At 34.7% G+C, this 230,686-nt stretch carries 227 protein-coding genes, 1 other RNA gene, 4 pseudogenes and 2 riboswitches (1 of these 234 cut by a window edge); of the genes and pseudogenes, 194 read left to right on the top strand and 38 right to left on the bottom strand.

Annotated elements, in window-relative coordinates; translation table 11 throughout:
* Positions 1-123: 123 nt before the first annotated feature.
* The 19 genes and pseudogenes from NiCM35_RS11935 to NiCM35_RS12025 all read left to right on the top strand — a co-directional run bounded on the left by NiCM35_RS11935 (position 124) and on the right by NiCM35_RS12025 (position 17,555).
* Positions 124-899 (top strand): annotated as a pseudogene (locus NiCM35_RS11935) (recombinase family protein).
* 132 nt (positions 900-1,031) lie between these two features.
* Positions 1,032-2,264: an IS110 family RNA-guided transposase gene (locus NiCM35_RS11940; RefSeq protein WP_433779627.1), complete on the top strand. Its 1,233-nt coding sequence runs from the start codon at positions 1,032-1,034 to the stop codon at positions 2,262-2,264.
* A gap of 174 nt (positions 2,265-2,438) precedes the next feature.
* A complete protein-coding gene (locus NiCM35_RS11945; RefSeq protein ID WP_249878306.1) occupies positions 2,439-2,921 on the top strand; it encodes a hypothetical protein in 483 nt (160 codons plus the stop codon).
* 20 nt (positions 2,922-2,941) lie between these two features.
* Entirely contained in the window at positions 2,942-3,337 is a 396-nt protein-coding gene (locus NiCM35_RS11950) for an immunity 22 family protein (protein ID WP_433779629.1), read from the top strand.
* A gap of 545 nt (positions 3,338-3,882) precedes the next feature.
* Positions 3,883-5,346 (top strand): hypothetical protein, encoded by a 1,464-nt coding sequence (locus NiCM35_RS11955; protein WP_433779630.1) that lies wholly within the window; start codon positions 3,883-3,885, stop codon positions 5,344-5,346.
* A 5-nt stretch (positions 5,347-5,351) separates the two neighbouring features.
* Positions 5,352-5,789: an SMI1/KNR4 family protein gene (locus tag NiCM35_RS11960; protein ID WP_163186139.1), complete on the top strand. Its 438-nt coding sequence runs from the start codon at positions 5,352-5,354 to the stop codon at positions 5,787-5,789.
* A gap of 611 nt (positions 5,790-6,400) precedes the next feature.
* Positions 6,401-6,602: pseudogene (locus tag NiCM35_RS11965) on the top strand (recombinase family protein); the annotation flags it as partial.
* 91 nt (positions 6,603-6,693) lie between these two features.
* A complete protein-coding gene (locus NiCM35_RS11970) occupies positions 6,694-7,569 on the top strand; it encodes a zincin-like metallopeptidase toxin domain-containing protein (RefSeq protein ID WP_433779633.1) in 876 nt (291 codons plus the stop codon).
* A complete protein-coding gene (locus NiCM35_RS11975) occupies positions 7,569-7,829 on the top strand; it encodes a hypothetical protein (RefSeq protein WP_249878397.1) in 261 nt (86 codons plus the stop codon). The genes NiCM35_RS11970 and NiCM35_RS11975 overlap by 1 nt, the downstream gene beginning before the upstream one ends.
* Positions 7,830-8,267: 438 nt before the next feature.
* Positions 8,268-8,467 (top strand): annotated as a pseudogene (locus tag NiCM35_RS11980) (recombinase family protein); the annotation flags it as partial.
* Positions 8,468-8,933: 466 nt separating this feature from the next.
* Positions 8,934-9,515, top strand: coding sequence for a polymorphic toxin type 15 domain-containing protein (locus NiCM35_RS11985; protein WP_433779755.1), 582 nt, complete (start codon positions 8,934-8,936; stop codon positions 9,513-9,515).
* 14 nt (positions 9,516-9,529) lie between these two features.
* Positions 9,530-10,072, top strand: a complete 543-nt coding sequence (locus NiCM35_RS11990; protein WP_144454110.1) for a T6SS immunity protein Tdi1 domain-containing protein — start codon at positions 9,530-9,532, stop codon at positions 10,070-10,072.
* Between the two features lie 486 nt (positions 10,073-10,558).
* Positions 10,559-10,972 (top strand): annotated as a pseudogene (locus NiCM35_RS11995) (recombinase family protein); the annotation flags it as partial.
* Positions 10,973-11,228: 256 nt separating this feature from the next.
* A complete protein-coding gene (locus NiCM35_RS12000) occupies positions 11,229-11,708 on the top strand; it encodes a hypothetical protein (RefSeq protein ID WP_164463825.1) in 480 nt (159 codons plus the stop codon).
* 22 nt (positions 11,709-11,730) lie between these two features.
* A complete protein-coding gene (locus tag NiCM35_RS12005) occupies positions 11,731-12,171 on the top strand; it encodes a DNA/RNA non-specific endonuclease (protein WP_095331943.1) in 441 nt (146 codons plus the stop codon).
* Complete coding sequence (locus NiCM35_RS12010) at positions 12,172-12,657, top strand: immunity protein YezG family protein (RefSeq protein WP_123259268.1); 486 nt, start codon at positions 12,172-12,174, stop codon at positions 12,655-12,657. It begins immediately after the preceding gene.
* A gap of 1,402 nt (positions 12,658-14,059) precedes the next feature.
* Positions 14,060-15,244, top strand: a complete 1,185-nt coding sequence (gene deoB / locus NiCM35_RS12015) for a phosphopentomutase (protein WP_095331741.1) — start codon at positions 14,060-14,062, stop codon at positions 15,242-15,244.
* A 12-nt stretch (positions 15,245-15,256) separates the two neighbouring features.
* A complete protein-coding gene (locus NiCM35_RS12020; protein ID WP_095331743.1) occupies positions 15,257-16,078 on the top strand; it encodes a purine-nucleoside phosphorylase in 822 nt (273 codons plus the stop codon).
* 166 nt (positions 16,079-16,244) lie between these two features.
* Complete coding sequence (locus NiCM35_RS12025) at positions 16,245-17,555, top strand: pyrimidine-nucleoside phosphorylase (RefSeq protein WP_095331745.1); 1,311 nt, start codon at positions 16,245-16,247, stop codon at positions 17,553-17,555.
* 63 nt (positions 17,556-17,618) lie between these two features.
* Here NiCM35_RS12025 and NiCM35_RS12030 read toward each other — a convergent pair whose 3' ends face one another.
* The 3 genes from NiCM35_RS12030 to map all read right to left on the bottom strand — a co-directional run bounded on the left by NiCM35_RS12030 (position 17,619) and on the right by map (position 20,315).
* Positions 17,619-18,914, bottom strand: a complete 1,296-nt coding sequence (locus NiCM35_RS12030) for a DUF4179 domain-containing protein (RefSeq protein ID WP_123257863.1) — start codon at positions 18,912-18,914, stop codon at positions 17,619-17,621.
* Positions 18,911-19,438 carry an RNA polymerase sigma factor gene (locus NiCM35_RS12035; RefSeq protein ID WP_095331749.1) on the bottom strand — a complete coding sequence of 176 codons (528 nt, stop codon included), beginning with the start codon at positions 19,436-19,438 and terminating at the stop codon, positions 18,911-18,913. Before NiCM35_RS12035 ends, NiCM35_RS12030 begins: the two co-directional genes overlap by 4 nt.
* Positions 19,439-19,568: 130 nt before the next feature.
* Complete coding sequence (gene map, locus NiCM35_RS12040) at positions 19,569-20,315, bottom strand: type I methionyl aminopeptidase (RefSeq protein WP_433779638.1); 747 nt, start codon at positions 20,313-20,315, stop codon at positions 19,569-19,571.
* Between the two features lie 192 nt (positions 20,316-20,507).
* Here map and NiCM35_RS12045 point away from each other — a divergent pair, with 192 nt between their 5' ends.
* From NiCM35_RS12045 to lysA, 9 genes are all read left to right on the top strand, one after another.
* Entirely contained in the window at positions 20,508-21,671 is a 1,164-nt protein-coding gene (locus tag NiCM35_RS12045) for a D-alanyl-D-alanine carboxypeptidase family protein (protein ID WP_433779640.1), read from the top strand.
* Between the two features lie 132 nt (positions 21,672-21,803).
* Positions 21,804-22,154, top strand: a complete 351-nt coding sequence (gene spoIIAA / locus NiCM35_RS12050; RefSeq protein ID WP_047940316.1) for an anti-sigma F factor antagonist — start codon at positions 21,804-21,806, stop codon at positions 22,152-22,154.
* A gap of 1 nt (position 22,155) precedes the next feature.
* The gene (spoIIAB, locus tag NiCM35_RS12055; protein WP_047940317.1) at positions 22,156-22,596 is read left to right on the top strand and encodes an anti-sigma F factor; all 441 of its coding nucleotides are present in this window, start codon (positions 22,156-22,158) and stop codon (positions 22,594-22,596) included.
* A 12-nt stretch (positions 22,597-22,608) separates the two neighbouring features.
* Complete coding sequence (gene sigF / locus NiCM35_RS12060) at positions 22,609-23,367, top strand: RNA polymerase sporulation sigma factor SigF (RefSeq protein WP_095331755.1); 759 nt, start codon at positions 22,609-22,611, stop codon at positions 23,365-23,367.
* Between the two features lie 152 nt (positions 23,368-23,519).
* The gene (locus NiCM35_RS12065; protein WP_095331945.1) at positions 23,520-24,140 is read left to right on the top strand and encodes a stage V sporulation protein AA; all 621 of its coding nucleotides are present in this window, start codon (positions 23,520-23,522) and stop codon (positions 24,138-24,140) included.
* Complete coding sequence (locus NiCM35_RS12070) at positions 24,130-24,549, top strand: stage V sporulation protein AB (protein WP_164463645.1); 420 nt, start codon at positions 24,130-24,132, stop codon at positions 24,547-24,549. The genes NiCM35_RS12065 and NiCM35_RS12070 overlap by 11 nt, the downstream gene beginning before the upstream one ends.
* 36 nt (positions 24,550-24,585) lie before the next feature.
* Positions 24,586-25,197, top strand: a complete 612-nt coding sequence (spoVAEA, locus tag NiCM35_RS12075; RefSeq protein ID WP_123257860.1) for a stage V sporulation protein SpoVABEA — start codon at positions 24,586-24,588, stop codon at positions 25,195-25,197.
* A complete protein-coding gene (locus tag NiCM35_RS12080) occupies positions 25,148-26,623 on the top strand; it encodes a spore germination protein (RefSeq protein WP_433779644.1) in 1,476 nt (491 codons plus the stop codon). Before spoVAEA ends, NiCM35_RS12080 begins: the two co-directional genes overlap by 50 nt.
* Positions 26,624-26,927: 304 nt before the next feature.
* Complete coding sequence (gene lysA / locus NiCM35_RS12085) at positions 26,928-28,253, top strand: diaminopimelate decarboxylase (RefSeq protein ID WP_095331759.1); 1,326 nt, start codon at positions 26,928-26,930, stop codon at positions 28,251-28,253.
* Between the two features lie 52 nt (positions 28,254-28,305).
* Here lysA and NiCM35_RS12090 read toward each other — a convergent pair whose 3' ends face one another.
* The gene (locus NiCM35_RS12090) at positions 28,306-29,172 is read right to left on the bottom strand and encodes a DUF1002 domain-containing protein (RefSeq protein ID WP_123257859.1); all 867 of its coding nucleotides are present in this window, start codon (positions 29,170-29,172) and stop codon (positions 28,306-28,308) included.
* An 846-nt stretch (positions 29,173-30,018) separates the two neighbouring features.
* On the opposite strand from NiCM35_RS12090, the gene NiCM35_RS12095 reads away from it, so the two are divergent.
* Positions 30,019-30,384: a GNAT family N-acetyltransferase gene (locus tag NiCM35_RS12095; RefSeq protein ID WP_095331763.1), complete on the top strand. Its 366-nt coding sequence runs from the start codon at positions 30,019-30,021 to the stop codon at positions 30,382-30,384.
* 78 nt (positions 30,385-30,462) lie between these two features.
* Here the strand turns inward: NiCM35_RS12095 and NiCM35_RS12100 are convergent, their stop codons facing one another.
* Positions 30,463-30,990, bottom strand: a complete 528-nt coding sequence (locus NiCM35_RS12100) for a DUF309 domain-containing protein (protein ID WP_095331765.1) — start codon at positions 30,988-30,990, stop codon at positions 30,463-30,465.
* Between the two features lie 210 nt (positions 30,991-31,200).
* Here NiCM35_RS12100 and NiCM35_RS12105 point away from each other — a divergent pair, with 210 nt between their 5' ends.
* From NiCM35_RS12105 to NiCM35_RS12155, 11 genes are all read left to right on the top strand, one after another.
* Positions 31,201-31,953, top strand: coding sequence for a segregation/condensation protein A (locus NiCM35_RS12105; protein WP_095331767.1), 753 nt, complete (start codon positions 31,201-31,203; stop codon positions 31,951-31,953).
* Between the two features lie 4 nt (positions 31,954-31,957).
* Positions 31,958-32,539: an SMC-Scp complex subunit ScpB gene (scpB, locus tag NiCM35_RS12110; RefSeq protein WP_095331769.1), complete on the top strand. Its 582-nt coding sequence runs from the start codon at positions 31,958-31,960 to the stop codon at positions 32,537-32,539.
* A gap of 214 nt (positions 32,540-32,753) precedes the next feature.
* A complete protein-coding gene (locus tag NiCM35_RS12115) occupies positions 32,754-33,647 on the top strand; it encodes a superoxide dismutase (protein ID WP_095331771.1) in 894 nt (297 codons plus the stop codon).
* Between the two features lie 170 nt (positions 33,648-33,817).
* Positions 33,818-34,969, top strand: a complete 1,152-nt coding sequence (locus NiCM35_RS12120; protein ID WP_123259273.1) for a D-alanyl-D-alanine carboxypeptidase family protein — start codon at positions 33,818-33,820, stop codon at positions 34,967-34,969.
* Entirely contained in the window at positions 34,962-35,549 is a 588-nt protein-coding gene (locus NiCM35_RS12125; RefSeq protein ID WP_095331775.1) for a nucleoside recognition domain-containing protein, read from the top strand. The genes NiCM35_RS12120 and NiCM35_RS12125 overlap by 8 nt, the downstream gene beginning before the upstream one ends.
* Positions 35,550-35,555: 6 nt before the next feature.
* Positions 35,556-36,089: a spore maturation protein gene (locus NiCM35_RS12130; RefSeq protein ID WP_095259116.1), complete on the top strand. Its 534-nt coding sequence runs from the start codon at positions 35,556-35,558 to the stop codon at positions 36,087-36,089.
* Between the two features lie 336 nt (positions 36,090-36,425).
* Positions 36,426-37,154 (top strand): 23S rRNA pseudouridine(2605) synthase RluB, encoded by a 729-nt coding sequence (rluB, locus tag NiCM35_RS12135; RefSeq protein ID WP_095259115.1) that lies wholly within the window; start codon positions 36,426-36,428, stop codon positions 37,152-37,154.
* 338 nt (positions 37,155-37,492) lie between these two features.
* Positions 37,493-38,209 carry a response regulator transcription factor gene (locus tag NiCM35_RS12140; protein ID WP_095331777.1) on the top strand — a complete coding sequence of 239 codons (717 nt, stop codon included), beginning with the start codon at positions 37,493-37,495 and terminating at the stop codon, positions 38,207-38,209.
* Complete coding sequence (locus NiCM35_RS12145; RefSeq protein WP_095331779.1) at positions 38,206-39,978, top strand: ATP-binding protein; 1,773 nt, start codon at positions 38,206-38,208, stop codon at positions 39,976-39,978. Before NiCM35_RS12140 ends, NiCM35_RS12145 begins: the two co-directional genes overlap by 4 nt.
* A gap of 260 nt (positions 39,979-40,238) precedes the next feature.
* Positions 40,239-40,784, top strand: coding sequence for an RNA polymerase sigma factor SigX (sigX, locus tag NiCM35_RS12150; RefSeq protein ID WP_095331781.1), 546 nt, complete (start codon positions 40,239-40,241; stop codon positions 40,782-40,784).
* Complete coding sequence (locus NiCM35_RS12155; RefSeq protein ID WP_171509700.1) at positions 40,762-41,946, top strand: GerMN domain-containing protein; 1,185 nt, start codon at positions 40,762-40,764, stop codon at positions 41,944-41,946. The genes sigX and NiCM35_RS12155 overlap by 23 nt, the downstream gene beginning before the upstream one ends.
* Positions 41,947-42,297: 351 nt before the next feature.
* Here NiCM35_RS12155 and NiCM35_RS12160 read toward each other — a convergent pair whose 3' ends face one another.
* The gene (locus NiCM35_RS12160) at positions 42,298-42,498 is read right to left on the bottom strand and encodes a hypothetical protein (RefSeq protein ID WP_123257857.1); all 201 of its coding nucleotides are present in this window, start codon (positions 42,496-42,498) and stop codon (positions 42,298-42,300) included.
* 711 nt (positions 42,499-43,209) lie between these two features.
* Here NiCM35_RS12160 and NiCM35_RS12165 point away from each other — a divergent pair.
* Together NiCM35_RS12165 and NiCM35_RS12170 are read left to right on the top strand one after the other, a co-directional pair.
* A complete protein-coding gene (locus tag NiCM35_RS12165) occupies positions 43,210-43,965 on the top strand; it encodes a M23 family metallopeptidase (protein ID WP_123259275.1) in 756 nt (251 codons plus the stop codon).
* 264 nt (positions 43,966-44,229) lie between these two features.
* Positions 44,230-44,364, top strand: a riboswitch (FMN riboswitch).
* Positions 44,365-44,533: 169 nt separating this feature from the next.
* The gene (locus tag NiCM35_RS12170) at positions 44,534-45,115 is read left to right on the top strand and encodes an ECF transporter S component (protein WP_047940335.1); all 582 of its coding nucleotides are present in this window, start codon (positions 44,534-44,536) and stop codon (positions 45,113-45,115) included.
* Between the two features lie 397 nt (positions 45,116-45,512).
* Here the strand turns inward: NiCM35_RS12170 and NiCM35_RS12175 are convergent, their stop codons facing one another.
* Entirely contained in the window at positions 45,513-45,761 is a 249-nt protein-coding gene (locus tag NiCM35_RS12175; protein ID WP_047940337.1) for a ferredoxin, read from the bottom strand.
* Between the two features lie 314 nt (positions 45,762-46,075).
* Between NiCM35_RS12175 and NiCM35_RS12180 the strand changes: the two genes are divergently transcribed.
* From NiCM35_RS12180 to NiCM35_RS12200, 5 genes are all read left to right on the top strand, one after another.
* A complete protein-coding gene (locus NiCM35_RS12180) occupies positions 46,076-47,128 on the top strand; it encodes a YpbB family protein (RefSeq protein WP_164463644.1) in 1,053 nt (350 codons plus the stop codon).
* Positions 47,125-48,618 carry a RecQ family ATP-dependent DNA helicase gene (locus NiCM35_RS12185; protein ID WP_123259276.1) on the top strand — a complete coding sequence of 498 codons (1,494 nt, stop codon included), beginning with the start codon at positions 47,125-47,127 and terminating at the stop codon, positions 48,616-48,618. Before NiCM35_RS12180 ends, NiCM35_RS12185 begins: the two co-directional genes overlap by 4 nt.
* 9 nt (positions 48,619-48,627) lie before the next feature.
* Positions 48,628-49,212 (top strand): CPBP family intramembrane glutamic endopeptidase, encoded by a 585-nt coding sequence (locus tag NiCM35_RS12190; RefSeq protein ID WP_095331791.1) that lies wholly within the window; start codon positions 48,628-48,630, stop codon positions 49,210-49,212.
* Between the two features lie 80 nt (positions 49,213-49,292).
* On the top strand, positions 49,293-50,033 hold the full coding sequence (locus tag NiCM35_RS12195; protein ID WP_163186165.1) for a LysM peptidoglycan-binding domain-containing protein: 741 nt from the start codon (positions 49,293-49,295) through the stop codon (positions 50,031-50,033).
* Positions 50,034-50,147: 114 nt separating this feature from the next.
* Entirely contained in the window at positions 50,148-50,612 is a 465-nt protein-coding gene (locus NiCM35_RS12200) for a DUF2663 family protein (RefSeq protein WP_338068393.1), read from the top strand.
* A gap of 385 nt (positions 50,613-50,997) precedes the next feature.
* Here the strand turns inward: NiCM35_RS12200 and NiCM35_RS12205 are convergent, their stop codons facing one another.
* The 3 genes from NiCM35_RS12205 to NiCM35_RS12215 are packed head-to-tail and all read right to left on the bottom strand — an operon-like array spanning position 50,998 to position 52,103.
* The gene (locus tag NiCM35_RS12205; RefSeq protein ID WP_095331797.1) at positions 50,998-51,567 is read right to left on the bottom strand and encodes a manganese catalase family protein; all 570 of its coding nucleotides are present in this window, start codon (positions 51,565-51,567) and stop codon (positions 50,998-51,000) included.
* Positions 51,568-51,613: 46 nt separating this feature from the next.
* Positions 51,614-51,874, bottom strand: coding sequence for a spore coat protein CotJB (locus NiCM35_RS12210; RefSeq protein WP_047940343.1), 261 nt, complete (start codon positions 51,872-51,874; stop codon positions 51,614-51,616).
* 7 nt (positions 51,875-51,881) lie between these two features.
* Positions 51,882-52,103, bottom strand: a complete 222-nt coding sequence (locus NiCM35_RS12215) for a spore coat associated protein CotJA (protein WP_095331799.1) — start codon at positions 52,101-52,103, stop codon at positions 51,882-51,884.
* Between the two features lie 282 nt (positions 52,104-52,385).
* On the opposite strand from NiCM35_RS12215, the gene NiCM35_RS12220 reads away from it, so the two are divergent.
* The 11 genes from NiCM35_RS12220 (at position 52,386) to rpsA (ending at position 63,712) form a co-directional block, all read left to right on the top strand.
* Positions 52,386-53,174, top strand: coding sequence for a metallophosphoesterase (locus tag NiCM35_RS12220; protein ID WP_123257852.1), 789 nt, complete (start codon positions 52,386-52,388; stop codon positions 53,172-53,174).
* Between the two features lie 154 nt (positions 53,175-53,328).
* Positions 53,329-53,910 carry an adaptor protein MecA gene (locus NiCM35_RS12225; protein WP_095331803.1) on the top strand — a complete coding sequence of 194 codons (582 nt, stop codon included), beginning with the start codon at positions 53,329-53,331 and terminating at the stop codon, positions 53,908-53,910.
* Between the two features lie 589 nt (positions 53,911-54,499).
* Positions 54,500-55,777 carry a Glu/Leu/Phe/Val family dehydrogenase gene (locus NiCM35_RS12230; protein WP_095331805.1) on the top strand — a complete coding sequence of 426 codons (1,278 nt, stop codon included), beginning with the start codon at positions 54,500-54,502 and terminating at the stop codon, positions 55,775-55,777.
* Between the two features lie 195 nt (positions 55,778-55,972).
* Positions 55,973-56,950, top strand: a complete 978-nt coding sequence (locus NiCM35_RS12235) for a YpdA family putative bacillithiol disulfide reductase (protein WP_095331807.1) — start codon at positions 55,973-55,975, stop codon at positions 56,948-56,950.
* A 39-nt stretch (positions 56,951-56,989) separates the two neighbouring features.
* Positions 56,990-57,658, top strand: coding sequence for a glutamic-type intramembrane protease PrsW (gene prsW, locus NiCM35_RS12240; protein ID WP_095331809.1), 669 nt, complete (start codon positions 56,990-56,992; stop codon positions 57,656-57,658).
* Positions 57,659-57,904: 246 nt separating this feature from the next.
* Complete coding sequence (gene sleB / locus NiCM35_RS12245) at positions 57,905-58,846, top strand: spore cortex-lytic enzyme (protein WP_235850306.1); 942 nt, start codon at positions 57,905-57,907, stop codon at positions 58,844-58,846.
* Positions 58,847-58,858: 12 nt separating this feature from the next.
* Positions 58,859-60,205, top strand: coding sequence for a germination protein YpeB (gene ypeB / locus NiCM35_RS12250; RefSeq protein WP_123257850.1), 1,347 nt, complete (start codon positions 58,859-58,861; stop codon positions 60,203-60,205).
* 298 nt (positions 60,206-60,503) lie between these two features.
* On the top strand, positions 60,504-61,175 hold the full coding sequence (locus NiCM35_RS12255) for a flagellar brake protein (protein ID WP_095331815.1): 672 nt from the start codon (positions 60,504-60,506) through the stop codon (positions 61,173-61,175).
* Positions 61,176-61,273: 98 nt separating this feature from the next.
* Positions 61,274-61,447 (top strand): DUF5359 family protein, encoded by a 174-nt coding sequence (locus NiCM35_RS12260; protein WP_163186170.1) that lies wholly within the window; start codon positions 61,274-61,276, stop codon positions 61,445-61,447.
* Between the two features lie 257 nt (positions 61,448-61,704).
* On the top strand, positions 61,705-62,382 hold the full coding sequence (gene cmk, locus NiCM35_RS12265; RefSeq protein WP_095331817.1) for a (d)CMP kinase: 678 nt from the start codon (positions 61,705-61,707) through the stop codon (positions 62,380-62,382).
* A 190-nt stretch (positions 62,383-62,572) separates the two neighbouring features.
* Positions 62,573-63,712: a 30S ribosomal protein S1 gene (gene rpsA, locus NiCM35_RS12270; protein WP_095331819.1), complete on the top strand. Its 1,140-nt coding sequence runs from the start codon at positions 62,573-62,575 to the stop codon at positions 63,710-63,712.
* A gap of 46 nt (positions 63,713-63,758) precedes the next feature.
* On the opposite strand, the gene NiCM35_RS12275 is transcribed toward rpsA, so the two are convergent.
* Positions 63,759-63,896 carry a YpzI family protein gene (locus NiCM35_RS12275; RefSeq protein ID WP_095331821.1) on the bottom strand — a complete coding sequence of 46 codons (138 nt, stop codon included), beginning with the start codon at positions 63,894-63,896 and terminating at the stop codon, positions 63,759-63,761.
* Between the two features lie 215 nt (positions 63,897-64,111).
* Between NiCM35_RS12275 and NiCM35_RS12280 the strand changes: the two genes are divergently transcribed.
* The 26 genes from NiCM35_RS12280 (at position 64,112) to NiCM35_RS12405 (ending at position 90,671) form a co-directional block, all read left to right on the top strand.
* Positions 64,112-64,720, top strand: a complete 609-nt coding sequence (locus NiCM35_RS12280; RefSeq protein WP_163186173.1) for a YphA family membrane protein — start codon at positions 64,112-64,114, stop codon at positions 64,718-64,720.
* On the top strand, positions 64,717-65,607 hold the full coding sequence (locus tag NiCM35_RS12285; protein WP_095331825.1) for a YIEGIA family protein: 891 nt from the start codon (positions 64,717-64,719) through the stop codon (positions 65,605-65,607). The genes NiCM35_RS12280 and NiCM35_RS12285 overlap by 4 nt, the downstream gene beginning before the upstream one ends.
* Positions 65,604-65,789 carry a capping complex subunit for YIEGIA gene (locus tag NiCM35_RS12290; protein ID WP_095331827.1) on the top strand — a complete coding sequence of 62 codons (186 nt, stop codon included), beginning with the start codon at positions 65,604-65,606 and terminating at the stop codon, positions 65,787-65,789. The genes NiCM35_RS12285 and NiCM35_RS12290 overlap by 4 nt, the downstream gene beginning before the upstream one ends.
* 395 nt (positions 65,790-66,184) lie before the next feature.
* Positions 66,185-67,495 (top strand): ribosome biogenesis GTPase Der, encoded by a 1,311-nt coding sequence (gene der / locus NiCM35_RS12295; protein ID WP_095331829.1) that lies wholly within the window; start codon positions 66,185-66,187, stop codon positions 67,493-67,495.
* Positions 67,496-67,509: 14 nt separating this feature from the next.
* Complete coding sequence (locus NiCM35_RS12300) at positions 67,510-68,559, top strand: NAD(P)H-dependent glycerol-3-phosphate dehydrogenase (protein ID WP_095331831.1); 1,050 nt, start codon at positions 67,510-67,512, stop codon at positions 68,557-68,559.
* Positions 68,560-69,216: 657 nt separating this feature from the next.
* Complete coding sequence (gene spoIVA / locus NiCM35_RS12305; protein WP_095331833.1) at positions 69,217-70,695, top strand: stage IV sporulation protein A; 1,479 nt, start codon at positions 69,217-69,219, stop codon at positions 70,693-70,695.
* Between the two features lie 445 nt (positions 70,696-71,140).
* Positions 71,141-71,413, top strand: a complete 273-nt coding sequence (locus NiCM35_RS12310) for an HU family DNA-binding protein (protein WP_016203034.1) — start codon at positions 71,141-71,143, stop codon at positions 71,411-71,413.
* A gap of 356 nt (positions 71,414-71,769) precedes the next feature.
* The gene (locus NiCM35_RS12315) at positions 71,770-72,555 is read left to right on the top strand and encodes a heptaprenyl diphosphate synthase component 1 (protein ID WP_433779658.1); all 786 of its coding nucleotides are present in this window, start codon (positions 71,770-71,772) and stop codon (positions 72,553-72,555) included.
* A 6-nt stretch (positions 72,556-72,561) separates the two neighbouring features.
* Positions 72,562-73,263 carry a demethylmenaquinone methyltransferase gene (locus NiCM35_RS12320; protein ID WP_095331837.1) on the top strand — a complete coding sequence of 234 codons (702 nt, stop codon included), beginning with the start codon at positions 72,562-72,564 and terminating at the stop codon, positions 73,261-73,263.
* A gap of 200 nt (positions 73,264-73,463) precedes the next feature.
* Positions 73,464-74,426, top strand: coding sequence for a heptaprenyl diphosphate synthase component II (hepT, locus tag NiCM35_RS12325; protein ID WP_123257847.1), 963 nt, complete (start codon positions 73,464-73,466; stop codon positions 74,424-74,426).
* 135 nt (positions 74,427-74,561) lie between these two features.
* On the top strand, positions 74,562-75,008 hold the full coding sequence (gene ndk / locus NiCM35_RS12330) for a nucleoside-diphosphate kinase (RefSeq protein WP_095331840.1): 447 nt from the start codon (positions 74,562-74,564) through the stop codon (positions 75,006-75,008).
* Positions 75,009-75,518: 510 nt separating this feature from the next.
* Entirely contained in the window at positions 75,519-76,292 is a 774-nt protein-coding gene (locus NiCM35_RS12335; protein ID WP_095331842.1) for a CheR family methyltransferase, read from the top strand.
* A 194-nt stretch (positions 76,293-76,486) separates the two neighbouring features.
* Complete coding sequence (aroC, locus tag NiCM35_RS12340; RefSeq protein ID WP_095331844.1) at positions 76,487-77,659, top strand: chorismate synthase; 1,173 nt, start codon at positions 76,487-76,489, stop codon at positions 77,657-77,659.
* Positions 77,659-78,741, top strand: a complete 1,083-nt coding sequence (aroB, locus tag NiCM35_RS12345) for a 3-dehydroquinate synthase (RefSeq protein WP_095331846.1) — start codon at positions 77,659-77,661, stop codon at positions 78,739-78,741. Before aroC ends, aroB begins: the two co-directional genes overlap by 1 nt.
* Positions 78,742-79,107 (top strand): chorismate mutase, encoded by a 366-nt coding sequence (gene aroH / locus NiCM35_RS12350; RefSeq protein ID WP_095331848.1) that lies wholly within the window; start codon positions 78,742-78,744, stop codon positions 79,105-79,107.
* Positions 79,108-79,123: 16 nt separating this feature from the next.
* Positions 79,124-80,227 carry a histidinol-phosphate transaminase gene (gene hisC, locus NiCM35_RS12355; RefSeq protein WP_095331850.1) on the top strand — a complete coding sequence of 368 codons (1,104 nt, stop codon included), beginning with the start codon at positions 79,124-79,126 and terminating at the stop codon, positions 80,225-80,227.
* Positions 80,228-80,254: 27 nt separating this feature from the next.
* A complete protein-coding gene (locus NiCM35_RS12360; protein WP_095331852.1) occupies positions 80,255-81,358 on the top strand; it encodes a prephenate dehydrogenase in 1,104 nt (367 codons plus the stop codon).
* Positions 81,359-81,373: 15 nt separating this feature from the next.
* Complete coding sequence (gene aroA / locus NiCM35_RS12365; RefSeq protein WP_172859979.1) at positions 81,374-82,669, top strand: 3-phosphoshikimate 1-carboxyvinyltransferase; 1,296 nt, start codon at positions 81,374-81,376, stop codon at positions 82,667-82,669.
* 225 nt (positions 82,670-82,894) lie between these two features.
* Positions 82,895-83,704, top strand: coding sequence for a hypothetical protein (locus NiCM35_RS12370; RefSeq protein WP_164463828.1), 810 nt, complete (start codon positions 82,895-82,897; stop codon positions 83,702-83,704).
* A 24-nt stretch (positions 83,705-83,728) separates the two neighbouring features.
* Positions 83,729-84,991: a tetratricopeptide repeat protein gene (locus NiCM35_RS12375; protein ID WP_341160803.1), complete on the top strand. Its 1,263-nt coding sequence runs from the start codon at positions 83,729-83,731 to the stop codon at positions 84,989-84,991.
* 135 nt (positions 84,992-85,126) lie between these two features.
* A complete protein-coding gene (locus NiCM35_RS12380) occupies positions 85,127-85,672 on the top strand; it encodes a ReoY family proteolytic degradation factor (RefSeq protein ID WP_047940375.1) in 546 nt (181 codons plus the stop codon).
* Between the two features lie 125 nt (positions 85,673-85,797).
* A complete protein-coding gene (gene lhaT / locus NiCM35_RS12385; protein ID WP_433779665.1) occupies positions 85,798-86,391 on the top strand; it encodes a lipoprotein heptaprenylglyceryl N-acetyltransferase LhaT in 594 nt (197 codons plus the stop codon).
* 73 nt (positions 86,392-86,464) lie between these two features.
* The gene (gene ypjB / locus NiCM35_RS12390; RefSeq protein WP_095331862.1) at positions 86,465-87,277 is read left to right on the top strand and encodes a sporulation protein YpjB; all 813 of its coding nucleotides are present in this window, start codon (positions 86,465-86,467) and stop codon (positions 87,275-87,277) included.
* 60 nt (positions 87,278-87,337) lie between these two features.
* Positions 87,338-88,012, top strand: coding sequence for a zinc metallopeptidase (locus NiCM35_RS12395; protein WP_095259094.1), 675 nt, complete (start codon positions 87,338-87,340; stop codon positions 88,010-88,012).
* Between the two features lie 311 nt (positions 88,013-88,323).
* Positions 88,324-89,508 (top strand): MFS transporter, encoded by a 1,185-nt coding sequence (locus tag NiCM35_RS12400; protein ID WP_123259136.1) that lies wholly within the window; start codon positions 88,324-88,326, stop codon positions 89,506-89,508.
* Positions 89,509-89,636: 128 nt separating this feature from the next.
* Positions 89,637-90,671: a serine hydrolase domain-containing protein gene (locus tag NiCM35_RS12405; RefSeq protein ID WP_095331866.1), complete on the top strand. Its 1,035-nt coding sequence runs from the start codon at positions 89,637-89,639 to the stop codon at positions 90,669-90,671.
* A gap of 81 nt (positions 90,672-90,752) precedes the next feature.
* Here the strand turns inward: NiCM35_RS12405 and NiCM35_RS12410 are convergent, their stop codons facing one another.
* Positions 90,753-91,631, bottom strand: a complete 879-nt coding sequence (locus NiCM35_RS12410; protein ID WP_095331868.1) for a YitT family protein — start codon at positions 91,629-91,631, stop codon at positions 90,753-90,755.
* A 232-nt stretch (positions 91,632-91,863) separates the two neighbouring features.
* Here NiCM35_RS12410 and NiCM35_RS12415 point away from each other — a divergent pair, with 232 nt between their 5' ends.
* From NiCM35_RS12415 to NiCM35_RS12495, 17 genes are all read left to right on the top strand, one after another.
* Complete coding sequence (locus NiCM35_RS12415) at positions 91,864-92,196, top strand: nucleotide pyrophosphohydrolase (protein WP_095331870.1); 333 nt, start codon at positions 91,864-91,866, stop codon at positions 92,194-92,196.
* 30 nt (positions 92,197-92,226) lie between these two features.
* On the top strand, positions 92,227-93,027 hold the full coding sequence (dapB, locus tag NiCM35_RS12420) for a 4-hydroxy-tetrahydrodipicolinate reductase (RefSeq protein ID WP_095331872.1): 801 nt from the start codon (positions 92,227-92,229) through the stop codon (positions 93,025-93,027).
* A gap of 13 nt (positions 93,028-93,040) precedes the next feature.
* A complete protein-coding gene (mgsA, locus tag NiCM35_RS12425) occupies positions 93,041-93,487 on the top strand; it encodes a methylglyoxal synthase (RefSeq protein ID WP_095331874.1) in 447 nt (148 codons plus the stop codon).
* Positions 93,477-94,190: a bacillithiol biosynthesis deacetylase BshB1 gene (bshB1, locus tag NiCM35_RS12430; protein ID WP_095331950.1), complete on the top strand. Its 714-nt coding sequence runs from the start codon at positions 93,477-93,479 to the stop codon at positions 94,188-94,190. Before mgsA ends, bshB1 begins: the two co-directional genes overlap by 11 nt.
* Entirely contained in the window at positions 94,187-95,341 is a 1,155-nt protein-coding gene (bshA, locus tag NiCM35_RS12435) for an N-acetyl-alpha-D-glucosaminyl L-malate synthase BshA (protein WP_095331876.1), read from the top strand. The genes bshB1 and bshA overlap by 4 nt, the downstream gene beginning before the upstream one ends.
* A complete protein-coding gene (locus NiCM35_RS12440; protein ID WP_095331878.1) occupies positions 95,325-96,530 on the top strand; it encodes a CCA tRNA nucleotidyltransferase in 1,206 nt (401 codons plus the stop codon). The genes bshA and NiCM35_RS12440 overlap by 17 nt, the downstream gene beginning before the upstream one ends.
* Positions 96,515-97,498 (top strand): biotin--[acetyl-CoA-carboxylase] ligase, encoded by a 984-nt coding sequence (locus NiCM35_RS12445; protein WP_095331880.1) that lies wholly within the window; start codon positions 96,515-96,517, stop codon positions 97,496-97,498. Before NiCM35_RS12440 ends, NiCM35_RS12445 begins: the two co-directional genes overlap by 16 nt.
* Positions 97,499-97,736: 238 nt before the next feature.
* Entirely contained in the window at positions 97,737-98,576 is an 840-nt protein-coding gene (gene panB / locus NiCM35_RS12450) for a 3-methyl-2-oxobutanoate hydroxymethyltransferase (RefSeq protein ID WP_095331882.1), read from the top strand.
* Positions 98,573-99,433 carry a pantoate--beta-alanine ligase gene (panC, locus tag NiCM35_RS12455; RefSeq protein WP_341122958.1) on the top strand — a complete coding sequence of 287 codons (861 nt, stop codon included), beginning with the start codon at positions 98,573-98,575 and terminating at the stop codon, positions 99,431-99,433. Before panB ends, panC begins: the two co-directional genes overlap by 4 nt.
* A gap of 28 nt (positions 99,434-99,461) precedes the next feature.
* The gene (gene panD / locus NiCM35_RS12460; RefSeq protein ID WP_123257841.1) at positions 99,462-99,845 is read left to right on the top strand and encodes an aspartate 1-decarboxylase; all 384 of its coding nucleotides are present in this window, start codon (positions 99,462-99,464) and stop codon (positions 99,843-99,845) included.
* A 242-nt stretch (positions 99,846-100,087) separates the two neighbouring features.
* On the top strand, positions 100,088-102,868 hold the full coding sequence (gene dinG / locus NiCM35_RS12465; RefSeq protein ID WP_163186187.1) for an ATP-dependent DNA helicase DinG: 2,781 nt from the start codon (positions 100,088-100,090) through the stop codon (positions 102,866-102,868).
* 197 nt (positions 102,869-103,065) lie between these two features.
* A complete protein-coding gene (locus NiCM35_RS12470) occupies positions 103,066-103,539 on the top strand; it encodes a cell wall elongation regulator TseB-like domain-containing protein (protein WP_095331890.1) in 474 nt (157 codons plus the stop codon).
* Positions 103,540-103,561: 22 nt separating this feature from the next.
* The gene (locus tag NiCM35_RS12475; RefSeq protein ID WP_095331892.1) at positions 103,562-104,761 is read left to right on the top strand and encodes a pyridoxal phosphate-dependent aminotransferase; all 1,200 of its coding nucleotides are present in this window, start codon (positions 103,562-103,564) and stop codon (positions 104,759-104,761) included.
* 344 nt (positions 104,762-105,105) lie between these two features.
* On the top strand, positions 105,106-106,398 hold the full coding sequence (asnS, locus tag NiCM35_RS12480) for an asparagine--tRNA ligase (RefSeq protein WP_163186249.1): 1,293 nt from the start codon (positions 105,106-105,108) through the stop codon (positions 106,396-106,398).
* Between the two features lie 195 nt (positions 106,399-106,593).
* Complete coding sequence (locus NiCM35_RS12485) at positions 106,594-107,304, top strand: DnaD domain-containing protein (RefSeq protein ID WP_123257839.1); 711 nt, start codon at positions 106,594-106,596, stop codon at positions 107,302-107,304.
* Between the two features lie 287 nt (positions 107,305-107,591).
* A complete protein-coding gene (nth, locus tag NiCM35_RS12490; RefSeq protein WP_095331898.1) occupies positions 107,592-108,248 on the top strand; it encodes an endonuclease III in 657 nt (218 codons plus the stop codon).
* On the top strand, positions 108,248-108,763 hold the full coding sequence (locus NiCM35_RS12495; protein WP_095331900.1) for a YpoC family protein: 516 nt from the start codon (positions 108,248-108,250) through the stop codon (positions 108,761-108,763). The genes nth and NiCM35_RS12495 overlap by 1 nt, the downstream gene beginning before the upstream one ends.
* A gap of 174 nt (positions 108,764-108,937) precedes the next feature.
* On the opposite strand, the gene NiCM35_RS12500 is transcribed toward NiCM35_RS12495, so the two are convergent.
* Positions 108,938-111,631, bottom strand: a complete 2,694-nt coding sequence (locus NiCM35_RS12500) for a PBP1A family penicillin-binding protein (RefSeq protein WP_163186189.1) — start codon at positions 111,629-111,631, stop codon at positions 108,938-108,940.
* Between the two features lie 36 nt (positions 111,632-111,667).
* Positions 111,668-112,273 carry a Holliday junction resolvase RecU gene (gene recU / locus NiCM35_RS12505; protein ID WP_123257837.1) on the bottom strand — a complete coding sequence of 202 codons (606 nt, stop codon included), beginning with the start codon at positions 112,271-112,273 and terminating at the stop codon, positions 111,668-111,670.
* 89 nt (positions 112,274-112,362) lie between these two features.
* On the opposite strand from recU, the gene NiCM35_RS12510 reads away from it, so the two are divergent.
* The 4 genes from NiCM35_RS12510 (at position 112,363) to NiCM35_RS12525 (ending at position 114,847) form a co-directional block, all read left to right on the top strand.
* Positions 112,363-113,337, top strand: coding sequence for a DUF2515 family protein (locus NiCM35_RS12510; RefSeq protein WP_433779669.1), 975 nt, complete (start codon positions 112,363-112,365; stop codon positions 113,335-113,337).
* A 145-nt stretch (positions 113,338-113,482) separates the two neighbouring features.
* A complete protein-coding gene (locus NiCM35_RS12515; RefSeq protein WP_095331906.1) occupies positions 113,483-113,737 on the top strand; it encodes a hypothetical protein in 255 nt (84 codons plus the stop codon).
* Between the two features lie 51 nt (positions 113,738-113,788).
* Positions 113,789-114,160: a YppE family protein gene (locus NiCM35_RS12520; RefSeq protein WP_095331908.1), complete on the top strand. Its 372-nt coding sequence runs from the start codon at positions 113,789-113,791 to the stop codon at positions 114,158-114,160.
* 174 nt (positions 114,161-114,334) lie between these two features.
* On the top strand, positions 114,335-114,847 hold the full coding sequence (locus NiCM35_RS12525) for a YppG family protein (RefSeq protein WP_235850305.1): 513 nt from the start codon (positions 114,335-114,337) through the stop codon (positions 114,845-114,847).
* 68 nt (positions 114,848-114,915) lie between these two features.
* On the opposite strand, the gene NiCM35_RS12530 is transcribed toward NiCM35_RS12525, so the two are convergent.
* Positions 114,916-115,068 (bottom strand): YpzG family protein, encoded by a 153-nt coding sequence (locus NiCM35_RS12530; protein WP_082138221.1) that lies wholly within the window; start codon positions 115,066-115,068, stop codon positions 114,916-114,918.
* Positions 115,069-115,210: 142 nt separating this feature from the next.
* On the bottom strand, positions 115,211-115,693 hold the full coding sequence (locus NiCM35_RS12535) for an Hsp20/alpha crystallin family protein (protein ID WP_095331910.1): 483 nt from the start codon (positions 115,691-115,693) through the stop codon (positions 115,211-115,213).
* Between the two features lie 234 nt (positions 115,694-115,927).
* On the opposite strand from NiCM35_RS12535, the gene NiCM35_RS12540 reads away from it, so the two are divergent.
* The 11 genes from NiCM35_RS12540 (at position 115,928) to NiCM35_RS12590 (ending at position 128,462) form a co-directional block, all read left to right on the top strand.
* Positions 115,928-116,716, top strand: coding sequence for an alpha/beta fold hydrolase (locus tag NiCM35_RS12540; protein WP_095331912.1), 789 nt, complete (start codon positions 115,928-115,930; stop codon positions 116,714-116,716).
* 79 nt (positions 116,717-116,795) lie between these two features.
* Positions 116,796-119,078, top strand: coding sequence for a DEAD/DEAH box helicase (locus NiCM35_RS12545; RefSeq protein ID WP_433779672.1), 2,283 nt, complete (start codon positions 116,796-116,798; stop codon positions 119,076-119,078).
* 10 nt (positions 119,079-119,088) lie between these two features.
* Positions 119,089-120,342, top strand: coding sequence for a ribonuclease H-like domain-containing protein (locus NiCM35_RS12550; protein WP_433779674.1), 1,254 nt, complete (start codon positions 119,089-119,091; stop codon positions 120,340-120,342).
* 388 nt (positions 120,343-120,730) lie between these two features.
* Positions 120,731-121,084, top strand: a complete 354-nt coding sequence (locus tag NiCM35_RS12555; protein ID WP_095331918.1) for a CotD family spore coat protein — start codon at positions 120,731-120,733, stop codon at positions 121,082-121,084.
* 412 nt (positions 121,085-121,496) lie between these two features.
* A complete protein-coding gene (locus NiCM35_RS12560; protein WP_204259857.1) occupies positions 121,497-122,054 on the top strand; it encodes an SLOG family protein in 558 nt (185 codons plus the stop codon).
* A 75-nt stretch (positions 122,055-122,129) separates the two neighbouring features.
* Positions 122,130-122,432: a cell division regulator GpsB gene (gene gpsB, locus NiCM35_RS12565; RefSeq protein ID WP_047940407.1), complete on the top strand. Its 303-nt coding sequence runs from the start codon at positions 122,130-122,132 to the stop codon at positions 122,430-122,432.
* 108 nt (positions 122,433-122,540) lie between these two features.
* Positions 122,541-122,920: RNase P RNA component class B (rnpB, locus tag NiCM35_RS12570), an RNA gene on the top strand.
* 209 nt (positions 122,921-123,129) lie between these two features.
* Positions 123,130-124,263: a THUMP domain-containing class I SAM-dependent RNA methyltransferase gene (locus NiCM35_RS12575; protein ID WP_123257832.1), complete on the top strand. Its 1,134-nt coding sequence runs from the start codon at positions 123,130-123,132 to the stop codon at positions 124,261-124,263.
* Between the two features lie 103 nt (positions 124,264-124,366).
* Positions 124,367-124,537 (top strand): hypothetical protein, encoded by a 171-nt coding sequence (locus tag NiCM35_RS12580; RefSeq protein ID WP_163186195.1) that lies wholly within the window; start codon positions 124,367-124,369, stop codon positions 124,535-124,537.
* 221 nt (positions 124,538-124,758) lie between these two features.
* Positions 124,759-126,672 carry an ATP-dependent DNA helicase gene (locus NiCM35_RS12585; protein WP_095331924.1) on the top strand — a complete coding sequence of 638 codons (1,914 nt, stop codon included), beginning with the start codon at positions 124,759-124,761 and terminating at the stop codon, positions 126,670-126,672.
* Positions 126,673-126,959: 287 nt separating this feature from the next.
* Positions 126,960-128,462: a carboxypeptidase M32 gene (locus NiCM35_RS12590; RefSeq protein ID WP_371470799.1), complete on the top strand. Its 1,503-nt coding sequence runs from the start codon at positions 126,960-126,962 to the stop codon at positions 128,460-128,462.
* Between the two features lie 440 nt (positions 128,463-128,902).
* Here the strand turns inward: NiCM35_RS12590 and NiCM35_RS12595 are convergent, their stop codons facing one another.
* Positions 128,903-129,355: a chemotaxis protein CheX gene (locus tag NiCM35_RS12595; protein ID WP_123259299.1), complete on the bottom strand. Its 453-nt coding sequence runs from the start codon at positions 129,353-129,355 to the stop codon at positions 128,903-128,905.
* A 634-nt stretch (positions 129,356-129,989) separates the two neighbouring features.
* Between NiCM35_RS12595 and NiCM35_RS12600 the strand changes: the two genes are divergently transcribed.
* Together NiCM35_RS12600 and NiCM35_RS12605 are read left to right on the top strand one after the other, a co-directional pair.
* Positions 129,990-133,577 (top strand): dynamin family protein, encoded by a 3,588-nt coding sequence (locus tag NiCM35_RS12600; protein ID WP_433779677.1) that lies wholly within the window; start codon positions 129,990-129,992, stop codon positions 133,575-133,577.
* 34 nt (positions 133,578-133,611) lie between these two features.
* Positions 133,612-134,481, top strand: a complete 870-nt coding sequence (locus tag NiCM35_RS12605; RefSeq protein WP_123259134.1) for a sulfurtransferase — start codon at positions 133,612-133,614, stop codon at positions 134,479-134,481.
* 181 nt (positions 134,482-134,662) lie between these two features.
* Here NiCM35_RS12605 and NiCM35_RS12610 read toward each other — a convergent pair whose 3' ends face one another.
* From NiCM35_RS12610 to NiCM35_RS12620, 3 genes are read right to left on the bottom strand one after another with little or no spacing between them, the layout of a single operon-like run.
* On the bottom strand, positions 134,663-135,382 hold the full coding sequence (locus NiCM35_RS12610; RefSeq protein ID WP_123259301.1) for a hypothetical protein: 720 nt from the start codon (positions 135,380-135,382) through the stop codon (positions 134,663-134,665).
* Positions 135,379-136,254: an ATP-binding cassette domain-containing protein gene (locus NiCM35_RS12615; RefSeq protein WP_123259302.1), complete on the bottom strand. Its 876-nt coding sequence runs from the start codon at positions 136,252-136,254 to the stop codon at positions 135,379-135,381. The genes NiCM35_RS12610 and NiCM35_RS12615 overlap by 4 nt, the downstream gene beginning before the upstream one ends.
* Positions 136,247-136,618 carry a GntR family transcriptional regulator gene (locus tag NiCM35_RS12620; protein WP_047940416.1) on the bottom strand — a complete coding sequence of 124 codons (372 nt, stop codon included), beginning with the start codon at positions 136,616-136,618 and terminating at the stop codon, positions 136,247-136,249. Before NiCM35_RS12620 ends, NiCM35_RS12615 begins: the two co-directional genes overlap by 8 nt.
* Positions 136,619-136,838: 220 nt before the next feature.
* Between NiCM35_RS12620 and NiCM35_RS12625 the strand changes: the two genes are divergently transcribed.
* Positions 136,839-137,711, top strand: coding sequence for a 5'-3' exonuclease (locus NiCM35_RS12625; RefSeq protein ID WP_095331956.1), 873 nt, complete (start codon positions 136,839-136,841; stop codon positions 137,709-137,711).
* 227 nt (positions 137,712-137,938) lie between these two features.
* Here the strand turns inward: NiCM35_RS12625 and sspL are convergent, their stop codons facing one another.
* The gene (gene sspL / locus NiCM35_RS12630; protein ID WP_303983520.1) at positions 137,939-138,073 is read right to left on the bottom strand and encodes a small, acid-soluble spore protein L; all 135 of its coding nucleotides are present in this window, start codon (positions 138,071-138,073) and stop codon (positions 137,939-137,941) included.
* A 108-nt stretch (positions 138,074-138,181) separates the two neighbouring features.
* Between sspL and NiCM35_RS12635 the strand changes: the two genes are divergently transcribed.
* Positions 138,182-138,658, top strand: coding sequence for a divergent PAP2 family protein (locus tag NiCM35_RS12635; RefSeq protein WP_095331937.1), 477 nt, complete (start codon positions 138,182-138,184; stop codon positions 138,656-138,658).
* A gap of 182 nt (positions 138,659-138,840) precedes the next feature.
* A complete protein-coding gene (locus NiCM35_RS12640) occupies positions 138,841-139,110 on the top strand; it encodes a DUF6123 family protein (protein ID WP_047940419.1) in 270 nt (89 codons plus the stop codon).
* A gap of 434 nt (positions 139,111-139,544) precedes the next feature.
* On the opposite strand, the gene NiCM35_RS12645 is transcribed toward NiCM35_RS12640, so the two are convergent.
* Positions 139,545-139,934: a reverse transcriptase-like protein gene (locus NiCM35_RS12645; protein ID WP_095331938.1), complete on the bottom strand. Its 390-nt coding sequence runs from the start codon at positions 139,932-139,934 to the stop codon at positions 139,545-139,547.
* 475 nt (positions 139,935-140,409) lie between these two features.
* On the opposite strand from NiCM35_RS12645, the gene NiCM35_RS12650 reads away from it, so the two are divergent.
* On the top strand, positions 140,410-141,069 hold the full coding sequence (locus NiCM35_RS12650; RefSeq protein WP_095331940.1) for a reverse transcriptase-like protein: 660 nt from the start codon (positions 140,410-140,412) through the stop codon (positions 141,067-141,069).
* Between the two features lie 31 nt (positions 141,070-141,100).
* Positions 141,101-141,286, top strand: a complete 186-nt coding sequence (locus NiCM35_RS12655) for a zinc-finger domain-containing protein (RefSeq protein WP_095331941.1) — start codon at positions 141,101-141,103, stop codon at positions 141,284-141,286.
* 101 nt (positions 141,287-141,387) lie between these two features.
* Here the strand turns inward: NiCM35_RS12655 and cspD are convergent, their stop codons facing one another.
* A complete protein-coding gene (gene cspD / locus NiCM35_RS12660) occupies positions 141,388-141,588 on the bottom strand; it encodes a cold-shock protein CspD (RefSeq protein WP_009332654.1) in 201 nt (66 codons plus the stop codon).
* 415 nt (positions 141,589-142,003) lie between these two features.
* On the opposite strand from cspD, the gene NiCM35_RS12665 reads away from it, so the two are divergent.
* From NiCM35_RS12665 to mntR, 5 genes are all read left to right on the top strand, one after another.
* Positions 142,004-142,291, top strand: a complete 288-nt coding sequence (locus NiCM35_RS12665; RefSeq protein WP_163186205.1) for a hypothetical protein — start codon at positions 142,004-142,006, stop codon at positions 142,289-142,291.
* 296 nt (positions 142,292-142,587) lie between these two features.
* Positions 142,588-142,887, top strand: coding sequence for a hypothetical protein (locus NiCM35_RS12670; RefSeq protein ID WP_095331959.1), 300 nt, complete (start codon positions 142,588-142,590; stop codon positions 142,885-142,887).
* On the top strand, positions 142,887-143,876 hold the full coding sequence (locus NiCM35_RS12675; protein ID WP_235973214.1) for an aromatic acid exporter family protein: 990 nt from the start codon (positions 142,887-142,889) through the stop codon (positions 143,874-143,876). Before NiCM35_RS12670 ends, NiCM35_RS12675 begins: the two co-directional genes overlap by 1 nt.
* A 257-nt stretch (positions 143,877-144,133) precedes the next feature.
* On the top strand, positions 144,134-146,284 hold the full coding sequence (locus tag NiCM35_RS12680; RefSeq protein ID WP_123259305.1) for a type IA DNA topoisomerase: 2,151 nt from the start codon (positions 144,134-144,136) through the stop codon (positions 146,282-146,284).
* A gap of 305 nt (positions 146,285-146,589) precedes the next feature.
* Positions 146,590-147,015 (top strand): transcriptional regulator MntR, encoded by a 426-nt coding sequence (mntR, locus tag NiCM35_RS12685; protein ID WP_095331968.1) that lies wholly within the window; start codon positions 146,590-146,592, stop codon positions 147,013-147,015.
* Between the two features lie 88 nt (positions 147,016-147,103).
* Here the strand turns inward: mntR and NiCM35_RS12690 are convergent, their stop codons facing one another.
* Positions 147,104-147,316 carry a DUF3892 domain-containing protein gene (locus NiCM35_RS12690; RefSeq protein ID WP_095331969.1) on the bottom strand — a complete coding sequence of 71 codons (213 nt, stop codon included), beginning with the start codon at positions 147,314-147,316 and terminating at the stop codon, positions 147,104-147,106.
* A 213-nt stretch (positions 147,317-147,529) separates the two neighbouring features.
* On the opposite strand from NiCM35_RS12690, the gene NiCM35_RS12695 reads away from it, so the two are divergent.
* Positions 147,530-148,234 carry an AIM24 family protein gene (locus NiCM35_RS12695; protein WP_095331971.1) on the top strand — a complete coding sequence of 235 codons (705 nt, stop codon included), beginning with the start codon at positions 147,530-147,532 and terminating at the stop codon, positions 148,232-148,234.
* 371 nt (positions 148,235-148,605) lie between these two features.
* On the opposite strand, the gene metA is transcribed toward NiCM35_RS12695, so the two are convergent.
* Complete coding sequence (metA, locus tag NiCM35_RS12700) at positions 148,606-149,514, bottom strand: homoserine O-acetyltransferase MetA (protein ID WP_371000547.1); 909 nt, start codon at positions 149,512-149,514, stop codon at positions 148,606-148,608.
* Between the two features lie 361 nt (positions 149,515-149,875).
* Between metA and NiCM35_RS12705 the strand changes: the two genes are divergently transcribed.
* The 3 genes from NiCM35_RS12705 to NiCM35_RS12715 are packed head-to-tail and all read left to right on the top strand — an operon-like array spanning position 149,876 to position 152,610.
* Positions 149,876-151,546, top strand: a complete 1,671-nt coding sequence (locus NiCM35_RS12705; protein ID WP_123259306.1) for a formate--tetrahydrofolate ligase — start codon at positions 149,876-149,878, stop codon at positions 151,544-151,546.
* Between the two features lie 35 nt (positions 151,547-151,581).
* Positions 151,582-152,118: a hypothetical protein gene (locus NiCM35_RS12710; RefSeq protein WP_095331978.1), complete on the top strand. Its 537-nt coding sequence runs from the start codon at positions 151,582-151,584 to the stop codon at positions 152,116-152,118.
* Positions 152,119-152,130: 12 nt separating this feature from the next.
* Entirely contained in the window at positions 152,131-152,610 is a 480-nt protein-coding gene (locus tag NiCM35_RS12715) for a glutathione peroxidase (RefSeq protein WP_095331980.1), read from the top strand.
* Between the two features lie 88 nt (positions 152,611-152,698).
* On the opposite strand, the gene NiCM35_RS12720 is transcribed toward NiCM35_RS12715, so the two are convergent.
* Positions 152,699-153,295 carry a MerR family transcriptional regulator gene (locus NiCM35_RS12720; protein WP_095331982.1) on the bottom strand — a complete coding sequence of 199 codons (597 nt, stop codon included), beginning with the start codon at positions 153,293-153,295 and terminating at the stop codon, positions 152,699-152,701.
* 313 nt (positions 153,296-153,608) lie between these two features.
* On the opposite strand from NiCM35_RS12720, the gene NiCM35_RS12725 reads away from it, so the two are divergent.
* The 21 genes from NiCM35_RS12725 to NiCM35_RS12825 all read left to right on the top strand — a co-directional run bounded on the left by NiCM35_RS12725 (position 153,609) and on the right by NiCM35_RS12825 (position 176,943).
* A complete protein-coding gene (locus NiCM35_RS12725; RefSeq protein WP_433779687.1) occupies positions 153,609-156,710 on the top strand; it encodes a GNAT family N-acetyltransferase in 3,102 nt (1,033 codons plus the stop codon).
* Positions 156,697-157,557 (top strand): amidohydrolase family protein, encoded by an 861-nt coding sequence (locus NiCM35_RS12730; RefSeq protein WP_095331986.1) that lies wholly within the window; start codon positions 156,697-156,699, stop codon positions 157,555-157,557. Before NiCM35_RS12725 ends, NiCM35_RS12730 begins: the two co-directional genes overlap by 14 nt.
* 146 nt (positions 157,558-157,703) lie before the next feature.
* Entirely contained in the window at positions 157,704-158,360 is a 657-nt protein-coding gene (locus NiCM35_RS12735) for an HD domain-containing protein (protein ID WP_433779688.1), read from the top strand.
* Positions 158,341-160,227, top strand: coding sequence for an ABC-F family ATP-binding cassette domain-containing protein (locus NiCM35_RS12740; protein ID WP_095331990.1), 1,887 nt, complete (start codon positions 158,341-158,343; stop codon positions 160,225-160,227). The genes NiCM35_RS12735 and NiCM35_RS12740 overlap by 20 nt, the downstream gene beginning before the upstream one ends.
* Before the next feature lie 67 nt (positions 160,228-160,294).
* Positions 160,295-161,416 carry a conserved virulence factor C family protein gene (locus tag NiCM35_RS12745; RefSeq protein ID WP_123257818.1) on the top strand — a complete coding sequence of 374 codons (1,122 nt, stop codon included), beginning with the start codon at positions 160,295-160,297 and terminating at the stop codon, positions 161,414-161,416.
* 97 nt (positions 161,417-161,513) lie between these two features.
* A complete protein-coding gene (locus tag NiCM35_RS12750) occupies positions 161,514-161,948 on the top strand; it encodes a BrxA/BrxB family bacilliredoxin (RefSeq protein WP_047940439.1) in 435 nt (144 codons plus the stop codon).
* 180 nt (positions 161,949-162,128) lie between these two features.
* Positions 162,129-162,905, top strand: a complete 777-nt coding sequence (locus NiCM35_RS12755) for a class I SAM-dependent methyltransferase (RefSeq protein ID WP_123257817.1) — start codon at positions 162,129-162,131, stop codon at positions 162,903-162,905.
* 124 nt (positions 162,906-163,029) lie between these two features.
* On the top strand, positions 163,030-163,626 hold the full coding sequence (locus NiCM35_RS12760; protein WP_095331995.1) for a YpjP family protein: 597 nt from the start codon (positions 163,030-163,032) through the stop codon (positions 163,624-163,626).
* 75 nt (positions 163,627-163,701) lie between these two features.
* Positions 163,702-164,283 carry a TerD family protein gene (locus tag NiCM35_RS12765; protein ID WP_095331997.1) on the top strand — a complete coding sequence of 194 codons (582 nt, stop codon included), beginning with the start codon at positions 163,702-163,704 and terminating at the stop codon, positions 164,281-164,283.
* Between the two features lie 36 nt (positions 164,284-164,319).
* Positions 164,320-165,102 carry a TerC family protein gene (locus NiCM35_RS12770; protein ID WP_095331999.1) on the top strand — a complete coding sequence of 261 codons (783 nt, stop codon included), beginning with the start codon at positions 164,320-164,322 and terminating at the stop codon, positions 165,100-165,102.
* Between the two features lie 291 nt (positions 165,103-165,393).
* Entirely contained in the window at positions 165,394-166,590 is a 1,197-nt protein-coding gene (locus NiCM35_RS12775; protein ID WP_433779691.1) for an HpcH/HpaI aldolase/citrate lyase family protein, read from the top strand.
* Entirely contained in the window at positions 166,532-167,890 is a 1,359-nt protein-coding gene (locus NiCM35_RS12780; RefSeq protein ID WP_433779692.1) for a phosphoribosyltransferase family protein, read from the top strand. Before NiCM35_RS12775 ends, NiCM35_RS12780 begins: the two co-directional genes overlap by 59 nt.
* 2 nt (positions 167,891-167,892) lie before the next feature.
* Positions 167,893-169,011, top strand: a complete 1,119-nt coding sequence (locus tag NiCM35_RS12785; RefSeq protein ID WP_433779694.1) for a cysteine protease StiP family protein — start codon at positions 167,893-167,895, stop codon at positions 169,009-169,011.
* On the top strand, positions 169,008-169,802 hold the full coding sequence (locus NiCM35_RS12790; RefSeq protein ID WP_123257815.1) for an HAD family hydrolase: 795 nt from the start codon (positions 169,008-169,010) through the stop codon (positions 169,800-169,802). The genes NiCM35_RS12785 and NiCM35_RS12790 overlap by 4 nt, the downstream gene beginning before the upstream one ends.
* A gap of 575 nt (positions 169,803-170,377) precedes the next feature.
* Complete coding sequence (locus NiCM35_RS12795) at positions 170,378-172,027, top strand: YceG family protein (RefSeq protein WP_123257814.1); 1,650 nt, start codon at positions 170,378-170,380, stop codon at positions 172,025-172,027.
* Positions 172,024-173,127, top strand: a complete 1,104-nt coding sequence (locus NiCM35_RS12800) for a toxic anion resistance protein (RefSeq protein ID WP_095332011.1) — start codon at positions 172,024-172,026, stop codon at positions 173,125-173,127. Before NiCM35_RS12795 ends, NiCM35_RS12800 begins: the two co-directional genes overlap by 4 nt.
* A gap of 296 nt (positions 173,128-173,423) precedes the next feature.
* Positions 173,424-174,035 (top strand): TerD family protein, encoded by a 612-nt coding sequence (locus NiCM35_RS12805; protein ID WP_095332013.1) that lies wholly within the window; start codon positions 173,424-173,426, stop codon positions 174,033-174,035.
* Between the two features lie 61 nt (positions 174,036-174,096).
* Positions 174,097-174,675, top strand: coding sequence for a TerD family protein (locus NiCM35_RS12810; RefSeq protein ID WP_433779697.1), 579 nt, complete (start codon positions 174,097-174,099; stop codon positions 174,673-174,675).
* 250 nt (positions 174,676-174,925) lie between these two features.
* The gene (locus tag NiCM35_RS12815; RefSeq protein WP_095332017.1) at positions 174,926-175,633 is read left to right on the top strand and encodes an anthrax toxin lethal factor-related metalloendopeptidase; all 708 of its coding nucleotides are present in this window, start codon (positions 174,926-174,928) and stop codon (positions 175,631-175,633) included.
* A 30-nt stretch (positions 175,634-175,663) separates the two neighbouring features.
* Positions 175,664-176,458 carry a thymidylate synthase gene (locus NiCM35_RS12820; RefSeq protein WP_095332019.1) on the top strand — a complete coding sequence of 265 codons (795 nt, stop codon included), beginning with the start codon at positions 175,664-175,666 and terminating at the stop codon, positions 176,456-176,458.
* Positions 176,455-176,943 (top strand): dihydrofolate reductase, encoded by a 489-nt coding sequence (locus NiCM35_RS12825; protein ID WP_095332021.1) that lies wholly within the window; start codon positions 176,455-176,457, stop codon positions 176,941-176,943. Before NiCM35_RS12820 ends, NiCM35_RS12825 begins: the two co-directional genes overlap by 4 nt.
* Before the next feature lie 280 nt (positions 176,944-177,223).
* On the opposite strand, the gene NiCM35_RS12830 is transcribed toward NiCM35_RS12825, so the two are convergent.
* Complete coding sequence (locus NiCM35_RS12830) at positions 177,224-177,949, bottom strand: GntR family transcriptional regulator (RefSeq protein ID WP_095332023.1); 726 nt, start codon at positions 177,947-177,949, stop codon at positions 177,224-177,226.
* 263 nt (positions 177,950-178,212) lie between these two features.
* Here NiCM35_RS12830 and NiCM35_RS12835 point away from each other — a divergent pair, with 263 nt between their 5' ends.
* The 5 genes from NiCM35_RS12835 (at position 178,213) to NiCM35_RS12855 (ending at position 181,902) form a co-directional block, all read left to right on the top strand.
* On the top strand, positions 178,213-179,193 hold the full coding sequence (locus NiCM35_RS12835) for an SIS domain-containing protein (RefSeq protein ID WP_123257812.1): 981 nt from the start codon (positions 178,213-178,215) through the stop codon (positions 179,191-179,193).
* Between the two features lie 65 nt (positions 179,194-179,258).
* Positions 179,259-179,687, top strand: a complete 429-nt coding sequence (locus NiCM35_RS12840; RefSeq protein WP_123257811.1) for a PTS sugar transporter subunit IIA — start codon at positions 179,259-179,261, stop codon at positions 179,685-179,687.
* 15 nt (positions 179,688-179,702) lie between these two features.
* Positions 179,703-180,173, top strand: a complete 471-nt coding sequence (locus NiCM35_RS12845; RefSeq protein WP_095332029.1) for a PTS sugar transporter subunit IIB — start codon at positions 179,703-179,705, stop codon at positions 180,171-180,173.
* A gap of 90 nt (positions 180,174-180,263) precedes the next feature.
* Positions 180,264-181,040 carry a PTS mannose/fructose/sorbose/N-acetylgalactosamine transporter subunit IIC gene (locus NiCM35_RS12850; protein ID WP_213083968.1) on the top strand — a complete coding sequence of 259 codons (777 nt, stop codon included), beginning with the start codon at positions 180,264-180,266 and terminating at the stop codon, positions 181,038-181,040.
* Positions 181,027-181,902 (top strand): PTS system mannose/fructose/sorbose family transporter subunit IID, encoded by an 876-nt coding sequence (locus NiCM35_RS12855; protein ID WP_249928290.1) that lies wholly within the window; start codon positions 181,027-181,029, stop codon positions 181,900-181,902. The genes NiCM35_RS12850 and NiCM35_RS12855 overlap by 14 nt, the downstream gene beginning before the upstream one ends.
* A 184-nt stretch (positions 181,903-182,086) precedes the next feature.
* Here NiCM35_RS12855 and trhA read toward each other — a convergent pair whose 3' ends face one another.
* The gene (gene trhA, locus NiCM35_RS12860; RefSeq protein WP_047940453.1) at positions 182,087-182,725 is read right to left on the bottom strand and encodes a PAQR family membrane homeostasis protein TrhA; all 639 of its coding nucleotides are present in this window, start codon (positions 182,723-182,725) and stop codon (positions 182,087-182,089) included.
* Between the two features lie 198 nt (positions 182,726-182,923).
* Between trhA and ilvA the strand changes: the two genes are divergently transcribed.
* From ilvA to NiCM35_RS12885, 5 genes are all read left to right on the top strand, one after another.
* Positions 182,924-184,189 carry a threonine ammonia-lyase IlvA gene (gene ilvA, locus NiCM35_RS12865; protein ID WP_095332031.1) on the top strand — a complete coding sequence of 422 codons (1,266 nt, stop codon included), beginning with the start codon at positions 182,924-182,926 and terminating at the stop codon, positions 184,187-184,189.
* Between the two features lie 268 nt (positions 184,190-184,457).
* Positions 184,458-185,300 (top strand): DegV family protein, encoded by an 843-nt coding sequence (locus tag NiCM35_RS12870; RefSeq protein ID WP_433779703.1) that lies wholly within the window; start codon positions 184,458-184,460, stop codon positions 185,298-185,300.
* A 440-nt stretch (positions 185,301-185,740) separates the two neighbouring features.
* The gene (locus tag NiCM35_RS12875) at positions 185,741-187,339 is read left to right on the top strand and encodes a sensor histidine kinase (protein ID WP_095332035.1); all 1,599 of its coding nucleotides are present in this window, start codon (positions 185,741-185,743) and stop codon (positions 187,337-187,339) included.
* Between the two features lie 187 nt (positions 187,340-187,526).
* Positions 187,527-188,339 carry an SGNH/GDSL hydrolase family protein gene (locus NiCM35_RS12880; RefSeq protein ID WP_095332037.1) on the top strand — a complete coding sequence of 271 codons (813 nt, stop codon included), beginning with the start codon at positions 187,527-187,529 and terminating at the stop codon, positions 188,337-188,339.
* A gap of 10 nt (positions 188,340-188,349) precedes the next feature.
* Positions 188,350-188,922 carry a YpmS family protein gene (locus NiCM35_RS12885; RefSeq protein WP_095332039.1) on the top strand — a complete coding sequence of 191 codons (573 nt, stop codon included), beginning with the start codon at positions 188,350-188,352 and terminating at the stop codon, positions 188,920-188,922.
* An 88-nt stretch (positions 188,923-189,010) separates the two neighbouring features.
* On the opposite strand, the gene NiCM35_RS12890 is transcribed toward NiCM35_RS12885, so the two are convergent.
* The gene (locus tag NiCM35_RS12890) at positions 189,011-189,769 is read right to left on the bottom strand and encodes a DUF4397 domain-containing protein (RefSeq protein ID WP_249878370.1); all 759 of its coding nucleotides are present in this window, start codon (positions 189,767-189,769) and stop codon (positions 189,011-189,013) included.
* Positions 189,770-190,157: 388 nt separating this feature from the next.
* On the opposite strand from NiCM35_RS12890, the gene rsgA reads away from it, so the two are divergent.
* The 3 genes from rsgA to msrB all read left to right on the top strand — a co-directional run bounded on the left by rsgA (position 190,158) and on the right by msrB (position 192,344).
* A complete protein-coding gene (gene rsgA, locus NiCM35_RS12895) occupies positions 190,158-191,210 on the top strand; it encodes a ribosome small subunit-dependent GTPase A (RefSeq protein ID WP_433779705.1) in 1,053 nt (350 codons plus the stop codon).
* Positions 191,211-191,385: 175 nt separating this feature from the next.
* Entirely contained in the window at positions 191,386-191,919 is a 534-nt protein-coding gene (msrA, locus tag NiCM35_RS12900; protein WP_095332045.1) for a peptide-methionine (S)-S-oxide reductase MsrA, read from the top strand.
* Positions 191,919-192,344 (top strand): peptide-methionine (R)-S-oxide reductase MsrB, encoded by a 426-nt coding sequence (msrB, locus tag NiCM35_RS12905; RefSeq protein ID WP_249878372.1) that lies wholly within the window; start codon positions 191,919-191,921, stop codon positions 192,342-192,344. Before msrA ends, msrB begins: the two co-directional genes overlap by 1 nt.
* A 558-nt stretch (positions 192,345-192,902) precedes the next feature.
* Here msrB and NiCM35_RS12910 read toward each other — a convergent pair.
* The gene (locus NiCM35_RS12910; protein ID WP_123257807.1) at positions 192,903-193,976 is read right to left on the bottom strand and encodes an SGNH/GDSL hydrolase family protein; all 1,074 of its coding nucleotides are present in this window, start codon (positions 193,974-193,976) and stop codon (positions 192,903-192,905) included.
* Positions 193,977-194,207: 231 nt separating this feature from the next.
* Here NiCM35_RS12910 and NiCM35_RS12915 point away from each other — a divergent pair, with 231 nt between their 5' ends.
* Both NiCM35_RS12915 and NiCM35_RS12920 read left to right on the top strand, forming a co-directional pair.
* Entirely contained in the window at positions 194,208-194,447 is a 240-nt protein-coding gene (locus NiCM35_RS12915; protein WP_047940462.1) for a YozE family protein, read from the top strand.
* Between the two features lie 431 nt (positions 194,448-194,878).
* Positions 194,879-195,583, top strand: a complete 705-nt coding sequence (locus NiCM35_RS12920) for a germination protein YodN (RefSeq protein WP_095332055.1) — start codon at positions 194,879-194,881, stop codon at positions 195,581-195,583.
* Here the strand turns inward: NiCM35_RS12920 and NiCM35_RS12925 are convergent.
* Positions 195,580-195,732: a hypothetical protein gene (locus NiCM35_RS12925; RefSeq protein ID WP_433779709.1), complete on the bottom strand. Its 153-nt coding sequence runs from the start codon at positions 195,730-195,732 to the stop codon at positions 195,580-195,582. The genes NiCM35_RS12920 and NiCM35_RS12925 overlap by 4 nt on opposite strands.
* A 191-nt stretch (positions 195,733-195,923) precedes the next feature.
* Between NiCM35_RS12925 and NiCM35_RS12930 the strand changes: the two genes are divergently transcribed.
* Positions 195,924-196,094, top strand: a complete 171-nt coding sequence (locus NiCM35_RS12930; protein WP_095332057.1) for a YozD family protein — start codon at positions 195,924-195,926, stop codon at positions 196,092-196,094.
* A gap of 79 nt (positions 196,095-196,173) precedes the next feature.
* Here the strand turns inward: NiCM35_RS12930 and NiCM35_RS12935 are convergent, their stop codons facing one another.
* Positions 196,174-196,299 (bottom strand): hypothetical protein, encoded by a 126-nt coding sequence (locus NiCM35_RS12935; RefSeq protein ID WP_095259060.1) that lies wholly within the window; start codon positions 196,297-196,299, stop codon positions 196,174-196,176.
* Positions 196,300-196,536: 237 nt separating this feature from the next.
* Here NiCM35_RS12935 and deoD point away from each other — a divergent pair, with 237 nt between their 5' ends.
* The 5 genes from deoD (at position 196,537) to NiCM35_RS12960 (ending at position 201,781) form a co-directional block, all read left to right on the top strand.
* A complete protein-coding gene (gene deoD, locus NiCM35_RS12940; protein WP_047940464.1) occupies positions 196,537-197,238 on the top strand; it encodes a purine-nucleoside phosphorylase in 702 nt (233 codons plus the stop codon).
* Positions 197,239-197,322: 84 nt separating this feature from the next.
* Complete coding sequence (locus NiCM35_RS12945; protein WP_235850308.1) at positions 197,323-198,183, top strand: M15 family metallopeptidase; 861 nt, start codon at positions 197,323-197,325, stop codon at positions 198,181-198,183.
* A gap of 132 nt (positions 198,184-198,315) precedes the next feature.
* Positions 198,316-199,812, top strand: a complete 1,497-nt coding sequence (locus tag NiCM35_RS12950) for a lmo1851 family serine protease (protein ID WP_433779710.1) — start codon at positions 198,316-198,318, stop codon at positions 199,810-199,812.
* Positions 199,813-199,953: 141 nt separating this feature from the next.
* Entirely contained in the window at positions 199,954-200,859 is a 906-nt protein-coding gene (locus tag NiCM35_RS12955) for a CobW family GTP-binding protein (protein WP_095332059.1), read from the top strand.
* 97 nt (positions 200,860-200,956) lie between these two features.
* Positions 200,957-201,781: a hypothetical protein gene (locus NiCM35_RS12960; protein ID WP_433779713.1), complete on the top strand. Its 825-nt coding sequence runs from the start codon at positions 200,957-200,959 to the stop codon at positions 201,779-201,781.
* 95 nt (positions 201,782-201,876) lie between these two features.
* Here the strand turns inward: NiCM35_RS12960 and NiCM35_RS12965 are convergent, their stop codons facing one another.
* On the bottom strand, positions 201,877-202,122 hold the full coding sequence (locus NiCM35_RS12965; protein ID WP_095332061.1) for a DNA alkylation repair protein: 246 nt from the start codon (positions 202,120-202,122) through the stop codon (positions 201,877-201,879).
* Positions 202,123-202,578: 456 nt separating this feature from the next.
* On the opposite strand from NiCM35_RS12965, the gene NiCM35_RS12970 reads away from it, so the two are divergent.
* Together NiCM35_RS12970 and NiCM35_RS12975 are read left to right on the top strand one after the other, a co-directional pair.
* Positions 202,579-203,421 carry a CAP domain-containing protein gene (locus tag NiCM35_RS12970; RefSeq protein WP_433779714.1) on the top strand — a complete coding sequence of 281 codons (843 nt, stop codon included), beginning with the start codon at positions 202,579-202,581 and terminating at the stop codon, positions 203,419-203,421.
* 251 nt (positions 203,422-203,672) lie between these two features.
* On the top strand, positions 203,673-204,176 hold the full coding sequence (locus NiCM35_RS12975; protein WP_095332065.1) for a GNAT family N-acetyltransferase: 504 nt from the start codon (positions 203,673-203,675) through the stop codon (positions 204,174-204,176).
* A 44-nt stretch (positions 204,177-204,220) separates the two neighbouring features.
* On the opposite strand, the gene NiCM35_RS12980 is transcribed toward NiCM35_RS12975, so the two are convergent.
* The 3 genes from NiCM35_RS12980 to NiCM35_RS12990 form a co-directional block, all read right to left on the bottom strand.
* Positions 204,221-204,658, bottom strand: a complete 438-nt coding sequence (locus tag NiCM35_RS12980; protein WP_095332067.1) for an Hsp20/alpha crystallin family protein — start codon at positions 204,656-204,658, stop codon at positions 204,221-204,223.
* Positions 204,659-204,675: 17 nt separating this feature from the next.
* Complete coding sequence (locus NiCM35_RS12985) at positions 204,676-205,158, bottom strand: spore coat protein (RefSeq protein WP_095332069.1); 483 nt, start codon at positions 205,156-205,158, stop codon at positions 204,676-204,678.
* A 528-nt stretch (positions 205,159-205,686) separates the two neighbouring features.
* Positions 205,687-207,051, bottom strand: a complete 1,365-nt coding sequence (locus tag NiCM35_RS12990) for an MATE family efflux transporter (protein ID WP_123257805.1) — start codon at positions 207,049-207,051, stop codon at positions 205,687-205,689.
* Positions 207,052-207,367: 316 nt separating this feature from the next.
* On the opposite strand from NiCM35_RS12990, the gene NiCM35_RS12995 reads away from it, so the two are divergent.
* The 3 genes from NiCM35_RS12995 to NiCM35_RS13005 all read left to right on the top strand — a co-directional run bounded on the left by NiCM35_RS12995 (position 207,368) and on the right by NiCM35_RS13005 (position 210,768).
* Entirely contained in the window at positions 207,368-207,727 is a 360-nt protein-coding gene (locus tag NiCM35_RS12995; protein ID WP_095333690.1) for an ArsR/SmtB family transcription factor, read from the top strand.
* A gap of 16 nt (positions 207,728-207,743) precedes the next feature.
* Complete coding sequence (locus NiCM35_RS13000; RefSeq protein WP_123259312.1) at positions 207,744-209,042, top strand: arsenic transporter; 1,299 nt, start codon at positions 207,744-207,746, stop codon at positions 209,040-209,042.
* An 82-nt stretch (positions 209,043-209,124) separates the two neighbouring features.
* The gene (locus NiCM35_RS13005) at positions 209,125-210,768 is read left to right on the top strand and encodes an FAD-dependent oxidoreductase (RefSeq protein ID WP_433779716.1); all 1,644 of its coding nucleotides are present in this window, start codon (positions 209,125-209,127) and stop codon (positions 210,766-210,768) included.
* A gap of 147 nt (positions 210,769-210,915) precedes the next feature.
* On the opposite strand, the gene NiCM35_RS13010 is transcribed toward NiCM35_RS13005, so the two are convergent.
* Positions 210,916-211,473, bottom strand: coding sequence for a GNAT family N-acetyltransferase (locus NiCM35_RS13010; RefSeq protein WP_433779717.1), 558 nt, complete (start codon positions 211,471-211,473; stop codon positions 210,916-210,918).
* 404 nt (positions 211,474-211,877) lie between these two features.
* Here NiCM35_RS13010 and NiCM35_RS13015 point away from each other — a divergent pair, with 404 nt between their 5' ends.
* The 6 genes from NiCM35_RS13015 to NiCM35_RS13040 all read left to right on the top strand — a co-directional run bounded on the left by NiCM35_RS13015 (position 211,878) and on the right by NiCM35_RS13040 (position 218,819).
* A complete protein-coding gene (locus NiCM35_RS13015) occupies positions 211,878-212,216 on the top strand; it encodes a DUF4870 domain-containing protein (RefSeq protein ID WP_047940478.1) in 339 nt (112 codons plus the stop codon).
* Between the two features lie 272 nt (positions 212,217-212,488).
* On the top strand, positions 212,489-213,277 hold the full coding sequence (locus NiCM35_RS13020) for a hypothetical protein (protein ID WP_164463832.1): 789 nt from the start codon (positions 212,489-212,491) through the stop codon (positions 213,275-213,277).
* Between the two features lie 266 nt (positions 213,278-213,543).
* Positions 213,544-214,842, top strand: a complete 1,299-nt coding sequence (locus NiCM35_RS13025; protein ID WP_095333698.1) for an NCS2 family permease — start codon at positions 213,544-213,546, stop codon at positions 214,840-214,842.
* A gap of 431 nt (positions 214,843-215,273) precedes the next feature.
* Complete coding sequence (locus tag NiCM35_RS13030; RefSeq protein ID WP_095333700.1) at positions 215,274-216,515, top strand: EAL and HDOD domain-containing protein; 1,242 nt, start codon at positions 215,274-215,276, stop codon at positions 216,513-216,515.
* Positions 216,516-216,649: 134 nt separating this feature from the next.
* On the top strand, positions 216,650-217,636 hold the full coding sequence (dapF, locus tag NiCM35_RS13035; RefSeq protein ID WP_123257802.1) for a diaminopimelate epimerase: 987 nt from the start codon (positions 216,650-216,652) through the stop codon (positions 217,634-217,636).
* 253 nt (positions 217,637-217,889) lie between these two features.
* A complete protein-coding gene (locus NiCM35_RS13040) occupies positions 217,890-218,819 on the top strand; it encodes an ATP-dependent DNA ligase (protein WP_123257801.1) in 930 nt (309 codons plus the stop codon).
* 127 nt (positions 218,820-218,946) lie between these two features.
* Here the strand turns inward: NiCM35_RS13040 and ligD are convergent, their stop codons facing one another.
* Entirely contained in the window at positions 218,947-220,176 is a 1,230-nt protein-coding gene (gene ligD / locus NiCM35_RS13045; RefSeq protein WP_433779720.1) for a DNA ligase D, read from the bottom strand.
* Positions 220,177-220,363: 187 nt separating this feature from the next.
* On the opposite strand from ligD, the gene ku reads away from it, so the two are divergent.
* From ku to cshA, 9 genes are all read left to right on the top strand, one after another.
* Positions 220,364-221,197 carry a non-homologous end joining protein Ku gene (gene ku / locus NiCM35_RS13050; RefSeq protein ID WP_123259314.1) on the top strand — a complete coding sequence of 278 codons (834 nt, stop codon included), beginning with the start codon at positions 220,364-220,366 and terminating at the stop codon, positions 221,195-221,197.
* A 76-nt stretch (positions 221,198-221,273) separates the two neighbouring features.
* Positions 221,274-221,921, top strand: coding sequence for a phosphatase PAP2 family protein (locus NiCM35_RS13055; protein WP_433779722.1), 648 nt, complete (start codon positions 221,274-221,276; stop codon positions 221,919-221,921).
* Positions 221,922-221,987: 66 nt separating this feature from the next.
* Positions 221,988-222,533 carry a glycerol-3-phosphate responsive antiterminator gene (locus NiCM35_RS13060; protein ID WP_095333709.1) on the top strand — a complete coding sequence of 182 codons (546 nt, stop codon included), beginning with the start codon at positions 221,988-221,990 and terminating at the stop codon, positions 222,531-222,533.
* Between the two features lie 288 nt (positions 222,534-222,821).
* The gene (locus tag NiCM35_RS13065; RefSeq protein WP_047940487.1) at positions 222,822-223,640 is read left to right on the top strand and encodes an MIP/aquaporin family protein; all 819 of its coding nucleotides are present in this window, start codon (positions 222,822-222,824) and stop codon (positions 223,638-223,640) included.
* Positions 223,641-223,667: 27 nt separating this feature from the next.
* Positions 223,668-225,158, top strand: a complete 1,491-nt coding sequence (gene glpK / locus NiCM35_RS13070) for a glycerol kinase GlpK (RefSeq protein ID WP_095333711.1) — start codon at positions 223,668-223,670, stop codon at positions 225,156-225,158.
* Between the two features lie 295 nt (positions 225,159-225,453).
* Entirely contained in the window at positions 225,454-227,079 is a 1,626-nt protein-coding gene (locus NiCM35_RS13075) for a glycerol-3-phosphate dehydrogenase/oxidase (RefSeq protein WP_172860042.1), read from the top strand.
* A gap of 784 nt (positions 227,080-227,863) precedes the next feature.
* Positions 227,864-227,947, top strand: a riboswitch (ZMP/ZTP riboswitch).
* 41 nt (positions 227,948-227,988) lie between these two features.
* Positions 227,989-228,831 carry a bifunctional 5,10-methylenetetrahydrofolate dehydrogenase/5,10-methenyltetrahydrofolate cyclohydrolase gene (locus NiCM35_RS13080; protein ID WP_095333712.1) on the top strand — a complete coding sequence of 281 codons (843 nt, stop codon included), beginning with the start codon at positions 227,989-227,991 and terminating at the stop codon, positions 228,829-228,831.
* 259 nt (positions 228,832-229,090) lie between these two features.
* Positions 229,091-229,291, top strand: coding sequence for a cold-shock protein (locus NiCM35_RS13085; RefSeq protein WP_016203922.1), 201 nt, complete (start codon positions 229,091-229,093; stop codon positions 229,289-229,291).
* 497 nt (positions 229,292-229,788) lie between these two features.
* Positions 229,789-230,686 carry the 5' portion of a degradosome RNA helicase CshA gene (gene cshA, locus NiCM35_RS13090; RefSeq protein ID WP_123257795.1) on the top strand. The gene runs 560 nt beyond the window's last position, so 898 of the gene's 1,458 nt are visible here — the first part of the coding sequence; it begins with the start codon at positions 229,789-229,791; the stop codon falls past the right edge of the window.

Here is a 230,686-nt window from a genome sequence, read left to right on the forward strand (position 1 = left end):
CACAAACTTGTATCGGTAAAGGGGTTGATTGTATCGCTAAAGCCGCATACAATGAATTTATATTAATTATAGCGGCTAAGCGTTACGTTAATTGAGATTAGCGTAACGGAGGGGGAAACTACCATGAAAGTTATCGGATATATTCGAGTATCTACACAAGGACAAGCAAGAGATGGTTACAGTCTTGCTTACCAAGAAGATGAAATCAAGACTTACTGTCAGACTCATGGATACACGCTTTTACGCTTGTTTAGGGACGAAGGTATCAGTGGGGCTAAAGTAGACGAAGAAGCGTTAGAAGTGGACAGATTAGGCTTTCAGGAGATGTTGGAGTATCTCACCCATCAAAAGGTGGATTATGTTGTCACACTGAATACAAGCCGTTTATGGCGGTCAGACATTGTGAAAGTGTTAGTTCATCGGGAATTGAAAAAGTATGGAATAGACATTCGGAGTATTGAACAACCACAATACAGTATCCATAAGAAAGACCCTAGCGATTTTTTAATCAATGGTTTAATGGAGTTATTAGATCAATATCAACGATTAGAAATCTCTTTAAAGCTAGGGAGAGGGCGGAATAAGAAAGCCCAACAGGGCGGCTATTCAGGTGGAAATGTCGCATTAGGCTACAAAGTGGAAAAAGGTAAGAAAATCCTTGTCATAGATGATAGACAAGCCAAAACCGTACAACGAGTGTTTGACTTAAAGGAACAGTATCCTTCATGGTCATTAACTCAACTAGCGGAACAACTGAATGAGGAAGGTCATCGAACAAAACAAGAAAAGTTGTTTACTAAAGTCCAAGTCAAAAGGATTTTAGATAGAAAAGCCTTTTATAGTGGGTTATACCCTATGGTGACATAACAGCAGATGGCAAACATCAAGCCATTTTATAACGGTTAACAGATAGAGAATGGATAGGCTTTCGTACCCTTGCGAGTCCCTAGAGACTAACGCTCGACCTAAGGTTGCTGACATTCTCTGTCTTACTTTATCCGTTCAATCGAATATAGGGGTGAGGTTTTCTGATGAGAAGAGATAAGTATATTTATATAGGACTAGATTTACACAAGTTTCAACATACAGCGGTGATATTGGATTGTTGGAATGAAAAGCTAGGGGAAATGACGTTTCAAAATAAACCAGCCATCTTTCCAAGTTTACTAGAGTATGTGAATAGGTATTTAACAGAAGATTTGACCCCTATATTTGGATTAGAAGATGTAGGTGGTTACGGACGAGATTTAGCGTTGTATCTGCTTGAACAAGGTTACATTCTGAAATTTGTTAACTCCTCTTTATCCAATGCAGAACGGAACAGCTATGCGATGACACAAAAGAATGATAATTGGGACGCTCAATGTGTGGCAAGGGTTTTAATACGTGACCTACCGTATTTACCTGAAGCTACAGCATCTGATATTCATTGGATAATCGCTCAACTTGTTGGTAGAAGAAATGCTTTAGTGAAAACACAAACATCCTTGAAAAACCAACTGCATATGCAATTAAACTATCATTATCCAAGTTACAAGGATTTCTTTTCAGAAGTAGATGGAAAAACAGCTTTAGCTTTTTGGGAAAGCTACCCTTCACCATCTCATTTGGAGGGGGAAACAGTAGAGGACTTACGGAAGTTCCTATTAGAAGTGAGTAACAATGCTTGTTCCACTAGAAAGGCAGAGCAAATATTAACACTTGTTCAAGCAGATGGAGAAGTAAAACGAGAATACCAAACATCAAGAGACTTTATCATTCAAAGCATAGTTCGAGATATTAGCTTTAAGAAAAGGGAAATCAAGAAGGTAGATAGAGAATTAAAAGTAACTATTCAGAAGTTAGGTATGCAGCTTGAAACCATGCCAGGGATTGATACGGTTACTTCATCCGCTTTAATTGCTGAAATCGGAGACATTCACCGGTTCGCAAACTCTGACAAATTAGCAAGATATGCAGGGATAGCCCCTATCAAGATGGGTTCGGGTGGCAAGGAAACGATGAAGAAAACGAAACAAGGCAACCGAAAGCTATATGATGTTTTTTACAACCTAGCTGTTCAACAAGTCCAAGTAAGTAAGGGGAATAAAATTCCTCGTAATCCTGTGTTTTATGCTTACTATAATCAAAAGCAAAGTGAAGGGAAATCCAAGTCACAAGCCCTTCTCTGTATTATGAGGAGATTAGTCAGAATTGTCTATGGTATGATGAAAAATAAAACGGCTTATATTCTGCCAAGAATGCCTGAAACGAAGGCAAGTTAATCAGTTTGGGTGGTGGTTAAATAGACTGCCATCCTTTTATTAAGTACTAATTTAGATATTCCTAAGGGTACGGGTGAAACTAGTATATCTAAGCCAGCAAGACCTAAAGCAAGTAGCGTTAAAACTGGGGTAAGAGAGAAACCTTCTGCTAGTAAAAAATAGAAGGAAAAAAGATTGTCAAATGAGCAATTAAATAATCTTGTAAAAGGCAACTTTGTTAAAGAAACCTCTAGGACTAGAACGTTTACACCTGAAACTATGCCAGGAAGTAAAGATTTTGCAAAATGGTTTAATGAATTGAGCATAGATGAATTTGAACTAGCCTGGTCTACTCCAAAATTAAGGACTATAATTGAGAGTAGGATTCGTTATCCCGGTGGGTACCATGAATGGCATCTAGTATCTCGAGCACCAATTTTTAAGCGGTGGGGCGTAACGGCTGAAGATATAGCAGAAATGAGAACGTTAACGAAAGACGTTGAGTTTGTAAACCCAATAGGAAGACATGGGTTTGATGGTTCTGGAAAAGCTCATAGAGAGCTTCTTGATCTGATTGATCACTCACTTGATTATGAAACATTTAAAAGGAAATTAAAAAATTGGGCACATTATAGGTTGAAAGGCGGAATTGATTCTTTACCTGAAGGGCTTAGATAATTAGAAATGGGGGGATTAAGATGGAAAACCCAGGAGCTGTTTCTCTTTGGTTTGGAAATTGTAGTAATGAGAATTTGCTAAGCAAGTATATAGAAATAAAATATGATAATGAGGGAGACAGAATTCCTTCAAGCTTTATGAATGATTTTAAAATAGACTTCCTTGAGTATAACCAAGATTTATTAGAATGTACTTACAATGAATATCCTACGTCTTCTTTGTCTGAATTACTAAAGAATGCTTCTTATTCTGACGCACTTATAAGTGAGCTTAAAGACTTTTATGGTGAAAGTTTAGAAGAAAAGTACAATATTGTTATTCGGTTATATGATTTTGAATATGAGGAATTTGTTGAGGAAGCAAAACTTGATGGTAGGAGCCTTAAATATATGGGGTCTGTTATTTATGAAGATTAGTAACTGAATATGATAATTAATATAGTATTTGAAGCCACGAAGCACTTTTTGTTAGTTGACAAAAGGTGCTTTTTGCATGTAATACGTTTGGTTGAATACAGTAAAGTATAACTTATGTAAAATAGAGACCTCATGGAGTAACTTGTAATACCTTGTCTATCGAGAAAAGTGCGAGAACCGAACGAGATGATGTTTTATAAGGCAGGGATACTTATACTTATGTACTGTAAAGCACTTAAGCTAAAGAGAATGACAAAGCTCGTTACGATAACTAAAAGAGGTGCTGTTTTATTGTATAAGAAAAATAACTTATGGTTGTATTTTTACAAGAGACGGTCGGTCGTATAATATTCGCTATTCGTTAAAAAACGTTACGAAAATTACAATTTTCCTAAAAGGAGGGTCAAAGTTGAATGTTGTAGGGTATACGAGTTTCAACATAAGAGCAAGCCAAAGATGGATATAGCTTTAAATTGCCCTTAAATTAACGAAGGGAAGAAACAAGAAGGCAAAGGAAGGTATTCCCCTCTATTTCCAAAAACAGCATGATGAGAGTCGATCGAAACGATATTTGGGGGAATCTCACCCAGATTGAATGGGGAGTAACCTATAGACTTAGCCGCGCCATTCAGGAAACGTATCGGTCCCCCAGCCTTCTATTTAGTCTGTTTGACGATACAGATCTGGAAGAAAGAGAGCGAAGCAGATATAATAAACAACAGCTGGAAAGCATTCGAAATGATATGGAATCTGTTCAATCCAAGTTAAAAAATAAAATGGAAGAGCTGTGGGATCTCTATGAGTCAAAAGTAAAAAAGTATGAAAACACAGATGATGAATATGCAAACAAGGCCTCTCAGGTCAAGGATCGCTATACAACCTTCTCTGAAAAGGTAAGCGATGTGATTTCTGTAACAGCAGAGGGAGCTTGGGATTTTGTAAAGGGGCTCGCGGTAGCGATTTATGAGATAGCCAAAGGCCTTATTACGCTTGTGATCGATGCTGGAATCGTGGCCGCATCAGGAATCATTCCAGATTCTATAGAGCCAGATTTTCTAAAAAAAGCTTCTACGAAAAGGATAGAGAGTGCTACAGAAACACTCGATGCGGTTATCCACGACCCCGTAATTGTCCTTGAATCGATGGCGCAGTCTATAACAGACACCGCCGAAAAAGAAGGGATCATGTATGTATCGGGAAGTGCAGCCACTTCCTTCCTCCCATATGTCGGCCAAGCAAAATACCTTAAGCTGTTAAAAGTGGAAAAAAGTAAAAATAAAACCAACGGAATCCGTTCAGCCATTTCACAAAAAACAACAGAATCGCTCCAACGGATCGATGGAAGCAAGAAAGAGAACAGCCTATGGCCTAATGGCATAAAAAATAGTGGAAAACAATATGTCCAAGAAGTCACCCACTTCTTTAGACAAAACTTCATGCCCCATCCGTCCTTCCAACTAAGCACAGCGAATCAGGCTCCTGTCAATGTGTGGAGCAGAGCCACGATAGAAAATCGGATGGATTCCATCGTTCCGGTCTCTTTGAGGAAAGTGGAAGGGAAGGGGACTACTAAGGGTACGGTAAAAATTGATTACGATTTAGCTAAAGATTATATTAGAGATGTTGAGTCAAAAACTGGATTGAAACTTCATAAATCACAAATAGAAAGATTAAAGGGTACTTTAAGAGAAAATAAATATGAAAAAATGACACCATTGGAAACTTTAAAACACAGGAATAAATTCAATAGTGTGAAAAATAAATTGATTAAAGAATGGGAAGAAAACACGGGACAAACTTGGCCAAGATATACTGAGGAAATTTATGATAAAAAAGGTAGATTAGCAAGGGATATAGGTCAACCATATGATGCTCATCATATTATAGAAAATAATATTGGCGGTCCTCACGAATGGTGGAATATACATCCCGCTAAATTTCCTGATGAACACCAGGCAGGGATTCATGGTAAGGGTTCGCCATCAAATAAGTTATTTCCAAGGAGGTAGTTTTAATGGCTACATTTGATTTTGTGAAAAATGATAAGCATAAATTTATTAGACTACAAGAAAACGAACTGTTAGATGCGGAAGAAAGACTTGGGTTTGAGTTACCTAATGAACTTAGAGATTTTTACTTAGAAGTTGGGTATGGCTTTATAAAAGGAAGCGATGGGAACGCAATAAATAGAATTATGGATCCAGATACTATAGCTGATATTACTTTGAGAGAAGGTATTTACGAGTTTGATCCAGATTTAGAAGGAATATATGAGGACGATGATAAATTAGTGTTTTATGAAGTAAACGAGGGTGTATATTTAACTCTTGATTTAAATACTCCACAACAAACTCCTGTATATTTTTTTGAAACCCAAATTGCTGGTTCATTGGAGGAATTTATAAGAAAGGTTGATGAGGATGCAGAGTACTTTAGGGATATGGTTGATTAATACTTCGGGTTCTCAGCAATAAAATATAAAAGCAAGCGTAAAATAGTCCACACATACTACTCACGTATGGACTGTTACGCTTGAAAAGTTGTTTTAAAGGTAATGAAATAAAAGCAGTATTAAACGAAAATGATGTAGATGTTTTTAAGACTCTTTATAGATTTTTTTATGGAAATCTTACGTTGCACAACTAAATTATATAGGAAGTAAAACATTGAATAGAGCATTTGATTGTCTACTTATGGCAACAAGTGCTTTTTGTTAGAAATGTAACTTTGGACAAATTAAAATGTCTACATGAAATTCATAACTCATGAAGGTAGTACCATCAAGGCATTCTGTTTTAATACTTGCTTTGCGAGAGTAGTACGATAAATAGGCGAGATGACATTTTACATGGCAGGAATAGTTATGATATGGAATGGTTGACAAACTAACGAGATTGACAAAGCTCGTGGCGATAAAAGGTAGGTTACGTAAGAAGGTTACTAGTTTAGCAACAGGGCAGACAAAAATTGGGTTGTATTTTTAAAAGAGACGGTCGTATAATACTCGCTATTCGCTAAAAAGCGTTACGAAAATTAAAATTTATGTAACGGGAGGGTGAGAAGTTGAACGTTGTTGGGTATAATACGTGTCTCGACACAAGGGCAAGCAAAAGATGGATACAGCTTGAAATATCAAGAAGATGAAATTAAAGGGTATTGTAAAGAACAAGGCTGGAACTTGATCCATATTTTTAGAGAGGAAGGAATTAGTGGTGCAAAACTGAATGAAGAAGCATTAGAAATTGACAGGGTGGGCTTACAGGAAGAAAGAGAGCGAAGCAGATATAATAACAGCAGCTGGAAAGCATTCGAAATGTAGTTAGTTATAAAACGATCCTACAATCGTCCTTGAATCGATGGCGCAGTCTATAACAGACACCGCCGAAAAAGAAGGGATCATGTATGTATCGGGAAGTGCAGCCACTTCCTTCCTCCCATATGTCGGCCAAGCAAAATACCTTAAGCTGTTAAAAGGAGAAAAAAGTAAAAATAAAGCCGACGGAATCCGTTCAGCCATTTCACGAAAAACAACAGAAACGCTCCAACGGATCGATGGAAGCAAGAAAGAGAACAGCCTATGGCCTAATGGCATAAAAAATAGTGGAAAACAATATGTCCAAGAATTCACCCACTTCTTTAGACAAAACTTCATGCCCCATCCGTCCTTCCAACTAAGCACAGCGAATCAGGCTCCTGTCAATGTGTGGAGCAGAGCCACGATAGAAAATCGGATGGATTCAATCGTTCCGGTTTCTCTGAGGAAAGTGGAAGGGAAAGGGACTACTAAGGGTACGGGGAAGATTGATTATGTGGAAGAAACAGGTCGCCTTGGTGGTAAACACTATAGTGAAAAAGACTTGAAACTTTTAGGCAATTATCTTGAAAAAAGAGGAGTAACACTCAAGGTTGGAGATGAGTTTTTGCCACCAGGAAAAGGAGGAGGCTTTAACTATAATACTGGGGAACTGGTATTGAAAAGTAACCCCACACAATATGAAGTTTGGCATGAATTGTCACACTATATTCAATATAAACAAATCGGGAAAGAGGCTTATTCAAATTTGCCTCGTACTAGCGGACCAGTTCCAATGAATGATTTAACAAAATTCAATGCTCCTGAGCAATTTGTTTATGATATGTTATCAAATAACCCAAAAAGATGGAATTCCTTAAACGAAGCTGAGCAACTACATGCTAACTGGTATATAACACAATATGGAGGTATTCGATAATGAAGTTATCGAGAGAAAGAGCAGAACAACTGGCGCTTGAATATGTAAATAAAGATAGGAATGAAAACTTCAAATTAGAACTAATAGGTGTGGAAATATCTAGAATTTCTCCAAAATATTGGGCTGCTACTTTTGAAGTTAGAACTTCAGAAGGGGATATTTTAGAGGGTCCTTTACTTATACTTGTGGATGATGATTTAGAAAAAGCAATGAGTTTAGAAGAGGCTGTCGAATCTCACATAGCTAATAGAGATAAGTAAAGTAGCCTTTCAGAACCAAATTGAATGAACCTTGATTGGCTAAATGCCTTTCAAGGTTTTTTACTTTAATTTATACTAAATCAGCTGATATTTGAGTGAGACAATAAGAAAATGATTTGTTTGAGAATCGAGAGCTCATGATGGTTGTACCATCAAGGAGTATCGTTTTAATACTTTACGGGAAATGAATAGGAAAGAGAAATAGGCGAGATGACATTTTACATGGCAGGAATAGTTATGATATGGAATTGTTGACAAACTAACGAGATTGACAAAGCTCGTGGTGATAAAAGGTAGATTACGTAAGAAGCTTACTAGTTTAGCAACAGGGTAGACAAAAATTGGGTTGTATTTTTACAAGAGATGGTCGTATAATACTCGCTATTTGTTTAAAAAACGTTACACAAATTATAATTTATGTAACGGGAGGGTGAAAAGTTGAACGTTGTTGGGTATATACGAGTCTCAACTCAAGGGCAGGCAAGAGATGGATATAGCTTGAGATATCAAGAAGATGAAAATTAAGCATTTTGTAAAGAACAAGGCCTGAACTTGATTATATTTTTAGAGAGGAAGGAATTAGCGGCGCCAAATTGAATGACGAAGCATTTGAAATAGACAGGGTGGGCTTACAGGAAGAAAGAGAGCGAAGCAGATATAATAACAGCAGCTGGAAAGCATTCGAAATGTAGTTAGTTATAAAACGATCCTACAATCGTCCTTGAATCGATGGCGCAGTCTATAACAGACACCGCCGAAAAAGAAGGGATCATGTATATATCGGGAAGTGCAGCCACTTCCTTCCTCCCATATGTCGGCTAAGCAAAATACCTTAAGCTGTTAAAAGGAGAAAAAAGTAAAAATAAAGCCGACGGAATCCGTTCAGCCGTCTCACGAAAAACAACAGAATCGCTCCAACGGATCGATGGAAGCAAGAAAGAGAACAGCCTATGGCCTAATGGCATAAAAAATAGTGGAAAACAATATGTCCAAGAAGTCACCCACTTCTTTAGACAAAACTTTATGCCCAATCCGTCCTTCCAACTAAGTACAGCGAATCAGGCTCCTGTCAATGTGTGGAGCAGAGCCACGATAGAAAATCGGATGGATTCCATCGTTCCGACTTCTCTGAGGAAAGTGGAAGGGAAGGGGACTACTAAGGGTACGGGTAATGTAAAGCATTTGGTTGATGTACCAAGAATAAAAGAAGTTGAAGTTAATTTTAAAAGAAATGATAAACATGACTCCGAAGAGTTTGCAAGACAATTGAAAGACCAAGAAAAAGGTATGAATAAACTAACAGTTGATGAGTATTTAAAAAATCGTGAGAAGTATATTGAACAAGGGCGTGCAATTGAAGGTAACGCTGCACAACAAGCTGCTAGGGAAGAAGCTTATGTACAAAAGATAAATGAACTACAAAGAGAAGGATTAACGTTATCGAAAGCTAAGAAACAAGCTAAGGAGTGGTTAGATACTCAAGCTGCACTTCACAACCCAGACCAGATAGCGGAAGGAAAGGCAGAAGTAATAGGAGGTTTGGGAGATAAGAGAATAAATTCATCAATAGATAGTCAATGGCGGTATAGGATTGATATTGTTGATGAACAAATCAAGGAATTAGCAAAAAGTATGACACCAGAACAACTAAAAAATACTTATTTGAATGTGAAATTAACACATTAGTGGGAGGAGTATAAATGGAAAAATACTTAAAAGATTTTAAATTGCATAATAAAGTTCCGAGTGAAATCATTGAAAAATATATGCAACTGGTACCAAATGAAATTATAGATTTATGGAGTAATTATGGATTTGGTACATTTATGCAAGGGTATTTTAAAAGTGTAAATCCAGAGGAATTTAAAGAGATTTTGGGAGAGAGTAGTCAAAGATACAAGGATTCAGTTGTGTTGTTTGCTACAGGTATGGGTGACCTAGTTATTTGGTCAGATGGATATGTTAGACTACTTAATTACAGGTATGGTGTGGTAAAGACAATTATGTTTACATTTGAATTTTTCTTTCAAAATATTAATGATTTGGAATTTAAAGATGAAGATTTGTCTTGGCAACCTTATCCCGAAGCCCTTAAACAATATAGTGAGTTAGATTATGATGAGTGCTTCGGTTATACACCGCTATTAGGTTTAGGTGGAGCAGAAAAAGTAGAGAATCTAAAAAAAGTCAAACTGAAGGAACATATTCTTATTATTACTGAATTTATGGGACCAGTTCAGTAATATTCGGGAGTATGTTACAGAATTAACTATAAGCACTTGATTGCCTTATTAGGAATCAGGTGTTTTTGTTTTTTTAGAAATCTTAACTTTGGACGATATTGGATATTGCTTTACTGAAATTCATAGCTCATGAAGGTAGTACCATCATGGAGTATAGATTTTATATTTGGATTTTGTGAGAAGTACGATAAAAAGGCGAGATGACATTTTACATGGCAGCGGTAGTTATGACATGGATTGGCTAATAAACTAACGAGAATGACAAAGCTCGTGACGATAAACAATGGATAACGTGAAGGGCGTTCTATTACTGCTTTGGATTAAAAAATTTGGGTTGTGTTTTTACTAAAGACGGCCGTATAATACTCGCTATTCGTTTAAAAAGCGTTACATAAATTTTAATTTTCGTAACGGTAGGGTGAAAAGTTGAACGTTGTTGGGTATATACGAGTCTCCACTCAAGGGCAAGCTAAAGAGTGATATAGCTTGAAATATCAAGAAGATGAAATTAAAGCATACTGTGAAGAACAAGGCTTGAACTTGATACATATTTTTAGAGATGAAGGAATTAGTGGCGCAAAACTAAATGAAGAAGCATTAGAAATAGACAGGGGGGGCTTACAGGAAATGTTGGCTCACCTTTCGTCTGTCCAAATTGATTATGTGGTGGTGCTGAACATAAGCCGATTATGACGGTCAGACAATGTAAAGGTGTTGATACAACGAGAGCTAAAGAAGTATGGCTGTTACATTAAGAGCATTGAACAACCATCTTACAGTATCCATAAGAAAGACCCCAACGATTTTTTGGTCAATGGCATAATGGAGTTATTAGACCAATATCAACAGCTTGAAATTGCCCTTAAATTAACGAAGGGAAGAAACAAGAAGGCAAGGAAGGTATTACCCTTATTTCCATAAACAGTGATGAGAGTCGATTGGAACGATATTGGGGGAAATCTCACCCAGATTGAATGGGGAGTAACCTATAGACTTAGCCGTGCCATTCAGGAAAGGTATCGGGCTCCCAGCCTCCTATTTAGTCTGTTTGACGATACAGATATGGAAGAAAAAGAGCGAAGCAGATATAATAAACAACAGCTGGAAAGCATTCGAAATGTAGTTATAAAACGATCCTACAATCGTCCTTGAATCGATGGCGCAGTCTATAACAGACACCGCCGAAAAAGAAGGGATCATGTATGTATCGGGAAGTGCAGCCACTTCCTTCCTCCCATATGTCGGCCAAGCAAAATACCTTAAGCTGTTAAAAGGAGAAAAAAGTAAAAATAAAGCCAACGGTATCCGTTCAGCCATTTCACAAAAAACAACAGAATCGCTCCAACGAATCGATGGAAGGAAGAAAGAGAACAGCCTATGGCCTAATGGCATAAAAAATAGTGGAAAACAATATGTCCAAGAAGTCACCCACTTCTTTAGACAAAACTTTACGCCCCATCCGTCCTTCCAACTAAGTACGGCGAATCAGGCTCCTGTCAATGTGTGGAGCAGAGCCACAATAGAAAATCGGATGGATTCCATCGTTCCAGCCTCTTTGAGGAAAGTGGAAGGGAAGGGGACTACTAAGGGTACGGGTAATACTAGTAAGGCTTTTGATGATGTAGTTAAATGGTAGTCACTTTTTAGATGAATTTAAATTGAAACCTAATGTAAAATATGAAACGAATGGATATCTATATCAAACAGATGAACTAGGAAGAATTGAGAGAGCTTCTGGAGAATTAACGCTAGAGATGGGAGAACGTAATAGTAAACATCAGTTAGCTGCTGGTGGAGAAGACCGAGTTAAAGCTCCTAGTACTCAAGGCGATCATGGTGGACATTTAATCGGTACGCAATTTAATGGATCTCCGCTAATTGATAATATAGTTGCAATGAATGGTAATGTTAATGTAAGTGCTTATAAAAAATTGGAATTTGCTTGGGCAAAAGCTTTAAGAGATAAGAGGGAAGTTATAGTTGACATTAGACCTGTATATGAAGGGGATTCTGTGAGACCAGTTAGCTTTAACATAAAATATAGAATTGATGGAGAAAAATTTAAAGCCAGTTTAAAAAATGTATATGGAGGAAAGTAAATGAATACAGAGAACATGGAAAGTATTTATCAAAAAGTAGCCATACAGTTAAACAATATTATTCCAGAACCATGGGAAAAAGTAATGGTATATTCAGAAGTTGATGAATATAGTGATTCGACGGTATTTTTCTACTATCCAAAAAATAAGCAGGAACCAATATACAGTTTAGATATTGAAGATATGGAAGGAATTGATGAAGACGAGACTGATCGACAATTAAATCTTCTTGACAGCATCTTTAGAGAGTTATGGGAAGAATTTAAAAGAAATAAGCAGGAACCTTGGACTAATTTAACATTTGAGTTATATTCTACTGGTAAGTTTGATATTGAATTTGATTATACTTTATTAGAGGAAGAAAATAATTATAATCATTATGAGAGATTAATTATATGGAAGTATAAAAAATTAGGAATTTCCCCTGATGAAAAGAGAGAAAGTGATGTGAAACTAATTAGAGAATATATTAATACACAAAAATGATTTCTACTAGAGTTATAGATATAAGGTGTTTGAAAATACAAACTCCATGATGGTGTGCAATGATAGAATAGAAAACGAAGTACGAGCTTAGGCGAGATGACATTTTACTGTGCGACGAATATAAAGACATGGAATGGACATAAAACTAACGAACTCGTAAGTTTTAACGTAGTAGTTGTCATGACATACAATAGGTGTCATACTGTTATTACAAAACTTACAAATTTAATGTTTATTAAAAACATATGAACTTAAAGCACTTGATTGTCAATTAAAGACAACAAGTGCTTTTTTGTATGGAATGTACTCTTTAGACAACATAAATAATGAGTGTATGATTTCATTGCTCATGAAGATAGTATCATCATGGAGTATTGATTTTATATTTGGATTTTGTGAGAAGCACAATAACTAGGCGAAATAACATAGGGGTGGTTTAATAACATGGAATGGCTGACAAACTAACGAGATTAGCTCCTGACGATAAACAAGAAGTAACACGAAAGTGCTTGCATGTGCTACCTTGGCTTAAAGTTTTGGGTTGGTTTTTTACTATAGACGGTCGTAAAATATTCGCTATTGGTTTTAAAATGGTAAATATTTAATCCGCCAGTGAAAAGGTAAGATTGTGGTAGGAAGGAATGAATGATTTATATTTTTTAGAACCAAAAGTATCAGGTGGCCAGGGGGAATATACCATTTAGGGAATAGAAGAAGAAATTGCAACAGAAGAGAGGGGATATCAGAACAGATAAAATATTTACATTATGAATTTGAAGGATGGATAGGAGCTAACCTTTTAGAGTCAACTCCTGCCTTCATCGTGCCAAGTAAACTTGGAACAGAATTAGAGAATAGTGATTTTATCGATTACAAAGTCAGATGAGTTTATAGAAATATATCCAGATAAAGAAATTCCACATTTAGCAGACTTATTCTGCTTGGTAAAATGGAAGTAGAAGAAGAGAATTTTAAAAATTTGGTGAGGACATCATTTCTGTTTACCCCCTAAAGGCGAGTTAGTTGTAACTCTTCCACCTCTAACACAGGAATAAATTATATAAAACCATAGAGATATAAACAATTAGACTGACCTAGCAATATGGTGCAGGGATAAAACATCTTTGAGTTAGTACTTTGTTTAAGTGTACAGTTCAAAGGTGTTTTATGGGGCTCATTTATTTAGGTTAGTCAACTTCGAACAGTGTTCTTTTTTCTTTTCATCTGAAAAAAGGTATAATGAATAAGAAAATGGAAAACAATTTTTATTTTTCTAAAATGAAGATAACAATCTTGAAAAAGATGTCAGACTTCTGACGATTATGCTATAATTTTTATGGTTAATAAAGATACATATAGTAGGACAAAATAGGTTAAATCATATGGTAAAAGGAGGAAAAAGATGTCAACATATAAATATAATCGCGTTTTCTTAATTGTAATGGATTCTGTAGGAATTGGCGAGGCACCTGATGCGAAAAAATTTAATGATGAAGGAGCACATACATTAGGGCATATTGCTCAAAGAATGAATGGTCTTCATATGCCGAACATGGCGAAATTAGGTCTTAGTAATATTGAGGAAATTGCTGGTGTTGAGCGTGCTGATAATCCACTTGCTTATTATACAAAAATGCAAGAAGCATCAAACGGAAAAGATACCATGACTGGACACTGGGAGATAATGGGTCTAAACATTGCAACACCATTCCGCGTATTCCCGGAAGGATTCCCAGATGAACTATTAAATGAAATCGAAAAAAAATCTGGACGCAAGATTATTGGAAATAAACCAGCTAGTGGAACGGAAATTCTAGATGAGCTAGGTGAAGAACATATGAAGACCGGTGCTTTAATCGTCTACACCTCAGCAGATTCTGTACTGCAAATTGCTGCACATGAAGACATTGTTCCTTTAGATGAATTGTATCGTATTTGTGAATTAGCAAGAGAATTGACACTCGATGAGAAATATATGGTTGGTCGCATTATTGCTAGACCATTTATTGGCGAACCAGGCAACTTTAAACGTACTGCAAATCGTCATGACTATGCCCTAAAGCCATTTGATCGGACAGTAATGAATGAATTGAAAGATAATCAAATTGAGAGTATTGCTATTGGGAAAATCTCTGATATTTATGATGGAGAAGGTGTGACCAAATCATTGAGAACGGTCTCTAACATGGATGGGATGGACAAACTAGTAGATACATTAAAAATGGATTTTACAGGTCTAAGCTTCTTAAATTTAGTAGATTTTGATGCTTTATTTGGACATAGAAGAGACCCAATTGGCTATGGAAAGGCATTAGAGGAGTATGATGCTAGACTGCCAGAAGTATTGGAATTACTGAAGGAAGATGATTTGTTAATCATTACCGCAGATCATGGAAATGATCCTATCCATCATGGGACAGATCATACAAGAGAGTATGTGCCGTTATTAGTATATAGCAAATCTTTAAAGGAACCGAAAGAACTGCCTCTACGTAAAACGTTTGCTGATATTGGAGCAACGGTAGCAGATAATTTCAGCGTGAAGATGCCAAAGCATGGCACAAGCTTCTTAAATGACTTAATATAAGGGGAATAAAAAATGAATTATACGATGATTAAGCAATCAGCTGATTTTTTAAAACAAAAGTATGCAAAAACACCTAAAATTGGTTTAATTCTTGGCTCTGGCTTAGGAGTTCTTGCAGAAGAAATCGAAAATCCAGTAAAAATACCTTATGAAGAAATCCCAGAATTTCCGGTATCAACAGTAGAAGGTCACGCTGGACAACTTGTATTCGGTACAATTAAGGGGATCGAAGTGGTAGCAATGCAAGGTCGTTTCCACTTTTATGAAGGGTATACATTTGATAAAGTAACTTTCCCTGTTCGCGTTATGAAGGAATTAGGAGTAGAAAAATTAATTGTAACTAATGCTGCAGGCGGGGTGAATGAAAACTTTGCACCTGGTGATTTAATGCTAATCTCTGATCATATTAATAATATGGGCACCAATCCATTAATCGGACCAAATGACAGTAAGTTAGGGGTGAGATTCCCTGATATGTCAGAAGCATATTGCAAAAGTCTGCGTGAAACAGCACGCAAGGTCGCAAGCAGTATTGGACTGAGTATTCAGGAGGGTGTCTATGTGGGAAACACAGGTCCATCATATGAAACGCCAGCAGAAGTAAGAATGCTTCGCGTATTAGGCGGCGATGCAGTGGGGATGTCGACTGTTCCAGAAGTAATAGTCGCTCGTCATGCAGGTCTGAAAGTATTAGGGATTTCTTGTATTTCTAATATGGCTGCAGGTATTCTAGATCAACCACTGAATCATGAAGAAGTAATCGAAACAACAGAAAAGGTAAAAGCAAACTTCCTGCAATATGTGAAAGAGCTAATTAAACATATAGGTGCATAATGAAGTTTTCATCCTAAAGAGTTACTGATTTACCGGTAACTCTTTAGACAGCTATATTTTTACACCGTTTACATAAATCAAAAAATTAAAAAAAAGCAGTAATTTGACTTGGGTTTTTGCAATTTTAAAGAAAATAATTCCATACATATGAAGGAGAATTCAAATTATGGCATTCAGAATGGTCGATTTAATTGAGAAGAAAAGGAACGGTTTAGAATTATCCAAAGAAGAAATCTCTTTTATTATTAAAGGCTATACAGATGGAACGATTCCTGATTATCAAATGAGTGCATTTAGTATGGCTGTGTTTTTTCAAGATATGACAGCAGCTGAACGTGCTGAATTAACAATGGCAATGGTTCATTCAGGAGATGTCATTGATTTATCTGCCATTGAAGGAATTAAAGTGGATAAACATTCAACTGGGGGAGTTGGCGATACTACCACATTAGTATTGGGACCATTAGTGGCATCAGTAGGTGTTCCAGTGGCGAAAATGAGTGGAAGAGGACTCGGTCATACTGGTGGAACCATCGATAAATTAGAATCAGTAAAAGGTTTCCATGTGGAAATAGAAAAAGAAGCGTTTATTGATCTAGTAAATAAGAATAAATTAGCGGTTATTGGACAAAGTGGGAACCTCACTCCTGCTGATAAGAAATTATATGCTTTACGAGATGTAACCGCGACTGTTAACAGTATTCCATTGATTGCCAGCAGTATCATGAGTAAGAAAATTGCAGCAGGTGCGGATGCTATTTGCTTAGATGTGAAAACAGGTGCTGGAGCATTTATGAAAACATTGGATGCATCCAGAGAGCTTGCTGAAGCAATGGTGCAAATAGGGAATAATGTGGGCAGGAAAACAATGGCGGTTATTTCTGATATGAGTCAGCCTTTAGGATATGCAATCGGAAATGCACTAGAAGTAAAAGAGGCAATTGATACATTAAAGGGGCATGGACCAGAAGATTTGACGGAACTATGTTTAACTTTAGGAAGTCATATGGTCTATTTAGCTGGAAAGGCAGAATCAACGGATAGAGCGAGAGAAATGCTGCAAGAGGTAATAGATAATGGCAAAGCGCTCGAAACGTTTAAAATTTTCTTAAGTTCCCAAGGTGGTGATGCTTCTGTTGTGGATCAAACAGATTTATTACCTAAAGCTAAATTTATAACGGAGCTTCCAGCAAGAGAATCAGGCTATGTCGCAGAAATAACAGCGGACAGCATTGGGACTGCTGCTATGTTATTAGGAGCTGGCCGAGCAACAAAAGAGTCAGAAATTGATCTGGCGGTAGGCTTAGTTTTACGCAAGAAAATAGGAGATAAAGTGGAGGCTGGCGAATCACTCGTTACAATTTATAGCAATACTGAAGAAGTAGACGATGTAATAAAAAAATTGGTTGAAAATATAAAGCTTTCACCCAATGAAGTAAAAGCCCCTACGCTAATTTATGAAATAATTACAGAATAAGAAGAAAAGACTCACGATTGAAGCTAGCGTAATTGCTGATCATTTGTGAGTCTTTTGCTTTCTTTATTGAAGAGGAATAGCTAAAGTTTTATTGTACTTTTTCACATAATGCAATCCGCCAATATGCAGTTCCAGCGGCCGAGATTTTGTGTCAAATAGCAATGATCGCTCATTATTAATTGTTCCATCCTTGTTAGTGATCAACTGGTGATTGGTTGTTGTTTTTAAAGGAATTCTTTTTTGCTCTTCGTTAATAATACTTACTTTATCGAATAAAACAGAATCACTCGTGGAGATACTTATTGATAGCATATCATTTAACTGGATGTTCTTTATGGTTAATTCATCATTCTCTAATGGTATTACTCTATTTTCTTCTTTCTCTGTAAGCGCAATGGATTTATTTATCGATTTATAACCGATAAAGTCTTTCATGTGAATTTCGAGTGAATGGATATCTTCTGGAAGGCCATCATATTCAATCGAAAATGGATTGTTTTTGTTAATGGATGAAGAAGTAGTATAGCCTTCTTGGGAGAGAGGCTTACCATTTGCGACTAGCTCTACTCCATTAAAACCATAATTGAGTCGGTCATAATTATCGACATGAAACGAGCCTTCTATAACCGTTTGAGTAGGAGTAGCTGTGATTCTTTTAAAATGAATAGTACCTTTATCTACATTCCATTTTTTATTAATAGATTGCTTCATTTTTGTTTGTAATGCTTCCTTATGATTATAGGGAAAGGAGATATCAGTTGTACCTTCCATTGTTTCATCATCTTTCCAGTAAACATAGTGCAGCTGGAGCTTTTTCGAAAAAGCATTAATGGGATCAAAATTTAATATTCCCGTGATTTTTGTTTTGTCATCATTTTTTTCAAAAACAGAGCTATTCATTTTTGCATTTGTAAAAAAACCAGTAATGTTCCTTGGAGAAAAAATATGATCTAGATCATCTGGCAAGCCTTTATCATTTTCTAATGTAATATAAACAACCAATCTATTTTCATCGGACATAAGTCCATTGATTGTTAATACAGTACCATTTTCTAATAGATAAGACTTCTCAATATTTTGTCCGAATCCATTTTCATTTAAATCTTTTAAGGATTGATTCATAATGGTATCAAATCCTAACAGTTTTTTGCCGTAATAAGCCAATGCACTTGATTGATACGTCATAAAAATTAAGAGAATAATTGCAGCAGCAGATAAGGGGTACCATCTCTTTAGGTTAGGAGAGTTTGTTTTTTTATCAAAAAGTGCTTTGCTTAGTCGCTGTTCTAATTCTGGCGGAGCTGTTATTTCTGCGATTTTCTTTTTTTCCTCTAGTAGTTTATCCTCTAAAGATTTCACTTGTCTTCCCCTCCATACATCTTCTTTAATCGTTTTAAGCCATTGTGTATTCTAGATTTTACGGTGCCGGTAGATACTTTCATGATGCTGGCAATCGTCTCATTATCGAAATCGTGAAAGTACTTTAGCTTGATTGCTTCCGCTTGGACTGGGGTTAATTTTGTTAATAATTGTATAATGTCTAGTGTTTCTACTGAATATTTATATGGATCGGTTGTATGTAAAAGATTGTGCTGCTCTAAGTCATCCATAACTATTTCTCTACGTTCCTTTTTTAATTTCCCCTTACAAATATTCACTAAGATAGTTTTACTCCAGCTATAGAAAGATTCAATTTTTTCGAGCTGAGCAATTTTCTCATATAAGATGACGATCATTTCTTCCATTGCATCCATCGCATCATGAGAATTCCCCATATAGGAATACGCTAGACGATAATAATCGTCTTTTTGCTGCATCACTAATTGAAGCAAGGCTTTTTTATTCCGCTTTTTTGCCTTCTGTACAAGTTGTTCATCATTCATGTCTTCACCTCTCGCTTATAAGAGTATTGTAGCGTTTAAAAAGTTCATTTTTTTTGGATTTAATATATGAATATTTTCAGGATAACAAAAAGACACCCAATGGCTTGCAATCTGCCATTGGGTGTTTGTCTTATTGTTTTGTTAAGATTACTGGTCCATTAGCTGTAATGGCTAAGGTATGTTCATATTGCGCAGAAAGGCTGCCATCAACAGTTCGTGCTGTCCATCCATCCAAATCAACCTTGGCATGATACATACCAATATTTAACATTGGTTCAATTGTAATAACCATTCCCTCTTTAAGAGGTGTGCCAACATGTGGAGGGCCATAGTGAGGGATTTGTGGGAGTTCATGCATTTCTCTGCCAATTGCATGTCCTACAAAATCTCGCACTACCCCATAACCTTTTGCTTCTGCGAACATTTGAATGGCATGGGAGATATCGCCTACTTTGTTTCCGACGACTGCTTGTTCTATTCCTATGTATAATGCCTCTTCAGTTGTTTTTAATAAGTTTTTTGCCTCTTCGGAGATATTCCCAACCGGATATGACCAGGCGGAATCAGCAAGCCATCCATCTAAGTTTACTACCATATCTACCGTAACAATATCTCCGTCTTTCAAGGGATTTTTGGAAGGAAAACCATGACAGATTACGTCATTAATAGATGCACAAGTTGCAAATGGATAACCTTGATAGCCCTTTTGTTCTGGAGTGGCTCCTCTTTGTAAAATAAAGTTTTCCGCAAATACATCGATTTCTTCCGTAGTAATCCCCAGTTTGATTAACTTTTTAATTTCTTTATGACAATCAGCAAGAATTTCTCCTGCTTTTCTCATTTTTTCAATTTGCTCAGGTGTCTTTAAATGAATCAATTGTTAACCTCCTTTGAACTCCTTTCATTATAACCTAGATCAGTAAACTAGCCTAACGATACCTATAAAATGCATGAAACATTCTATCTTCCTTTAGTGCTATTCAAATTATTTCATGAATATTCTTCATTGACTGTATAAACTTGTTTTTTTTGGAAAAAATGGATGCTATATAGAATGGAGGGTCAATAGATGAAACGCATCATATCATTGTTAATCATTACCTGTTTTATGACATCAATTTTGGCACCGGGCACTTTAGCTGCTGAGAAAAAGCAAGAATTAGTTGAAAATGTAAAATCAGCCATTTTAATTGATCGAGATACAGGAACTATTATGTATGAAAAAAACAGCGAGGAAAAACTTCCTCCTGCCAGTATGACAAAAATAATGACGATGCTTCTGATCATGGAAGCAATTGATCAAGGAAAATTAAAGTTAGATGAGAAAATACGTACAAGTGAGCATGCGGCATCTATGGGAGGCTCACAAATTTTCCTTGAACCTGGGGAAGAGATGACAACCGAGCAAATGTTAAAAGGAATTGCCATTGGATCTGGAAATGATGCAGCTGTAGCAGTTGCGGAAAGATTAGCAGGATCTGAAGAAGAGTTTGTTCAATTAATGAATGAAAAAGCAAAAGAATTAGGCTTAGAAAGCACTAAGTTTCAAAATGTTACAGGACTTCCAGTAACAGATCATTACAGTTCTGCAAAAGATATGGCATTAATGGCAAAAGAGTTGCTGAAATATGAGGATATTACGAAATTTACTGGCACATATGAAGATTATTTAAGAGAAGATACCGAGAAGAAGTTTTGGCTAGTTAATACAAACCGTCTTGTTAAGTTTTATTCAGGCGTGGACGGATTAAAAACAGGGTTTACGGCTGAAGCAAAATATTGTTTGACCGCAACTGCTATGAAAAATGGAATGCGTGTAATTGCAGTTGTTTTCGGTGCGCCAACCTCGAAAGAAAGAAACGCTCAAGTAACAAAAATGCTGGATTATGCATTTAGTCAATATGAAACACATCCTTTGCATAAACGAGAAGAAGCGATTGGCAAAGTAAAAGTAAGCAAAGGATCAGAGAAAGAAGTAACAGCCGTTACGAGCGAACCAATTTCTATCTTAACGAAAAAAGGGGAGCAAATCGATAAATTACAGAAAGAAATTACGATGAATAAAAAATTAAAGGCTCCAATTGAAAAAGGACAGGAGATTGGAAAAATCACCTATAAACAAGACGGGAAAACCCTTGTGACAAGTCCATTGGTAGCACAAAAAGAAGTGAAATCGGCAAAATGGTGGACATTATTTAAACGATCTGCCGGAATGTTTACAAAAACAGAATAGTTTTATTTCTTTTGTCGAATTCATTTATTTTCCTTCTGTTTTTAGCGAAAGAACACTAGTTTTGTCTGTGGAGAAGGAAATTGCATGAAAACCTAGAATAGTTTCTTTAAACCAAATAAGGAGGCTATTCTAGTGAGTCTTAATATTGAGTTGGAAATAAAAAACAATGTACTTTGTATACGCCTATCTGGGGAATTGGATCATCACTATGCAGAAGAATTACGGACAAAAGCAACAACTGCAATAGAGAGCTATAGTATTCGTCATATCGTGTTAAATCTTGAACATTTAACATTTATGGATAGTTCTGGCTTAGGGGTTATATTGGGAAGATATAAGCAAATTAAACAGCTTGGAGGAGAAATGGTCATTTGTGCTATCTCTCCAAGTGTTCAGCGTTTATTTGATATGTCTGGTATGTTTAAAATTATGAAGCTGGAAACAAATGAAGAATTTGCCCTACAACGATTGGGGGTAGCTTAAAATGAGAAACGAAATGCATATTCAATTTAGCGCACTTAGCCAGAATGAGTCATTTGCACGTGTAACGGTTGCTGCATTTATTACACAGTTAGATCCAACAATGGATGAATTAACGGAAATTAAAACAGTTGTTTCAGAAGCTGTGACTAACTGCATTATCCACGGTTATGAAAATGATCCGAATGGAATTGTTTATATTTCTGTTATATTAGAAGATTCATACATTGATTTAACCATCAGAGATGAAGGGAAAGGAATTTTCGATGTAGAGGAAGCAAGACAGCCATTATTTACGACAAAACCAGAACTTGAACGATCTGGTATGGGATTTACCATCATGGAAAATTTTATGGATGAAATCGAAATTCAGTCAAGTCCAGATAGCGGAACAGAGATTCGTCTGCGTAAGCATTTAATGAAAAGCAAAATGCTAAGCAATTAAGGAGAATCGTCTATGGATGTGGAGGTAAAGAAAGACAAGAAGGAAACGTATCTAAAAGACCATGAAGTCAAGGACTTAATAAAGCGAAGCCAAGATGGAGATCAATCAGCAAGAGATACTATCGTTCAGAAAAATATGCGTCTTGTTTGGTCAGTCGTACAAAGATTTTTAAATAGGGGATATGATCCTGATGATTTATTTCAAATAGGATGTATCGGGCTATTAAAATCAGTTGATAAATTTGATTTAAGCTATGATGTAAAATTTTCTACCTATGCAGTACCAATGATTATTGGAGAAATTCAACGATTTATCCGTGATGATGGGACGGTAAAGGTTAGTAGATCGTTAAAAGAATTAAGTAATAAAATTCGAAAGGCGAAGGACGAGTTATCGAAGCAATATGGCAGAACACCAACAGTCGGGGAACTTTCCGAGTTTTTAGAGATACCTCCAGAAGATATCGTTCTCGCACAAGAAGCTGCACGAACGCCATCCTCGATTCATGAGACTGTTTATGAAAATGATGGGGATCCCATTACATTACTGGATCAAATTGATGATGGAAATGAAGGGAAATGGTTTGATAAGATTGCTTTACAGGAAGCTATTAGGGAGCTTGATGAACGAGAGCGTCTGATTGTTTATTTACGATATTATAAAGATCAGACTCAATCCGAAGTAGCGACGAGGCTTGGGATTTCTCAAGTTCAAGTTTCTAGGTTGGAGAAAAAAATATTAATACAAATGAAAGAGCAAATGGATCTTTAAAGATAATAGCCGTCAGTCCGCATCGTGGATTGGCGGCTATTTTATTTTTATATATAAAGTGAAAAAATTACCATTTAACAGTCTTTCATATTTTTATCATGATAATCGAATACTACAGTCATGGTGAAAACAACGTGTTAGGACGTGAAAAAATGGCAGAGACAATATATATCAGAATGAGACATCGCATTCAAAAAAAGTCAAATGAACGGATATTTCTGAAAGATCTTGCACAAATCATTGCAACAGATGAATTGCTGTCTACACTAAAGGATGTATGTCTATACCATATTACAGAACAAGATAAGAATATTATCATTATTGATAGTACGTTAGTTATTCGCGAAATTAAAAAAATCGATAAAGAAGTAGAAATCCAATTAATAGGACCAGCTCAAACGATCATTGAGGTTGTTTTTAAGAAGAGGAAAGTAACACTTCCGTTATTTATCCTAGTTTGGCTATTACTTTTTATTGGTTCTGGATTAACGATTATGAACTTTCATGAAGATGTAAGCATGCAATCTGTCCATCAGAGAGTTTATAAAATGATTACAGGGAAGGAAGTCGAAAAACCATTAATTTTTCAGATTCCTTATTCCGTAGGATTAGGTTTAGGAATGGTTATTTTTTTCAACCATGTGTTTAAGAAACGCCTTAATGAAGAGCCTAGTCCATTAGAAGTGGAAGTATTCAATTATCAGCAGTCCTTAGATCAGTACATGATTATGCATGAAAATAAAGAAAGCATAAAAAAATCAGATGATCATTAATATCTTATTTGTGATTTTTGTCGGGTTAGCGTGGGGAATAACCGTTGGGGCTGGTTACGTAGCCTTTTTAACCGTATTTGGTATTATCCCAAGACTGACACAGCTAACCAAAACCTTTAGTAAGATTTATGCATATGAATGGGCTGCTGTTTTAGGAGCTGTTTCTGGGACACTTGCTTTCTTGAGAGAACCTAGTTTTTCCTTACCATCATTTCTACTTATCATAATAGGCATTGCAGGAGGAATTTATATTGGAATGATAGCAGCAGCATTAACAGAAGTGCTGGATGTATTCCCCCTTTTAGCAAAGCGAATTGGAATTGCTGACAAATTATTAGTATTAATGATGGCTCTTGTATTTGGTAAGATCTTTGGCTCCTTATTTCATTGGATATATTTTATTCCTTGAGGCTGAATGTAATGGAGAAGAAAGGAAGTATGGGAAATGGAAAATAGGAGAAAAGTAATCTTAATAACAGATGGAGATGAATATGCCAGAAGAGCTGTTGAAATGGTTGCGAAGGACGTTGGGGGAAGATGTATCTCTACCTCCTTTGGAAATCCAAGCAATCATAGTGGAGAAGAAATATTAACTTTTATTAAGCAAGCGAAAAATGATCCAGTACTAGTTATGTTTGATGATAGTGGCTTTGTGGGAGAAGGAAATGGCGAGAGTGCACTAAAATACATAGCTACTCATCCTGATTTAGAAGTCTTGGGAGTACTTGCCGTGGCAAGCAGAACAAGACGAGAGGAATGGACAAAAATTGATGTTGCCATCGACCAAGATGGTGAATTGACGCCATATGGAGTTGACAAATATGGAATTCCAGAAATGGAGTTAGGAAGAGTGAATGGAGATACTGTGTATATTCTAGATGAATTAAATCTTCCGCTTGTTGTTGGCATTGGAGACATTGGGAAGATGGGGAAAAAAGACTCTTATGAAAAAGGTGCCCCGATAACACGGAAAGCAGTAGAATATATTTTAGAAAGAAGTGGTTTTTATGAGCAGCAAGACAGAAAAGAAGATCCAGATATACGAAGAACTAGATAAAATCGAAAAGTATATGAAGGATCGGGTTGGGCTTGGAACTAGCTTCGATCTGGGTGTTCGAAAATTTAAAGTAATGCGAAAAGAAGTCAATTTATATTATGTAAATGGACTATGTGATAGTGCGTTGATTGCCGAATTATTGGAGCAGCTACTATTTTTAAATGATACGGATCGTAAATCGCAAGCAAGAGATACATTTGAAATCATACAGAATCAATTGGTCCACCAAAGTGTACAAGTTATTGAAAAAATGGATGAATTAGTAGACCAAGTTCTGTCTGGATTAGTAGCAGTTGTTATAGAAGGATACGATCATGGTCTTATTATTGATGTGCGAAGCTATCCAGGAAGGATGCCAGAAGAACCAGATACAGAAAAGGTAGTCAGAGGTTCACGCGATGGATTTGTTGAGAATATTATCGTTAACACTGCTATCACTAGAAGAAGGATTAGAGATGAACGATTGCGCTTTGAGATTATGAGAGTGGGAGAGCGTTCTAAAACCGATATTGCCGTAGGGTATATTGATGGAGTGGCAGATCCTGATTTAATTGAAATTGTAATAAAGGAAATGAAAAGCTTAAAAACAGATGGACTAACAATGGCTGATAAAACGATTGAAGAGTTTTTATTAAAGCAAGGCTATAATCCCTACCCTCTCGTAAGATATACGGAACGAGCAGATGTAGCTGCGACCCATTTATTAGAAGGTCATGTCATTATTTATGTCGATACATCTCCAAGTGTCATTATAACACCAGCAACTTTTTTTCATCATTTGCAGCATGCAGAGGAATATAGACAATCGCCAATGGTTGGAACCTTTGTGAGATGGATTCGCTTCTTAGGGATTATTGCCTCTATCTTTTTCCTGCCATTTTGGTTTTTAGCTGTGCTGGAGCCATCCCTGCTGCCAGAAAGGCTTGCTTTTATCGGGCCAAATGAAACAACAAACATTCCAATTGTTGTACAAATTTTCATTGCAGACCTCGGGCTTGAATTTTTAAGGATTGCTGCCATTCATACTCCAACACCATTGTCAACCGCGATGGGATTGATAGCAGCTGTTCTTATTGGGCAAATTGCGATTGATGTTGGACTATTTGTTCCAGAAGTTATTCTGTATGTATCAGTTGCTGCAATAGGTAACTTTGCTACACCTAGTTATGAACTTGGGATTGCTAACAAAATTGTTCGACTCGCCTTGTTAATCGTTGTAGCCATTTTTCATACACCTGGCTTTGTTATTGGAATGACCCTGTACCTTCTATTTTTAATTCGAACAACCACATTAAATGTTCCATATTTATGGCCATTTATTCCTTTTCATCCAATAGCTTTGTCCCAAATTCTCATTCGCCGTGCAGTTCCAGGAAATAAAATTAGACCAAGTCATTTGCATCCACGGGATCGAGTTAAGAGATAGTGAAAGTATATTTATGCGGACCGATTACTTCTTTTTAATACAGGAAATAATCTGTCCGCTCCTTTGTTAAATTAGCTAAACAGCTACTTGAGAATTGGCTGAATTTATGGTACATTTGGATAATTAAACAGAATTATTAATAAAGTGAAACTTTCATTAGCGCTTCTTTCTCAAGTTTATCACGGTGAGACTAATGTTAATAATGATGATATTTATATGTTTCACAAACAGACAAGTTCTTCTTTAAGTAGACTGTCTGTTTTTAATAGGGGATATAATTTTATAGAAGAATAGAGGGGAATCTATGCACTATTACGGAACTTCGAAAGTGAACGATGCAGGTCATCTTGAAATAGGTGGAGTCGATACGCTGGAATTAGTCGAAAAATTTGGAACACCTGTTTATGTATATGATGTTGAATTAATTAGAGAAAGGGCGAAAGGCTTTAAGCAGACTTTTGATCAACTTGGAGTAAAAGCTCAAGTAGCTTATGCAAGTAAAGCTTTTTCTACTATAGCAATGGTTCAACTAGCAAACGAAGAAGGCTTATCATTAGATGTGGTTTCCGGTGGTGAGTTATACACAGCAATCGCTGCAGATTTCCCTGTAGAAAGAATCCATTTTCATGGGAATAATAAAAGTAAAGAAGAACTTATAATGGCAATTGACAAACAGATTGGCTGCATCGTTGTCGATAATTTTTATGAGCTTGAGATGCTTACTCAACTATGTGAAGAAAAAAATAGGAAAATGTCGATCTTACTCAGAGTGACTCCTGGAATTGAGGCGCATACTCATGATTATATTTTAACTGGTCAGGAAGATTCTAAATTTGGGTTTGATTTACAAAATGGACAAGCAGAAAAAGCATTGTTAGAAGCGATTAAATCGCCGTATATAGAGGTACTAGGCCTTCATTGTCATATTGGGTCTCAGATTTTTGATACAACAGGTTTTGTTCTCGCTGCCCAAAAAATAATGGCACAGTTATCAGAATGGAAGGCCAATCATCATTTTGAATCAAGAGTATTAAATTTAGGTGGTGGATTTGGTATTCGTTATACCGAGGAAGACCAGCCTATTCAGCCAGCTGAGTATGTAGATGTAATTATCAAGGAAGTAAAGGAACAAGTTAACAACTTAGAAATGCAAATGCCGGAAATTTGGATTGAGCCAGGCAGATCTCTTGTAGGGGATGCAGGAACGACTTTATATAAAATCGGTTCACGAAAAGAAGTACCGAATGTCAGAAATTACCTGGCAATAGATGGAGGGATGAGCGATAATATTCGTCCTGCTTTATATCAGGCCAAATATGAAGCGGTACTGGCAAATAAACCGCTGCAAGCCCCAGATGAGACAGTTTCTATTGCAGGAAAGTGCTGTGAATCAGGAGATATGCTTATTTGGGACCTTCCTTTACCAAAAGCAGGGGATCATGATGTACTTGCTGTTTTCTGTACAGGAGCTTACGGATATTCGATGGCAAATAATTATAATCGAATCCCAAGACCACCTGTTGTGTTCGTGGAAAATGGAGAAGCAAGATTAGTAGTGAAGAGAGAATCATTTGAAGATTTATTACGCTTAGACTTGCCATTAAAAGAAACAGCTTCATTAAAAAAATAAAGGTAAAAAAGGGAGTCGCTAGGACTCCCTTTTTTATCTGAGTAGATAATAGTTAAGAGAAGAAAGATTTGATTGCTTCTACGATACTTGTAAAGACTTCTTTAATCTTTGCTAAAAACCCTTTTCCTTCTTCGCTTTCTAAATAGCCAGTTAATTTATCCTTTGCTTCACTCAGTTGATTTCCAACTTGATTCCAGTCAATATTAAGTTCTTTTAATTTATTAAAGAAAGAAATAAGACTTTGAAGCTGTTCATCCGTTAAACTGATATTTAATTCTTTAGCAGAATCTTGAATAATTGTTTGTACTTCTTCAACTGTTTTAGGTTTTTGCTCTGCTATTTGCTCCTTCACTTTAGCCATTAAAGCAGTAGCTTCCTCTTGTCCGATATCTTCCCCTAAATTAGCTGTCTCCACCATCTCTTCATTGGCAGCTTGCTTTACGTCTTCTGGGATAACAGTATCTGTTGAAACTTCGTATGCTTTAATAATTCCTGTTAATGCAGCTGTACCAGAAACTTCAATAGGGGCAGTAATATAAATTTTTGCATCCTTTACGCCAGCAGTAATCAAGGCATTAATGTACATTTCGTCCGTAACCCAATTGATATTTTTGGTAGTAACCTGAATTCCAGTACCTTTGTCCCCGATTGTAATGGCCGAAGAAGAAATCGCTCTAGTACCAATTAACGATTTTGAAATGTACTTCCCTAAATATTGGTGCTCTTCTTTATTAGAAACAGTAATAATTTCTGCATCTTCAGGTGCTTTCATTTCTGTTAATAAAAGCTGTTTTTGTTCCGGTGTTAAGTTTTCGCCAAGGGTAACAATCATGTCACCAACTGCTACATCAGCATAAGCTGGAATCGGTATTAATAGTAAGAAAGCTAGGACCATCCATATCCATTTATTTTTTTTCATTCGTTAACCTCCTGTTTTCCTTCTGCTGAACTAGGTGAAAAGTTGTGCTATCCATATTTGGTTAAAATAGCATAAATTTGCGTGAGATAAAATAACTACAACTAATAGACGTAACTCAACCATAATAAGTTTCCTCTTCTAGTTATATTGTCTTCTTTCCCTTTATTATTCACTATAACTCCTGAAAAAATAAAGTTTTTCTGTAGCTTTTTTGCATAGGATGCATATTTTATATAGTATTAAATAAATTTAAAGTGGTAAATATTTTGATTTAGTTTGGAAAGTAAAATGATTTTCTTTTAAGAAGCTAGATAGCCATTTTCTCAAAATCTTTATGTGTAGAATTCAGAGTTGACTTGTTCGGGGGTAAACAACAAAGCGATCAACGGGCAAGAATAATAAGAAGTGAAGGAAGTAAAGGGAATGATATTGGAAATAAATTTAAAAAAGTTTAGCGGATAAATTATTAGCAACGAAGACGAGGAGGGACAACCAGAAATTTTAGAAGTCCTTAAAAATTCTCTTCAACGGATGTATACGGATGAAAGGCCTGGATAAATAGTATTATCTCTATAAGGGTAATTTGGCATAGGTAGGAATGAATCCTTATGCTTAAAAGATTTTCATTGAAGAATATCGCTAATTTATGTATGATAGAACCAATAACATTTATCATATTTTTGGGGCGGTCCTAAATGATTCTTACAAAAGGAAGAGGATGATAAAAATTCGTTTCAGTTTCATAAAGATGAAAAATTTTTAATTTAACATCAGGAGATTGATTGAATCTTATTTTTGATGGGAAAACTGTTAGTGAATATGTTTTAAAAATAATGAGGGATATTAATGATTATTCGATATAAAAAGGCATTTGAAAAGATTGCAATGGGATTGCTTTCATTTATGCCTGCAGAAAAAGATTTAAAAGTATTACAACAAACAATTAAACAATATGAGTCGGAAGAAAATTGGCAATTATTTTTATGGAAGGATGAGGAAGATATTATTGGCTTAATAGGCGTTATCTTTGAAGATGAATCTTCCATTACCATCCAGCATATAACTGTGAATCCATCTCATCGACATCAAGGTGTTGGAAAAGCTATGGTTCAAGCTGTTAAAGGTCTTTATCCGAACCGTACATTAAAATCAAATGAATTAATTGTCAATTTTTTATCTAAGTGTAACGATGGTGTTCAAGTAGATAAATAAAAAAGAGGTGTTTTCTAAGAAGAATCCATTGAATTGGTTCTTTAAGAAAACACCTCTTTTGTGATAAGGGCGGCACTATTAAAAGTGCTTATCCTTTTGTTTTCTTTGAAGCAGTGCGTTTTCTCGTTCCTTTATAACCATACTTCTATCTCGGCTTATATGACGATGAATGATTTCAAAAGGAACCGGCTCTCTAGTTTTCCATTTCAGTCCCTTAATATGTGCTGAATCGATACAGTTCATTTCTAAGTTGTGGTCTTTAATTGGTAAATGATAGGTACAGAAGGCATGATGCTGTTTAATATGCTCTTCTTGTATCTTTAATAACAGAAGTAATTTTGAGTTATCAAGACCTAATTTCTTAATTATATCCTGCTTTTTTTCTAATAGCTGTTTGCTTTTTATGAGCGTTTTTTCTGCTCCTTTAAAATTTTTTCGTCGATGATGATAGGCAGATACTGCCAGGAGAATAAATCCTACCCAAATAGAATCTTTATTGCCAGGATCGACTTTTTTCCAATATTCCTCTAAAATTTCATGACACTCAAAATAATCTTGATCACAATGAAAATGTACGAGAAACTCTATATATTCATTCGGATACATTATTATCTCCTTATTTTTTACTGAAATTAAAATGGGGTTAACGGATCCATTATATGTCTGTTATTATATCGATAAATGATAAAAAATGTAACGATAAGACTTAAAATTAGGGAAATGGTGATTTTTCTGTTGGATAACTATTGTGTTTCGTTTATATTAATACTATCATTATTAAGTTAAAGGGATTCTATTAGGATTTTGGTGAGAATAATGCAATATAATGTGAAAATTGATAGTTTTGAAGGACCATTAGATTTGCTTCTTCATCTAATCAATAAATTGGAAATTGATATTTATGATATTAACGTCGCAGAAATTACCGAACAGTATTTAGATTATGTTCATGCCATGCAAGTGTTACAATTAGACGTAGCGAGTGAATTTTTGGTGATGGCAGCAACTCTTTTAGCGATTAAGAGTAAAATGCTTTTACCAAAGCATGAAGAAGAGTTACTAGATGATGATTTAATGTATGAGCCAGAAGAAGATTCGCGAGAAGAGCTAATTGAGAGGTTAGTAGAATATCGTAAATTTAAAGAGGCGGCAGATGATCTTAAAGAGATGGAATTAGAAAGAGGGCTTATTTTTACAAGACCTCCAAGTGATTTATCAGATTTTAACGTAAGTAATGAAGAAACCATCAAACAAGAGTTAGATGTTTCTTTATATGATATGCTTGCTGCCTTTCAAAAATTGCTAAAACGTAAAAAGTTACAGTCACCGTTAGCAACAAAAATCACGCGGCAAGAAATTCCAATAGAGAGTCGAATGGAAGAAATTGTTGGATTCTTAAGAACTCGGAGAGAGAGAACATCTTTTGCAGAACTTTTTCCAGTCGCAACAAAATCACATATTGTCGTGACTTTTTTGGCAATTTTAGAACTTTTAAAGCGTCGACAAATATTTGTAGAACAAGAAGGAAACTTTGCAGATATTTTTGTAATGGGAAAGGAAGTTGAATAACAGATTGAAAGTGAATGATTGGAAAGCAATCGTTGAGAGTCTCCTATTTGCCGCGGGAGATGAAGGATTAACGGTCAAGCAATTAATGCATGTTCTAGATATGGAGCAATTAGAAGTAGAACAATTAATAGATGAGCTAATCAAAAATTATCGCAAGGATAAAACAAGAGGAATTTCTATTATAGAAATCGCTGGTACGTATCAATTTGCTACCAAGAAACAGCATTCGGATTATCTAAAAAAGTTAGTGGAATCTCCACATGCATCTACCTTATCACAGGCTGCCCTTGAAACATTGGCAATCATTGCATACAAGCAGCCGATTACACGAGCAGAAATTGAGGAAATTAGAGGGGTAAAAACAGAACGCCCGCTTCATACGCTTTCAGCAAAAGCGCTCATTAAAGAAGTGGGTAGAGCAGAGGGAGCAGGTAGAGCAATCCTATATGGAACAACAAAAGAATTCCTAGACCACTTCGGATTAAAGAATATTGGGGAATTACCTCCATTGACAGAAAAGGAAGAAGAGTTTAATCAAGAAGAGGCTGATTTGTTTTTTGAATCGTTTCAGCAAATAGAAGAATAAAAAAGGAGTATCTAGGCAATGGCTTAGATACTTTTTTTATTATTTTTAAAATAAGGTTAATCTTTAGCTGGAATATCTATGTCCAACTCTTCACGTATTTAATAAGAACTCATTCATCAAGATCAGAGAGGACGCAATTTTAAAGACATGATGCTCATCCTTTTATCATACCTTTTATAAGAACGATAATGGAGGAAATGGAGTTGGCACATAGATGAGTAGTTATAATGAATATGTTAGAAATGTGTTGATTTGGAATCAGGAATTAAAGCAGTTATTAGAATCGGAAGAAGTTCAAAAGGAAGAGAGCATTTGGAAAAGGCTCGATAAATTTACGCAGTTAATGGAAGGTGTGCAAAGAAAACCAATCGAAACAGAGGAATTAATTAGGATTCAGCATGAAGCAGAAGAGCTTCATGAACAAATGGAAAGCTATTTTGCCCAAAGACAGCAGCTTGGAACAATATTTATAAAGGAGCCGACGATTGCAGCTGGAGAGCATCAGTTGCCGCAGTTAGCATATGCTTATGATGCCCTTGAACCTTATATTTCAAAGGAGATTATGGAACTTCATCATCAAAAGCATCATCAATCCTATGTGACAGGACTGAATAAGGCAGAAGAGAAACTAAAAGAGGCAAGAAAAAACAATGATTTTGCTCTTGTGAAACATTGGTCTAGGGAGCTAGCATTTCATGGTTCAGGACATTATCTCCATACAATTTTTTGGAATAATATGAGTCCAAAAGGTGGAGGCAAGCCTAAAGGAGCGTTACTGGAGGAAATTAGGAGTTATTTTGGTAGTTTTAAGGCTTTTAAAAATCACTTTTCGGAAGCAGCAAAAGCGGTGGAAGGTGTTGGATGGGCGCTTTTAGTATGGTCTCCACGAGCAAGGCGCCTAGAAGTTCTTCAATCTGAACGACATATGCTGTTAACCCAGTGGGACACCATTCCATTATTAGTACTTGATGTTTGGGAACATGCATACTATTTGCAGTATAAAAATAATAGAGGCGATTATGTAGATAATTGGTGGAACATTGTTAATTGGAAAGATGTTGAAAATCGATTTTTAAAAGCAAGTGAATTGAAATGGCGCCCCTATTAAAGGGAAGTCATAAGCATAATTTAATAATATCAGAAATATATGCTATAAAATATGCAGTCCGTTATAGGATTGCATATTTTATTTGTGAGGAAGCTCTATTTATTAGTCATATGCTTGTCTTTTTTTTCATAAACTTGTACAAACCATTAAAGGAGACGAGGTTGTGTTAAATGAAATTACGTAAACTTATTATTCTTACAATCATTACCTCCATTCTGTTTCTCGCCATTCCCCAAAAAAGCAGTGCACAAATGTATGTAAGTGCACAAAGTGCGATATTAATGGAACAAGACTCTGGACGAGTTATTTTTGAAAAGGACGCACATACAAAAAGAAGGATTGCTAGTATTACAAAAATAATGACCGCGCTGCTCGCGGTGGAGTCTGGAAAATTAGAGGAGACAGTGACTGTTAGTAGTAATGCAATTAGAACGGAAGGATCATCTATTTACTTACAGGAAGGGGAAAAAATTAAGCTCGAAGATCTTGTATATGGATTGATGCTTCGCTCAGGAAACGATGCCGCAGTTGCTATTGCTGAAACTGTTGGTGGAAGTCTAGATGGCTTCGTCTATTTAATGAATCAAAAAGCAGAAGAAATCGGCATGAAGAACACTCATTTTGCTAATCCTCATGGACTTGATGATCATGAAGACCATTATTCTACAGCTTACGATATGGCACTGCTTACCCGTTATGCAATGAATAATGATACATATAAAAAAATTGCTGGGACAAAAAGCTATCGTTCGGAAAGTACAAATAATGAGTGGGATCGGGTCTGGAGGAACAAAAACAAACTTTTAACAAGTCTATATGAACATTCAACAGGAGGAAAAACAGGGTATACAAAGAGAGCAAAAAGAACATTGGTCAGTACAGCGGAAAAGGATGGAGTAGAGTATATAGCAGTAACGTTAAATGATCCGGATGACTGGGATGATCATATTAATATGTTTGAAACCGCGTTTAAAACATATAAAAAAGTGCAGGTCATTGAGGAAGGGAAAATAAAAACAGTTAAAGATAAATTTTATAAAAATAAAGTTTATATAAAGTCTGATATAGAATACCCAGTGACAGAGAAAGAAGAAGATTTATTTAAGGTTGAGTATAGCTTAACAAAGGTCAAGAAAAATTGGAAAAAAAATCAGGAAGAAGTACCTGAAATAGTAGGAGAAGCAAAAATATATTTAGATAGTAAGCTTGTAGATAGCGTTCCTATTCATTTTAAACATATTAAGGCAAAAGAATCAAAAAGCTTTCTAGATTATTTTAAGAATATGTTTACAGCAATGACTGGGGTTGGCCAGGATGGTTAATTATATTTGGGCAGCACTAGCTATTATAGGAATTGTTTTTGCAGCAGTTAATGGAACGATGGATGAAGTAAATAAAGCGATTTTTTCTGGAGCAAAAGAAGCGGTAACAATATGTATTGGTCTTATAAGTGTTTTAGTTTTCTGGCTGGGGATGATGAAAATAGCAGAACAGGCTGGGTTACTTCAAAAACTTACAAATCTATTTAGACCAATAGTAGCAAAGCTTTTTCCTGAGGTTCCAAAAAACCACCCAGCGATGGGGTATATATTATCGAATATGATTGCTAATATATTTGGGCTAGGTAATGCTGCAACACCGCTAGGAATTAAAGCAATGGAAGAATTGAAAAGATTGAATGGGGGCAAGAATTCAGCAAGTAACAGTATGATTACTTTTCTTGCCTTAAATACATCATGTATTACTTTAATTCCGACAACGGTTATTGCAATCAGAATGAATTACCATTCTGATTCTCCAACCGATATAGTAGGACCAACCATTATCGCAACCATTTTCTCCTGTATAGGTGGGATTTTGATTGATCGCTATTTTTACCATAAGAGAATGAGAAAAGGGTGATGTATGATGGAGATAGTATCTTTAATTTCATTGTGGATGATTCCTTCCCTCATCGGGTTTATTTTACTGTATGGAACATTTAAAAAGGTTCCAACATACGAAAGCTTTGTTGAAGGTGGAAAAGAAGGAATACAGATTGCGTTCTCCATCATTCCCTATTTAGTCGGAATGCTTGTTTCTATATCCATTTTTCGAGCATCTGGAGCATTAGAGTTTTTTATGAGTTTTCTTAAGCCTGTATTAGACTTTATCGGTGTTCCCTCTGAAGTAGCACCATTAGCAATTATTAGACCAATATCAGGAAATGCAGCGTTGGGAATGACAAGTGATTTAATCGCAACATATGGTCCAGATTCCTTTATCGGCAGGCTTGCCTCTGTTATACAAGGAAGCACCGATACCACTCTTTATGTATTGACCGTTTACTTTGGGGCAGTAGGGATAAAGAAAATGGGGGATGCCTTGAAAGTTGGATTACTAGCGGATCTCATTGGATTTATCGCTGCTATTGTAGTTGTAACTTTAATGTTTGGTAAATAATTATAAAATGTCTTAGGGAAAGTTTGTTGTTTTGGAACTATTCCTAAGGCATTTTTGTTTTTTGTTTGGCAGATTCTTTCTAAAAGATTGTTAAGGTTAATGAGAAAAAACATCACACGATAAAAAATTTAATTTAATGAACAAATCCCTCATTTAAAGATTTCTTTGAAATTTCGTCAATTTATGTCATAATTCATAGGAATGGCAAAAAAAGAACGATCAAGGTTTTGAAATTAGTCTATTTTAATAATAGGATTAAAAATAAACGCTTAGAAGATGTTTTGTAAAAACGATCAATCATTTTTTACTGTTGAGAAATTGGATGAGGTGATTTAGATGGAAAGACTACAAAAAGTAATTGCACACGCTGGAATTGCATCAAGAAGAAAAGCAGAGGAATTAATTCTTGAAGGAAAAGTAAAAGTTAATGGAAAAACAGTTAAAGAACTAGGTGTGAAAGTAGGCTCTAACGATAAAATTGAGGTAAGTGGAATTCCTGTTGAGAGGGAAGAACCAGTTTATTTTATCCTCTATAAACCAAGAGGGGTAATTTCTAGTGTCAATGATGATAAAGGAAGAAAAGTAGTAACGGATTATTTTTCTGAAATTGAAGCAAGAATTTATCCTATAGGACGCTTAGATTATGATACTTCAGGTATCATTCTTTTAACAAATGACGGGGAATTTGCAAACCTTATGATGCATCCAAAAGGAGAAATTGAGAAGGTATATGTTGCAAAAGTCAAAGGCATCCCTGCTCGGGAGAAAGTAAAGCAACTGGAAAGAGGGATTATGCTTGAGGATGGAAAAACAGCCCCTGCCAAGGCAAAAATTCTCTCTGTCGATAAGAAAAAAGGAACAAGTATTGTCGAACTGAAGATTCATGAAGGAAGAAACCGCCAAGTGAGAAGAATGTTTGAGGCGATAGGAACACCTGTAATGAAATTAAAAAGAGAAAGATATTCATTCTTAAATTTAAATGGCTTACAGCCTGGAGATGCTCGTGAATTAACTGCACATGAAGTGAAATTACTAAGAGCAGAAGCGCAAAAGAAAAAAGGATAACCAATATATTTTTGTATTCTTCAGCGTCTATGTCCTTGCATTGCATAAAAATGCTTACCTACTTAATACGGCAGAAATAACACAAAAATGTTCATAAAAGTTTCACATATTGCAATGGATGATAACAATATCTACATGATAATAATGCTATAATAATTGTGGAAGATTAGATAAATCATTTATATAAATTACTATGTAACTGGAAAAATGCAGTATAAATAATAGACGATAATATAAATTGCTATTACAAATAAACATGGCACTTATTTATACATGCAGCTAACGAAACAGCAAAAAAAACAATCGTTTCGTGTATTTTTGTTAGGAGGGTATGAACGATGGAGAAAGAAATAAAAATCCTAGTGGTAGATGACGAAGAAAGAATTAGACGTCTTCTAAAGATGTACTTAGAAAGAGAAGAGTTTATTGTAGAAGAAGCGGAAGACGGAATGAGTGCTCTTTCTAAGGCATTAAACACAGATTATGATGTTATCTTACTCGATCTAATGATGCCTGGTAAAGATGGTATGGAGGTATGCAAGGAGCTAAGAGAAAAGAAGACTACTCCAGTAATTATGCTTACAGCCAAGGGAGAAGAAGTAAATAGAGTTCAAGGATTTGAAGTTGGAACAGACGATTATATCGTAAAGCCATTTAGTCCAAGAGAAGTTGTTCTTCGAGTAAAAGCTATATTACGTCGCTCTACTAAAACGACTTTTGAGCAAAGTGATAGTTCTTCAAAAGATGTCATCATCTTTCCAGCATTAACTATTGATCATGATGCACATCGCGTATTGGCTAGTGGAAAAGAAGTAAGTTTAACTCCAAAAGAATATGAACTGCTATATTTCTTAGCTAAGTCACCAGATAAAGTATTCGATAGAGAATTACTCTTAAAAGAAGTATGGCATTACGAATTCTTTGGTGATTTAAGAACAGTCGATACACATGTTAAACGATTAAGAGAAAAGTTAAACCGTGTATCAGAAGAAGCAGCAAGCATGATTGTGACAGTTTGGGGAGTAGGATATAAGTTTGAGGTTAACAATGGATGAAGTTTTGGCGGAGCGTAGTATTTAAGCTTTGGATTACTTTTTTATTATTGGTTTCCGTTGTATTAACGATTCTAACAATCATGCTTCTTGAGTATTTTGAGCAGTATTATACAGAGCAGACGGAAACAGAATTAACAAATACTGCGACAAAAATATCGGAAATAATGAAAGAGCATAATAATCAAATAGGATTAGAAATTGTTGGAGAACTCCTTGATCATTCGACAGGGGCCATCATCGTTTCCTCTCCAGATCAAGTTTATTATTACCCAGAGAATGGCTTGCAAGAACTTTCTTATTCTTTCATTCAGGGAAATGAAGACTTAAATAAGGTGATGACAAGCAATAAGACAGCTGTTGTAAGGACAGAATTAACAAATAAAGACAATAAACCTGAACAAGTAGCGATTGTCGGATCCCCTCTCCATGTAAATGGAGAGGATGGAGCTGTTTTTATTTATCAGTCCTTACAATCGATGAATGAATCTAAACAATCCACCGCCAAATTTATTGTGTTAGCAGCTGTTATTGCGATTATTTTAACAACGATTTTTGCTTTTTTCCTTCTAACAAGAATTACTGCTCCGTTAAGAAAGATGAGAGAGGCTGCATTTGAAGTTGCCCAAGGTAATTTTGCAACAAAGGTTCCCATCATGGCACAGGATGAAATTGGCGAACTTTCCATCGCATTTAATGAAATGGCGAAAAGATTAAACTTTAATATGAATGCCTTAAGTCAAGAAAAAGAGCAGTTAGATAATATTCTAAGTGGAATGGCAGATGGAGTGCTAACCCTTAATCGAAATGGTAGTTTATTACTTACGAATCCTCCTGCTGAGAAATTTTTGCAGCATTGGTATTATGAAAAAGGCGAATTAAGTGATATGCATGCGCAAATCCCAGAAGAACTACGTAAGTTGTTCCAGCTTGCTGTTCATACGGGTAATGAACAAATAGATGAAATCACTTTACAAGGAAGAAACTGGGTAATGATTGTCAGCCCTTTATATGATAAGAAGGATATTAGAGGAGCAATTGTCGTCATTCGCGACATGACAGAGGAACGTAAATTAGACAAGCTTCGGATTGATTTTATTGCTAATATTTCTCACGAATTAAGAACGCCAATAAGTATGTTACAAGGATACAGTGAAGCGATTGTGGATAATATTGCTGAGTCAGAAGAAGAAAAGAGAGAGATGGCTCGTATTATTTATGATGAATCATTACGAATGGGTCGTTTAGTCAATGAATTTTTAGATTTAGCCAGAATGGAAACAGGTTATCTTGAATTAAGGAAGGAAGCAATTGATTTATATCCTTTTATTAATCGCGTAGCGAGAAAGTTTAATGCTATCGCTAAAGAAAAAGAAATCACCTTTACTGTCTCTATATCGGAGGATATGGGGGAATACGAACTTGATCCAGATCGTATCGAACAAGTTCTAACCAATATTATGGATAACAGTATGCGTCATACCCCAAGTGGTGGAACAGTCTTTTTAAGAGGCAGATCGGATGATTATGGAGTGTATCTAGAAGTAGAGGATACCGGTTCTGGAATTCCAGAGGAAGATTTACCATATGTCTTTGAGCGCTTTTATAAAGCAGATAAAGCTAGAACGAGAGGCAATGCTGGGACAGGCTTGGGATTAGCTATTGTCAAAAATATTATTGATTCCCATGGCGGAGATATATCTGTTTATAGTAAATATGGGCGAGGAACGACATTTTTTATCTTTTTACCTCGAAATAAAGAAGAAAATTAGAGAATGTGCCGATTCTTCTTGATTCACAAGAAACAATTTAACATAATAGAACGTATGGGGTGTCTAAAAAAGTATTTGGCCCTGCAAGGTATTTTCCATTTTGTATGTATGAAATTGTTACATACAGATATAACTTGTGAGGTCAAATTTTTCTGGGCATCTTTTCTTGTGTTTACAGACTAATGGAATAATTACATATAACGAGTGAAACTAAATAAGTTATATTTACGACTAATATAGTGAACGGGGGAGGGAATGAGATGAACTCCGTTTTTGATGAAATCTATAATAAGTATCATCATGACGTTTTTCAATTTTTATTTTATATGGTGAACCATAAAGAAACGGCCGAAGATTTAATGCAAGAGGTCTATATTCGTGTACTTAAATCTTATCATCGCTTTGAGGGGAAAAGCTCTGAAAAAACCTGGTTATTTAGTATTGCAAGGAATGTCGCAATAGACCACTTTCGCAAACAAAAAAATTGGAAAGACCGTATCATGGATAAGTTCGACTGGTCGAAACAGCAAGTAAAAGCAGATGGATTTTTACCAGAAGAAATCACCTTGCAATCAGAAGAAGTAAAAGGTGTTTATCATGCCTTGCAATATTGTACAGTAGACCAACGGATGGTTATTGTGTTTCGGTATATTCAAGAATTATCTATTGCTGAAACAGCCAAAGCACTAGGATGGACAGAAAGCAAAGTCAAAACAACCCAGCACCGTGCCCTCAAAGCACTGCGGAGCATTTTAGAAGAGTACGATGGAGAGGAGGATTCTTATGCCGAAACAAAAGTGGAATGATGACAAAATTAAACTGGTGCTTAAACAAATGCCGTATATAAAAGATGAAAGAAGTCCAGAATTCATCTATCATACGATTCAAATGAAAAGGAAGAGAGAACGAAAATCGCGCAGATTAATGCCTGTTCTGGCCACTGTATGTACGGTTATGCTCCTGTTCATTATTAGTCAAAGCTTCTTTGATAGTAATAGAGAGGACTCCTTTAAGGGTGAAAGCAAGATGGCTGATAATTCTGCTGAAATGAAAAATAAAAGCTATGATACAGCTGAGACCGCTGAAAGTGAAAATTATGACATGGCAGACGAACAAGAAGAAAGACGAACTACTTCACTCATCCCATCGGCTATTTACGAGAATGAGGTAGGAAAGCAAGAATTATTAACGTATCCAATACCAGATAAAAATGTCCAAGTTATTGTTCCTGTCAGCATTTTAGTAGAAAATCCAAATCAGCTGTCTAGATTTGATTTGTATGTTGAAAACGTGAAGAAAGTAATAGGTGTTAACAAACAGTTAAGCAGCAATTTTCCGATTAGTCCAGAGCTGTTTGCATATGATTTAAGAGATGATTACATCGAAGTAAATGTGAAACAGGATTTTGCAAATTTTGGTTCACATTCTGAAGACTTTTTTAATACAATGGTTCAGCAGCAGTTACAAACCATTGGCGCCAAGAAAATGGAGTTTTATACAGACGGTAAACTAGGAGCAGTACTAGGAAATCGCGAAGAAACAAGTATTGATTATAAACCATTAGAGAATAGAGCATATTTTCTTTTAGAGAATGATGAATCAGATGATCAACCATTATATGTGCCTTGGGAAAAGCCATATGATACGATTGAAAATGCTTTTGATGCCATGGAAGATAATATGGAGACACATGGTTTGGTAGCTTCTATCCCTGATACTATTGATATTGATAAGGTTTCAAAAGACGAGAATAAGGGAGAACTAGTTGTTCATTTATCTAATGAAAGTAAAATGGAAGAAGACCAAAAAACATTACATGCGATTGAGTCCATTTTATTAACAGCGAAAGATTTTAAATATTCTACAGTAAAGTTTGAGAATACCAATGTTAAAGAAGTAGGTGGATTTGAGCTAACGAAAGAATTAGATGTTCCGGTTGCCGCCAATAAAGTTGATATTGAGCAATAATAAAAGAGAATCTTTTTTATTAGTACTAGTAAAGTTATATAAAAGATAATATTACAATCGTTCATTTACGTGCTTTAGCACTTTATATAGAGAAAAAACATATTAAGATAGGGTTTGACATAAGTATTTCAACAAAATAAAACTCCGAACAATTATATGTATATCCTAAAAATTCGAATAATTGTTCTGGAGTTTTATTTCATTTAAGAAAGAAAGTGTGTGGTCATCATCTGCAGACTGAATACATTTCGCTTTCCATAGGACGAGCGCCGATCCACTTCGTTATTTCGAACTACTAAAAACCTATATAATGAATAAATTTTCAGATAAATGATATATAAATAGAGATGCTTAATCATTATTTAACTTATCAGTTATATCCCACAATAGACCAACAATAACTCCTAAAAAAATAGATATTCCATATAAATGGGTCATATCAGTAGTGCTAATAATACTTAATCCAGTATGGACTACCCATCCCGCTACTCCTCCAGCGATTACACTCACAAATGTTAAGTTTCCACTTCTCCTTTTAATATTTTTTTTCAAACTGTACACTCCTTTAATAGCTTTTTCCTATTAGTATTAAGAGAATATTTGTATAACCTAAATCTCCAAAAGATTAAGAACAATTCTTTAACATTCTATTTTATTTTAACATAAATTTACAAAAAACTTGTTTGAAAATAAGAATTATATAAGAAGTGAACTTTAGTGTACTTAGTATGAATATCCATAATCAGCCATACATAAGAAAGAAAATATAAAAAATCCAATATGAGGTCTGCTAATGGTTATGTTTTTTACGTTTACCCCTTAGTCTCGCTATCCATTTTTTAGGATGTTTTAATTACCCTAGAATAAAATCAGAAAGAATGTAGACAATATATCTTGTCTCTTTCCAATTAAAATCAGCTATTGGCACATACATAAGAAAGATATGCATTTTTCTCTATGTATTCTATAGTTCTAACCTTTAACATGTACTCATAAGTTGAAAGAGAAGATTGGAGAGGGACAGATAGGAAACTTGTGTGGAGAGTATTCTATATATCTTTGCAGGCGATTAAAACATACATAGAATGCTGATAAGCGAATAGGATAGTGAGTTAAGCGCTCTTGTAAAGAAATCTTCTCTTCTTGTGGAATTCTTTATAACGATTGGTATGATATTTTATCAACCAAAAGCGAATAGATAGTATTCAACAGAACACGATCATAAATAGAATGTCGGGCACGGACAGAATAGGAGGATACCAAATGGGAGACTATATTAGGAGGATTCTTATAGCTGCTATTATGCTTTTGTTCATCAGTTTATTATTTTTAGGAGGGAAGCATTCTCAAGCACAGTCTTTCTCCTTAGCGGAACGAACAAAAACGTGGACTTGGCCCAGTGAAGGAATTATTACGGATACCTTTAATACTAGAAATGGTGCACATAAAGGAATAGATATTGCAGGAAATTTGGGAGAAGACGTTTATGCAGTTGATGAAGGAATTGTAACCAGATCTTATTATTCCCAATCTTATGGAAATGTTATTTTTGTTAAACATAAAAATGACCTTGAAACGGTCTATGCTCATTTGAATAAACGATTCGCAAAGGAAAAGCAATTGGTAAAAAAAGGAGAAGTAATCGGTGAAATGGGCAATACAGGACAGTCTTCTGGTGTTCATTTGCATTTTGAAATACATAATAAAGAGTGGACTATTGCAAAGGAAAACGCTATTAATCCATTTTTAGTTTTAGGAGAAGTAGAGGTAGGACAGACAGTGAAAATAGCTGTGGAAGAAGAGAGTGAGGCAGCCATAACAGAGCGATCCGAAAACCTTCCCCACAGACCACATGCGAACTTAGTTCACGAGGAAGAAAAGAAGTTAGAAAAAGAATACATAAGGAGAAGTATAGAGGAAATGGAAATTAATATAGAAGAAGATAACTCGGAATTATCGACGATACCCTACAAAAAAGCAAGTATTTATTTGAAAAGTAGTAAGTATCTTTTATTTTAGAAGACACAAGTGAGGATTATACATAAAAACTATATAAAGAAAGGTAAAAAAGTGAGCTTTTCTGAGTGATGAACCACGAAAAGAGTTCACAAGATACTATGTTCTAGTAATGAATAAATATAATAGTATTTTGTGAATTCTTTTTGAGTTTAAATGACAATATTTGTGAATTTATGAACAAAGTTTGAATTTATAAGCAAACTTCTTCACAAATATTTATTCTTTAGGGTATAATAACTTATGTAATAAAACAAATTAATATTGGTCTATCTTCGGGGCAGGGTGAAATTCCCGACCGACGGTGATGAGTTTGTACTCAAAGTCCGTGACCCTACTACGGTAGGTTGATTTGGTGAAATTCCAAAACCGACAGTAAAGTCTGGATGGGAGAAGATGGAGGTTCTGCAATCGTTCAAATTATCTATTAAGAACGTTTATTAAGTTTGCGTACCTTTAATTACTCCCTCAAGTCTCTAGAGCTTGAGGGTTTTTTATTTGGTGCATTCCTAATAAATTGCTGAATCTTTCTTCTTAGGTAGATGGATCCTAATTAGAAGGAGAGAAGAAAATGAAGAAAAAAATGAATGTAAGAAAGTATGTTTTAATTGGGATGATGAGTAGTTTAGCATATGTGCTAATGATGCTCAAATTTCCGATCCCACCTTTTCCAAGTTATTTAAAAGTTGATTTTAGCGATATTCCAGCTTTAGTTGCTGCACTTATTTTAGGTCCAGGGGCTGGAATATTAGTTGAGTTGATTAAAAATATATTAGATTATTTAATAACCGGAAGTGATACTGGAATTCCTGTTGGTCATTTCGCGAATTTTATCGCTGGAATTTCTTTCATCTTACCGACTTATTTTATGTATAATGCAATTAAATCCAAAAAAGGAATGGCTATCGGCTTAGCCCTTAGTATTATCATAATGACAGGATTATTAAGTTTGTTTAATTACTTTATTATGTTGCCATTCTATAATACATTAATGAAAATACCGACTGATACAACTTTATTAAAACAAACGGTTCTTTCAGCGATTATTCCATTCAATTTGTTAAAAGGAGTAATCATTTCTATCATTTTTGCATTAGTATTTTCAAAAATGGGTGTATGGATTAATAAACAAATCCCTTCCAGAAATGTTTAATCAAGAAAAACAGTTCAGTGTCTATCTGAACTGTTCAGACTGTCGACAAACTCCTAATTCAGTAATTAGGAGTTTGTCTTAGTTTATACATATACATTCTTTTAAATAAGAGTTGATTTCCGTTGCAGGGATTCGCTTTCCGTGGGGCTCGCGCTGAGCCGCTTCGCCCTAAAGGCCTGCAGGGTCTCAGACTGTCTCGCAGATCCCACAGGAGTCTCACCCCTTCCACTCCAATCAATGCATAATAATTCCATTTGCATTTCCTAAATTCCTTTTGTCAACAAGCTGAACAGTTCAGTGTCTATCTGAACTGTTTTTTTTTATGGCTCGAACCGTTAAATATAAAAGAACAGAAAGGAATTATTATCCCTTTCTGTTCTGTGTATGATAAAGAGCACTATTCGAATTTAAGAGGATCTCCATCAAAGGATTCGTCGCTCACTTTAATCGAATCTGTCGGACAACCTTCAAAAGCATCTAACATATCATCTAATAATACTTCAGGTACTTCCACTGTTCCTTGATTATCATCTAACATAACGAAAGCAATCCCTTCGTCATCGTAGTCATAAATATCAGGTGCCGCTGCTCCGCAAGCTCCACATGCAATACATGTGTCTTTATCAACAATTGTATATTTTGCCATGAGTAAAAAAACCTCCAGTGTTATTCATACGGAGTATATACATGACTAGCATACTCCTTACTATTATCTTATTGTAAGACTGAATCTTTAACTTTTCAATATAAAAGAAAGATAAAAAGTAGAAAATAAGAACTACCTTTCTTAAAATAGTCAAAAATTCAAACGCTTCCCAATGTATTTAAAGTCCTTTTCATTGAAAAATATGTGAAGGATGTGTTATCAAATTACACTATAAAATAAAATTCATGGTAAAATATAAGAAATGTTACAAACAAATTTCAACAAAATTTGTCAAACTGAAGGAAGATGAAAATATGTCCTTTTTTAAAATGATCATTTTAAAGTGTCTATATAAAATGAATGGAGAAAGAACTATTTACTCTATTCTTCATATATTAAATGGAAAAAAGTCATCCCAAACCATCCAAGATATCCATATTTTTCAGCTGACCTCCCTATTTCAGTCATTCCCTTTATTAACAAGAGAGCAACTGGATCAAATAATCTATACTTTACATAAGGAAGAATGGCTGGAAAAAACAGGAGAAAATCATTATTTTGTTAAAAATGATAGAAAGCTAGAATTAGAAGTATTACTGAAGGAAAATCCATTTCCTAGATATTTGAAAGGCTGGAGATATCATTCAGTAACTGGGCCATATTGGCAAAGACTTTCTTTATTTGTACAAGTTACTTCTCACTTATCGAAAAAAAGTAATCACTATATGCCGATACAAAGAAATCCTGCAACACAACTATGGTTGAAGGATACTTTATATACTATGTCGTCTATAGATAGAAGTAAAATGAATCACTATCTCTACCAAGAAATAGTTAACTGTCTGGAAGAGAGTGAATTAGATCCTTTACTTCTTATTATCCGACTAACCGGAAGTGATAGAATAGGTCTAACTTCAGAGCAAGCAGCAATAGAATTGGAACTAGATCCTTACTATTATCAGTTATCTTTCCTTGCTATTCTTCATTACATGATAGAAAAAATTCTATCTGATAAGGGGGAGTTTCCACTGTTAAGTCAAATGATTAAGGAAGGTAAGAAACCATTTACACTTACGGAGTCAACGGCTAAAACATTTAATTTAATTCAAAAGGGGTTAAGTATCGAGCAAATTGTTCGCGTGAGAAATTTAAAACAAAGTACAATTGAAGATCATATTATTGAAATACTGTTGAATGTGCCTAACTTTCCTATGGCTAATTTAGTGAGCAGTGAGAATATAACAAAAATCAAAGCATGTATGGAACAATCGCCTTCTAAATCTTTAAAGGTAATTAAGCAGCAATTAGCAGATGTTTCCTACTTTGAAATACGTGCAGTGATGGCAGGATACGGTGATTTTTCATGAATTTAGAAGCAATCTTAAAAAAGTACTATCAGTTAAGTGCTTTTCGAGGTGGGCAAAAAGAAACGATAGAATCCATTCTTAACAAGAGGCACACATTAGCGATGCTGCCAACAGGGACAGGAAAGTCTTTGTGTTATCAATTAGCTGGCAAGCTTTTGGAGGGAACGGTAATTATTATTTCTCCTCTCTTGTCACTCATGCAGGATCAAGTGGAGCAAATGAAAATGAAAGGGGAAAAAAGAGTCGTTGCTTTAAATTCCTTTTTGAACCCGACAGAAAAGAATAAAGTATTACGCCAAATTAAGCAATATAAGTATATCTTTATATCCCCAGAAATGATTTCATTTCCACATATCATTGACCAGCTGCAAAAAATGGAAATTAGTCTATTCGTTATTGATGAAGCCCATTGTATTTCCCAGTGGGGATACGATTTTCGACCAGATTATCAAAAATTAGGGGAGATTCGACAAAAATTAAATAATCCCTTAACTTTAGCTCTAACCGCAACAGCAACGGAAGCAGTTCGTGAGGATATTATAAAGTCCTTACATCTAGAAATGGTAGAAGAAATCATTTATTCTGTCGATCGAGCAAATATTGCTATAAATATAGAAGAAGTCTCACACGTTCAAGAAAAAGTGGACAAGCTTTTAGAATATATTCAAAGGCTTGATGGGCAAGGAATTGTGTATTTCTCTAGCAAAAAGCTAGCTGAACAAACAGTAGCTTTTTTAAAAGAGAAATCTTCCAAACGAATAATGGCATACCATGGCGGGATGACACAAGAAGATCGTATTCTTGTTCAACAGCAATTCCTAGCAGGACAATTAGATGTTATTTGTGCAACAAGCGCCTTTGGGATGGGGATTAATAAGGAAGATATTCGTTTTATTATTCACTATCATCTGCCAACACAATTAGAATCCTACCTTCAGGAAATAGGCAGAGCTGGTAGAGATGGCAATCCGAGTGTTTCCATCATCCTGTATACTCCAGGCGATGAGTGGATTGCTTATCAGTTAATTGAATCGGAATTGGCAGATGAATTACAAATCAATCAGTGGAAAGCACGCTTAAAAAATTTCCCTTCATTTGAAGCATGGCAGAAAAAAGAGGGATATCAATTAGAAATGCTATTTACCGAGACCCAATGGCGCGTGTTGGAGTCTTATATTGAACCGAATAATAAAACGGTCTCCGAGCTATTGCATTCTCTAAAATTATATAATGATTTTAGAGAAAATCGGGTAAATGAAAAAAGACGTAAAGTGCAAGACCTAATGGAATGGCTACACTCTATATCTTGCCGGAGAAGGTATATATTAGAGTATTTCGGAGAAAAGTACGAAAGCAAAGAAAATGAAAATTGCTGTGATAGATGTGGAATAGAGTTATCCAATTTCTATCATAAAAAAAGCATGGAGGATGACGAGGTACTAGTGGATTGGAAGAGTCAGCTGGCATTTATTTTAAATATAAAAAAGTAGGATATATAAATGAATAAAGCAAAATATACGGCCCTAATTAATCAATTGTCAGACCGAGACTTAATAAAAAATGTGTATATAACACAATTTATTCTCCTTATTGTCGCTTTCATACTGTATACTTTTATTTTTCAATCGAAACCTCCGTTAACAACAGTATTTAAGTATGAACAGACAGATTTTATCATTGGTTTAATAGCAGGATTAGCAATAACAGGAATAGATATATTCTTGATGATACGATTTTCTAAACATTACCACGATGATGGTGGCGTGAATAAGCGAGTCTTTCAAAATAGGAATCCTTTTCATATTGCATTCATAGCATTAATGGTAGCATTTAGTGAAGAAATACTATTTAGAGGAGTAATCCAGACGAATTTAGGACTGCTGCTAAGTTGTCTCCTTTTTGCTATGATGCATTACCGCTATTTATTTAATCCTTTTTTATTTATGAATGTCATATTGGTAAGTTTTGTTATCGGTATCTTATTTGAAGTAACAGAAAATCTCTGGGTGACAGTGATTATGCATTTTCTTATTGATTTCCTACTCGGTTGTATTATTCGATTTAAATTATTTCAAAAGAGTTGAGTATATCAAGGGAAATGTCTATGGAATAACCGCTCCTTTTAGTTGGGGATTTTATGGGGAATTGTAAGGATGGGATGTTTATGAAAAAAGAGGATCCATATAGAGTTCAGGCAGAATTACAGAAACAAAGATTAAAGAAAGTGACAAGTGATGAAGAAGTACCAGTTACAGAGGAAAGAGAAGAATCTTCCCTCCCATCAAGAAGTACTGTTCACAAAAATAAGAAGAAAAAAATAAAGATACCAATTATTAGCTTGTTAGCATTTTTATTTATTTTACTACCAGTAGCTTTATTATTAATATTAAATGGTAAAGATATTTCCAATCTTTTATCAACAGAGAATACTTCAGGAGTATTTGAAAATGTAAATATTCAAAAAGGGTACTCACCTAATAATAAAACAACACCTGACGATAGTGACAATAATCAAGACGAACTTGTAATTGAAAGTAATTCAACAGTGAAAAAAGAAGAAATTCCTGCAGATAAATTCAAAGAAAAAGCTGATGAAAATGTAAAAGAAAAAGAAAAGAAAAAAGAAGCAGAGAAACAAAAAGAACAAAAAGAACAAAAAGAAGAAAAGCAACGTTCAGAGAAAAAGGTAGAAAATGAGCCGAAGCAAAAAGAAGAGGAATCAAGTCAAACAAATCCTAATGAAAAAATTGTGTACCATACAGTAGCAAAGGGTGAAAATTTATATCGAATAGCTTTAAAATATTATCCCAATGGAGATGGTATGGGGAAAATCAAAGCAGCCAATAATATGACAACAGATCAAGTGCAATTAGGGCAAACGCTAAAAATTATCATGGAACCATAATAACTTATTCTAACTTGTCCTTCCTCCACATATAGTTAAGTAAAGGTGTTGGAATTATTGTTTATACATACAACGCTTGGTAAATCAGACTTGATGTGCTATTTAAAGGAGGAAGTGACTTTGGAACGATCAATCTTCCCTGAAAGATATGATTTGGATGGAACGACGAAAAAGGTTCTCCTAAAAATCATTGAGAAAAAGAAAAAATATGATAAATTAAAAAATCGGCATTTGTTTATTATGTGGTTTACTATTTTTGCGTCATTTTGTTATTTTATTTGGTTGTATAAACATATAGCTATCCCATATTCTCATTCATTTGCAGTCATGTTTTCTGTATATGTAGAAGAGAGTGCAAATTTATATCTCTTATTTCTGTTGATTGGAGCATTTGGGTATATGAATGTCATGAGACAAAAAAGAGACAAAGCAGAAAAGGAATACCATGACTTACGCTGTGAATTTATTGATAAAAGCAAAGATTTATTCGGAAATAGTGAGACTTGGAATGTTCGGCATGAAATTTATAATACAATCAAAGAATCATATGACATCAATTTATTCCATCAAGCGAAGTGACAATTAGTTAGGTGGGAAGATTACATATCCTCTTACTTGTTTAAATATCTGCTTTATATCTTATATCTATAAGTAGTTAAGTTGAAAAAGCGGAAATATAATTAAATAGATAATACTCAGTTCCAGCACAAAAAATAATTATTAGGAAAAACGGAGCAGACTAAAATACACGTAGACTCTTATGGGAGCTTGCGAGAAAGTCCCCGCAGGAACGCAGAGGAAAATTGGCGCTCGTCTCTTGGAAAGCGAAGTGTATTCAGTCTGCTTATAATGACTATATGAATAAAAAGTTGAAACAGTCATACGAAATATTGTTGGTATATCTAAGCATTTCTCTCTGAATGGAAAACTTGTGACCCTGCACTGTATTTATATAAAGAAAACACTAAAATATCTTCCGTTGGGCACGATCTTCTTTAATAATTTCTACTGCTTCTCTAAATCGTTGCGAGTGGACGATTTCTCTTTGTCTTAGAAAACGAAGGCTATCATTTAAATCTGTGTCATCACTCATATTAATAATCCATTGATAAGTAGCTCTCGCCTTTTCTTCAGCTGCTATATCTTCATACAGATCTGCGATGGGATCTCCTTTAGCTTGTATGTACGTTGCTGTCCAAGGATTTCCAGCAGCATCATGGTAGAATAAGGCGTGGTCATGATTGACATAATGGTCACCAAGTCCAGCAGCTTTTAGCTGATCTGGAGTGGCATCTTTTGTCAGTTTATAGATCATAGTCGCAATCATTTCTAAATGAGCAAATTCTTCTGTTCCTATATCTGTTAATAACCCAATAACCCGATCAGGTATGGAGTACCGCTGATTTAAGTATCTTAATGCTGCTGCTAGTTCTCCGTCTGCCCCGCCATATTGCTCAATCAAAAATCTAGCAAGCATAGGATTACAAGTACTTACTTTAACAGGATATTGTAATTTTTTTTCGTATATCCACATATGGTTTCATTCTCCTTTATCGCAAAATTATTTAGAAACATATTTTTTATACTTGCCAAGGCCAAGGAGCAGCATCCCAATCCCATGGGGAACCAGATGGGCTATTTCCAAATTGTAATAAAGGTCCAAAATTATTTTCATATATTTTTTTGAATTTTTCTCTTTCTTTTACATAATGGTTAAATTGATTTATGGCATCTTGATCATAATGATGAGTATCTAAATATAAAGTAAGTTCAACTAATACAAAGTCTACAGCTTGAAGCTGTTCTAATAATTGATAATATTCTGGTGGCAACTGCTTCATTGACTTTTCACTCCCTTTTCGTTTTTTCATATGGGCTGAAGTATGGGTCATAAAATGCCTTCCATAAGGTTCCTGCTTTTAATGCTTCCATAGGACTAAATTGGGGCAGATGTGGTGGCTGAAAACCTAAAAATAAATTAGGCGGTGTGGAAAAAACCTTTGTTTTTATGGGGGGGCAAGGATCAAATGGACTGATATAAGGGTGATATTCTCTATAAAATGAAGACATAGAATTCCCTCCTTTTTTTTAATTTACTTTACATCTTATGTTGAAAGATTTAGTTACATGCTTGCTTTTAATAAAGCAGCAAATTGGTTTTGGTTTAAGTATGAATAGATGAAGGGAAGGAAAAAGAGAAGCTGAAATTCTTGAGTAAATAACTTATCATTCGGAGCTGTATAGATGGGAAGTGAATATAGAAAAATTTTCTTGAAAATGGTATTTCGTGTAAGAGATGTATTAAAATATAAACATTATCCTTATTCAGATGGAGAAAGTTAGGGGGACTTTATGATATATGTACTTGTTGGATTTGTTTTGCTTGTTTTGGTAGGGATTGCTTTAATTTTACATATGAGAAAAATGGCAAATGAGAACCATGTTAAATATGAAATGTTTTATTTTCCTAATTTCCCTGCTTCCTTCCGTGAAATCACTCTTTTCTTTATTTCAGATATTCATAGAAGATCAATTGATGATTCTGTTATTAACGAGGCGGTGAATGAAGCTGAGATAGTGATAATAGGTGGAGATCTTTTAGAGAAGGGAGTAAAGTTGGAGAAGACACGTGACAATTTGCGGAAGTTAAAAAAAATCGGGCCTGTTTATTTTGTCTGGGGAAATAATGACTATGAGATAGACCGAGATGTTTTGGAGACTTTATTAATAGATGAAGGTATTATTTTATTGAATAATAAAGCAATAACTTTTCAATCTGCAGATGGGGAAAGCTGGTCCTTAGTCGGTATCGAAGATTATTCATTAGAATATGATGATTTAGAAAAAGCGTTAGAGGAAGTGGAGGATAGTGATTTTAAAATATTAGTCAGTCACAATCCGAAAATAGTGGAAAAGATGGAAGAGAATGAGCAGATTTCCTTAGTGTTAAGTGGCCATACCCATGGTGGCCAAATTCGAATTTTGGGATTTGGTCCATACGAATTAGGAGGAACGAAAGTAATTGGAAATACAACTATATTTGTCAGTAATGGATATGGCACGACAAGCATTCCATTAAGGCTCGGCGCACATCCAGAAACACATATTATCAAAATTCAACATAAACAAATGGATAAATAAATTTCCAACATGGATGATGATTTGGCCAACATTTCTTTTTGAATGCTTGGCTTTTATATATCATCCTCCACTTTGTAATATTACTCACCGATTCCTGCTTTCTTTCATAAACTGAACTAAGAGTTTTTTCAAGGAGCAGGCAGGAGGCGTAGTCATGCGTTTGGAGAGATTAAATAGCAACAGAATTAAAATCCATCTGACCACAGATGATTTGTATGAACGTGGATTGACCAAGGAAGATATATGGAAAGACTCGATAAAGTGGCAGTATTTTTTTCATGAAATGTTAGAAGAAGCAAATGACATATTTGATATGGAGATACACGGATCGGTAGCAGTTGAGATATTTTCCATGAAAGCACAAGGAATGGTAATGATCTTAACAATAAGTGAAAATGAATTGGATACGGAAGAATTATTATCAGAGGGCTTTTTAGAGATGCAAGTGACGGTAGAAGAAACAGTGGATATATTATATGAGTTTACTGATATAGAATATGTAATTGATGCGGTAAAACAGTTAGAGCAAAATAATTTTAAGGGTGGTTCTTTATATAATTTAAATGAAAGGTATTATTTATGTTTTGTCGATATTTCTTCATTTAAGGAAGAACAAATTATCGCTATTCTAAGTGAATTTGGAGAAGCGAGTTTAAAAAGTATATATGTTATTGAAGAATATGGGAATGTCATCAAAAAGGATAATGCCATTGAAACATTAGTACATTTTTTTTAATCAGCCATTTTCAAGGTAGAACAATTCCAATTTTTGAAGTTAATCTCAGATAACGGGGATATAGGAACTTCGACGGAGTTTGGAATTATCTATCTTTTTTTGTGTGTTTAAAGGGGATTTTGTACATAAAAATTTCTTAGTTGATGATTGGTAAAACTTGTTGAAAGTGTTAAAATGGAATGGGGAAGATACATAATAGTATTTCACCACTAGATTTTTGTTTAGCCTCAGGAAAAGCTGTATGGGAAAGTGTAGAAGAAAAAGGAATTAATGATAATTAAATGAGGGTGAGGTAGGACAAAGAATCGTTTAATTGAATATACTGATACTAGCAATGGGGAAAAAACAGTTTATCACAGTAAAAAAAGAATATATTATGGAATGAAAGCCTTCTGAAAGGAAGGGATTCGTATAAATCTAAATAAGTAAATAAATGATCTTGCATAATGTAAGTAAAAGTGTATACTGTGCTTAGAATTAGCAAATAAAATTGTATTTATGTTTTGCATTCTATTGAAGCTAAATAATTATTCTTATAAAGAAGAACTGCAGTGGATAACTACAAGTAGTTTTTTAGGAGGATTTATTAATGGTAGCCAACAAATCTAATGAGAAGAATCATGTAGAAGAGCAACACGATGTTTTGAAATCAACACAAACAGTAATTCATAAAGCTTTAAATAAACTTGGATATTCAGATGAAGTTTATGAATTATTAAAAGAGCCGATTCGAATGATGACAGTCAAAATTCCAGTACGGATGGATGATGGGACTGTAAAAATCTTCACAGGCTACCGCGCTCAACACAATGATGCCGTGGGACCAACAAAAGGAGGAATTCGTTTTCATCCTAATGTTACGGAAACAGAAGTGAAAGCACTTTCTATTTGGATGAGTCTAAAATGTGGAATCGTTGATCTTCCATATGGTGGCGGAAAAGGAGGCATTATCTGTGATCCACGTGATATGTCTTTTCGTGAATTAGAAAGATTAAGCAGGGGATATGTACGAGCAATCAGCCAAATTGTTGGACCAACTAAAGATATTCCAGCTCCAGATGTTTTTACTAATTCACAGATTATGGCATGGATGATGGACGAGTATAGCCGAATTGATGAATTTAACTCCCCTGGATTTATCACAGGAAAACCACTTGTATTAGGTGGTTCACAAGGAAGAGAAACTGCAACGGCTAAAGGTGTTACTATCTGTATACGAGAAGCTGCAAAAAGAAGAGGGATAGAGATAGAAGGAGCGCGTGTCGTCGTACAGGGATTTGGGAATGCGGGTAGCTTTTTGGCTAAATTTATGCATGATGCTGGAGCGAAGGTAATTGGTATTTCGGATGCATACGGTGCTTTACATGATCCTGAAGGATTAGATATTGACTATTTACTAGATAGACGAGATAGTTTTGGCACTGTTACAAACTTATTTAATAATACCATCTCAAATAAAGAATTATTGGAGTTGGATTGCGATATTTTAGTACCTGCTGCGATAGAAAATCAAATCACAGAACATAATGCAGATAATATTAAAGCAAGTATTGTTGTAGAAGCGGCGAACGGACCAACTACATTAGAAGCTACTCGTATTTTAACAGAAAGAGGAATTTTATTAGTTCCAGATGTATTAGCTTCAGCTGGCGGAGTAACTGTTTCTTATTTTGAATGGGTCCAAAATAATCAAGGGTATTATTGGACAGAGGAAGAAGTGGAAGAAAGACTGGAAAAAGTAATGAGTAAGTCCTTTAAAAACATTTATGATACTGCCAAAATACGTCGAGTTGATATGAGGCTGGCAGCATATATGGTGGGGGTTAGAAAAATGGCGGAAGCATCTAGATTCCGTGGTTGGATATAAATTTGATTAAATCTATTGCTGATTTTACAAAAATCTCCTATCCTTATAGGTAGGGGATTTTTTATATTGGACCTTTTTTGAGGGACGCCTTTTCGATTATGAATCATCTAATAGCTAAAAAAGAATGCATGATAGTAAAGCAAGGATTTTTTTAGAAGGGGCTAACCTTTTTGTAAAATGTTAGGAGTGACTATGTTGAAACGAGAAGAAGCAATTATCATTGGTGCTGGTCCCTGTGGTTTAGCAGCAGGGATCGCTTTAAAGGAAATAAATATAAATCCGTTAATCATTGAAAAAGGAAATGTTGTAAATGCCATACATGGTTATCCTACTCATCAAACTTTTTTCAGTACAAGTGAAAAGCTGGAGATTGGGGAAGTCGCCTTTTTAACAGAACAATATAAACCAAATCGGAATCAAGCATTAGTCTATTATCGCGAAGTGGTTAAAAGAAAAGATCTTCGTATCCATGCATATGAAGAAGTATTAGACGTTCAGAGAACAGACGGAACAGACGGACAGGAGTTTATTGTAAAAACGAAAAAAGAGGAGTATATCGCTCCTTATGTTATTGTTGCTACTGGTTATTATGATCATCCCAATTATATGAATGTTCCAGGCGAAGACATGGATAAAGTAATGCATTATTTTAAAGAGGCACACCCTTATTTTAATCATGATGTCGCAGTAATTGGCGGGAAAAATTCAAGTGTGGATGCTGCGATCGAGCTAGTAAAAGCTGGTGCAAGAGTAACAGTTTTATATAGAGGGAGCGAATATTCCACTAGTATCAAACCGTGGATTTTACCAGAATTCGAGTCTTTAGTCCGCAAAGGAATTATTAAAATGGAATTCCATGCAAATATTGTCGAAATAAAAGAGGGATCTCTTCTGTATGAAGTAAATGGAAAGCTTCATGAAATAAAAAATGACTTTGTTTTTGCAATGACCGGCTATCATCCTGATCATGCATTTTTGAAAAAAATGGGCATTGAAATTGAGAAAGAAACAGGAAGACCTGTATTTGATTCGGAAACTATGGAAACAAATGTGGAAGGAATATTTATTGCTGGGGTAATTGCTGCTGGAAATAATGCGAATGAAATCTTTATTGAAAATGGTAGATTTCATGGTGCGCAAATCGCAAAGGCTATCCAAGAAAAAAATAAATGAGACCGTGCAACTCTTCTATAGGGGAAAAGGGGAAATAAAATGTTGGCGATTTTTTCAGCCGGACTTGCACCAGGTTTAGCGTTATTAAGCTATTTTTATTTAAAAGACCAATACGGTTCTGAGCCAATATCACTTGTTATGCGGTCTTTTATTACAGGGGCACTTCTTGTGTTTCCTATAATGTTTATCCAATATGTTATTCAAGCTGAGAATGTCATTCCAGAGGGAATTTGGAGTTCCTTGCTTACCACAAGCTTATTGGAAGAATTTTTTAAATGGTTTATTGTTTTTTATACAGCGGTGAAGCATGCTGATTTCGATGAGCCTTACGATGGTATAGTCTATGGGGTTGCCGTGTCCTTAGGATTTGCTACGATGGAGAATATTTTGTATTTAGTGGCAAATGGACTAGAGTATGCAATCGGAAGAGCCTTGCTTCCTGTATCTAGTCATGCCCTTTTCGGGGTTATTATGGGTTATTATTTTGGAAAAGGTAAATTTATTGTTCCTAGAGGGAAATGGCTTGTCTATTCCTTGCTTGTTCCTTTTCTGCTTCACGCTATATATGATTATATTGTCTCTTTAGAGAAAAATTGGCTTATCTTCATCACCCCTTTTATGTTTTATTTATGGTGGTTAGGCCTTAGAAAGGTGAAAAGTGCTAGAGAACTAAGTAGCGAACCTATTCGAAAAATGACGGGAACCTAAATAAGAATAACGTAAAGGATATATTTACCATGAAGAAAGAGGAATGGTTAAAATCCTCTTTGGAATAAGCATTTATAACATCTAGCATGTAAGAAAGAAGAGTGATGTCATTCACTCTTCTTTTTTTTTGTATAAAAAACCAATTGCTACAAAAAATACAGTTAATGTTAATAGTAATTAGTTATGGGGGTAATAAGCATGAATAAAAAGTTTTTACTCACAAAAATATCAATCAGCCTTTTTGTTATGTCAGGACTACTAGTATTTCCTTTCGCTGAACAAAAAGTACATGCTTTTTCCAATCAGGTTATTCAGCATGGAGCGGTAGGAGATGATGTTATTGAATTGCAATCAAGACTTCAATATGTAGGATATTATAATGGGAAGATTGATGGAGTATTTGGTTGGCAAACTTATTGGGCACTAAGGAACTTTCAATATGAATACGGTTTGCCGATTGATGGATTAGCCGGTACGAAAACGAAAAATAAGTTAGCAAGTGCAACAAAATACAATGAGCAATTTGTCAAGGAACAGATAAATCGCGGGAAAAAGTTCTCTCATTATGGAGGAGTAGATTTAGAAAAGCAAAAAATGCCTTCTTCGAACAAAAGCAAAGCAAAAAAGCAAAATGATACAGCACAAAAGAAAACAAATAATAACGATCAAGCATCAAAACAAAAAAATGCAGCTGGAAACAACAATACGACTAATAAAAGCAGTAATCAAGGGGCAACTAATAACGACAATGCTCCCCAAAATACTACTAATACAAATGGCGGAGAAAATACAACGGGGAAAAAACCAACTGCAGCTAATGTTCCAAATGGTTTTTCACAAAATGATATTCAATTAATGGCAAATGCTGTATATGGTGAAGCAAGAGGAGAGCCATATGTAGGACAGGTAGCTGTAGCATCAGTAATTTTAAACAGAGTTAATAGTTCAACATTTCCAAATACCGTATCAGGCGTAATCTTTGAGCCGCGTGCCTTTACAGCAGTTGCAGACGGACAGATTTGGTTAACGCCAAATGAACAAGCAAAAGAGGCAGTTCTAGATGCAATAAATGGGTGGGATCCTACTGGAAATGCTCTGTATTACTTTAATCCAGATACAGCAACAAGTGGATGGATCTGGGGTCGACCACAAATTAAACAAATAGGTAAGCATATATTCTGTAAATAGTGGGGTGAGACAATGTTAAGAGGAATATTAATAGGAGTATTAACACTCGGTGTCGCAGGGGTGGCCTTTTGGGGCTATCAAGAACATAAAGAGAAAAATGCTGTATTATTAAACGCAGAGAATAACTACCAGAGAGCTTTTCATGATTTAACTTATCAAGTAGACCTACTTCATGATCAAATCGGGACAACTTTAGCAATGAATTCACAAGAATCTCTGTCTCCTGCATTGGCAGAAGTATGGCGAATTACTTCAGAAGCCCATTCAGATGTAGGTCAATTACCATTGACATTATTACCATTTAATAAAACAGAAGAGTTTTTAGCGAATATCGGAGATTTTAGTTATCGGACAGCAGTCAGAGATTTAAATAAAGAACCGTTATCGGATGAGGAATCCAAAACGTTAACAAAGCTGTATAAAGATGCAGCAGACATTCAAGATGAATTACGAAACGTGCAGCATTTGGTACTAGAAAATAATCTTCGCTGGATGGATGTTGAAATGGCATTAGCTACCGATAAACAATTGGATAACACCATTATAGATGGGTTAAAAACGGTAGAAGATAAAGTAGAAGGTTATCAGGAAACAAGCTTTGGTGTGACAAATGTAAATATGGAAAAGAAAGATGAAAACTTTAAAAATTTAAAAGGCAAGACAATAACAGAAAAAGAAGCAAAAGAAATCGCAAAAGAATTTGCAGATTTTAAAAATCCTGTTGATGTAAAAGTTACAGGAAATGGTAAAGGATCAAACTATGGTTTTTATAGTGTTTCTCTTAAAGAAAAGGGAACAAATGTAGAAGCTAGCATGGATATCACGAAAAAAGGCGGATATCCAATATGGTCAATTGTTTCTCGAGAAGTTAAGAAAGATAAAATAAGTCTAAATGAAGCAAGTAATCAAGCAGTTGAATTTTTAAAAGAACATAAATTTAAAAATCTAGCGTTATTTGAAAGTATGCAGTATGAAAATATTGGTGTGTTTAATTTTGTCACTGAAATAGATGGAGTGAAGATTTATCCAGATAGTGTCAAAATGAAGGTTGCATTGGATAATGGAAATATCATTGGTTTTGCAGCAGAGGATTATTTAAAGGCAAATAAAGAAAGAGAAATAAAAGATCCGGTTATTTCCAAACAAGATGCACGAAAAAAAATTAATAAACAAGTAAAAATAATGGATGATGGATTGGCAATCATCTTAAATGACATGAATGAAGAAGTATTATGTTATGAATTTATCGGGACATTAGGTGAAGACACTTATCGAATTTATATAAATGCTGATAATGGAGTGGAAGAGAAGGTAGAGAAGTTAAAAAATGCTGAACCTGTATATGAAGAAGTTGTGTAATTAGAAAAGAGCTGTCAACAAACTTTAATAAAAGTCTGTTGACAGTTTTTTAATTATAGGTACATAGAATTAGAATTACTGTGTTGTTAATGATGGAATGGACGGTATTGCCAAATATAAAACATTCATGCAATAATGATACATAAAAGTAGGTATTTTGGTATAAATAACTGGATTCGAACGTTAGGTCTTTAGGTCTACTTAAGATTTTCTAAACGAACTACATAATTTATATAGAAAAAATAAGATCAGTAGCATTAAAACGTTTATATAAATAGGAAGGAAAGTGTGAGATAAAGTGATTTCAATAGGAGACACATTAGTCATTGAACCGATTCATGGCGAAACAAAAGTAGAACAGTATAAAAGTCGTATTTTAGGAGTCGAGGAGAAATCAATCAGTATTGAATATCCAATTCACCTTGAAACAAACAAGCTTGTTTTTCTCATGAATGGAGCTCAGTTAAGGATTAACTTTGTAACAAACGAAGGTAATGCTTATTTATTTCATTCAGAAGTTATCGGTAGGAAAAAAGAGAATAATGTTCCCCTGCTAATCCTTTCGCTACCTCCTGATGATCAAATGATTAAGATTCAGCGAAGACAATTTGTAAGGATTGAAACAAGTGTTGATATGGCTATCCATCCTTTCGAGAAAGAGAACAATTTAGAACCATTTACAACTGTTTCTCTGGATTTTAGTGCAGGCGGAGCTGCGGTAATAGTTCCGAAACATATAAAACTTCAGCAAAATAGTAAAATTAAAGTTTCAGTAGTCTTACCTTTACAAAATGGTGAGTATAATTATCTACATTTATCTGCGAAAATAAAAAAAATCTTCGAATACAACGAACAGAACTATAAAATGGCTATCGAATTTTTGGACGTCGATCCCGTTGATCGACAATCCATGCTAAGATTCAGCTTTGACCGTCAACTATCACTGAAAAAGAAAGGGCTTGAAATTTGAATAAAGGCATGCATTTACTCCGATACTATTCCTATAATCTAAATATTACATGAGTCTAGCTTTGTTTATAAGAGCAGTAGAAAAAGGAGTTGCATGGAGTGAAAACGGTTGAAAGAATTTTATTAAAGATTATCGCCCTTCAAATTGTCTTTTTTATTATTGGGCAAATGCTTCATACTTGGGATTTTATACCGGAAATAAGAACAATCACTCAATATGAAGGTGTCATGGATTCGAATTTTGTCTCCTTTCTTGAGACCTTCGGTAGATAAGGATGATTATTCATAAATTGTCCTATCCAAAGAGATAGATAAAAGAGAGGATTTAATGATAAAAAATCGAAAGAATATGTTAAAATAAAAGAAAGTGAAGCCGTAAAAGCAAAGCTTTCTCTCCGTATTATTAATGTTGTTTCTCTTTTGTTAATGGGACTAGCTATGATTTCCCATTCCTTTTAGAGGAGAAATAGAATAGGAGAATTTTTTAATAAGTTAATTGGTATATTTGAGCCAGTAGTTCAGGAGGATTTATGGAAAAGAAAATTAGCATTGCAATTGATGGACCTGCAGCAGCAGGAAAAAGTACTGTTGCAAAGATTGTTGCGGAACAATTAGGATACATTTATATTGACACAGGTGCTATGTATAGAGCATTGACCTTTAAAGCAATTAATCATCATTTAAATTTAGAAGATGAAAAAAGTTTAATAAATATGTTAAATGAAACAGTTATTGAGCTTTTCCCAGGTGAACATGGTCAACTAATTTTTTTAGATAACAATGATGTCACAAAGGAAATTCGTTCAAGTGAAGTAACAAACTCTGTTTCCATTGTTTCTAAACATAAGCTCGTAAGGGAAGAAATGGTAAGAAGACAACAAATGTTTGCTGTAAACGGCGGGGTGGTAATGGATGGTAGAGATATTGGTACCCATGTGATTCCGACCGCTGAAGTAAAGGTCTTCCTTTTAGCTTCTGTTGATGAAAGAGCAATTAGAAGACATAAAGAGAATGTATCAAAAGGTTATCATTCAGACTTAGAACAGTTAAAACGAGAAATTGCTGCAAGAGATAAATTAGACTCAGAACGTGAAATTGCTCCATTGAAGAAGGCGGACGATGCGATTGAATTGGACACAACTTCTTTATCCATAAATGAGGTAGTCGAAAAAATTATGGAGCTAACTAGAGAAAAAATAAGTAATTAATGAAAACGAAAGCAAAAATCACTTAATCTTTCAAACTAGTCTAGTGTTTCTTACTTGACAAAAAAAGAAGTTTGTAAGAACTTTAAAGAGAAGGTTTCTTATAAATCGTATGCATGATTAATTTATTTTCGGTTGCCTAAACATTCTTTCGAGAATGTTTAGGCGCTATAGAGTCGAAGGAGGAGTACATATGTCTGAGGAATTAAATGATGTAGTTGTAAATAATTATACTGTCGGAGACGTAGTAAGTGGTCAGATTACGAAAGTGGAAGAGAAACAGGTGATTGTTGCAATCAGCGACAGTAAACTCGATGGGATTATACCAATAAGTGAATTATCTAGCCTTCACATTGAAAAAGCGAGTGATGTAGTAGCTGAAGGAGACAAACTTGAGTTAGAAGTAATTAAAGTGGAAGAAGATGCTCTGGTTTTGTCAAAAAGAAAAGTGGATGCGGAAAAAGCATGGGATCAGCTTGAAGAGAAGTTTAATTCTGGCGAAGTGTTCGAAGCAGAAGTAAAAGACGTCGTAAAAGGCGGACTTGTGGTTGATCTTGGTGTCAGAGGCTTTGTTCCTGCTTCCTTAGTAGAAGCTCATTATGTAGAAGATTTTTCTGATTACAAAGGGAAGATCATTTCTTTTAAAATTGTAGAATTGGAAAAAGACAAGAGTCGCCTTATATTATCCCACCGTGCAGTTGTTGAGGAAGAGAAAAATAAACAAAAACAAAACCTCCTTGACTCAATTGAAGTTGGCGAAACACTTACAGGTACCGTGCAAAGAATTACAGATTTTGGTGCTTTTGTTGATTTAGGCGGAATTGATGGATTAGTTCATATTTCTCAATTATCTCATGATCATATTTCTAGTCCGACAGATGTAGTTCAAGAAGGGCAAGAAGTAAAGGTGAAAGTATTAAGTGTTGATCGTAATAATGATCGTATCTCTTTATCTATTAAAGAAACACAACCAGGACCGTGGGCAGACATTGCAGCGCGTGCTGAAAAAGGTAGTGTTCTAGATGGAACTGTAAAACGTATTGTTTCCTATGGTGCTTTTGTTGAAGTATTCCCAGGGGTTGAAGGTCTTGTTCATATATCTCAAATTGCCCATAAGCATATTGGAACACCTCACGAAGTATTAAAAGAAGGACAAGAAGTCCAAGTAAAAGTTTTAGATGTGAATGAAGAAGAACAACGCCTTTCTTTAAGTATTAAAGAATTAACAGAAAAAGAAATAGACGAAGAAGAAGTATATGAACTTCCTGAAGAATCAAAAGGTTTCCAATTAGGAGATATGATTGGTGAGCAATTGAAAAAGTTAAAAAATTAATGTTATATAATCAAGAGGTGGCCATTTTGGCTACCTCTTTGTCTTTTTACTTATTATCGTTTAGTAATCTTCCTTCTTCTGGACTTTGTAAGCGAGTGGAACCATTATAATGAAGTGCTTGATCGCGATCAGATTCTACTCTGTTACTATTTTTTAATTTTTTTTCCTGTCTATCTTTACCCATTTACAATGCCTCCTGTTTTTCATTTCCATTATAAAATGGATGTCTCCTTCTTTTCTTTCATAGAAGTTCTTTTTATTATTCTTCCGTATGCAGAAAATACTTAATGAAAAAAATTCCTAAAAAAATTACCGAATAGTCCCTATGCCCTCTTCTATCTTTTTCGTTTAAATTACATAGTTCCGAGACATAATGGAAAAATAGAGGAGAGTGAGGATATGGAAGGATTAATCTTTTTATTCTGTACATGGTGTATCTGGATAATAACAACGTTTTTTATGGACAAAAATAATCCAAAGCGAACAAAATATTCTATTTATATATTAACAGCAATTATTTTAAGTCCTTACCAGTGGGAATGGCAAGGAAAAAGTTGCTCCATTTTGCTCCTAGTTGTGTTAATAATGTCGTTTTTTTATACAGGTACTTTGCGATGGAAGAACTGCATTTATACGATTGTTTCGTCTTTTTTTATGATGTTAGCTTATGTTACATATGAGTTAATGGCCATCATTGATCCTTTTTGGGTATTCATTCCGGGTGTATGGCTGAAAACAAGTATATTATTTACATTCCTTATCTTGGTGCACAAAAATATATCTTGCCAAATACTTGTTTTGCTGATTGGAAGTATTAATGGGGAGATAGTTTTAAGCTTCCTTTTAAGAAGCTATCAGATGGATTATTCCATTGGTTCAATGGCCTTTTTCGATTTTTTAACACTTGGTTTGCTAGGATTGATTTCTCTTTATTACCTAAAAATAACACTTGTTAGATGGGAAAATTATGTATTTTTGCTTGAAAAGGAGAGACAAAAAAACTTATGAGTAATTTCGTTTATCCAATTCTATTTGGAGTAATTGTTGGAACCTTGTTAAGGATGTTTATGCTGCGCACTGATTATAGACAATATCCGACTTATTTACATGGGAAAATCATTCATATAGCGTTAGGTTTTATTGCAGCAGGTTTAGGATCCGTAGCAATACCATCCATATTAAACAAAGATTTTACAGCAGTAACTTTCCTTACTGTTGCCGCCTCTCAATTTCGTGAAGTTAGAAATATGGAGAGAAATACGTTAACAGAACTAGATAGTTTTGAAATGGTACCAAGAGGAAAAACATATATCGAAGGAATCGCGATTGCTTTTGAAAGTAGAAATTATTTAGTAATGTTTGCTGGCTTAGTCAGCACGTTTGGTTATATTGTTTTCAACATATGGACAGGAATACTTGCAGCAATCATCTCGGTTGTCATAGCGAAGAAACTAATGTCTGGTGGTCAATTAAAGGATATAGTAGATATAGAATATGTTCAACCGACATTTAAAGGGGCTGGTTTACATATTGATACCATTTATATTATGAATATTGGGTTACCGGAGCGACAGAAAGAAGTGTTGAAATATGGGATGGGATTTATTCTCACACCAAAGAATTTTAATGCGAGAACTACCATTGCAAATTTAGGTCAAAGACAAGCAATTTTATATGATGTTACAACGGCTCTGGGTGTATACCGTGACTCCGGAACACCTGCGTTAGTACCTCTAGCTAAGAGAGACCTAGAAGATGGAAGAGTTGCTGTATTTGTGTTACCTCAAATACATAATGAAAAAAAGGCCATTCGTATCATTGGTGCAGTTCCAACTCTAGAAAATGCGATTCGCATGCCAAGTAAGCGTGAAGAAAGGGAGGATGAGTTAGAATGACTTTAGAGAAATACATTTTAGCCTCCATAACAACTAATCCAAATAAAGTTGCTCCAGGAACAGGTGTATTTTATTGCCAAGATACAAAGGAATTAGAAACAGTTGCGACTAATTTAGAAGCAATATTAGATGGGATTGCCCATAAAATCAGCGAGGAAGTTTTTATTATTGTAAAACATTAATTATCATAAGAGAGCTAGAAAAAAGTAAGGTTATGCAAAAGAAATATAGTTTTATGTTGCTAGGTTATCATCTCTTTGATAAACTATTTTAGTTAGGGGTCTACCTCTCAGTTTAAGGGTTAACCCCTATTTTACTATTTTTTGTTAAAGGGTATTACTTGAGCAAATCGATTATTGGTTTTGTTTTGAAGGAGAATTTTTTGAATTAGTGTTTATGACATACTCAAAACGAAGCTATAAAAACGGAAAGTACAAAAAAGCTTTAGTGCTTACGTTCATAAAAGAAATAAATAATCTAAGAAATGTTCTTTAACATCGTGATTACCTTAGGTTTATACTGCTAAGGAATCATGCTGCATGGATAGAATGATTATGTATATGAAGGGATGATAGCGATGGCGAAACCAGTTATTGCAATAGTTGGACGACCGAATGTTGGGAAATCTACTATCTTTAATCGGATAGTAGGAGAACGGATTTCTATTGTAGAAGATATACCAGGAGTAACGAGAGATCGTATCTATAGCTCGGCAGAATGGTTAAATCATGATTTTAACCTTATTGATACAGGAGGTATTGATATTGGGGATGAACCATTTTTAGACCAAATACGTATGCAGGCAGAAATTGCAATTGAGGAAGCAGATGTTATTATTTTTATAACAAACGGTCGTGAAGGTGTTACTTCCGCAGATGAAGAAGTGGCGAAGATTTTGTATAAAGCGAAAAAGCCTGTTGTGTTAGCTGTAAACAAAGTAGATAACCCAGATATGAGAGAACAAATTTATGATTTTTATTCATTAGGATTTGGAGAACCGTTTCCGATCTCTGGTTCACATGGTCTAGGACTTGGAGATTTATTGGATGAAGCTGCAAAGCATTTTCCTAAGCGTGATACAAAGGATTACGATGATGATGTTATTAAATTTTCGCTTATAGGAAGACCAAATGTTGGGAAATCTTCATTAGTGAATGCAATGTTAGGCGAAGACCGCGTAATCGTAAGTAATGTTGCAGGAACAACGCGTGATGCAATTGATTCCCAAGTAACGGTTAATGGTGAAGAATTCGTGATTATCGATACAGCTGGAATGAGAAAAAAAGGAAAAGTATATGAGTCTACAGAAAAATATAGTGTCCTTAGAGCATTACGAGCAATCGAAAGATCGGATGTTGTCTTAGTAGTTATTGATGGGGAAGAAGGCATTATTGAACAAGATAAAAAAATTGCTGGTTATGCTCATGAGGCAGGAAGAGCAGTTATTATTGTTGTAAATAAATGGGATGCAGTAGAAAAAGATGAAAAAACAATGAAAACCTTTGAACAAAATATAAGGGAGCATTTCTTATTCTTAGACTATGCACCAATTGTATTCTTATCTGCGAAAACAAAGAAACGTATTCATACTTTAATTCCGATGATTAAAGTTGCCAGTGAAAATCATACACGCCGAGTGGAAACAAGTGTGTTAAATGATGTTATAATGGATGCGGTTGCGATGAATCCAACTCCAACAGATAAAGGAAAAAGATTAAAAATATACTATACTACCCAAGTTGCAGTTGGACCGCCTACTTTTGTTGTTTTTGTAAATGATCCAGAATTGCTTCACTTTTCTTATGAGCGATTTTTAGAAAATCGGATTAGAGATGCCTTTGGTTTTGAAGGAACACCGATTAAAATATTTGCAAGAGAAAGAAAATAAAAGAGGTGTAAAGGATGAAAGATAAAAAATCCGTAGCGATGATTGGTGCTGGAAGCTGGGGGACAGCACTATCATTAGTACTTGGCGACAATGGTCATACTATTCATATTTGGGGAAAAGATGAGAAAAATATTGCAGAGATAAATAATTTACATCAAAATAGTAAATATTTGCCTGGAATTACCTTACCCAATGAAGTAAAAGGCACTACTTCGTTAGAAGAGAGTGTTCATGATGTGGATATCATTGTTTTAGCTGTACCAACAAAAGCGATGCGTGAGGTAATTCCTCAATTACTCCCGTATATTAAAGAACCGAAAACGTTCGTTCATGTAAGCAAAGGAATTGAACCTGGTACATTACTTAGAATTTCTGAAATAATGGAGGAAGAGATACCTGAAAGCATCCGAAAGAGTATTGTTGTGCTCTCTGGACCTAGTCATGCGGAAGAAGTAAGCTTGCGTCATCCGACGACTGTTACAGTATCTTCTAAAAATATGAAGGAAGCTGAACTGGTACAAGATTTATTTATCAATCATAATTTTCGAGTATACACAAATCCGGACCTTATCGGAGTAGAAATTGGCGGGGCGTTGAAAAATATTATTGCAGTGTGTGCAGGGATTGCAGATGGATTAGGTTTTGGTGATAATGCAAAGGCCGCATTAATTACAAGAGGACTTGCTGAAATGGCAAGACTTGGAACAAGAATGGGCGCAAATCCACTTACTTTTGCTGGTTTGACTGGGATTGGAGATTTAATTGTTACTTGTACAAGTGTTCATTCAAGAAACTGGCGAGCAGGTAATATGCTTGGAAAAGGTCATGCACTAGAAGAAGTACTGGAGCAAATGGGAATGGTTGTAGAAGGAATTCGAACAACGAAAGCAGCCCATCAGCTTTCCGAAAAATACGATGTTACGATGCCTATCACAAATGCATTATTCGAAATTTTATTCAATGGCCAAGATGCAAAAGCAGCAGTCGAAAGCTTAATGGCCAGAGGAAAAACGAACGAAATGGAAGATTTAATAAACATTCTTGCTTCTCAGTACATAGAATAAGGAAAAGATGTGTACTTTGTAAATCCTTTCTTATGAAAGGAGAATGAACGAAATCTTTTTATGGAAATTTAGGCGTTTTAATGGTTCGAAAATGGATGTAATAACATAAAATGCCTTGAAGCAACCTAGTGGAATGAACAGGGTTTGGGTCAAATAGTCAATGGAAATCAAAGTGAGAAGTTTCCCCTACTTCTTACTTTGATTTTTTTTTGTTTTTCGACGCTTTACATTATCCTATATTGTTTGAACGATATATGTCTTTGTAACAGTTTGGCAAGTTTAATAGACTGGCTGATAATCAGATTAGTTTTTCTAGTCTTTTATAGGTGATTCCAAACAAAAAGTGTCATATCCCTTCTCTTCTTGTATATATTGAAGAGAAGGTTTTATTTATTCATACACAGAACAAATGGGATTAATATAGCTTATAAATGAATTCATGCTAGTTTCATAAAAAGAAAACGTATAGATGGGCATCATTTTTACGTTCATAAACAAAGGTCTTATTACTTTAAAATAAAAACTAGCAAAAAAAAGGGGAGGAAAATAAAAAATAAGGCATAAAGAGATAGGACAACATCATAAATATATATTGTCTAATAGTATTAAATGGATAATTCTATCCCATGTACTAGGAAAAGTTCAGGAGGGGATCACTTGGAAAAGGTAAATATTTTTAAAGATATTGCCGAAAGAACGGGCGGTGATATTTACTTAGGTGTAGTAGGAGCAGTGCGTACCGGAAAATCAACTTTTATAAAAAAATTCATGGAATTGGTTGTTATCCCAAACATGGACAATGAAGGTGATAGAGCTCGGACTAAAGATGAGCTTCCACAAAGTGCAGCAGGAAAAACAATTATGACAACAGAGCCAAAGTTCGTTCCAAATCAAGCGGCCTCTATTAAAGTAGATGAAGGATTAGAAGTGAATATTAGGCTTGTAGATTGTGTCGGGTATACTGTGCCGGGTGCACAAGGTTATGAGGATGAAAACGGTCCTAGAATGATCAATACACCATGGTATGAAGAGCCTATTCCATTTCATGAAGCTGCTGAAATAGGAACAAGAAAGGTTATTCAAGAACACAGTACAATTGGAGTCGTTATTACAACAGATGGTACGATTGGTGATATTCCAAGAAGTAACTATCTAGAAGCTGAGAATAGAGTAATTGAAGAGTTAAAAGAGGTTGGTAAACCATTTATTATGATTATTAATAGTGCTCAGCCTTATCATCCTAATACTGATGCTCTAAAACAAGAGCTTTCCGAAAAATATGATATTCCAGTTATTGCCATGAGTGTAGAAAGTATGCGTGAAACAGATGTATTAAATGTTATGCGAGAAGCATTATTCGAGTTTCCAGTTTTAGAGGTAAATGTAAACTTACCAAGCTGGGTAATGGTATTAAGAGAAAATCATTGGTTAAGAGATAATTATCAAGAAGCAGTAAAAGAAACAGTTAAAGACATTAAGAGATTAAGAGATGTGGATAGAGTCGTTTCGCAATTTAGTGAATATGAATTCATTGAAAATGCTGGTCTTGCAGGTATAGAAATGGGGCAAGGTATCGCAGAAATTGATTTGTTTGCACCAGATGAATTATATGATGATATCCTTAAAGAAATTGTAGGTGTGGAAATTAGAGGAAAAGACCACCTACTAGAATTAATGCAAGATTTTGCACATGCTAAAACGGAATATGATCAAATCTCAGATGCTTTAAAAATGGTGAAACAAACTGGGTATGGCATTGCTGCCCCCTCATTAGTGGATATGAGTTTAGATGAACCGGAAATCATTCGTCAAGGCTCGAGATTTGGGGTTAGATTAAAAGCCGTTGCACCATCCATCCATATGATTAAAGTGGATGTGGAAAGTGAATTTGCCCCAATCATTGGATCTGAAAAGCAAAGTGAGGAATTAGTAAGATACTTAATGCAAGATTTTGAGGATGATCCATTATCTATCTGGAATTCGGATATTTTTGGAAGAAGTTTAAGTTCCATCGTCCGAGAAGGCATACAAGCAAAATTGTCATTAATGCCAGAAAATGCACGTTATAAACTGAAAGAGACATTAGAAAGAATTATTAACGAAGGCTCTGGTGGACTCATAGCAATTATTTTGTAAGGACTCTATTTTAGAGTTCTTTTTTTGATGAATAAATAAAAAGGCATTTCTTTTATTAGATATATACCCGTTTATAACTTTGTTGAAACAACGGGAGAATAGTTCCATTTCTGCTCAAATTATGGATGAAATTGGTAAAAATATGGTTTTAATGTTACGCTTTTATTTCAAAATAAGAAAATATTGCTATCAATATATAAAATTTCTTGATATGCAGAAATGATTATGATAATCTTTTAAAGGAATTAGCGTTATAAAAGGTTTCTTAATCTTTATTAAAAGCTTAAGGCTTTTCATACTGGAATTTCTTTTTAGTAGAAACCAATTGGTCTCAATTAAGAAAAAATTCAGTAGGACGTATATAATTCCGTTAATTTGTTTACAAATAAAGATATGAAACTAATTTTTAGCTTTTATTTGAAACACTCGGGAGGAGGTGAAAGGCATGAACAAGACAGAATTAATCAATGCAGTTGCTGAAGCAAGTGAACTATCAAAAAAGGACGCTACTAAAGCAGTTGACGCTGTTTTCGATACAATTTTGAATGCTTTAAAAGATGGTGATAAAGTACAACTTATCGGTTTCGGTAACTTTGAAGTACGTGAGCGTGCGGCTCGTAAAGGTCGTAACCCACAAACTGGTGAAGAAATTGAAATCGCAGCAAGTAAAGTTCCTGCTTTTAAACCAGGTAAAGCACTTAAAGACGCAGTGAAATAATTACATACAATGATAGTATTTCACTAAAACCGCGAAAATTATCGCGGTTTTTTTCTGTTATTTTTAATGGTGCAAAGAAACAAAGCTGAATTATGTTCATTTAATTCGGAAAAGATAAAGCAGACCCTTTCCTAAGTGCCAATTGTATCCCTTTACTTTTTCTTGTGATATAATAATTAGAATATGTGATAGAAATGGAAAGTATTTTTTTTAAGTTTGCTTTGTTAATTTGTAGCTCTAAGATAGATAGACAATCTTTCGAAAGATAGTTTCACCTGTCTTAATTAAAAGCAGATGTGAGAAACGAAATTATAGAAAACCAGGAATAAATGGGGAACAAGGGTGATGTTATGGTTATGCAGGAATTAATAGAGAGTGTAAAAAAAAGAGTGATTGAGCGAACTTCGAATCATTATTTGCAAAAACATATACCAAATCCGGTTATAGATGAACATAAGATTTTACTAATTATATCTGTCCTTTTAGAGGCAAATATACAAAAACAAGAAATAATTACATATGCAACAACTATTACACTTATACAAATTGCCCTTGATACCCATGAGCTTGTTACAAATGAAAAGATGTATAAAGGGAACGAAAGAAATCGACAGTTAACAGTATTAGCAGGGGATTTATATAGTGGGCAATATTATAAAATATTAGCTGAAATCGAAGACCTTAAAATGCTTAAATTCCTTGCAGAAGGAATTAAAGAGATAAATGAGAATAAAATATTCTTTTATCATCAGAATGCGAAAACAATAGAGCAGGTAATAGAAAGCCTGAAAAATATTGAGGGAGCATTAATTAAAAAGCTTGTGGACTTTTATCAATTAGATGGATGGAAATCGCTTGTAGAGGAATATTTGTTTCTTTATCGAATACAAAAAGAAAAAGAATTATATGACCGCACGCAAGGATCAATCGTTGTCGAAACATTTTATAAGTATGAGAATAAGAATAATTTATTATCTATAAGTGCTAAAACAGCCGTATTAGATAAATATTTAAAAGAGACAAGTTCACGACTAGAAGAGATGCTAGAAAATCTTCCTGAATTACAAGCAGTGTTTAGAGAAAATACCTATCAGTTATTAAATGCAATAAACAAACAACAATTGTACGTAGAGGAAGGGTAATTAAAAATGCAAGAGCAGCAATCTAAAGAAGAAAAGGTACATAATGTATTTGAAAAAATTTATAGTAATTACGATAAAATGAATTCAGTCATCAGCTTTCAGCAACATAAACTATGGCGAAAAGACACGATGAAGAGAATGAATGTGCCTAAAGGAGCAGCATGTTTAGATGTATGCTGCGGAACAGCTGATTGGACAATTAGCCTAGCAGAGCAAGTTGGACCAAACGGCAAAGTAGTTGGACTTGATTTTAGTGAAAATATGTTGAGTATCGGTAAACAAAAGACAATGGGATATGAGAATATTGAGCTTATTCACGGGAATGCTATGGAATTGCCATTTGATGATAATCAGTTTGATTTTGTGACAATCGGCTTTGGTTTACGAAATGTTCCAGATTATTTAACTGTTTTAAAAGAGATGCGAAGAGTGGTAAAGCCAGGTGGATTGGTAGTTTGTTTAGAAACATCCCAGCCGACAATGCCGATCTTTAGACAGGGATACTACTTTTATTTTCGATATATCATGCCGGTTTTCGGGAAATTGTTTGCGAAAAGCTATAAGGAATATTCATGGCTTCAAGAATCGGCACGTGACTTTCCGGGTATGAAAGAACTTGCTCTGATGTTTCAAGAAGCTGGACTAAAGAAAGTGACATATAAGCCTTATTTTGGTGGTGTTGCTGCGGTTCATATAGGATATAAATAATCGTGCAATCATAGAGGAGAGTCTAAATCAAAATCCAATAAGCAATATTTGGATCAAGATGGGAGGACTACATTTTAATCCTGTATTCTTGTCCTTGTATTTAGACCTCTTTTTTTCATAAATAGGATTAAATTTATATATAAGCATTTTTATGCTGGATAATTATTTTAAAATATCGATACAAGTTGGGTGAGTAGTTAGTGAAATTAAAAATGATGTACTCATTTTTGAATTCGGATATAGATAAGATTGAGAAAGCTTTGGAAGAAACGGTACAGGCGAACTCTTCCATTTTAAGAGAATCATCGTTACATTTATTGCAAGCAGGTGGCAAAAGAATACGTCCGATATTCGTATTGCTTGCTGGACAGTTTGGTAACTATGATATTCAGGTTATAAAAAAGGCAGCTATTTCATTAGAATTAATTCATATGGCATCCTTAGTTCATGATGATGTTATAGACGACTCCGATTTAAGGAGAGGCCAACCGACGATTAAAGCAAAATGGGATAATAAAGTAGCCATGTATACAGGGGATTATATTTTTGCTAGGTCAATAGAAATTATGAGTGAGATAGATAAGCCAGCTGCTCACAAAGTCCTTGCTAATACGATAGTGGAAGTATGTATCGGTGAAATTCAGCAAATAAAAGATAAATACCGATTTGATCAAAATATAAGGGATTATTTTCGACGAATTAAACGGAAAACGGCATTATTAATATCGGCAAGCTCGTTAGTAGGGGCTATTGTTTCTGATGTTGAGGAAGATTATCAACAAAAGTTATATCGATTTGGTTATTATGTTGGAATGTCTTATCAAATCATAGATGATGTTCTCGATTTTGTAGGTACGGAAGAAGAATTAGGAAAGCCTGCTGGTGGAGATTTACTTCAAGGAAATATTACTTTGCCTGTTTTATTCGCGATGGAACAAGAAAAAGTGCGCGATAAAGTGATAACTGTTCATGAGGCAATGCCTAAGAAAGAGTTAATGGAAATTATCTCCATGATCAAAAATACAGATGCTATCGATCGTTCCTTGCAGGTTAGTGATTTGTATTTAAAAAAGGCTTTGCAAACTATCCATGATTTGCCAAATGGAAAAGCAAAATCTGCACTTAATAATATCGCTAAATATTTAGGAAAGCGCAAATTTTAAGGAATAAGCATACCTTTTGTACATGTTTTTGATGAAAGCGTTTTTAAATTTCTTTTGCATAAATTGGGTTTTTGTGGTAAGTTTTTCATGAATGACCATGTTTACTAGTCTAATACATATGGTAGGAGTGAGCTTATGGAAAGAACATTTCTAATGGTAAAGCCAGATGGGGTACAAAGAAATTTAATAGGGAAAATAGTAACCCGTTTTGAAGAAAAAGGTTTTCAACTTGTTGGAGCAAAGCTTATTCATATTACGGAAAATTTAGCGGAACAACATTATGCAGAACACAAAGGCAAGCCGTTTTTTACACAATTAGTAGATTTTATTACTTCAGGTCCTGTTTTTGCAATGGTTTGGCAAGGAGAGGAAGTTATTGCCAAGGCAAGACTGATGATGGGAAAAACGGATCCTTTGGAAGCTTTGCCTGGTACGGTTCGTGGTGATTTTGGAGTAGTAAAACATAAAAATATTATCCATGGGTCTGACGGGATAGAAAGTGCTCAAAGAGAAATTGCTCTTTTCTTTAAAGAAGAAGAAATAGTAGAGTATAAGAAACTATTAGATAGTTGGATTTACTAATATAGCTTACTTAGCTGTCCTATGCAGGGCAGCTATTTTTTTTGAATGATTAAACTAAGAGACCGGCTACCTTGGAGTATGGGCGATGATATCCAGCCGCTTCCGCTTTTGATGTCTAGCTCCGGGCACTAGGGGCTGATGGGCTTCTCGACCGTTCCCTAGGATAAGGCAACATCGATTCACTAACGTTCATCGTGTATCCTATATCTCAGGAACGGTCGCTCCATCCCACACGCCCCTACCGAGTGCCCTCCGCTTTTCAATGTCAAGCTTCAGCGCCTATCTTCTAGCAAACTTCGGTCGCTTCCCTACGATAAGTCAACATCGTCTCACTGCTTCCCCGTGTTTTCTTTATCTCAGTCAGCGCCCTCCAGTTTGTACGCCGATAACCAGTCGCTTCCGCTTTTCTAGTAATTATATGAATTATCGGAATAAAATTTGGCCGTTTTGTGGGAAAATCGTATATACTTAAAAAGTAGTTGATTTTATTATACTTGTGAGGAATTTTAAATGGAGAAGGATTTTCAAGATTTTATAAAGAATTTTTACAAATTATCAGGAATAGATTTGTCTTTGTACAAAGAGGCACAAATGAAAAGAAGGTTGACATCTCTTTATGAAAAAAGGGGTTTTACTTCTTTTGAAGATTATTTTAAAGCGATACATAAGGATAAACATTTATTGGACGAGCTATTAGATCGAATGACAATTAATGTTTCTGAGTTTTACCGGAATTATAAACGCTGGGAAGTACTGGAGAAAAAAATCTTACCCTCTCTTCTACAATCAAAAGCACAATTAAAGGTTTGGAGTGCCGCCTGCTCAACAGGAGAGGAGCCTTATACTTTATCTATGCTTCTTTCCAATGAAATGAAGTTGAGAGACTTTCAAATTCTTGCGACGGATATTGATATTAACGCCTTAGACAGGGCAAAAAAGGGCATTTATTTAGAGCGAGCATTAAACGAAGTACCATCCGCTCAAAAAGATAAATATTTTGAAAAAGATGGTGCAATGTTCAAAATAAAAGAGGAAGTTAAAAGAAATGTAACATTTAAGAAGCAAAACTTATTATCGGATTCGTTTGGCGGACCATTTGATTTAATTGTGTGTAGAAATGTTCTTATCTATTTTACAGAGGATGCAAAAGATTTACTTTACCATAAATTTTCTCAAGCTTTAAAACCTGGTGGAATTTTCTTTGTAGGGAGTACAGAGCAAATTTTTACACCTGCTAAATATGGATTTGAGACAGCAGATACTTTTTTTTATCGGAAAATATAAGTTAATGGCAAAACAACACTGCAAATTTATCGTTGTTTTGCCATTGTTTACATGATTGCTATTTTTCTTATGAAAAGGATTATCGCGTTGTAATATTTTGCGAAGATTTTTAGATTTTCACTATTCATAACAGGATTGGTATGTTATATTGGAACATAATCACTTTAAAGCGTTGAAGGGAGAAAGGATTCATTATGAGATATTTAACATCTGGGGAGTCACATGGTCCCAAATTAATCACAATTATCGAAGGACTTCCTGCTGGAATGCCTTTATTAGCTGAAGATATAAATAAGGAGTTAGCTAGAAGACAAAAAGGGCATGGCAGAGGAAGAAGAATGCAAATAGAAACAGATACCGTTGAAATTGGCGGCGGTATTAGACATGGTTATACGCTAGGTTCACCGGTTTCATTGATTGTAGAAAACAACGATTGGAAGCATTGGACTAAAGTTATGGGACAGGACCCAATTGATGAAGCGGAAGCAAACGAAATAAAACGAAAAATAAGTCGTCCACGCCCAGGGCATGCAGATTTAAATGGCGCTATTAAATATGGTCACCGCGATATGAGAAATGTGTTAGAGAGATCTTCTGCCCGTGAAACGACAGTTCGTGTAGCGGCAGGGGCAGTGGCGAAAAAGCTCCTTGATTTACTAGGGATTAAAGTTGCCTCACATGTCGTTGAAATTGGTGGTATAAAATCAAATATAACTAATTATGAGTCGATTGAAAAACTTAGGGAAATTACGGAAAATTCTCCTGTTCGCTGTTTAGATGAAGAAGCAGGCTTAAAAATGATGAATGCCATCGATGAAGCGAAAGCAAATGGTGATTCCATTGGCGGTGTAGTAGAAGTAATAGTGGAAGGTATGCCGATTGGTGTGGGAAGCTATGTGCACTATGACCGTAAATTAGATGCAAAGCTTGCTGCCGCAATCATGAGTATAAATGCATTTAAAGGAGTAGAGATTGGAATAGGCTTTGAAGCTGCTAGAAAGCCAGGAAGTGAAGTTCATGATGAGATTATATGGGATCAAGAAAATGGCTATTCTCGCAGAACAAACCGTCTAGGTGGCTTAGAGGGTGGAATGACAAACGGTATGCCAATTGTTGTAAGAGGGGTAATGAAGCCAATTCCGACCCTATATAAACCATTAAAAAGCGTGGATATCGATACAAAAGAAGAATTTACAGCTAGCATTGAACGCAGTGATAGCTGCGCAGTTCCAGCGGCATCTGTAGTAGCAGAGCATGCAGTTGCTTGGGAGCTTGCTGCAGCTATTGTTGATCAATTTTATGCTGATCGATTTGAAGGACTTGTAGCTAATATTGCTGAGCACAATAGACATGCGAGGGAATTCTAATGCAGACTGTTTCCATTCAAACAATGTCAAAACATTATGATGTATGGATTGGGGAGAATGTAATTGCAGAACTTTCAGCATTTCTGCAAAAGGAATTTGCTGATGTAACAAAAATTTTAATTATTACAGATGAGTCAGTTGAAAAGCTGCACCTGAAAACGGTTGAAAAGAAACTTTCCTCCTTTCCTGTCGTTAGCTATACAGTGCCAGCAGGAGAAAAGGCAAAAACATTTGATGTTTTTTATGCTTGTTTGACCTATATGCTAGAACAGCACCTTGACCGTAAATCGCTAGTGTTAGCATTAGGGGGCGGAGCCGTTGGGGATTTAGCAGGCTATGTAGCTGCTTCCTTTATGAGAGGAATTCCTTTTATTCAAATCCCAACCACTATTTTAGCTCATGATAGTGCAGTTGGCGGAAAAGTAGCTATTAACCATCCTTTAGGTAAAAACATGATTGGTGTTTTTAATCAGCCAGAAGCTGTCTTTTATGATACAACGTTTCTATCTACACTGCCGCTTCAAGAACTTCGCTCAGGATTTGGTGAGGTAATCAAACATGCATTAATTAGCGATATAAGCTTTTATCATGAACTACGTAGCAAGATAAGTGATTTATCACAAGTAAAAATTGCTTATTGGTCTGAAATTCTTGAGAAAGGTATTCTTGTTAAACAAGCGATTGTTGAAGAAGATGAAAAGGAAACAAGTGTACGTGCCTTTTTGAATTTTGGGCATACATTAGGTCATGCAATTGAGGCAGAGATGGGGTATGGAAAATTTACTCATGGAGAAGCTGTCGTGATTGGAATGATATTTGCGATAAGATTAAGTAAGCGAAAATATGACATAGCATTTTCGCTAGAGGAGTATATAAAGTGGCTTAAACAGTTAGGTTATACTTGTGATATTCCCAATGATTTAGAAATAGAACGTTTAATTGATCGAATGAGACAGGATAAGAAATCTATAAATGGGACGATTCGTTTTGTCCTTTTACAAGAAATAGGATCTCCTGTGCTAGTAGAAGTGAACGAAGCGGTAATTAGAGAAGAATTAGGTTTATTTAAAGGTGGGAAGTAGATGATTAGAGGCGTTAGAGGAGCAATAACGGTTGAACACAATATCGAAGCAGAAATTTTATCTGCAACAGAAAGACTTTTTAAAGAGATGATAAACGCAAATAATATAAAAGCATGTGATGTGGCATCCGTATTTTTGTCAGTAACAGATGATATAAATGCTGCTTTCCCAGCTAAAATTATTCGTATGCAAGAAGATTGGACATATGTACCAGTTATGTGTATGAAAGAAATAGCAGTTCCTCATTCATTAGAAAAGTGTATTCGGATTATGATGCATTGGAACACGGAGCTGCCGCAAGAGGAAATACAGCATACTTATTTAGAAAAAGCAATTCAATTAAGACCTGATTTAACAAAACAATAAACTTGAGGTGAAAAATATGAAATGGAAACAGCAGCTTTTAGGGTTGAAAGCTTACCAGCCTGGTAGAACGATAGATGAAGTGAAAAAACAATTTAAACTTGAACATATTGTTAAGCTTGCGTCTAATGAGAACCCATTTGGAAGTTCTCCAAAAGTATTAGAGGCTTTAAAAAAAGTCGATGGCTCTTATGCATTGTATCCCGATGGATATGCAACAAACCTTCGCTATGCGTTAGCTGATTTTTTAAAGGTTAAACCAGAAGAGTTAGTATTAGGAAATGGTTCTGATGAAATTATCTTAATGATATCTAGAGCCTTATTAAGACCAGGGTTAAATACGGTAATGGCTAGTCATACATTTGGACAATATAAGCACAATGCAGTCGTTGATGGAGCAGAGGTTCGAGAAGTTCCTCTAACAGAAAAAGCAGAACATGACCTGCCTGCAATGCTTAAAGCTATTGATGATAATACTAGTGTTGTCTGGCTATGCAGCCCAAATAATCCAACCGGTACATATATCCCTGAGCAGGACTTACTTGCTTTTCTAGAAAAAGTTCCAGAGGATGTGCTTGTAGTACTTGATGAAGCGTATTACGAGTATGTAGTGGCAGAAGACTATTATGAAGCTATTTCGCTCACACGACAGTTTAATAATTTAATCGTTTTACGAACATTTTCAAAGATATACGGTCTTGCGAGTTTCCGTGTAGGATATGGTGTTGCCAATGCTAGCTTATTAAACACATTAGACCCGGTTAGAGAACCATTTAATGTTAATACATTAGGGCAAATCGCAACAGAAGAGGCCTTAAAGGATCAAGAATTTGTGGAGTCTTGTCGAGAGAAAAATAGAGAAGGTCTTGAACAGTTATATCGTTTCTGTGAGGAAAATAATTTATCCTACTTCCCATCACAAACAAATTTTGTGCTAGTTGATTTCAAAATAGATGGGGATGAAGTATTTCAATACTTAATGAGTAAAGGGTATATCGTCCGTTCAGGTGTTCCATTGAATTATCCAACCTCTGTTCGAATTACAATAGGCTCAAAAGAAGAAAACGATGGTTTGATTGAAGCAATGAAACAGTTTCTTGCTGAAAAGAAAGTGGCGCAATAACAATTGGGAATAGAAGGCGGTGATAGAATGAACGGTCGCGTCTTCATAATAGGTTTAGGACTTATAGGTGGATCGTTAGCTTTATGTATAAAAAAAGAACACCCAGAAAGCATCATTACAGGTTTTGATATTTCCGAGGATAATTTGAAATTAGCCAGTATGATGGGGGTTATTGATAATCTTTCAACAACGATAGAAGAAGGTGCAAAAACTGCTGATTTGATTATTCTTTCTACACCAGTTAAAGAAACAGAAAAAATCATCGAAATACTTTCTAAAATAGAATTGAAAGAAAATGTTATCATCACAGATGTTGGAAGCACTAAGTCTGTTATTACAGAAAAGTCACAAGTACTATTAGATAAAAACGTTACTTTTATTGGGGGACATCCAATGGCTGGCTCCCATAAAAGTGGTGTTTCCGCATCAAAAGTACTTCTTTTTGAAAATGCTTTTTATTTATTAACTCCCCATGAAAAAATCAAGGATCAGCATGTTCAGTGTTTATTAAAATGGTTACAAGGCACAAATGCGAAATTTCTTGTTATTTCTCCTGAAGAGCATGATTTGTTAGCTGGGGCTATCAGTCATATGCCGCATATAGTTGCTGCATCACTGGTGCATCAAGCAGATCAGATTAGTGAAAAGCATAAGCTAGTAACTAGGTTAGCAGCCGGAGGATTTAGAGACATTACGAGAATCGCCTCTAGCAGCCCCTCAATGTGGCGCGATATATTAATACATAATAAAAACGTGTTAATTGAGTTAATGAATGAATGGAAAAAAGAAATGGACAGAGTCCTTACTCTCATTGAAAATGAACGGGCCGAAGAATTATATGACTATTTTTCCCGAGCAAAAAAAGTAAGAGATGGTTTGCCCCAAGATCAAAAAGGGGCAATCCCAGCTTTTTATGATTTATTTGTAGATGTACCGGATTATCCAGGGGTTATATCTGAGATTACAGGTTATTTAGCTCAAGAAAAAATAAGTATAACGAATATTAGAATAATGGAAACCAGAGAAGAGATATTCGGAATTCTGGCAATTAGTTTTCAAACCGAAGAAGATAGAATAAGAGCACAGAAGTGTATTGCTACCTATTCTAATTATGATACTACGATTGGATAAAAGGATGTGAAGCTATTGGACTTAATCACACTTAAAACAAAAAATCGAGGTTTAAAAGGAGAAATTGCAGTCCCAGGTGACAAATCGATTTCTCACCGCTCGATTATGTTTGGATCGATAGCAAATGGGACAACAACGGTTACAAATTTTTTATTAGGCGATGACTGCTTAAGTACGATCGCTTGTTTCCGGAAGCTAGGTGTTCTAATAGAACAAAATGAAAAAGAAGTGGTAATACACGGAAAAGGAATGGAAGCATTACAAGAGCCAAAAGATATATTGGATGTTGGGAACTCAGGGACGACTATCCGCTTGCTAACAGGAATATTATCCGGTTTACCATTTCATAGTACGCTAATTGGTGATTCATCCATTGGGAAACGGCCAATGACAAGAGTTGTTGCTCCTCTAAGAGAAATGGGGGCAAAAATTGATGGCAGGGAAGACGGAAAATATACTCCTTTATCCGTTCGAGGCGGTAATTTACAGAGTATTACCTATCGATTACCAGTAGCAAGTGCTCAAGTTAAATCAGCGATTTTATTTGCAGGTCTGAATGCAGATGGAGTTACAAAAATAATAGAGCCTGTACCTACTAGAGATCATACCGAAAGAATGATTCAGCGATTTGGAGGCGAAATTAGCAGAAAAGACAAGGAGATCTTTGTAGAAGGTGCTCAAAAGCTTTCTGGAACCAACATTCATGTGCCAGGAGATATTTCTTCTGCAGCCTTCTTCCTTGTAGCTGGTTGCATCGTTCCTAACAGCAAAATTTCATTAAATAATGTCGGTCTTAATCCTACTAGGACTGGTATTTTAGAGGTTCTTCATAACATGGGAGCATGCATGGAGATTCATAAAAATGATACCGATGTATTTGAACCTACAGGAACGATTACTGTGTCTACAAGTGATTTAAAGGGAACAACGATTGAGGGAGAAATTATTCCGAAGTTAATTGATGAAATTCCGATTATTGCTTTATTAGCTACCCAGGCTGAAGGGGTAACGGTTATAAAGGATGCGCATGAGCTTAAGGTGAAGGAAACGAATAGAATTGATACAGTAGTAACCGAGTTAAAGAAATTAGGTGCGGATATACAAGCGACAGAGGATGGTATGATTGTCCGGGGAGGGAAGAAGCTTATCGGAACGAAAGTGGATTCCCATGGAGATCACCGTATCGGAATGATGCTGGCGATTGCTGCGCAAATTTGTGAAGGCGAACTTACCCTTGAAAATGCTAAGGCAATTTCAGTATCTTATCCTTCGTTTTTCGAGCATCTCAATGAATTATCGAATAGAAAATAACAGAGCCCGTCGATGAACATAGTATGTTTATCGGCGATTTTTTTCTGGCAGTAAATAAGATTAAATTCTTGCTGGAGGAATATTTGCAAATCTTAAATCATAGCTTGTCTTAAAAAGACTAGGCGGTGATTTAAGATGCGATATATCATCGAAAATATACATTTATTAAAGAGGCAAAGAGTAAAAAAGACCTCCATTCTAATTGAGGATAACAGGGTGGAATTGATGAGAGATACCTTTAACTCCTATCAATATATGCGAATGGATGGTTCTCCTTATATGATGGCTCCCACCACAGTTATGCTTGATAATCATGTCACGAGAATTCTTTCCTATACTCAACAAAAACAATACATTGAAGAAAATTTAATTAAAAAAGGGTGTACAACCTTGCTGTTTTATTTAGAGGTTAACAGAGAAAGGGAATTGCCGTTACAAGTGAAAAAAATGAAGACTCCTATGTTAAACTGTGCGATTGATTTTGTTGCTGGCGTGAAAATTCCTTTAAAACTGCTATCACCAAGTTTTATACGAGGATGCAAAAGAGAAAAAATCCCTGTTATATTTATCGAGGTAGAAGATGTAAAAGCGTTATACCGAGTACCTTGGGGATGGATAAAAGAAGCCCTATTCCCCTATAACGCTCCATTGGTTCCCATTTTTTTAACAAAAGATCAACAAGAAAAGAAAATAGCACAAAATATGTGGTCAAGCTTAATGAGAGATGTTAAAATACCCTCTATTCCCCATGAGATAAAAGAAGGAATAGCGATAGCTTATCCGGATTTAGTGAAAATGGGGATATATCCATTTAAAGGTAATATATATCAAGGGGGAGAAGTAACATATAATTTATTTGCTATGGATGATGCAATCATAAATATTGAAGAAAATGATTTGTTTCATTATCATTATGATAGAATACAAATGACCATACACAAAGGTAAATGTATTCGAGCAGGGGATAAAGTGTTTTACCGCCCTGGTTTTGGTGAATTACTGGAAGTAAAAGTACCTTCCTTCCTGACAGTATAGAAGGGGATTAGAGAGGATTATTATATGGAAAGAGTTAATGAAATTATATCTTTATTAGAGGACGGTCAACAAGACAAAGCGTTAAAATATTATCAGGATGTATTAAAATCAGGGAATAATGAAGAAAGATTTGTGCTGGGGGAAGAATTATTTCAGTTAGGCTTTTTGGAGGAAGCAAAAGATTTATTCTTAGTTTTACTGGAAGGTTACCCAGAAGAAGGAGAATTACTTGTTCTTGTCGCGGAAGTAGAAATGGAATTAGGCAATGAAGAAGCCGCGATTTCTTATTTAGAACAATTAAACCCAAATGATCCTTCATTTCCTCAAGCATTGCTTTTGCTTGCTGATCTCTATCAAATGGATGGGTTATATGAGGTTAGCGAACAAAAACTAAAAGAAGCGCAAAAAATCTTACCAGATGAGGTAATTATCGATTTTGCGTTAGGTGAATTATATGCAGAACAAGGAAAAATTACCGAGGCGATTAAGTCCTACCAAAAGGTATTACCCAAAGAGGAACATATCGCTGGCGTAAATATAAATGGGAGAATTGCAGATAATCTAAGTGCTGGGGGTGCATTTGAGGATGCTATTCCTTATTATGAAAAAGCACTCGAGGAAAAAGTCGAGATCAATACGCTCTTTAATCTCGCTTTGACTGCATCGCAAGCAGGATTATATACAATTGCTATAAATCGGTTTGAAGAGGTAAAAGGATTGGATCCCTCTTATCATTCCTTATATCTTTATTTAGCTCGCAGCTATGAGCAGGAGGAAATGCTGAATGAAGCGTATAATACAGTTATCGAGGGAATAAAGCAAGATGAGTTTAATAAAGATTTATACTTATATGGTGGTAAATTAGCTTTAAAACGTGGTGACGAACAAAAAGCCGAGGAACATTTTAGAGAAGCGCTTGCAATAGATCCTGAATTTACAGAAGCAGTTCTTTTATTGAATAAATTATTTTTAACACAAGATCGATTTGATGATGTTCTTGAGCTTATTGAGATGATGGATAACCAAGAAATAGAAGAACCTCAATTACATTGGGATGCTGCTAAAGCATTTCATGGAATAGAAAAATATTCAGAGGCATTAAACAAATATCAATTAGCATATACTTTCTTTAAAGAACTTCCAGATTTTCTATATGATTATGGATATTTTCTTTTAGAAGAAGGAAAAAGAAAGGATGCTGCCGAAATTTTTAATATGCTTTTACAAACAGATCCAAGTAATGAAGAGTATATTGAAATATTACAACGCCTTATGGATAACGAATAAGGTTTTTGGATGAACAAGTTTTAATTGACGTTGTAAAAGGCTTATCGAGTGCAAAGAGAATTGTCATTTCCTTAGACGCAGGTAAAACAGGTTGGATAGTAAAAATTTGTTGCAAGCAGAGGAGGGAATTACAAAATGAAAACCCCTGTATCTGTCAACGAGAAAAAAGACTTCATTCGTTGGTTTTTGAATCACTATCAATTGAAGAGACGGGAATGTGTATGGATTTTAAATTATTTAATGAGTCATGATCAATTGATGGAAAAAGTCCATTTTGTTGAAAATGCAGAGAAATGTCCAAGAGGTTTAATTATGTCCACGCATTGTGTTGATGAAGTACCTTTTAGATTTTATAAAGAAAATGTGATGACTACAGATGCAGAAAAGTCTTTTCATGATATTCGCCTTAATCGTGATGAAGATATTTATATTCAGCTTAATTTTTATGCATCGAATCAAGTTCATCAATATGCAGCTGTGTTAGTAGAAAATCCATTTATGCCGAAAAAACTGCAAATTACCGAAAAAGATAAAATGATTGCAGAACAATTTTTAGTGAAGAGTATAGAAAAATTCCAAAAAGAAAAACTTCTCCAGTTAATTGATGAGGCGCTAGATAATGGTGATAAAGAGATGTTTATTACCTTAACAAATCAATTGAAGTTCTTTCAAAATAAATGAAAAAGCATGTAGTCCCGTAAAGCCGATAATAGACTTTGCGGGATTATTTTAATATCGATAGATTTTCCGATGCTTTATAAACTATGGTAAAATAGGAGGATAAAGATAGTAAAAGGAGAAAAAGTGTGAGAAGCATTTACATGATATTAAGTAATCGATCTTTTATTGGACTATTACTCGCTATTAACCTCTTCGGAACTGTGTATGGCTATTATTGGTATAGATATCAGTTAGCAGAAACACCTGCGAAATTTTTATTGTTTGTACCTGATAGTCCGACGGCAAGCTTTTTTTTTGTGTTAGTATTAATTGCGTTTTTATGGAGAAAAAACTGGCCACTAATTGAAGCGCTGGCATTAGTAACATTATTTAAATACGGTATATGGGCAGTAGTTATGAACTTCCTTGTTTATTTTGAAACAGGAACAATCGGCATTGATTCATGGATGCTCATAATTTCACATGGGGCTATGGCCATTCAAGGATTATTATATATTCCTTTTTATCGTTTTAAATGGGGGCATATTATTCTCGTAGCGATTTGGACATTACATAATGATGTGATAGATTATGTGTTTAAAATGATGCCTAAATATAGCGTATTAGATCAATATATGGCAAATATCGGCTACTTTACTTTCTGGCTCAGTGTTTTAAGTCTATTGATTGCCTATTATGCCTATAAAAAGAGCGAGGAATTACAATGGAGGATTCAATAGAATTGCATTTTTTTTAGTCTAACCTTGTCCAACTCATCATACATTTTTAATAGTAGATAGAGGAGGGACAAGAATGAAGGCTAAATTGGTTATGTTGTTAATGATATTGATTTTACTTTTGCCTATTTCTTTTTCTGTATATGCAGACCAAAAAACGCCTGCAAAGGAATTGGATGAACTAGATACCCTTTCAGATGAGGTATTACAGCTTGTACGATCAGAACGTTATGAGGATGCCAAAAAAATTCTTGATTATTTTTCAAACCAGTTTAGCTCAGTTAGTGTAAATGGAAGTCCGTTTACAGTAGATGAACGGAGGATTTTAACTGGTACACATGATGAAGCGGTAGAGGCAATCACTAATCAATCGATTAAAAATGACGAACGGATAAATTCGGTAACAAAATTTCGATTGGCGGTTGATGCTGTTTCATCAGGTGAACAACCTTTATGGACTCAGATGGAAGAACCTGTTATGTCAACCTATCGAGAGATGAAGGATGCTATCCTTTTAGATGATAAAGAAAAATTTGATGAAAAGTTAGATTCTTTTCTATCGTTATATCAAATTATTTATCCGAGTCTTAAGCTGGATGTTTCCGCTGCACAATTTCAAGAATTAAACTCCCTTGTAGAGTTTATGAATACGTATCGGTTACAAGTTTTTAATCAACAAGGAGATTTAGAGGAAGTAACCCAATTAGAAAGTGAATTGCAGGATGTTTTTAATCAACTCTATGAGGATGAGGCAGATCCCTCTTTATGGTGGGTAATTATTTCGACGGGAAGTATTATTATTCTTACTTTATCCTACGTTGGCTGGCGGAAATATCTCGGAGATAAAGCGGAAAAAAGAAAAACAAAACAAAAAAGGGATAATATTTGACTTTGGTGTTTTTCCTGCTTACAATAAAAATATACTACTAGAAATAATAGGGGGAAAAACATGATTTTTATATATTTTATTCTAATTATTCTCATCCCTATTTGGGCACAAATGAAGGTGAAGAGTGCATACAAAAAATATTCCAAAGTAGCTTCTTCCTCCCATATGTCCGGTAGAGAGGTAGCGAGAAGAATATTAGATTCTAATGGGCTTTATGATGTATCTGTCGAGGAAACAAGAGGGGTATTATCTGACCATTATGATCCCCGTTCTAAAGTTGTCCGTTTATCTACTGATAACTATCATGGTCATTCAGTAGCAGCAGCAGCTATTGCAGCACATGAAGTTGGTCACGCTATCCAAGATCAGCAAGAATACTCTTTCTTACGTTTTCGTTCTACATTAGTTCCAGTTGCTAACTTTGGAAGCAATGCATCATGGATCTTTATCTTAATAGGGATGTTCGCACAACTTCCTGGAATGATGTTATTAGGAATCATCTTAATGGCTGCCGGCGTACTGTTCCAATTTGTTACACTTCCAGTGGAATTTAACGCATCGAACCGTGCGATGGATCAAGTTGTGTCATTAGGGATTATAAGAAACGATGAGGAAAGAGAAACGAAAAAAGTGTTGAATGCAGCAGCATTAACATATGTGGCAGCGGCAGCAGTTGCTGTTCTCGAACTAGTTCGTTTGCTGTTGATTTATACAGGAATGTTAAGAGATGAATAGAAATTAAAAATAAGCTGGGCTTTAATTTATTCAGTCGAAACTAAACCCAATCAATGATACGAAAGTTTTTTGTATCATTGGTTGGGTTTTTTTCATCAAAAAAGAAGATTTGTGATATTACACGGAACTTCTTATGGGAACGAAATATATTGATGAATCAACTTATTTGAATTTTGATTTTTTAGAAAATTATAGATTTTAAAAAATGCTAGGTGTATAATAAACAATGCCATTTACATAAAAGAAAACAAAAAGAAAGAAGGGTTTTTTTGCAAACTGCTGAATATGTACAAGGGAAAAAGCGGCAGGAGATGACCATTTATCGGATTTTATTTGCGATAAGTCTTGGACATTTTTTGAATGATTGTATGCAATCGGTTGTGCCTGCCTTATTTCCTGTTATCCAAAAGTCAATGGAATTAAATTATACCCAAATTGGTTGGATTGCCTTTGCTTTAAACATTACATCCTCTATTCTACAACCTGTGTTTGGTGTTTTGGCAGATAAAAGGCCAGCACCATATTTATTGCCGATTGCAATGTTCTCAAGCTTAATCGGAATGCTAGGCCTTTCTCTCGCTCCAAATTTTTACTTGGTCTTATTATCCGTTTTATTTATTGGATTTGGTTCCGCTATCTTCCATCCAGAAGGATCTCGTGTTTCTTATATGGCAGCTGGAGCGAAACGCGGGCTTGCCCAATCAATTTATCAAGTGGGCGGAAATGCAGGTCAATCATTAGCACCTGTATTTACTGCTTTTATTTTTGTACGAACAGGTCAATTCGGAACCATTTGGTTTACTCTTCTAGCTACAATTGGCATGATTGTATTATTTCAAGTATCAACTTGGTATAAGAGAGAATTGTATATTAGAAATCCACAAAAGAAACAACAAGGAAAGCGGGAATTTGTTGTTAATAAAGAAATTATTCTGGCAATATGTTTATTAATTTTCCTTGTATTTGCACGTTCTTGGTATGGAGCGGGAATTAGTAATTTCCTTCACTTTTATTTAATTGAGAAGTTTAGCTTAAGTATTGAAAATGCGCAAATATTTGTTTTTGTGTTTTTACTTGCTGGTGTAATTGGGACTTTTCTTGGAGGACCATTGGCAGACCGCTTTGGGAAAAGAACGATTCTTCTCTTTTCTTTAATCGGATCTGCACCGTTTGCTTTACTGCTCCCACATATGCCGTTTTGGCTAATAGGGCCTTTATTATTTATTATTGGCTTTATTTTGCAGTCTAGTTTCAGTGTGACCGTTGTTTATGCACAAGAACTGCTTCCAGGTATGATTGGCCTTGTGTCAGGCTTAATTGTAGGGTTAGCATTTGGAATGGGGGCACTAGGTGGAGTAATCTTTGGTGTTATTGGAGACACATTTAGTTTGCAAGCAATTATGATTATTTGTAGCCTGCTGCCGCTTTTAGGAATATTGACATATTTACTGCCGACGGATAAGCGAGTTAGTGAAATACATTCTACTTTAAAATAGATAATAGTTAGTATGACATCACTTATAGGCGCCGTAATAAGCTTCGTTCTTGAGCTAATTATAATTAAAATAGACCATACGTTCGTTTTGTGCTATGATTGCTCTAAAAGAAAACAGGAGGAGTTAGGATGGCACTAACAAATCTAAATGTAGAAGAGCGAATGAAACATTATAAAATAGCTGGTTTAAGCATAGCGGTAATACAAGATGCAAATCTTAATTGTATCAAACAGTATGGTGTGAAGGAAGCAGGTAAAACGGATATTGTTAATGAACAGACACGCTTCCATTCTGCTTCTATAAGTAAATTTGTGACAGCTATGTTGGTTTTAAAGCTAGTAGAAACTGGACTGCTTGATTTAGATGAAGATGTTAATGTTAAACTTAGCTCTTGGCGTTTAACAGCAAATAAATGGATAAAAGGCAAAAAAGTAACTTTAAGAGATCTTTTGAGTCATCAATCAGGGATTATTGACCCAGAAGGTAGTTTTAGGGAATGGAAAGAAAACGAGGAAGTTCCTCCTATGATAGACATATTAGAAGGAACTTCCGTATTCAATCGGCAGAAAATACAGATCAGTTGTGAACCAATGAGTGCATTTCATTACTCGGACGCTGGCTTTTGCATTATTCAACAACTGATTGAAGATACTTTGCAGAAATCTTTTCACATAGTATTAAAAGAATTTCTCCTTCAGCCTTTACATATGAATCAGAGCTGTATTGATATAAGAGGTGTTGAAAATATTTCTTCTGGTCATGATAATAAAGGACAAATTATCTACGGAAACTACCCCTTTTATCCTTATCCAGCAGCCTGTGATATTTGGACTACTCCTGCTGATTTAGCGATTTTAGTATTGGAATTAATGAATGCTTTGGAAGGTAGAAGTCAATTAGGATTATCGAGGCAAAATGCTAAGGAGATAATCAGTCCGCAAGGGAACATAAATTGGATCGGACTGAGCGTGTTTTTAGATAGCTCTAATAAAGAAGTGGAAATTTCTGCATTAGGATGGGGGATTGGATTTCAGAGCATGCTTGTAGCTTACCCATTATTAAAAAAAGGGGCGATAATTATGACAAATACTGATTTAGGTGTACATCAAATGAAAGGGATAATAGGAGAGATCTATCATTCTATTTTTGGCAATGATTATTAAGTCAATAGTAAGAGCAAAAAAATTGTATTCATCGTTGCAAGTAATTTAATATTAATTGCAAAGTGAATACAATTTTTTAGTTTATTTATCGAGAGGTTGTTTATATTCATCTAAAGTGAAACCTTCGCCCATTACATCATGAACGATACTAACCGATACAAACGCATGGGGATCTATACTTGTAATGATGCTTTTTAAACGAACAATTTCTGTTTTTGCGACAACACAATAAAGTACTTCCCGATCTTGTTTAGTAAAGGAACCATGTCCTTTTAAGACAGTAACACCACGATCCATTTCACTCATTATCTTATTGGCGATTTTTTCATTGTCGTCAGAAATGATCATTGCTCCTCTAGCTGCATATGCCCCTTCTTGAATAAAGTCGATTACTCTTGCCCCGACAAAAACAGCAACCAATGTATACATCGCTTCTCTATATGATAGATACGTGATTAACGAAAGCGTAATGACACAAAAGTCAAAGAAGAACATGGTTTTTCCCATACTCCATCCGAAATACTTAAACCCTAATCTAGCTATAATATCTACTCCGCCAGTTGTCCCTCCATAGCGGAAAATAATACCTAAGCCGACACCAATAAATGTTCCTGCGAATAAAGCAGCTAGAGTCAAATCTTCAGTGAGGGGAATATGTAACTCGATCTCTGGAAGCTGGAAAAACCAGAGGAAAATAGAGACTGCAACCGTTCCAATAATCGTGTAAATAAAGACGTTTTTCCCTAATAACTTCCACCCGATGAAAAACAAAGGGATATTAAGTAGTAAATTTGTGATGGAAGGATCCAAATTCCATTCAGCATATAATAAAAGCGTAATACCGGTAAAACCACCTTCTGCTAAATTGTTCTGCATATTGAAATGAACAATACCGAAGGAAAATATCGCAGATCCTAAAAGGATGAACAAGATATTTTTAACTTTAATACTTTTAAACATCGACTCGCCTTCTTTCTTAGTACAAAATGCACTATTATTAGCGTATCCATTATATCGAATCACATGCAGATGGGCAATCTAGCAGATAAGCAAGCAATTAGTTAATGTTAGGAAAAGAAGAGTATGCATTTTTAGGTACTTATATTAATATCGTCAAAAATGTTTGTAAAAATGGTTTAGATTAGCTAACATGGAATTGGATAAGATTACTTATTGACTTGAGGTGCTTATATTGAATCAGGATAAAACGGTAAAAGATATACAAAGAGAAGTAGATGAATACATCGGACAATTTAAAGAAGGGTATTTCAGTCCGCTGGCCATGCTTGCCCGACTGACAGAAGAGTTAGGAGAGCTGGCTAGAGAAGTAAACCATTACTATGGGGAGAAACCAAAAAAAGAAACGGAAACAGAGAAAGAAATTACGGATGAAATTGGGGATATGTTGTTTGTGTTAACTTGTTTAGCCAATTCACTTAATATCGATTTAGAAGAAGCACATAATCGTGTTATGCATAAATTTAACACACGGGATAAAGATCGTTGGACAAGGAAAGATCAATAAAGACAAAATACATATTAAGGAGTTAGGACATTGAATAAAGTAAAAATCGTAATCGCAGGACCTAGAGGCAGAATGGGAACAGAAGCAGTTTATTTAATGGGAAGAACAGAGAATTTTGAACTTGTTGCAGTTTTAGATCATAAGAATGAGGGGAAAAGCTTAAAAGAGATAGAAGGCTTTGCTTCTTATGATGTACCAATATATACGGATATAGAAAAATGTCTACAAACAGAAAAACCGGATGTGCTTATTGATTTAACAACGCCTGAGTTCGGCATGCATCATGCTAAAACAGCTTTAAGCTATGGTGTTAGACCAGTAGTAGGAACAACCGGGTTTACGAAAGAAAACTTAGCCGAATTAGAAAAATTATGTGAAGAAATGGATCGCGGCTGTATCATTGCGCCAAATTTTGCTTTGGGTGCTGTGTTAATGATGAAATTCTCTAAAATGGCTGCACGCTATTTTGCCGATGTGGAAATTATGGAAATGCATCATGATCAAAAACTGGATGCACCATCTGGAACTGCTGTGAAAACAGCTGAGCTTATTGCAGAAGTAAGAGAAAGCAAAAAACAAGGACACCCAGACGAAAAAGAGACCATACCAGGCGCAAGAGGCGCAGATTTCGATGGAATGAGAATACACTCTACACGTCTACCAGGCTTAATTGCCCATCAACAGGTTATGTTCGGATCAGATGGAGAATCATTAACTATTAGACATGATTCTTATAATCGGGCTTCCTTTATGTCAGGTGTTAAATTTGCAGTAGAAGAGGTATTAAAGGTAAATGTATTGATATATGGTTTAGAAAATATTATGGAGTAGGAGTGAAATTAGGATGAACATTGCTTTAATTGCTCATGATAAAAAGAAAAATGACATGGTTGCTTTTGTTGTTGCTTATAAAAATATATTTGCAAAGCATACTTTATACGCAACTGGAACAACAGGTGGTAGAATTCAAGAAGCAACAGGATTAGATGTACATCGTTTTCATTCAGGACCACTCGGCGGTGATCAAGAAATAGGCTCGTATATTGCTAATAATGATATGGATATGGTTTTTTTCTTTAGAGATCCTCTAACTGCACAGCCTCATGAACCTGATGTTACAGCATTAATCCGTTTATGTGATGTTTATTCTGTTCCGCTGGCAACAAATATGGGAACTGGAGAAGTATTAATTCGAGGACTCGAGCAAGGTGACATAGATTGGAGAAAGATAGTTCATGGAAAGACAGAACCAGTGGCAAAAAAATTCACAGAAAAACTCAATGAAAACTGATGAAGTTGATATACTCGCTTTTGGTGCTCATGCCGATGACGTAGAAATCGGCATGGGTGCAACCATCGCAAAATATGCTGCACAGGGGAAAAAGATTATTATCTGTGATTTAACAGAAAGTAATCTTTCTTCAAATGGCACAGTAAAAAGACGTAAACAAGAAGCGGAAAAAGCAGGAGAAGTGCTGGGAATTGCTGAAAGAATGACATTGCAGATTCCTGATCGAGGTTTATATCTAGAAGAAAAAGCTATAAAAAAAGTAGTGGAAGTGATTCGTACATACAAACCAAAGATTGTGTTTTCTCCTTATTGGGAAGATAGACATCCGGATCATGGCAATTGCACCAAAATTGTGAATGAAGCAGTCTTTTCAGCAGGGATAAAAAACTATCAGGTTGGAAATACATCAGCACATAAAGTACAGAATCAATACTATTACATGATAAACGGTTTTCATAAACCTGATTTTGTTATTGATATTAGTGATTATATGGAGCAAAAGCAAGCTAGTCTTAATTGTTATCAAAGTCAATTTGTTAAAGGTGAAAACAGTGTGGAAACTCCGTTAACAAATGGCTATATTGACACAATAGAAGCAAGAGAAAAACTTTTTGGCAAAGAAGTTGGTGTGATTTACGCAGAAGGATTTATTAAATCTAAGCCAATATTATTAAATCAAGATTTATTAGGTGGAGACAAATGAAAAAATTAAAAATCGGCATTACCTGTTATCCGACAGTTGGCGGATCAGGGGTTATTGCAACAGAATTAGGAAAGATGCTGGCTGAGAGAGGACATGAAATTCACTTTATTTCTTCCAGTATTCCTTTTCGTTTAAATAAAATGTATCCGAATATTTATTACCATCAAGTGGAAGTAAATCAATATGCTGTTTTTCAATACCCGCCATATGATTTAGCATTAAGCAGCAAAATGGCGGAAGTCATTAATCGAGAAGAGTTAGACTTGTTGCATGTTCACTATGCAATCCCACACGCTGTTTGTGCTATATTAGCAAAACAGATGAGCAACAGGGATGTCAAAATAGTTACAACACTTCATGGCACTGATATAACAGTACTAGGATATGATCCATCACTTGCAGCGGGAATACGTTTTGGAATTGAAAAATCAGATCTCGTAACAGCAGTTTCTAATTCATTAATCGCCCAAACTTATGAAGTAATTGAGCCAAACAAAGAAATACTCCCTGTTTATAATTTTATTGATGAGCGAATTTATCGGAAAGTCGATGCAAGTCATTTGAAAAAAGAACTGGCGATTTCCGATACAGAAAAAGTTGTTATTCATGTCTCTAATTTTAGAGGAGTAAAAAGAGTTACAGATGTTGTACAAGCATTCCATCAAATCGCAAATCAGATTCCCGCAAAACTATTGCTTGTTGGTGATGGACCTGAAATGTCGAAGGTGACCAAATTAGTGGATGAGCTTCAATTAAGACAAAAGGTATTATTTCTTGGCAAACAAGAGAATTTGGAGGAGCTCTATTCTTTAAGTGATCTCATGCTGCTTCTTTCGGAAAAAGAAAGCTTCGGTTTGGTGGCATTAGAAGCTATGGCATGCGGGGTTCCCGTCATAGGAACAAATGTCGGCGGTATTCCTGAGGTAATTGTTCCAAATGAGACAGGGTATATTTGTGAACTTGGGGATATAGAAGATATTGCTAAACATTCGATAAAGCTGTTAACGGATGAAAAGAAGCATGCCCAATTTTCGCAGCATTCTATTTCGAGAGTACGAGATTATTTCCGGGCCGATATCATCGTTGACCAATATATAGAGATTTATAAATCTATTTTAGAAACTGGTGAAATGAATGATAAATCCGTTTGAAGAAGCTCTCCCGATTATTAATAAAATCGAGAAAGCAGGTTATGAAGCATATTTTGTAGGAGGAGCAGTTCGAGACCATTTATTAAATAAGCAAATTCATGATATCGATATTGCTACTTCCGCAACACCGGAAGAAATTAAATCGATCTTTCCTCACACTATTGATGTAGGGATTGCCCATGGGACTGTGATGGTAATATGGGATCAACATACATATGAAATAACAACATTTCGAACAGAATCCGCATATAGAGATTACCGCAGACCAGAGCAAGTACATTTTGTACGGGAGTTAAAAGAAGATCTTAAACGCCGTGATTTCACTATTAATGCAATGGCGATGGATAAAAACGGTCGTGTCATCGATTATTTTAATGGGAAAGAATCCTTAGAAAAAAAAGAAATTAAAACAGTTGGCAATCCGAACGAACGTTTTCAAGAAGACGCGTTAAGAATAATGAGAGGAATTCGGTTTGTGAGTACTTTAGGCTTCCACTTAGAGAAAGACACGCTAAATGGCATTAGAAACAATCAACAGCTTCTTTCAAAAATAGCGGTAGAGAGAATAACAGCTGAATTTGAAAAACTTTTACAAGGTTCATGGTGTTTAGAAGCTTTAAAAATTATGGTAGAAACTAAAATATATCAATTCTTACCGATGCTATCATCAGAAGAAAAAGGGATTTCTATGTTCGCGAAATTACCACTGACCAAGCTTGGATTGCTAGAAAAATGGGCTGTTTTAATTTTATGTCTTGGAATGAAGGAAAAGCAGCAAATAGAATTGTTTTTACGTGCGTGGAAATTATCAGTCAAGCAAATAAAGACTATTCAAAAGATAATATATTGGATGCTGCAAAGAGAGCAGATGACTAATTGGTCTAATCAGGCGCTGTATTTTGCAACATTATCTGTTGCGGTTAGTGCGGAAAAAATGTATCAATTGTTAAAAAATTGCGAGGTAAACATAGATATTGTTCATTTAGAAGAAAAGTATGAGAAGTTGCCGATTAAATCAATGGAAGAACTAAAAATCGGCGGAAACGATCTATTAAGTTGGACAGAAAAAAGACCCGGTCCATGGATAAAAGATGTTCTCTCCTTAGTGGAAAGGAATGTCGTGGAAGAAAAACTTTCTAATGACAAGCAATTAATAAAGGAGTGGCTGAAACGATGTCATCAGATATAAGAAAAGGTTTAATTGAAGCCTTTACTAATAATCCTGATCAATACTTATCTGGTGAATCACTAGCAGAACTTTTAGGGTGTTCGCGAACAGCCATTTGGAAACATATTGAGTCATTGCGAAAAGATGGCTTTATATTAGAAGCTGTCCGAAAAAAGGGCTATCGAATTATCAGTTCACCAGAAAAAATTGTACCAGATAAAATATTCTTTGGTTTAAATACGATGTACATGGGTAGAAATATCCATTTTGAAGATTCGGTTGATTCTACTCAAACTATCGCTCAGAAACTTGCGCTAGAAGGAGCAGAAGAGGGAACCTTAGTGATAGCAGAAGAGCAATTAGGTGGCAGAGGACGGTTAGAAAGAAAATGGCAATCACCTAAATATAAGGGAATATGGATGAGTCTTATTTTAAAACCGAACATACCGATAATGAGAGCGCCGCAGCTGACATTGCTGACAGCTGTTGCGGTCGTCCAAGGAATTCAAGAAGTAACTGGGGTACAAGCAGATATTAAATGGCCAAATGATCTTTTATTGCATGGGAAAAAACTAACAGGCATCTTAACAGAAATGCAAGCAGATAGTGATAGAGTTCATTCGTTGATTATCGGAATAGGAATTAATGTGAATCAGCAGCTTGAAGACTTTGAGAAAGATCTCCAATCAAGTGCCACTTCTATTTATCTGGAAACACAAAAGAGCTGGGATCGGGCAGAACTTATCCAAGGAATCATGTTGCAGCTGGAAAAATTATATCAGCTTTATTTAGAGAAAGGTTTTTATCCAATCAAGCTTCTGTGGGAAAGCTATTCGGTGAGCCTAGGACAAAAAGTGACAGCTAATACGCTGAATGGAAGCATAGCGGGACTTGCAAAGGGTATTACAGAAGATGGTGTTTTGCTACTTGAAGATGAGCAAGGGGCTATGCATTCGATTTACTCTGCGGATATTTTGTTGGAAACGTAATTTGCCCATAGTCAGGATAGAGAAATATTTGTTATAATGCTTTTGTCGGGCAGTATCTTAATGAACTGCACCAGTATGTTTGAATGTGCATAAACCATAATTTAATCTGCCTAGATCCACAATTGGACAAGGACAGAGGGATGAAAATAGACATATAAAACAATCCTTCTATGCTTTGTAGAAGGTTTTTTTTCGTGTAAAGCCATTCCCTCTTCCTATTTAAAAGGAGGAAAACTTAGTGAAAGCAACAACTGATTTTATCAAAATGAAGCAGAAGGGTGAAAAGATTACGATGATCACCGCATATGATTACCCTTCTGCTAAATTAGTTGAACAAGCAGGAACAGATTTAATATTGGTAGGGGATTCCTTGGGAATGGTTGTACTTGGATATGATTCAACTGTACCAGTAACAATGGATGACATGATTCATCATGGAAAAGCGGTTAAACGCGGTGCTGAAAATACGTTTATCGTCATTGATATGCCGTTTATGAGCTATCATTTATCTCGTCGCGATACTTTAATAAATGCGGCACGCTTGATCCAAGAAACAGGTGCAAATGCAGTGAAAATAGAAGGTGCAGACGATGTAATTGAACAAATCAACTATTTAACAAATGCTGGTATTCCAGTGATGGCACACTTAGGTTTAACCCCTCAGTCAGTAGGTGTATTAGGTGGTTATAAAGTACAAGGAAAAAGTTCGGATGAAGCGAAACGGCTTATGGATAATGCATTAAAATGCCAAGCTGCAGGAGCTTTTGCGATAGTATTGGAGTGTGTGCCGATGCAAGTTGCTAAAGAGGTGAGTAAGAGATTGGATATTCCTACAATCGGTATCGGAGCTGGAAGTGAAACAGATGGGCAAGTTCTTGTTTATCACGATTTGATCACATATGGTGTGGATCGAGTTGCAAAATTTGTAAAACAATATGCAAATGTCAATGAAGCTATTTCTCTTGCAATCGATCAATATATTTCTGAAGTGAAAATGGGGGCTTTTCCAGAAATGAAGCATAGCTTTCAGATGAAAGCGGAAGAAATAAAAAGCTTATATGGAGGAAACACCCAATGAATATCGTCACAAATCCAAAACAATTACAGGATATAACTACTTCGTTACAAAAAAATAAAGTAACCATTGGCTTTGTGCCGACAATGGGGTATCTACATGAAGGTCATCGAGCACTGATTAAAGCTGCAAGAGAACAAAATGAAATTGTGATTATGAGTGTATTTGTTAATCCACTGCAATTTGGACCAAATGAAGATCTTGCTTCCTATCCAAAAGATTTTGAACATGATAAACAAGTGGCAATGGAAGAAGGAGTAGATTATTTATTTCATCCCTCGGTGGAAGAAATGTATCCAGGGCAAATGTCTGTGACTGTAAAAGTGGAAAGACGTACGAACTGTTTATGTGGTAAGTCAAGACCTGGTCATTTTGATGGAGTCGCAACTGTATTAACGAAATTATTTCATTTAGTTCAGCCGACGAATGTTTATTTTGGTAAAAAGGATGCACAGCAAGTCGCAGTGGTAGATGGATTAATAGAAGATTTTCATTTTCCTATTAATCTAGTTGCAGTGAATACGGTCAGAGAAGAAGATGGCTTAGCAAAGAGTTCTAGAAATGTTCGCCTTACGCCAATAGAAAGACGAGAGGCAGGCATTTTATATAAATCTCTTAGTATAGCTAGAAGTGAGTTAATAAAAGGAACGGCAGATATAGAAGCATTAAAAAAATCTATTATCACTTTCGTTGAAAAAGAGTCAAGCGGCAAGGTTGACTACTTTGAGATATTATCCTATCCCCAATTAGAGACATTAAAGGAGCTAAATGGGAAGATGGTTATAGCGATTGCTGTCCACTTTAGTAAAGCAAGGTTAATAGATAATATAATCTTTGAATTAGACCATGCATCTAGGTAAACATTGACAAAAATGGAGGGTTATCCTTATGTTTCGGATAATGATGAACGGAAAAATCCATCGAGCTACTGTAACAGAAGCAAACTTAAATTATGTTGGCAGTATTACAATTGATGAAGATATTTTAGATGCGGTTGGAATGGTAGCGAATGAAAAAGTTCAAATTGTAAATAACAATAATGGCGCAAGATTAGAAACATATATTATTCCTGGAGAAAGAGGAACTGGGACGATTTGTTTAAACGGCGCAGCCGCAAGATTAGTTCAAGTAGGAGATATTGTTATTATTATATCTTATTGTTATGTTTCAAATGAAGAGCTCACCCAGCACCAGCCTAAAGTAGCGATTATGGATGAAAATAATCGCATTACAACTATTCTTCAGCAAGAACCAGAGAAAACAGTATTATAACAACTGAAAATTCTTAAAAGCCAAAATAATTATATAAATATTTCTTAACATGTATGTATATTGTTCAGGTTTCTATTTGGTTGGAATATTTGTGTTCCAACCTTTTTTCGTTTATTTTTCTCTAAAGTGTAAAATAAACGAAAAAAGCACAATAAAAGAATCATTACATAAAGTAGGAACATCTTTCCCTTTTTTCATTTTTATGATACCGTTTGATTGACTGAAAGTTTGAGGTGGACGTAATGAGTAACAAATTTGTAGTAGTTGATTTGGAGACAAACGGTAATTCTCCGAGAAAAGGGGATCGAATCATACAGTTTGCAGCGGTAGTTATAGAGAATGGGAACATTGTAGAGGAGTACTCTTCCTTACTTAATCCTCTTCAGCCAATAACACCGTTTATTGAAGAATTAACTGGGATCACAGATGAAATGGTGGAATCAGCGCCAATTTTCGAAGAAATAGCAGACAAAATTGTTCATTTATTAGAAGATGCTTATTTTGTTGCACATAATGTTTTATTTGATTTATCTTTTTTAAATGAGGAGTTAGAGCAGGCAGGGTGTAGACAATTTTATGGCCCTATCCTTGATACAGTTGAACTGGCAAGGATTTTATACCCTACAGCAGATAGTTATAAATTAACAGACCTTGCCGCACAGGAAGGAATTGTCCATACTAGACCGCATCAGGCAGATAGTGATGCTTATGTGACAGCAGAATTATTGCTTTTATTACTAGCAAAACTGAACGAACTGCCTCAAGTTACGACAAAGCAATTAGAATTTTTAAGCTCATCGCTAAAAAGCGATTTAGATATTTATTTACAATCATTGCTGCAAGAGAAACAATCAAAAGTTGAGTATATTCCTGAAAGCTGGGAGGTATATCGTGGATTAACGCTAAAAAAATTACCTAGTAATTTGATTAGTAACCAAAGTAAAGATTATACCGATTCTTTTGATGTTAATACTGTAGAAAAACGGATGAAAGATACTCTATCTTTTTATCAAAAAAGAGAAGGGCAGATCGAAATGATGAATGCCGTTCATCAAGCACTAACAAGTAATCAGCATGGACTTATTGAAGCGGGTACCGGTGTTGGAAAGTCTCTTGGTTATTTAGTGCCAGCTGCTTATTTTTCGATAGAGAACAAAGAGCAAGTTATTATTAGTACATTTACCACTCAGTTACAGGAACAACTATTTCATAAAGACTTGCCTTTGCTTAAAAGAATTCTTCCGTTTCCAATTACTTATACGCTTTTAAAAGGCAGAAATCACTATATTAGTTTAGATAAATTTGAAGTATCCTTAAAGGAGCAAGAGGATAACTATGATATTATTTTAACAAAAATGCAGATTTTAATATGGTTAACCGAAACGGAAACGGGTGATAAAGATGAATTAAATTTAACAAGCGGTGGAATAAATTATTGGGAAAAAATTAAAAATGATGGGAATTTTTCATTACCAATTTCAAAAGAATGGGCCCAGAAGGATTTTTATCGGAGAACCCGGAATGCTGCGCAAAAGGCTAATATGATTATTACGAATCATGCTTTGCTTGTAAAAGATTTAACAACCGATCAACATTTGCTACCATCTTATCATTATGCCATTATCGATGAGGGCCACCATTTTGAAAAAACAGCTACTAAGCATTTTGGTTTCCGCTTTTCATATGTAGCCGTACGATTAAGTATCAATGCGATTGGGACGACAGATCAAAAGCAGCTAATGTATCATTTAGAACATATGCTAGGTGATTTATCTCTAACGGATAAAATAGAATTCAATCAATTTATTTTATCGCTACATGAAGAATTAGATGAACTGTTTCGTGCTGTTCTACGTTATGTGAAAAAAACAAATCAATCAAGTAAAGAAGGAAAAGGTAGCTATCGTATAAAGAAAACAGATACAGGAGATTGGAATGCAGTCAAAAGTGTTGCAGAGAGAATGGTTTTTCTCTGGAAGGATGGAAGAAACGCGCTTAGAGAAAAAGTGCTTCGATTAAAAGAGCAAAATAGGAAATTTAGCTCTTCGCAAATGCTTGTAGTTGAACGAATTGAATCGACATTAAATGACTGGCAAATATATATTAATCATTTGCGAGAAATGTTTTTGCGCGAAGGAGACAATATAGCCTGGTTGGAAGCAGATAAGAAAAATTTTCCTAATAATGCTGTTTTGTATACACAGCCATCTTCTGTTGCAGAACCTTTACAGAATCGTTTTTTTAATCAGAAACAAAGCATTGTTTTTACCTCCGCAACTATAACTGTAAATAATTCATTTGATTATTATGTGAAAGTTTTAGGGCTAGGGAAAAACCAATTAGAAGTTCAAATAGATTCACCATTTAACTATGAGAAACAAGTACAACTGCTTATCCCAACAGATGTACCCGAAGTAAATACAGTCTCATTAAATGAGTATGTATCTACTATTGGCGAACAAATCATTAACATCGCGCAAGCTACGAAAGGGAGAATGCTTATTCTTTTCACAGCAAATGAGATGCTGAAAAAGACATATGATTATATGAAAGAAAGTGGCTGTCTAGAAGAATATGCTATTTTGGCCCAAGGAATTACCAATGGAAGTCGAATGAGATTAACACGTAATTTTCAACGATACGATAAGGCGATATTATTGGGAACGAATAGTTTTTGGGAAGGAATTGATATTCCAGGAGAAGACTTGACCTGCTTAATTATTGTTAGACTTCCGTTTTCTTCACCGGAAGATCCATTAACAGAAGCGAAAAATGAACGTATTAAGAATGAGGGCGGAAATCCCTTTTTAGAAAATAGTCTTCCAGAAGCAGTTTTGCGATTTAAACAAGGATTCGGAAGATTAATTCGTACAGAAGAAGATAAAGGATTTATTATTGTATTTGATCGCCGAATTGTTTCCACTTCTTATGGAGAAACCTTTTTAAAATCTATTCCTGCTGTGCCAATTAAGCAGCTAAATAATACCGAAATGGTCAAATTTATTGAAAAGTGGCTGAAGTAGAAGTAGATAACTATTTTGTTCTCTAATCAATGCAGCTTGCATGCACATCATCTTCTAGAAAAATAGAAGAGGAAGTGGATGCCGGCTGGTCATTTCTAGCAAAAAACTACCGATTATTATTATTATTATTTCTTTCTGTTTATAAATCCTGTTATAATAACCTATGTATAAAATAATGTATTAAAGAGTGATGTAAAATGAAGAAATGGATTTGGATAATTGTTGTTGTTGTTCTTATTGGACTAGCTGTAAGTATTAATACATATGTTCAAGCGATGAAGCCTGTTAAATCTGCAAGAGAAGTTGCAGAAAATATTGCTAAGAAAGAAGCCGATTTGAAAGAGGTCGACAGCTTTCAATTATATAATGGCAAGGAAGCCTATTATATTTTAGAAGGTAAAAACGATGATAATAAGGATATTATTGTTTGGATTAATGAAAAATCCCATAAAGTTACCGAAAAATTGAAAAAAGATGGGCTGACCAAACAAGAAGCGCTTAATATATTATTATCGAAGCAGACACCAGAAAAAGTCAATCATGTGTGTTTGGGAATGTATGATGGTATACCTGTATGGGAGATCTATTCTCATACAGATAAAGATTCCATAAACTATCATTGGATTGATTTTGAAACAGGAGAAATTCTTTTAACAATTGAAAATTATTAACCAATAGGAGTGGTAAATAACAATGAAAATTCAATTAGCACAAAGAGTGAATGCATTAACTCCATCAACAACTTTGGCCATTACTGCAAAAGCAGCTAGTTTAAAAGCAGATGGTCATGATGTGATCGGTTTAGGCGCTGGAGAGCCTGATTTTAACACTCCTCAAAATATTATTGACGCTGCGGTTAGAAGCATGAATGAAGGACATACTAAATACACTCCTGCATCAGGCTTACAAGTACTAAAAAAGGAAATTGCGGCAAAGTTAAAGCGAGACCAAAAACTAGATTATGAAACAAATCAGATTATCGTCACAAATGGAGCAAAACATGGATTATACACTTTGTTCCAAGTAATTTTGGACAAAGGGGACGAAGTTATTATTCCTACTCCTTATTGGGTTAGTTATCCAGAACAAGTGAAACTGGCAGAAGGAGAGCCTGTTTTTATTGAAGGTTACGAATCGAATGAATTTAAGATTACCCCAGAACAATTAAAAGAGGCTATAACTTCAAAAACGAAAGCAATCATTATCAATTCGCCAAGTAATCCAACTGGAATGATCTATACAGAAGAAGAGTTAAAAGCAATTGGGGAGATTTGTTTAGAACATAAAATTTTAATTATCTCTGATGAAATTTATGAAAAATTAGTTTATGGAGATAGCAAGCATGTATCAATTGCTTCTCTATCCCCTGAACTGAAGGAAGCCACTATTATTATCAATGGGGTTTCCAAATCTCACTCTATGACAGGCTGGAGAATTGGCTATGCAGCGGGTTCTAAAGAAATTATTACAGCGATGACAAATCTAGCAAGCCACAGTACTTCTAACCCGACGACACCATCTCAGTATGCAACGATAGAAGCTTATGCAGGCCCGCAAGAATCAGTCGAAGAAATGCGTCAAGCATTTAATAAGCGCTTAGATATTATTCATGAAAAATTAAATAATATTCCTGGATTTTCATGTTTAAAACCAAAAGGGGCATTTTATCTTTTCCCTAATGTGCAAAAGGCAGTAGAATTAACTGGATTTAAGTCTGTAGATGAGTTTTCAACAGCTTTATTAGAAGAGGCATTAGTAGCAGTTGTTCCAGGTTCAGGATTTGGAGCAGATAGCTACATCCGACTATCTTATGCAACGTCACTTGAAAAATTAGAAGCTGCAGTAACGCGAATGGAGCAATTTGTCGAAAAAAAGATGGTCGTTAACCAGTAAAGTTTTATTAGTAGAGTATGCCCACAAAGATACTATATCTTTTAGGGCATTTTCTCTTTTTCTATTATTTATTTTGGAAGAGAAATTGATCGGAGTAGGATTAAATAAAAAGAAAAGTCTTTGTACACGCCAATATTATACTAGAAGGTGATCGATAGTGTTGATTGTCTACAGATGTAAAGGTATAATGTTTTGGTAGAATATTTTTTATCGAGTAGAATAATTTCTATTAAATCTGCTACTAATAGTAGACAATCGGTTTTTAATACCCAATTTTATATAGGGCAAGCCGTAGTATCTATTTAAGTACATATATTTATTTGTTTTTGGAGGAGTTAATCGTGATTAAAGCAACTATTGCCGAGTTACCAAAATATGTTGATAAAGAGGTTAAAGTAGGCGCGTGGATTGCCAACAAGCGATCTAGCGGAAAAATTGCCTTTTTACAGCTTCGCGACGGATCAGGATTTGTACAAGGAGTTATTGTTAAAAGTGACGTAGCGGAAGAAGTTTTCCAAACAGCTAAATCAATTACACAAGAATCATCCGTATATGTTACTGGTACTGTTCAAAAGGATGAACGTTCCCCGTTTGGGTATGAGTTATTAGTAACAAATATTGAATTGATTCATACTTCAACAGATTATCCGATAACGCCAAAAGAACATGGAACAGAATTCTTGATGGATAATCGTCATTTATGGTTACGTTCCAAGCGTCAGCATGCCGTAATGAAAGTTAGAAATGAAATAATTCGTGCAACGTATGAATTTTTTAATGAAAATGGATTTGTAAAAGTAGATCCACCCATTCTAACAGGAAGTGCTCCTGAGGGTACAACAGAACTATTTGCAACTAAGTATTTTGAAGAAGATGCTTATCTTTCACAAAGTGGACAACTTTATATGGAAGCAGCAGCAATGGCGTTAGGAAAGGTATTTTCATTTGGCCCTACATTCCGTGCCGAAAAATCTAAAACACGCCGTCATTTAATCGAGTTTTGGATGATTGAGCCTGAAATGGCATTTGTAGAGTTTGATGAGAATTTAGAAGTTCAAGAACAATACGTATCATATGTTGTTCAATCTGTGTTGAAAAATTGTCAGCTTGAGCTTAATACGCTAGGAAGAGATGTTTCTAAATTAGAAAAAATCACTGCTCCTTTCCCAAGAATAAGCTATGACGATGCAATCACATTCTTACATGAAAAAGGCTTTGATGATATTGAATGGGGAGATGACTTTGGATCTCCGCATGAAACAGCTATTGCGGAAAGTTTTGATAAGCCTGTGTTTATCACTCATTATCCAACTAAAATTAAACCTTTCTATATGCAGCCAGACCATGAAAGAGAAGATGTCGTCCTTTGCGCAGATTTAATTGCTCCAGAAGGCTATGGTGAAATTATTGGTGGTTCAGAGCGTATCCATGATATGGAACTATTAAATAAACGAGTAAAAGAGCATCAATTAGATCCGGAAACATACAAATGGTATCTAGAACTAAGAGAATACGGTTCAGTACCTCATTCTGGTTTTGGTCTCGGATTAGAAAGAACAGTTGCTTGGATTACAGGAGTGGAACATGTTCGGGAAACCATCCCATTCCCAAGATTATTAAATCGTCTATATCCTTAATAAACAATAGTAGGGTAGAAAATACGGAAAGTTTAGGTGGAGGACCTCACAGCGAATAGATAATGTGAGGTTTTCATCTTTGATAACATTCCTCGTTTTCTCCCTTCTTCTTTTTGTTAACTATTGCTAGGTTTGGGTGATTTTCATTATTACATGCTTATTGTCAACATGATATACTTAATTAGAGGTGTCCTTATGAATAAAACAATTTTTTTAAAATGGCTGCAAGAAGGGAATGTAAATATTCCTTCCACACTTCTAACACATTATAAACATTTAAAAATAAATGAAAAAGAATTAGTTCTTTTACTGCAAGTACATTATTACTTAGAGCGAGGGAAAGATTTTCCGACCCCTGCAGAAATAGCTGCACAAATGACAATAGATATTAATGAATGTCATGAATTATTAAGTCAACTTATCCGCAAAGGCTTTATCGACATATTAGATGGAAATAGTGATACCGGAATCCGATTTGAGAGATATTCCTTGGAGCCTCTTTGGAATAAATTAATTGAGCAATTTCTCCTTAATAATAAAAAAGAAGAAGAAGCTTTAATAGAAAAAGAAGAATCAGATTTATATACTTGTTTTGAAAGAGAATTTGGAAGACCATTGTCTCCTTTTGAAATTGAAACATTAAATATGTGGGTAGACGACGATCAGCATGAAATAGCAATTATAAAAGCAGCGCTTAGGGAAGCTGTGATTTCAGGTAAATTAAATTTTCGTTATATTGACCGAATCTTGTTTGAATGGAAAAAGAATGGAATTAAGACAATCGAGCAAGCAAAGAGCCATGGGAAAAAGTTTAGACAGCATCAATCTGTTGGCTATAAAGCAGAACAATCGGAAGAATCTTCTAACAAAAAGACAGTGCCTTTTTATAATTGGTTGGATCAATAATCTTTTGATGGAGAGGAAGAATGTGTAGGAGAAAATAAATGGGACCGATCCTTTTAACTTTCCTTCTGAGAACTAGGTTCTTCCTAATATAGGATAAAAAGCAGCAAACTTGCGCAATAAAAGCTAACATAGAAAGATAGGATTGTCAAGAGAATAACGTTTAGATTTTCATAAAAACATCTACAAATAGAAAGAAAGACTTCTTAGGTAGATGTTAGTCTAACTATTCGTAGAATGACTCTTTTTTTATTGCGAGTAAGTATAGTATATTCATTTCGGAGGATCACATGTTAAAAAAAGATGAAATTAGATATTGTCTTGATACGATGGGAGAAATGTTTCCTGAAGCGCATTGTGAATTAGTTCATTCTAATCCGTTTGAATTAGTGATTGCCGTATCATTATCTGCCCAGTGTACCGATGCCCTTGTTAATAAGGTAACAAAAAATTTATTTCAAAAATATAAAACACCAGAAGACTATTTGAGTGTTCCCTTGGAAGAATTACAGAATGATATTCGTTCAATCGGTTTATATCGAAATAAAGCCAAAAATATTCAAAAGCTATGCCAAATGGTTTTAGAAAAATATAATGGTGAGATACCAATGGACCGGGATGAACTGATTAACTTACCAGGTGTGGGAAGGAAAACGGCTAATGTTGTTGTTTCTGTCGCTTATAATATTCCCGCTATAGCTGTTGATACCCACGTGGAAAGAGTTAGTAAGCGATTAGGTATCTGTCGTTGGAAAGACTCCGTTTTAGAAGTAGAGAAAACACTTATGAAAAAAGTTCCCAAAGAGGAATGGTCTGTAACGCATCATCGTATGATCTTTTTTGGAAGATATCATTGTAAAGCTCAAAACCCGCAATGCGAGGTTTGTCCACTACTAGCATTGTGTAGAGAAGGGAAAAAGAGAATGAAGACAAAGGGTGTTGTCTGATGGCTAACAATCAATTAGATGCACCACTTGAGCTTATATATGGACCGTTCCCCGTTATAAAACAATTTCCTTTTATTGCTGCGGATAGTTTTGAACTAATGCCAGCTTTTTTACATGAGGCTAATTACTATCATAATAAGGTAGTTTATCAGCCTTGGAATAAAGAAAACTTTCCTGAGTGTGTAAAATTGGTGTTTGATAAGTGGAGACAGCTTAAACAGGAAATACAATTATTTGTGAAAGAAAGAGATTCTAATAGACTTCAACAAGGACTAACGATTGGAGCAGAATACTTCTTAGAATGTTTATATTGGGTTAATGAAAAGCCAGTCACATTTAAAAATGGTTTGGTAGATCCTAGTTTAGAAGTAAAACCTTTCAATTTAGAAGATCGACTTCAGTTTATTTTAAAAAGATTAAATGGCTATCATTCCTTTAAACAACTGGATGAGTTATATAAAGAATTAGAAAAACAGTTTGCGATTAAATTAGTTAAATTAAAAAGAAGCAATTAAATAATAAAAGAAGCCAGAACATAAATGTTCCAACAAAAATAAACCCAAGCAATTATACAGAGATGATAACTTCGTATAATTGCTTGGGTTTATTTATTCATTAATAAAGAGGTTAGGTTAATTTAACTAACCATTCAACAGGGGGAGGAAAGCCCCCACTGTTGGAAGTTCGTTTTATTGAGAATCATTTTGATTTTGTTCTCTATTACGGTTTTGGTTCTGGTTTGGGTTTGGGTTAGTATCATTAGGGTTAGGATGATTATTTGGTCCATTATTGTTCCCATTATTGTTGTTGCCATTGTTGTTTTCACCATTATTTCCATTCCCACCGTTGTTCCCATTGTTATTATCTTGATTGTTTTGATTTTCATCTCCATTGTCTGAATCGCCATTGTCGCCATCATCTTGATTGTCATCAGAATCTTCGCCATTTGAATCGTCTGGCTTTTCTTCGTCATCTATCGTTTCATTTGGGTCCTGTGGCGGCTGTTCCTCAATCTTTTCCGGGACAGTAATACTTGCAGACGCAGGATCACTTTCTTGATCACCTTTAATTACTTTTACGGCGAAATTATAGGTGCTGCCAGGAGTAGGTTTAGCAATTTTTAAACTTGTGTCAGAAGTAACAGTCAATTGCTCACTAGCTCCACCATCTACACTGACGCTGACATCAAATTTGATGCCATCTTTCTTGCCGTAATTCCAAGATAAGTCAATTTCATCACTGTTTTCATTATAACTAGCTTTTACTCCATTTGGTGCGTCTGGCTTATTATATTTCTGTGAAACTTCATTAAGAATATTTCCTTTTACCGCATACTCGGTCTGTATTTGACTACTTGGCGTATAGGAACTTGCTAACCGGGCTGGATAGGTGCCTTTCTCAATTTTAACGGTTTCCACACTATCTGGTTTCTTGAAATCTGGTGTTTCTACATCTTCGGAAATATGCCCCATGACAGCTTTGAAAATTTGTTGGGCAACTTTCTGATTAGCACCAGGCGTGAGTGGATTTTTTCGCTCAGTGTATCCGGTCCATACAGCCATGGTGAAATTCGTTGTATAACCAGCGAACCAGGCGTCTGGTACACTGTTTTGATTCGTTATTCCCCATTTATTTCGTTCTTCTTCTGTATAGTTAGTTGTTCCGGTTTTACCAGCAACAGGCAATCCAGGGATATTTGCAAGTGTTCCCGTTCCATCGCTGCTTGTAAGGACCCCTTTTAACATATCAGATATTAAGAAGGCAGTATAATCCTGCATTACTACTTTTGATTTAGGTTCCATATTTATTTTTGTACCATCTTTTAATTTAAAGGATCGTACAGCATGAGGGGCATTATATACTCCTTCATTTCCAAAGGCGCTATAAGCTCCAGCAATTTCTAATGTGCTAGCTTCAAATGATCCAATTGCATATGATTCATATGCTTCCTCAAGCGGGATACCAAGATTCACGGCAAATTCTTTAGCATTTTCAGCACCAACAGCTTGGAATGCTTTAAGAGCAGGGATGTTTCTTGACATTTCTAACGCTTTTCGCATAGTCATAGAGCCTTTATACTTATTATCCCAGTTGTTAATCGGTGTTCCGTCTGAATAGGTACTGCGTTCATCTACGATTGTTTGATAAGTACCCCATTTTAAATGTTCAATTGCTGGACCATAATCTAGGATTGGCTTAGCTGTTGATCCTGGCTGGCGCTTCATATCTGTTGCATAGTTTGTGCCTAGCTTTACTTCAGGATCACGATCTCCGCCAAGTGCTAAAATACCGCCTGTTTTTGTATCTAACAATGTAATTCCAGCTTGGAAATCTTTGTCAGGGAAAGGAACGATTTCTCCCTCATACATTAATTTATCTACATATTCCTGAGCTTTCTTATCCATTGTTGTATAAATTTCTAACCCATCTGTAAATACATTAACATCTGGATATTTTTTCTCAATTTCGGCAATAACTTGTTTTATAAATGGATCAAATGGCAGGTCATTTGATTTACGTTTTTCTTTTTTCACTAATGTATCTTCAACAGAAGTCTTTTGTGCTTTTTCCATTTCTGCTTTAGAAATATAACCATGCTGGTGCATTAAAGATAAGACGATATTCCGTCTTTTCTCTGCTCTTTCGGGATTATTAAACGGATTATACGCATTTGGCGCCTGTGGCATTCCTGCGAGAAGAGCTGCTTCAGGCAACGTTAATTCGTCTAAAGGTTTGTCAAAATATACCTTTGCTGCGGTTTTCACCCCGCTCATATTTTCAGACATAAAGATTTTATTGACATACATCTCAAATATTTCTTCTTTGGAGTACTTGCGCTCTAATTCAAGAGCTAGCCATGCTTCTTGCGCTTTTCGGCTCAATGTTTTTTGTGGCTGGTTAAAGAAGAAGTTTTTCACTACTTGCTGTGTGATCGTACTTGCACCTTCAGAACCAAACCCGTCTCGGAAGTTCGCAATAACTGCTCCGCCTAAGCGAATAGGGTCAATTCCATGATGCTTAAAAAATCGCGAATCTTCGGTTGCGATAAACGCATCTTTTACTAAATCAGGTATATCTTCATAGTTTACATAGTCCCGGTTAACGGCACCTACTTTGGCTATTTCTTCATTATTTTTATCATAGATAGTAGAAGAAATAGGATCTTTTAATGTCTCTGGATTTAATTCAGGTGCGTCTTTTACCATAATAGCAAAGGCCACTCCACCGGCAATAATGCCGATAATACCGATTGTTAATAAAATAAGCAGAACGCGCTTAAACAAATTCATACCGCTTTTTTTCTTTCCTTTTTTAGGAGCTTTTTTCTTAGAGGCTTCAAGTTGTTTACGGCGCTCCTCTCGCGTTTGATATTTATCTGTCATAATTATTCCTACCTTTCTTTCTAAAAACAAAAGGAATTAGTTGAATCCATAAATAGTATCGATTACTTTTATATAGTCAATTCGAGGTCGATAACCTAGGCTGATGGAATGACCATTGCTTGCTAATTCTTGTTTTGTAATCGATTTTCTTCCGCCATTTATCATTCTTTCCCAAAATATAAATAGTTTTTCTGCATCTAAATAGAATATTTCATTCGTTTCAGAAAAAGAGATAATGACAAAGCAAATTCCTTGTTGCTCACATACCAAGCGCATATGCCTGATTTGGTGTTCATGGAAGTTATTCAGCGGGAAGGAAGTGGTATGCTTCGTTTCTTTCGCTTCAAAGTCAATATATTTACCTCGATAAACACCGTTATAGTCTGTAGTGGAAGCTTGTTTAAAATAGGCTTCTTTTATTACTGCAGCACTTCTTTTAGGGTAATCGACTTGAACAATTTGAACAGGCGTTGGCTTTTTATGTATGACAGCCTTACCAAATTCTAAATAGTATTTGTTGGTTTCGTTCAAATCATCCTCTAGTGTCATTCCCCGATTACTATAACTTACCTTTTTTTGCGACTTGGTATGTACATTTTTCAAGGGAGTGTACCTTTTCCCATTTGGATAATGAATCTTCATATTTCCACCTCACAAAGATTCTTTCAAAGTATAACTTAGTGCAATCAACAAACAATAATACCATAAAGCGTTCATAAGAGGTGAACAATTTGATAGGTAAAAAATCATATTTTTCTTCCTTGGAAGAAGAAAAACTTATTAATAGAATAAGACTAATTACCGATATGCGCAACTTTGACAATATTTCAAGAACGAAAGCATATCTCCACTATTATAACAAACATAAAGAAATACAATGGGCGTTTCTCGCGAGTCAGGTTTCCCGAAATGCAGGCTGGAATATGTGCGATTTGAATGGAACTTGGCTCCCACAAGTAGTTAGTCAAGAAAAAAGACAGCAAATATACTTAACTTACGAGAAAGCAAATTGGCTGATTTTTCAAGATGCATACCCCCAATTATTACTCTATGAATATTCGACGAAAAATAACTTGCCAATGTTTCATTTATTAAAATTTTTTCAAGTGTCCTCTTTTATGGAAGAAGAATGGAATCATTATTGGAAGGAAAAAGACAAGAAAAGATTAATGAATAGCTTAATCATCAATGAACAAAATGTTATTCATCAGCCTGTCATGGAAAACAAAAGAATAAAACATCATGTTTTTCATTATCTTCCATATCTTTTTCAAGATTTGTTTCATTTTAATGCAGTCCTTTTTCCAACTACACAAGGAACACTTTATGGGGCAAGCGTTTCTAACTTCACATCACTAAGCGCACGGATTAAGCTTGGCAATACATTAGCAAGTCTTTTATTTAAACCTAATTTATATCAAGAGTTCTATGATTTTGCAAGGAAAAATGAACATACAGGTTCGAGGAGAGATTATGAAAAATATATATATCCTAATTTAGCCAATACAACACCCATTTTGCGAGCTGCTTATCCAGTGGTAAGGCATCAACATATACTAAGGGGGGATTGGTTCAAAAAGCATATTAAGAAAAAGTGGCGAAACCTTAGTGAACAGAAAGAACCTTTTCATATAACAGATTGGTATCTGAGAAAACAGCGGCAGTTACATGCACTTATTCGTCAGGAAAACAAATGGTTTAACTAATTTTTGCTTAATCTTGTCGAAATATAAACAAGTAATAAGAATATGTACTTTCTTTGCCGAATCTCTTCTAGTTTTGTCAACGATGCAGGATAGTTGCTAAAAAAAAAGAAATGAGTATATATCAAAATAGCTTGGGGGGATTTGCGTGGAAAATGCTTATACAAAAGAAAAGTTATTGAATATGTTAGAGGAAATTCAAGAGGAGCTAGATACATTGGATGAAGTGCTTTTAAATTCCGGTAAGCAAAACATGCAACTTGTGAAAGAACATATTACTTCTTTAACTGATATAGAAAGAGGAATCGCTGCAATGGAGAAAAAAATAGCAGGCAGTAAATTAAATATTCGAACAGATGGCCAACGACAACGAATGCCTCTTTACTTGAACTTAGCAAAGTAAATCGTTAAAATAAAACCATTAACGATAATAGCAAAAAATGGAGTGGCAAAATTGACGGAAAATCATCAGTTGATGGAACATACAGCTAAGCTTCTAGAAGCAGTAGAGTATGCAGTAGATACGTTTTACAAAGTGAAGGAATCAGGGGTAAATGAGGATTTTTATGAGGTTGTCCGACCATTTGCCAATCAGATTAAAGTGCTTAATGATAAATGGAAAGAAATGGCGACAGAGTGGGTGCGGAAATCCAAGCCTGATTATTTGAATACAATACAAATAAATACAGCGGCTGATCATATCGAAATTATTTCCATCCAAGCATTTTTTACGCAAACAAGTAAAAAACGCTTTCTTGATTCAGCTAAATCGGTAAAATATATATTGCAAACATTACTGGATGCGTTAAAAAGTGAATCGAAATAAGGGATCGCAAAAGGGAGATGAAATTTCTCTTTTTTTTGCTTTTTTGATAAATATAAAGTTCAGTTCCTTTTGGGATAACAAAAGAGGTCAAATTAGTTGTACATCAATGCACAGTATAGGCGGTATTATCATATAGTAGATAAGGATATCTTTAACGTGGGAGGATAGAATTTCATGCATAAAGCATCTAATCAACAAAGCTGGAACATACCATCTTATCATACCGCTTATACGCATCCTGTGTCTTTTGATAACAGACAGTATCATCCATATTTAAATCAAGGTCAATGGAATGGAGCAGGCATGAACGGGCAAAATTTCTATAACATACCACCGATGCAGCCGAATTATCAAAATAACCAATCAAGTTATTACCACCCGCAAAATGCTTATAAAAACAATACACAAGATATATTCCAAAATCCACTTCATTATATGGAGAACAGCGAACAGAATCAATATACAACCAATTATATGAATCAAAATCAAGGCTTTATGAATCCATATCCAAAGCAGTCCTTTATTCCAAAAAAACAAGGAAATATGAAAAGCATCATGAATTCTTTTAAATCACAAGATGGTTCTTTAGATTTTAATAAAATGATGGATACTGCAGGAATGATGATGAATGCAATGAACCAAGTAACAGGCTTGGTAAAAGGAGTCGGTGGAATCTTTAAGGTGTAACATACCATACTAATACGAAGTAATAAGCGGAGGCTGTCATGTGACAGCCTCCATTTCTTTTTCTCTACTTACCAGCGGTGTGCTTTTGCATTACTTCTTAGAATGATATTATTCTGAGACATTTGCGTATGCCCATTTACTTGGGATTTAGAACGTTTAGGTCTCGTCCAATTGTGATGAAAAAGCGCAGAATGAGAATCTAACTGATCTCTATAACTCATCATATCACCTCAGGAAGTAAGATTAGAAAGAAGTAGAAGGGATAGAAAAGATATCTCTCCTTCTAGCGTATAGAAGGAGAGGATTTTCTTTTAACACCCACTATTAATATGTGCAGAGAAAGGAGAATTTACTCTTTCTGAATTAGTTTCTATCCTCAATCATAATTTTTTTCCCTTTTTGTTTAGGGACTTTAATTGTAAGCAATCCATTTTGATACGATGCTGTTACTTTTCTTTCATCAATTGGATGAGGAAACGCAATGCTTCTGCTGTTTCGTTTATACGTTTTACTTGTATGAAATGTTTTAGTCTGCGAATTTTCCTCTGTTAGAATTTCCTGATGATTAATGCTGATAGTTAAATAATGATCATAGATGTCCAATTGAATTTGCTCTTTATTAACTCCGGGCAGTTCTGCTTTAATAATCGTGGCACCTTCTGTTTCATTTACACTTAATGGAAAAGCCGTATTTGGAAATGGGTTACTAAAAAATTCATCCATTTGCTGCAGGAAGTTTTTCACTGGCTTTTCCTGAAAAAACTGATTCATGGAACGCATGAATCCATTAAATGGTTGCGGTGTTTTTTCTTTTTTGTTTGGGTCGATTGGGAAATTGGATGACATAATTAAATTCACTCCTTACACTTAAAACATGAATGAAAGATTCAAACATTTTTTAATTACTTTTAAGATAACTGAAAGGGATATACCTTTTTTTCCTATCCTATGCCCAATAGCTTAAATTGGTGTTTGGATTCTCATATTTTGAAATACAATATGCTCAGGTGGGTTTTTCGTTCATCCATATTGAAAAAAGTGATATATTAAAGGAAAAAGAAAGAAAGGAAGTTTTTATAGATGAATCATATTGTAGTTGACAATGAACAACTATCCTATATAGAAGAAGGAAAAGGAGAAACCGTTATATTAATTCATGGTTTTTGCGGAAGTGTTGATTATTGGGAGTATATTATTCCACTCCTTTCAGAAAATTTCCATGTGATAGCAGTAGATCTAAGAGGACATGGCAGCTCTACCTATAGGGGCGAATCATTTGAGATAGAAGATTTAGCCAAGGATATAAATAAACTATTGGAAAAATTAGAGATAGACAAAGTATATATGTTTGGCCATTCGCTCGGCGGCTATGTAACATTGGCATTTGCTGAACTTTTTGCCGAGCATTTAAAAGGATTTGGCTTAGTACACTCCACTGCTTATCCTGATACAGAAGAAGGGAAAGAAGGACGATTAAAGGCTATTCGTAAAATCCAAGATCTTGGAATAAAAGAGTTTGTCAATGGGTTAATTCCTAATTTATTCGCAGATGAATCACTAAGGGATTTACCTAATGAAATAGAAAAAGCGAAAAAAATTGGCTATCAAACTGATGGAATTGCGGCGATGGAGACACAAGCAGCAATGAGAAAAAGACCAGATAGAAATGGTGTAATTGAACAGGCAAATGTTCCTGTTTTACTTATAAAGGGGACGAAAGATAAAGTGGTTTCCTTAGATCGCGTTACTTCTGCTTCAAATCCGAAAGTGTCAGAAGTTCAATTAGAAACAGGGCATATGAGTATGCAGGAAGCCCCACAGAAGTTGGCAAACGCCATTTATTCCTTTATTTCGTCAAATAGTAAATAATGGTTGCTTTTTTCTTGTTAAAATCTCTTTTAAATCGAACATCTATTCGGTAAAATAGATATAGTAGAGGTGAAACAAAATGAAAGTACGTAAAAATCTTCAAGAAATTATAAGGGATTTAAAAACAAAAGATGAATATAAAGAAAGAATTTCTTTTTGGCATACAATAGAAGCGAAAGAGGCGGTTACCGTTCCTCTTCCAGATGATTTAATTCCTAATTTAAAAGATGCTTTGCAAAAGCGCGGGGTCACCCGGTTATATACACATCAACATTCATCGTATCAAGCAATTCGGGAAGGAAAAAGTATCGTTGCTGTTACCCCAACAGCATCAGGTAAAACGCTTTGCTACAATCTGCCGGTCATCCAGTCGATTGCAGAGGACAAAAACGCCCGAGCATTATATATGTTTCCTACAAAGGCACTTGCACAGGATCAGAAAAGTGAATTGAATGAATTAATTGAAAGTGCAGAACTACAAATAAACAGTTATACATATGATGGAGATACACCAGCTTCTATTCGGCAAAAAGTTCGAAAAGCTGGCCATATTGTTATTACCAATCCAGATATGCTTCATTCTGCCATTTTGCCCCATCATACAAAATGGGTATCTCTATTTGAAAATCTTAAGTACGTCATTATCGATGAGCTGCATATATACAGAGGTGTATTTGGGAGTCATGTAGCCAATGTTATCCGTAGGTTAAAACGGATTTGTGCATTTTATGGCAGCAATCCTATCTTTATATGTACATCTGCTACGATTGCAAATCCAAAAGAACTAGCGGAAAATTTAACAGAACAGCGGGTTCAATTAATAAATAATAATGGTGCTCCAAGTGGAAAGAAACATTTTGTTTTTTATAATCCTCCTATTGTGAATATCCCTTTGAATATAAGGAGAAGTGCTACTTTAGAAGTACGCCAATTAGCAGGTGAGTTGCTGAAAAATAAAATTCAAACAATTATTTTTGCCAAAAGCCGTGTACGAGTAGAGATATTACTTACGTATTTACAGGAACTTGTCAAATTTCAACTTGGACCTAAGTCTATTCGCGGCTATCGAGGTGGCTATTTGCCAACAGAAAGAAGAGAAATTGAACAGGGATTACGTCAAGGCAATATTTATGGAGTGGTCAGTACAAATGCGTTAGAGCTAGGAGTAGACATTGGACAACTTCAAGCTTGTGTCATGACTGGATACCCGGGTACAATTGCAAGTTCGTGGCAGCAAGCAGGAAGAGCAGGTCGCAGACATGACGAATCTCTTGTCATTATGGTCGCTAGCTCAAGTCCTCTTGATCAGTATATGGTGGCAAATCCAGATTATTTTTTTAGCAGAAATCCAGAAACGGCGAGAATAAATCCTGATAATCTTATTATTCTCATAGATCATATGAAATGTGCAGCATATGAACTACCCTTTAAAGAAGGGGATACCTTTGGTAATTGTGAAATTACCGAAATTCTTGAATTTTTAACAGATGAGCGCATTCTCTTTCAAAATGGGGATAAATGGTATTGGATGAATGATTCTTTTCCAGCTCATAATATTAGTCTCCGTTCCGCTTCTCAAGAAAATATTGTTATTATTGATATCTCGGATGTAAGTAAAAGCAGAGTAATTGGAGAAAGCGATCGCTTTTCAGCGATGACGTTATTGCATGAAGAAGCAATTTATATGCATCAAGGAATTCAATATCAAGTAGAAAAGCTTGATTGGGAAGAAAAGAAAGCCTATGTCCGCGAGGTAAGTGTCGATTATTATACAGATGCAAATTTAGCGGTATCTTTAAAAGTGTTAGAAGAAGACAATAAAAGTAACTATCAAAAAGCAGAAACTGGATTTGGTGATGTCAGCATTGTTGCAATGAGCACCATTTTTAAAAAAATAAAATTTGAAACCCACGAAAATATTGGATCTGGCCCGATTACTCTGCCAGAAGAGGAGCTCCATACAAATGCAGCATGGATTTCTTTCCAACCAAGTGATCTAGAATGGGAACAAGAGCAAACAGAACAGGGGCTATTAGGGGTTGCTCATGCGTTAAAGCATATTGCCCCATTACTTGTTATGGCAGATCCACAAGATTTGCATGTAGTCCCACAAGTTAAAGCAGAACATAATGAAAAAGCAACAATATTCTTCTATGACCAATATCCTGGCGGGATTGGTTTAAGTAAGAAGATATATGAAGAAATGCCTGCAGTATTAAAAGAAGCAAAAAAAATGGTGGGAAATTGTTCCTGTGAATACGGCTGTCCTTCCTGCATAGGGACAGAGAGCCATGCACATAACAGTAAAAGAGATGTAATGAAAATTCTCTCGCTTTTAGAGAATAGTGAGATTTCCATATAAGGGGATTAAAATGTCTATTAAAAATAAATTGAACAGAATGAAGACGCATCTAAAAAAAGAAGAGCAAACCCTTCCTGTGAAAAATCCCGAAGCAAAAAAGGGGACAATCCCATTCATGAAGGAGTGGGAACAGGAAAATGTCTCGCCTTATTGGTTAGATAGTGAATATTGCTTAATTCGGGAAGTGCGCTATCCTCTTGATTATAAACACGGGAATTATACGTTTCGAGATTTTTGTGGGGTGGTCGATGAATGGAATAAGGCAAGCTATGATCATCCTCTTTCTGCAAAAGGACATCAGCCTAAGGATTTATTCTTTTTTGATACAGAAACAACAGGACTTGGAGGCGGTGCAGGCAATACTATTTTTATCCTTGGTTACGCTCAGCTGCAACAAGAGGAGATCGTTTTAAAACAGCATGTATTGCCACATCCTGGAGCAGAAGTGCCTTTATTTAATAGTTTTTTAGAAAATGTAGACTATACAACGCTCGTAACCTATAATGGCAAGGCCTTTGATTGGCCGCAAGTAAAAACAAGGCATACGCTAATTAAGGAGCATGTACCAAAGCTTCCTGAATTTGGTCACTTTGATTTGTACCACGCTTCCCGCCGTATGTGGAAGCATCGTTTAGAAAGAACAAAATTATCTATCGTGGAAGAAGAAATTCTTGGAGTAAAACGGAAGGATGACATTCCTGGGTTTCTTGCTCCGATGATTTATTTTGATTTTGTAGAACGAAAAAATCCTGAAGGCATGCTTGGCATCTTAAAGCATAATGAAATAGATATTCTTTCTTTAATCACCTTGTACACCCATCTAAGCAGTCAATTGCTAAGAAAAGATCAAGAAATCAGTGCAAGAGAGACTTTAGAGGTAGGGAAATGGTACGCAATTATCGGGCAAACGGACGTTGCCAAGCAAAACCTAGAGAGTATCAAGGACCAGGATAAAGAAGTGCTTTTAGAAGCAGCTTTTTTATTGGCTAAGGAATATAAAAGAGAGAAGAAGTTTGAAGATGCTCTTAGCTTGTGGCAAAAAATTACGGAAACATATACATGGGAGACGAATCAAATTATTGTAATTCAATCCCTTATCGAACTAGCAAAATTCGCTGAACATAAAGAGAAAAATCCGCAAAAAGCATTGCAACTCACAAAAAAAGCGCAAAATCTATTTTATGAACAAGAAACTTTACCGAAGATGGAGCAGGAACTTCAAAAAAGGTACGAACGTCTAATAAGAAAACTGCATACGATTTAGTGAATTCAATAATTCCATTAATAACCTAGTTGGATGTACTCTCTTTCCCTATTAAAATTAGTATTGGAAAATACTATTTTCCTGAATGAAGATAGGGAAAAAAAGAAGTAATTTCATAGAATGATAAATAGTCTAATTGAAACACAATGGAGTGAACGAATTGTATAAAGTAGTTATGTGTTTATTTTTGTGCTAGTTTGTTTAACCATGATTTTATTTTCAACACTAAAAGACAGCTTTTATACCTTTCTTTTATACAATTTTTTGCATTGATAAACAAAGATTTAAAAAACATAACAAAATAGGTGTTTGTATTAGTACAAGATTATCCCTTTCAACATAAGTTGTTACTGTAAGATAACTAATTTATTTGAGAGGAGATTTTCTTATGCATTGTAAACCTAATAATATTTTACCTGCAGTAGTTCATCCAACAAAATGTTGTGTGAATAACACTTTTACAAATAATATTGTGCCACATATTCATCCAACTCATACTACTACTGTAAATCATGTGAACTACGAGCACCAACATTTCTTCCCGCACACTCAATCTAGTGAGACTGTAGTAACTAATACTCAAGCTAATATGGGTCCTGCTCCAGCTCCATTCCCAACTGCGCCTACAGCACCTGCTTTTCCTCAAATGGGAGGAACTCCATTTACAGCTACTGGTCAATTCTTCCCAGGTCAAGCTGGTATGTCTGGAATGCCTGGTGGATTTCCATTCAGAAAACGATAAGGAAAAAACACAAGAGGCTTTTTCAGTTCCTTGTAGATGATTGTAGACAAAAAGGGATCGGAATGTTTTCATTCTGGTCCTCTTTTGTCATTTCGGGTCTGTTTTTTTTCATTTTTATACGGAGTTTTTTGCTATAAAGCAGAACAAATTAGCCTTAAGCTATAGATTAATGAGAATACGAGGAAGAAGTAGTGTAGCATTTCTTTTTTTTATCTGGAAATGAGTGAAAATATATTAGGTGGATTATTTTCATTCATTTTATCAAATACTTATCATATAATGAATCTGTAATGTTAGACTGGCTGGGAAAAGCAATCTTTGGCTAAAAAAGTATAAATTCTTTATGGGTTAATATATTTATGATATATTTTAAAGTAACTACGGTAATTGTGAAGGAGTTCCTTATATTATTATGAAAATAGCCGTCATTTCTGGCTATAAGCCTTTCGAAATTGGAATATTTAAGCGAGACGAATTAGCAGCCGAATACATAAAGATAGCAATTAGAAAGAACTTGCTAGCAATGCTGGAAGAAGGACTTGAGTGGGTATTAATTAGTGGCCAGCTTGGAACAGAGCTATGGGCTGCAGAAGTAGTATATGATTTGCAGATGGAAGAATACCCAGACTTAAAACTAGGGGTGATTACGCCTTTCCTTGAACAGGAACAGAATTGGAAAGAGGCTAATCAAGAATGGTATGAAGAAATAATCATGCAAGCTGATTTTGTTGATTCTGTTTCGAAGAAGCCCTATGAGAGTCCCCAGCAATTAAAAGATAAGAATATTTTTTTACTAAAAAAAAGTGATGCATTACTGCTTTTTTATGATGAAGAGAAACCTGGTAGTCCTAAGTACTTATATGAGCTAGCACTAAAGTATCAAGAGCAAAACACGTATGAAATTCGTAAAATTCAATTTTCAGATCTCCAAGATATTGTTGAAGAAATAAGGTTTCAGGACGAGTATTAATAGATTTATTGACAAAATGGCGTTTCTTTGAAAAAATAATTGAGATAAATGGTAATCGACTGAGGTGAGCGATAAATGCTATCAGATAAAATGAAACTAACAGCAAAAGATATTTTAGAAAAAGAATTTAAAACAGGTGTAAGAGGCTATAAACCAGAAGAAGTTGATAAGTTTTTGGATTTAATTATTAAAGATTATGAAACCCTTCACCAAGAAATTGAAGAACTGCAACAAGAGAATTTACGTTTGAAGAAGCTAGCAGAGGAAGCTAGTCGTAGACAGCCTGCTCCAACGACAGCTGGAACTACAAACTTCGATATCTTAAAAAGATTATCTAATTTAGAAAAGCATGTATTTGGAAGTAAGCTATATGATTAATGTTATTTAATAGACTGTGCATTATTGTAGTTGGAAAGATTATAAATTCCTATAATAACCATTGCATTAACTAGGTAAAACAACTATAATAGCTATTGTATCAATAAAACGCTTTGGTAATCGCTGCAAACATTGTTTGTAGAGGAAAGTCCATGCTCGCACAAGCTGAGATGCTTGTAGTGTTCGTGCCTAGTCAAAAAATAAGCTAGGGCAGCATATTAATGCTGACGGCAGGGAAAATACCTAAGTCTTCGGATATGGTATGAATACTTTTAAAGTGCCACAGTGACGTAGCTTTGTCAGAAATGACAAGGGTGGAACGAGGTAAACCCCACGAGCGAGAAACCCAAATTATGGTAGGGGAACTTTCTCTGAGGAAATGAACGGAAGAGAAGGACAGAAATTAATTTCTGTAGATAGATGATTACCGCCTTAGTACGAGATAAAAAGTCGCATGAGTACAAAGGAACAGAACATGGCTTATAGAGCGTGATATTGATTATGATGATAATAACATGACAAAGGGTGACACGTAGATTTGTGTCTGATATGCTGGGAGAATTTTTTCTAATCAGTATGTCATTCATATAATCTGGTCATCCTTTTTATATGGAATATACATACTAATTTGAAGCTATAGAAAGAGTAATAATGATACATAAGAAAATACAGCTAAAAGGATGATAAAGGAGTCGTTATGAGAAATTTTGACTTAATTGCTACTGCAGCAATGGGACTTGAAGCAATAGTTGCAAAAGAGGTAAGAGAGCTAGGCTATGAATGTACGGTTGATAATGGTAAGGTTTTATTTAAAGGCGACGAAAAGGCAATTGCAAAAAGTAATATGTGGCTTCGTACTGCTGATCGTGTAAAGATTAAAGTTGCTGAATTTAAAGCCACAACCTTTGATGAGCTTTTTGAAAAAACGAAAGCAATAAGATGGGAAGAATATCTTCCGGTAAATGCACAATTCCCTGTTTCAGGTAAATCTGTGAAATCAAAGCTTTTTAGTGTATCGGACTGTCAAGCAATTGTTAAAAAGGCGATTGTTAATCGGATAAGCACTCATTATAAGAAAACAGGTTGGCTAGAGGAAAACGGCGCGTTATTTAAGATTGAAGTTGCTATTTTAAAGGATATCGTTACATTAACGATTGATACTTCAGGACAAGGACTCCATAAAAGGGGATATCGTGCAGGGCAAGGGGAAGCACCTTTAAAAGAGACACTTGCTGCTGCCTTAATTTTATTAACCAATTGGACTGCGGATCGACCTTTTGTAGATCCTTTTTGTGGATCTGGTACCATTCCAATTGAAGCAGCTTTAATTGGGCAAAATATTGCACCTGGCTTTAATCGTGATTTTATCTCGGAAACATGGGATTGGATGCCAAGTGAAGTCTGGGAAGAGGTACGTCAAGAAGCAGAAGAAATTGCAAACTATGATCAACCACTGGAAATCATTGGCACAGATATCGATCATCGGATGATTCAAATAGCGCAAGAAAATGCTTTTGAAGCAGGATTGGGAGACCTTATTACATTTAAGCAAATGCAAGTAAGAGATTTTACCACAATGAAAGAGAATGGTGTTATTGTGGGTAATCCGCCATATGGAGAACGGTTAGGCGATAAACCGTCTGTTCAAAAAATGTATCAGGAAATGGGCCAAGCATTTGCACCACTTGAAACATGGTCTATTTATATGCTTACAAGTGATGAAGAGTTTGAAACACATTATGGCAGGAAAGCGACGAAAAAACGCAAACTATTCAATGGATTCATTCGAACAGATTATTATCAATACTGGGGCAAGCGAAAAAGAGACTAATACATAAAGTCTGCTTTTTAGGAAGTTACATCTGATAAATAAGTATATTTTTTGAGTAACAGTATATATTTATTCTATACGTAATTTTCTGGAGGGAAGTTTTATGAAAGATAGTAATATAGATTATACAAAAATAATCGGTGCTTTAAATTCATCAGTGAATTTAATAGAAGAAGAAGGTATTGCCGATCAAGCTGTTTTACAGCAATTATCTACAGCACAACAAATGGTTCAGCAGGCCATGACTTATTCCTTATCAAGGGATAGAGGGTAAGAGAAAGCAAACTGTTATAATCCACAAAACAAATAATAATGAAATGATGTAAGAGAGGGTGCCTGATTCTTTTGAAGGCAACCCTCTTTTCACTTGAATATTGCAGTCAAATTGACTATGATTAAGGTTCGTCATGAAAAAATTAAGCAAATTATTCTTTGCTTATTAAATAGATAAAGATTAAAGACAAGCAGCATAATTCGTAGGTCGGAGGGGTTTACATGCAAAATAGCATGCCATTTGAAGTATCAAAAACTGAATCATTTTACGAGAAGCTGGGAGAATGGATTGGCGATGTCTTTTATGACATTCTTCCAGAAGCAGGTTATGAACTACGTGATGAGCAAGTATATATGGCTTATCAATTAGAAAAAGCGTTTAAGGAAAGGAAAACAATTTTTGCAGAGGCTGGAGTAGGAACTGGAAAGACCTTTGTCTATTTATTATATAGCATTTGTTATGCCCGTTATGTAAACAAGCCTGCCATTATTGCTTGTTCAGATGAGACGTTAATTGAACAGCTAGTTAAAAAAGAAGGCGATATTGCAAAGTTAGAGGAGGCGCTTGGATTAAATATTGATGTTCGTTTAGCTAAATCACGAAATCAATATTTATGCTTAACTAAACTGGATCAAAAAATTACATTCGAAGATACGTATAATACGATTTATGACAGCCTTCCAGATTTTGTGCACGGAACAGGTTCATTACAATCTTTTTCACCCTATGGAGACAGAAAAGACTATCCAGATTTGAATGATAAGGAATGGGAAGGGGTAGCATGGGATTCCATGCAAGATTGTTTTACTTGTGATAAAAGACATCGCTGTGGGCAGACATTACATCGAGATTACTATCGTAATGCTAAGGATTTAATCATTTGTTCTCATGACTTTTATATGGAGCATATTTGGACAAAAGAAGCTAGAAAAAGGGAAGGACAGCTTCCTTTATTACCTGATAGTGCTTGTGTTGTTTTTGATGAAGGACATTTATTAGAATATGCTGCCCAAAGTGCATTAACATACCGATTGACAGAGCAAAACTTAGAAAATCTCTTAACGCGTTTAATGGCAAACGATGTACGTGAGAAAACCTTAAATATTATTGAAGAAACTATTTATCAAAATGAACAGTTTTTTAGAGAACTAACAGATGCTTCCTATAAAACAGAGGGTTCAGATAAACAGGAAATCAAAAAAACGGATCGAGTAATCCAAGCCGGTAAAAAATTAGCAGGCTATATTTCTGAGCTAGAGGAAGAGCTTGTCTTTGAAAGTGAAATGTATGTTATCAATGAGTACGATTTAAAAGTTGTAGAAGAATATTTAGAGCAGATTTCTCATTCGTTAGGGTTATTTTTAAAGGAAATGAACGGAATAACCTGGTTTGAGGAAAATAACGGGGAAAGAACACTTGTTATTATGCCAAGACTTGTACAAGATATTATGCAAGAAGAAGTATTTAGTCAACAAAAACCGATTGTCTTCTCTTCGGCAACATTATCTGAGAATAAATCCTTTGAATATATGGCCAAAAGTATTGGCGCAGCTGATTATTTATCGTTTTCTGTTGATTCTCCGTTTGATTATGAAGAGAATATGGCTGTATATATTAAGTCATTCAATCAGAATGAAGACAAAGAAAAACAAGCATATTGTTATGAAGAGTTAATAAAAGCAGATGGTCGATCGCTTGTTCTTTTCAATAGTAAAGAAGATTTAGCTAGATTTAAGGACAATCTGCCACAGGAATTTTCTTTGCCGATATATTTTGAAGGGGAAAGAGAAATTAGTACCCTTGTTTCAAAATTTCAAAATGAGGAACAATCAATCCTTTGTGCAGTAAACCTATGGGAAGGACTAGATGTACCAGGGCGATCATTAGAAAACGTATTTATCTATTCTTTGCCATTCCCTCCAAATGATCCGGTTTATAAAAGCAAACGGGAAAATGTGGAAAATCCTTTTCTAGAAGTCGATTTACCATATATGGTATTAAGACTGCGTCAAGGTGTTGGTCGTTTAATCCGTACACATGAAGATAAAGGTACCATTCATTTATGTATGGATACCAATGTAGCAGACCTAGTAAAGAATGCTGTAATCGAAGCATTACCAGTAACAGCAATGTAATTGGTTAAATAATAAAATGACTCATAAGAAATTCTAAGTTGTTATCGAACAATGCATGAATTATCTTATGAGTTTTTTGTATGGTTATTCTCTTATAGGGTTGTCCGATTCTGTGCGTGATACCCACAACCCTTTTTTAGGTTATACAAAGTTTCTAAGTACATTCCTCTAATTGTTTGGTTGTATATTTGCTTGGAATACCTATATCTCAACGCAAAACAATATGTTAAGATAAAATTATATAGATAAGAAAAGAGGAGAGTATATTGTCTATTAATCAAAAAGAAATGGAAGAACAATTTTTAAATTATGTGAAAAAGATAGGGGCATACAATGAAGCACTTGCTCTAATTTACTGGGATTTACGTACAGGTGCTCCAAAAAAGGGAGTAGACCAACGAACAGAAGTAATTGGTGTCCTATCTTCTGAATTATTTGAATTATCAACTTCTGAAGAGCTAGAGGCCTATCTTACTGTTCTGTCTGAGGAAAGTATCCAAGATCAATTATCACCAATTACAAGAAAGACAGTGGAAGAAATGAAAAAGGAATTTGATCGCAATAAAAAAATTCCTGCAGACGAACATAAAGAATATGTGATGCTCCAATCAAAAGCGGAAAGTGTATGGGAAGAAGCGAAAGAAAAAGCGGATTTTTCCTTGTTTCAGCCTTATCTTGAAAAATTAGTAGAGATGAATAAACGATTCATTGAATATTGGGGACATAAAGAAAATAAATATGATGTTTTATTAGATATGTATGAGCCAGGCATGACGGTTGCGATTTTAGATGAAGTATTTTCAAATGTAAAAGATAAAATTATCCCGTTAGTACATAAAATTGCTGCTTCAAAGAATAGCCCGACTACTGACTTTTTATATCAGCCATTTCCAGCAGAAAATCAAGAGGCGTTTAGTCTTGATGTATTAAAACAAGTAGGTTACGATTTTGATGCTGGACGTCTAGATAAAACGGTGCATCCATTTGCGACTGGAATCAATCCTGGAGATGTTCGAATTACAACTAAATACGATGAATCTGACTTTAGAGTGGCAGTTTTTGGAACGATCCATGAAGCAGGTCATGCACTGTATGAACAAAATATTTCGAAAGAGCTAATCGGAACACCATTATGCACTGGTACCTCAATGGGTATTCATGAATCCCAATCACTATTTTATGAAAATTTTGTGGGAAGAAATCTTGCTTTCTGGAAGCATAATTATGAAGCTTTGAAATCATTTGCTAATGGTCAATTTGATGAAGTGACTGTGGAAGACTTTTATCGAGCAATTAATGAATCAAAGCCTTCATTGATTAGAATCGAAGCAGATGAACTAACATATCCACTACATATTATGATCCGTTATGAAATGGAGAAGGGCTTATTTGATGGTGATTTCGAAGTGAAGGATTTGCCGGCTATATGGAATGAAAAGTACAAAACTTATTTGGGGGTAGTTCCTGAAAATGATGGAGAGGGTGTTCTCCAAGATGTACATTGGGCAGGGGGAAGCTTTGGATATTTCCCATCCTATGCTCTAGGCTATATGTATGCTGCCCAACTAAAGCAGGTAATGGTGAAAGATATACCTGATTTCGATGCGTTATTAGAGCAGGGTAACTTGCTTCCTATTAAAGAGTGGCTGAATGAAAAAATTCATCGTTTTGGGAAAATGAAAAAACCGCTCGAAATATTAAAGGATGTAACAGGGGAAGGATTAAACGCCCAATATTTAATTGATTATTTATACAAAAAATATAGTGATGTTTATCAGCTTGAACTTTAATAGATCTATCCTCCGATCGCGATATGGAGGGATTTTTATAAGGTAGCTCTCAATAAACCAGAATATAAGCTAAGCGGGTAAACTTCTCTCGTTTCGGCACATATTCCACAATTGATAAATATACTAATATATGTTTATGAAGAAGTGAGTGTGATATATATGGTGAATTATTATTGTAGCTACTGCCTGACCATCTATAAAGAAAAGACAATATGCAAATGCTGTGGGCATAAAGCGGAGAATCTAATAAAAATAGAAGTACAAAGCCATACAGATAGTAAGTAAATTGTGAAAAAAGCAGAAGAAATATTTACTTCTGCTTTTTTCGTGTTTGTTCTATGATAATATGCAATAAGAGTTATCTATCATCATGTGGAAAATAACAAACAAGTTATGAGACAAAAAAATGTGGCAAGCTAAAAGATTGTCAAAACAATACTTTAAATCTCTAAAATTAGCACAATGTTTAATTGCCCAATATTTTGAAGCGAAATCGGCAGGGTTAGAGCCTTATCAAACCCAGAAAGCTTCGTTTGACCTGCTAAAACAGTAGGTGGTGTAATATCTATTTCAATTCCACTTTGAGATACAAAGGTAGATAAATTTCCAGCAAGCATATTACCTAATTCCCCAGAGAATGATTCTAGCATTGGCCCTTCCAAGAACATCCCATACATGGATTCGCCAATCTTACCAAAAACCTGTTCGTTTCCGTCAATAATAATTCGACCACGGAAATCACCTGTTAATCCTATTAAAACCCCTAAAGATTGTAAAATAAATGGTGATACAGTTAAACCTGGCTTCTCAATTTGTAGTTCGCAGGGAATAACACCTTTTACAGCTTCTATAGTTGCGTTTAAAATTTCAGTAGTACTTTTTGTTAATGTCACTAACTATTCCCCCATCCGTCTGATAAAAATATCTTATCATAAATTAGACCTATTTTGTTTATATTTTTTCATGAAAATAGGTTATTTTTCGTGGTGCATATTTCCTATTTTTGTTGGTTTAACAGACTTTATAAGAAAAAATACTAAAAATTGGATAACTTTTTTCTTATTGAAAATGATTTTCAATAGTGATATTATTTAATTGAGATAGAGAATTATTCTCAGGTAAAATGATAGGGGTGTAACGAATGATAGCTTTTCCTATTGGTGTAACGATTATCAGTTATTTATTTATTATGAAATATGTTTTACATAATACTACAAATGCAACGAAATAATGGAAATAACATATAAAAAGGATTATACTGTTTTTCCTTTACAGCACTCCTACAGGTAGGTACATAGTGCTGTAAAGGAAAAACAGTTTTTTATTTTATTATGTAAATTATAGTGAGGGAAAAAGTTATAAGGGTATTTCTTATCTTACCGTCACACACATTAGTCAGTACTTAAATTACAAGGAAAATGAACCAAGTTATTTTGTCTTCGCTTTCAATTTTCAGTTTATTTTACTTTATTGTTATGTGGAAAATAGTTAAAATAAAAGAAATACATAGATGAAAAGGAGTATATCATGCTTTCAACGAATATAGACACATTACATAAATGGGCAGCATATTACCAATATTTTTTGGCATATGATGATCAACAAACTGCGCAAAGATTGCAAGAGCTTATTAAAAAAGCGACAAGACAAGAATTTATTGCAACTTTTTGTGGTCATTATTCTGCCGGGAAATCAAGCATGATTAACAACTTAGTTGGTACAACAGTTTTACCAACAAGTCCTATTCCAACAACAGCTAATATTATCCGAGTAAAAAAGGGTGGCAAGCAGCTGAAAGTTTTATATCATTCTAATCAAGCAGATGTCTATAAAGAAGTGCTTGATATCAAAACAGTTCTACAGGCAACAGAAAGAGTGGAGGATATAAAGGAATTAGAGGTTCGATTAGATACGGAGCTGCTAATAAAGAATGCTATTTTAATGGATACCCCAGGAATAGATAGTACAGATCAAGCTCATCAATTAGCAACAGAATCTAGTATCCATCTTGCAGATATTATTTTTTATGTAGTTGATTATAATCATGTTCAGTCGGAAATCAACTTTGACTTTACAAAAGAGCTTGTGGATTCAGGTAAGAAATTTGTGTTAATTGTTAATCAGATGGATAAACATCGAGAAGTAGAAATTTCGTTTGCAGATTTTAAGCAAAGTGTATATGATTCTTTTTTATCCTATGGGATAAAGCCAGAGAAAATATTCTTTACAACCTTAATCGAAACCAATTATTTCTATCAAGGATTGGCAGAATTAAAGACCTATGTTATAAGAAAAATGGAAGAACAAGAGTTAATACTGCCCTACTCCTTGGAAGAATCTTTTCAAAAGCTATATAAAGATCATATTTCCTTTATAGAAACAAAGAATGCTGAAATAATCGCTCCTTTCGAAGATCAGTTATCAGAATTAACAGAAGAAGAGTATCATTCTTTAGAAGCAAGCTTAGAGTCAACCAAAAAAGCCATTCAAACAATGGATGAAACTGAAAATAAAACAGTAATGTCATTAGAAAATGAGTGGCATTCAATTATTAAGAATGCCTATATCATGCCATATAATCTTCGGGAACTGGCTAAATCATATCTAGAATCAGAACAGAAAAATTTTAAAATTGGCCTATTTGGTAGTAAAAGCAAAACGCAAAAGGAAAGAGAAGATAGACTTTTAACTTTTTACACAGAATTGGAAAAGCTTGTTCAAATTCAATTAATAACACCATTATCTCAGTTTTTTGAGAAACAGGGGAAGGCAGAGTTTTTTTCGCTAATTAAAGGACTGACATCTATTTTAAGTATCCAGACATTAAAAGCGTTAGTAAATAAAAACGCACAGCTTTCCGAAAATTATGTTCTAGTCTATTGTGAAACAGTTGAAAATGATTTGAAGCAGTCTTTCAGGAAAGAAATCACCCAACTATTTAATAGGTGGAAAGAAGAACGAAAGCAACAATTACAGATTGAAAAAGAAAACCTTCTAAAAGAACAAAAGAAATGGCAAGCATTTGTAAACTGTAAGGTGAAAAAAGAAGAAGTAGAGATTAAATGGCAAGTGTGGAAAGAAGAGCTGGAACATCTTTGTGAAGCACAAAACGTAGACGAGAGCATTTTGCGAAGTTTACTTGATACAAGCGAGGAAGAGATAACTTATCGGTCACTATCCTCTTCCAAAACAAAAAACGTACAAAAGAATCTAAAACCTGTTGAAGTTCAAAAACAAAACGAAAGGAAGGAAATGGATACAGATTTATTATTAAAACAGTTGCGCTTTTTAAGCAGCAGGCTTCAACAAGTAAAGGGATTTGCGCATATAGCGAAGAATTTATTCCATAAAGCTGCCATTATTGAAAATCGAACATATACTATATGCTTATTTGGAGCTTTTAGTGCTGGAAAATCTTCATTTGCCAATGCATTACTTGATTATCCCATTTTGCCGGTATCACCAAACCCAACAACTGCTACCATAAACAGAATATTACCAATTGATGAAGAGCATCCACATAAAACAGTTATTGTAAAATGGAAGTCAGAGTCAGAAATGCTTAGAGAAATAAATGACTATTTACAGCTAGTGAAGGAAGAGGCCAATTCTTTAGAAGCTGCACAAAAGATAATAAACACGCTCGCGGCAAATCCAATGGAGAGATATGCTAATGAATTTCGCTATCTTCAAGCTTTCCTGAAAGGGTATTCTGACCATCGTCATTATTTAGGCAGTGAGACCAATATTGAATTAGAAGAGCTTTCAAATTATGTGGCAATAGAAGAGACCTCTTGTTTCGTGGCATCCATTGATGTTTATTTTGATTGTCAGATTACGAGAAAAGGAATAACACTTGTTGATACTCCAGGAGGAGACTCCATTAACAGCAGACATACGGAATTAAGCTTTGAATTTATGAAAAAGGCAGATTGTATTTTTTATGTCAGCTACTATAATCACGCATTTTCCAAAGCAGACCGTGCGTTTTTAATGCAGCTTGGACGATTAAAGGATGCCTTTGAAAAGGATAAAATATTCTTTGTCATTAATGCAATTGATTTAGCAAAGGATCAAGAAGAGCAAGCAGCAGTAGAGGAATATTTGCAAGAGCAATTGCAGTTATATGGGATACGTTCGCCAAGAATTCTTCCTGTTTCTAGTCTTTATTATAAGCATGATGTTTACGGGAAGTGGATGCAAAAAGCAGAAGAACAAATGTATGACTTTATCGAGCATGAGTGGCTGTCCATGATGCTTCAATCTGCTCAAAAAGATTACGTGGAAACAATAGATTTATTAAAGAAATTGGTGGAATCAACTTTTGCAAAAAAAGAAGTAGCAGAACAAGAGTTATCGAGATTGAAGGAGGAAAAATGGACCATTCTATCTCAAATAGAAAGTAAAGATTTCCAGCATGCTCTGGAAAAATTCAAAATGGAAGTAGAGGAGCAATTGTTTTATATAAAGCAAAGAGTGATGTTTCGACTGCATGAGATAATGAAGGAAGCTTATCATCCATCAATCTTACGAGGAGACAATAAGAAAAGGGAAATATCACTTGCGACTACTTCGTTTCTCATTCAGTTGAATTTTGAATTTGAACAAGAGTTACGAGCAGTAAACGTGAGACTAGATCAACTCTTTTATAAACAAAAAATAGAGGGTTATGAGGAAGTTCGGCATTTGATTCAGTCTATCAATAAAGAAATTCGTTTACAAGAAGAAATAGAAAGAGAGTTAGATTCTAATATAATATTTCATGCCCCTTTTAAAGAATTAGATACTATTCTTAATAAAATTGGCATCAAATATTACAAAAATCCGAAGAGTTTTTTTGAAAAGAATGAACGAAAGAATATGGGAGTAGAAATGGAACAATTGGTGGATGAGCATGGTAACAAATATATAAAGGAACAAACTAACTCCTTTTTTGCTTTTTATAAAGAATTGTTTGCACAACATATCGATATACTTCTTGTTAATCTGAAAGAACAAGTAGCCGAATATTATGATGGCAAAACGGCATTATTAACTGAACATGAAAATATTGAAAAACTAGAGTGGATTATTAAAGAATCAGTACAAACAGAGTTTGCGCAACAAACGAATTAGAAAAGAGAACAGTCGTGGAGGGATAACGATGGAAATTGTAAAAAGTGTTGATTGGTTAAATAAAAACATAGATCAAGATACGATTAGGGTAATTGATTGTCGCTGTGATTTAAAGAATCCTGATGCCGGTATCGAGTGGTATAAAAAAGGTCATATCCCAAATAGTGTTTATTTTCACCTGGAAAAAGATCTTTCCGCTCCAATCAGCAACCATGGGGGACGGCATCCATTGCCAAATATAGAAGAATTTGTTCATAAGTTAGAAAACATAGGTGTTGCAAAGGATACAATAGTCATTGCCTATGATAATGGGGATGGGGCATCTTCCGGGAGACTATGGTGGCTAATGAACTATATAGGTCATTCGAAAACATACATTTTAGATGGCGGCTATAAGGAATGGCTAAAGAAGGATTATCCTACTTCACAAGAAGTCCCTGCTTTTTCAAAGAGTAATTTCTCTCCTCTGATTCAGTCGCATATGATTGCCACTTATGAGGAGGTTTCAGAATTAGTAAAAACAAAAGACCAAGATAAGATATTGATTGATTCTAGGGAGCATAAAAGGTATACAGGAGAAATAGAGCCAATTGATAAGAAAAAGGGACATATTCCAGGAGCAATAAACTTTGTATGGACAGAAGGGATAGAAAACGGCTTCTTTTTAGCAGAAAGGGAGCAAAAGAGTAGATTCTCTTCTCTAGATGCAAATAAAGAATATATTGTCTATTGTGGTTCTGGCATAACTGCTACTCCTAATTTTATTTCCTTAAAAATGGCTGGACTTGATAAGGTCAAGCTTTATCCAGGCAGTTTTAGTGATTGGATTTCTTATGAAGAAAATGAAGTTGAAACCTGTTTGCCAATTGACTTGAAAGATGAAAAAGAGGAGAATTCTCTTTGAAAAAATATAAAGAATGAGACTAACTTTTAATTTTATGGGAAATGAACAAAAATAGGGCCAAACAATCAAACTTTTAAGTGATTGTTTGGCTTTATTTCCTTGTGGCGGATCCGAATGCCTCGTTAGACTCATAGATGCTGCCCTCAATATTCATATTCTATTATTTATCTATAGTGTTTGTTTACCTATGAATGACTACATTATTTCGTTTATATTGTTTGAAATTCAACCGTCCTCCTTTTTCTAAAGGCGCATTTTTCATTAAGGAATAAGACAATAAAAGAAAAACAATTGATAATCCAAATAAAATGGCAACAAATTTTAAATGATGTTCAAAAAATGTGGTTATGAAGATGCTCATATCACCAAATATAACAGCAATCGTTCCGAGTATTAGCAGTAACGTGGATGCAGCGAGTAAAAACGCCGTTCCGTAATTAAACCAAACCGTTTTTGCTAGCATTCCCAAACTAAATAGAAAGAAAATCCAAGAAAAATCTATCCAAAAATAAATAAGCCAGTTTGTGGTGTGGATGAATTTTGCAAAGTGAAAAAGATAATTGCCGCTTGTTAATAGTGTAGTGAAAAGATAGAATAAATTAAGGATTACTCCACTCAAAACACTATAAATGGCTGCGGAAAGATAGAAAGCTAATACAAACTGTTTTCTTGTCCCGCCTAATGAAAGGATATATTGATAACTAGTAAAATTAATAAATGGGTATAAAAGGAAAACGACAAATAAGGGACCGAACAAAATAAAGGAACCAGATTCTGCTACACCTATATATCCTAAAATATTATAAAAAACAAACAGAACAAAAGTAATACAAACGTTGATATAAAATGTCATGCTCATTTCTCGCATCATTAATCGGAATGGTCCTCTAAAAGTATTCATATTTTTTGTCCCTCTTTTCTGGTTGTATAGTTAACAAGATAATCCTGTAATTTAGCTTTTTCTATAGTAACACCTGCATCTTTTGCTTTAGATATCCAGTTATCCGAATAGATGTCGTCCATCATCACAGTCATTTGTTTTCCGAGTTTTCTTTTCTCTAAAATGGGATATCCTTCTATTAAAGGCTCAATTGCTGAAGCTAATCCAGATAAATGAACTCCACGACTTTTTAATTCTTCTGTTTCCTCAAACCGTACGATTGTCTGCTCGTTAATGACGGCAATTTTTTCACACAATGCTTCCATTTCATCAATATGATGTGTCGATAGAATGATTAAACGTGGATCTTCTTCATACGTATTTAAAAGTGCGTCATAGAACTGTTTTCTCATATGAGCATCCAGTCCATTTGTTGGTTCGTCCATTATCGTTACAGGTGATTTACTAGCTAAACCAAGGATGATTTGTAACATCGTTTGCATACCTTTAGAAAAATTCTTGATTTTCTTTTTCCGTGGTAGTTCGAATAGGGAAACCAGATGTTCGGCTAAATCTGCATCCCAGTTTTTGTTAAATAATGCACCGTAATGTAAGGCATCTTCGACATTCCAGAGAATCGAGAATGGATGATTTTCTTGTATATAAGTGATATTGTTCATTGTTTCTGTATTATTATATGGGATAATTCCACTTACATTGATTGTACCTGCATCAATATTCTCCATACCCGCTAAAAGTTTCATAAACGTTGTTTTACCAGAACCATTTCGACCCCAGAGCCCCATAATGATTGGTTCTATTTCCTCAATACTTACATTCCGCAGAGCAGGCGTATTTCCATATGAAAAAGAGACATTTTCGAGTTTAATCATGCTTATAATCCTCCTTAATTATTTTTAGTAATTCTTCTTTTTTTAATTCAAGACGCTTTGCTTCCTCAAACATTGGTTTTAAATAATCGTTGTAGAATTCTTCTTTGCGCTTTTCAAGCAACTTTTGCTTAGCATCTTTAGACACAAACATTCCAACACCCCGTTGCTTATATACATATCCAGCTTCCACTAATGCAGCGAGTCCTTTTTGCACCGTTGCACGATTTACTTGATAAAATTTAGAAATTTCGGTGGTGGAAGGAATTTGGTCACCTTCTAACAACTCACCTTCGACGATTTCATTCGCAATCATATCTGAAATTTGCTGAAAAATAGGTTTTGAGTCATCAAAAACAGCTTTCACGATCTGCCCCTTTCTTATAATGTTGATTGGTTGATTAGTTGTGTAATCAACTATAAAACAATAACAAAATATTGTCAATATACTTAAGCGGATATTTATTCTTTTAAGTAAGTAATAAAAAAAGAAAAAGCTACCAGCCACAAGGTTTAGAGATTCTGTTATAATGAACTAATGGATAAAGGAGAGATGCATTTTGAACAAGGAGAAACAGGCAAACCTAATGTTAGTAGATGGAATGGCGCTATTATTTCGTGCATTTTTTGCTACAGCAGTGACAGGTCAATTTATGGTCAATACAAAAGGAATTCCAACCAATGCGGTTCATGGTTTTGTAAAACACTTTTTCACAGCGATTGAACATTTTAATCCCTCTCATGTGGCGGTCTGTTGGGATATGGGAAGTACAACATTTCGCACAGAAATGTATCCGTCGTATAAAGCGAATCGTTCAGAAGCCCCAGTTGAACTAATTCCACAATTTGATTTAGTTAAGGAAGTTGTCGAAAGTTTTAATGTACCGAATATAGGCGTAGCAGGATTTGAAGCAGATGATTGTATAGGAACGATCGCAAAGCAAATGAAAGGGGAAGCTAATGTCACCATTCTTACAGGTGATCAGGATATCCTGCAATTATTAGATGACCATATCTCCGTAGCTCTATTAAAGAAAGGCTATGGTAATTATATGCTTTATACACCTTCTAGTTTTCAAGAAGAAAAAGGAATAACACCAAAACAAATGATTGATTTAAAAGGCTTAATGGGCGATACAAGCGACAATTACCCCGGAGTTAAAGGAATTGGCGAAAAAACAGCATTGAAGCTGCTGCAAGTTCATGAGAATATCGAAGGAATTCTAGCTAATTTATCACTTCTTACAAAGGGACAACGAACAAAGATTGAAGCGGATCTTGAAATGCTTCATTTAAGCAGGCAATTAGCAGAAATTAAATGTGACGTACCAGTAAGCTGTTTGCTAGAAGAAAGTTACTTAAATATCAATCCAGTAACTGCAGTAAAAAAATTCGAAGAGCTAGAGTTTAAAAGATTTCATCATTATGTAGAAAAGAAAGAAGCACTTACTTTATTTTAATAAGAGATTAACCCAAAAGATTAGGCGGAATGTTAATGGAATGTTTCGTATAATCTTTTTTTATTCGTTTGGTTTTTTTTAAGGGAAACTAGACATTTACATTTTTACAGATTCTCTTTTTCTGTTCCTTTATTCTATGTCTATTTGTAAGAAGGGGGAAAAGAATAAGAGAAGCTGGATGAGGCTTTAATACAGCCTCATCCTCATAGAGAATTACTGGACTATCATTATTTTGTATTTTTCTTTTTCGCTGCATTTTCCAATTTACTTTTTGGAGATGGAGTTATATCGGCGTCTTGACCGTACCCTTGTGGATTTACTCCTCCAGCTGCTTTTCCTCTGTTTCCATGGTTTTTACTCATTGTATTCACCTCATCAACTAGTTGTGGAAATAAAAATCATTCATAGTATGAACAACCAAGAATAATATCATCCATAAAGAAAGAGACTATTTGAAAGAGGTGATGAAGATGAACAAGGGCATTTATGTTGCTTTAATTAGTATTGGATTGGCACAGTTTTTAAAGATACCTATACAATTTTTTAAAACAAAGAAGTGGGATAAAGGCTTGTTTTTTCAAACAGGCGGAATGCCAAGCTCTCATTCGGCAGGCGTATCTTCCCTTACAACATTTATAGCATTAAAGCGTGGTTTACCAACCATTGACTTTGCTATGTCTTTAATTTTTGGTTTAATTGTTATGTATGATGCACAAGGGATTAGAAGACAGACTGGTGAATTAACCTTAAAAGTGAATGATTTAGGAGAGTTAGTCGGTAAAATTAATAAAGACAAAAATATCGCCTTTAAGGAGCAGTCACCAAAAAAACTGAAAGAAATGCTTGGCCACCAGCCTCAAGAGGTGTTAGGAGGAGCTTTATTAGGTGTACTAGTTGGTTTTCTTGGCCATGTATTTACAAAAAAGAAACGTTCATTACTGCGGTGATAAACAAAAGGCTAGAGAAATAAAGTTCTTATGATCTCTAGCCTTTTTCATTGTATAAATTGAATATGAAAAATAGGTGACAAAAGCTTGGTAAGAGACGGAAAAATGTTGAAAAAGCTAGAAAATTGTCGTGATATAAAGTAACATATAGGTAAAAGGATAGAGGGGAATGTACGTTAAGTTTGAAAACGGTAGAGGAATTTTTGCTCTTTTTAGAAAGTAAAGGCTTTTCCTTTGGTGAAGATGTGATAGGTTTTATTTATTTTGGTAAAGCATATACAAATGCTACAGATGAACTTGTCATAACTGCAATTGAATGTACTTTAAAAATACAAAAAAAATTTGATGGCAGTTTTTTCGTTTCCTTACTCGAGATGTTTAACGACAACGAATTGAAAACAAAAAAAGAAGTAATCGGCTTTATAAAAAGAAATCACTTATTTCCCCTCTAGAAAAAGGGGATATTATTTTCTCATCCAGAAGAGTTGATATTTGACGTCATCAGATAAACCCGGGCGATTATATGGGTACGCTATTAGAAAATCCCTATAATCGCAAGGGTTTTTGCTCTTTTTAAGTATTTTAGAAGTATCCTTCGTGCTATACAGCTGTTATTTTGCACCTTAATAGTCTAAATGCTGTTTCATTAATCATTTGCAGTCATCTAGATTATTACTTGACTAACTTCAGGGAAATCATAAATAACCAGTTGTATGATAGCAGCACTACTTACTAGTATTATTAATGGTTTTTACCAAGCTGCGACTTGCTCCAGCCACTTTCCCATTGATTGAAATCACTATTTTCTAAAAAAATCCAGTTTGAATGCTATGTATATTTTATTACTTTTGATGGGAAGGCTTAAACAGAATGGGTGAAAACTTCCTCATTTATTTTTTCTAATGGCAATTCTTGCTAATTCGTCTGCTGTTTTATTCTCATTACTTGGAATCCATTTAATAAAGAATAACTCTAATTGACTGATAAGCTTTAATGCTTGCTCCAACAGCGGAGCGAATTTTTTGTTTTTCGCAAATTCCTTTTCCACTGCGCGACTTACGAGGTCTGAGTCAGTACGAAAACTTACGGAAAGATATTTATTATGGATACAGATTTCTAAGGCTTTTATCAATGCATGATATTCCGCTTCATGATTACTCATTGAACCAAGAGGAAATGAATATTTTTCTGCAGAACCATGACCTTTTATGAAGATACCAGCACCACTTGGACCAGGATTTCCAGCGCTAGCACCATCTATATAAACTTCAATCATTTTGCTACCTCCAAAAATTTTGATATGATTAAGCAATGATTATGTACGATCTGTGACTATTTTATTTTCATACTAATTGTATAAATTGTATATATATCATTAAACTTCTATCGACTTATGATGAGTGGGAAGTTTCCATCAAGGTGGAAAAGAAAAACAAAATAAGAAATAAGATGTATAATATTATAAATGAAAAGATTGGTTTCTAAAAGTCCGTTGCTTTTGCAATAGTTACAGTAAAAAGTGAAATACTGAGAAGTCCGATTGATTACGGTAGATGGGAGAAAGTGAGAGATCCTACAGCTGAAGGAAGGAGCCCAAAGGATTTTGGGCTCCATCTTCAATCTTTATAAAACATAAGGATTAGTGGATTTTTATATCTTTTAGTGGAGAGAATTAGTTTTTTCCTTAACGGACAGTAAGAATAATCCCGCTCTTATTGACGTCATTCTATATGTAGAAAGGTTGTTCCGTTGTGAAATACAAATTAGAATATAAATTTCAAATGAAGAAAAAGAAAGATTTTATCTATTTTACATCAGATTGGATCCAATCAAGTCTGGCTCTCGAAGCAGGGGATGAGTTGGAAAAACGTAATGATGTAGCAGATATTCTTTTTTATGATGAAAAAGGCACAAGCTGGACATTAAAAGAATTACGGAAACTAAATGAAGAAATAGAAGAAGAGCCTCATGACTTTACGATATATTTTGATGGAGGTTACCATAAGGAAACAAAAACGGCGGGAATCGGTGTCGTACTTTTCTTTCATCAAGGAAAGAAGAAATTTAGAGTTAGGGCAAATGAATTATTTCATGATATCCTCTCCAATAATGAAGCTGAATATGCTGCTCTTTGTCATGCATTAAATCTCTTAGAAGAATTGGAAGTCAAGGGTGTTACTTGTGAAGTGAAAGGGGATTCCCAAGTAGTATTGAAACAATTAGAAGGCGAGTGGCCATGCTATGAAGAAGATTTAAATAATTGGCTCGATCGGATAGAGGCGAAAATCAAAACTTTACGTTTGAGCATGGTTTATACTTCAATTAGCAGAAACGACAATAAGGAAGCAGATAAACTGGCAACTCAAGCGTTAGAAGGGAAACGTATCTATAGTAAAATGCAATTGCTCTAATCGGCCAGTAAGAAGAAAGGAGGGGTGAAGCTTGCAAAGAAAAAAATGGATGAAAGAAGCAGATGAATTAATGCAAGATTATTGTAAAGATTGTTTTCTATACCGACAAAACAAAGTAGAGTATGGTAAAAGGGGAGCTCACCGCTTTTGTATTTCGCAATGTACGGTGGGAAATAAGCTAAAGGAATATGGGGAAAAACTATCGAGTTCAAAATGATGGGATCATTTTCCATAAGCGAAAAATAAAAGGGAATTTTGCAAGAAGAAAATTCCTTGCAAAATCCCCTGAATACTATTATTAATAGATATTATTATTAATTATAGTTTAACAACATTAGCAGCTTGAGGTCCACGGTTTCCTTCAACGATTTCGAAAGAAACTTCTTGTCCTTCTTCTAATGATTTAAAACCTTCGCCTTGAATAGCAGTGAAATGTACGAATACGTCATCTCCGCCTTCAACTTCGATGAAGCCAAAACCTTTTTCGTTATTGAACCATTTTACTTTACCGTTTTGCATAATAAATTTCCTCCTAAGCCTTTCAAGACACATGAATTGTGCCTATAAAATAAATATTTTCATAGAACAAAATAATAATAGAAAATAATTATTCTGAATTTTGTTAAATGATGTCTATAATATACACGATTACCCATATGTAGTCAAGGTTTCTAAGCGTTTTTTCGGAAAACTTAATTAAATTTTTGGAAGGGTTTTCTTATTAGCTGAATAAAAAGAAAACGAATACATAGGATGATTAAATTTGGTGTGATTCAAAATAAATGGATGAAAATATAAATACTTGGATGGGAAAAAAGGAGGGATCTGAAAGAGGTTTTTACCCATACTATTAGGTTACATAAATAATGATTTTCCACATATGATGAAATAGCAGTTTTGTTTTTTTTAGGAAATAGAATAAGAGGGTGGCTTAATGTATCGATTTTCAATGGAAAAGGAAAATTGGATTTTGCGATTTACCCCAAATATTGTTCTAGAGGAAGACAGTAAGGAAGCGATAGTAAAAAGTATTCTTCAATTAGGGAGTGTGCTGCCTAGTTTTTCACATGGCGAGTCCTTTGTCATTATGGTAAAAAAAATTGGCTTAATCGTATTCAATGTAGAAAAAATCCCATCTCTTATTTTAACGGTATCAAACATTATTGAAAAAGAAAATTGGTATATCCAAACAGACAGCAAAATAAAGAAGTATTTTATGTAAACTAGCTAACAGCTAGTTTTTTTTCATAAAACAAATAGAAATAATTTTAAAAACAACCTGTTCGCGCTTTCATTGTTATATCTGCGGGATTCAATCCTGACAGACATTTGAAAGAAGTTTTTTATGCAAAAATTTCCTATGAAAAAAAGCAGAAATTATCCATGAAATCATTGAATTATAGGGGGAAATGTGTTTTTATTAACATGATTACTATTATATTACTAAGTTTATTTATCAATGAAATAAACCCAAAACAAGTAAAGTAAAAAAATAAATAAAAGGGAAGATTTATTAAAATGATTGAAACGATTGTAAAGAGCAGTCAAAGTCCGTATTATGAAATTTCCAGAGAAGACCAGATGATCCTTAGTCCGTTTGAAGGCACTGTTAGTGAGATTCTAATGAAGGAAAAAGCTTATTTCTATGAGTGGGAACCAATTTTGACTATTAGAACATTAGCAGGAGAAATAAAAGATGTCAGTGTTCCTTTTAGTGGATCTGTGGTGGAACTTTTAGTAAAACCTGGTGATAAAATTGCAATAAATACGAGGTTAGCTTCTTTACAGGATGATTTATTAGTTACTGGTTGTGATTGATGATGCAAATGCATAGAGCTTTGCGAAATCTGAAAAAATATAAAATTGGTTATCGAACCTTTAAAACAGCAGTTGCGGTAAGTATAGGAATAACTATCGCCCAGTTTTTTCACTTAGATTTCTATGTATCTTCAGCGATTATAACCATACTTTGTGTTCAAAACTCGAAGAAAAAGTCTTTGCATAGTGCATTTTCACGTTTTATCGCATGTATGCTTGCCATTCCATTTTCCTATATTTTCTTTGAGGGGATGGCGTATGAACCGTATATCATTGGTTTATTATTGCTATTATTTATCCCAACCACTGTCTTACTTAAGGTAAATGAAGGGGTTGTAACAAGTACTGTTATTATCCTCCATATATATTCCACCAACCATATGACTTGGGACGTTGTTCTTAATGAATGGGCATTGATCGTAATTGGAATTGGAGCAGCATTACTTGTTAATAGCTATATGCCTAGTCTAGATAAGGAAATGAAAGTACATCAAAAGGATATTGAGTCCTATTTTAAAGCATTATTGATGGATATGGTTGTTTACTTGCGGACAAATGAAATCACAGAAGAGTATGCTTCAAAATTAAAGCGTGCATCAGATATTGTACAATGTGCAAAATCAGTCGCCTATCGTGATGTAGAAAATCATTTTACTCGAAAAGAGAATTATTATTATCATTACTTCACAATCCGAGAAAAGCAATTAGAGATTATATCAAGGCTTTTTGATCGAATTTTATCTGTAGAGACATTAGATAATCAACGAGAGCTGGTGGCAGACTTTCTGGAAGAACTTAGTTTATGTGTCCATTCAGGAAATACGGCCGTATTATTTTTAAGTAAACTCCAAAGAGTAGAAGAGCTGATCAAGCATGATAAACTGCCTGCTGACTGGGATTCATTTGAAGAACAGGCGCATGTTTTTTTTGTTTTAAAAGAATTAGAACAGTATTTACAAATTAAAAAATCCTTGAAGGTGGCATATTAGTTATCTTAAGGAAAGACGGAGAATTTCATTTGCTATGTTCTCCGTCTATTTATTATGGATAGGCAAACTTCCCTTTAGTATTGGTAAATTAATAGCATAAATATAGTAATCTCTATAAATTAATTGAAACACTTCTATTATCCTCTAGTTGCATTTCTACTGCTTTTCCCCTTTCTATACAATTATCTTTTTTGCGATTATAATATTATTTTGTATAAAATAACAAGAAACGTAAGTTATGAAAAAAGGTGATATAGATGAAATTAATATTGGCAGAAAAACCATCTGTATCGAAAAACATTGCAGATGCTTTAAAAATAAAAAACAGACAAGATGGCTATTTTGAAGGAAATGGCTATATTGTTACATGGGCTTTTGGCCATTTATTGCAGTTAAATGATGCGAAAGACTATGATGAAAAAATGTCTACATGGAAATTAGAAAATTTTCCATTTATTCCTCCGAAATTTCAATATAAAGTAAAGTCTGATCCGAAAGATAGAGACAAGCCCGACCGTGGAGCAGAAAAACAACTGAAAATTATTCATAGGTTAATGAAAAGACAAGATGTAGATTCAATCATATCTGCCTGTGACTATGATCGAGAAGGACAGCTAATTGGAGATAGTATTATTTATAATTTAAAAACGGAAAAAGAAGTTTACCGACTATTGCTGAATGAATGGACACCGAATGAAGTATTGAATGGATTAAATAATCTTCGTTCTAATAAAGAGCTAAGACCTCTTCAAGATGCCGGAGTTAGCAGACAATGGGCCGATTGGTTAATTGGTATTAATTTAACCTCTGTGGCAACCTTGAAATATCAAAAAGGCAAAGGGAAGGCATTGAATATTGGAAGAGTTTTATTGCCAACGCTTAAAATCATTTATGATCGTGATAAAGAAATCGAAAATTTCGTTCCAGAAAATTATTATAAACTGCAAGCAACGTTTTTAACGGAAAATGGAAGTAGTTATACAGGTACTTATCTAGAAAACAAAGAAGAAAAGTTTAAAGAAGAACTATATTTGAAAGAAATAGAAGAACAGATTAAAGGCAAAACAGCAGTTGTAATAGATAAGAAGGTACAAAAGAAAAAGGAATATCCGCCTTTTTTGTTTAATCTTTCTAATCTTCAAGGCTATATAACTAGCAAATATAAGGGATGGACAGCTGATAAAGTATTAAAAGTTGCGCAAAGTCTCTATGAAAAGAAATATATCACGTACCCAAGAACTGCGAGTATTGCCCTAGAAGAAAGTCTTATTGCGAAAACAGAAAAAGTGGTAAATCTCCTCGCCGCAGATTTACCGTTTAAAAATGAAGTGAAATTTGTGCCATCCAAACGAATTTTTGATAATAAAAAGGTGGAAAGTCATAGCGCAATTATTCCTACTTATGTTCTCCCCAAAAAATTAAGCCAAGAGGAAGAACAAGTATATGTAGCAATAAAAAATCGGTTATTAATGCAATTTATGCCTGTTGCTGAGGTAGAAGAGACGAGAATCATCACAAGCGTGAATCAAGTGGAATTAAAAGGAAGATTCGTAACAAAAGGAAAAGTTCAATTAGTAGAGGGATGGAAAAAAATTGAAAATATACAATCGAAAGATGTTATGCTTCCGTTAGTAAATTTGCAAGAAGAGGTTTTAACACAAAAAGCATCCACTAGCATCCATACTACACAGCCGCCAAAGGAACATACGGAAAAGACACTGCTTCGGCTGATGGAAACTTGCGGGAAAAATTTTGATGCGGATACAGAGGAAGATGTATTATCCATTTTAAGCGGATTTAGCATTGGGACGCCAGCTACTCGTGCTGAAACGATAAAAAAACTAAAAGATATTGGTTATATAGAAGCAAAAAATAAAAGCTTAGTTTGTACGGAGTTAGGAAGAAGAATGGTCGAAATCTTTCCAATTAAAGATTTGTTTAACTTAGATTTCACAGGAAGACTTGAAAAAACACTTTATGATATTGAAAAAGGACAATTTAGTAAACAACAATTTTTGCAAATAATTAGCAGCTTCACAACAAACGCGGTGGAAACAATAAAGAAGGAAGAAGATATCATTATCCAAGAAGTTACATATACCAAGGGCAAAACAGAAGTATTGGGGAAATGCCCCCTTTGTGGTCATGCTGTTATAGAAGGAAAAAAGGGGTTTGGCTGCAGTAACTGGAAAAATGGCTGTAAATATGTCATTTGGAAAAATGATAAATTTCTTGGGACCATGAAGAAGAAGCCGACGAAAACGATGGTTAAAGCACTACTCAAGAATGGGAAAGCGCCAGTTAAAGGATTAATTAGCAAAAAAGGAAATAAATTTGATGCTATCATGAAATATGAGAAGAATCAGGATAACGAGTATTTTAGTTGGAAAATGGAATTTCCCGAATAGATTTTGCTACAAATTTGTATCAGTGCTAAAATAGAAAGATAAAAGCACATGGAATTTACTTGAGGGAACGAGTTTTTTAAGAAGCTTATGTTAGAAAGAATCTTGTTTCCTTATTTTTTTTATAGTAAAATGCTTAAGAAATACTTTTATGCCACACTATTTTAACTAGCTTATTCTAAAACGTTTATTCCCTCTGTAAAGAGGTGAATTTTTTGTTTAAACAAGTATTTACATACATATAACGTAGACAAGCATGATGGAATAGAATAGAAAAAAGGAGTAATCCTGGTAAAGGAGGGGTTGAATTGCCGACACCTAGTATGGAAGACTACATTGAGCGCATTTACAACCTAATAGAAGATAAAGGATATGCACGAGTATCAGATATTGCCGAAGGCCTATCTGTCCATCCCTCCTCTGTAACAAAAATGGTTCAGAAATTGGATAAGGATGAGTATCTGGTTTATGAAAAATATAGAGGCTTGGTTTTGACCCCAAAAGGAAAGAAAATCGGCAAGCGATTAGTGTATAGACATGAACTTTTAGAGCAATTATTAAGAATTATTGGGGTGAAAGAAGAAAATATATATGATGATGTAGAAGGAATAGAACATCATCTAAGCTGGGACTCTATTGATCGTATTGGTGATTTAGTGCAATTTTTTGAAGAGAATCCAAAACATGTAGAAGAGTTAAAAATAATTCAGCAAAAAAACGATTCAATCGAATAAAGAAAGGGCAATTTTCTCTAGGTGTGTGCTTTAATAAAGCAGAATAAACGCCTACAGAGAATTGCCCTTATTGTCTATTGGAAAACGGTTAAAAAATAGGTGGATAATTGTCAAAGTTATCTATTATCGAGTAGGGTAAATCTTCTTGCTCTCTTTCATTTTCCATAATTTCTACTCCGTCAATTATCCCAGTTTCGATATCAAGCAAAGCTTTTCGATAGGAAATTACTCTACCATTAGATGTTTTAAAACTAATAATGTCTCCCATATAATTTCGTTCTACTGCAACAATTTTTTCCATAATTAGCTCCTTTCTTTGTAATCACATACGATTTTTTCTTGCCAATTAATGTATATAAAATAGTATATACAACCCCATTTGAAATTATCATGAATTGCCGGATGCAGTGATAGATTATAGAAGAAAATATATTTAACATTACCCTATATTTTTATTTTCATGCAACTAGCTAAATGATATCCTTAAATTAACAATTTTAGAAGAGGTGAGAAAATGGGGAGATATGACTTAGAGGAGTTTTTAGCTAAGACAGAGCAGCAAGATAAAAATGAAGGAATTTTCGAACTAGAAACAGAAAGGATGCTTGAAATTAATTTAACAAATAAAATTTGGGCGAAAGCAGGAAGTATGGTTTCTTATCGAGGAAATATTCGGTTTACTCGCGAAGGTATTTTGGAACACGGAATAGGTAAAATGTTTAAAAAAGCGTTAACTGGTGAAGGTGCTTCTTTAATGAAAGCAGAAGGAACGGGTAAACTTTACTTAGCTGATCAAGGAAAGAAAATTTCCATTCTCCGTTTAAATGGTGATTCTATCTTTGTAAATGGCAATGATTTACTAGCATTTGAGCCGTCTATCAAATGGGATATTAAGTTAATGAAAAGAATTGCCGGGATGCTTTCTGGCGGCTTATTTAATATCAACCTGTCAGGAAGTGGCATCGTTGCGATTACGTCACATTACGAACCATTAACATTAAGAGTTACTCCAAATAACCCTGTATTCACAGATCCTAATGCGACAGTTGCTTGGTCGGGAAGTCTACAACCAGAATTTGTAACAGACATTACTCTTAAATCATTTTTTGGAAGAGGCAGCGGAGAATCCATTCAAATGAAATTTTCGGGAGAGGGCTTCGTCGTTATTCAGCCATACGAAGAAGTATATTTTTCGAATAGTGGAAGCAATAACAGTTAAATAAACTCTCATTAAAAAGGGTGGGACAAAGCAAAATAAATAATGGATAAAGACGAACAATCTCTAATTTAGTGGTGAATCCAATTCGTTCCATTGCGTTACAGACACTCCCTTTCCGCGGGGAGCAACCTAAGCCTCCTCGGCAGAACGAGGAGGCTTGGCGCTCGCCCCATGGAAAGCGAAGTGTATTCAGGCTGCGGGTGATTACCACAAACCTTTTTCTTCAATAAATAAAAATCCCAAACAATTATACGAATCCTTTTTAGTATGAATGTATAATTGTTCGGGTTATATTAAATTGAAATACTTTTATCCCAACCTCTTATTTTAAGTTGGAATCTTATGTGCCAGCTATTTTTACTTGATGTGTGTCATTTCCACTCATAAGGTGTTTCTTGATACACATAATAATTCAGCCAGTTGGAAAATAGTAAATGAGCGTGGGACCGCCAACTATTTAATGGCTTTTTACTAGGATCATTCTCGGGAAAATAACCGAGGGGTAGGTGAATATTTAAACCTTTTTCTTTGTCTCGTTTATATTCTTCAGCAAGTGTGCTAGAATCATACTCTAAGTGACCGGTAACCATGATTTGTTTGCCTTTATTTCCACTAATAATAAAGGCGCCAGCTTCATCAGAAGCAGACAACAGCTCAAGTTTTGGATGTGCTTTGATTTCTTCAATTGATACATTAGTATGTCTTGAATGGGGAGCTAAATAGCTGTCATCAAAACCACGCATTAATTTATCTGCCGGATTTAAGACATGGTGGGAGTAAATTCCATAACACTTTTGTTCCAACTCATACTTATTAATGCCAAAATGGTGAAATAAAGCTGCCTGAGCTCCCCAGCAAATATGCAGAGTAGACGTTACATTTGTTTTCGACCATTCCATTATCTTGGTTAATTCATCCCAATAATCAACTTCTTCAAAACTCATTAATTCCACAGGCGCTCCTGTAATAATCATTCCATCGTATTTATTTGTTTTTATTGCTTCAAAATCGCGATAAAACTGTTCCAAATGATAGGAACTTGTATTCTTTGACTCATACGATGCTGTTCTCAAAAAGGAGATATTGACCTGCAAAGGAGTATTCCCAAGCAAACGCAATATTTGTACCTCCGTTTTTTCTTTTTGAGGCATTAAGTTTAATATTAATATGTTTAATGGTCGAATATCCTGGGTTCTTGCACGCCCTTCTTCCATTACAAATATATTTTCATCTTCAAGTATTTCTCGTGCTGGCAAGAGCTGAGGAATTCTTATAGGCATAAAGGTATGTCTCCTCCTATAGTTATAATCGTCTTTTCTGTATTGTCTGTGGTGTCACTGCCGTTTTTTTCATATCAATCGCATTTAAACGATAAATTAGTTATTACTTTCTCCCATCAATATCATAGCTTATTATAAATTTGATTGGAATATGTCGCAATCATAATGTTTTGAATTTTTGAAAGATATTATATAATCTTGTGAAAGGAAGGAATGTTAAAAGGGATTTATGGATTATTTTTAAGTATGTTTGTAAGATAATGATTTTGTCGAAACGTGTATGTATCATGTCTCTTTTAATGTACAATGTTAAAGGAAGACTGAAATTACCAGAGGATAATCATGGAGGTATAGACGAAAAATGAAATCTGACATCGAAATTGCTCAACAAGCTGTAATGAAACCAATAATACATATTGCCGAAAAGCTAGGTTTATCAGATGATGATCTTGAATTATATGGAAAATATAAAGCGAAAATAACAGCATCAACCTTAAATAAGTTGAAAAATAATAAATCAGGTAAACTTATCCTTGTGACGGCTATTAATCCAACTCCTGCTGGAGAAGGCAAATCAACTGTTACAGTCGGATTAGGAGACGCGTTGAATAAATTACAGAGAAAAACCGTCATAGCAATGAGAGAACCTTCTTTAGGTCCTACAATGGGGATCAAAGGAGGGGCAGCAGGCGGAGGAAAAGCGCAAGTATTACCTATGGAGGATATTAATCTGCATTTTACTGGAGATCTTCATGCTATTACAACAGCCAATAATGCGTTGGCAGCTTTAGTAGATAATCATATACATCAAGGCAATGAATGTCGTATTGATCAGCGCCGTATAGTTTGGAAAAGAGCAGTTGATCTAAACGATCGTGCGCTGAGAAAAGTAGTGATTGGTTTAGGAGGGCCATTACAAGGAGTTCCGAGAGAAGATGGCTTTGACATTACGGTTGCTTCTGAAATTATGGCTGTTTTATGTCTGGCCGCAGATATTAATGATTTAAAAGTTCGACTGGCTCGAATGGTCGTTGCGTATAATGTAGACAGAGAACCTGTAACTGTGGGAGATTTGAAGGTAGAAGGTGCGCTTACATTACTTTTAAAAGACGCAATTAAACCAAACTTGGTTCAAACAATCGAGCATTCTCCAGCGATTATTCATGGCGGTCCGTTTGCCAATATTGCCCATGGTTGCAATAGTGTCATTGCAACTACTGCTGCTGTCAAATTAGGAGACTATGTTGTCACTGAAGCTGGGTTTGGTGCGGATTTAGGAGCAGAGAAATTTTTAAATATTAAGGCTAGGAATAAAGAGATAGATCCTGAAATCGTCGTGATAGTTGCGACAATTCGTGCCTTAAAAATGCATGGAGGAGTCGAGAAGAAAGAGCTAGGTGTTGAAAATATAGAAGCGCTGCGAGCGGGTTTTGCTAATTTACAAAAGCATGTAGAAAGTATTAAAGAATTCGGTTTACCATTTGTTGTTGCTATTAATAAATTCGTAACAGATACTGAATTAGAAATTAGTGTGTTGAAAGAGCTTTGTGAACAAGCACAAATTCCTGTTGCTTTAACAGAGGTTTGGGAAAAAGGTGGAGATGGCGGTATAGAACTTGCTCAAAAGATTTTAGCGATTCTCGAAAAGAAAGAACAAAGTTTTCGACATTTATATTCGCTTAATACTACAATAGAAGAGAAAGTGCTTGCGATTGCCACAAAAATTTATGGAGCGAATAGGGTAGAATATTCTTCAAAAGCAAAGAAACAGATTGCCGACTTTGAAAAATTTGGTTGGGGGCATCTTCCTATTTGTATGGCGAAGACACAATATTCTTTATCCGATGATCCATCATTGATTGGCAGACCAGAAGGATTTTCAATTACAATCCGTGAATTTAAGCCATCTATTGGGGCGGGCTTCCTTGTAGCACTCACTGGTGAAGTCATGACAATGCCAGGTTTACCGAAAACTCCTGCTGCTTTAAACATGGATGTTGATGAAGACGGTAAAGCAGTTGGATTGTTTTAATATCCGGATGTATTAAGGAAAAAGGAGAACAAAGGATGTTTGATCCCACAGCGTTTGAAAATATGAGAACAGTAATGGAAGGCTTGATATATGATAAAGATTTAGATGGGGATATTATTGTCTTAGATCGAAATGATGTATTTAATAGTAGTAAGCTATCAAGAAATTATACCATTACTTTTCGATTGAAAAATCAACAAAATGCTAAGCTAATGTTTGAATTATCCGCTGATTTACAAAATTTATCGGCTGAACTTTTAGCGAGTGTAAAAAAAGAAAAGTGGATTGGTGCAACCGTATATATTCATCTTTTTTTACGACATAAACAAGACAAAACTCTTTATCCCTTGATACAGCAATTAGTGGAAGAGATATGGGGAAAAGATTTGAAGATTAGGCAAGAAATCAGCTATCAGCCACTTGAGGCGGAGCAAACGATTCTGAATCATATTACGATTGATTTTAATCGTTTAATCACAGAAGAACAGATAGATGATATGATTACGATGATGGAATTTATGGAAAAAACTTTAACTGCACTTCAATCGATTGATTCATTATTAACTGTATAAGGAGAGTGTAAAATGAGCATTTACGATTTTAAAGTAAAAACGATGGATGGAAAAATGCAGGCATTAAGCACTTTTAAAGGGGATATCCTATTAATTGTGAATACTGCAAGTAAATGTGGTTTTACTCCTCAATTTAAAGAGCTGCAAGAATTGTATCAAATGTATAAAGAGGAGGGGTTTGTGGTTCTGGGTTTTCCAAGTAATCAATTTATGAGTCAAGACCCGGGAACAAATGAAGAAATAAAATCATTTTGTGAAGTGAATTACGGTGTGACTTTTCCGATGTTTGCTAAAATTGATGTGAATGGTAAAGAAGCAGATCCTCTTTATCAATATTTAACAAAAGAAGCACCAGGTGCATTAGGTGTGAAAGCAATCAAGTGGAATTTTACGAAGTTTCTTATTGATCGCAATGGAAATGTCGTGGACCGCTATGCACCAAGTACAAGTCCTAGCGAGATAAAAGCAGATATTGAAAAGCTTATCCGATAACAGAAAAAAATAGGGATCTTCTGCTTTTAGTGAACGAACACCCTGTCACTAAAGGCTGAAGATCCTTATTTTTTATGATAAGGAACGATTAACGATAAGAAAAGAGGCGGATAAATCCACTTTTTTTCTCCTTCGTTTCCCGCTCATTTAGATCGGCCAGCTTCTTCTTTCTAGATTTAGCATAGTATTGTTCCTCTTTTTCTTTTAGAACAATTGGATTTTCTAATAAAGTTATTTTTCTTTCTTGACTGGCAATATGTTCTTGCTGAAATTCGATATGCTCTTGCTGCTTTTTTAGTTGCTGTACTAATACTTGATTGAAATTTTTTTGGAGTTCTAATTCTTCTTTGATTGTTTGTAAATCCTGAAGAATTTTTTCCGTAGCTTCAGTGGCAATGGGGATAGAGGCAGGTAAAGGCCTTGTCAGCTCATCTTCAATTTGTCTTAAAGACATTTGTTTTTCATTACGCATTTGTTTAACTTTTACTAAAATATCTAAGCTTTTTTGATCGAAATATCGGTAGCCATTTTCGCCAATAATGACTGGTATGAGCGTTTTCAATTCTCTTAACCAATTTCGAACAACACCAGGACCTTCATTAATATATTCCGCAGCTTCCTTCACACTTAATAATTTGCTGTTTTCTTCCTTAATCGTAAGTTCTTTTTTTTGTACGCTTAACATTCTATACACCCCTCATTATAAAATAATCGAAACAGACCAATGGCAAGAAGGACGTTTAAAACCCTTGTCTTTATAATTTTCGTGAAAAGAAAAAAAAATCCTTTGACGAGCTTTGTCTAGTTTTGTTGGATATACATAATTATTAGAAAAATTATTATTATGGTATCTTTACAAAAATTCTTAATAATAATACGATAGAATAGGGATGCTGGAAAAACATTCCTGCAATGAAGAAAGGAGGAGCTAGGATGAATACAAATAAAAATATATCAATACAAACAAAAATGAAAAATAAGAGGAAAGAGGGTTCTTAGTGGAAAAGACAATCAAGGGTTTAGAGGAAATTAAAATAGTAAGCTATCATGATGATCTTGCTGGTAAAGTGGCCGACATGTGGACAAAAAGTAAAGATTCATGGGGAGGAACAGGAAAAACAGAAGAACAAGTACGCGATCAACAGCAAAGCTCAGATAATATCGATACCTTCTTAGCTGTTATAGGAGAAGAAGTAGTAGGGTACTGTGGTTTTTCTGTTTATAAAGAAGATGCAGGAGCCTTGTATGTTCCTTTATTAAATGTTCGTCCAGATTATCATGGCAAGAAAATTGGTAAGCTGCTTTTGCTCCATGCACTCAATGCAGCGACAGAATTAAAATGGCCAAGACTGGATTTATATACTTGGGCAGGTAATCTTAAGGCAGTTCCATTATATAAACGCTGCGGTTTCTTTTGGGAGGATAACGACCAATATACACATCTAATGAATTTTATCCCAACAGTTCGAAATGACGCAGTAATAAATAGTTATTTAAAAAACATGGATTGGTATGCAGATTTAAAAAGAAATCTTGAAATAAAGCCAGATGGGGTGTTTGAAAGAGGCTTTACACATTATGAATATGTGTGGCAAAAAGAAACAGAGACGATTGTTGTAAAATTTGAAAAAACAAGTAGAGGAATCTGCTCTTTGGAAACTAAGGATTTTCAGATTGAATTAACAATGGATAATCATAAATGCATAGAAGAAATAGAGCATAAGGTCTATTTAAAGATAAAAAATAAAACAGCAAGCCCAATTTCTTTAGAAGTATTGGCAGATAATCAGGACAGAATTCAATGCAGTTTTCAAAGATCACAAGAGATAAAGGGTAATCAAGAAATAACGATTTCTTCTTCTTTTGTGATTGAAAAAGGAGAAGAACCTGTAAATGGAAAAACCTTTCCGGCATTAAAGGTTGCAGTTAGAATCAATGGACTAGAAACAGGCTTACAACTGGGGGTTTTCCCACAAGCACCTATTTCGATTGAGGGAAAGGAAATAGAGGCCATTTTAGCGAAAGGAATGAACACATACTTAGATTTAGAGATTAGAAATAATTTAGAAAAAGATATTTATGGATATTTCACCATTCCTAAAAATGACCGCTTACATTTTGAAGGGGATAAGTATTCTTTCGATCTGGCTAAAAAAGCGAAAAAGTGGATTCGCATTCCGGTTCAAGTGAAGAGTTGTGGTAGTTTTAAAGAAAAAATCATCGGAGAAATTGTGGAGAATGAGCAGGGAATTTTAACGTTTGAAAAGGAAATTGCGCTTGCCTTCAAAGGGATTGGTGAACAGTTTGTAGTAGAACAAGAAAAGAGTTGGCAGGTTTATAACGGTCCACATCAACTTACCGTAAGCAAAATGGATCTTACGACAGAAATTGCTCATACAGACTTTGCTCTGTTTGCACCGTCTATTGGAAAGCCTTATTCTAATGAGCTGTCTAAACAAAAGCCATATGAAGTTCGTACTGAAAAAACTGGAAACAGTATTAAACTGGAACTATTCTTTAAGTCTAATGCTTTTCCATATCTAGATATTATGTTAACAAATCAGCTCTTTGCGGAAGGGTTGATTAAACGTTGGATAACCATTGCTAATAATAGTTTGGAAGAAAAAGAAATAAGTGTACAGGAAACTTTTTTTGACATATGGCAGAATCTCTATTTCCCTTTAAATGGGGAAGTTGTTTCCTTTAATGAATGGAACCTCGTACAACCTTTTGAATTAAATTCTAAGGATATAACGGGGAATTGGTATTTTTCTTCTCCAAATTCTAGCCCATTCGGTGTTGCATGGGCTAAAGAAGCCCGCGTTAAAATGGATAATTGGAAGGTGCATATAGAATCCACACGCATGCTCGGAAAAAATGAATCCGTTGCTTTTTCGCCTCTTAGAGTGAATATCGGTGCCTATCGTAATTGGCAGCAATGGGAGTTAGCAGCAGAAGGGCTACAGAAAGAGCACGCAAGTACTGTTATCTCAGGATTTAAAGTTGAATTTAATGAGGAAAATCTTATTATAGATAGAGATAATGACTTAAAAGTACGAATAAAGAATTATAGTAATCAAGCAATACAAGGTGAAATGACCATAACAATGAATGAAAGACAAGGAGATTCACAGAGAATTGATACGGAAGCATCCGAAGTCTACCAAATTCAGCCTCAAAGGGATCTTCAATTAGGGCTAAACACAGTGAAAACAACCATTTCTTTGCCGACAAAAATAATAGATACCGAAGATTTACTTTTTGTACCAAGTAGTAAGAACATGACAACAGAAGTGATAATAGAAGAAGGAGTTACCATATACCATGTTTCGAATGGAATAATATCTTTTAAAGCTTCTCCTGATTACTATCCAGGCGTTTACTCTTTAGTAGTAAATGGGAAAGAATGGTTGGATCATGCATTTCCTAAACCTATCGCAAAAAGTTGGTGGAATCCGTGGTGTGGGGGCATTAAAAATGGTCCGCCAGATTTAAATGTATTTTCTGTCTTAAAGGAAGAGACAGCTTGTGCATTTACTAGTTTAAAAGATATCCATCATAACGAATGGACTGGTGTGAAGCTGGTAACAACGATAAGGCATCATGAGAAATGGAATGGGTTAAAGTATGAACAATATTTCCTTACAATGCCAGGCATTCCTTTGCTCATTACATTTGTAGAAATAATTGATGATGCAGGCAGACGTATGGCAGAAGAAGAATGGCATACAAACCTATTTATCACTTGCAATGAGGAGGAAAAAGCTGTACTCCATATTCAGGATAACAAGGTTAGTACAAAACAATATATGGTTGCTTCAGAAGAGCAAGAAGTTAATATAAAGGGTCATTCCTATTTATCGCTAGAGCAAGAAAAGTGTTATTATATTGCAAGTGATATATCAAAAGGTATAGATTTCTATAGTAATAAAGATGTGATACAGTTGATTTCCTATGCTAAGTGCAGAAGAACAGAGAACCGCTTATTTACAGAACCAACCTATCTTCTGTTTACCGAGGGGGAATTACAGTCTTCTTTAGTTAATAAGGTAAGGCAAATAGCATTTTCAGAAAGGGAATACGTAGATGAAAATAATTGATGCCCATATACACTACTCAAATATTGGATCGTTTAAAGAGACAGCTCGAGATCTTTCCTTTGTAGATTATAGTTATAAAGGTTTGAAAGAAGAGATGAGGAAGGCTGATATTGTCCTTGCGATTGGGATGGGGGTTACAGAAACGCCAGAGATGGGCTTTCCTGATTATAAGGCCCAGACCCCAATGGGATTAGATTTGGACTTATTGGTTCCAGACAATGTCGTCTGCTGTGCTGGGATAAATCCATATGATATGGATTTATCGGCACAAGAACGATTAGAGCAGGAGATTCAAAAGCCACATGTTGTGGGAATAAAAATTTATTTAGGCTACTACCCTTTTTATGCCTATGATGAGGTATATGAACCTGTTTATCGACTAGCAGAAAAGTATCAATTACCAGTTGTGTTCCATACTGGAGATACATACTCTGAAAGAGGATACTTAAAATATAGTCATCCTCTTGCAATTGATGAAGTGGCTGTGAAACATCGTAATGTGAATTTTATGATGGCACATTTCGGTGATCCTTGGACATTGACTGGTGCGGAAATTATTTATAAAAATTCGAATGTATATGCCGATTTATCTGGTTTAATCGTTGGAACAAAAAAAGAACTGGAAGAAGCACATGAAGGGATTTTTCTCGATCATTTACGCCATGCATTAGTTTTTGCCCAATCATATGATAAATTGCTTTTTGGGACAGATTGGCCGCTAGCCCCATTTGAACCATATATAGAGTTTATAAAAAAGCTCATTCCAGAAACTTACCATGAAGACGTATTTTATCGAACAGCATTAAAGGTATTTCCAAAAATAAAGCCCTTTTTAAGTAAGAAATAGGAAATGAATAATGAAACGAAAGCCGGAGTAGAATGATTGAATTTTCTACTCCGGCTTTCGTAATTATATTGATTGTTCTTTCATATTCGAAAAACTACTTTTCATGATACAATATGGACATAATAGATTGCTGGATGTGAGAATAAATGAAGCTTATTACGAAAGTAGAAAATATAATAGAGCAAGAGATGGAGAATGATGCTAGTGGTCACGATTGGTATCATGTAGATAGAGTACGTAAAATAGCCTTATTACTATCAGAAAAAGAAGGAATTGAGTATTCTCATATCATAGAACTGTCTGCGTTATTGCATGACATTTCAGATGGAAAATTAAATAAATCCAAAAGCGAAGGGCAACGAAGATTAGCAAATATACTAATGCAGATTCCAATTGAGAATCAAGAGAAGGAACAGATTAAAGCTATCATCGAAACAGTTGGCTTTAAAGGAGGAAATGGGATAACTCCCAAAAGTCTGGAGGCAAAAATAGTCCAAGATGCTGATCGATTAGATGCGATTGGAGCACTTGGCATTGCTCGTACATTTGCTTATGGAGGAAGTATAGGAAGTCCTATTTATGATCCACATAGTGCAATAAGGGAAAAGATGACAGAAGAAGAATATCGAAAAAACAACTCCTCTTCTATTCACCATTTCTATGAAAAACTATTGAAAATTAAAGACCTTTTACATACTGAAAGTGCTAAAAAAATGGCAGTGGAAAGGCATCAATTTATGGAAAGCTTTCTAAAAGAATTTTATAAAGAATGGAATGTACAAAATGAAGAGTATTTCAATTGAAAATGTAACAAAGACATATGGAGAGAAAAAGTTATTTGAAAACATCTCTTTTTCAATAAGTGAAAAAGAACGGGTAGGTTTAATCGGCATCAATGGAACTGGGAAATCATCCTTATTAAAAATAGTTGCTGGAATAGATATTCCAGACGAAGGAGATATCATAGCACCGAAGGATTTTCGTTTCGCCTATTCTGCCCAAAGCCCAGAATTAAATCCAGATCTTACCGTATTAAACCAAGTATATGCTGGTGATGCACCGGTCTTAGCATTAGTTAAAGATTATGAAGCAATGTTAATGGAAATCAACCATGATCCAGAGGACAATAAGCTTCATGAAAAATTATTTGATTTACAAAAAAGAATGGATGCTTTAAATGGCTGGGAAGTTCATACAAATGCAAAGACGGTGTTAATGAAGTTAGGAATTACTAATTTTAATAAGAAGATTGGTGAATTGTCAGGTGGGCAAAAAAAACGGGTTGCTTTAGCACAAGTTCTGATTCAAGAACCAGATTTGCTTATTTTAGATGAACCGACAAATCATCTTGATTTTGAGGCAGTTAAATGGCTGGAAGATTATTTAAGCAGATACACAGGAGCACTTTTATTAGTAACACATGACCGCTATTTCTTAGATCGTGTCACAAACAGAATGTTTGAATTAGATGGGGGCAATTTGTATAGCTATAAAGGCAATTACGGTGACTTTTTACAGGCGAAAGCTATCAGGGAAGAAAATGAAGCAGCTACTCTTGATAAGCAAAAGAATTTATTTAGAAGAGAATTAGAATGGATTAGAAGAGGGGCAAAAGCGCGTTCTACTAAACAAAAAGCCAGAATTCAGCGCTTTGACGCATTAGATGATAAATTAGCTAATGTTAAAGCTAAAGATAAATTAGATATCTCCTTGAAAGGAAGTCGATTAGGCAAGCAAGTCTTTGAATTGGTGGGGGCAAACAAGCGTTTCCATGATAAAATAATCTTAAATAATTATAATTTGCTTGTAAAACCAGGGGATAGAATTGGAATAATAGGAAAAAATGGGACTGGTAAATCGACCTTCTTAAATATTTTAGCAGGCAAGGCATCCCTCGATTCTGGCGAAAGAATCATTGGACAAACAGTAAAAGTGGCTTACTATACGCAAGAAAATGAAGATATGGATACATCTAAAAGAATGATTGAATATCTAAAAGAAACGGCTGAAGTAATAGAAGCCTCTGATGGAAAAGTCATTACAGCTGCCCAAATGCTGGAAAGATTCTTATTCCCTCTTCATACCCATGGAACGATTATTGGAAAGCTATCTGGTGGGGAAAGAAGAAGACTTTATTTGTTGAAAATACTAATGGGAGAACCAAATGTACTCTTATTAGATGAGCCGACAAATGATTTAGATACACAAACATTAATGGTTCTGGAAGATTATTTAGAAGATTTTAACGGCGTGGTTATTACCGTATCCCATGATCGCTATTTTCTTGATAAGGTTGCTGAACAGCTGTTGATTTTAAAAGGAAATGGTATTATCGACACCTATTATGGCAATTACAGCGAATATTTAGAGGTGGAGAGAAAAGAAGAACAACAAATAAAAGAGAAAACAGAAATACCACTTCCTAAAAAGGAACCAAAGGAGAAAAAAGTAAGACTAAGCTATAATGAACAAAGGGAATGGGCAACCATTGATGAGGATATCGAAAAAGTCGAAGTAAGATTAGCTACTATAGAAACAGAATTAGCCGAGACAGGCAGTGACTTCGAAAAAGCAGCTGAGTTAATGAGCGAGCAAGAACAATTAAATAACCAATTAGAACACCTAATTGAACGCTGGAGCTATTTATCTGAAATCGCTGATAAGTCATAAAAGCTGTTTATTTTCGATATAGCATCAAGCATGATAAGATAAATGTTGAAAAAGAGGGGGATGGAATATGAGAATTATTTCTATAGAACCAACACCAAGTCCTAATACGATGAAAATTAATTTAGATCAAGAGCTGCCAATGGGAAAAAGTAATAATTATAAGCTTGATAATTCAGCGGAAGCACCTGAATTAATTCAAAATATCCTTTCCATTGAAGGGATTAAAGGGGTTTACCATGTAGCTGATTTCCTAGCGGTTGAAAGAAATGCCCGCTATGATTGGAAAGAATTACTTTCAAAAGTGCGGAATGTCTTTGGGGAGGACGAGGCTACAGAGGTGTCAAAAGAGATAAATGAGCATTATGGGGAGATAAATGTTCAAGTTCAAATGTATAAAGGTATTCCTATGCAAATTAAATTATCGGATGGCAATGAAGAAAGAAGATTCGGTTTACCTGACACCTTTATTCAAGCTGTATCGGAAGTTCGTACACCTGAAGATAATGTAGTAATGACACGTAAATGGAAAGATTTCGGTGTGCGCTACGGTGAATTTGAGGAAATTGGGCATGTAATGGTGGAAGAACTTGTTGCTGCATACCCACAAGAGCGAATTAATGCGATTATTGAGCATGCAAAAAATCCGCAAACAGAAGCAAATGATAAACAGGTACGAGTGCGAACAAAGCTGTCATTTGCAGATTTAGAGAATCAAGATTGGAAAGTTAGATATCAAAAGCTAGAACAAAGCGAAGATCCTACAGTAGATGATATCCCTGTGCTAACGAAAGCACTAGATGATGAAAAACCATCTATTCGCAGACTTGCGACTGTCTATCTTGGAATGATTGAAGATACAGCTGTTCTTCCTTCCTTATATAAGGCACTAAAGGATAAAACGGTAACGGTGCGGCGCACTGCAGGAGATTGCTTATCCGATTTAGGGTTTCCCGAAGCAATGGAAGAAATGATCCATGCATTAGATGATAAAAGCAAGATTGTTCGATGGAGAGCCGCTATGTTCTTGTATGAAGTTGGAGATGAGCGAGCATTGGCTGCGCTTAAGGCTCATGAGGACGATCCAGAATTTGAAGTGAGCTTACAAATAAAACTAGCTATTGAACGAATTGAACTAGGGGAAGAAGCAAAAGGTTCTGTTTGGAAACAAATGACCGAAGCGCGAAAATAAGCTGTAACTATATTTTCCTAATGCTAAAGATTGTACGAAAAACATTTCTAATGTATATTTAGGAATAGAATATACGTATATAATGGAGGGATTACTTATGTCAATGGCATATGATGAGTATATGAAACAAGTAGTAAAACCGATGAGAGCAGAATTAACCCAAGCAGGCTTTGAAGAATTACTGACAGAAGACGCAGTGGAGCAATTTATTGAAACAAACAAAGGTACATCGTTAGTAGTTGTTAATTCTGTTTGTGGATGTGCTGCAGGTTTAGCAAGACCAGCGGCAACTCAGGCAGTGCTTGCATCTGAAAAAAAGCCAGATCAACTAGTAACAGTATTCGCTGGCCAAGATAAAGAGGCAACAGCAAAAATGCGCGAATTCTTCGGGGATATTGAGCCTTCTTCTCCGTCCATGGCATTAATTAAAGATAATAAAGTTGTTCATTTTATTCATCGCTATGATATTGAAGGAAATTCAATGGAAGCAATTATGGAAAATCTTGTATCAGCTTTTGAACAATATTGCTAAAAAATTTGGTTCATGAGAATAAAGGGTTACCTTTTTCTCATGGACTTTCTTTTTTAGTTCTTTTTGTATAGGATTTATATTCGTCGATAGATAATTTAAAATTATCTATTTTATAATGAAGACCTAATTTTAACATGATTCGCATTGAATATAGTATTACATAGAAGTAGGAGAAAAAATATGATTGTAACAACTGCCGGTAGGACAAATAAGGATATGCAAATTCTCGCAGATAGAATTGCCAAAGACTTCAACTGCAGATATGTCAGGAGAGAAAAAGTATCTATTCAACACTTAAAAGAGCAATATCAATCAGATATTCTGATAATTGGAAAAAATAGATTTGAATTCTGTTCATTAAATACAGAGGAGCCTTTCTTTTTTCATCCGAATTCAGCAGTCTTTCGAATAAAAAGGCTGATGAATAAGGAAAATGATCCTTTTATTGTTGCGACAAATTTAGCAAAGGGAAAAAGTTTTTTAGATTGTACTTTAGGTCTTGCTTCTGATAGCATTGTTGCAAGTTATGTGGTGGGCAGTAGTGGAAACGTAGAAGGATTAGAAGCGAATCAAGTGATAGCATTTCTTGTTAAGACAGGTTTGAAAGAATGGGAGACAAGTAATCCTGCTATCGATGAAGCAATGCGAAGAGTTACAGTCAAGCATATTAACGCATTAGAAGCACTTGCTCGAAAAGAAGACAATAGTATTGATTGCGTATATTTTGATCCTATGTTCGAGGAAACTATTTCATCTGCTGGAATCAACCCGTTAAAACAACTAGCACATTATGAAGAAGTGTCTGTAGAATTAATCAATCAAGCAAAGCGAGTGGCGAAAGAAAGAGTCGTTTGGAAAGATCATTTTAGGAGCAGCAGATTTAACCGATTTCAATTTGAACAGGTAAAGCGAAAAACAGCAAAATTTCATTACGGAATCTGGTTGAAAAAAGAATGATAAAAAAATAGCCTCAATGATAAGGATAAAAGTAGAAGATTAGATAGTAAATAATATATACTTAATCTATAAATATTTTTTCGATTTATAATAACATCAGGATGCGGAAAGCGAGGTGTAATAAATGCCTAATTGGCTTCGTAAAAGCCTGGTCGTATTTGTTTCTATTTTAACGTTTGGTCTTGTTTCACCATCACCAGCAACCTTTTTAAATAATAATAATAATGATAAGAAACCAATTGATGAGCGAGAAGTACCATTTGCTAGAGAAAGTATCGAAGATGAAGCGATATTTGTTGATAGTACTGAGGGGAATTTCTCAAGAGAAGATTTTATCAGCAAAATGATGAAGGAAGCAGAAGCACAAAGCTATTTAAAATTCGGGCCAAAAATTAAACCAGTAATTGAAGATGAATTTCGTTTAGTTGTTCTTCCAAATATGGAAAAAGCAATTAATGAAGTAACGCATATTTTTCCAGAAGAAGAGTTAAGTTATTTAACAGTAACTGAATTTCCTGCTGCAGGTACAAGTGAACGGATATTTCATATTACGAGAGATAACGAGGATATTATCCGATTTCATGTAAGAAGGGATCGTCCCCCACAGGAAGGTTATTATTTTAACTTCCATTACCACACGTATCATGATCAATTCCAAACTCATTATGCACTTGGAGAAATTTACTGGGATAAAAATACTCCGCCAAAGTGGATGAGCTAAAAAGGAAAATTGAAACTTTTTTATCTATGATTACGTAAAGGAACTATACTGAAAAAACTTGGAGGTAGAAAGATTATGGCAATTAGTTTATCCAAAGGACAAAAAGTAGATTTAACAAAAGGCAATCCTGGTTTATCAAAAGTAATTATTGGTTTAGGCTGGGATTTAAATAAGTATGATGGCGGAACTGATTTTGATTTAGATGCTTCTGTATTCTTACTTGGCGAGAATGGAAAAGTAACAAATGATGCTGACTTTGTATTTTACAATAATCCAACAGGTGGAAATGGTTCGATTGTTCATTCCGGAGATAATCGTACAGGAGCAGGCGACGGAGACGATGAACAAATTATCGTAGATTTAAAAAGTATTCCAGCTAATATCCAACGTGTTACTTTTACCATTACTATTCATGATGGAGAAGCAAGAAATCAAAATTTCGGACAAGTTTCTAATTCGTTTGTACGTATTGTTAACGAAGAATCTAATGAGGAATTGATTCGTTACGATTTAGGGGAGGATTTCTCTATAGAAACAGCGTTAGTTGTTGGGGAACTATATCGTCATAATAATGAATGGAAATTTAGTGCTATTGGCAGTGGATACCAAGGTGGTTTAGCTGCATTAGCAACAGACTTTGGTCTGCAAATTGGCTAAGACTTTATAAGCATATTTTAGGAGGAACCTTTTTTCATGGGAATATTTGAAACGATTATGGATACATATGCACAGTTTTTTAACTGGCAAATGTGGGGAGAGGTACTAACAGATCCAGTCAGCTGGGGCTATATTGGAACACTTGTAATATTGGAAGGCTTATTATCAGCGGATAATGCATTAGTTCTTGCCGTTATGGTTAAGCATTTACCACCAGAACAAAGAAGAAAAGCATTGTTTTATGGGTTACTAGGTGCATACATATTCCGCTTTATAGCTATCGGTATTGGTGTTTATTTAATCGAATTCTCATGGGTGAAAATACTGGGAGCGGCCTATTTGGCGTATCTTTCTATCAAGTACTTCGTAGATCGTAAAAAAGCTGCGAATCAGGCAGAAGACGGAGAAGAAGAAAATAAAGGCATCAATAAAAATGGAATTCTTATTCGCACATTTGGCTTATTTTGGGGAACGGTAATTTCTGTTGAATTAATGGATATTGCCTTTTCAGTGGATAGTGTATTAGCAGCATTTGGTGTCAGTAACCAAGTGTGGGTATTATTACTTGGCGGTATTCTAGGTGTCCTTATGATGCGTGGTGTAGCGGGTGTTTTCCTTAAATTAATTGATAAAATTCCAGAGCTGGAAGCAACTGCTTATATTCTAATCTTGATTATCGCAGCGAAGATGCTATTAGGCGTTTTTGATATTCACATCGAACATATTTATTTCTTCGGATTGCTAGTAATAGCATTTGGAGCCACTTTCATTGTTCACTTTAGAAATAAAAAGAAAGCAGAACAACAAGGCGAGGCTTAATAATTTCTGAGGATATTTCTAGTTTCTTTAAAGTAGTAGTACTAGGGATATCCTCTATTTTGTTAATTAGAATACTTCAATACTGAAACCACTTCTCGAAAATCCTCCTATATATATATCTTTTGTATATCAGACGACTTCATCCTAAAGTCATTCAATAAGAAGTAATACTCAAATATTGAATTTTATAGTAAAATAGTAATAATTATCCTGCTTTAAATAAATTATTTATTAACAAAATTTCAGAATAGTATATAAATAGAATGAAAATACTGGAATGGAGTAAAGGAAATGAAATTATTCTCTGACTTAAATGAAAAACAATTGGAACGTCTTTTCTTCCAGTTACCAGAAGAGGTGTTTAGCACTTCGGAGAAAGAAGTATTATCCTATGCACTTGCTTCAACATTGTATATGCCTGCAACTAGACCTAATATTTATCAGGATTTATTGAGAAAGAAACATCCTGCTTTAACCTCTATGGTTATTTGTCTTGAGGATTCAATTGGCGATCATGAGGTGGATTTAGCAGAAAGAAAATTAGTAGAAGAGTTAACTGATATTAATCAAGCCATACAAAATGGACTTCTGCTAAAAAGTGAATTGCCATTGATTTTTATCAGAATACGTTCTATTGCACAGTTTTTAAGTTTAATGGATATACTTGGTGATAAGATCGCTTTATTAACAGGTATAGTAATCCCAAAATTTGAAGCAGAAGCAGGAGAAATTATCTTAAAAGAATTACAAAAATATAACAAGCTCGGATACTGTTTATATGCAATGCCGATACTGGAGACGAAGAAAATAATTGAAAAAGAAACGCGAATCAATGAACTCCTCTCTATCAAAAATGTGCTTGATCATTATAAGCACTTAATTTTAAATGTTAGAATAGGAGCAACTGATTTTTGTGGATTATATGGGATACGTAGAAGCCCAGAAACAACCATATATGATATTGCCATTATTCGCGACTGTATTTCAGATATTATTAATATCTTTACACGTGCAGATAGTGCCTATGTCGTTTCGGGACCAGTCTGGGAGTATTTTACGACGAAAGAAAGAATTTTAATCCCACAATTAAGAGAGACACCTTTTCGAAAACGTTATGGAAAAGCTGGAATGAACATGCGAACACAGCTAATTGATAAACATATGGACGGATTAATAAGGGAAGTTATGATGGATATAACAAATGGATTAACAGGGAAAACCATTATTCATCCGACCCATATAAAGCCAGTTCAAGCATTAAACGTAGTTCCCTATGAAGAATATTTGGACGCATTAAATATTATGGATAGCAATAATGGAGAAATTGGTGTTGTAAAGAGTAGCTTTTCCAATAAAATGAATGAAATTAAGCCTCATTTATATTGGGCGCAGAAAATTATTTTAAAATCAAAGGTTTACGGGGTGTTCCATGAAGGAGTTACATACATTGACTTACTTAAACAAGAAAATTTCATTACCAATCATTGATCATTTACAGATGGACATTAATGTCGAAGAAAATCCATTTCAGCTTCCTATTGAGGACTTTTTTAAAATGGCTGCAAGAATCAATAAAAGACGGGCATTTTTATTTGTCAGTAAACTACTGGGAAAGCATTTGCCAATTGAGCCAAAAAAAGGTCTGCTAACAGGTTTTATGCTTGCTGCGAGATATGAAGAAATTATGACCGGAAAGCATTCACCGCAAAGGGAGAGATTATTGGAAATTTATCATGATACCTCTTTGCCTTTTGTGGACAAGCCCTTTATCCAAAAAGAAGTATCCAATCCTATTATTATAGGGTTTGCCGAAACAGCAACTGCACTAGGTCACTCTTTTTTCCAGGCTTTTAAGCAAGCATCCTTTTTTCATACCACAAGAGAAAAGATAAACGGGCTGGATCCTATCATCTCATTTGAAGAAGAACATTCACATGCTACTTCCCATCGATGTTACGTGAAAAAAGACATTCTTGATAATAATAGGGAAATAATCCTCGTTGATGATGAACTCACAACTGGAAAAACAGCGATCAATATCATCCGAGATCTTCATAGAAAATATCCAAGAGATAAATATACGGTGGCATCCATTCTTGACTGGCGCTCTAATAAATGGCAATTAGAAATGAAAGCTCTTGAAGAAGAACTGCAAATAACGGTTCATTCTGTCTGCTTATTGAAAGGATGCTTTGAATTAGTTGGAGAGCAAATAAATCTTCCACCCATAATGGAGAGTTTGGTAACAAATGATGGAACTCCATCTGTAGAATATATTAGTCTAGAAAATTATGTGAAAGCTCGCATTATACCATTGATTTCCACAAATCTTGCAGGTGAGCGCAATGACTTCCAATATTTAAAGGATACTGGAAGATTTGGTATATATACAGAAGAAGGAACAGATGAGTGGGTAAAACAAGCTGCAAAGGTGCTTAAGAAGAAGAGGGTGGGAACTAGTCTTTGTGTAGGAACAGGGGAATTTATGTATATACCCATGAAGTTAGCTAGTTTCATGGGGGAAGACATATCTTATCAATCGACAACAAGAAGTCCAATTTATCCAAATGATGAAGAGTATTATGGAGCTCAAACAGCATATTGCTTTGCGAATCCAGAAGATTTAGAGATTGTAAATTACTTGTATAATATAAAGCCTAATCAATATGATGACATTTTTCTGTTTTTCGAGAGAAACGTGAAAGAAGATAGTTTAAAAGAACTGCTAACAGCTTTAAAAGCAGTACAAGTAAAAAAGATTAATGTTGTTTATTTTAGTGGGAGGTAAAGATGCATTTAAACATAAATCAGCAAGCGAAATTCGGATCTTATAATAGTGAAGATGTCATTTTTCTTTTGAAAAATTTAAATGGAATACTCTTAGAAGGTTCCACCGAGGAACGAGAAAAAAAGATTCAAAGTGGGGCACATTATAGCGAAACATTACCAATCGAATATAATCCACCAGAACATTATTTACAGCTTTTTTGGAAGACACTGCATGTTTATAAAGATAAGGTTGCACTTAGTACTGCCGTTGTTGCAGAGCAGATATATCGTAAACATGGAAAACAAACGGTTTTAGTTTCATTAGCAAGAGCAGGTACTCCTATTGGGATATTAATCAAACGATATATAAAAGAAAAATATCATGTTTCTTTACCGCACTATAGTATTTCCATCATTAGAGACAGAGGGATAGATGAAAATGCTATTAAGTATATATTAAAATCACATAAAGAATCTGCTATCCAATTTATTGATGGCTGGACAGGTAAAGGCGCCATTTCAATTGAATTAACAAAAGCGTGTGAAAGTTATTTAAATAAATATCATGTTCAATTAGATGATACATTAGCTGTACTGGCAGATCCAGGATACTGTACCACGCTTTATGGAACGAGAGAAGATTTCTTGATACCGAGCGCTTGCTTAAATTCTACTGTTTCTGGGCTTGTTAGCCGCACCGTATTAAATGAAAGATATATTCAAATGGATGATTTTCATGGTGCGAAATATTATCAGGAATTAGAGCCGTATGATGTATCGAATATTTATTTAGATGAAATTACAGAAGCTCTACAAAAAATTAATCCAAAGCAAGTAGTAGAAAGAATGAATGAGAATCTTCTTGATCAATCGGTTGATTTTCGGGGGATGAAAGAAGTTCTAGCCATTAAGGATGAATTTCAAATTGAGAGCACGCATTATGTAAAACCCGGAGTTGGAGAAACTACAAGAGTCCTATTAAGAAGAATACCATGGAAGATATTAATGAAAGATCCTGACAGTCCTTATGTGCAGCATATCGTTATGCTTGCCAAAGAAAGAGGCGTAGAAATAATTCCATATCCCTATATGAGCTATACATGCTGCGGTTTGATTAAAAAGGTTGTGCAAAAGGGATGAAATTATTTGCATCTGACCTAGATCGAACATTAATTTATTCAAAACGTGCTTTAGAAGAAATGGAAACTCCTTGGAATCAATCAATGATTGGGGTCGAAGAGAAGAATGGGAAGTATGTCTCCTATATGACAAAGGTGAGCTATAATTTATTGAAAGAGATTGCTTCCCGCTATTTATTTATTCCAGTAACAACAAGAACATATGAGCAATATAAGCGGATTTTTATTTTTGAAAGAGAGGTACCAGTATCTTACTGTGTAACCAGTAACGGAGCAAGAATACACTATAATGGAGAAATCATGACAGAGTGGGAAGAGAGGCTAAAGGGGAAGCTTGGTGTGGAATGTAGTGAAAAAGAGGAAATATTGGCAATGCTCCAAGCGTATTCTCTCCCGGGAGATTTGAAAATTGCTGATAATCTTTTCTTTTATTATGTGTTAAATACAACAATAGCCGCTGATTTAAAAATAGAACTATCAAAGATTGCAGCAAAAAACGGCTGGAATATCTCTTTACAAGGAAGAAAACTTTACTTTATGCCAAGTCCTGTTTGCAAGGGAGAGGCAATAAAATATATTAAGGAACGAGAAGGAATCGAGCAATCAATTGGAGCTGGAGATTCTTTATTAGATCTACCTTTTCTAAATATATGCCAAACTGCGTTTATTCCTAGGCATGGAGAGCTAATAGGTGGTGGAGCAAGTAGATTTTCTCATAAAGCAACAAGTCAAAAAGGTGCGTTTGCTGGAGAAGAAATCATAAGAAAGGTTCATAAGGAATTTATTATTTAACGACTCTAAGGCGACCATAATTGGTCGCCTTAGAGTCGTTAAAAAGATGGATTTTGTTGGAAGGTAAATATATTTTATAGATCATCAGGTGAATCTTTTATCAATTTGAGCAATAAACAATAAATGGCGACAAAGAATAAATAGCTGCAAACAAATATAATAATCCCAAATAAGATAGATTCGAAAAAGATGGCCATAAAAAAACTAATTATTAGAGAAATAAAGATTAAATCAACAAAAACATACATGTTGGAAGATAGAACATTTTGTACATAATTTAAATCTGTTTCAATTTCATGATACGTGTATTTTCGAAAAAATGATCTCATAGTTAGCACCTACTCGCCTAATGTACTGTATTATATGCACACCCAGAAGGTTAGGTGCTAAAAACACAGAATTGGAGAATATAAAGAAAAATCTTACGAAAGGTTTCCTTTCTGACTACAAAAAATGAAACTTTTTTATTAAAAATTCGTAAATAAATATAAAGTAGAATGTTTAGTGTTCACATGGAGCTATGCTATGATAAAGATAGAAAGTTATCTTTGGGTTAAAATTAGGAAGTGGAGAAAATGAACAAAGACTTTTATACCGTTAATAATATAATACTTCCATTGTCTGAAGAAAATTGGTTTAATCTTTTGCTAAAGCCTATTAAAGAAAGACCATTATATGATACCACTAATCGTATATTTACTTTTGGGCAGGCAGTCGTTAAATTACTAGGAATATCATTAGACGAGGATGAATATTATAATCAGCTATTTAATTGGATATATAAAGATAATACTGGCTTACACTTATTAACAGATGAAACACTTGATAGGACAATCGACAATCAGCATTTTCAATCTATTCAAAAAGTATTTAATCGAATGAATGAGCAGAATTTGTCCATTAATCGATTTGTTGCGTTTCTTGATGGGGAAAATGTACTGATAAAATCTTCAGTTCCGGCTATTCATCGGAAATTGCGCGAAAGCTTTATTAAAGTAATTCAGCATTTTGTAGAAATAGAAGAAAACGGCATAAAAAATAAGGATTTACGAAGATTAGTAGTGGATATTGTAAAATGGTCGATTAATCATTTACAGCCTGCCTTACAAGAAACGGTACTAAGTGAAAATATGCCTAAGTTTCTCTGGTATGGGGATGCGAATAAAAGTCAGTCCTATTTTATCTATTATCTCCTTACTATTGGATGTGATATTGTCATGGTTCATCCTAATGGGGAAGATATTTTGGAAAAAGTAAAACTGGATAAGGAGCTTTTTTTTCAGCATCAATATCCACAAAGAAAAGAGCCTGAAAGTTTTCCTACAGAAGAAAGAAAAAGAACAGCGACAGTAGCATATCGGGCATCAAAGGAAATAGAGAGTATACTCCATCATGAAGGATCCAACCTATACAAACCATGGCAATTTAGGGATTATATCCCGTTTTCTGTCACCCTAAAAACTACATATGATGAAATTTTTCTTCTGGAAAAAGAGCTGGCTATGATTCGACCAAATTTCGAAGTGAAAAATGGAGAAGTGCATATCCCGGCTATTTTTGCTAAAATATTTGGTGTAAGTAAAAATCGAAAAGAATACTGGGATCGCATTCACGAAATAGTCAATCGAGATGAGACGCTATTAATTAAAGAGTTTCCGTTTACAAGGGCCATTATTAGCGATTACCGATACCATTATCGGGGAGCACTTGGAAGAAACGGCTTACTCGATCCGGAGAAGTTGATGAGTGCCCATTATTGGAATTATAAACAGCTGCCACTAGGCTTACAAAAAGGGATAGCAGCTGCAATTTCAAGGGTGTGTTCTAACCCAGTACTTATAAAACAGTCGAATGAATCAAATGAAGATGTAGCAATTTTTCTATTTTCTCAATGTTTACTTATACCAGATGAACTATTAAAAATGCTGCAGAAATTTGATTACTCACAAGAAGTACCAAGTATTGTATTATTTAAAACCGAAAAAAATGGCGTATTTACGCGAGAAGATGCAGCAATGTTAGTTTTAATGAATGCATTGGGTCTTGATATTATTATTTATAATCCAGCTGGTCATGTTGATATGGAGAACTTTATGCAAGACAATTTATTCGATACCCATTGGCTGGAGGACGTTGTATTCGACATGGAATACAAAGAACCATCCTTTTTAAAAAGGGGATTATTTGGCGGATTTTTAAAGAGTAGAAAGGGAGATAATGGATGAATATGCAACCATCAAATATAAACAATGCGGATAACCAAGTCGCAGAATTATTAACAGAAGAAAAAGTATCGGAAATTAAATTGGCGCTTAGAAATGAGCCAGAGGTGCAAAAGTTGGCCCAGTCTATTGATGAAAAAGATCAAATACAGATACTTGAATTCGGTAAAGAGCCGGCAACGCAAATTTCAAAATTCTCCGATAAAATCCTTAACAATATGAGAACAACTAAAGTAGAAGATTCTGGAGAATTATTAAAACAGCTCGGCAGAATCATGGATAAATTTGATAAAAAAGATTTTGAGGATACGTCAAAAGGTTTCTTTGGCAAACTGTTTAAAAAAAGCGAAAAGATTATGGAAAAACTTTTTGGTAAATATCAGTCTATGGGACAAGAGATTGATAAAGTATATGTTGAAATTTCCAAATATCAAAATGAAATGGTTGATTCGACATCGATGCTTGATGAAATGTATGAGCAAAATTATCAATATTATTTGACGCTCGAAAAATATGCTGTTGCGGGAGCAATGAAGTCAGAAGAATTAAAGACGCAAGTACTTCCGCAAATTGAAGCAAAAGCAACTGCTGGAGATCAATTAGCGGGAATGCAGCTTGACTCCCTTAGAAATGCAATAGAACTCCTTGATCAGCGGGTTTATGATTTAGAAATGGCTAAAATGGTTGCCTTGCAAACAGCACCGCAAATACGCTTGCTTCAAAGAGGGAATACAAAATTAATAGGAAAGATTAATTCGGCATTTGTTACTACAATTCCAATTTTCAAAAATGGGCTAATCCAAGCTGTTGCTGCAAAAAGACAAAAATTAGTTGCAGATAGCATGAGTGAGCTGGATAGAAGAACAAACGAAATGCTTGTCAAGAACGCTCAAAATATATCCCAGCAGAGTGTTGATATTGCAAGGCTTGCAGGAAGTCCTAGCATTAAGATTGAGACGATTGAAGAATCTTGGAATATTATTATAAAAGGAATGCAAGAAACAAAAACAATTGAAGAAGAAAATAAGCGATTAAGAGAAGAAGGCACAAAGAAATTAGAAGAATTACAAAATAACTTTAAGCAAATGAAACTTCAAGGTTAAATGGTATAAGGGATAGATATTTTTAATCACTTTTTATGAATTGTGGTTAGTGTTAACAGCATGAAAGAGTTCAAATGGATTTATTTTCCGATACGACTGATCGTCCGGGAAAATAAATCCGTTAGCTACTCTTAAATAAGTATCATCCTAATTTATTACCCTTATCATAAGATAATAGATAAATATTAATCGAGGGCCTTCTAAAGTTAATATTCTATGAAAATGAGTAATAGCTCTATTTTAAAAAGAGGACTTTATAAAAAATGAAATTATATCATACATAGGAGTTGGGAATAATGGCGATTAATTTACAAAAAGGTCAGAGAGTTGATTTAACAAAAGGGAATCCTGGATTAAGTAAAATTTTAATTGGACTTGGTTGGGATCCTGTTCAACAAAACAAGGGTGGGGGCTTATTCGGTTCTCTTTTTGGTGGAGGACAGGCAGCAAGTATTGACTGTGATGCATCTGTAATCATGGTAAATGAACAAGGTAAAGTTCAAGCGAATAGTGATGTTATTTATTTTGGGAATTTAAAAAGTCGCGATGGCAGTGTAATCCATTCAGGTGACAATCTAACAGGTGATGGGGATGGAGATGATGAACAAATCCGCGTTGATTTAAGTAAAGTTCCTGCACATATACAAAAACTCATTTTTGTTGTGAATATTTATGATGCAGTAAAGAGAAGACAAGATTTTGGGATGATACAAAATGCCTTTATTCGAATTATTAACCCATTGACGAACCAATCACTTATTCACTACAATTTATCAGATGATTATGCTGGGAAAACGAGTTTAATCGCTGGGGAGTTATATAGACATGGACAGGATTGGAAGTTTGCAGCTGTTGGCACAGGTACAAATGCAGGTAGTTTAGGAGATGTGGTTAAATCATTTTCATGATCGGACTATAGCAATCGAATTTTTACAATCCATCTATTATTCAACGAGGGAGGAATAGAAATTGAGTATTAATCTTTCTAAAGGCCAACGTATTGATTTAACTAAAACAAATCCAGGATTAACTAGAGCAATTATTGGATTAGGCTGGGATATCAAACAATATGATGGTGGGGCTGGCTTTGACTTAGATGCATCGGCTTTTATGGCCGATGACAATGGGAAAGTAATAAATGATGTAGATTTTATCTTCTATAATAATCTTGTTCATCCTAGCGGCGGTGTGGAACATACAGGTGATAACCGCACAGGAGAAGGCGATGGGGATGACGAGCAAATTATTATTGATTTCACAAAAATCCCTGCACATGTAAGCAAAATTGGGATTGCGGTAACCATCCATGATGCTGAAGCAAGAAGGCAAAATTTCGGACAAGTGTCCAATGCCTTTGTTCGTGTTGTAAATGAAGATAACAACATGGAAATATTACGCTTTGATCTAGGGGAAGATTTTTCAGTTGAAACAGCTGTGATAGTATGCGAACTTTATAAACACGGCGGAGAATGGAAATTTAACGCTGTTGGCAGCGGCTTTTCTGGAGGACTTGCTGCTCTATGTCGGAATTATGGTTTAGAGGTTTAATGAGGGAAATTAGTAAAACTTTTTCTTGATTTTACATCTCGCTGACATATGTCCAAAAGAATGAACATAGAAGTATGCATTGATTTCTCTATGTTTCATTCTTTTGGATTTTTTTAGGAGTTATCACCCAATATTAACTAGTATTTTGCGTTGACTCCCCATGCTATAATTTTAATAGACTAGTATTATTCTTATCCGTTAAATAAGTAATGGGCAGGAAGCGCAATCAGTTTATTGGGGAGGAAGAAGGATGAGATGGCTCAAAAGATTGGCACCAGTAGGAATGATAGCAGCAACCAGTATTCTTATGGGAAACTCACAGCTTCCTAATAATGAAATATGCTTAAAAAACCTGTCTGATCTAACAGTTATTAAAGCACATCTTTCCACCGAGGCAAAAGAAAATTTAGGGAATATTATTTTACTGCCTGATGCACATTTTGACCAAGCAGAAGCAGCTACTATTATTGAAAGATTAAATAAGTTACCACCTACTCTATTAAATAAGATACAATCTAGTGGAATAAAGGTGAAATTGTTTACAGGTAAATTAACAGATAATAAAACGGCGCAGAAATTTGCCGGTATTATTCCTAGAGGTTACAACTCCCAAAAAACATGGGATGATGTACCTGGTATTGGTGGAGGCAAGGTTGTGCTAGTGAAGATTGGTGCAAGCGAAAAAGGAAAAGGTCATAGTTCAGTTAATTTAGAGTATCATGAATTAGCTCATTCTATTGACTATAAAATTTTAAAAAATGCAAGTAAATCAGAACGTTATAAGGCAATATGGAATGAAGAAAAAAGGAGTCTATTTCCAACTAGACAATATTTTCTTCAGTATGCGGAAGAATATTTCGCCGAAACATTTGCTATGTTTTATGTTGGCGGAACAGACAAGGAAAAACTTTTTGAATCTGCTCCAAAAACATATCATTATATCGCTTCTATTAAATAGCTTGATTAACAAAAAAAGGGTGTTTTAATAATGAGACAATATTTAGATCTTTGTGAACATATTTTAACAAATGGTGTAAAAAAAGAAGATCGTACAGGAACCGGAACTATTAGTACGTTCGGATATCAAATGCGCTTCAATCTTTCCGAAGGTTTTCCTTTAATTACGACAAAAAAACTCCATTTACGTTCGATTATCCATGAATTACTTTGGTTTTTAAAGGGTGATACTAACGTGAAATACTTACAAGATAATAATGTTCGAATTTGGAATGAATGGGCAGATGAAAAAGGGAATTTAGGTCCTGTTTATGGTCATCAGTGGCGTTCATGGACGACTAGAGAAGGAAACACAATTGACCAAATTTCAGAATTGATTCATGCCATCAAAACAAATCCTGATTCCAGAAGATTAATTGTAAGTGCATGGAATGTAGGGGATATTGAGAAAATGGCATTGCCACCTTGCCATTGTTTATTTCAATTTTATGTAGCAGATGGCAAATTATCTTGTCAATTGTATCAGCGATCAGCAGATGTATTTCTAGGAGTGCCTTTTAATATAGCTTCCTACGCATTACTAACACATATGATTGCACAAGTTTGTGATTTAGAGGTAGGAGACTTTGTACATTCTTTTGGTGACGTGCATATTTATACGAACCATATTGAGCAAGTAAAGCTGCAGCTTACGAGAGATCCTAAGCCGTTACCACAGTTAAAAATTAACCGAAATGTAAAAGATATCTTCTCTTTTGAGTTTGATGATTTTGAAATTATCAATTATGAAGCACATCCTCATATTAAAGGAGCAGTAAGTGTATGATTTCTTTAATTGTTGCTATGGATCGTAATAATGTAATAGGAGTAAATAATCAATTACCTTGGCATTTACCGAATGATTTGAAGTATTTCAAAAGAGTAACAACTGGGCATCCAATCGTAATGGGTAGAAAGACAAGGGATTCAATCGGCAGAAATTTGCCTAATCGTGAAAATGTAATTATTACGAGAAATCCTGCGTATCAGTGTGAAGACTGCACAATCCTCCATTCTGTTCAAGAATTTTATGAGTGGAGCAAAGAGAAACAGGCTGAGGAGATCTTTATCATTGGCGGTGCAGAGCTTTTTGCAGAAACAATTAAGAAAACAGACAGATTGTATATAACACAAATTGATCATAATTTTGCAGGAGATACCTTTTTTCCGGCATTAAATTGGCAGGAATGGAAGCTGGTAAGTGAAAAAAAAGGGGAAGTTGATGAGCAAAATATTTATCCGCATACTTTTTTAGTTTATGAGAGAGTGTGATAAGGGATAGAAAGACAAGGACATAAGTATCCTAACTAGCGATAAAGTTGAGAAATGAACTTAAGTGTTTTTTAACTAATTAACCCCGAACAATTATACGTACAAGATAAGTTCGTGTGATTGTTCGAGGTTTTATTAATTTTAAGTAAAAAAGGTTTGTGGTGATCACCCGCAGACTGAATAAACGATTTTCAAATCCAGATTTTTAATGATAGAAATGGACTTGATTATATTTTGGGAGGTTAAACATTAAAAACCTTATCCTGCAACCATTAGAAAATCAATTGTCTTTTTTTATTGCATACTTAAATTTATCTCCACGCAAAACTTGTTTGGAAATATGCAAGGGATTGTTGTGTGTGTCATAAACCTTATCTTTTACCAACATGAGAGCAGAGCCCCGAGGTATATCTAATAAGTTAGATTCTTCTAATGTTGCATAACAAATTTCAATTGTCTTGCTGCCTGTATAAGGGGTGATACTGTACTTATCTTCTAAAACAGCATAAAGGGATCCATTCAAATTTTCATCTTTTAATGAATCAAACTTTTTGGTGAAAAACACTGTTTCAATTCCAATCGGTAAATTATCCACAATCCGGAGTCTTTCGATAATTAAAATATCTTCTGGTTCTGTTAGATTAAAGAATTCTATTTCTTGTTCCGTAGCTTTACGATAATAAACTTTTTGTGTTTTAGTTGTTAAAGTTTTTCCAAGTGTCTCCACGTTGCTAGTAAAACTCATAAAAACTCGATTATTTTGTTCGAGCATGGGGGCAGCTACAAATGTACCTTTCCCATGTATTTTAACAAGTAAATCTTCTTCTACTAAAATTGAAATGGCTTTTCTTACAGTGCTTCTACTTATTTCGTACATTTCACTTAATTCGAATTCTGAAGGAATACGCTCATCTTGTTTAAATTTCCCCTCATAAATATCTTTTCTAATTGTTTCCGCTAATTGGTGGTAAAGTGGTTTACTACTAGTTATATTTAAATTTTCCATATGAATGCCTCACTAACAATTTTAGTTATATAATACCTAAAAATGCATACAAGTGCAAATGAGATATTTCTAAAGTTGTATGCTGTTGTATCTAATTATAGAAGAGTATATCAGGGTGAAACAAAATGAAAACAGTTACTTTGATAAAACTTGTATGTAGATATATCTAAAATATGTTTACATGGAGGAAAGTATATGCTATTATGATCTTGTCCTTAGGCAGACATCATAGGACATCACAAAATAAAAAGGAGATTGTTAAAATGAATGTTAACGAAATTTTAGTAGAGATTTTAGAGAAGAAAAAAGAAAATGGTGGAATTAAAAATGTTGTATGGATTGCAGCGGGTGGATCTAATGGTGGGTTTTATCCAGCACAATATTTTATGGATAGAGAATCAACAACCATTCGATCACAAATGTTTTCCAGTAATGAATTTGTTTATGCTCCGCCAAAGTTTTGTGGTCAGGATACATTAGCAGTACTATGTTCAATGAGAGGAACTCCTGAAACAATAGAGGCTGCTAGAGTGGCAAAAGAACTTGGTGCTACAACAATTGGATTATATGTTGAACCATCTGGATTGACAGAAACATGTGAATATAACATCCAATATGAGAGTATTGCGATTGATTCAAGTAAAACAGAGAGGGTCAATTCCAGTTTCGGTTTACAGATTGCTATCACATTATTGCATTTATTGGAAAATTATGAAGGATACGATGATGCGATGGAAGGCTTTGAAATAGTAGATACTATTTATAGAGATGCTGTGGAATATACAACTCCACTGGCAAAAGCTTGGGCGGAACAAAACAAAAACGAACAAAGTATTCACGTTATGGCGAGCGGTCCAGCAATGGGATCTGCATATATATTCTCTATATGCAATCTAATGGAAATGGTGCAAAAGGATTCCCCTACTGTAAATAGCTGTGAATTTTTTCATGGGCCGTTTGAAACTATTGATAAAAACACTTCGGTATTTTTATTAGCCTCTGAGGGCAGAGTGCGTTCTGCAGATGAAAGAGTAATTAAGTTTTTAAAGAGATATGGTGGAGAAAAAGTATATGTCCTTGATGCTAAAGAATTAGGAATTAATAGAATAAAGGACTCGGTTTCTGAATATTTCAACCATATTTTATTTTCCCCTATTTTAAATAATGTATATCTAAGACAACTATCTTATGCTACTAAAAATGATTATATGACCCGTAGATATATGTGGAAAGTTGAATATTAAGATAGTTTTCTAGAAAACTATTATTGAATAAATCAGTATGTCAGCTTGAGAAGGAGGTAATCTATTTGAGGAGATTTTTATTAGCCTCGCACGCCAATTTTGCAGAAGGAATTTACGGTTCATTGAGGTTAATCATGGGTGATCAGCCCAATGTAGAGTTTCTTTGTGCATATATGACAGAAGATTTTGACTTGAACAAAGAAATATCTTTCATTCTAGAAAACTTAAAACCAGAAGATGAATTAATTGTTGTAACCGATCTCTTAGGGGGGAGTGTTAACAATGAATTTATGAATTATGTTAATAGAATGGATAAGAAAGTCTTCGTAGTATCAGGACTTAATTTAGGATTATTAATTACCCTATTATCAAGACAATTTGAAGAAAAGGATACAGGACAAATTATTGTTGAATCAATAGATGAATCCAAGGAATCTATTTGTTTATGCAATAAAATCCTAGAAGATTCTCAAAATATAGATGATGAGTTTTAGAAATGAGGGAAGGTTATGATTTTATTAACGAGAGTGGATCATCGTTTATTACATGGACAAGTTGCTGTTTCTTGGACATCAATGCTCGGTGCAGATTGCATTTTAATTGCCAATGATGAACTAATGAAAAATGACCTAAAAAAAACAACAATGAAGTTAGCTAAACCGGCTAATGTTAAATTAGTCATAAAAAATATCGAGGATTCGATTAAAGCAATTCAAAGCGGAGCAACCGATAAATATAAATTATTTATTGTTGTTGAATCTATTGCAGATGCCGCTAAGTTATCGGAAGCCATTCCAGAAATAAAGCAAATTAATTTAGGTGGAATAAAGGCAAAAGAAGGATCAAGAAATGTTTCGAAAGCAATTAATGTTCTACCAGAGGAAGAACAATTACTGAAAGAAATGTTGATGCGAAATGTGGAAATTGAGATAAGACAAATTCCTAATGATAAGAAAATTTTGGCCAAAAATGTACTGTAATGCATATAAAAAAGGGTGTTCCTACCCTTTTTTATATGCAAGCATTTTGTTTCCTGAGTGTTTTTTATAAGAATTAATAAGGAGGGATAAATGGTGTTAGAGGTTATATTAATATTTCTCATTGCATGTTTTGGATATAGTGATTATTTTACAGGAAAAACATTACAAACACGACCGATCGTTTTAGGACCACTTGTAGGATTGGCTTTAGGGAATTTAGAAGCTGGATGTATAATTGGTGCCACTCTGGAGCTAGCGTTTATGGGGGCCGTTGGTGTTGGAGCAGCACTTCCTCCTGAAGTCGTTTCGGGGAGTGTTCTCGGTACTGCTTTTGCCATTATTGGGGATAAAGATGCCGGGATGGCAGTCGCATTAGGTTTGCCGATCGCTATGCTTGTTATGATGCTCCGCAACTTTCTTTTTATCGCTATTGTTCCATTATTTGCAAATAAGGCAGATAAGTATGCGGCTGCAGGAGATCTTAAAGGGGTAAGCAGAATGCACTGGTATGGTGGTATATTTGGAATGTATCTTCCTTTAGCAATTTTGACCACGCTTTCATTCTATTTAGGATCGAATGTAATGGAAAATGTTTTAAATATGATTCCAACCTTTATTCAAGATGGACTATCTATTTCGGCGGGAATTCTGCCTGCGCTTGGTTTCGCCATTCTGCTTCGGATGATTTTGAATAAAAAAATTGTTCCGTTTTTATTCATAGGTCTTATCCTAACAGCTTATCTCAATTTGCCTGTTCTTGCTGTAGCTATATTAGCTGTTTGTATTGTTTTCATTATGTCTCAAACGAGTGAAAAACAGATGGCTGTCGGAAATAATGAAATGGAGGTAGAGGATGATGACTTCTAATAGGAGCAATGTTTCTAATAAAGGACTTGGTGAAAAGACAGGGCTGGAAACTACGACAATTACTAAAAGTGACTTAAGGAAAGTCTTTTGGAGATCTTTGCCTTTTGAAATCTCCTGGAACTATGTAAGACAAGGCCATATGGGATTTGCCTCATCCATGATACCTATAATTGAAAAATTATATAAAAATAACAAAGAAGAGAAAGCAAAGGCATTACAAAGGCATATGGAATTTTTTAATATTACAGTTTATTTTTCAACGTTAGTATTAGGTATTATAACAGCAATGGAAGAAAAAAGAGCAAGGGATCCCAAAAACTTTGATATCGATTCGATCAATAATGTCAAAGTAAGTTTGATGGGTCCATTGTCAGGAATAGGAGATTCAATTTTCTTAGGAACACTTCGCATTATTGCAGCTGGAATTGGAGCATCACTAGCCTTAAATGGAAGTCTTTTAGGTGCCATTCTTTTTTTACTGATATACAATATCCCAGCACTTGGAATGAGATATTTTGGAATGATGAAAGGTTATGAACTAGGAGCAGGTTTATTAGATAAAATTCAAAAGTCCGGTTTAATGGAGAGAATTACAAATTCCACAGCGATATTAGGTTTAATGACAATAGGGTCAATGATTGCGACAATGGTTGTTGTAAAAGTACCCCTGAAATTTGGTACTGGTGATGCAGTGACGAAAGTACAAGATATCTTAGATGGAATCATGCCTAGTCTCTTACCCATTGGTGTTACCTTCTTAATTTACTGGTTGCTTGGTAAAAAAATAAAGACAACTTGGCTGTTAATGGGAATTATCATTGTTTCAATTATCTTTGCATGGTTAGGCATCCTTGCTCCATAAACAGTTTTTATCTTCAAATTAAAAATGGCAGGTGATTAGACCTGCCATTTTTTCTATAGCATTTTTTGAAGAAAATAAAAAACCTATCATATTGATATGATAGGTCAGACTGTAGACAAACAGAGATTTGATTACTTCTTCATCTTTTTTATAACGGAACATCAAGGATTGTTAAAACTTGCGGCTATACATAAAGATACACACAAAAATACATTAAGGCACTCCCTGCTAATACGAATAGGTGCCAAATAGCATGGAAATAGGGAATCTTTTGCATAACGTAGAAGATGCTTCCAATAGTATATAAAAGGCCGCCCCCTACGAGAAGCATAAAGCCAGTGGTGCCGATGGCATGATATAACGGGACGATTGCCATCACAATCAGCCAGCCCATAATAACATACAAGATGGTTGAAGTAACAATATATTTTTTTACATAATAACATTTAAAGACAATACCAATAATGGCTAATGCCCATACGATTCCAAATAGTGTCCAGCCTAACCCGCCACGGATAGCAACTAAAACAAAAGGAGTATAGGTACCTGCGATTAAAAGATAGATTGAAGAATGATCGAGGATCTCGAAAAAATCTTTCACTTTTTCATGGGTAATGCTATGCAAAAGGGTGGAGCATAAATATAGGATAATCATAGTTGCTCCAAAAATAGAAAAACTGACGATTCTCCAGGGATTATCTGTTTCAACTGCATTAATGATCAGCATCACTAGCGCCGGTATACTTAACAGAAAGCCAATCCCATGGGTAATACTATTTGCAATCTCTTCTTTTAATGAGAAATCTTTAATCGAAAAATTCATAACTTTATTCACTCCTTATCCCTTAATTGTAATGGATTTCTTTCATAAAAACAAACAATTGCCGAATATGCCGTAGTCAATAATTTTACGCAATCAAAAATGTTTAAAAAAAAAGAAAATTTAAAATTTTGTTAGTGATAAAAGAATAATTCATGGTATAATGTACAAATTAAAATTGTTAGAAATGAGGGTGTGGAAATGGAACAAAATGTAATGAAAAAATGGGTGCAATTAGAGGATATTATTATTGCATACCAAGGTATTAAAGACATAGTAGCCCATACTCCCTTACAAAAAAATTATCGGTTATCCGAAAAATATGATTGCAACATTTATTTAAAAAGGGAAGATTTACAGCATGTGCGTTCCTTTAAACTAAGGGGTGCTTTTTATTCCATGAAGATGCTGGAAAAAGAGAAAATGAAAAATGGAGTAGTTTGTGCAAGTGCAGGAAATCATGCGCAAGGTGTAGCCTACTCTTGTCGTTATTTAAATGTGCATGGGAAAATATTCATGCCTGCAACAACACCAAAGCAAAAGGTTACACAAGTTAAAATGTTTGGCAAAGAAAATGTAGAAATTGTTTTAACAGGTGATACGTTCGATGATTCATATGTTGAAGCAGTTGCCTGTGCAGAAGCGGAAGAAAGAGCATTTATCCATCCATTTAATGATGAAAATGTTATTGCCGGACAAGGCACAATGGCAATAGAAATGATGAATGATATTGACGTCCCGATTGATTTTGTGTTTGCAAGTATCGGAGGCGGTGGTTTAATGGCAGGGTTAAGTACATACATGAAAAGCGTTTCTCCAGCAACGAAAATGATTGGTGTTGAACCAGCTGGTGCCCCTTCGATGAAGGAAGCCTTGATTAGAAATAAAGTAGTAACATTGAACAAAATTGATAAATTCGTAGATGGAGCAGCAGTCAAAAGTGTTGGACAAAAGAATTTTGAAATTTGCAGAGATTATGTAGATGATATCGTATTAGTACCTGAAGGCAAAGTATGTACCTCTATTTTGTCTTTATATAATGAGCATGCCATTGTCGCCGAACCGGCTGGAGCTCTCCCAGTTGCTGCTCTAGACTTGTATAAGGAAAAAATAAAAGGCAAAAATGTTGTGGTTGTCATTAGCGGTGGTAATAATGACATTGATCGCATGCAGGATATTAAAGAACGCTCTTTATTATATGAAGGATTATTATATCACTTTATTGTTAATTTTCCGCAAAGGGCTGGTGCTCTAAGAGAGTTTTTAGATGATGTTTTGGGACCTGATGACGATATTGTCCGATTTGAATATGTTAAAAAGAATAATAAGGAAAGTGGACCTGCACTTGTCGGTTTAGAACTGAAAAATAGGGATGATTACAGAGAATTAATTGAAAGAATGGATAAAAAGGGATTTCCGTATACGGAAGTGAATAGAGATTCTAACTTATTCCATTTACTAGTATAATATCTATTTAATAGGACCATGCGTGGTTATTATGCGCATGGTTTTTTGATCATGTATCATTATTATTGTTTATAAAGTCTTTGTAGTCAGTTAATTCGCCATGGATTGTGATTCAATTCACAGGTTACGAAATGCTTAATTTGTGGTATAGTGGGTAATATATGCTCAATAAAATAAAATACACAGTAGCATAGGAAAATAATAAAAATAAATGTATAATAAAGTAAGCGCTTAATTGAAAAATGAAATGATTAATAGGAAGTGTGAAATGAGAAAAATCAAAATTGTAACAGATTCAACGGTAGATTTATCGCAAGAAATTTTAGAAGAATATGAAATTGAGGTAGTATCTTTATCTATTTATATTGATAATAAATCATACTTGGATCGAGTAGATATATCACCTGCGGAATTTATTGATAAGATGATAGAAGCAGATGAGTTACCAAAAACCTCTCAGCCATCTGTTGGCACTTTTGTGGAAAAATATGATGAACTTGCAGACGAAGGATATGATATTATATCTATTCATATGACGGGTGGAATGAGTGGGACAGTAGAATCAGCTAAAAGTGCCAGCCAATTAACAAAGGGAACGGTCTTTGTTGTAGACTCGGAATTTATTTCTAAAGGTTTATCTTTTCAAGTATTAGAAGCAGCAGAAATGGTGAAAAATGGGCATAATGCAGCTGAAATTTTGCAAAGATTAAATCATGTAAAAAAACATACGAAACTTTTTGTTGTAGTAGATACATTAGAGAATTTAATGAAGGGCGGAAGAATTGGAAAAGGGAAAGCTTTTCTCGGCTCTTTATTAAATATTAAACCCATTGCAACTCTAGAGGAAGGTGTATATACACCTGTGGCAAAAGTACGAAGTCGTTCACAAGCAGTGAAGTTTTTAGCTAGTGCCTTTACGGAAGACAGCATCGGAAAAAAAATCAAAGGGGTAGGGATTACACACGCAGGAAGCCTAGATGTTGCGCTTAAATTAAAAGAGGCAATAGAAAAGGCTACTGGTTTTAATAGAGTTGATATTGACTATACAACTCCTATCATTTCCACACATACCGGACCAGGAGCAATCGGGTTTAGTTATTATATGGAATAATCCTTCTTTTATTGTTTGTAGGATTCAGTAAAAGGCAGATTGCTGCTCCATAAAATAGAATGTAGTGTTTATTACACCTTTTTTAACAACAATTTAAAAAGAATAAAAGCCAAGCGGTCATACGAAATTTCCTGTGATTGTTTGGCTTTTTTCTGTCCAATTACTTGTATCTGATCTGCTTATATTTTTTGAGGGTAAAAGTAGACTTCTTTTATTCGTTAGGAGAAAGACCTATCATGACCCTTCATTTTTAAAATTAGTGAATTAAATAAAAAATGGGGTAATTAAAGGGATTTTAAGCGAAATTGTCGAATCAACATATAAATTAAGATTACGAACATAAATAAATAACGATATATAATTCAATTGTAATTAGAAGAAGTAATTCAAATATCGTATGTCTCTTGTAGACTAAGGAATATAAGAAATAGGTGGCCAGTATGATAAAAAAATTTTATACTATTCCGTTTGTGAATAAATATCAAGTTATTTCTTTTTTTCTGCCTTTTTTTCTTCTCATGCTTTTTGTAACATTCGTTTTTTATTGCCAGTATAAAGAGTGGAAGACAAATTTTGAAAAGGATGGGGAAGAAATCCTAACTCTATTAAGTAATAATGCTTCCTTGCAAATGCGGGAAGCGAAAAGGACTGATTCAAAGCAGCTACTACAAAATATGATCAACTCTTCAGATTTTAATAAAAATAATTCCGAAATAAAGAAACTCATGTATATATCGGTGTTAGCAGAAAATGAGAAGCAAAATCATATAGCTGTCATCTCTCAACAAAATCAAAAAATAGGAATTCATTATGTTGATACTATAGCAGATAAAATAATGCCAACATATAAGAGAACAATTACCATGCATGAAATTCAGCACAGTAACATATACAAACTTAATAAAGACCATTATATGAGCTCTTTCATTCCTATTAATGATAAAAAAGGACAATTGATGGGCGTTGTCGGGATGGAAAGGAAGCTCAATGACCAGTTTTATTTTCTGAAAGAACTCGCACTTCAAACGATATTCTTCCTTTTAATTAGTTTTATCTTCCTTTTTATTTATATAAGAAAATGGTTAAATAAAATCCTTCACCCTATTAACAAAATGATGGTAGGTTTGAATGAAATAAGTGGTGGGAATTTTGATGTTAAGATGGATATAAATGATAACAAAGAATTACAAGGGCTGATGAAAAATTATAATGAAGTTGTTGATAATCTTGCGTCTCTTTTTTATCGTTTAACCAATACTGCTAAAGAGCTTGGAACAATATCAAAGGATTTTCAACTCACTACAATGGAAGAAGCACTTAGGCAAATGGATAATATTGTAGATTTTTTGAAAATTAATAAAGAATTACAAAAAGCGGAGAAAATGAATGCAGTTGGTCAGCTTGCTGCATCCGTTGCTCATGAAATAAGAAATCCGATGACTGTCGTCAAAGGCTTTTTGCAAATTTTTTATGCAAAAGAACATATGAGTGAAGAAGAAAGAACATATATTAAATTAATGATTGAGGAAATGAATCGCGCAGAAACAATTATTAATGATTATTTGTCTTTAGCAAAGCCTGATGTGGAACAATCACAAAAGGTTAATGGAAGAGACTTGGCAAACAAAGTTATTGACTTAATGCACTCTTATGCAATGATGAGTAAAGGTATCCACTTTAAAAAGAATATTCAACAAGTATACATAGAAGCTAATAATAATGAATTAAAGCAAGTACTTATAAATATTTTAAAAAATGCAATTGAGGCAATGAAAAATGGAGGAACGATAACCATTAACCTTTATCCAGCAAAGGAATATGGGGTATTTGAAATAGAGGATACTGGAATTGGAATGACAGAAGAAGAGATAAACCGATTAGGTACTGCGTTTTATTCGTTAAAAGAAAAGGGTACTGGGATGGGTTTAATGGTTTGTTATCAGATGGTTGAGCAGATGAAAGGGTATATTGAAGTACAAAGTGAAAAAGGTAGGGGCACGTTATTTAGAATTTTCATCCCTCTCTATCTTAGTGAGTAAAAAAGTAATTCTTCTTATATATAGATGGAATATAGAGTTTCATAAAAGAAAAAGTTTTTAATGGGAGAATTTTTTTCGCAGTGATTAGGATGCATATTGGGAGCTTATTGGAAAAAAATAAGTGCATAAATTCATTTCGAATTCTCTTCAATATGCTATACTATAAAAAATGAAGGTAGGTGAAAAGATGAAAAAACCATTTACCTTTCTTGTTTTATTATTTTCTCTTTTAATGCTTGTTTCCTGCTCCAATCAGACACTCTATAATACAGAAAAAGATATGGTAGTTATGAATAAAAAGGATATACCAGTCAGCTTTTTACCAAAAGATTTATCAATAGTATCTGTTGGAGATTCTCTTACACAAGGTGTTGGTGACAGCACTGGAAAAGGGGGATATGTTCCATATCTGCAAACTTTACTTGAAGAAACCAAAGGAGTAAATAAGGCGGATTTTTTGAATTATGGGGTAAGAGGCAACAGGTCTGATCAGTTATTAAAAAGAATTAAAACAGAGGAAGTTAGTGAGTCAATTAAAAAAGCAGACGGTGTTATTATTACGATTGGCGGAAATGATATTATGAAAGTCGTCCGGAATAATATTACCAATTTGCAAATGGATTCATTTTTGGCACAATTAAGCGAGTATGAAGAAAATCTCAATAATGTTTTGGCTAGTATACGAGAATACAATCCTAAAGCTGTCGTAATATTAGTTGGGGTCTATAACCCATTTATCAAGATGTTTTCTGATATCAAAGAAATGAATCAAATTGTGGCCGATTGGAATAGCACGAGTGAAGGGGTATTAGCAAAATATAAGCATACATATTTCGTTAGTATCGAGAATATTTTTGAAAATCCAACGTCAGATTTACTGTATGAAGATTATTTTCATCCTAATGACAAGGGGTATCAGCTTATTGCTGAAGCCATCTACGAAAAGATGTTAACAGCACCACTAGCTGATATACTAGAGAATTTGCAGACGGAGAATTGAGGAGAAAAGGTTGTTTAAGAATAAGTGGAAACTAGCATTTTTAACATTAGCAGGTGCTCTTGTACTGGGAATCATATATATAGCGATAATGATATTTAAACCAGTGGAGAAGACACCGATAATAAAGCAGCAAGGAGAAGAAGTTCCATTTGCTGTTACGACAAATCGAGAGGATTTGACGAAGTTAATTAATCATTTTCTAGAAAAAGAAGGGCTTAATGGTCCGATTCATTATGAAATAAATATAGCGGATCAAGTAGAGCTATATGGAACGATGCCAATTTTTCATACAGATATTCAAATGAAATTAACATTTGAACCAATAGCATTAGAAAATGGGGATTTATTATTAAAACAGAAAGAAATAAGTATTGGTCATCTGCCGTTACCCGTATCTTATGTAATGAATTTTATTGAAAATCAATATAATTTTCCAGATTGGGTTGATATTCAGCCAAATGAAGAAGAAATATATGTTCATTTAACTAAGATGGACTTGAAAAACGGAATGTTAGTAGAGGCGAAAACATTTGATTTAGAGAAAAATATCATTCAATTTAATTTATTGCTGCCAACTGAATAAGTAATATTTGTAAGGCTATTTCTAAAAAATCTCCTGTCCAAGATGATAAATGATTATTGGTGGGAGATTTAAGAATAGCCTTTTTATGTTAACAGGAGAAAATTAATAATTCACAAGTTTTTTCATCAGTTCCTTCGACAATAAATCCACTATATGTTTTATCGGCTTCTAATTGGAGAGCAGGAAATTTCTTTAGTACTTCCTTTGTTTCTGCATTTCTTGCCTCTAAATAGACAGTCATTGGAAACAACCCTAAATAGGAACTTGCACCTTTATAAGGTATAGATGGAAATACGATATCTCCTTTTTGAACGGCGATATCAATGGTTGGCAGGTTTTCTGCCAGTTGAATGATCCGTAGTTTTGTTTCGTTTGCTGGTACAATTGGAAATTCAGGAAATAACTGTATTGTTAGGTTTCTTTCATTGCCGGCAAAAGCAAAAGTATGATATACATTACTATCTATCTTCAATATTTGACTAGATAATGGATCAATCTGCTTCCCAGTTTCATATATATCCAGTTGATATTTTCCAGTAGGTAATGTTAATTCATTACTCATCGTTTTAAACGATACTTCTTTTAACAGACATTTACCATTCATGTAAATATCAACAGTTGGCAAGTTATTAGTAGCTTGTAAGAATCTGACTTTTCCATACTCATTTTGCCTCTGGATATCCGAAACAATAGCAGACTTACTTTCCTTCTTTAAAGCATGGTTTAAGCTTTGAAGATGCTTATGATAATAATATACATGTAATTCAGGATTCGTATATTTATAGTAATCACTTAATACGTTATACATTCCGGCTTCCTGTATGGAGTGAAAATGATCTCTTGTCATCGAACTTCCTCCTCGTGTTCATATTTATCCTATTTTTCATTATGATTTAAAAGTAAACGCAGTCTGACAGATATAGAAAAGAGTCTTTTGAAAATAGAATATGCTAAAGATTAGGGAGAGTGCCTAATAAAATAGGCTTTACAATTTATTTGAATATTTATATAATAAAATTAATAAATGAAAGGGGCTGATGTTTTATGAGCAAAATTACATTTTTTATATCAATTATTCATATAGCATACAGCCCAAACGGTTACCTCAATAGATGAGATTTGTCATGAATAGATAGATGATACATTCTTATGTAGGGACTTCTAAATGTTTGTAGGGAAAACATGGGCTGTATGCACCATGTTTTTTTATTTTACAAATATTTGGAGGTCAATACATGGAATTAACCCAGATTGGTTTGAACGAAAATATTAAAGAAGCATTTGAGATGGTTGCAAAGGAAAATCAAATAATCGGCAGAATTTCTTTAGAACACAAAAGAATGTATCGAGTATGGACCGAATATGGTGAGCTGTTATGTGAAGTTTCCGGAAAATTAGCATACGTAGCAAAATCAAGAGAAGAATTACCTGCAGTAGGCGATTGGGTAATTGTTTCGCCGAGAATTCCTGAAGAAAAAGGAACCATTACAAACATATTGCCTCGAGTAAGCAAATTTTCTAGAAAAATAGCAGGTAATAGTACCGAAGAACAAATAGTAGCAGCCAATGTTGATACTATTTTCTTAGTTAATTCATTGAATGAAGATTTAAATATAAGAAGAATAGAGCGCTATTTAACTTTAACATGGGAAAGTGGAGCAAGTCCGGTCGTTGTTTTAACGAAAGCAGATTTAGCAGATGATATTAATGAAAAAGTTACTTTAGTAGAATCAGTAGCTTTTGGCGTTCCTATTATAGCAGTGAGTATTGTGAATAATATTGGATTAGAAACGTTGAAAACATTCCTTTCTCCAGGAAAGACAGTCGCTTTATTAGGTTCATCCGGTGTCGGGAAATCTACTTTGACAAATTATCTATGTGGATTCAATAAACAGGAAGTCCAAGGAATTAGAGAGACAGATGCAAAGGGACGGCATACGACAACAAACCGAGAGATGGTCTTGTTGCCGAATAGGGCAGTATTAATTGATACTCCTGGAATGAGGGAATTGCAATTATGGAATAGTGAGGAAGGTATTGCTAATAGTTTTTCTGAAATAGAAGCGTATGCAGCGTATTGTAAATTTCGAGATTGCCAGCATGAAAAGGAAATAGGCTGCGCAGTAAAGCTTGCTATTGAAAATGGGAAAATCGAAGAAGAACGATTACGCAGCTACAAAAAGCTGTTAAGGGAACTAGCTTTTCTTGAAAGACGACAAGATAAAAAAGCGCAATCAGATCAAAAGAAAATATGGAAAAAAAGGAATAACCAATTTAAGATAAAGTAATTATTACTTGATTACTTTTTTATTGTAAATCCCTTGGTCTTATGAATCAGGGGATTTACGTTCCTTTTAGAGACTTAATTTTTGCATATTTCTCTTATAAACATTAAGCTAATAGTGTGAAATCATGATGATGTGGGAATATAAGTGAGAGAAAGTTATTCAGGGGGGTATATAAGTGGATGAAAATGTAAAAGTAGCAACATTTGCAGGAGGATGTTTCTGGTGTATGGTTAAGCCTTTTGATCAGGAGCCAGGTATTATCAAAGTAGTTTCTGGGTATACAGGGGGACATAAAGAGAATCCAACCTACAAAGAAGTTTGTTCAGAAACGACGGGACATTATGAAGCAGTCCAAATTACATATGATCCACATGTTTTTTCGTATGAAAAATTGCTTAGTATTTATTGGCAGCAAATTGATCCAACTGATGCAGGCGGTCAATTCTATGATCGCGGGCAATCCTATCAAACAGCAATCTTTTACCATAGTGAGGATCAAAAGCAAGCAGCTGAAAAATCTAAACAACAATTAGAAGCAAGTGGGAGATTTAGTAAACCGATTGTGACTAAAATTCTTCCAGCATCAACTTTTTATCCTGCTGAGGATTATCATCAGGATTATTACAGAAAGAATCCTGAACATTATAATCGTTATCATATTGGTTCAGGACGTGCAGCATATATTGACGAGAATTGGAGCGATCAGTAATGGAAAAAGACAAACTAAAAGAAAAATTAACGCCCATACAATATGAAGTTACTCAAAACAATGGAACCGAACCACCATTCCGTAATGAATATTGGGATGAATTCGGTGATGGGATTTATGTAGATATTGTTTCAGGAAAACCATTATTCAGTTCACTTGATAAATATGATGCCGGCTGTGGGTGGCCAAGTTTTACAAAACCAATTGATGAAGAAGAATTAACAGAAAAGAAAGACACAAGTCATGGAATGATACGTACCGAAGTGAGAAGTAAAGAAGCTGATTCTCATCTAGGCCATGTATTTAATGATGGTCCGCAACCTACAGGCTTACGCTACTGCATGAATTCAGCAGCAATGAAATTTATTCCAAAAGAGGAATTAGAAGAAAAAGGATATGGTAAATATTTAACTTTATTTAGATAATAAAAGAAAAGGGGATGGGACAAAACAAAATATATATTGGATAAAGACGAACAATCTCTAATTCAGTGGTGAAACCAATTCGTTCCATTACACTACAGACACACGATGCGCCGGGGAGCAACCTAAGTCTCCTCGGTTAAAGCCTGTGGGGTCTTAGGCTTTGCTCTGCTTCCCGCAGGAGTCGAGTATCCTCCGTTCCATTTCACTCCTTTTTTAAAGCTTATTTAGTTTTTAAGCAAACTAAAATTAGTAGGAAAAAACAGAGCAGACTGAATACACGTAGACTCCTATGGGAGCTGCGAGAAAGTCCAAGACCCCGCAGGAACGAGGAGGCTTGGCGCTCGCCCCATGGAAAGCGAAGTGTATTCAGTCTGCGGGTGATTACCACAAACCTTTTTTCTTAAAATAAATAAAAACCCCCAAACAATTATACGAATATTTTCTAATATGTACGCATAATTGTTCGGGGGTATATCGGGTTGAAATACTTATGTCTCAATAAAAGAAAAGGGGATACCTATCAAGGCATCCCCTTTTCTTCAAGGAAGTAATTTTTTGCTAATTAGTGATAATAGAAGATATTTGGATCAAATGTTGATCGGTTATATTATATCTTGATTTATGTGCAGAAATTTGAAAAGTAACTTTATGGTCCGTATCTTTTAGACCGCTCGTGACATAAAGTGATCTTTCTTTTTTAAATGGCCACCATGTGGAAATAGTAGTTACATAGTTATTGTCTATAAAAACATCCATCATTCCGCCTTTTTCGCTTCTGATTACGTTTACCCCTAAAAAAGGACCAGTAAAATGATATTCAATATTAGCGCCAATCTTACTGGATGTATAATAACCATCTTTCTTTCGAAAAGAAGGATCGATTGATTCAATAGGATAACTGGTTTTCATCTCCAAACTAGATACCTCATTAACAGGTATAGTAGAAGTTAGTACTGTTTTTTTGTCGTGAATTGCTTTTTGCAGCGTATCAACGATTTCTTGAGCATATAGATAATACCCATAGTCATTTGGATGTACAAGATCATTTGTTAATCGCTCAGGCGATAATCTAGATTCTCGAAAAGGAAGTCTCATATCAATATTTGTTGCATAAAAATTTTTAGATAATTTTTTTATAACGTTCACAAAATCCTCATTATCCAGACTGCTTTCTGTGATTGTTATTAATTCTGCATCCGGATAACGGTACACAACCTCTTCTAATAAAGATTGATAAAAAAAATAAAATTGCTTATCATCCATATATTTTCGATCATTTTCTCCAAATACAATAAATACTAAATCAATATTATTAGATAAACTATTTTTCAATTTATATAATCCCTCAAATGCAGTGGCTCCGCTTTGAACTACTAACTGTTTCTTAAATGAGCCTCCATATTTTTTTGTTAAGCTCCTTTCCACAAGGTGAAACCATTTTCGATGGTTGTTGCTTGCGCCTGAACTCCTGCCAATACTATCGCCAACAATTAAATAGTTCACTTGTTTTCCATCAATAATTTTATCGTAGACATTTCTTTTCGGTTGTTCAGAATGAACCAATACATATGTCATGCTGATTATGACAATAAAAATGAGAGAGTAAATAAAATATTTCAAACCCTTTTTCATTTTGCTTTTTTATTACCCTCCTTATTAATTAACGAATATCAACTCTGTTCATTAAATTACCCTCCAGAAGTACAAGGTAACCAGTAATTTTATTGTATTTAGAAAGATTAGTAATTTAGGCTCTCCTGCTAATTGCTATAGAATGAGTTTAAATTCAGCTAAATCACTTGCACCATTATTTTCAATTATGTATAGTATACGTTATATCTATCGATCAAGGAAGGTGAGATCATGACTAAATCCTTTTATCATTTTCTTATGAAGTTTAGACATCCCGAACCAAATGATCAAATTAGCGAATTTGCGAATGAAGCTTATCTTGATCATGATTTCCCCAAAAATAGTTTTGATTATGATGAAATAAGCGATTATCTAGAATTAAATGGTCATTATCTTCCAAGCATGCGTATATTTGATGAGGCATGGGAGAAATATTTATTTCAAGAAGAAAAGAAGAATTATAGCTATTGATAACATCCAACGATAATTTGTTTGGATGTTTTTTTATTCTCAGATTGTGGCCAACCTAAAAGGTTAATTATTCCTTAAAATATTAAGAAAAAAGGAAGAGCTGCAGCCCGTACTTAAACATTGGAAAGTATTCTTCCTATTAACATATATACATATAATGAATAAACCGTTTAAGAAATGTTGGATAAATAACACAATTCAGAAGACAAAGAATTTTTATGCGCGAATAGTGATTTATTGCATATGATAGTAGTACCAAATAAGTGAAAGTATAGACGAAAAAGGATGGAAATTACATGGTAACTGAAGATAGGATTATATTCCTTTAATATCCCCCATCTTCATAGATCAAATATTCTACTCAAGAGTGTGGGGGAAAACCGCATAAATAGGCAATGCCACACAATCTTGTTTAGAGAGGATTTGTTATTATGGCGAATCGAAAAAAACCTAAATTCAAAATTGGTGATACTGTTGTGATCACGATATACGGAACAGTAGGAAAAATCACGGACGTAAAATATTTGGATCATATGCATGTATATGAAGTAAATAAAAGTGAAGGTTTATATTTGGAATCCAGTTTGCAAATGCTTTCTGAGTATGATGGTGAAATTATGGATTCAGAGAAAATTGATATTGAGTATCGTTTCTTTATTGGTGATTTAGTAAAAGTGAAAGGATATGGATCCAATCTTTTTAAAATAATGGGTTTTCGAACAGAAATTTGGAGATATAAAAATGATGCATGGGAAGATGTAATTTATGAGCTTTCTAGAGTAAGTGATGGAGAATGGCTAGAAGCAGGGGAAGATGAATTAACCTTGGTAGCAGATGCAGATAGCGCGGATTCATTTATACAAAAATTAGGACTACTCTATATATTGGATAAAAAACAAAAATCCATTGAGTTAAAAAAGTCAAATAGCTCTTTCCAGCAGACAGAAAAAGAATTATTAGAAAGAAGTAAGGAGAAGAAAGAGCTCATTGACGGATTGCTAGATATCTATAATGATTACAGTATTTTATATTCTTTATTCAAAGATATCGAATATGAACAGGTTATGAAGTTAACTCTTCGAAAACTCAAGTTGGTCAGCAGTAGATCTGATAAAGACAATGAAACGAAAATCTAGAATAATAGATAGATAAACATCGGTATGCTGTTAATGACTAGAAGGGCAAAAAGCTTTTGTAAAAGGGAATGAAAGATAGTGAGGATTTCACTGTTTTCTTCATTTAAATCTATTTTTATTTCTTCGAATAGGTATTGGATTTTATTCATTTTTCGATGCCTCCCTTTTTTATTTAAACTATATGTGGACCTGCTGCTGAACATGTCTACTTTTCCAATTAATTTTCTATAGACTAAAGATAATATTTCTTGAAAAAAAGACTGTTTTGTCAGATAATTTTATTGTGAAAGCATTTTTTTCTTAATGTCACATATATTCTTTAAAAAAGGGGGCGATAAGCATGAAAGAAATCGACGTAATTATTGATACTGAGGAAATAGCAGAGTTTTTCTTTCGTGAGCTATTAAAAAGGGGATTCGTTCCTAGTGAAGGTGAAATTGAAGAATTGGCTGACATTACATTCGAATATTTATTAGACAAATGCATTATTGACGAAGAAATTGATGAATAAAGATAATAAAAATGGTGAGGAAATCTCACCATTTTTTTATACATAATTTTATAATACTCTGAAAGCTTGAAATGTCATATTATCGTTTGCGACCGGTTGCAGAGTATTCTTTTCCATGCGCTTCCTGTTCAGCAATAATAGCCTCTTTTGGTATATGATTATTTTTCTTTGGAGAATTAATCCTATTTCGATGTTTTTTGCCCATTATAATCCCCCTCCTGAAAGAATACTTTATTTTCCTATAAAATAGGATGAAAATAGTTTTGCCTCACTTAGTGTAGGAAAACTAATTTTAGTATAACCTTATGAAAAATTGTTATGCTAAAATTAAATATGTTTTACAGCATATTAGAATATGATATAGTACAAATAGTGAAGTTTTCATAAGCATGTAATATTTGGATAGAAACAATGAAATGAGTGTCAATTGGAGGAAATAAAAATGAGTGTACATATTGGTGCAAAAGAACAGGAAATTGCAGAAACAGTCTTACTTCCAGGGGATCCTTTAAGAGCAAAATATATTGCTGAAAATTTCTTAGAAGATGCAGTGTGCTATAATGAAGTTCGTAATATGTTTGGCTATACAGGGACATATAAAGGAAAAAGAATTAGCGTACAAGGTACAGGGATGGGTGTTCCATCTATTTCTATCTATATTAATGAATTAATTAGCAGCTACAATGTCCAAAACCTAATTCGTGTTGGTACATGTGGCGCTATCCAAAAAGATGTAAAAGTAAGAGACGTCATTCTTGCAATGAGTGCTTCAACCGATTCTCAAATGAATCGCTTAACATTTGGGGGAGTAGATTACGCGCCAACTGCAGACTTTGATTTGCTTAAGAAAGCGTATGATAGTGGATTGGACAAAGGACTATCTTTAAAGGTAGGAAATGTCTTTACCGCAGATATGTTTTATAACGACAATTCCGAGCTGGAAAAATGGGCGAAATATCAAATCTTAGCAATAGAAATGGAGACAGCTGCACTTTACACGATAGCTGCTAAATTTAATCGTAAAGCACTTTCTGTTTTAACGGTAAGTGATCATATTTTAACTGGTGAAGAAACAACAGCACATGAAAGACAAACCACATTTAATGAAATGATTGAAGTGGCATTAGAAGCAGCAATAAAATAATTAATAATAGAAAAAGGTATGCTTTTTGCATACCTTTATAAAATCCAGTAGTTAGAAAATTTAATGATATGTAAGGTGACATAAATGAAGAAATCAGTAGCCATCTCTTCTTTAGCATTAGCGATTGCAATGTTAACGGGGTGTGAAAAAGTAGATTTAAAATCAATACAAGATAAAGTTTCTTTTTGGGATAAAAATGAAAAGGAGCAAGAAGTGGAACAACCAGTTAACAAAGAAGATCAGGTCAAGGATGAGGAACAACAAGCTCCAGAGAAAGTATCAGAAGAAGAAAAAAAACCTTGGACACTAGAGTCTGTTTTTTTTAATGACATAAAAGAAGTAGATGGTAGAAAGGTCATTCAAAACCCGACAAATATTGTTTCGCTCGTCAATAAAGAATTTGGCTTACCAGATGGATATGCTCCAGAGGATTTAGTGAGACCTAAAGTTGAATTTTCATTCGGTAATCAAGATATTGAAAAAAGTTATATGAGAAAAGAAGCGGCAAAGGCATTGGAGGACATGTTTAACGGTGCGAAGAAAAGTGGCATTACACTTTATGCAGTTTCTGGATATCGTTCTTATAATCGTCAAACCGAGGTTTATGATGCAGAGGTTAGCCGGGTAGGAGAAGAGAAAGCAGTACAAGCCGTTGCATACCCTGGAAATAGCGAGCATCAAACAGGGCTTGCTATGGATATATCAAGTGAGAGTGCCGACTTCTTATTAACAGAGGGATTCGGTGAAACAAAAGAGGGAAAATGGTTAAAGGAAAATGCTCATTTATATGGATTTATTCTTCGTTATCCAAAAGGGAAGGAGAAAATCACGCAATATAAATTTGAACCGTGGCATTTCCGATATGTAGGTAAAAAATCTGCAAAAGATATTTATGAAAATGACTGGACTTTAGAAGAATATTTTAAGGTTGTACGAAAAATATAAGCTAGGGTGCAGAAAAGGAATATCTCATTAATCATTCCTTTTCTATTCCCTATTAATAGAATAAGTTCCCTTACATTTGATTAAGTAAAAATAAACATGGTATTCTATTTCCATACATAGTGTAAAACTCTCTTGGAAACGAAAGTGGTGAAGCATTTGGATAATGGTAACAATAATACAGAAAAAGAAATAGAACAAGAAAGTGAGCAAGGGTATATAAAAATTAAGAAGTTTTATTTTGTCATGCTTTTATTTGTAGTAGTTATTGCCGCTGCTGGGATTACAACAATTGCCTTTTCTTTTGGTGATGAACCTGCAGTTAAGGTAAATAATCAGAGGGAAGAATTCAATAAACTTTATACAGCGTATGATACATTAATGGATAACTATTACAAAGATTTAAATTCAGTGGATTTAGTGAATGGTGCTATTGACGGTATGTTTACAGCACTTGATGACCCTTATTCTGATTATATGAATGAAGAAGAGGCTGGAAACTTTCAACAAAGTATTTCCTCCTCCTTTGAAGGCATTGGAGCAGAAATTCAGCAGTTAAATGATAGCATTGTAGTAGTATCGCCAATAAAAGGATCACCAGCTGAAAAGGCAGGCATAAAACCGAATGATAAAATTCTGACAGTAGACGGTAAGTCATTACAAGGAATGAGTTCTTCAGAAGCTGTTCTTTTAATTCGCGGTGAAAAGGGAACAAATGTTGAATTAGAAATAGAACGTTCTGGTGCAAGTGAACCGTTAAAAATGACGATTACAAGAGATACGATCCCGATTGAGACTGTTTATGGAGAAATGGGTAAAGACAAAATTGCCAAAATCCAAATAACTAGCTTCTCGGAGCATACAGCAACGGAATTAGTTGATATCTTAAATAAATATCAAGAAGATGGTATGAAAGGCATAGTTCTTGATTTACGTCATAATCCAGGTGGGTTACTAGAAGAAGTCAAGAAAATTGCTGGTCTATTTGTTCCAGATGGGGAAATTATTTATCAAATCGAACATAAAGATGGAACCGTAGAAAAAGTTACTTCGCAAAATAGCAGCAATATGGACATTCCACTTGTTGTGTTAATTGATGGTGGAAGTGCAAGTGCCTCAGAAATATTAGCTGGTGCTGTTAATCAATCTGCCAATGTTCCGCTTGTTGGCGTTAAGTCGTTTGGAAAAGGAACTGTTCAACAAGCAAAAAGTTTCACAGATGGAAGTAATATTAAATTTACGGTCGATAAGTGGCTGACACCAAACGGTAGCTGGATTCATGAAAAAGGGATTGAGCCAACCTATAAAGTAGAACTTCCAAGTTATGCAAGCCTAACAATGATTAATCCAGAAAGCAAATTGAAAAAAGGCAGTAATTCAGAAGAAGTTAAAACGGCGCAAGAAATGTTGAAAGCATTAGGATATGATGTAGACAATACAAATGGCTATTTTGATGATAGTACGGAAACGACTGTAAAAGAATTTCAAAAGAAAGAAAAATTAAAAGAAGATGGAATTATTACTGGAAAAACAACAACAGAATTAATGAATAAACTCCGGGAAAAACTTCAAAAATCAGATACACAAATGAAAAAAGCAATAGAAGTATTAAAAGATGAAATGAAAAAATAAGACTTTCATGAAAAAGGGTGACAGACAATTGTCATCCTCTTTTTCTTAGGTTGCTTTTAAAAGTAAGCCATTGTATGACAAGTAGTGAAAGTATGCATGATTCTTTTCGCAAAAATTAATATAAATAAAGGAAGATATAAGATGAAACAAACAGATATATACGTCCTTTCTGGATTTTTAGGCAGTGGAAAAACAACATTATTAAAAGAAATATTAAAAAAGGAACAAGAGCTTGGTAGAAAAGTGGCTGTCTTAATGAATGAATTAGGCAGGATTTCCATAGACTCCAACGAAATAGATGGTGATATTCCATTAAAAGAGTTACTTGGTGGGTGTGTATGCTGCACAATCCAAGATGAAGTGGAAGCGCAAATACAAACTTTATTAGTGGAAGAAAAACCAGATGTTATTTATTTTGAAACAACAGGGGCTGCACATCCTGTTGAAACGATAGATGGGATTCTTTCTCCTCTTTTTGCCAATCGTCTACGGTTTAAAGGAATCATAACAGTTATAGATGGAAGACAGTGGCTTGAGCGATCAGCGTTAAATGCACCAATTCAACAACTTATTCTTGAGCAAGCAAGGCACGCAAGTATATTAATTATTAATAAAGAAGATCAGTTAACTGAAGCTGAAAAAGCCAAAATTAGTTTTGAGCTTCAATCGATTAATCCACATGCTTTTAGTGTGCTGACTAATTTTTCCAAATTTCCTTTTGAAAAATTACTCCAAATGGCAAGCCATGTCTATAAGGATATCGAAAAAACCTCCATCCATAGCTTGCATTTAAGTACATTTGTGTATACATTTCAAAAGAGCATTGGAGCAGACCAATTTGAAGATTTCTTAAGAGCGTTGCCTGATACGATTTATCGCATAAAGGGATATGTTCAATTTCACCAAGCAAAACATCCAGACTTATTTCAGTATTCATACGGCATGCCTTTATTTATGAGAGAAGATATGAAAATGCCATTGAATATGGTATTCATTGGAGAAAATGTTGATTGGAAGAAGATAGAGGCAGCGTTGGATCAATTATAAATGGTATGACATTTTAACAAATGAAGATAAATTAGAGTATAGAGAAGAAAATAGGGCAAACTTTCAATAGTAAAAATCATATTGAAGGTGGTTTATTGTGAACAAAAAAAATTTCCTGTTACTTTTTCTTTGTTATATTCTTATAATTCCTGTACCTTTAGTGAAGGGAGCCGAAGAAAATATTTATTCTCCGATTAGTTTTGATATTCAATTATTATCATGGAACGTGATTAATGAGATGATTCCAAAATATAGCAAGTTTACGATTTTAGATATTGAAACAGGTAATCAGTTTAAGGTACAACGGAGAGCAGGCAGCCAACATGCAGATGTACAGCCATTAACTGTAAAAGATACAAAGATAATGAAAGAAATTTATGAAGGGAAATGGAGTTGGAGAAGAAGAGCGATTCTCATTATGGTAAATGATCAATGGTTCGCAGCATCTATGCATGGCATGCCCCATGGAGCAGGTGCCTTAGCAAACAACTTTCCTGGACATTTTTGTGTGCATTTTTTAGGAAGCACAACACATAAAACAGAGAAGATGGATTTTTCTCATAAATTAATGGTCTATAAAGCAGCAGGTCAATTAAGACAGTACTTAGAACAAATGAATCCAAACGATGCAGTCAAAGCCTTTATCGCAGGGATAAAAGAAAAGGATGCAACCATTTTATCATACATTACAACGAAGCAAGATTGGTCTTCAGAACTAGCTTTGATAGAGAATATTAAGATAAATCGTTTAAATGAAGTTAAGCCAAAGGTATATGAGAAAGCACTACAAGTTACTCTTGCCATTGAGTGTAATGTATATATGAAAAATGCCAGAACAAGAAATATAAAAAAAGACCTAGTATTAGTTCGGACTTCACCATTAGAAGGATGGAAGGTGAAGGTTGAAGATTCATCCATTTGAATAGTTCCTATAAAAGAAATTCCCAGCACTTTTAAATCTTGTAGTGCTGGGGTTTTTTACTATTGTTTAAATAATAAATTGAGTAAATTTATTTCTTATCCTTTCATTTCTCCAAATTTAATAAAGGTTTTTTCATCTTCAACCAAACCACAAGCAGCGCATTGAACTCGATAATCTGGACCAGAATATCCCATATGGAAAGGGGATAAATTCTCAGATGAATATTCCTCTAAAACCTGACCAGTTTGCGGATCGACCTTAACGGATTGAGGAACTTGCTGAATAATATTAAAGCGACTGCGATTTGTTTTGCAATTGGGGCAGCAATACGGTTTGTTCATATCATTACTCCATTCTTTATAAGGTATATTAATCCATATTAGGTTTCCAAATTTACCGTTTTTTATGCATATAGAAGAAATGAGAATGAATTATGAGTGTTTGTAACAAACACTAAATTTTTGTAAACTGTTTGTCTTTAATGTTATTTAAAGGCAGTCCCAAAAAGTCTGTCAAGTATGTAATTTACTCTAAAATATAGTTATACTTTAAAAAAATAGAAAAAAAGGTTTTTTTATCCATATCCTCTTTCAAGAAAGAAAGAGAAAAAATTAGTTGATATAGCTATTAACCTATTATATATTCCTTTTTTACCCATGAGAAATGCTTCCTATTTCCTTCTATTGGTTTTAATATCCAGAAATATGACAAAAAAACGTATGGTAAGATGTTGTTGTAAGTCGAAACAACAAAATCTATGACTATTTCGATTTGGACAACCAAGGAGGAAATAAACAATGAAAAAGAAGAATTTAATTTTTTCAGTGGCAGCAGCTTCAACGTTATTGATGGCTACTCCACTCGCAAATAAAGCGGAAGCTTCAACTGTTCAACCACAGGAAGCCAAAACAATCTATCAAGCACACAATCTTTCAGAAGAACAGCTAAATAAAATTTTTCATAATATAGCTTCTAATTATCATATAGATATAGATAAAGTTTTGAATGAATTAATAGGATCAATGGATAAACAACAAGCATCTTATCCTGTTACTAAACAAAAGGATATGCAAAAAGAAGTACAAAAGGAAACAGTGAAACCAAAAGAAACAGCAAAACCAAAAGAAACACAGAAAGAAACAGCAAAACCAAAAGAAACTAATAATGTACAACAGCAATCAAATTCAAAACCTAATACAACAACACAACAAAATACTACTTCTGAATCTACAAAAAATAATTCAGCTAATGCAAGTTCTTCCGTCAGCGCATTTGAAAAGCAAGTAGTAGATTTAACGAATAAAGAAAGAGCGAAGAATGGCTTGCCAGCACTTACTTTAGATAATGAATTAAGTAAAGTTGCAAAAGCAAAGTCACAAGATATGAGTGCAAATAATTATTTTGATCATACAAGCCCAACATACGGAAGCCCATTTGATATGATGAAACAATTTGGTGTAACGTATAAAGCAGCAGGAGAAAATATTGCCAAAGGTCAAAGAACCCCAGAAGAAGTAGTAAATGCATGGATGAATAGTGAAGGGCATCGTGCGAATATTTTAAGCAATAAATTTACCCATATTGGTGTTGGTTATGTAGAAAATGGTAATTACTGGACTCAACAATTTATTGGTAAATAAGCATATCTTTTCTGCAAGTTTATAAATACAGCTTCGTTTTAATTGATGACGAGGCTGTATTTTTTTGTATTTCAAACATCTTTTTATCTGAAAAATGGAAATTCAAGAAAGGAGAGCTATTTTTAAACAAAATAGTGGTATTTTTGAGTAGAAATTTATATAATGATTTTTCCTGAATATCTACTTTTATATAAAGCAAACTAAAGAATAGGGCATCAGGTGATAAATTTATTGTATAGGAGAAATTATTTGTGGAAATTAGACAAGGACATATAGATGATTTAGCATCAATTATGGAGATAGTAAAAAAGGCTTTAGTTATTATGCAAGAGGAAGGTAATGATCAATGGTCTCATAAATATCCAAACGAAGCCAGCTTCCTGGCTGATATCGAAAACAATAATCTTTTTGTAGCTATTATGGATGATAAAGTCGTTGGATCCATTACAATAGATCAAATTGGCGGTAAAAGTTATGAGAAAATTAATTGGAGCTATGATAATAAGGAATACATGGTTATACACCGATTAGTCGTTGATTCTGATATCCGTGGAGGCGGCATTGCAAGTAATTTATTAGCATTTGCTGAAGTGTATGCGATTGAACAAGATATTTTTTACTTAAAAACGGATACATATTCATTAAATGATAAGGCCCAAAACTTATTTGTGAAGAATGGATATAATAAGGTTGGTTCGACATTTTTTGAAGGGAAAGACAAACCGTTTTATTGCTATGATAAATTATTTCTATAATTATAACCAGTCATTTTAAAGAGGATAAAGGAAAGGAGGGAAGTCTACATTCCCTCCTTTCTCATTTCTTTACAGGGAAAGGAAAGCTGCAATATTCCATTCTCATATTTCTTGTTGATCTCTTTTTCCTTTACATATGCGGGTATTTTTATATTCTTAATGAAATGTTTATTCTGCCGTTCTTTTGATAGATAGGCACAATCAGGAATGATGGTTTGATAATGACCTTCTATACGCAGTTGATTGTTATTTAAATGAATCGAAAGCTGATTCATATCTATCCCTGGTAATTCTATGTCAATATAATATCGAGAATGAAATAGATAAAAATCGCAAGCAGGAAAAGCATCACTATTTTTTATGGATGCAGCTGGATGGGAGAACCACTCTTTTTCATTTGGTTCAAACATATCTTTCCAGTAGTCTTTCTTATGACTATTCTCTGAAAATTGATAGATTTTTTTTAAGTTATCAAAACTCATAAATTCTCCTCTTTCTATTAATTCATTTCTGTAACATCAATCTCTGAATAGTGAATATCAATATTCTTTAGAATTCTTATTTCCAAAATATCATCCTTATAAAGTGCGACAGATCCTTTTTTACGAACAATTGCTGGAAGGGTAATTGTATGCTTATCTTCAAATAAGGGAATATGTTGTATAATTAGTTGATTGGAAGTATAGAAAATTTTAATATGCTCTAACCAACTGCTATCGAGGATAGGAATTCGGACATAGACATGATGATGCGTCTCAAAAACAATATAATTAAATTTTTCGGCATGGTTAATGTTATCTTTACGAAAATTTGCTTCTTTTGAAAAGCTTTGGAACATTTTCTCTGGTTCCATTTTTTGCAGAGATTCAGGCATGAGTTTATCCATCATTTCTTGCACATACTTTTGGATATCTTGCGGATTCATTTGGTCCATTCTACTTTTGGCGTCTTTATTAAAAGGGAATAAATTCCACGGGAACATTGGAAATTCATCCTTTCTTACTTACAAATATATGCTTATTTTTTATTGTATTCACACATGACAAAAGTGTGTATTTGCCTAGTAAATTGAAGGAAATACTTTCTAGATGAATGACAAGATGGGGGAACAGTTTCAAATCAAAAAGGAAAAGCTTGATCTTCCAGAAAGAGGGTTGGGACAAAAGAATTTTACATAAAGAAAAAGCCAAACTATAATACAATAAAACATCGTAATAGTTCGGGTTTTTCTTTTCGCTGATTTATCTTTCTTATAGCTAAAAAACAAGTTCGTTCCATTGCGCTTCAGTCACTCGCTTTCCGCGGGGAGGAACCTGAGCCTCCTCACTGCGCTGCGGGGTCTCAGCCTTTCCTCTATTTCCCGCAGGAGTCGAGTGTCTTCCACTCCATTTCACTAATCTTATAAAATGGGGCGAGAAACAAAAATAGATTTTATTTATCATTCGTCTAATTCAACAAATGATTATTCAGCTTTAAGCATATTCTTTTTAGTTTTGTCTCAGCCCCGGTGTTAATTTCCGTATTGTTTATCACTAAATTTGTGTTTTTGAATTTTAAATAGTCGGCTTGTTAAGAAAATTGCACCGGTTGCAAGGCCGATAATGAGACCAATCCAATAGCCGAAGGGTCCTAAGTTAGTGTAGGCAGCAAGAAGATATCCGCTAGGTAGACCTATCACCCAATATGATAGAAAACTCATGAGAAGGGTAACATTTACATCTTTATACCCTCGCAAAGCTCCTTGGATTGGTGCTTGAATTGCATCAGATAGTTGAAAGAATATCGCGTAAATAAGAAAGTGGGCTGTTAATTGGAGAACCTCCCAGTCATTTGTATAAATACCAGCAATGTTAGTTCGAAACGTCAAAAGAATCATTCCACTTATAAATGCGATGCTTATAGCAAGCCCAACACCTAACCAGCTATATGTTTTGGCATCTTTCATACGTCTAGCTCCTACTTCATAACCAACTAGAATGGTTAATGCGGTAGAAATACTGAGGGGAACCATATACAAAAGAGATGCAAAATTAATTGCTGATTGGTGGGCAGCAATTGTATTTGTATCATAATTGCTCATTAAAATCGTTACTGCACTAAAAATACTTGTTTCAAAGAATACAGAAAAACCAATCGGGACGCCAATTGTCAATATCTCTTTCCATTTACTCCATGATATAGTCGGAAAGTGGCTAAATAACTGAAAAGCTACAAAAGGGTGTTTTTTATGAACGATATAAACCGCAATAAAGAGCATAACCCAATAAGTAATACTTGTTGCATACCCAGTGCCCACTCCACCTAATTCAGGAAAAATCCAAATACCATTGATCAGTGCATAATTTAAGAGAATATTAATCGGTATTGCAATTAACGTTATAAACATGGAAATTTGCGTCTGGCCAAGAGAATCAATAAAAGAACGCAGTACAAAGTATAGAAAAATAGGTATAATTCCGGTACTCAATGCGATTAAGTAATGATATGCGACTCTATAGACATCCTGTTCTAAGCCGAGATTTGCAAGAATTGAATCTAAACAGAAATAACCAATAATTAATAAGGCGATAGCCATAGTAAAAGATAAGTATGCTGCTTGGATAACAGAAAAAGATACGCCTTTTTGCTCATTTTTCCCCATTAATTGGGAGACAATTGGAGGTAAAGCCAGCAATATACCACTAAGTCCTGTATATATTGGCGTCCACAAGGAGCTGCCGACTGCTACTCCGGCTAAATCAACAGGACTATAATGTCCAGACATCGTCGTATCAAAAAAACTTAATGCAAAAATACCAACCTGCGTAACCAATACAGGAAATAAAATAATAATCATTTGAGAAAGCTTTTGTTTTATAGAATATGTTTGTTTCATCTGCTTGTCCTCTTTCTTAACAATAACGTTTCGTATTATATCATAGATAAGGAGATTGAAGGAGAGAAAAAAACGAAAACTTCTAAATTGTTCGCAAATAGGAAGAGGAATCGCATTCATTTTTTACTTGCAAAGTATTAGTATTCCCCTTATCATGAAAGTTAAAAATATGAAAGGGTAGCACCGCTTTTTTCTATTCAATTGGTGTAGATAATGGGATAGCAAATACTTTTAAGTACCTATATGTTTTTTGTTACCTGATTCATAAATAAATAAGCATATGCTTATTTATAATACATAAATGAGGGTGGATAAAATGAGTAACAAAGACCAATCTTTAAATGTATTATCTTTAAAAGAGACAGCAGATGTGTTAAAACTGCTTGGAGATAAGACAAGGTTATCAATTGTTAGTTTGTTGTCTGAACAAGCATGCTGTGTATGCGAATTGGTAGAAATATATAATATGTCGCAGCCAGCTATCAGCCAGCATCTACGTAAAATGAGGGACTTAGGGATTGTTAAAGAACAGAAGAAAGGTCAATGGGTCTTCTATTCATTAAATAAAGCAAGTCAATATGATGGATTGATAAATGAACTTTTACAGCATATACCAAGTCAGCATGGAAAAATGACAAGGTTAAAAGAAAAAGGCATTAAAATATTATGTAACTAATGGAGGTAGTCTTGATTTGCTACACACATTTTTAGCAATTATTATTTTTTTATTAACATTAACTTTTGTGATTTGGCAGCCCAAAAACCTTTCTATTGGTTGGTCTGCTTGCGGGGGAGCGATATTAGCTTTATTAGTCGGGGTAGTAGATTTTCATGATGTTGCAGATGTGACTGGAATTGTTTGGAATGCAACACTTGCATTCATCGCCATTATCATCATCTCCCTTATTTTAGACGAAATAGGTTTTTTTGAATGGGCAGCACTACATATGGCTCGAATGGCCAATGGAAGCGGGCTAAAAATGTTTTTCTATGTTTCCCTTTTAGGTGCTCTTGTGGCAGCATTATTCGCAAACGATGGTGCAGCGCTTATTTTAACACCGATTGTGCTGTCGATGGTTCGAGCATTAAAGTTAGAAGAAAGAATGGTTCTTCCATTTATTATGGCAAGTGGTTTTATTGCGGATACCACGTCCTTACCCCTAGTCGTCAGTAATTTAGTAAATATTGTTTCTGCTGATTTTTTTGGAATTGGATTTGTTGAATATGCTTCTAGAATGATTATACCAAATCTATTTTCTTTATTGGCAAGTATGCTTGTTCTATATCTCTACTTCCATAAGAGAATTCCTAAAATATATGATTTAAACCATCTAAGGTTGCCAGCAGAAGCTATTAAGGATCGACAAATGTTCCGGATTTCCTGGATAATCTTAGCCTTTCTTCTAATTGGATATTTAGGCAGTGAAGTTCTGGCGATTCCGGTATCCGCTGTTGTTGGCGGCATTGCTCTTGTATTTCTTATTTTTGCAAGACGAAGCAAAGCAGTATCTATCAGAAATGTAATAAAGGGAGCTCCATGGTCAATTGTTTTCTTTTCGATCGGAATGTATGTAGTCATTTACGGACTACGTAATGTAGGGTTAACAGGCTTGTTATCAAGTCTTATTCAAGTAGCTGCCGACCAAGGCTTGTTGATTGCGACAATCGGTATGGGATTTATTGCAGCTGTTATTTCTTCTATTATGAATAATATGCCTACTGTTTTGATTGATGCTTTAGCTATAGCGGATACAAATGCAACAGGAGTAATAAAAGAAGGCTTAATTTATGCTAATATTATCGGCTCTGATTTAGGACCAAAAATCACGCCTATAGGTTCATTAGCAACTTTATTATGGCTTCATGTATTGTCGCAAAAAGGGGTCAAGATTTCATGGGGAACTTACTTTAAGACGGGAATTATTTTAACCATTCCAACCCTTTTGATTACATTAATTGGTTTATACTTATGGCTATCGATCATTTCTTAATAGACATAAGAAAAATCGTTTATGGGAACAGTACTGGCAAAGATAAATCATAAAATACACTATTATTTTTAGGAGGGTGATCATGAAAATTGTTATCATAGGATCAGTAGCGGCAGGTACATCAGTAGCGGCAAAAGCACGGAGAAATGACGAGCAGGCAGAAATCACACTTTATAATGCCGATTATGACATTTCTTACTCCGGTTGTGGGATTCCTTATTTCTTAGGCGGAGAAGTTGATGAAATAGAAAGTTTAACACCGAGAAATCCAGCTTGGTTTAAGAAAAGATATAATGTAGATATTTTTGTCAGGCATGAGGTTATCGCTATCGATGTAAATCGTAGAAAGATCCAAGTGAAAAACTTGGATACAGATGAAGTGATAGAGGATATTTATGATGTATTAGTATTTGCAACAGGAGCATCACCTTTAACGCCACCAATTGAGGGGGTAGAAAAAAAACATGTTTTCCACATTCGAACCATTCAAGATACAAGTGCTATTGACAGGTTTATAAAAAAGAAGGAGCCAAGAAGAGCTGCAATTATAGGTGCAGGGTATATTGGTTTAGAGATGGCTGAACAGCTAACAAACAGAGGGTTAGAGGTTACATTAGTGCAACGCAGTAATCACATATTATCACATATGGATCAAGATATTGTTACATATGTAGAAGAACATCTAGTAAAAAAAGGGATTAACCTTCTTTTGAATGAGGAAGTTAGTGAAATAACTACTAACGAAATAAGAACAAAATCAGGAAATGTTATAGAAACAGATTTGGTTATTTTAGCAACAGGGGTTAGGCCTAATGTTCACTTAGCAGAGTCAATCGGTGTAAATATAGGACATTCTGGTGCTATTGCCGTAAATAATAGGATGCAAACTAACTTACCTAATGTATATGCGGTAGGGGATGTTGCAGAGAGCTATTCTCTCATTACCGGTAAATCATTATATCGGCCATTAGGAAGCACAGCAAATAAAATGGGAAGAATAGCCGGTGATGTTATAACAGGGGGGGCTTTAGAACATAGAGGCATTTTAGGAACTGCTATTCTTCGTGTTTTTGACTTAGCTGTTGGACAAACTGGTATGAACGAAACGGAAGCATTGGAGGAAGGCTATGATATAGAAGTTCTCCATAATATCAAGCCTGCAAGAGCTGAGTATTTGGGTGGTAAACAATTAGTCATTAAGGCAATTGCAGATCGCAAAACAGGTAGAATTTTAGGTGTACAAATAGTAGGGGAAGAAGGAGTCGATAAAAGAATAGATGTTTTTGTTACAGCCATTACATTTAAAGCAAAAGCGGAAGATTTATTTCATCTTGATCTTGCATATGCCCCGCCTTTTAGTACGGCAAAAGACCCTGTTATGTATACTGGAATGGCTTTACAGAATGCTATTGAGAAGAAAAATCAATTAATCACGCCAAAAGATTTAAGTGAAAAGATAGAAAAGAGAGAGGCTATTCAAGTTATTGATACACGCTCTGCAAAACAATTTAATGCTTCATGTGTGGATACAGCTATTAATATCCCTTTGGGTGATTTGCGAGAGAAATGCAAGGAACTAGATCCAAATTTACTCACTGTTACCTATTGTAATAGTGGTGTAACCGGAAATGCTGCCCAAAACGTACTACGTAATTTAGGATTTATGAATATCTATAATCTTTCTGGTGGAAACAAGAATTATCAAAGTTATAAAAAGAAGCGATAATTTACTATGATATTCATTCATAGGCGAGAATGAATACATGGAGGATTTCTCCATCCAATTTTCGTTAGATTATTATAGAAGAATAAAAATAAGATCAGTGATAGTTATTTTTCTATCGACTGATCTTATTTTAGTATCGGAGCTAAATTACGCCTCTCTACAATCATTTGTCGTCTCTTCCGTATTTTGACGTAAAGTGTATAGAGTAAATAAATCTTTAGGAATTTCGAATAGTTGATAAGGGATTCCAGAAGTATTTAAAATTTGTAACAGATTACTTCTTGTTTCATTTGCTGAAACCGCATAGGGAAGCTTTTCAGCCGCTTTTAGTGAGCGGATATTATTACTTCTAATTCGCATTAATATACTTTCAATATTCAGCTCAAAAAATGCTTCAGCAAAGAATAATTCTTTTGCTATTTGATTGTATCCCATGCCATGATAAGGTTTTCCCAACCAAGTACCGAGGAAACCGATATTTTCGTTTATATCATATAGATTAATGGTACCAATCGGATTTTGCCATTCATCTAATATCGTTCTAGAGATAAGTTCTCCTCTTTCTTCCGCTTCTATTGTCTGCTTGGTAAGAAAAAGGTATTCTTCATATGAATAAGCTTTTTGACGCACGAAAGGGAAGACATCAGGGTGCATCATTAAAGGATATAACGCTTGACATTCCTCAAGATCTCTTTTTTTTAACACAATAATCCCTCCAGTTGAGGGCAGAACTTATTCATGAAAAAGAAAAAGCCCACCCTCGAAATTTTTAATCCATTTGAAAAAAAATTTCGGGGTGGGAATCGAACCCACTAGAACCAAAGCGGTGGCGCACCATTTGCCTTCCCATCTTTAATTATTATCTCATGATAACAAATTACTTTTCTATATCATACAAAATTTCGGTGAAATTGAAAATAGGAAAATACAAACAAATTGTAAAATTTTAATGAAATGATGTAAAGAAAGGTAAATTATTTCACTATAACAAAGAGGGATGAAAACTTCCGCCAATTAATTGGACATAAATTATTTCAAAATGAAACATTTATATGAAATAATCGTATATAATAACATAGCAATTATTATTTTAGTTGGAGGTTTCTTTCATGGATTTAAATAAAGACAGATCATCAAATGATGATAGAGTTTTTGCGATGTTGATTTATGTGTCTAGTTTTTTTACTACTTTTATCGGGCCATTAGTTATCTGGCTCGTGAAAAAGGATTCGCCTTTTGTGGATTATCATGGTAAAGAATATTTTAACTTTTTAATTTCTTATGCCATTTATTCCTTTATAGCATGGATTCTTGTGTTTCTTTTAATAGGATTTATTATTTTACCAATAATCGGAATCATGGCATTTGTATTTACAATTATCGCTGCCATTAAGGCTTATGAAGGCCAGGATTATCATATTCCTTTAACGATTCGTTTTATCAAATAATCATTGTTAGATCATTAACTGTTTATAAAATGACAGCCTATTCGTTTAAATCAGCGACCAATTTCGGTGACCCGCTTTTTAACGAATAGGCTGTCATTTTTCGGTTTTTATATTTCCACAATCAATACTTACTAATAGATTAGACTCTTTTAAAATTTTTCTTCTAATTAATCATAGATTTCAATAGAAATTAATAGAATAAGAAGAATGAGAAAGATAAGTGCACAGCCGCGCTAACCTTTCATTACAAGAATGGATATAAAGGAGTCTTCATGATGAATATTGAAAAATACTATAAATATACAGCCATATCTTCCTTGAACGCTAGTTTAATTAGTTGTATTCCTCTATTCCTTTTTATAGGCATATTTTTATTGAATCATTCAAGTATTACTTTTCTTTACCTTTTAGTCCCATTTGCAATGTACAGTGTAATTTGCTTTTGTCAATTTTATTTACATAAACAGCGTTTAGAGAAAATGGATAATTTTTTCTCCGTAGGACAGGCAAGATCCATTTTAAAATCCAATACGGTAGTTTTATCTTTTTTACCTGCCCCATCCTTAAGAATGATTGTTTTTGATAGAGAAGGACAAGAGATAGGGGAAATAAAAGATGAAAAATTCTCAGTCATTCGTTGGTATCTACCATTCTTATTCGATCGATTTTATACAAAATCGTACGGCTTTTATAATACGCAAGGGGATCTCCAATATGTTTTTACCTTAAAAAGAGACAGAATAGATATACAGAATAAGGATAAAAAAATAATCAGCAGAATTTTAGAAATAAAGACCGAAAAACGATTAGTGAACCAATTTCTTTATGGGGAAGACACAATCATAATGAAAAAAACCTTTGGTCACATGGAGTACCAGTTTGAGCAAGAAGATGGTCATAAATTAGCTCAGTTAAGAAAGGGCTGGATGCCGAAAGAATGGGCAAAACGTTTTCAAGATCCTAATCTGCCGCTGTTGACAATTGATCACCACGCGTCTGATAAAGAGGTTATTCACCTCTATGCGATATTAACAAAGTTATTCGCCTATACGAATCATTAATATGGGGGGAGTTGAGCATAGAAAGTTTTCCTTTGATAAGCTGATTTAATGAAAACTGACTAAATAATAATAAACCACTAAAAGGAAAGTAGGAAAAAATGAGTATTTTCTCCTGAAAAACATTGGCAAAACATTGGTAATCTGCTATCATAATTTCTTGTGGCTACCTTATTGAATGCTAAAAGTCATGTCAATCATTGGCATGCTTATATTGTATTTATAGGGAAGCGGGTAGGGAGAGGGATACAACTAAATAGGTATATCTGATGAAAGATTATATTTTTTCATTTTTTCAGCTAAAGGAAAGTCAAACATCCATTAAACAAGAGGTACTTGCAGGGATTATTGGGTTTTTTACTGTTGTATACATCGTGGTAGTAAACTCCTTAATCTTAGCAGAAGCAGGTATTCCGTTGGAAGCAGCAATCATTGCAACCATTTTAACATCCGTTGTTGGCTGTTTTTTAATGGGCTTATATGGAAATGTGCCCGTTTTGCTTGTACCTGGTATGGGTATCAATGCTTTGTTTTCTTATACCATTGTAAATTCAATGGCTCTAACCTGGCAAGAAGCGTTGGCAGTAGTGTTTGTTTCTGGAATTCTCTTTATGATTGTGGCTTTTACCAAACTAGCTAGAATTGTAAGTGATTCTATTCCTGTTTCGTTAAAAGAATCGATTAGCGTTGGATTAGGTCTATTTTTAATGCTAATTGGTTTGGAAAAAGGCGGGATAGTAGAAAGAGGAACAAATTCAATTATTGCCTTAGGATCTTTTAATGATTTACATGTATTGGCAACAGTACTCACATTTTTAATAAGTATTATTCTGTTTTTAAGAAATGTGAAGGGAAACTTTCTGATTACGATTATTGTTGGTACTTTCATTGCTTGGCTGTTTGGACTGATCAATGTAAACGCAGGAAGTAGCCAATCGATTCACCTTCAAGAATACAGGAGTGTGTTCGGCCATCTGTCTTTTGATAAACTTGTAACGATTCCTTTTTGGATTGCCGTATTTTCTCTTACAATGGTACTTGTGTTTGAAAATATTGGATTGGTCAATAATCATGTTCAATTTATAAACAAACCTAAGCGATTTCAAAAAGCTTTTCGAGCTACTTCTATTTCTGTTTTTCTATCTAGTTTATTTGGCACAAGTCCAACGGTAGCTACTGTGGAAAGCTCTGCAAGTATGACTGCTGGTGGGAAAACAGGCTTAACCGCTGTAACGACAGGTTTTCTGTTTATTTGTTCAGCATTTTTTATTCCTGTCATTAAATTAATCCCAGACAGTGCTATTGCACCAATTTTAATCATTATTGGAGGGTTAATGCTGCAGAATATCCGAAATCTGGATTTAAAGGATTTAAGTGAAAGTTTTCCTAGCTTTTTTATTATTGCGATGATTCCGTTTACGTACAGTATCGCAGATGGCATGGCTATTGGGTTTATTCTTTACCCGATTTTAAAGATTGCATTAGGGAAAGCGAAAGAAGTTTCACTGCCTTTGTATTTCATATCCTCATTATTTTTGATTAATTTTGTACTTCAATATACACATTAATCTAAGACACGTCCATTCTGAAATTTGAAGTTATTTTCTTATTTCAGAAGTTGTCACTAGCAGTCTGACATCACTCGTTTGTGTATGAGTATATGCTTTTTGTCTTAGCAGCTTTACTCTATTTAACGATATGTCAGACTGCTCTATATATTTTTAGAATTCCCCGTTTTTTTCAAAAAACCTTTTAGAAAAATAGTATGCAAAAAAGTTCTTTTTTCTAGATAAACTATCATTTTTATTATCAAGGTCCTAGAATCAAAGAATCTATTCTTCATTCCCTTTAAATACAACTTAGATAATCCTTAAACTTTCATGATGACATTTTTTTGTGAAAAAATTATTTTCTTACAAGCAAGGTTCGACAACCTTCTACTTATAAATTTATTAAAATGACAATAACTAAGCGTAAAAAGATTGACGGAGGTAAATAAATGGAAGTTTTTGTGGCGAGACAGCCACTATTTAATCGAATCGAAGAAGTTTATGGATATGAACTACTTTATAGACATAACAATATTAATTCCTTCCCCAATGTGAATGGTGATCAGGCAACGACAGATGTTATTATTAATAGTTTTCTTAATATTGGAATAGATAAATTATCAGATGGTAAACCTTGCTTTATTAATTTTACGGAGAATTTATTAGAACTTAAGCTTCCTACATATTTTCACCCAAGGGATATTGTAATAGAAATTCTAGAAACAGTTGTTCCAAGCCAAAAAATAATAGATATTTGTTTAGAACTCAAACAATTAGGCTACAAACTAGCTTTAGATGATTTTATTTTTGAGAAAAGTAACCCATACTCTTATTCTTTGCTAAGATTAGCAGATATGATTAAAGTCGATTTTCAAAATACGACAAAAGAAGTGCGAGCAGAAATAGAAGATGTTGCTAAAAAGCATCATCTTGAATTAATTGCTGAAAAACTTGAAACAAGTTCGGAGTATAAACAAGCAAGAAATAGAGGCTATCATTATTTTCAAGGTTATTATTTCTCAAGACCATTCATTATGTCTTCCCATGATGTGCCAACCTATATGCCGACGTATTATAAGATTCTTGAGCTACTACATGATGAAAATCCAGACATAAACCGTATTTCTAAATTGATTGAACAGGATATTTCTTTATCCTATAAGCTTTTAAAATTAATTAACACACTAGAATATGGAGTAAAACAAAAAGTAACTAGTATTAAGCATGCCATTATATATATTGGGCTTAGAGAACTTCGAAAATGGATTTATATTCTTACAGTTAGGGAAAAGGACTGGAAGAATGGAATTTCTTTAGAAGTGATGCATAATTGCTTAATACGTTCTAAAATGTGCGAATCAGTAGCAAAGCTTGTACCGGGAAGGATAGAATATGGAAGTTTTTTTTTGACGGGCATGTTCTCTCTTATGGATACCATTATGAACAGGGATATGGATAGCATTCTTTCCGATCTACCATTGGATGAAACAATTGTACAAGCTTTATCAGGACAGAAAAATGTTCAACAAGACGTGCTTCAATTGGTCATTGCAGCAGAAACAGCTGACTGGCCCGGAATTGCACTTGGTTGTAAAGAATTAAATATTCAAGAAAAAGAATTATTTAAAGTATATGCAGAATCTATTTCATGGGCAAAGAAGCTATTAGATGATGATTATTTATATGGATGAATGGAAATGACCTTAACGACTTGATTATAAGCTGTTAAGGTTTTCTCTTTTTTAGTCAGGAAGAATTGATTGCAGGTTAGACAAAGGAACAGTAAAATAAATAAGAAACAAATTCAGCTTGGAGGAATTATGAAATGAATATAAAAATTACAAAATGTCATGGAAGTGGCAATGATTTTTTAATAATAGATGAAATTTCAGACGCCTATCAGTTTTCCGAAGAAGAAAGAACGGAGATAGCTAAAACGTTATGTAATAGAGGTTCTTCTTTAGGGGCGGATGGTATTCTTTTTGTAATGCCTAGTCAAGTTGCGGATGCAAGAATGAGAGTTTTTAATGCCGATGGTTCCGAAGCTTCCATGTGTGGAAATGGGATTCGTTGTGTCGCTCGATATGTTTGTGAACTTCTTCAGGTAGAGGAAGCAGTGATTGAAACAATGAAAGCTAATTTAGAGGTGAAAAACGAAGCAGATATTTATCCTAATATTCCAACATATTTGGTAGAAATATCTCCTGTATCTTTTCAAACAAAGGACCTGCCATTACAGGTAGAATCGACTACACTAATAAATGGGAAAATTCCGGGATTAAATAATGATTTATTATTTACTGCTTTAGCTGTGCCTAATCCACATTTAATTACACTTGTAGATAAAGCAGTACTTGATTCTGATATTCAAGAAACATTAAGTAAATATGTGAATGGTCCGAATGAGTATTTTCCAGACGGTGTAAATGTTAGCTTTGTATCGATATTAGAAAAAGGTAACATTTATGTACGTACATACGAGAGAGGGGTAGGGTTTACAAATGCTTGCGGAACTGCTATGTCTGCTTCAACCCTTGTTTCCATACTAAATGGGTTTAATCAAGAAAATACCTATGTAGATGTGTATAATAATGGAGGCAAAGTCCGCTGTTATGTTCATCATCGTAATGATCAATATCGTATTGATTTAATTGGCAATGCCACTTATGTTTATCGTGCTGATGTATCGTTTAAATGGGATGCGATGGAAAGTTTTTCCGTATCGAATAAGTCCTATTTTGAGGAAGAAGCTGTTCAATATAAAAAACTGCAACAAGAAGCAAAACAATATGTCGAAAACCATTTAAAATAAATTTGCAGAGAACAGTAGTTGGTTAGTATGGGAGGAAAAGGTTAGGTCTATTCAACATTATGTTATGTGGAATAGGAACTGACCTTTTTGTTACCGTCTTGAGAAGATTTTAAAGTGATTAGAAAATGGACAATAACCTGCATTTTTAGCAGGAAAATAGCAAGGATAAGAGCGCCAAAAAGAGGAAAACTAGACAAAATCTTGTATAATTTTTTTCTATTTGCAAATGGTAAGGATAAAAGGAATAAAGGACATGAAACCAATAAAGCCGTTTGAACCACTACTAACAGAAGCAATTCCAAAAGGGGATCAATGGATAGCTCAAGTTAAGTGGGATGGAACAAGAATTCTCTCCTACTATGATGGAGAGAACACAAAATTATTTAATCGAAAGAAAAACGAAAGAACGCAGCAATATCCTGAATTACTAAAGACTAGTTCCTTCGTACAGGCAAAAAATTGTATTCTCGACGGGGAAGTTATTGCTTTGCAGGATGGGAAACCATCCTTTTATGAAGTAATGAAACGGGACAGAGTGAGAAATCTTGAGCGATTAAGTGGTCTGCAAGAAGAGATTCCCATTACCTATATGGTTTTTGATATCCTGTTCCTCGATGGACAGTGGTTAGTAGATAAGCCGTTACTGGAAAGACAAAAAATATTGCATGAAAAAATAGCTGAGACGAAAGTTGTTCGACTTGTTGAAAATTTTGCTGATATGCAAGGTTTATTCACTGTTTGTCAACAACATCAGTTGGAAGGAATCGTCTGCAAGGATCTTGGCAGTTCCTATGTTCTGGGCGGAAAAGATGCAAGATGGCTTAAGAGAAAAAAAGAGCAGGATTTAATTGCTATAGTGGGAGGAGTAACAATTAAACATAAAACGGTTCATTCTCTCCACCTCGGGTTATTTGATGAGTCAGGACAGTTGGTTTATATTGGAAGTGCCGGTTCGAGTAAATTGACCGCAAACGACTGGGCTGCTGTCTCCAAGGCGATTGAGCCAATCATTATAAAAGAAAGTTCTTTTGTTAATCTTAAGGAAGCGAAAGATGGAGTCTGGCTGCGACCAGCACTCACTGTCAAAATCTCCTTTTTAGAATGGACAGAAGGCAAAACATTAAGGCATCCAGTCATCGAGTCATTTGTCACTATTCCCATTGAAGAATGCACATTAGAATAACAACACGCATATCTAATAGTATTTTAGAAATAAGCCCAAACATTAGACAGAAAAAATTCCGTACCATTGTTTGGGCGTTTATTGTCTTTATGTTTAAATACAAGGATTTGATAATTCGTTTTCGCAATTATCTATTTAGATGTTTTCCTGTCCCTTCCTCGTTTTGTATATTTGTTAACACATCTAGTACTTGCTGGAAAGGTTGTTTTTCTTTTGCCTCAAAATAACCAGCGAAAGAATGAATCCCATTTTGAAGTCTTTGTAATACAACATCCATTGAAAATTGACTAGGATGAAGATCTTCTGTTAATTCATCCCATGCAATTGGGCATGCAACATATCCGCCTTTATTACCGCGAATGGAATAGGGAGCGATAATTGTTTTTCCTTCACTATGTTGGATGTAGTCAATGTATAATCTGTTTCTGCGGTTTTTCTTTAATCGTTCTATGGTGAAAAGCTCTGGATTTTCCTCAATCATATAATTAGCAATAAATTCTGTGAATAAACGTACTTTTTCATAAGTAAATGTTCTTTCTGGAAGTGGTAAATACACCTGAATTCCTTTATTTCCTGATATTTTCACAAAAGATAAAAGCTGTAATCGTTCCAAAATCTGTTGCAGAACTTTTGCAGCTTTAATAGCCATATAAAAATGTTCCACAGAAGGCGGGTCTAGATCAAAGACAATTTCAGAAGGCATGCTATTAGAATAAATTGTTTCAAAAGGAATGTGAAATTCAAACGCTAATTGATTTCCGAGCCACATAAGCGTTTCTACATTATTACAAACAATATATTCTATGTCTTCGTTTTTATATGTTTCCACATAAGAAGGAGCGTAGTCTGGACATTGTTTTTGATAGAAAGATTCGCCAAATAAACCATGGGGAAATCGAATTGTAGTCAATAAGCGATTTTCTAAAAAAGGAAGTAAATATGGACTGACTTCTTTTAAATATAAAATATAATCAAGTTTCGTAATCTTGGTATTGGGAAAAAGATGTTTATCAGCATGAGTAATAGGCGTAGACTCTGTTGCGATAACATTCTCTAATGTACAGTCTTTCCAATCTTTATTATATAAAAATTGGATAAAAACAGGATTGTTTAGTCTATGCTGTTGAAAAGAGGAAAACTGTAATTCTACGCAAATTCCGGGATCTAGAAAATAAAAGTTGTCATCTTCCTTTATAGCATGTTCTTTTATAATCTGTAATAATGCTGTTTTTTCTGCTCTTTTTAAGCCATTTTGAAAAGAACCTACAGGGATTATGTTCTCATTTCCAATGACGCTGACACCAAATGAGTCTGTTTTTTTATGATAATTACTAATAAAAAATGCAGCTTTATGCATTTGTCTATCCTCCTGATTTGACTATCTCTTACTAGTATAACTATTTAAGTACATAAGTATGAACAGTGTCTGTTACCAATAATTAAATAGTATGAAAAAAAACCGGTGACACAATGTATAAATAGATAGAAGTAAAGCGATGATGAATTTTGCTTTTGCATTCAACTAATGAGATGGGAGAATAAATATGCATACAATGTGGAAAGGAAATATAAGTTTTGGACTAGTTAGCATACCGATTAAGCTGCATTCGGCAATAGAAGATAAAGATATTAAGCTTAGAACACTTCATAAGGCTTGTCATGCCCCGATTAAATATGAAAAAAAATGTTCTGCTTGTGGAAATGAAGTTGCTCCAGAAGAAATCGTGAAGGCATATGAATATGCAAAGGGAAAATATGTTGTCCTTGATGAAGAAGACTTGGGAAATTTGCGTAAAGAGAATGAAGATAAAGCAGTGGAAATTATTGATTTTGTGAAGATGGAAGAGATTGATCCCATTTACTTTGAAAAATGCTATTATATGTCTTCCGGTGAAGGGGGGAACAAGGCTTATGCCTTATTAAGACAAGCTTTACTTGAGACAGGGAAAGTTGGAATTGCGAAAATTATTATTCGTTCCAAAGAGCAGCTGGCAATTATTAGGGTGTATGAAAATACCCTCGTAATGGAAACCATACATTTTCCTGATGAAGTTCGTAAAGTGGACGATGTACCAAATGTTCCGGAAGTAAATCAACTCGAGAAAAAAGAATTGGAAACAGCGATTTTATTAATTGACCAATTAACAACAGAATTTACTCCGGAGAAATATACTGATGAATACAGAACAGCTCTTCTTGAATTGATTGAAGCGAAGAAAGCTGGCAAAGAGGTAGTGACAGGCACAGATAAGCCAAGGGAATCTAATGTCATGGATTTAATGGCTGCACTACAAGCATCTATTGATAATACAAAGCCTAAGAAAACTGAGGAAAAAAAGAAAAAAACAACAAGAAAGAAAGTTGTAAAAGAAGCTTAAAAAAGAAAAAGACAAGGTGCTAGCTTTTACTATTTTAGGAATAGCTAGCACTAAAATATAACAGCGAGGGATTTACATGGAGAAAAGAATAACATCAAAATATATCGGTATAATGTTAGCAATTATCCTGATTTTTAGTGGGCTATTTTATATTATTGCAAGACATGTAAAGAGCTCTGATATTATTTCATTTGACGAGACAATCATCCACTTTACGCAATCATTCATTTCAGAAGATTTAACAATATGGGTTGAAAGAATTACCTTTTTAGGATCTAGTCTGTTTATTGCAGCCGCGATACTAGTTATTACAGTACTTTTACTATGGAAGAAAAAGTATGCTTTAGTTATTTTTTTCATTTCAACTAATAGTTTTGGTGCATTATTAAATACACTTCTTAAATGGTTCTTTAAAAGAGAGCGTCCGGATATATTGCCTGTTATAATAGAAAAAGGCTATAGTTTTCCAAGTGGACATTCTATGGGTTCGCTAATTTTCTTCAGCTCATGTGCATACTTATGTATACATTTGCTTAAATTTACTGGGAAGAAAGTGCTGGCTTACATAATTGCCTGTTTTTTTATTCTTTTAATAGGGACAAGCAGAGTATATTTAGGTGTCCATTATCCAACAGATGTTGTTGGTGGCTACTCAATAGGTATCGCCTATTCTGCTGTTTGCATATTAGCATTTCGACTATATGAATTTAAATCGAAACGCTAGTGTGAATGCAGAATGAATGAATAATAATTAAGCGGAGAAGAATGAAATATTTTTGGGGGAAATGAAATGAATCAGCATATTATTCCAGCATCATCCAATATGAAGGAATTTGAAGCATTTTTAAAAAGTGATTATGAAATTGGCGTATTTTTAGAAGTACATGTTTCACAGTTAAAACATATAAGTTTGCTTGCAAAAAAAGCAAATAAGAAAATGATTTATCATGTTGACTTAATCCAAGGATTAAAAAGTGATGATTTTGGAACAGAGTTTATCTGTCAAGAATTTAAACCATATGGACTTATATCTACAAAATCATCGGTTATCTTAAAAGCAAAGCAGAAAAACGTGATAGCAATCCAAAGGGTATTTCTCCTTGATAGTCATGCAATAGCGAAAAGCGTTAAGCTAGTTCAACGAACACATCCTGATTATATCGAAGTGCTTCCAGGAACAATGCCTTGGATGATTAAAGAAATAAAAGAGAGTTTAAATGTACCTATTCTTGCAGGTGGTTTGATTCGCTCGGATAAGGATATAAGTAATGCAATTGAAGCAGGGGCTACTAGTATAACTACTTCAAAAAAAGAATTATGGCAAAAAATAAAGTAAATAATTTTTTTATAGTGAAAACGATAAAAATAATTGACAGACTGTCAGGAAGCGTTTACAATTACCTTACAAGTTAATTTAATGTGTTGGAGAAAAGGAGATACACGCAGTAGTCACCATAATTTTAGTGGCTTAATCTGTCGTGTTCTCCTTTTTTGCATGTTTTAATGACAATCACTCTGTAATTATGCTAAAAATAAATATTAGTATGATGGTAGTTTAGGGGTATTTCATTTTAAGATAATTATCAGAATAAAACAGAGTGAAACAAGGAAAAGGGGGATTTTGATGTCTGCGTTTATGGGAGAAGTTGTTGGAACCATGATTTTGATTATATTCGGGGGAGGAGTCGTAGCTGGTGCGAATTTAAAGAAAGCGTTCTCTAATGGGGGAGGATGGATTGTGATTACTCTTGCCTGGGGGCTGGCGGTTACGATGGGAGCATTTGCTGTCGGAAGTATCAGTGGGGCCCACTTAAATCCAGCAGTTACCATCGCGCTGGCAATAACAGGTGATTTTGCTTGGAATCAAGTATTGCCATATATCTTGGCACAAATGATCGGCGCTTTTTTAGGTGCATGTATTGTATATTTACACTATCTCCCGCATTGGGGTGCAACAAAGGATGCGGAAGCAAAATTAGCAGTCTTTTCAACAGGTCCTGCTATTCCACATACCTTTGGAAATATATTAAGTGAATTGATAGGAACGTTTATGTTAGTGCTTGGGTTATTGTTTATTGGAGCAAATAGCTTCGCTGAGGGACTTAACCCGCTTGCTGTAGGTTTGCTTATTGTTGTAATTGGGATGTCATTAGGGGGAACAACTGGCTATGCCATTAACCCAGCACGTGACCTTGGTCCAAGAATTGCCCATTTTGTTTTACCAATTGCCGGCAAAGGATCATCGAATTTCCGCTATGCATGGATACCAGTTGTTGGTCCCATACTAGGTGGATCCCTAGCAGCCGTTTTTTATACGTATATCTTTAAAGGGGTTGTCTTATCAAGCTTTTGGATTGTGATAGCGATTACTGTCATTGTATTATTACTTGCATTTTTTAAGACAAAAGGGGAAAGTAAGAGTATTGGTAAAAAAGTAGCATAATCATTTACTAATGGGAGGTTTTATTTTATGGAAAAATTTATTTTATCATTAGACCAAGGGACAACAAGTTCTAGAGCAATTATTTTCAATAAAAAAGGGGATATTGTCCATGTAGCACAAAAAGAGTTTACACAAATATTTCCGAAGCCAGGCTGGGTTGAACATAATGCAAATGAAATATGGGGTTCTATTTTGGCAGTTATTGCGACAGTTTTATCAGAATCGGATATTAAGCCGGAACAAATAGAAGGTATCGGGATCACCAACCAACGGGAGACGGCAGTTGTATGGGATAAAAATACTGGGGCGCCCGTCTACAATGCTATTGTGTGGCAATCAAGACAAACAAATGAAATTTGCGAAGAACTAAAAGCACAAGGGTATAATCAGCTTTTCCGTGATAAAACAGGACTTTTAATTGATGCTTATTTTGCAGGTACAAAAGTAAAGTGGATTTTAGATCACGTGGATGGAGCAAGACAAAAAGCGGAAAATGGGGATTTATTATTTGGTACAATTGATACATGGCTAATCTGGAAATTATCTGGTGGGAAAGCGCATGTAACAGACTATACAAATGCTTCACGTACGCTAATGTTTAATATCTATGATTTAAAATGGGATGACGAATTACTTGAAATATTAACAGTTCCAAAGTCTATGCTGCCAGAAGTAAAAGGATCTTCTGAAATATATGCTCATACAGTGGAAGGGCATTTCTTCGGAAATAGAATACCAATTGCAGGAGTGGCAGGAGATCAACAGGCTGCTTTATTTGGTCAGGCATGTTTTGAAGCGGGAATGGCGAAAAATACTTATGGCACTGGCTGCTTTATGCTAATGAACACAGGTGAAAAAGCAGTAAAATCAGATCATGGCTTGTTAACAACAATCGCATGGGGAATAGATGGAAAAGTGAATTATGCGCTTGAGGGAAGCATCTTTGTGGCCGGATCTGCTATCCAGTGGCTAAGAGATGGATTGAGAATGATAAAAGATGCCAAAGATAGCGAAGACTATGCAAGCAGAGTAGATTCTACAGATGGAGTTTATATTGTACCAGCATTTGTTGGACTTGGGACTCCTTACTGGGACAGTGATGTTCGCGGGGCAATGTTTGGGGTAACGAGAGGGACAACAAAAGAGCATTTTATTCGGGCGACACTAGAATCACTTGCCTATCAAACAAAAGATGTTTTGGGTGCAATGGAGACTGATTCGAATATTCAAGTCAAAACATTACGAGCAGACGGAGGAGCCGTTCGAAATAATTTCCTTATGCAGTTCCAGGGAGATATTTTAAATGTTCCTGTAGAAAGACCTGTTATAAATGAGACAACTGCATTAGGAGCAGCTTATCTTGCTGGTTTAGCTGTCGGTTTTTGGAAAGATCAAAAGGAAATTGCGGAGCAATGGAGCCTTGATCGTTCCTACGAACCAAAAATGGAGGAAGAGACAAGAGAAGCATTATATACTGGCTGGAAGAAAGCTGTTAAAGCCACGATGGCTTTTAAATAAAAGGAATAGCTTTCTGTTTAAAAGTTTAATAAAATAGTATAAATACTATGAATATATAGATTAATATGATATAATAAAAACAAGTTAATATTTTTTGTCTGGAGAAATGGAGAGACCACAAAGCATTATCGTTTAATTGGTAATGTAGCTTTGTGGTCTCTTTTTGTTTGTGTTTAGATCATGTACGAACCAAATTGTTTTGAATGAATAACGTAAGGAAATTATTTAACTAACAAGTTTTTTAAGATATAGGGAGGGTTTTACTTTGCAAAAGAAGCCAAGTAGTAGAGAAAAAATGCAACAACAGTTAATGAATAATAAATTTGATGTGTTAGTTATCGGGGGAGGCATTACAGGAGCGGGTATCGCTTTAGATGCCGCAGCAAGAGGAATGGAAGTTGCTCTTGTAGAAATGCAGGACTTTTCAGCAGGAACTTCAAGCAGATCAACAAAGCTCGTTCATGGAGGTCTCCGCTATTTAAAGCAATTCGAAGTGAAGATGGTTGCAGAAGTAGGGAAAGAGAGAGAAGTGGTGTATGAAAATGGACCACATGTAACTACACCAGAATGGATGTTACTTCCCTTGCACCAAGGAGGAACGTTTGGTAAATTTTCCACCAATATCGGTTTAAGAGTATATGATTTTCTTGCTGGAGTGAAAAAGACGGAACGTAGAAAAATGCTATCGAAAGAAGAAACCCTTGCGAAAGAACCATTAATTAAGAAAGACGGGCTTAAAGGTGGAGGATATTATGTGGAATATCGCACAGATGACAGTCGCCTGACTGTGGAAGTAATGAAAAAGGCAGTTGATTGTGGTGCAACGGCGATAAATTATACGAAAGTAGAGAACTTCCTATATGATAAAAACGGTAAAATAGAAGGCGTAGAAGTTAGAAATCTTATCTCTAATGCGGTTTACCCCATTTATGCCAATGTCGTGGTAAATGCAACTGGACCATGGGTTGATACATTAAGAACGATTGATGGAAGCCGAAAAGGAAAAACGCTTCAGCTGACAAAAGGGGTTCATTTAGTTATTGATCAATCTGTATTTCCTTTAAAACAAGCAATTTATTTTGATACACCAGATAAGAGGATGGTTTTTGCCATTCCGCGGGATGGCAAAACATATGTTGGGACAACAGATACTTTTTATAGTGAAGATCCCATTCATCCATCGATGTCGAAAGAAGATAGAGATTATCTTTTAGAAGCAATTAAATTTATGTTTCCTTCGATCTCTGTTTCCGCAGAAGATGTGGAGTCAAGCTGGGCGGGAGTGAGACCGTTGATTTTGGAAGATGGAAAAGATCCATCCGAAATTTCTCGAAAGGATGAAATCTGGGAGTCTGACAGTAAACTTATTACTATTGCTGGAGGGAAATTAACTGGTTATCGTAAAATGGCTGAAACAGTTGTTAATCTTGTTTCCGCTAGATTGCAAGAGAAGACGGGGAAATCATTTAAACAATGTATGACAAAGACAATGCCAATTTCCGGTGGAGATGTCGGTGGTTCAAAAGGGTTTTCTGCGTATATCCAGGATATCTTAACAAAAGGAATGAATGGAGGACTCTTAAAAGAGGAAGCAGAAAAAATTGCAAGACTATATGGCAGTAATGCTCCTATTCTTTATGAACTTGCGAAGGATTTAAGCGGGAAACATGAAGAACTTTCTCCAGTCCTACTTGCACGAATTCACTATGCAATGGAATATGAATTTGCAATGACTCCGACAGATGTACTCCTCAGACGGACAGGAATGCTGCTATTTGATATTGCAAAAGTAAAGGAAGTAAAAGATGCGGTAATTGAATACATGGCAGAATATTATGATTGGAGCGTCGAAAGGACTAACACTTTAACAGCCGAACTAGAAAAGGAAATACACAAAGCAACTGTACCGTTCGCAGGATAATTGAAAGTTAATAGGGAATAAGGCTATCCTCATTAAAACGAAATTTCTTAAAATATATGATAGGTTGGTTAGCTGGAGGTGACGCGCTTATGTGATTCATGCAGTCGCCTCTAGCTAACAACACGCCAGGAATCGCACTGATCAAATTGTGGTAATTAAGTGTATGAAATGGAGATTGATAATAGTAAGAATAACGATTTTACCATCCACAAAATAATGTTTTTACAAAAATAGGGAAACTAATGGTTGACTATAAGCAAATTTTGCGATAAGATGTTCCTTGTATGTATTTGAGGTTTAACAGAATTTTGTAGAATTATTGTGTAAAGTAACAAGAAATTTATAAGTAAACGGAACAACTATATAATAGCATTCAAAACAATTACACTCCATTTATCTTCAAAAACACATTTAAATCCTTCCTAATGCGGATTAATCCTTCCATTATTTTTTCGAAAATGTATTTTTGTGTTCTGCACAATTCACCCTAAATTCACACTGGCACGGTCTAGGAACCGTAAGGATGAAAGAGAGGTAGGGCTTTCGTTGTTTTAGGCATTACACCATTTTAATAGATGTGTATTTCCTTAAATATATGCATTGCTTAATTGTATTCAATCGATGAATACACGAATGGGACCTTTAAATCTGAGTTGATCATCAGATTTAAAGGTCCTTTTTTATTTGATAAAGCTGATCTGGTACTTTCCTCTATTATTATAAGAAAATAATGGGAAGATTATTTTCTTTAAAAGGGAGCTATGATATGATACAAATGAACTTATCAATACATAGTGACTGACGACATAAATGGAAATAACCATATGGGAGCTGTGTATATGTATAGCCGGTCGTCTGGGCAGAAGGGCATAAAGCACTTCTTTTTATAATTTACCAGGAGGTATATACATGTCGGAAAAATTAATTTTAGACGGAAATGTAGTAGCAAATGCAGTAAAGGACGAATTAAAAGGAAGAATAAGTGCTTTAAAGGAAAAAGGGATTACTCCATGCTTGGCAACGATATTAGTTGGCGATGATCCTTCATCCGCAACGTATGTACGAATGAAAGGAAATGCGTGTGCAAAGCTCGGCATAGATTCAAGAAAAATTCATTTAGATAAACAAACAACGACAGAAGAATTGTTAGCAACGATTCATTCATTAAATAACGATGAAAAGGTGCATGGCATTCTTTTACAACATCCCGTTCCAAGCCATATAGACGAACGGAAAGCATTTGAAGCAATTGCGATTGAGAAAGACGTAGACGGTGTTACTAGTTTTGGATATGGGCAAACAGCTTTAGGATTTGGTAAATATCCATCCTGTACTCCAGCAGCTATAATGAAAATTATGGAGCATTATAATATAGAAGTTAATGGGAAACACGCTGTAGTAGTAGGGCGTAGTCCGATTTTAGGGAAGCCTGTTTCTGCATTGCTTTTAAATAAAGATGCAACGGTGACAACCTGCCACTCGAGAACGGTTCATTTAGAAGATCATGTCAAACAGGCAGACATTGTGATTGCTGCTGTTGGAAAACCTAATTTTATTCAAGGTGAATGGATTAAACCAGGTGCTGTTATTTTGGATGCTGGCTATAATAAAGGCAATATTGGAGATGTTGATTATGAAGCTTGTTTAGAAAAAGCTTCTGCCATCACCCCAGTTCCTGGAGGAGTTGGACCAGTTACGATTAGTATGCTGTTAAAGCATACGGTTGATTCTGCAGAAGCAGCAATCGAGTAATAATGAAATCAAACAATAGAATATGAAATTTCTTAAGTTTTGAAAACGTTATTGACAAAAACGCAAAAAAATTATATTATAAATGTAACGCAATTAAGTTCGGTATATGTTTTAAGGATAAGGTGGTCGTAGCTGCAACGTATGTAGGCGATTTTCTTCTACATCATTTCAGCTACGGCTTTTTCATGTTAAATGACGTATCGATTCCTAAAAGTTATATTAGGTGCTTAGTGTGTAACACATTTTTGGAGGTTTTACAATGAACACAGGTAAAGTAAAATGGTTTAACGCAGAAAAAGGTTTTGGATTCATCGAGTCTTCTGAAGGTCAAGACGTATTTGTTCACTTCTCTGCAATTCAAACAGAAGGTTTCAAAACTTTAGAAGAAGGCCAAGACGTAACTTTTGAAATCGTTGAAGGTAACCGTGGACCACAAGCTTCTAACGTAACTAAAGCTTAATAAAAAAAACAAAAAAAGGTGATGCCTTTCAAAATGCATCACCTTTTTTAATGATGTTTCACATAAAGCTTTGTTTTTCAGTGAAAGGAAGAATAACGAAAATAAATGGCTTAGATTGGCATTTAGATAAAAATTCTCCATCAACTTCATTATATTCATCCGTTAAAAAACCACATAATTTCCCACTAAAGTATGGTATGCAGGCTTTTAATTGATCCTATTTACCTTAATGTTTTGGAAAATGAAAAAAAGTGAAATAAAATGGAGAGTATATATTTATAACAAAATAAAACAATACACTCTAGGTTGGTATTTTCTAAACAAATAATGTCCCTAATAATAGGGCGGTGTTTTAAGGTCTATATAAGAGTAATCATGCGCTAAAATTAGTGGAATCCATTCATTTAAAATGATAAAGATCCTATCCTACGACATTTCTGGCCCTATATTCTAAGGAATATCAATCAACGGAGTACAATAACAAGGAGGAAAAAGTATTGACAACTTTTTCAGATTTTAAATTAAGCAGCAGTTTAGAAAAAGCATTATCAAATATGGGATTTGAAGAGCCAACACCAATTCAGGCGCAGGCGATTCCGATTGCATTATCAGGTAAGGACATGATTGGACAAGCTCAAACAGGTACTGGTAAAACAACTGCCTTTGGTGTGCCTTTACTAGAGAAAATTGAGGTTGGCAAAGCAGTTCAAGGACTAGTAATTGCTCCAACAAGAGAATTAGCAGTCCAAGTAGCAGAAGAATTAAATCGTATCGGCTCTGTAAAAGGAATCCGTACATTGCCAATATATGGTGGGCAAGACATTAACCGCCAAATTCGTGGGCTAAAAAAGAAGCCGGAAATTATTGCGGCTACACCTGGTCGATTAATTGACCATATTGAACGTAAAACAATTCGCTTACAAGATTTAAAAATGATTGTTCTTGATGAAGCGGATGAAATGCTTAACATGGGATTCATTGATGATATTGAAAGGATTTTAAGTGAAACGCCAGATTCTCGTCAAACATTATTGTTTTCAGCAACAATGCCGAAAAGAATTCAAAGCCTTGCAGAAAGATTTATGGTTGAACCTCAAGTAGTAAGAGTGAAGGCAAAAGAAATGACTGTTACAAACATTGAGCAACATTATATCGAAGTGCAAGAGCGTCAAAAATTCGATGTGTTATGCAGTTTGCTGGACATTCAATCACCTGAACTAGCTATTGTTTTTGGTCGTACGAAGAGACGTGTCGATGAAGTGGTAGAAGGCCTTATTAAACGTGGATACTCTGCAGAAGGAATTCACGGTGATATTCCACAAGGTAAACGTGACCAAGTTATTCGCCGTTTCAAGGAACAAAGCATTGATATCATGGTAGCAACAGATGTAGCAG

The organism is Niallia sp. M35 (assembly GCF_050971705.1).
Lineage (GTDB): Bacteria > Bacillota > Bacilli > Bacillales > Cytobacillaceae > Niallia > Niallia circulans_A.

Excerpts from the sequence above, each read along its gene's own strand:
- NiCM35_RS11940 (WP_433779627.1), top strand. The coding sequence starts at position 1,032 with ATGAGAAGAGATAAGTATATTTATATAGGACTAGATTTACACAAGTTT.
- NiCM35_RS11950 (WP_433779629.1), top strand. The coding sequence starts at position 2,942 with ATGGAAAACCCAGGAGCTGTTTCTCTTTGGTTTGGAAATTGTAGTAAT.
- NiCM35_RS11955 (WP_433779630.1), top strand. The coding sequence starts at position 3,883 with ATGATGAGAGTCGATCGAAACGATATTTGGGGGAATCTCACCCAGATT.
- NiCM35_RS11960 (WP_163186139.1), top strand. The coding sequence starts at position 5,352 with ATGGCTACATTTGATTTTGTGAAAAATGATAAGCATAAATTTATTAGA.
- NiCM35_RS11970 (WP_433779633.1), top strand. The coding sequence starts at position 6,694 with ATGGCGCAGTCTATAACAGACACCGCCGAAAAAGAAGGGATCATGTAT.
- NiCM35_RS11975 (WP_249878397.1), top strand. The coding sequence starts at position 7,569 with ATGAAGTTATCGAGAGAAAGAGCAGAACAACTGGCGCTTGAATATGTA.
- NiCM35_RS11985 (WP_433779755.1), top strand. The coding sequence starts at position 8,934 with ATGGATTCCATCGTTCCGACTTCTCTGAGGAAAGTGGAAGGGAAGGGG.
- NiCM35_RS11990 (WP_144454110.1), top strand. The coding sequence starts at position 9,530 with ATGGAAAAATACTTAAAAGATTTTAAATTGCATAATAAAGTTCCGAGT.
- NiCM35_RS12000 (WP_164463825.1), top strand. The coding sequence starts at position 11,229 with ATGGCGCAGTCTATAACAGACACCGCCGAAAAAGAAGGGATCATGTAT.
- NiCM35_RS12010 (WP_123259268.1), top strand. The coding sequence starts at position 12,172 with ATGAATACAGAGAACATGGAAAGTATTTATCAAAAAGTAGCCATACAG.
- deoB (WP_095331741.1), top strand. The coding sequence starts at position 14,060 with ATGTCAACATATAAATATAATCGCGTTTTCTTAATTGTAATGGATTCT.
- NiCM35_RS12020 (WP_095331743.1), top strand. The coding sequence starts at position 15,257 with ATGAATTATACGATGATTAAGCAATCAGCTGATTTTTTAAAACAAAAG.
- NiCM35_RS12025 (WP_095331745.1), top strand. The coding sequence starts at position 16,245 with ATGGCATTCAGAATGGTCGATTTAATTGAGAAGAAAAGGAACGGTTTA.
- NiCM35_RS12035 (WP_095331749.1), bottom strand. The coding sequence starts at position 19,438 with ATGAATGATGAACAACTTGTACAGAAGGCAAAAAAGCGGAATAAAAAA.
- NiCM35_RS12045 (WP_433779640.1), top strand. The coding sequence starts at position 20,508 with ATGAAACGCATCATATCATTGTTAATCATTACCTGTTTTATGACATCA.
- spoIIAB (WP_047940317.1), top strand. The coding sequence starts at position 22,156 with ATGAGAAACGAAATGCATATTCAATTTAGCGCACTTAGCCAGAATGAG.
- sigF (WP_095331755.1), top strand. The coding sequence starts at position 22,609 with ATGGATGTGGAGGTAAAGAAAGACAAGAAGGAAACGTATCTAAAAGAC.
- NiCM35_RS12065 (WP_095331945.1), top strand. The coding sequence starts at position 23,520 with ATGGCAGAGACAATATATATCAGAATGAGACATCGCATTCAAAAAAAG.
- NiCM35_RS12070 (WP_164463645.1), top strand. The coding sequence starts at position 24,130 with ATGATCATTAATATCTTATTTGTGATTTTTGTCGGGTTAGCGTGGGGA.
- spoVAEA (WP_123257860.1), top strand. The coding sequence starts at position 24,586 with ATGGAAAATAGGAGAAAAGTAATCTTAATAACAGATGGAGATGAATAT.
- NiCM35_RS12080 (WP_433779644.1), top strand. The coding sequence starts at position 25,148 with ATGAGCAGCAAGACAGAAAAGAAGATCCAGATATACGAAGAACTAGAT.
- lysA (WP_095331759.1), top strand. The coding sequence starts at position 26,928 with ATGCACTATTACGGAACTTCGAAAGTGAACGATGCAGGTCATCTTGAA.
- NiCM35_RS12090 (WP_123257859.1), bottom strand. The coding sequence starts at position 29,172 with ATGAAAAAAAATAAATGGATATGGATGGTCCTAGCTTTCTTACTATTA.
- NiCM35_RS12095 (WP_095331763.1), top strand. The coding sequence starts at position 30,019 with ATGATTATTCGATATAAAAAGGCATTTGAAAAGATTGCAATGGGATTG.
- NiCM35_RS12100 (WP_095331765.1), bottom strand. The coding sequence starts at position 30,990 with ATGTATCCGAATGAATATATAGAGTTTCTCGTACATTTTCATTGTGAT.
- NiCM35_RS12105 (WP_095331767.1), top strand. The coding sequence starts at position 31,201 with ATGCAATATAATGTGAAAATTGATAGTTTTGAAGGACCATTAGATTTG.
- NiCM35_RS12115 (WP_095331771.1), top strand. The coding sequence starts at position 32,754 with ATGAGTAGTTATAATGAATATGTTAGAAATGTGTTGATTTGGAATCAG.
- NiCM35_RS12120 (WP_123259273.1), top strand. The coding sequence starts at position 33,818 with ATGAAATTACGTAAACTTATTATTCTTACAATCATTACCTCCATTCTG.
- NiCM35_RS12125 (WP_095331775.1), top strand. The coding sequence starts at position 34,962 with ATGGTTAATTATATTTGGGCAGCACTAGCTATTATAGGAATTGTTTTT.
- NiCM35_RS12130 (WP_095259116.1), top strand. The coding sequence starts at position 35,556 with ATGGAGATAGTATCTTTAATTTCATTGTGGATGATTCCTTCCCTCATC.
- rluB (WP_095259115.1), top strand. The coding sequence starts at position 36,426 with ATGGAAAGACTACAAAAAGTAATTGCACACGCTGGAATTGCATCAAGA.
- NiCM35_RS12140 (WP_095331777.1), top strand. The coding sequence starts at position 37,493 with ATGGAGAAAGAAATAAAAATCCTAGTGGTAGATGACGAAGAAAGAATT.
- NiCM35_RS12145 (WP_095331779.1), top strand. The coding sequence starts at position 38,206 with ATGAAGTTTTGGCGGAGCGTAGTATTTAAGCTTTGGATTACTTTTTTA.
- sigX (WP_095331781.1), top strand. The coding sequence starts at position 40,239 with ATGAACTCCGTTTTTGATGAAATCTATAATAAGTATCATCATGACGTT.
- NiCM35_RS12155 (WP_171509700.1), top strand. The coding sequence starts at position 40,762 with ATGCCGAAACAAAAGTGGAATGATGACAAAATTAAACTGGTGCTTAAA.
- NiCM35_RS12165 (WP_123259275.1), top strand. The coding sequence starts at position 43,210 with ATGGGAGACTATATTAGGAGGATTCTTATAGCTGCTATTATGCTTTTG.
- NiCM35_RS12170 (WP_047940335.1), top strand. The coding sequence starts at position 44,534 with ATGAAGAAAAAAATGAATGTAAGAAAGTATGTTTTAATTGGGATGATG.
- NiCM35_RS12175 (WP_047940337.1), bottom strand. The coding sequence starts at position 45,761 with ATGGCAAAATATACAATTGTTGATAAAGACACATGTATTGCATGTGGA.
- NiCM35_RS12180 (WP_164463644.1), top strand. The coding sequence starts at position 46,076 with ATGTCCTTTTTTAAAATGATCATTTTAAAGTGTCTATATAAAATGAAT.
- NiCM35_RS12185 (WP_123259276.1), top strand. The coding sequence starts at position 47,125 with ATGAATTTAGAAGCAATCTTAAAAAAGTACTATCAGTTAAGTGCTTTT.
- NiCM35_RS12190 (WP_095331791.1), top strand. The coding sequence starts at position 48,628 with ATGAATAAAGCAAAATATACGGCCCTAATTAATCAATTGTCAGACCGA.
- NiCM35_RS12195 (WP_163186165.1), top strand. The coding sequence starts at position 49,293 with ATGAAAAAAGAGGATCCATATAGAGTTCAGGCAGAATTACAGAAACAA.
- NiCM35_RS12205 (WP_095331797.1), bottom strand. The coding sequence starts at position 51,567 with ATGTGGATATACGAAAAAAAATTACAATATCCTGTTAAAGTAAGTACT.
- NiCM35_RS12210 (WP_047940343.1), bottom strand. The coding sequence starts at position 51,874 with ATGAAGCAGTTGCCACCAGAATATTATCAATTATTAGAACAGCTTCAA.
- NiCM35_RS12215 (WP_095331799.1), bottom strand. The coding sequence starts at position 52,103 with ATGTCTTCATTTTATAGAGAATATCACCCTTATATCAGTCCATTTGAT.
- NiCM35_RS12220 (WP_123257852.1), top strand. The coding sequence starts at position 52,386 with ATGATATATGTACTTGTTGGATTTGTTTTGCTTGTTTTGGTAGGGATT.
- NiCM35_RS12225 (WP_095331803.1), top strand. The coding sequence starts at position 53,329 with ATGCGTTTGGAGAGATTAAATAGCAACAGAATTAAAATCCATCTGACC.
- NiCM35_RS12230 (WP_095331805.1), top strand. The coding sequence starts at position 54,500 with ATGGTAGCCAACAAATCTAATGAGAAGAATCATGTAGAAGAGCAACAC.
- prsW (WP_095331809.1), top strand. The coding sequence starts at position 56,990 with ATGTTGGCGATTTTTTCAGCCGGACTTGCACCAGGTTTAGCGTTATTA.
- sleB (WP_235850306.1), top strand. The coding sequence starts at position 57,905 with ATGTCAGGACTACTAGTATTTCCTTTCGCTGAACAAAAAGTACATGCT.
- ypeB (WP_123257850.1), top strand. The coding sequence starts at position 58,859 with ATGTTAAGAGGAATATTAATAGGAGTATTAACACTCGGTGTCGCAGGG.
- cmk (WP_095331817.1), top strand. The coding sequence starts at position 61,705 with ATGGAAAAGAAAATTAGCATTGCAATTGATGGACCTGCAGCAGCAGGA.
- rpsA (WP_095331819.1), top strand. The coding sequence starts at position 62,573 with ATGTCTGAGGAATTAAATGATGTAGTTGTAAATAATTATACTGTCGGA.
- NiCM35_RS12275 (WP_095331821.1), bottom strand. The coding sequence starts at position 63,896 with ATGGGTAAAGATAGACAGGAAAAAAAATTAAAAAATAGTAACAGAGTA.
- NiCM35_RS12280 (WP_163186173.1), top strand. The coding sequence starts at position 64,112 with ATGGAAGGATTAATCTTTTTATTCTGTACATGGTGTATCTGGATAATA.
- NiCM35_RS12285 (WP_095331825.1), top strand. The coding sequence starts at position 64,717 with ATGAGTAATTTCGTTTATCCAATTCTATTTGGAGTAATTGTTGGAACC.
- NiCM35_RS12290 (WP_095331827.1), top strand. The coding sequence starts at position 65,604 with ATGACTTTAGAGAAATACATTTTAGCCTCCATAACAACTAATCCAAAT.
- der (WP_095331829.1), top strand. The coding sequence starts at position 66,185 with ATGGCGAAACCAGTTATTGCAATAGTTGGACGACCGAATGTTGGGAAA.
- NiCM35_RS12300 (WP_095331831.1), top strand. The coding sequence starts at position 67,510 with ATGAAAGATAAAAAATCCGTAGCGATGATTGGTGCTGGAAGCTGGGGG.
- NiCM35_RS12310 (WP_016203034.1), top strand. The coding sequence starts at position 71,141 with ATGAACAAGACAGAATTAATCAATGCAGTTGCTGAAGCAAGTGAACTA.
- NiCM35_RS12315 (WP_433779658.1), top strand. The coding sequence starts at position 71,770 with ATGCAGGAATTAATAGAGAGTGTAAAAAAAAGAGTGATTGAGCGAACT.
- NiCM35_RS12320 (WP_095331837.1), top strand. The coding sequence starts at position 72,562 with ATGCAAGAGCAGCAATCTAAAGAAGAAAAGGTACATAATGTATTTGAA.
- ndk (WP_095331840.1), top strand. The coding sequence starts at position 74,562 with ATGGAAAGAACATTTCTAATGGTAAAGCCAGATGGGGTACAAAGAAAT.
- NiCM35_RS12335 (WP_095331842.1), top strand. The coding sequence starts at position 75,519 with ATGGAGAAGGATTTTCAAGATTTTATAAAGAATTTTTACAAATTATCA.
- aroC (WP_095331844.1), top strand. The coding sequence starts at position 76,487 with ATGAGATATTTAACATCTGGGGAGTCACATGGTCCCAAATTAATCACA.
- aroB (WP_095331846.1), top strand. The coding sequence starts at position 77,659 with ATGCAGACTGTTTCCATTCAAACAATGTCAAAACATTATGATGTATGG.
- aroH (WP_095331848.1), top strand. The coding sequence starts at position 78,742 with ATGATTAGAGGCGTTAGAGGAGCAATAACGGTTGAACACAATATCGAA.
- hisC (WP_095331850.1), top strand. The coding sequence starts at position 79,124 with ATGAAATGGAAACAGCAGCTTTTAGGGTTGAAAGCTTACCAGCCTGGT.
- NiCM35_RS12360 (WP_095331852.1), top strand. The coding sequence starts at position 80,255 with ATGAACGGTCGCGTCTTCATAATAGGTTTAGGACTTATAGGTGGATCG.
- NiCM35_RS12370 (WP_164463828.1), top strand. The coding sequence starts at position 82,895 with ATGAGAGATACCTTTAACTCCTATCAATATATGCGAATGGATGGTTCT.
- NiCM35_RS12375 (WP_341160803.1), top strand. The coding sequence starts at position 83,729 with ATGGAAAGAGTTAATGAAATTATATCTTTATTAGAGGACGGTCAACAA.
- NiCM35_RS12380 (WP_047940375.1), top strand. The coding sequence starts at position 85,127 with ATGAAAACCCCTGTATCTGTCAACGAGAAAAAAGACTTCATTCGTTGG.
- ypjB (WP_095331862.1), top strand. The coding sequence starts at position 86,465 with ATGAAGGCTAAATTGGTTATGTTGTTAATGATATTGATTTTACTTTTG.
- NiCM35_RS12395 (WP_095259094.1), top strand. The coding sequence starts at position 87,338 with ATGATTTTTATATATTTTATTCTAATTATTCTCATCCCTATTTGGGCA.
- NiCM35_RS12400 (WP_123259136.1), top strand. The coding sequence starts at position 88,324 with ATGACCATTTATCGGATTTTATTTGCGATAAGTCTTGGACATTTTTTG.
- NiCM35_RS12405 (WP_095331866.1), top strand. The coding sequence starts at position 89,637 with ATGGCACTAACAAATCTAAATGTAGAAGAGCGAATGAAACATTATAAA.
- NiCM35_RS12410 (WP_095331868.1), bottom strand. The coding sequence starts at position 91,631 with ATGTTTAAAAGTATTAAAGTTAAAAATATCTTGTTCATCCTTTTAGGA.
- mgsA (WP_095331874.1), top strand. The coding sequence starts at position 93,041 with ATGAACATTGCTTTAATTGCTCATGATAAAAAGAAAAATGACATGGTT.
- bshB1 (WP_095331950.1), top strand. The coding sequence starts at position 93,477 with ATGAAAACTGATGAAGTTGATATACTCGCTTTTGGTGCTCATGCCGAT.
- bshA (WP_095331876.1), top strand. The coding sequence starts at position 94,187 with ATGAAAAAATTAAAAATCGGCATTACCTGTTATCCGACAGTTGGCGGA.
- NiCM35_RS12440 (WP_095331878.1), top strand. The coding sequence starts at position 95,325 with ATGATAAATCCGTTTGAAGAAGCTCTCCCGATTATTAATAAAATCGAG.
- NiCM35_RS12445 (WP_095331880.1), top strand. The coding sequence starts at position 96,515 with ATGTCATCAGATATAAGAAAAGGTTTAATTGAAGCCTTTACTAATAAT.
- panC (WP_341122958.1), top strand. The coding sequence starts at position 98,573 with ATGAATATCGTCACAAATCCAAAACAATTACAGGATATAACTACTTCG.
- panD (WP_123257841.1), top strand. The coding sequence starts at position 99,462 with ATGTTTCGGATAATGATGAACGGAAAAATCCATCGAGCTACTGTAACA.
- dinG (WP_163186187.1), top strand. The coding sequence starts at position 100,088 with ATGAGTAACAAATTTGTAGTAGTTGATTTGGAGACAAACGGTAATTCT.
- NiCM35_RS12470 (WP_095331890.1), top strand. The coding sequence starts at position 103,066 with ATGAAGAAATGGATTTGGATAATTGTTGTTGTTGTTCTTATTGGACTA.
- NiCM35_RS12475 (WP_095331892.1), top strand. The coding sequence starts at position 103,562 with ATGAAAATTCAATTAGCACAAAGAGTGAATGCATTAACTCCATCAACA.
- NiCM35_RS12485 (WP_123257839.1), top strand. The coding sequence starts at position 106,594 with ATGAATAAAACAATTTTTTTAAAATGGCTGCAAGAAGGGAATGTAAAT.
- nth (WP_095331898.1), top strand. The coding sequence starts at position 107,592 with ATGTTAAAAAAAGATGAAATTAGATATTGTCTTGATACGATGGGAGAA.
- NiCM35_RS12495 (WP_095331900.1), top strand. The coding sequence starts at position 108,248 with ATGGCTAACAATCAATTAGATGCACCACTTGAGCTTATATATGGACCG.
- NiCM35_RS12500 (WP_163186189.1), bottom strand. The coding sequence starts at position 111,631 with ATGACAGATAAATATCAAACGCGAGAGGAGCGCCGTAAACAACTTGAA.
- recU (WP_123257837.1), bottom strand. The coding sequence starts at position 112,273 with ATGAAGATTCATTATCCAAATGGGAAAAGGTACACTCCCTTGAAAAAT.
- NiCM35_RS12525 (WP_235850305.1), top strand. The coding sequence starts at position 114,335 with ATGCATAAAGCATCTAATCAACAAAGCTGGAACATACCATCTTATCAT.
- NiCM35_RS12530 (WP_082138221.1), bottom strand. The coding sequence starts at position 115,068 with ATGAGTTATAGAGATCAGTTAGATTCTCATTCTGCGCTTTTTCATCAC.
- NiCM35_RS12535 (WP_095331910.1), bottom strand. The coding sequence starts at position 115,693 with ATGTCATCCAATTTCCCAATCGACCCAAACAAAAAAGAAAAAACACCG.
- NiCM35_RS12540 (WP_095331912.1), top strand. The coding sequence starts at position 115,928 with ATGAATCATATTGTAGTTGACAATGAACAACTATCCTATATAGAAGAA.
- NiCM35_RS12545 (WP_433779672.1), top strand. The coding sequence starts at position 116,796 with ATGAAAGTACGTAAAAATCTTCAAGAAATTATAAGGGATTTAAAAACA.
- NiCM35_RS12550 (WP_433779674.1), top strand. The coding sequence starts at position 119,089 with ATGTCTATTAAAAATAAATTGAACAGAATGAAGACGCATCTAAAAAAA.
- NiCM35_RS12555 (WP_095331918.1), top strand. The coding sequence starts at position 120,731 with ATGCATTGTAAACCTAATAATATTTTACCTGCAGTAGTTCATCCAACA.
- NiCM35_RS12560 (WP_204259857.1), top strand. The coding sequence starts at position 121,497 with ATGAAAATAGCCGTCATTTCTGGCTATAAGCCTTTCGAAATTGGAATA.
- gpsB (WP_047940407.1), top strand. The coding sequence starts at position 122,130 with ATGCTATCAGATAAAATGAAACTAACAGCAAAAGATATTTTAGAAAAA.
- NiCM35_RS12575 (WP_123257832.1), top strand. The coding sequence starts at position 123,130 with ATGAGAAATTTTGACTTAATTGCTACTGCAGCAATGGGACTTGAAGCA.
- NiCM35_RS12580 (WP_163186195.1), top strand. The coding sequence starts at position 124,367 with ATGAAAGATAGTAATATAGATTATACAAAAATAATCGGTGCTTTAAAT.
- NiCM35_RS12585 (WP_095331924.1), top strand. The coding sequence starts at position 124,759 with ATGCAAAATAGCATGCCATTTGAAGTATCAAAAACTGAATCATTTTAC.
- NiCM35_RS12590 (WP_371470799.1), top strand. The coding sequence starts at position 126,960 with ATGGAAGAACAATTTTTAAATTATGTGAAAAAGATAGGGGCATACAAT.
- NiCM35_RS12600 (WP_433779677.1), top strand. The coding sequence starts at position 129,990 with ATGCTTTCAACGAATATAGACACATTACATAAATGGGCAGCATATTAC.
- NiCM35_RS12610 (WP_123259301.1), bottom strand. The coding sequence starts at position 135,382 with ATGAATACTTTTAGAGGACCATTCCGATTAATGATGCGAGAAATGAGC.
- NiCM35_RS12615 (WP_123259302.1), bottom strand. The coding sequence starts at position 136,254 with ATGATTAAACTCGAAAATGTCTCTTTTTCATATGGAAATACGCCTGCT.
- NiCM35_RS12625 (WP_095331956.1), top strand. The coding sequence starts at position 136,839 with ATGTTAGTAGATGGAATGGCGCTATTATTTCGTGCATTTTTTGCTACA.
- sspL (WP_303983520.1), bottom strand. The coding sequence starts at position 138,073 with ATGAGTAAAAACCATGGAAACAGAGGAAAAGCAGCTGGAGGAGTAAAT.
- NiCM35_RS12635 (WP_095331937.1), top strand. The coding sequence starts at position 138,182 with ATGAACAAGGGCATTTATGTTGCTTTAATTAGTATTGGATTGGCACAG.
- NiCM35_RS12645 (WP_095331938.1), bottom strand. The coding sequence starts at position 139,934 with ATGATTGAAGTTTATATAGATGGTGCTAGCGCTGGAAATCCTGGTCCA.
- cspD (WP_009332654.1), bottom strand. The coding sequence starts at position 141,588 with ATGCAAAACGGTAAAGTAAAATGGTTCAATAACGAAAAAGGTTTTGGC.
- NiCM35_RS12665 (WP_163186205.1), top strand. The coding sequence starts at position 142,004 with ATGTATCGATTTTCAATGGAAAAGGAAAATTGGATTTTGCGATTTACC.
- NiCM35_RS12670 (WP_095331959.1), top strand. The coding sequence starts at position 142,588 with ATGATTGAAACGATTGTAAAGAGCAGTCAAAGTCCGTATTATGAAATT.
- NiCM35_RS12675 (WP_235973214.1), top strand. The coding sequence starts at position 142,887 with ATGATGCAAATGCATAGAGCTTTGCGAAATCTGAAAAAATATAAAATT.
- NiCM35_RS12680 (WP_123259305.1), top strand. The coding sequence starts at position 144,134 with ATGAAATTAATATTGGCAGAAAAACCATCTGTATCGAAAAACATTGCA.
- NiCM35_RS12690 (WP_095331969.1), bottom strand. The coding sequence starts at position 147,316 with ATGGAAAAAATTGTTGCAGTAGAACGAAATTATATGGGAGACATTATT.
- NiCM35_RS12695 (WP_095331971.1), top strand. The coding sequence starts at position 147,530 with ATGGGGAGATATGACTTAGAGGAGTTTTTAGCTAAGACAGAGCAGCAA.
- metA (WP_371000547.1), bottom strand. The coding sequence starts at position 149,514 with ATGCCTATAAGAATTCCTCAGCTCTTGCCAGCACGAGAAATACTTGAA.
- NiCM35_RS12705 (WP_123259306.1), top strand. The coding sequence starts at position 149,876 with ATGAAATCTGACATCGAAATTGCTCAACAAGCTGTAATGAAACCAATA.
- NiCM35_RS12710 (WP_095331978.1), top strand. The coding sequence starts at position 151,582 with ATGTTTGATCCCACAGCGTTTGAAAATATGAGAACAGTAATGGAAGGC.
- NiCM35_RS12715 (WP_095331980.1), top strand. The coding sequence starts at position 152,131 with ATGAGCATTTACGATTTTAAAGTAAAAACGATGGATGGAAAAATGCAG.
- NiCM35_RS12720 (WP_095331982.1), bottom strand. The coding sequence starts at position 153,295 with ATGTTAAGCGTACAAAAAAAAGAACTTACGATTAAGGAAGAAAACAGC.
- NiCM35_RS12730 (WP_095331986.1), top strand. The coding sequence starts at position 156,697 with ATGAAAATAATTGATGCCCATATACACTACTCAAATATTGGATCGTTT.
- NiCM35_RS12735 (WP_433779688.1), top strand. The coding sequence starts at position 157,704 with ATGAAGCTTATTACGAAAGTAGAAAATATAATAGAGCAAGAGATGGAG.
- NiCM35_RS12740 (WP_095331990.1), top strand. The coding sequence starts at position 158,341 with ATGAAGAGTATTTCAATTGAAAATGTAACAAAGACATATGGAGAGAAA.
- NiCM35_RS12745 (WP_123257818.1), top strand. The coding sequence starts at position 160,295 with ATGAGAATTATTTCTATAGAACCAACACCAAGTCCTAATACGATGAAA.
- NiCM35_RS12750 (WP_047940439.1), top strand. The coding sequence starts at position 161,514 with ATGTCAATGGCATATGATGAGTATATGAAACAAGTAGTAAAACCGATG.
- NiCM35_RS12755 (WP_123257817.1), top strand. The coding sequence starts at position 162,129 with ATGATTGTAACAACTGCCGGTAGGACAAATAAGGATATGCAAATTCTC.
- NiCM35_RS12760 (WP_095331995.1), top strand. The coding sequence starts at position 163,030 with ATGCCTAATTGGCTTCGTAAAAGCCTGGTCGTATTTGTTTCTATTTTA.
- NiCM35_RS12765 (WP_095331997.1), top strand. The coding sequence starts at position 163,702 with ATGGCAATTAGTTTATCCAAAGGACAAAAAGTAGATTTAACAAAAGGC.
- NiCM35_RS12770 (WP_095331999.1), top strand. The coding sequence starts at position 164,320 with ATGGGAATATTTGAAACGATTATGGATACATATGCACAGTTTTTTAAC.
- NiCM35_RS12775 (WP_433779691.1), top strand. The coding sequence starts at position 165,394 with ATGAAATTATTCTCTGACTTAAATGAAAAACAATTGGAACGTCTTTTC.
- NiCM35_RS12780 (WP_433779692.1), top strand. The coding sequence starts at position 166,532 with ATGAAGGAGTTACATACATTGACTTACTTAAACAAGAAAATTTCATTA.
- NiCM35_RS12785 (WP_433779694.1), top strand. The coding sequence starts at position 167,893 with ATGCATTTAAACATAAATCAGCAAGCGAAATTCGGATCTTATAATAGT.
- NiCM35_RS12790 (WP_123257815.1), top strand. The coding sequence starts at position 169,008 with ATGAAATTATTTGCATCTGACCTAGATCGAACATTAATTTATTCAAAA.
- NiCM35_RS12795 (WP_123257814.1), top strand. The coding sequence starts at position 170,378 with ATGAACAAAGACTTTTATACCGTTAATAATATAATACTTCCATTGTCT.
- NiCM35_RS12800 (WP_095332011.1), top strand. The coding sequence starts at position 172,024 with ATGAATATGCAACCATCAAATATAAACAATGCGGATAACCAAGTCGCA.
- NiCM35_RS12805 (WP_095332013.1), top strand. The coding sequence starts at position 173,424 with ATGGCGATTAATTTACAAAAAGGTCAGAGAGTTGATTTAACAAAAGGG.
- NiCM35_RS12815 (WP_095332017.1), top strand. The coding sequence starts at position 174,926 with ATGAGATGGCTCAAAAGATTGGCACCAGTAGGAATGATAGCAGCAACC.
- NiCM35_RS12820 (WP_095332019.1), top strand. The coding sequence starts at position 175,664 with ATGAGACAATATTTAGATCTTTGTGAACATATTTTAACAAATGGTGTA.
- NiCM35_RS12825 (WP_095332021.1), top strand. The coding sequence starts at position 176,455 with ATGATTTCTTTAATTGTTGCTATGGATCGTAATAATGTAATAGGAGTA.
- NiCM35_RS12830 (WP_095332023.1), bottom strand. The coding sequence starts at position 177,949 with ATGGAAAATTTAAATATAACTAGTAGTAAACCACTTTACCACCAATTA.
- NiCM35_RS12835 (WP_123257812.1), top strand. The coding sequence starts at position 178,213 with ATGAATGTTAACGAAATTTTAGTAGAGATTTTAGAGAAGAAAAAAGAA.
- NiCM35_RS12845 (WP_095332029.1), top strand. The coding sequence starts at position 179,703 with ATGATTTTATTAACGAGAGTGGATCATCGTTTATTACATGGACAAGTT.
- NiCM35_RS12850 (WP_213083968.1), top strand. The coding sequence starts at position 180,264 with ATGGTGTTAGAGGTTATATTAATATTTCTCATTGCATGTTTTGGATAT.
- NiCM35_RS12855 (WP_249928290.1), top strand. The coding sequence starts at position 181,027 with ATGATGACTTCTAATAGGAGCAATGTTTCTAATAAAGGACTTGGTGAA.
- trhA (WP_047940453.1), bottom strand. The coding sequence starts at position 182,725 with ATGAATTTTTCGATTAAAGATTTCTCATTAAAAGAAGAGATTGCAAAT.
- ilvA (WP_095332031.1), top strand. The coding sequence starts at position 182,924 with ATGGAACAAAATGTAATGAAAAAATGGGTGCAATTAGAGGATATTATT.
- NiCM35_RS12870 (WP_433779703.1), top strand. The coding sequence starts at position 184,458 with ATGAGAAAAATCAAAATTGTAACAGATTCAACGGTAGATTTATCGCAA.
- NiCM35_RS12875 (WP_095332035.1), top strand. The coding sequence starts at position 185,741 with ATGATAAAAAAATTTTATACTATTCCGTTTGTGAATAAATATCAAGTT.
- NiCM35_RS12880 (WP_095332037.1), top strand. The coding sequence starts at position 187,527 with ATGAAAAAACCATTTACCTTTCTTGTTTTATTATTTTCTCTTTTAATG.
- NiCM35_RS12890 (WP_249878370.1), bottom strand. The coding sequence starts at position 189,769 with ATGACAAGAGATCATTTTCACTCCATACAGGAAGCCGGAATGTATAAC.
- rsgA (WP_433779705.1), top strand. The coding sequence starts at position 190,158 with ATGGAATTAACCCAGATTGGTTTGAACGAAAATATTAAAGAAGCATTT.
- msrB (WP_249878372.1), top strand. The coding sequence starts at position 191,919 with ATGGAAAAAGACAAACTAAAAGAAAAATTAACGCCCATACAATATGAA.
- NiCM35_RS12910 (WP_123257807.1), bottom strand. The coding sequence starts at position 193,976 with ATGAAAAAGGGTTTGAAATATTTTATTTACTCTCTCATTTTTATTGTC.
- NiCM35_RS12915 (WP_047940462.1), top strand. The coding sequence starts at position 194,208 with ATGACTAAATCCTTTTATCATTTTCTTATGAAGTTTAGACATCCCGAA.
- NiCM35_RS12920 (WP_095332055.1), top strand. The coding sequence starts at position 194,879 with ATGGCGAATCGAAAAAAACCTAAATTCAAAATTGGTGATACTGTTGTG.
- NiCM35_RS12925 (WP_433779709.1), bottom strand. The coding sequence starts at position 195,732 with ATGAATAAAATCCAATACCTATTCGAAGAAATAAAAATAGATTTAAAT.
- NiCM35_RS12930 (WP_095332057.1), top strand. The coding sequence starts at position 195,924 with ATGAAAGAAATCGACGTAATTATTGATACTGAGGAAATAGCAGAGTTT.
- NiCM35_RS12935 (WP_095259060.1), bottom strand. The coding sequence starts at position 196,299 with ATGGGCAAAAAACATCGAAATAGGATTAATTCTCCAAAGAAAAATAAT.
- deoD (WP_047940464.1), top strand. The coding sequence starts at position 196,537 with ATGAGTGTACATATTGGTGCAAAAGAACAGGAAATTGCAGAAACAGTC.
- NiCM35_RS12945 (WP_235850308.1), top strand. The coding sequence starts at position 197,323 with ATGAAGAAATCAGTAGCCATCTCTTCTTTAGCATTAGCGATTGCAATG.
- NiCM35_RS12955 (WP_095332059.1), top strand. The coding sequence starts at position 199,954 with ATGAAACAAACAGATATATACGTCCTTTCTGGATTTTTAGGCAGTGGA.
- NiCM35_RS12965 (WP_095332061.1), bottom strand. The coding sequence starts at position 202,122 with ATGAACAAACCGTATTGCTGCCCCAATTGCAAAACAAATCGCAGTCGC.
- NiCM35_RS12970 (WP_433779714.1), top strand. The coding sequence starts at position 202,579 with ATGAAAAAGAAGAATTTAATTTTTTCAGTGGCAGCAGCTTCAACGTTA.
- NiCM35_RS12980 (WP_095332067.1), bottom strand. The coding sequence starts at position 204,658 with ATGAGTTTTGATAACTTAAAAAAAATCTATCAATTTTCAGAGAATAGT.
- NiCM35_RS12985 (WP_095332069.1), bottom strand. The coding sequence starts at position 205,158 with ATGTTCCCGTGGAATTTATTCCCTTTTAATAAAGACGCCAAAAGTAGA.
- NiCM35_RS12990 (WP_123257805.1), bottom strand. The coding sequence starts at position 207,051 with ATGAAACAAACATATTCTATAAAACAAAAGCTTTCTCAAATGATTATT.
- NiCM35_RS12995 (WP_095333690.1), top strand. The coding sequence starts at position 207,368 with ATGAGTAACAAAGACCAATCTTTAAATGTATTATCTTTAAAAGAGACA.
- NiCM35_RS13005 (WP_433779716.1), top strand. The coding sequence starts at position 209,125 with ATGAAAATTGTTATCATAGGATCAGTAGCGGCAGGTACATCAGTAGCG.
- NiCM35_RS13015 (WP_047940478.1), top strand. The coding sequence starts at position 211,878 with ATGGATTTAAATAAAGACAGATCATCAAATGATGATAGAGTTTTTGCG.
- NiCM35_RS13020 (WP_164463832.1), top strand. The coding sequence starts at position 212,489 with ATGATGAATATTGAAAAATACTATAAATATACAGCCATATCTTCCTTG.
- NiCM35_RS13025 (WP_095333698.1), top strand. The coding sequence starts at position 213,544 with ATGAAAGATTATATTTTTTCATTTTTTCAGCTAAAGGAAAGTCAAACA.
- NiCM35_RS13030 (WP_095333700.1), top strand. The coding sequence starts at position 215,274 with ATGGAAGTTTTTGTGGCGAGACAGCCACTATTTAATCGAATCGAAGAA.
- dapF (WP_123257802.1), top strand. The coding sequence starts at position 216,650 with ATGAATATAAAAATTACAAAATGTCATGGAAGTGGCAATGATTTTTTA.
- NiCM35_RS13040 (WP_123257801.1), top strand. The coding sequence starts at position 217,890 with ATGAAACCAATAAAGCCGTTTGAACCACTACTAACAGAAGCAATTCCA.
- ligD (WP_433779720.1), bottom strand. The coding sequence starts at position 220,176 with ATGCATAAAGCTGCATTTTTTATTAGTAATTATCATAAAAAAACAGAC.
- ku (WP_123259314.1), top strand. The coding sequence starts at position 220,364 with ATGCATACAATGTGGAAAGGAAATATAAGTTTTGGACTAGTTAGCATA.
- NiCM35_RS13055 (WP_433779722.1), top strand. The coding sequence starts at position 221,274 with ATGGAGAAAAGAATAACATCAAAATATATCGGTATAATGTTAGCAATT.
- NiCM35_RS13060 (WP_095333709.1), top strand. The coding sequence starts at position 221,988 with ATGAATCAGCATATTATTCCAGCATCATCCAATATGAAGGAATTTGAA.
- NiCM35_RS13065 (WP_047940487.1), top strand. The coding sequence starts at position 222,822 with ATGTCTGCGTTTATGGGAGAAGTTGTTGGAACCATGATTTTGATTATA.
- glpK (WP_095333711.1), top strand. The coding sequence starts at position 223,668 with ATGGAAAAATTTATTTTATCATTAGACCAAGGGACAACAAGTTCTAGA.
- NiCM35_RS13075 (WP_172860042.1), top strand. The coding sequence starts at position 225,454 with ATGCAACAACAGTTAATGAATAATAAATTTGATGTGTTAGTTATCGGG.
- NiCM35_RS13080 (WP_095333712.1), top strand. The coding sequence starts at position 227,989 with ATGTCGGAAAAATTAATTTTAGACGGAAATGTAGTAGCAAATGCAGTA.
- NiCM35_RS13085 (WP_016203922.1), top strand. The coding sequence starts at position 229,091 with ATGAACACAGGTAAAGTAAAATGGTTTAACGCAGAAAAAGGTTTTGGA.